The following is a 230,686-nucleotide window of genomic DNA, read 5'->3' as shown; positions in this document are numbered from 1 at the left end:
CCGGTGTTCTGGTAACGGCCGATGACCGCCGCTTTCACTGCCTGCTCCAGGTCAGCGTCGTTGAGCACGATGAACGGGTCAGAGCCGCCCAGCTCCAGCACGCTTTTCTTGAGCGCGGCACCGGCTTGCGCACCGATAGCCTGACCGGCCCGCACGCTGCCGGTCAGCGTAACGGCGGCAATTCGGGGGTCGGCGATGGCTTTGGAAACGCCCTCCTGGGTTGCATTGATCACTTCAAACACACCGTCAGGGAAACCGGCGCGCTTGAACGCTTCAAGCATCAGATAAGCGCAGCCCATGACATTCGGGGCATGCTTGAGCACATAGGTATTACCCGCCAGCAACGTCGGCACAGCGCCGCGCAGCACCTGCCAGATCGGGAAGTTCCACGGCATGACCGCAAGGATCGGGCCCAGCGGGCGGTATTCGATCCTGGCTTTGTCGTGTTCAACCTGAGTCGGCTCCGCCGCGAGCATGGAGGGTCCCTGTGCGGCGTACCAGTCACACAGCTGGGCGCATTTTTCGACTTCGCCTCGGGCCTGCTTGATGGGCTTGCCCATTTCCCGGCTGATCATGTGCGCAATCGTGTCAGCGTCATCGCGTAAGGCCTGACCCAATGCGACGATCAGCTGTGCGCGCTGATCGACGCTTTTGCGTTTCCAGGCAGAGAAGCTGGATACGGCGCGGTCAAGGGTATTATCCAGGTCGATGTCGGACTCAAACGCGTAATGGCCGATCTGCTCGCCGGTGGCGGGGTTGATCGAGATTGCATGGGTGTGGGTGGATACAGCAGTCATGGCGCCATCCTGTTCAGGTGGGGAATGAAACCAGAATAGGTCCGTGACATGCTTTGCGAAACTGAATAATACTGATCGTATCTTTCACATTTGGAGAATGATGTGGATCTGGTCCAGCTTGAAATGTTCAAGGCGGTTGCCGAGCACGGCAGCATCAGCGCGGCTGCGCAGCACATTCACAGGGTGCCCTCCAACCTGACCACACGCATCAAGCAGCTTGAGCAGGATCTGGGTGTCGAGCTGTTCATTCGGGAGAAGTTGCGGTTGAGGTTATCGCCTGCTGGCTGGAATTTTCTCGACTACACGCGACGCATTCTGGATCTGGTGCAGGAGGCGCGTCTGTCGGTGTCCGGCGAGGAGCCACAAGGCCCGTTTTCGCTGGGCTCGCTGGAAAGCACGGCGGCGGTGCGGATTCCGGCATTGTTGGCGGCCTACAACCAGAAATACGCCAAAGTTGAGCTGGACCTGTCCACCGGACCGTCCGGCACGATGATAGACGGTGTTCTGGCCGGGCGACTGGTGGCTGCTTTTGTTGACGGCCCGGTGCTGCATCCCTCGCTGGAGGGCGTGCCGGTGTTCGAAGAAGAAATGGTCGTCATCGCGCCGTTACAGCATGCGCCGGTGACGCGTGGGCGTGATGTCAGCGGGGAAAGCATCTACGCATTTCGTGCCAACTGTTCGTATCGGCACCACTTCGAGCGCTGGTTCACCGATGACGGTGCCGTGCCGGGCAAGATCCACGAGATGGAGTCCTACCACGGCATGCTGGCCTGCGTCAGCGCCGGTGCGGGTCTGGCGCTGATGCCGCGCAGCATGCTGGAAAGCATGCCCGGCTGCACCACCGTCAGTATCTGGCCGATGTCGGAAGCCTTTCGTTATCTGCAAACCTGGCTGATCTGGCGTCGCGGCACCGACTCACCCAGCCTGACGCGTTTCGTCGAGCTGGTTCAGGCACGAGGCGAGTCACCCAGGACCAATTGAGCGACTCGCGCGATCACAGGCGCGAAAGCGTCTCGGCGATGGCCAGACCGACCTCCTGCGTCGAACATTTGCCACCCAGGTCCGGTGTGATCTGTGCGCTGGCAATCACCTGCTCGATGGCGCTGACAATTTCGTCGTGCGCTGCGGTGAAACGTGCGTCGCCCTGACCCAGGAAGTCCAGCATCAGCGCGCCTGACCAGATCATCGCAATCGGGTTGGCGATGTTCTTGCCGAAAATGTCCGGTGCCGAACCGTGGACCGGCTCGAACAGTGACGGGAAGTTGCGCTCCGGGTTGAGATTGGCCGACGGTGCAATGCCAATGGTGCCTGCGCACGCCGGGCCCAGGTCGCTAAGGATGTCGCCGAACAGGTTGGACGCCACCACCACATCGAACCGCTCCGGTTGCAGCACGAAGCGCGCACAAAGAATGTCGATGTGCTGTCGATCCCAACTGATCGCCGGGTACTGGCTGGCCATCGCTTCGGTGCGCTTGTCCCAATAGGGCATGCTGATCGCCATGCCGTTGGATTTGGTCGCCGAAGTCACGTGCCTGCGTTCGCGCTTGCCGGCCAGCTCGAAGGCGTACTTGAGAATGCGGTCGACACCGCGGCGGGTGAATACCGATTCCTGCAGGACGAATTCGTTTTCAGTGTTCTCGAACATGATGCCGCCCAAGGACGAGTATTCGCCCTCGGTGTTCTCGCGCACCACGATAAAATCGATATCGCCAGGCTTGCGGTTGGCCAGCGGGCAGGGCACGCCGGGGAACAGCCGCACCGGGCGGATGTTGGCGTACTGATCAAACTCGCGGCGGAATTTGAGCAGCGAACCCCACAGTGAAATATGGTCTGGCACTTTGTCTGGCCAGCCCACTGCGCCGAAGAAAATCGAGTCGAAACCCTTGAGCTGTTCGAACCAGTCGTCCGGCATCATCTGGCCGTGTTCAAGGTAATAATCGCAGCTGGCCCACTCGAAGTATTCGAACTCCAGCTCGATGCCGTGGCGCGCGGCGGCGGCCTGGACGACGCGAACGCCCTCGGGCAGCACTTCCTGGCCGATACCGTCCCCGGCGATGGCAGCGATCCGCAGTTTCTTATTGTTCATGGTGTGGCTCTCTCGATGGATGAGTGGCTCTGGGTTCTTATGCTATAAGCCCACGAACCAAAGATAATCAGTCGATTAATGCATTCAAGGAACACGATTCGTGAACAATTACCCCAGTCTCGATGACCTGAATGTGTTCATCCATGTCGCGCGGCGCTCAAGCTTTGTGGGCGCTGCCAACGAGCTGAGCATGTCCGCAGCTTACGTCAGCAAGCGAATTCGCCTGCTGGAACAGAGCATGGGCGTGGTGTTACTGCACCGCTCGACGCGTCAGGTATCGATTACCGAGGACGGCGAGCGGGTCTATGAATGGGCCAAGGGCATTCTGGAGTCGGTACAGCAGATGGGCGATGAAGTCGCGGCCCTGCATGACGAACCCACTGGTTCGCTGCGCGTGGTCAGCAGTCAAGGGTTTGGCCGTCGCTTCGTGGCACCGGCGCTGTCGGAGCTGGCGGCCCGCTACCCGAAGCTGGATATCCGCCTGGACATTCAGGACCGGTTGATCGACCTGATCGAGGAGGGCGTCGATCTGGATATTCGCGTCGGGAATGAAATCGCCCCTCACCTGCGTGCCCGACATCTGGCCAGCAATTGGCGCGTGTTGTGTGCCAGCCCGGCTTACCTTGCGCAACGCGGTGCGCCTCTGAATCTTGCCGAGCTGGCCAACCACGATTGCCTGGTGATCAAGGAGCGCGACCGGCCGTTTGGCATCTGGCATTTGAACGGGCCGCAGGGAGCCGAGACCGTGAAAGTCACCGGCAGTTTGTCCACCAACCATGGCGAGATCGCCCGTCAATGGTGCCTGGACGGGCGAGGGGTGTTACTGCGTTCATTGTGGGATGTGCGCGCCGATCTGGCGCAAGGGCGGCTGATTCAGGTATTGGCGGAGTATCGTCAGGAGGCGGATATCTGGGCGGTTTACACCTCGCCGCTGATGCGTTCGGCCAAGGTGCGGGTCACGGTGGAGTTTTTGCGTGAGTTCTTTGCGCAGGGGCAGGTCGGGGTAGTTGGGCAGTAAGGTTGTCTGTGCTTCTAAACAGGACTGCGGGACGCCTGACCACGCGAGCCGCAGTGGGAGCGGACTTGACCGCGAAGGCAGTGTGTCAGGCGCGACCTCTCGACTGGCTGCACTGGCCTTTTCGTGGACAAGTCCACTCCCACACGAACAGTACGTTCTTCAACAGATAAAGCGTATCGAGCGACACAGCCTTGCCTGCAAACGGATCAATGCGCCCCGGCCGCCTTATTCAAGTCGCTGTCGGTCCATTCGGTGTAGATGCACGCATCCGCTGCTGCCCAGCGCACTTTTACGGCGTCGCCCGCCTGCATGGGCATGCCAGTGGCAGACAGCGCCTTGACCGTCATGGCCGTGCCGCCCGCTGTGACCACGGAACAGGTCTGGCTTTCACCCAGAAACAGCACCTCAGTGACAGTGGCGTTCACTTCGTTCCAGCCCGGCTCCAGCGCAGCGTTTGCTGCTTGCGCAAGGCTCAGTGCCTGGGCCTTTTCAGGGCGGATCATGGCCAGCACGTCCTGATCACTCTTCAGCCCGTTGGTGATGCGGATCGCCAGCGGATGGCCTTCGAAGGTCGCCACTGCATTACCCTGAGCCTTGAGCCTGAGGAAGTTGGAGTTGCCCAGGAACGAGGCGACAAATGCGTTGGGCGGGTTCTGATACAAGTCATAGCCGCTGCCCAGGCCGACAATCTTGCCATGACTGAAAATCGCGATGCGCTGCGACAGGCGCATGGCTTCTTCCTGATCGTGGGTCACGTAGACAATGGTGATGCCCAGACGGCGATGCAATTGACGCAATTCGTCCTGCAGGTCTTCGCGCAACTTCTTGTCCAGCGCGCCCAGCGGCTCGTCCATCAGCAGAATGCGTGGTTCGTAGACCAGCGCCCGCGCAATGGCCACGCGTTGTTGCTGACCACCTGACAGTTGGGACGGGCGGCGATGGGCAAAGGCTTCGAGCTGTACCAGCTTGAGCATGGCGTCCACGCGCTGCTCGCGTTCGGCCGCCGGCAGCTTGCGTATCGCCAGCGGGAAGGCAATGTTGTCGCGAACGCTCAGGTGCGGAAACAGCGAGTAGCGCTGGAATACCATGCCAATGTCACGCTTGTGCGGTGGCACGTTCACCAGCGATTTACCCTCAACCAGAATCTCGCCGGAGCTGGGCGTTTCGAAGCCCGCGAGCATCGACAGGGTGGTGCTCTTGCCCGATCCGCTGGAGCCCAGAAAAGTCAGGAACTCGCCGTTCTGGATGTCCAGAGAGATATCGTCGACGGCTGCGAAATCGCCGTAGTGCTTGTTGAGGTTGCACAGGCTCACCAGCGCTTTCTGATGCGGGTGTGCAAGGTCTTTGATCACGGCACTCATGAGGTACTCCTGGCTTCGTTGCGGCGACGCAGGGTCGCGGCGATGAACATGACCAACACCGACAGGGCAATCAGCAGTGTCGAGGCGACGGCGATGACCGGGGTCAGGTCCTGACGCAACGTGGTCCACATTTTTACGGGAAGGGTTTGCAGGGTCGGGCTGGCCATCATCACGCTCAGCACCACTTCGTCCCACGACACCAGAAACGCGAACAGGGCACCGGCGACCAGACCGGGACGAATGCCGGGGAACGTCACCTTGTAGATGGCCTGCAAGCGTGATGCGCCGCAGATCACGGCTGCATCCTCAATCGACTGATCGAACAGTTTCAGCGAGTTGATGATGGAAATGATGGTGAACGGCAGCGCGACAATCACGTGGCTGACCACGAACGAAAACAGCGTGCCGGTGTAGCCGAGTTTGAGGAACAGCGCGTAGACCGCCACTGCTATGATCACCAGCGGCACGATCATCGGCAGCGTGAAGATGCCGTACAGCATGTCGCGGCCGGGAAACTTGCCTCGCACCAGTGCAAACGCCGTGGGCAGGCCCAGCGCCACGGCACTGATAGTGGTGAGGATGGCGACCTTGAAGCTCGACATCGCCGCGTCCATCCACTCGGGGTTGGAGAAAAACTGCTGATACCACTTGAGCGTCCAGCCCGGTGGCGGAAACACCAGCCACTGGGATGAACCGAACGACAGCAGGACGATGAACAGGATCGGCAGCAACAGAAACAGCGCAATCAGCCCGGTCGTCAGGTACAGCCCTGACCTCAGGCGAAGGCTCATGGCATTGGGTGTCAGGAGCATGGCGGCTTACCTCCCGTTGCTGGCACCGACCGGCGATTCCGGCTGGAGCTTGAGATAGAAGAAGAACAGCACCAGAGTGATCACAATCAGCAATGCAGCAGCGGCACTGGCCAGTCCCCAGTTGAGGAATGACTGCACCTGCTGGACGATGAATTCAGGCAGCATCATGTTCTGCGCACCGCCCAGCAAAGCGGGGGTGACGTAGTAACCCAGCGACATCACGAACACCATCAGCCCGCCGGAAAACAGGCCCGGACGGCAGAGCGGTAAAAACACCCGGAAAAAGTTGGTCCAGGGGCTCGCGCCGCAGATGGAACCGGCCTGCAGCACCATCGGGTCAATGGCCTGCATGGTCGCTTGCAACGGAAGCACGATGAACGGAATCATGATGTAACTCATGCCGATCACCACACCGGTCAGGTTGTGCACCATTTCAAGCGGTTGATCGATGATGCCCATCGCCATCAACGCCTTGTTGATGACCCCTGATGCCTGCAGCAGCACCAGCCATGAATAGGTCCGTGCCAGCAGGCTGGTCCACATCGACAGCAGCACAATGTTGAGGATCCAGCGGCCCCAGCCGCGTGGTACCAGCGTGATCACCCAGGCCAGCGGGAAGCCCAGCAACAGACTGAACAGCGTGACCAGCCCTGCGACCGAAAAGGTGTTGAGCAGTACGCGCGAATACGCCGAGTTGGCGAACAATTGCTCGTAGTTGCCCAGCCCTGGAACGGGTTCAAGCAGGCCGCGTAACAGCAGACCGATCAATGGGGCGAAGAAAAACAGTCCCAGGAACAGCAGCGCAGGAATCAGGTTGCGACTGCCGCGCCAGCGTTGTGCCAGAGAAGGGGTTGGCTGCATGTTCGTCGCCTTGCCTGAAACCGCACCGGCGGTGCGCGAAGCACCCCCGGCCGGATGGGATTGACCGGACGCAACAGCCGTCATTTTTACTTGACCAGCCATTCGTTCCACCGTGTCGCAATGTCTGGACCGTTCTTGGCCCAGTAGGCGAAGTCGAGAGTCACTTGATCCTGAGCGTGAGCGGTAGGCAGGTTCGGTGCCAGCGTCGAGTCAAGACGCTCGATACTTTTCACGTTCACGGGGGCGTAGGCGCTGAGGCCGGAGAAGTCTGCCTGACCTTTGGCGCTGGTCGCGTTGGCAATGAACTTCATCGCAGCCTCTTTGTTCTTGGCACCTTTTGGCACCACCAGGAAATCGGCCATGACCAGGTTCTGCTTCCAGCTCACGCCCACAGGCGCGCCATCCTGTTGCAGGGCGTAGACGCGACCGTTCCACATCTGGCCCATCGACGCTTCACCGGACGCCAGCAATTGCTGGGATTGCGCGCCACCGCCCCACCAGACGATGTCTTTCTTGATGGTGTCGAGTTTTTTGAAGGCGCGGTCCAGGTCCAGCGGGTAAAGCTTGTCGGCGGCTACACCGTCAGCCAGCAGGGCGAGTTCGAGTACGCCGGGGCTTGGCCATTTGTACATCGCGCGTTTGCCGGGATAGGTCTTGGTGTCGAACATGGCCGTCCAGTCGACCGGCTTTTTGTTGCCCAATTTGCTTTCGTTATAGCCCAGGACGAATGAGAAGAAGAACGAACCGACGCCGTGCTCGGAAACGAAGCGGGGGTCAATTTCGTCACGCTTGATGGTGTTGAAGTCCAGAGGTTCGAGCAGGCCTTCGGCGGCGGCGCGCAACGCGAAGTCGGCTTCGACATCCACTACGTCCCACTGCACGTTACCGCTTTCGACCATGGCCTTGAGTTTGCCGTAGTCGGTCGGCCCGTCCTGTACGACGGTAATGCCGCTGGTCTTGGCGAATGGAGTCGCCCATGCCTGTTTCTGGGCATCCTGGGTCGAGCCCCCCCAACTCACGAAGTTGACGCTGTCGGCGGCCATGGCGGCGACACTCGAGAAAGCCAACACGCCAGCCGCCAGGACTGCCGTTGCACGTTTGTTCAACACCATTTTCACGCCCTCATTTGTTGTGTTTTGAGCGGGCATTTCTTGCCCGCGTATTCGGGAGCAGTAGGTCCAATGGGCCTTTGAAACCAGTCACCTGCCAGACGCTTTTTATTGATGCTGTCCCTGATCGGGGGCGTCTGACAAATCGTTGCGGCTGTGGAATGTCATATTATGGTATTCCAAACTTTGTGCAAGTATTTTGCCCTCATACGGCAACTGACGGGTCGGTTTTTCTGTTTCAAACGCCGTGTTTACGGGCGTTTTAAAGCAGTGCTGGCTGCAAGCCTTCTCAATGCCAGACGTCACGTTCAGCCGGGAAAGGGAATGCTTTCAGCCACCTCCAGATCGTAGCCGGTCAGGCCCGCGTACTTCAGCGGCGGTCCGAGGTGACGCAACTTGCCGACGCCAAGGTCCTGCAAAATTTGCGCTCCTGTGCCGACTTCCGAATAGATGCGTGACTGCGATCGGGTGTACTGGCGCGCGGGCTGGGTCAGATGCGGAATGCGTTCCAGCAACGCTTGTGAGGACTCATGATTGGCCAGCACCACGACGATGCCGCGACCTTCCTCGGCAACCCTCTGCAACGCTGCCCAAAGGGTCCAGTTGGCAGGCCCTGTGTACTCGGCACCGACCAGGTCGCGTAGCGGGTCGACTACATGCACACGCACCAGCGTGGGTTCGTCTCGGCGCACGTCGCCCATCACCATTGCCATGTGCACGCCGCCTTCAATACGGTCTTCATAGCTGAACAGCCGGAAAGTACCGTGCACTGTCGGCAGCTCGCGCTCGCCGATTCTGACGATGGTGTGTTCGGTGCTTAGCCGGTAATGAATCAGGTCGGCAATGGTGCCGATACGAATGCCATGTTTCTCGGCAAAACGCTCCAGATCCGGGCGACGAGCCATGGTGCCGTCGTCGTTCATGACTTCGACGATTACCGAGGCGGGTGCGAAGCCGGCCAGACGCGCCAGATCGCAACCGGCCTCGGTATGCCCGGCGCGTGTGAGCACGCCGCCCTCGCGTGCGCGCAGCGGAAAGATATGGCCGGGGTGGACCAGGTCTTCCGGCACCGCCTCAGGGTTGACCGCTGCCTGCACCGTACGCGCCCGGTCTGCTGCGCTGATACCGGTCGTGACGCCTGTGGCGGCTTCGATTGATACGGTGAACGCAGTAGCGAAAACGCTGCCGTTGCTGGGTACCATCTGTTCAAGGCCCAGGCGCTGGCAATGCTCGTCAGTCAGCGTCAGGCAAATCAACCCACGCGCTTCACGGGCCATGAAGCTGATGGCCTGTGGCGAACAGCAGTCTGCCGCCAGCAGCAGATCACCTTCATTTTCGCGGTCCTCGTCGTCTACCAGCAGGACCATCTTTCCTTGGCGATAGTCTTCAATGATGTCTTCGATGCGATCGAATGCCATGCTCGGATCCCGATGTTATGGTTGAGTTATTGTGGTATACCATAAGACAGAATATTTCACAGATTCCCTATCAATGAAACAGTGAGATCGCGATGAAAGCTTATTGGATTGCACACGTCGACGTGACCGACCCTCAGCAGTACAGCGAATATACTCAACGCGCGCCAGCCGCTTTCGCATTATTTGGTGGCAAATTCATGGCACGGGGCGGGCGCTCTGAGGCGCTGGAAGGACGAGCGACGCCGCAGCGCACAGTGGTGATCGAATTTGAGTCCTATGAACAGGCGATTGCCTGCTATCGGTCACCTGAGTATCAGGACGCCATGAGCCATCGTCAGGGCGCGTCCAGCGCAGAGATCGTGATTGTTGAAGGCATGGCTTAGCGGGCCGCTACGGAGGGCAGGACTGGTCACAGGCAGATCATGGCCTTTACACTGCGCTGCCACCTGTATTAACGGACTAAACACAGTGCATGCGCCCACTCCGAATATCCTCATCCAGTGTCTGGCTGAAACGCACCTCGAAAGCCTCGCTGCGCTTTACAACGATCCCGCCGTTTGCCGTCAGGTGTTGCAGATGCCGCATCAGTCGGTCGAGGTCTGGCGCAAACGCCTGTTTGCGAGCCATGAGCGCCAGCTCAAGCTGGTTGCGGTGCAGGGCAGCGAAGTGATCGGTCATATCGGCCTGGAGCAGTCCTCACGTATTCGCCAAACCCACGTTGGTAGCATCGGCATGGTGGTAACGCCTGCCTGGCACCGCAAGGGTGTAGGGTCGAAGATGCTGGCCGCTGTGCTCGATGTCGCCGACAACTGGATGAATCTGCGTCGAGTCGAGCTGACGGTTTATGCTGACAACGAGGCTGCCATTGGCCTGTATCAGAAGTTCGGTTTCGAAACTGAGGGTCGGCTGCGTCAATACGCGATACGTGACGGCATGATGGTCGATGCACTGACAATGTCGCGGTTGCGATGATGTACGCGAAGGTTAGTGATCGAATACATCCCGCGGGAGGCGGCTTGCCGGCGATTCGATCTTCCGGGCGACCTGTCAGCGACTGAACTGACGCCATCGCCGGCAAGCCGCCTCCCACAGTGAAGTGTTGGCAGGAAATCCTGCTCAGTCTACGTTCAGTTGACGGCTGATGTGTCTGACACAAACTGTTCGGGAAGGCTCACGTCCTGGACGTCATGCTCACCGAATGAAATGCACCTTACCGGTGTCGTCATTGCCGATGTAGATGCCATACACCCCCGCCTGACGCTCTTCGATGTAGCGCTCCAGGATCTGGCGGATGGCGGGGTAGTAGATGCTGTCCCACGGGATGTCTTCAGGGGCGAAGAATTTGTAGTCCAGGGTCTCCGGGCCGAACTGACCGGTAATCTCCAGCGCGATGGCGCGGAAGATGATGTAGACCTCGCTGATCTGCGGCACGCTGAAGATGGAGTAGGGCGAGACGATTTCGGCGCGCACGCCGCTTTCTTCCCACACTTCACGCAGCGCCGCCTGTTCGGTGGTCTCGCCGCTTTCCATGAAGCCTGCGGGCAAGGTCCAGGTGCCGGGACGTGGTGGGATGGCGCGCTGGCACAGCAGGTATTTGCCTTCCTGCTCGATGATGCAGCCGGCGATGATTTTCGGATTAACGTAGTGGATGTACGGGCAATGGCCGCACATCAGCCGCGCATGGGTGTCGCCCGAGGGGACGCGCTGATCGAGATCAGCGCTGCCGCATTGGGGACAGAAGCGCGGCAGGGCCATTTCATCGACCTATGCGGGGTTCTTTCAGGGCAACGGGCGCCACGATCTCGCGGACCCTGGCGTCGTCATCCTGTTTGGATTTGAGGTATTCAAGCGCCACGCGGGCGGCATTGCGTACGTGATCGACCGACGCCTGATGCGCAGCCAGCGGATCGCCGCTCTTGATGGCTTCGACGATCAGCTCCATTTCTTTGTTGCTGGCGCCGCGACGGTTTTCCTGCGAAACCGAGGTGGCACGCAGGTAGCTGATGCGTGCCTGCAACTGGCGAAGCTGAGTGGCGGCGACATGGTTGCCCGAGCCTTCCAGCAACACGTCGTAGAAACCCTGCACCGAGTCGATGACCTGTTGCAGTTCGCCTTCCTTGAGTGACTGACTGTTCACCTGCAGTGCTTTTTCCAGCGCTTTGATGTCTTTGGGTTTGGCGCGCAGGGTGAACAACTGCACGATCAGCCCTTCGAGTACGCAGCGCAGCTCATAGATGTCACAAGCATCTTCCAGCGTGATGATGGCAACTCGTGGACCCTTGGCGTCGGCGAACTCCACCAGGCCTTCGGATTCCAGGTGGCGCAGTGCTTCGCGCACCGACGTTCGGCTTACACCCAGGCGATCACACAGGTCCCGCTCGACCAGACGATCTCCCGGCAGCAGCTGGAAGTTCATGATCGCACTGCGCAGTTTGTCCAGCACGATCTCCCGCAGGGTAACGGGGTTGCGGTTGACCTTGAAGTTATCGTCGAGTGGCAGGCGTTTCATCGGGTGTGCTCAGAGTAAGGCTGTCAGATAAAAACACGACCTGTGCATCATGGCCGCGTTCATGTCGGCAGCCCGTGGTTCAGGCGGGCTGCTGCATGGTCCGAAGATGTAAACCGGATCGCGGCCGAGTTTATCACGCTGTTGCCTGCATCCACCAAAACCGGCCAGACAGCGTCAGACCAGTGCAGGCAAGGCGCCCATCTTGCCCCTGTGATACAGCATAGGCGTCACAGGGGTTGCCGGCAGGATCAGGTTTTTCACCGCGCCTACGATAATGGCGTGGTCGCCGCCGTCGTATTCACGCCACAGCTCGCATTCGATGATCGCTGTGGCGTTGTTGAGCAGCGGGTTGCCCAGCTCGCTCAGATGCCACTCGATGCCTTTGGTTTTTTCCTTGCCTTTGCTGGCGAACGCGTAGGCCTCGGCTTGCTGATCGGCCGAGAGCAGGTGGATGGCGAATTTCTTGCCGTCGCGCAGCACCGGATAGGTATCCGAGGCGTAGTTGGGGCAGAACAGCACCAGTGCCGGATCAATGGACAACGCGCTGAATGCGCTGGCGGTAATGCCCACCAGATTGCCCTCCGGGTCCAGCGCGGTGACGATGGTGACGCCTGAAGGGAACGACGCCATGACTTCTTTATAAATACCGGGTTCGATCATCGCAGCAGCCTCGTTAACGCATGACAAATGGATCAGGCATGGGGGCCTGCGAAAGGTTGATCCACACCGTTTTCAGTTCGGTGTAGGCCAGGACGGAGTCTATCCCGCTCTCGCGTCCATAGCCGCTGTTTTTGAAGCCGCCGATAGGCGCCATCGCCGAAACGGCTCGATACGTGTTGACCCAGATGATCCCCGAGCGGATATCCCGCGCCAGGCGATGGGCCCGGCCCAGGTCACGGGTCCAGATGCCGGCGGCCAGGCCAAACTGTGAATCGTTGGCAATCGCCAGCGCTTCGGCCTCGTCCTTGAAGCGAATCACTGATGCTACAGGGCCGAAGACTTCTTCCTGCATGATCTTCATCGAATTGTGGTCGCATTCGAACAGGGTCGGCTCGTAGAACCAGCCTTCGCCGGCCCGTTCCGGTCGCTTGCCACCCAGGCGCAAGCGAGCGCCTTCAGCCAGCGCGTCGGCGACCAATCCTTCGACCACCGCCAGCTGTTGAGCGGTGGCCATTGGGCCCATTTCAGTGGTTTCGTCCTGAGGATTACCGATGCGGATACGGCTGGCACGTTCGATCAGCCGCTCGACGAATTCGTCGTAGATCTCGTCCTGTACCAGCAGGCGTGAGCCGGACACGCAGCTTTGCCCCGACGCTGCATAGATGCCTGCGACGGCGCCACTGATCGCGCTGTCCAGGTCGGCATCGGCAAAGATGATGTTGGGCGACTTGCCGCCCAGCTCCAGCGAGAGTTTGGCGAAGTTCTCGGCGCTGCTGCGCACGACGTGGCGTGCAGTGGCAGCACCGCCGGTGAAGGCGATCTTGCGCACCAGCGGATGGCGGGTGAGCGCCGCACCCGTGGTGGGGCCGTAGCCGGTAATCACGTTGACCACGCCCGGTGGAATACCTGCTTCCAGTGCCAGACGTGCCAGCTCAAGCACCGTGGCCGAGGCATGTTCGGACGGCTTGAGTACGATGGTGTTGCCCGCCGCCAACGCCGGAGCCAGCTTGATGGCGGTCAGGTAGAGCGGACTGTTCCAGGGAATGATCCCCGCGACTACGCCCATCGGCTCGTGCACGGTGTAGGCGAACAGGTCTGGCTTGTCGAGGGGCAGGGTGCCGCCTTCGAGCTTGTCAGCCAGCCCTGCGGTGTAATGGAAGAACTCCGGCAGGTAGCTGACCTGACCGCGGGTTTCGCGAATCAGCTTGCCGTTGTCACGGCTTTCCAGCTGCGCCAGTTGCTCCTTGTTTTCGGCGATCAGATCGCCCAGCCTGCGCAGCAACTTCCCGCGCGCCGTGGCTGTCAATCCTCTCCAGGCCGGGCTTTCGAAGGCTTTTTGAGCGGCTTGCACGGCGCGCTCCACGTCCGCTTCGTCAGCGTCGGGCAGTTGCGCCCAGGGTTGGGCAAGCGCCGGGTTCAGACTGTCGAAGGTCTTGCCTGAAAGTGCATCAACCCAGAGGCCGTCGATGCACATCTGAAAACGGGTGAGGCTCATGCAACGATCCCCTTTATCGAATTGTGAACACGCGCCGACTTGTCGAGAAAGTCCAGCAGCACCTGATTGACCAGGCGCGGCGACTCCACCGGCATCATGTGGCGTTGGTCCGGCAGTATCGCGACTTCCGCGCCTTTGATACGCATCGCCAGTTCCCTGGCCATTTCAGGCGTTGAGCCTGGGTCCAGCTCGCCGGTTGCAACCAGTGTCGGTGCGCGAATATCGCCCAGATCGTCGGCGCGGTACATATCCTGTGTGGCAAAGAGCTTGTAAGTGGTCAGGTAGCCCTGCGGATCGTTGCTTGCCAGGTTCTGGCGAATGGCCGCGATCTGCGCCGGGTTGGCCGCCTGATACTCGCGACTGAACCAGCGTGATAGCGCTTCACCGGCATTGGCATCAGGGCCATGCTCGGCGGCCTGGCTGGTACGCGCGATGACGCCTGCACGCTGTTCCGGGCTGCGATTGAACACGCTGTTGAGGATGACCATGCCCGACAGGTGCTCTGGAAAATGCAATGCGAAGGCACGAGCCACCAGACCGCCCATCGAGAAGCCGATGATCGTGGCTTGCGGCAGGCCCAGGTGCTCCAGCAATTCGCGAAGTTGTTCGGCATAGCCAGGCAGGCCGGTATCCGGATCCGGGCGCGGACTGGCGCCATGCCCGAGCATGTCGTAAGCAATGACACGGTAATGCGGGGCCAGGCCGACAATCTGGCCGCCCCACATTTCCTTGTTCAGGCCCACCCCGTGAATCAACACCACGGGGTGGCCTTGGCCGGTGGCCAGATAACTGGTACCCGCCGGGGTGCATTCAGCGGTGAGCTGACTCATGGATCGCTCCTGCGCAGACATGGATGAAAGGGATTACTGCGCCTTTTCAGCGGCCAGTTCTTCCAGGTCGATGTAGCGATTGCCGATGCGCGGGTGCAGGCGTCCACCGTTGGCGGCACCCAGTACAACGACGATTTCGTCGGCACGTGGTGAGTCTTCGATGTGCATTTCAAGGGTGATGTAGTGCGAACGCAGGCCTTCGTCGTCCTTGTGCATCATCGGAATCTGAATCGAGGTGCCCGGTCCGCCGCGCTTGTTGGTGAAGCTCAGGTAGCTCTTGGCGTTGACCGCCTCACGGTAGTGATTGCCAAAGCGCAAGGTGTGAATCACTGCCGACGCATGCTCGATCTCGCCGTCTGCACCGACGACAGCAGCTTTGCCGTAAGCCTGGATCTTGTCGGCACCACCGATGGCATCGGTCAGACGTTTGACCATCAGCTCGCCCAGATCGGAGCAATTGGCGCGGATTTGCGGCTTCAGGTCTTCGACAAAACCATTGCCCAGCCAAGGGTTCTTGATCACGACCGCCAGCCCGACCATGGTCACCGGCGTGTCGGTGGCCTTGCCGCCTTCGATGAAGGTTTCTTCGGTGTAATTGACGATCTTGCGGATTTCAAAGCTCATGAAGGACTCCCGGAACGACCAAATTGTATTTCGTATGATGGTATACCATAAGATTGCCCGTGCAAGCGTTTTTCTTCAATGTGAAGGGGCGCGGTGGGGGCGGATGATGGGTAATTGCCACGTCTGACCACTCGTCAGGTGTAGGGACCATCGCTTTGAACACGTGCGTTCTGGATGTGACAGATATTCGGTGAGCCATGAAGCGCTCAACGTTTTTTCACTTCAGGAGAGCCAAGAATGAAAGCTATCGTCTACAACGGCCCGCGCGACGTCAGTGTCAAGAACGTACCGGACGCCAGGATCGAGAAGCCTACCGATGCTCTTGTCAGAGTGACGACTACCAACATCTGCGGTTCCGATCTGCACATGTACGAGGGCCGCACCTCGTTCGAAACCGGGCGCATCTTCGGCCATGAGAATATGGGCGAGGTCATTGCCGTCGGCGCGGGCGTCGACCGTATCAAGGTCGGCGACCGGGTCTGCCTGCCGTTCAACATCGGCTGCGGTTTTTGCGAGAACTGCGAGAAAGGCCTGACCGGCTATTGCCTGACGGTCAATCCGGGCAGCGCAGGGGGCGCCTACGGGTTTGCCGACATGGGCACTTACGAGGGCGGGCAGGCTGAACTGTTGCGTGTGCCGTATGCCGACTTCAACTGCCTGCTGCTGCCGGAAGATGCCGTCGAGAAAGAAGACGATTACGTCATGCTGTCCGACATTTTTCCCACTGGTTGGCACGCCACCGAGCTGGCAGGGCTGCTGCCCGGTGAAAGTGTTGCGATCTACGGTGCAGGCCCTGTGGGGTTGATGGCTGCCCACTCGGCCATGATCAAGGGCGCGTCGCAAGTATTCGTCGTCGACAGTCACCCGGATCGCCTGGCACTCGCCGCGAAGATGGGCGCTACGCCGATCAACTCGGCCGAGCAGGAGGCCGTTGAGCAGATTCTCAATCTGACGCATGGCAAAGGCACAGATCGCGGCTGCGAGTGTGTGGGCTATCAATGCTGCGATCGTCACGGCCACGAAGCCAATCATCTGACCATGAATAATCTGGTGGCTTCGACGAAGCCTACGGGTGGAATCGGTGTCGTCGGCGTATTCGTGCCGCAGGATCCAGGTGCGCATAACGAGCTGGCGAAGGAGGGCAAGATGGCCTTTGACTTCGGCTCCTTCTGGTTCAAGGGTCAGCAGATCCGCACCGGTCAGGCCAACGTCAAAGCGTACAACCGCCGCCTGGCCGAGCTGATCCACCACGGCCGGGCCAAGCCGTCGCAGATCATTTCCCATCGTCTGAAACTGAGCGAAGGACCAGACGCCTACAAGCATTTCGATGATCGCGATAACGGCTGGACCAAAGTCGTGCTCAAGCCCGCCGCCTGATCGTCGCGACCCTGCCATTCGCCTCACGTCGTTCGGCGTCGTGGGGCGTCATCTTCTTCCAGGAGATTCATACATGAAAGATTTCGAGAGCTACCCAAAGCCACCCTTTCCCAGGCAGCCTCAGGACGTACCTGGCCTACAGGGCAAGATGGACCCCTATCCGGATTGCGGCGAAAAAAGCTACACCGGATCCGGCCGCCTGAATGACAAGATCGCATTGATCACCGGGGGCGATAGCGGGATTGGCCGTGCCGTCGCCATCGCCTTCGCGCGGGAGGGTGCCCAGGTAGCGATTTCCTATCTGAACGAACACGAAGATGCCGAAGAAACCGCGCGCTGGGTAGAAGAGGCTGGCAGGAAATGTCTGCTGCTACCGGGTGATCTGGCGCAGAAGCAGCAATGCGAGGATATCGTGAGCAAGACGGTCGCAGAGTTCGGCCGAATCGATGTTTTGGTCAACAATGCAGCCTTCCAGATGAGTCATGAAACGCTGGAAGAAATCAGCGACGAAGAATGGCTGATGACCTTCGATGTCAACATCACAGCGATGTTTCGCATCTGCAAGGCAGCGGTGCCTCATATGGGGCGCGGTGCTTCGATCATCAACACCAGTTCGGTGAACTCGGACATGCCCAAGGCGACGCTGTTGCCTTACGCCACGACCAAAGGTGCGATTGCCAACTTCACTGCCGGTCTGGCGCAAATGCTGGGCGAGAAGGGCATCCGGGTGAACAGCGTAGCGCCGGGGCCAATCTGGACGCCGCTGATCGTCTCGACCATGCCGGAAGAAGAGGCTGCGAACTTCGGGAGCCAGACGCCCCTCGGCCGTCCCGGCCAGCCCGTGGAAGTCTCGCCGATCTATGTGCTGCTGGCGTCGGATGAAGCGAGCTATATCTCCGGGACACGCTATGGCGTGACGGGCGGCAAGCCGATTCTGTAACGTCCACACGACTGCCCGCGAGGGGGCGTGTCGGCACCGACGCCGCCTGAATCGCGGGCTTTTATCATGAAGGTTTTCAATTTTTCACACTTTATTGCCATCGGGTCGGGCAGGCTGGGAACGCGTGCAGATGTCGGTGGCTTCGCGAAGTCACTTGACCATTAGGGGTATACGCCCCTAAATTTGTTTCAGTTTTTCAGAGCGGGTGTCTCACGCTCCCGCGCAACGACCTATGGAGAGTTGCCATGTACCCTGATGTACAGCTTTATGTAGACGGCCAATGGCGCGCAAGCCGTGATGGCCGCACGATTCCGGTCATCAATCCGGCGACGGGTGATTCAATCGGCACGGTGGCTCACGCAGGCATCGCCGACCTGGATGAAGCGCTGGCTGCCGCCGAGAAGGGCTTCGCCACCTGGCGTACGACCTCGGCCTACGACCGTTACAAGATCATGCAGAAAGCGGCAAATCTGGTGCGCGAGCGTGCCGATGGCATTGCCCGCATCATGACCCAGGAGCAGGGTAAACCCTTGGCCGAAGCGCGCATGGAGGCCATTTCCGCGGCTGACATCATCGACTGGCTGGCCGAGGAAGGTCGTCGCAGCTACGGCCGCATCGTGCCGTCGCGTGGTGTGAACATCGAGCAGAAAGTGGTCAAGGAACCGGTCGGTCCGGTCGCCGCCTTCACACCGTGGAACTTCCCCATCAACCAGGTGGTGCGCAAGCTGTCGTCGGCGCTGGCTGCCGGTTGCTCGATCATCGTCAAGGCACCGGAAGAAACCCCGGGTTCGCCCGCTGAGCTGATCCGTGCCTTCGCTGACGCGGGTGTCCCGGCAGGTGTGATCGGTCTGGTGTACGGCGATCCTGCAGAAATCTCCGGCTACCTGATTCCCCACCCGGTGATTCGCAAAGTGACATTCACCGGCTCCACGCCGGTTGGCAAGCAGCTCGCGGCACTGGCGGGCCAACACATGAAACGCGCGACCATGGAGTTGGGTGGCCACGCGCCTGCGCTGGTGTTCGATGACGCTGATATCGACCTTGCCGCGCGGGTTCTGGCTACCGCCAAGTTCCGTAACGCCGGTCAGGTCTGTGTCTCGCCAACGCGCATTCTGGTGCAGCGCAAGGTACTGGAAGCGTTCACCGAGAAGTTTGTCGGCCTGACGCGTGAAATAAAGGTCGGTAACGGTCTGGAACCTGGCACGACCATGGGTCCGGTTGCCAACGATCGTCGCATCCCGGCGCTGATCGACCTGATCGACGATGCCGTGAAGTCGGGCGCAACCGTGTCGGCCGGTGGCAAGGCTGTCGAGGGCGCGGGTTACTTCTTTGAACCGACTGTGCTGAGTGGCTTGAAGCCCACCATGCGCATCATGAACGAAGAACCGTTCGGCCCGGTCGCGTTGCTGGTGCCGTTCGATACCGTGGAAGAGGCGATTGCCGAGTCCAATCGAGTGCCATTCGGCCTGGCGTCCTACGCGTTCACGACATCGATGAAGACCGCTCAGGCGCTCAGCACCTATATAGAAGCCGGGATGCTGTCGATCAACCACCAGGGCATCGGTCTGCCGGAAATTCCGTTCGGCGGGATCAAGGATTCCGGTTATGGCTCGGAAGGCGGCACCGAGGCCATCGAGGCGTACCTTAATACCAAGCTGGTCACTCAGTACAACTGAGCCTTTGTACAGAAATGAAAACGGCCGCGATGTCTGCACATTGCGGCCGTTTTTTATCGTGCGCTGATCAGTCCCGAGCCTGAATACCCGTCTGCTTCATGACCAGATTCTTCTCTTTCTTGTACTGCAACGCGACTTCTGGCGCCGGGCCACTCTGGCCGGTTTCCATCCACTTACGCAGGCGGCTGGCGTCGGCAAAATGCGTGTACTTGCCGAAGGCATCAAGGATCACGACCGAAACCGGGCGGTTGGCCATGGTGGTCAACAGCACCAGGCAGTGGCCCGCCTGATTGGTGAAGCCTGTCTTGGTCAGCTTGATGTCCCAGTTTTCCTTACGCACCAGATGGTCGGTGTTGTTGAACACCAGGCTGTAGGTCGGTTTGCGGAAGGTGACGGTCTTCGTTTCGGTGGTGCTCAACTCGCTCAGCATCGGGTACTTGCGCGCCGCCATGACCAGCTTGGTCAGGTCGCGGGCTGTCGAGACGTTGTAGACCGACAGTCCGGTCGGCTCAACATACGCCGTGTGTTTCATGCCCAGCGCCTTGGCCTTGGCGTTCATCGCCAGAATGAACGCCGGATAGCCGCCCGGATAACTGTGCGCAAGGCTCGCAGCCGCGCGGTTTTCGGACGACATCAGGGTGATCAGCAACATGTCCCGACGATTCATCTCGCTGCCCAGCTTCACGCGCGAGAACACGCCTTTCATTTCCGGCGTCTGGGAGATGTTGACGGGAATCACTTCATCCATTGACTGTTTGGCGTCCAGGACCACCATCGCTGTCATCAGTTTGGTGACCGAGGCAATCGGCACAATCACGTCCGGGTTGCTGGAATACAGGACTTTGTCGGTCTGCAGGTCTATGACCATGGCACTGCCGGAAGCCAGATGCAGGTTGGAAGGGTCGCGATTCAGCGCGGCGGTTTCGTTTGCCAGGGTGGAAGTGGAAAATGCCGAACCCGTAAGTACACATAATAGGCTCAGAACAGACAGACGAATTTTCAAGAGCAAGGCTCACTCGATAAAGGGGTGTTAACGAAAGGGATAAAGGAAACCCGGCATTTTATGAGCAGGCTTTGCAGTATGTCGATGGGCGTTGTAGGGCGTTTCGTCAATAAAAACGGAAAACTGCAGGTTGTTAAGTTGCTGTTAAGTAGGAAAACGGCATAAAACCGACTGCACCCTGAATAGTCGTGGTGTCCAACGCTCACACCGATTAGCATTCCCTGCCATAGAAAGGCATGGATTTCAGGAGTTACGCAATGCTCAAGGGGTTTATCGGCAAGGATTACGTTGTTCTGGTCATCGGGGCTTCACTGGTCGTCGTGTTGCTGGTGCTGGCCGGTTTTTTTACGCGGCCTTCGGATTGGGCAGGCTGGATGCAGGCCATCGCGCTGATCGTGGGCATGATGGTCGCCATCGCTGTGCCCGCCATCCAGCGCAGGCAGGAAGCGGTGCTGGCTCGCAAGCAACTGCGTGATCGCGAGACAGGTTATGCCCGCCGTATGCAGTACTTGTGCGGTGAACTGAGCGAATTGCACGGGCGCATCAACCTTAACCTTGCGCACCTGCGCGCCAGTGATCGTCACAGCCTGAAGTTCACCTTGCAGGATTACCTTCACCGCCTGTTCGAATCTCACAAGCAGGACCTGAACGACGACCGCGTGGTACTGGCCTACGAACTGCGTCAGGTGGCTAACGACCTGATCGATGAACTGGACAGCGGTCGCAATGATCGCGTGGTGTTCATGGCGCTGGAAAAGCGTCTGCAGAAGCTCACCCACCGTTGCCAGGTCAATGCGGCGATGGCCGAGCGGACGTGATCGGGTCTGCTCTGGAGGTTGGGCCCACAGCGCAATGCGTCAATCACAGCCCTCTGTTTGCTGGCCTGCCAAAATAAAAAAACCGCATCAAACGATGCGGTCAAGGGAGAGTGCGGAGCAACGCACGAAGTTCTTTCATCAGAGCGTCAGCTATTCAGGACGCGACTTTTCAGTTCCTCGGAAAAAGCCTGGGCCACGGGCAATGATGCGAAGGGGCCGCTGACCGGTTCACCGTCCTGAATCAGGTACCAGCACGCCAACAGGCCGCGCTCTCTGAGCGAAGCCGGGACTGCACTGCCTACCACCGACATGATTTGAACGTTGTTCATAGCGACCTCCTTCTTTGCATGGCGCTACTTTACGAGTTGAGCGCTGCGGGCAGAAATCGACGCTCTCAATAGTCGTCATTGACGGGAACGAGGGTCCGGCACGTTGCGGCAACGCACCCGAGTGTGAGCAAGAAATGAAAAACCCGCCGATAAAGGCGGGTTTTTGTGCTGTTACCAGCGACCATGCGGGCCATAGCCCTGATAGTAGCCTGGCGGCGGCCCGTCATAGCGACGGTAGTAACGCGGTGGCGGAGCCGGATAACGCTCTACGACCTCATACGCGGGCTGCTGATAATAAACCACGGGCGGCGGGGGCGGCGGCGCGTAGTAAACCTGCTGCACCGGTGGCTGATAGTAAACCGGCTGACGCTCGACATAGACCGTTCTGTCACGGCTGGACGATACCGCTGCTCCCACCACAGCCGCGCCTACCAAAGCACCTACCACGGCTGGGCCACCCCAGCCACGATGATCGGCGTTCGCCTGGCCTGCCAAGGCCAACGCACCTATAAACAAGGCAATCTTGGGGATTTGACGAATCATGAGTGTTCCTCGCTTTCAACCCGTTGTCGCGGGCCTGCATTACTCTCAAGCACTGCCACGGGATAACTCTAAGACATCGAATTTGTAAAAAACTGCGAAATCGTTGAGTAAATTTTATGTAAGGTGCTTTCGATCAAGAGTGCCAGGCAACTTTGTCGTCACCGGCGAGGCACAGTGTACGCCTGGCACACCGCTTTAATCCAATACCGTTCGGGAGAAAAACATGGCCATTACTGCCAACAGGGACACGTTACTGTGCATGTCCATGGCGGCACGCCCAGGAAACTTCGGCGTACGCTTCCATAACCATCTTTATGAACAGTTGGGCCTTAATTACTACTACAAGACCTTCGCCCCTAATGACCTGGCGGCTGCGGTGGCAGGAATCCGGGCGCTGGGCATTCGCGGCAGCGCGGTGTCGATGCCTTTCAAGGAAGACTGCATCGCACTGGTGGACGAACTGGATGCATCAGCGGCGGCCATTCAGTCGATCAATACCATCGTCAACACCGACGGGCATCTCAAGGCGTTCAATACCGATTACATCGCGGTCGCTCAGCTCATGAAGAGCCATGCCGTTCCCCACACCCCGTTTGCCTTGCGTGGCAGCGGTGGCATGGCCAAGGCTGTGGCCTTTGCGCTGCGCGATGCAGGGTTCACCGACGGCCTGATCGTGGCCCGTAATGAGCAGGCCGGAAAGCGTCTGGCTGAAGCCTGTGGTTTTCGCTGGCAAGCCGAGCTGGGCAATGAGCGTCCAGCGTTGCTGGTCAACGTCACGCCGTTGGGCATGATCGGGGCGCAGGCTGATGAGCTGGCGTTCGACGAGCAGGCCATCGAAGCGGCCCAAACGATTTTCGATGTGGTGGCAACGCCTGCACAAACACCACTGATCCAGGCCGCCCGCCGCCTGGGCAAAAAGGTCATCAGCGGCGATGAAGTCGCGGCCATTCAGGCGCTTGAGCAGTTCGTGCTGTACACCGGCGTTCGCCCGACCGATGAGCAATATCAGAAGGCGGCGGCCTTCGCCCGGGGCTGAGCCGCCTGCGCTGTCACTGCTGTTCGAGCTTTGCCAGCCGCTCTTCGAGCGCGGCGACACGTGCCTCAAGCTCGTCGATGCGCTCATTCGACGCTGTGTTGACTGCGCTGCGGTCAGGCGCAGCCTGGCGATGGGCGAGCAGCGCTTGCAGGTCGTCAGGGTCGCCCAGCGTGTGCATGTAGCGGTCCTCGCGCTGGCCTGCCTGACGCGGCACCAGCATGGCCAGGTTTCTGGCGATCAGTCGCTCCAGTTGGTGGACAACCTGCTCGGCATCTTCGAAGTCGTGCATCCGGTTGCTGCGCGTCATCAGCTCGTTCACCGTCTGCGGGCCGCGCAACAGCAGCAGACCGGTCAGGATGACCTGCGCGGGTACCAGCTCCAGCGCCTTGTCGACCTTGTGTTCCCAGCGGTCGGCGCGGCTGCCCATTACCAGTCGCGTCAACCCGCGGCCCTCCAGCGCTCGAAGGCTCTGGCCCACTTGACCCTGAGTCAGGTTCATGACCGGGTCACGGCTGGTTTTCTGGTTGCAGGCCAGCACCAGCGCGTTAAGGGTCAGCGGGTAAGTCTCGGGATTGGTCGCCTGCTTTTCGATCAGGCAGCCCAGGATGCGCACTTCGGTACTGGTGAGCTGCAACGTTTCTGCCGTGTCTGGCGCTTCGGTCGAGGAGGGTTCGGTGGACATGGACGCTTCCCTGAGTAATGGCGGTGGATCAGCCTATGAGGTGTTGCCGTTTTTTGCCAGCCCATACGCACGGTCTTTTAAAAGACGCGGGGTCTTTCATGTTTGGCAGGTCTATAATTGCGCCTTTCCCACTCAGGATATGTCATGTCTATCTCCCTGTACGCCGCTTCGATTCCTGTCTTCCAGCAAATGCTCAACGCACTGAGCGACGTTCTGACCAAGGCTGAAACCCACGCGACCGAGAAGAAGATCCAGCCTCCAGCTTTGCTGCAGGCGCGCCTGTTCCCGGACATGTTGCCATTCACCCGTCAGGTACAGATCGCTGTGGATTTCGCCAAGGGTGCTTCGGCGCGTCTGGCTGGTGTCGATATTCCGGTCTATGAAGACACGGAAACCAGCTTTGCCGAGCTGCAGGCGCTGTTGGCCAAGACGCTTGAATTCATCGGCAGCATCAAGCCTGAGCAGGTCGATGGCAACGAAGGCATCGAAATCGTGCTGCGCCCAGGCACCGAAAAAGAGCGTCGCTTGAACGGCCAGGCTTATCTGCTGAGCTACGCGTTGCCGCAGTTCTTCTTCCACGTCACCACGGCTTACGACCTGCTGCGCCATAATGGTGTCGAGATCGGCAAGCGCGACTTCATGGGCAAGTTCTAAGGTTGTTGTTTTAAGTCGGATACATCCTCTCGTCAGGTGTGGTTGCCAGCTTCGGCAACGACGCCTGATTCGCTTCGCATTCGATACTGATTTTTATATGTTCAGCGCAGGCACACCGCTCGGGTGAGCCTGTGTCGTTGTTCTGGAGTTTTGATGTTATTGCCCATTCTGCTGTTGTCAGCCGCCGGGTTTACCGTGCTGACCACAGAGTTCGTCATCGTCGGCCTTTTGCCTGCCATGGCTCGTGATCTGCAGGTCACCGTGCCTCAGGCGGGTCTGCTGGTGACCCTGTTCGCGTTCACCGTGGCTGCGTTTGGCCCATTCCTGACGGCGTATTGTTCGCGCTTCAATCGCAAGCGTTTGTTCGTTGGCATTCTGATTCTGTTCGGGCTCTCCAATGCGCTGGCAGCGCTGGCGCCAAACATCGCGGTGATGGGGCTTGCCCGGCTGATCCCGGCATTGGGGCTGCCGGTATTCTGGGCGTTGGCCAGCGAAACGGCGGTAGACATCGTCGGTCCGAAGTTCGCGGGGCGGGCGATTGCTCGAATCGGTTTCGGGATTGTCTGTGCCACGGTGTTCGGCATCCCGGTCGGTACGTTGATTTCCGACGCATTCGGCTGGCGGACGGCATTTGCAGCCCTGTCGGTGCTGGCTTTTGCCAAGGCGCTGCTGTTGACGGTGTACCTGCCCAAAACCATCCTCACCAAAGATCCGGTTTCCATGCTCAGTCAGTTCGGCATCCTGCGCAGCCCGTTGATGCAGGGCCACGTGCTGCTGTCGGTACTGGTGTTCAGTGGCATGTTCACGGCCTATACCTACCTGGCGGACATGCTGGAGCGTCTGGCCGGTTTCGACGGCACGCTGGTCGGCTGGTGCCTCATGGGCTTTGGTGCCGTCGGGCTGCTCGGTAACTCGCTCGGCGGGCGCATGGTGGACCGACATCCACTGATCGCCAGTCTGGTGTTCTGTGCATTCATGGTGGTGGGCATGGTAGCGGTGGTGCCGAGCATTCACTCCTATCTCGCCCTGGCACTCGCACTGGCGGTGTGGGGCGTGACCCAGGCTGCGTTGTTTCTGGTCAGCCATGTACGTCTGATCAAGGCTGCGCCTCAGGCACCGGCTTTCGCCGCGTCACTGAATATCGCCGGTGCGAATCTGGGGATCGGCATCGGCGCAGTCATTGGCGGGCGGGTGATCGATCATCTGGGGTTGGGCAAGCTTGGCTTTGCCGCAGCCGGCATCATTTTCCTGGCGATACTGCTGGCCGGGCTTTTGATGAAGAGCAGGCCCGCACCGATCACCGCCTAAACGCTGTCAGTGAACAACTGGTTACGTGCACCCTCGGCGATGGCGATCACGGCGGGGTGCCGGACCTTGCGCTCTACAGTGATTGCGTAGAACGACTCTGTCACCGCATCGGTCTGGCCGATGACGTCTACGCCATACTGACTCTGTACCTCGTCCGCGATCACGCTGGGTGCCACGAACACGCCGCTGCCTGATTTTCCGAAAGCCTTCATCAGCGCACTGTCATCGAATTCGCCGACGATGCGCGGCTGGATTTTCAGCTCGGCGAACCAACGCATCAGCCGGCCCCGCACGACCGTTTCCTGGCCGGGTATCAACAGCGGTGCGCCATGCATGCAGCGCGGGAAATCGTTTCCGATACGCTCAGCCACTTCCCGGGTCGCAAAAAAACTGACGCCGCATTCTCCCAGCTTCTGGCTATGTCCCTTGATATCCAGGTGAGGGGGCATCGGGCTGTCGGAAATCACCATGTCCAGACGTTGAATCGCCAGGTCGGCCAGCAGCCGCTCAAGCTTGTCCTCGCGGCAGGTGATGCGGATCGATCCATCCAGGTCCATCGTCGGCGCAATCAGGTGATAGACGATGGATTTGGGCACGACGTCTGCCACGCCAATCCGAAACAGCAGCTGTTGTTCGTCAGGGTGTGAACTCAACAGGGTCTCAAGTTCGTTGCCCAGTTGAAACATCTGCTCGGCGTACGGCAGCGCCATACGGCCGGCCTCAGTCATTTCCAGTTGGCGACCCACGCGCTGGAAAAGATCCACACCCAGTGCTGTTTCCAGCAGGCTGATCTGACCGCTGACGGTCTGTGGCGTGAGGTTCAATTGTTCGCATGCCCGCACGATGCTGCCGGTCTTGGCCACGATCCAGAAGTAGTGCAATTGACGGTAATTGAGCATATCGATTCCGGATTCGGTAAAACCGAAGTATATCGCGTATAAAATCGAATTTTCCTGATGTTTCCGTTTCCCTAGAATGCTGTTCCAACGCCGGACCGAAAGCACTGTCCGGCCTTGACTATCGAGGGACACATGAATAAATCATTTTACGCTGTACTATTGAGTGGCTCGCTGCTGGTAATGGCAGGGTGCGATCAGATCGAGTCTTCGTCAAAGCATGTGCTGGACAAGGCGGCGGATTCAGCCAAGCAGGCGATCGACGATACGCATCAGGCTGCAACCAAGGCGCTGGACGAGGCCAAGCGGGAACTTTCGGTGCAGGAACCGGCACCAAGCTCCGCTGAATCAGAAAGCAAATCCGGTAAAGAAATCTAACATTCGTTCAACTATTGGCTCAGGCAGGGCAGTGATCTATGGAATACCTATTGGAACTCGCGACCAGTCCAGCCGCCTGGATTGCACTGGCGACGCTGGTCGTGATGGAAGTCGTACTGGGTATCGATAACCTGATCTTCATCTCGATCATCACCAACAAACTGCCGGAACACCAGCGTGAGAAGGCAAGGAAACTGGGCATCGGCATGGCGTTGGTCATGCGCTTGGGCCTGCTCAGCACCGTGGCGTATATCGTCCAGTTGACCGAGCCGGTGTTTGAAATGTTTGGTCAGGCCTTCTCGTGGAAGGACATGATTCTGATCGCCGGTGGCTTGTTCCTGGTCTGGAAAGCGACAACGGAAATCCATCACAGCATGGACGTGAAGACTGAGGAAGAGAAAACCTTGAGCGCCACCGTTGCGTTGACCATGGGTAGCGCGATCGTTCAGATCCTGATGCTGGACCTGGTGTTCTCCATCGACAGCATCATCACTGCTGTTGGCATGACCGAGCACTTGCCGATCATGATCATCGCTGTCGTGAGTGCCGTAGTGGTGATGCTGGTTGCCGCCAACCCGCTGGCGAAGTTCATCAACGACAACCCGACAGTGGTCATGTTGGCGCTGGGCTTCCTGATCATGATCGGTATGACACTGATCGCCGAAGGCTTCGGTGCCCATGTTCCGAAGGGCTACATCTACGCCGCCATGACGTTCTCGGCAGCGATTGAAGGCCTGAACATGCTGGTCCGTAAGGCCAAGCGCAAGAAGGCTGCCCGTCAGGCTTCCACCGTCTGATAGCGCTGCAAAAAACAACGGCCGGCCCGAGCAATCGGGTCGGCCGTTTTACATTTCCAGGTTCAGCCTGCAGGCTGGATCAGGCTTGAGTTTTTCTCAATGAGCCGCAGCTGGGTGAACCTTGGCATGGCTGCTCATAGGCGCGCGAGTCACCGAAGTGGCTACGTCGCTGCGCGGGTGATGGCGGCGGGAAATACGCAGCACTCCCCACAGCATGGCGCACGCCACAGCAAGCCACGAAGCGATCAGCATCACGATTGTCATTTCCAGGCTCATAACTGCCTCCGTCATTCCTGCTTTGTGTTGCATTCTTGATAACTGACAGTCTAGTACTGGGCATGTTTCGATTAATTGACCAATGGCACGCTGGTATGACCGATTCGATCTATCGGCTTTGCCTGACTGTGCCCAAAGGCTATACCGGGCTCCCCGAGGGCTCTATGATCCGCATTCAGTTCGGGTGGTGATTGCTCGATGTCAGTTGAAGTGAGTGAACATGTTGCCGGTATCCAGTCTTGTAAACGCAGTTCGTTCAAAGGGTTTGTTAGTGCTCGCTGTGCTCGTCATGAGCCTGTCGGGATGCGCTTCGATGGTCACACCTCAGATAAAAAGCCTGCCGGATCGCGTCGAGCTCAACTCGGTGCCTTTCTTCCGGGGCAATATCTATCAGAGCGGTCCTGTGGCGCTGGCAACCATGCTGACCCATCAACAGGTGCAGACCACGCCGGGTTTGCTGGATAAACCGTTGCAGCTGCCTGGTGCTGAAGATCGTCTTGAACAGAACATGCCCAGAGTCGCTCGCGAGTACGGTTTTGTGGTGTACCCGCTGGACAGCACGCTGGAATCGCTGCTCACTCAGGTCTCGGCGGGCTATCCCGTGATGTTGCGTTTCTCCCAAGGCTCTGCCTTCTGGAAGGAGCCGCGTTATGGCGTGCTGGTCGGCTACAACCGGGTCAAGGAGACCGTATTGCTGCAGGCAGGCATGGACCGGCGTTACGTCATGAGCTTCAGCAGTTTTGTTGCTGCATGGAAGCATGCAGGAGGCTGGGCGGTGCTGATTCAGTCGCCTCGGCAGCTGCCTGCCCAGGTGGACTCGCAGCGCTGGCTGAAGGCGGCCGCCGATTTGTCTCAGGCCGGGCAGGAGCAGGCGGCAGGTGAGGCGACCCGAACACTGAGCCGCGGCGTTAAATGAAATAGACACTGATAACGAAAACGGCGCCCTGTAGGCGCCGTTTTCACGAAGGGGTCAAAAACCCAGCTTGTCTCGCAGGCTGTAATACCACGCGCCCAATGCCGTCATCGGCGTGCGCAACAGTTGTCCACCCGGGAAAGGGTAGTGCGGCAGGTCGGCGAAGGCGTCGAACCGCTCGGCCTGGCCCCTCAGCGCTTCGGCCAGCACTTTGCCCGCCAGGTGGGTATAGGTTACGCCGTGTCCGCTGCAGCCCTGTGAGTAGTAGATGTTGTCTCCCAGTCGTCCGACCTGAGGCAGACGAGACAGTGTGAGCAGGAAGTTGCCGGTCCATGCGTAATCGATCTTCACGTCCTTGAGCTGCGGGAATGCCTTGAGCATTTTCGGCCGAATGATGGCTTCGATGTTGGCCGGGTCACGCGCGCCATACACCACGCCGCCCCCGAAGATCAGCCGGTTGTCGGCGCTGAGGCGGTAGTAGTCCAGCAGGTAATTGCAGTCTTCGACGCAGTAATCCTGCGGCAGCAAGGTTCTGGCGAGCGTTTCACTCAACGGCTCGGTGGTAATCACCTGGGTGCCGCAAGGCATGGACTTGGCAGCCAGTTCCGGTACCAGATTGCCGAGGTAGGCATTGCCCGCCACGATAATGAATTTTGCGCGAACCTTGCCTTGAGCGGTATGCACCACCGGGCTTGCGCCTCGCTCGATGCGGATTGCAGCTGACTGCTCGTAAATAGTCCCGCCGAGCGTTTCGACGGCAGCCGCTTCACCGAGGGCCAGATTGAGCGGATGGATATGGCCGCCGCTCATGTCCAGCAAACCGCCGATATACTGGTCGCAGGCCACAACTTCATTGATGCGTCGCTGGTCCATCAGCTCCAGTTGAGTATGCCCATAGCGCTCCCACAAGCGTTTTTGCGCTTCAAGGTGAGCCATTTGCTTGCCAGTAAGTGCTGCAAACACGCCGCCGTCTTTCAAGTCGCACTGGATGCCGTAGCGCGAGACACGGTCGCGGATGATCGCTGCGCCTTCGAATGCCATGTGCCCCAACAACTGAGCCTGTTTCGGGCCGACCGTGCGCTCGATGACATCAATGTCGCGGCTGTAACTGTTGACGATCTGCCCGCCATTACGGCCGGAGGCGCCGAAGCCAACCTTCGCGGCTTCCAGAACGGTGACCTTGAAGCCATTCTCCAGCAGAAACAGAGCGCTCGACAGTCCGGTGTACCCGGCACCGATGATGCACACATCAGTCTCCACCTCACCTTGCAGCGCAGGACGTTCGGGCACTGAATTGGCTGACGCAGCGTAGTAGGACTGCGGATAGGGCGTGTTGGCCATCCTGAGACTCCGTTTAATATTCTTGACGATTGCGCCGATCCTACCCGAGATAATGATCCTCTGCTAGCGTCGGGGAAAAAGACTTGTCCCTCCTTGCCATACAAAAAACATGTTAATTCATAGGGTTAGCGATAAAAACAGATTGACATGAATGTCAAAGCCGGTAGGATGCACACCCACAGCAGGCACGTAGCTCAGTTGGTTAGAGCACCACCTTGACATGGTGGGGGTCGTTGGTTCGAGTCCAATCGCGCCTACCAGACAAAATCCGCTCTGCTGGGCGGTAGAAAAAAGGCGACCCGAAAGGGCCGCCTTTTTTCGTTTCAGGGATCGAATCCTGAGCAGTCAAATAATTCGCATATTCAGAGAGTTACTGTCAAAAAAGCGATTGACACGTATCTGAATATCCGTAAAATGCCGACCCACAGCAGGCACGTAGCTCAGTTGGTTAGAGCACCACCTTGACATGGTGGGGGTCGTTGGTTCGAGTCCAATCGCGCCTACCAAACAAAATCCGCTCTGCTGGGCGGTATGAAAAGGGTGATCCGAAAGGATCACCCTTTTTTCGTTTGCCGTTTAAAAAACTGTCAGTTTCGCAGGCGTACGCAAAACGCACGCTTGCAGTAAAGGGCGTTCAGCTTTTTCTGGCGAAGGACTTGACGATACTGCGGGTCGCAGTGCTGGTCTTGAGGTCTGTCACGTTTTTTGGCGCGAGCCATTTGCAGGCCGCTATTTCGTTTTGCGGCGAGGGTTCGCTGGCATCGGGCACCAGGGTCATGAACACATAGTGCGTCACGCGATCCTTTTCATATTCGGCAAGGTAGCGCAACTCCAGGTTCTTCAGACCTGTCTCTTCGCAAAGCTCACGAATCGCCGCCTGAAAGGGCGTTTCTCCGGCTTCGATCTTGCCGCCTGGCAGCGCCCATTTGGATTTCGGTTTGCGCACGTAGAGGATCTGGCCGTCTCGCTCGCAGATGATTGTGGCTCGTTGTTTCATATTCCGTTCACCTGTTAAGCGTCCTTCACCCTGAGTATCTGCAAGGACTTCGTGAACTTGAGACCGGTGTGTTGTGGTGAGTAGTCACCAAAATGTAATAAAAAGTTCATAAGTTCGCTAAAGCACATTCAGTGCCAGATAGAAAACATCGAACCTTGCTATCAAAGATGGAGGGGGATGCCCCGCACCGCCATACGCTCCAATGACTTCTGTTAGGTCCTTTCGTCGTTGCCAGCGAGCATTTTTCGGCCGTCCCTCGGGGTTGTGAGAAAGGTCATTGCTTTCTCTCTCCTGCGAGCATGACGCCTCCAGCGGCGCCGACGGGTTTAGCCCATTTGCTGTATTTCAACCGAACGACGATTTCGCGCCCCAAAAAAGTGCGTGTCAATGGCGTGGCGACGGCAAGGGACGCGCTATTTGACGAAAGGTTTTCGTACAGTCGCCTGCGCTTCTTTTATGAACATGCGGATTTCGGGCAGGCTTTATCCGAGCCTGCCCGATGGGGGAGGGCGACGGTCAGGCCGCAGAGCTTTCTTGCTTGAGGGTTGCCATGTCGATCACGAAACGGTACTTCACGTCACCTTTGAGCATGCGCTCGTAGGCTTCATTAATGTCTTGCATGGCGATCATTTCGATGTCCGACACGATCCCGTGTCTGGCACAGAAATCGAGCATTTCCTGAGTCTCGGCGATACCGCCGATCAAGGAGCCTGCCAGGCTGCGACGTTTGAAAATCAGGTTGAATACTGCAGGCGAAGGGTGGGGTTCGGCAGGGGCGCCCACCAGCGTCATGGTGCCATCGCGTTTCAGCAGCGCTAGAAACGCATCCAGGTCGTGAGGGGCGGCAACGGTATTGAGGATGAAATCGAGGCTGTTGGCGTGCGCGGCCATCTCATCAGGATCCTTGGACACCACGACTTCGTCGGCCCCCAGACGCAGACCGTCTTCGCGCTTGCTCGGCGATGTGGTGAACAGCACCACGTGAGCGCCCATCGCGTGAGCGATCTTCACACCCATGTGGCCCAGACCGCCCAGGCCCACAATGCCCACTTTCTTGCCGGGACCGACTTTCCAGTGATTCAGGGGGGAATAGGTGGTGATACCTGCACAAAGAAGCGGTGCAACGGCTGCCAGATTGTCACTGTGCGAAATGCGCAGCACGAATTTTTCTTTGACGACAATGGAGTCCGAGTAGCCTCCGAAGGTGTTTTCGCCGCCGAAAACCGGCCCGTTGTAGGTGCCCGTGAAACCTTGTTCGCAATATTGCTCTTCGCCTTCAGAGCATGATGCACACTGCTGGCAGCTGTCGACCATGCAGCCAACGCCCGCCAGGTCGCCCACCTTGAACTGCGTGACGCCCGAGCCGACGGCGGTCACCCGGCCAACGATCTCGTGCCCTGGAACTGACGGGTAAAGGGTGTTGTGCCACTCGTTGCGCGCGGTGTGCAGGTCGGAATGGCAGACCCCACAAAAAAGAATGTCGATCTGTACGTCCTCGGCACCGGGTGTGCGGCGCTCGAAGCTGTAGGGCTTGAGGGCGTCTTTGGACGTCTGCGCTGCGTAGCTGTAGGTCTTGGTCATTGCAATCACCTGTAGGTCGTCAGTGGCGAATGAAGTGCAGGCCAGCATAGACGTGAACCTGGAACGCTGCCTGCGTTGCGAATAGTGTCTGACAGGTTATCGCGCTGGTTAGTGCCTGAGCCATTCGTTATCGCCTCAATGCTACGTGGCGTAAGGAACACAGGTACAATCCTTGCATTGCAATCTGCACAGTGATGCCATGGCGCGCTTGCCTCCTGTGGTCAGCGGCGTCAACTTTATTCGCCATGTGTTTCCGGATTTCGTTTTCATGACAGTAGCCCCCTCGGTTTCCTGCTTGCGTCAGCCGATCAGCCTGGCCGAATCGGGCGACGTTTCGATCAACAGACTTGACCGGTTTTCCAATCATGCGGCCATTGAAGCGCTGCTGGGCGCGGCGTTTGCCCGAATGCCTCAGACGGCGTGGGCGGTGTACATCGTAGGCGAACAAAAGCATCTATTGGCGCAGGGCGCGGGTCAGTTCGATTGGCCTGACGCCATCGATCTCGACCTGTTCGAAGCGTTCTGCGCGGCTCGGCAGGTGTTTCGATGGGTAACGGGCAATGGCGAGGAGGTCCTGGGCTGGCTTTTGGCTCCCCTGAGCGAGACGAGCAACCCGCATCTTGCAGACCTGTCTGTCAGGCTCGGCCTGTTGTTGCAGGGCGCGGCCTTGATCAGGGCGCAGATCACCCAGCGCGCGCTGTACGAGATCAGTTTGCTGGCCAGCTCCACCCGTGACAGGGGCGCGTTCCTGGAAGGGACCCATCAACAACTCGCCACACTGATCGATGCCGAAAACTTCTATCTGGCGCTTTACGACAGCCAGAGCGGCAAGATCACCTACCCGTATTACATTGACCGGTTCGACGACGAGGCCATGCAGCCGGAGACCTTCGAGTACCTGGATCGGTCCGACATTTCCATGACCGGTCACGTATTGCTTCACGGACAACCGTTGTTTATCGACGCTGCCGGGATCGAGCAGGCGCATGCACAGGGACGTTTCACCTGTAAGGGACGTCGCCCGGAATTCTGGATGGGGGCGCCACTGAAGAATGCGTCTGACGAAGTGTTTGGCATGGTTGCCATGCAGGTCTACGACCTTTCCAGGGTTTACAGTACTCAGGACCGGGCATTGTTTTCAGCCGTTTCCGGGCATGTGGCAATGGCCATGGACAGGCTGCTGCATCGCGCCGACCTTGAACAGACCGTCTTGTTGCGCACTCAACAATTGTCGGCCGTCAACCATGCCTTGCGTCAGGAAGTGGCGGAACGCGAGCGCGGCGAGCATCTGCAGAGCGCGCTGTTTCAGATCGCCGAGCTGTCAAGTCGCCAGGGGGACATGAATGAGCTGTTCCAGAGCCTGCATACCATTGTTGGCGAACTGCTGGTAGCGCTCAATTTTTACATTGCGCTCTACGACGACTCCACTGGGGAAGTCACCTTTCCTTATTACGTGGATGAGCGCCTGACCAGACCGCCCGCCTCACGCCGTGGTCAGCGAGGGTTTACCGAGTATGTGATTCGACAGCGCCGCCCTTGCCTGATTGACGAGGAAGATGCCCGCAAGCTTGAGGTTGAACGGGAAATCGAGGTGCAGAACCGGTCCAATCGCTCGACGTCCTGGCTGGGAATACCGTTGTTCGAAGACGAAAAGGTCAGGGGGGTTCTGGCTGTACAGAGCTACTCGAAAAATGTCAGTTACACCTTGCGTGATCAGGAGTTGCTGACGTTCGTATCGCGCCATATCGACACTGCTCTGTCGCGTAGAAGCGCTGCGCAGGCCATCCATATGGCCAATGTGCAACTCGAGGCGCGGGTTCGTGATCGCACGCGAGAGCTGGATCTGGTCAATGCGCGGCTCCAGCATGAGAACGCCCATGACTCATTGACAGGGTTGCCCAATCGCAGCCACCTGCAGCGGCAACTGGATGCCTCGTGGCGGAGTTTTTGCGAGCGGGCACGGCCGCTGATCGTCATGTTCATCGACCTGGACCGGTTCAAGATTGTCAACGACAGCCTGGGGCATCACTGCGGGGATCTGTTGTTGATCCAGGCGGCGCGCCGGTTGCGCGGCTGTCTGCGCGATGGCGACCTGCTGGCTCGTCTGGGGGGAGACGAATTTGCGATACTGGCCATGGGCGCTTCGCTGGAAGTGGGGACGGGTATCGCGCAGCGCATCCTGACGGCCTTCGAATCGCCGTTTGTAGTGGATGACCAGACCGTCTTCACCTCGTGCAGCATTGGCATCGTGGGCGCCGATAGACGCTTTCACCAAGAGCCTGCCGACTTGTTGCGCGATGCCGACACTGCGATGTATCGGGCCAAAAACGGCGGGCGTGACAGCTTTGTCGTGTTCAACAAGGCGCTGCGTCGTGAAGTCTCCGATCAGATCGAGCAGGAAGTGGCGTTGCGCAAGGCGCTCAAGCGCAGCGACCAGTTGATCCCTTACTTCCAGCCCATCAAATGCCTGAATACAGGCCGGCTGCTCGCGCTGGAGGCGTTGATTCGCTGGAAGCTGCCCGACGGAAAGGTGGTTGTGCCCGCAAGCTTCCTGCCTGCGCTGGAGGGTTTGCGTCTGATCGGCCGTCTGGATCTGTATATGCTCAGGGCGGTCATCGCCGTTCTTGCCGACCCTGACAACGCCCGCTTGCCGCCGGTGCATGTGAATTGCTCCAGCTACAGCATCACCCGACCGACTTTCGCCTGCGAAGTGCTGGCGATGCTGGCCGAGCGCGATGTGTCGCCGACCAGACTGTGCCTGGAACTCACCGAAGGTGCGCTTGTGGCGGATCCCGACCAGGCGCGTCTGTCCATGAAGCAGTTGGCTGATCAGGGCATGACGGTGGTTCTGGATGATTTCGGCTCCGGGTTCTCTTCCCTCAGCTATGTGCATCAATACCACTTCAGCGGCCTGAAGATCGACAAGTCGTTCATCTTTGAGCTGACGACCAGCGCGCGCAGTCGCGCCATTGTCAGGGCCATCCTGCGCATGGCCGAGTCATTGGGCCTGAGTGTGGTGGCCGAAGGCGTTGAAGATCACGAAACCCTGCTGGCCCTGCGGGAAATGGGGGCCGGGCAGGCCCAAGGCTATTACTTCGCACAGGCCATGCCGCTGGAGGATTTGCGGATTGATGCGGCATGAATCTCTCAACCGTGCGGCAACCGCTTGCCGCGACGGGCAATTGACGGTGTGCTGCAATCAGGTTTGTAGTCTTTAAGTCGGATTTTATTTATAAAAATCAATGGCTTGTTAAGTTTATGTCTGACTGGCATCCGAATTGCTTTGTTCCTGCGGCATCATGTCATCGGGAGGTGAAAGATGATTATTGGCACAGGTGCGCTTGAACAGCTGGTTTCCCGTGCTGTCGGGCGCAAAAGCGTAGACGAGGTGTCGCAGGACACGTTCGGCGCGGTCAGTGCCGCCGGTCTTGTCAATGGGGCCTTGCCGGTCACATCACAGACCAGCGTCGCGGCTTCGAAAGACGATACACAGGGCAACAATGGCTACGACGAGTCGTTCGCACGAATGATGGTCAATCTCAAGAGTGCCGCTGATACGTCGCTTTCCGAGAAGACTGCCGACCGTGATAACGGGGTTACCGCTTCAGCGGCCAACGCTAGCGCATCGGATACATCGGTGGGTGGGTCGGTCCAGAAGTTTATGGACACGTTGAAGCAGACGGCTGAAGAAAAGGTGCGTGAAAAGCTCACCGGAATCGACCAGCAGCAATACACGGCCATGAGCCCTGAGGACCAACTGGCAATCGACCAGAAAGTCCAGGATGCGCTCAAGGACAAGCAGAACGATGTGGCGGATGACATCAATACGCGCATCCGGGGCATCAAGGCCGGTTTGCTGGCCTTATACCCTGAAAGTCTGCAGTGACGCGTTCGCCAGCAGGCTCGCTTCCACACGGTCCGTGGAAGCGAGCCTGCTGGCGATTTTTTTGCCTGCGAAAAGATGGCTCGGGTTCGAAGAGCAGGCCACAGGTGGTACGAAGCCGTTGCCGTCCAGTCAGGCCAGTTGATTGCGGTACGGCAGATCCGGTCCGACCCGCGTGCAGGTCAGCGCCGCGGCTGAGACGGCAAACGTCAGCATCTCGTTCAACTGTTCCCTGGAAAGGCCTGAGAGTGCTTGCGGCGTGTCCAGTTTGCGCTCGCTGAGAAACGTCAGCAGTGCGGCCTGAAACGTATCGCCAGCGCCGACGGTATCGGCGGTCACCACGCTTTTTGCAGGCACAGACCACGTCCCGTGTTCACGGGTAAAGATACTTGCGCCTTGCGTGCCGCGGGTGACGATCACCAAGTGCGTATGGTGGTTCAGCCAGCCCTCGGCAATCTGCTGCGGTTCGCGGTCGGGATACAGCAGGTGCAAGTCTTCATCACTGACCTTGATCAAGTGCGCGTGCTCGGCGAATGCCGCGATCTGCGTACGCCAGCGCTGGATGTCCGGCGCAGGATTGAGACGCACATTGGGGTCCAGCGAGATCAGGCGATTGCCACTCTCCCGCGTGACGAGGGCCAGCAGCGTATCGGCGATTGGCTGCACCACCAGCGAGAATGAGCCTACGTGAATGCCGCGAACCCTGTCATCCAGTGCTGGCAGGTGCTCCTGGCGTAATTGACGGTCCGCGCAGCCATCACCGCGAAAACTGTAGGTAGGGGAGCCGTCGGCTCCGACCGCGACCATGGCCAGCGTGGTCGGCGCGTCGAAATCGATCAGGTGTTCGGTGTCGACAGCTTCATGTTCCAGCACTGCCCGTAAACGACAGCCCAGGTAATCGGTGGAAATGCCCGCGAAAAACGAGGCGTCGGCACCCAGACGACGCAGGCCTATGGCGACGTTGAAGGGCGATCCGCCAGCGATGGCATCAAACCCCAACCTGTTGAGCGAGCCGCCCGTGTCAGCGCGGGTGAAAATATCGAACAATGCTTCGCCGCAAACCAGAAACATAATTGCTCCGTAAAAAGAGTCAGGGTCAAACTGCCTGCAGGTGGTCTTGATAGCGTTGATAGACCTGTTGGTAGGCGTCCACGTTCTGCGCGATCGGGCGTGTTTCGCTATCGGGGTCAAGACTCACACTGCGCTCGCACAGGTCCTGAAGGCTGTCGGGTAGACCGTTGCTTCTGGACCAGCACCAGGCGGCCTGAATCGCTGCGCCCAGCGCTGCGGCCTCGGCATGGCGGGTGCAGATGACGGGCGTGTTCATGATGTCGGCCACAATCTGTCGCCAGATGGCGCTTTTCGACCCTCCGCCGATCAGACGGATACGCTCGCTTTTGATGCCGCTGGCGCGCAGCAAATCCAGCCCGTAGCGCAGGCCGAACGTGGTCCCTTCGACGGCGGCACGACACAGGTTGGCCTGGGTCAGATTGGTACTGTCCAGGCCGAGAATGCTGCCGGTGGCGTCGGGCAGGGCAGGTACACGTTCGCCGTTCAGGAACGGCAGCATCAATACACCCTCGGCCCCGATCGGGGCGCTGGCGAGCGCATCGTTGAAGGTGGCGATGTCCAGCGCAAACAGCGCTCGGATGGCGGAGGTGACGTTGGTCAGGTTCATGGTGCAGATCAGCGGCAACCAGCCGCCGGACGACGAGCAAAATGCCGCCACGGAGCCATGCTCACTGACCGCTGGCTGATCGGAATAGGCATAGACAGTGCCGGATGAACCCAGGCTCATGGTGATCAGGCCTGGCTGGATGTTGCCCGTGCCGATAGCCCCCATCATGTTGTCGCCGCCACCGCTGGACACCAGCGCCTGCGGGTTGAGGCCCAGCAGGCGGGCAATTTCGGGGCGCAACGTGCCGACAGGTTGATCCGCTTCCAGCAATGGCGGCAGTGCTTTTTCAAGGCGGCCGCTGGGGTCAATGTGCGCCAGCACGGGCAGATCCCACGTGCGAGTGCGAATGTTGAAATAACCGGTGCCCGAGGCGTCGCCAAATTCGGTACAGCAACGCCCGGTCAGCCAGTAATTGAGGTAGTCATGGGGCAGCAGGACCTTGTCGATGCGCTCGAACAACTGTGGGTGCTGTTCCAGCGTCCACAGCAGTTTCGAGACGGTGTAGCCCGGAGCGATGACCAGACCAAGGCGCTCCAGCGAGCCTTGTTCGCCGCCCAGATACTCCAGCAGACGCTGGTTTTCGGGCGCGGTTTCGGTGTCGCACCACAGCTTGGCAGGACGCAGCACCTGGCCATGCTCATCGAGCAGTACCAGGCCGTGTTGCTGGCCGGAAATACCGATGCCCTGGACCTGTTGCCCCGAGACCCCGGCCTGCGCCAGTGCTTGCCCGACAGCCTGTTGCAGCGCGTCAAGCCATTGCTGGACGTCCTGTTCGCGACGGCCGTTGTGGTCGCTGATCAGGCTATGAGGAGCCGAGCCTTCGCCCAGCACCTGCCCGTTTTGCGCGTCGAGCACCAGTGCCTTGGTACCTTGTGTGCCGCAATCGATGCCAAGAAACATGACCGTCCCTCAGTGGCGTTGAGCCAAAAGTTTTTCCAGCGTTGCGCTGACGCCCCGTTCACGCAGGTCGGTCAGGTTCTGTTCGAACGCGGCAACGAATGCGGCTGACTGCGCAATGGACAGGCCGAATATCTCCTCGACGGCCAGCAGCCGCTGGGTGATCAGCGCGTCATCGGCGACCAGACTCTGACAGAACTCGGCGCGCGGGTCCGGGATGTCATAGCGCGTACCTTGCTCATCCACGCCCTTGAGGTAAAGCGCCCAGGCGGCAACCACCAGCGATGCGCGCTCAAGTTTGTCCTGATTTGCAATCAGCTGATTGATGGTCGGGATCGTGAATTTGGGAAACTTCGACGAGCCGTCCGAGCAGACACGCTCCAGTTGGTCGGCAATGGCCTGATTGGAAAAGCGCTCGATCAGCGTGTCCTTGTAGCTTTCCAGAACGATGCCTGGCACCGGCGCCAGTTGCGGTGTGACATCAAGGTCCATGTAGGCGCGGATGTAACGCACGAACAACGGATCGTTCATGGTCTCGTGCACGAAGCGATAGCCTTTGAGAAAGCCCAGGTACGTCAGGGCCAGGTGGCTGCCGTTGAGCAGCTTGATCTTCATCTCCTCATAGGGCGTCACGTCGTCGGTGAACTGCACGCCAACCTTTTCCCAGGCGGGCCTGCCGTTGACGAATTTGTCTTCCAGCACCCATTGCACGAAGGGTTCGCAGACCACCGGCCAGGCGTCGTCGATGTGTTTTTCGTCGGCCAGTTTCAAGCGGTGGGCAGAACTGGTCATCGGGGTGATGCGGTCGACCATGGCGTTGGGGAAACTCACATGTTCGGCGATCCAGTTGTGTAGATTGTCATGGCGCTGGACGGCAAAGGCCAATAGAGCCTTGCGGGTCACTGCGCCGTTGTGTGGCAGGTTATCGCAGGACATCAGTGTGAACGCAGGCGTCCCTTCGGCGCGGCGTCTGTCCAGCGCGGCACAGAGAAAACCGAAAACGGTTTTCGGGTTGTTCGGGTTCGCAAGGTCATGCTGGATCTGCGGCAGATGCGTCATGAACTGCCCGTTGCTGTCGTCGATGCAGTAGCCGCCTTCAGTGATGGTCAGAGACACGATACGAATGTCCGGGCTGGCCAGCTTGTCGATCAGTGCCTGTGGGTTGTCCTCGGCCAGCAACATGCCACTGATCGAAGCGATGATGCGGGTTTTGGTATCCGGCGTGTCGCCTAGCTCATAGAGCGTGTACAAATAGTCCTGCTGGGCGAGGGCGTCGTTTACGGCACGGTCTTCGGGGCGCAGCCCGACGCCGCAGATGCTCCAGTCCAGGCCTTCACCAGTGTTCATCAGTGCATCGGTGTAGAACGCCTGATGGGCGCGATGGAACCCACCGACGCCGATGTGAGCGATGCCCTGGCGGGTGTCTGCGGCAGCGTAAGCGGGCACATCGATATCGGTACCCAGGCGCGACAGGTTCTGCTTGTTCAATTTCATGACAACACTCTCCAGGTCTCAAGCGGCGGCTGTTTGCAAGGCTTTGGCGATGACCAGGCCGTCAGCGTCGAACAGGTGGCAGTGGGCACTGTCCAGGTGCAGGCTCAGTGTTTCCCCATACTGGCTGGCCAGATCGCCCCGGATACGCATGGTCAGCGCCTCACCCGAACGCGTGCGCACATGGCAAAAGGTGTCGCTGCCCAGGCGTTCACTGACATCGGCAATGACGTGCAACTGGCAGTCGCTGCTCTGAGCGATGTCCAGGTGTTCGGGGCGGATGCCCAGCGTGACCGGTGCACCGACCACAAGACCTGCACGACTGACCGGCAACGTGATCCGGGTGCCGGCGTCCAGTTCGACGTCGCAGCTGTGATTGTCGATGCGGCTGATCTTGCCTTTGAGAAAGCCCATCTTCGGCGTGCCGAGGAAGCCAGCCACGAACAGGTTGGCCGGATGGTGATACAGGTCCAGCGGCGAGCCGACCTGTTCAACCTTACCGCCGTTGAGCACCACCACCTTGTCCGCCAGGGTCATGGCTTCCACTTGGTCGTGGGTCACGTAAATCATGGTCGCCTGCAGCTCTTTGTGCAGCCGCGACAGCTCCAGACGGGTCTGCACGCGCAGCGCAGCGTCGAGGTTGGACAGCGGCTCGTCGAACAGGAAAATTTTCGGGTTGCGCACAATGGCGCGGCCAATGGCGACGCGCTGACGCTGACCGCCGGAAAGCTGCTTGGGCTTGCGCTCCAGCAGTGGGCCCAGCTCCAGAATGCGCGCCGCTTCATCCACTTTTTTCTTGATGTCGGCCTTGTTGCCGCCTGCCAGGTCCAGCGCGAACGAGAGGTTCTTGCCGACCGTCATGTGCGGGTACAGCGCGTAGGTCTGAAACACCATCGCCAGGTCGCGCTTGGCTGGCGTGACCTGGGTGATGTCGCGGCCATCGAGTTCGATGGTGCCGGACGTCACTTCTTCAAGCCCTGCGATCAGCCGCAGCAGGGTGGACTTGCCACAGCCCGAAGGGCCGACGAAAACCACGAATTCACGGTCTTTCACGTCAAGATCGATACCCTTGATGATCTGGTGACCGTCGAAGCCTTTTTGCAGATTTCTGATGCTGAGGTTAGCCATGAGGGGCTCCTTTTTATTCTGTGGGCCGGGGCTATTTGACGGCGCCGAACGAAAGACCGCGAACCAGCTGTTTCTGGCTGATCCACCCGAAAATCAGGATGGGGGCGCACGCAAGGGTCGAAACGGCTGACAGCTTGGCCCAGAACAAGCCTTCGGGGCTTGAGTAGGAGGCGATCAGCGCGGTGAGCGGCGCAGCAGTGGACGAGGTGAGGTTCAGGGACCAGAACGCTTCGTTCCAGCACAGGATCAGCGACAGCAGCGCGGTCGACGCCAGGCCGCCTTTGCAGATGGGCATCAGCACGCGGAAGATCTCCTGACGTGTGCTGGCGCCGTCGAGTCGCGAGGCTTCGAGGATTTCGCCGGGAATATCCTTGAAGTAGGTGTAAATCATCCAGACCACAATCGGCAGGTTGATCAGCGTATAGATGATGATCAGCGCCAGGCGCGAGTCCAGCAGGCCGAACGTCTTGGCCAGCAGGTAGATCGGCATCAGCACGCCCACGGGCGGCAGCATCTTGGTCGAAAGCATCCACAGCAGGGTGCCACGCGTGCGTTTGGTCTCGAAGAACGCCATCGAATAGGCCGCAGGAATGGCCACCAGCATGCTCAGTATCGTTGCGCTGAAGGAGATCAACACCGAGTTCCAGGCGAAATGGAAGTAGTCGCTGCGTTCCTGAATGTGCAGGTAGTTTTCCAGTGTCGGCGTGAAAAACAGCTGCGGCGGCGTGGCGAACGCGTCGATCTCGGTCTTGAAGCTGGTCAGCACCATCCAGAAGATCGGGAAAAAGATCAGCGCGGCAATGAGCCAGGACAAGGTCCCGAGCAGCAGGCTTTGCAGGCGGCGTGATTGTTTGAGCGTCATCATGGCAAGGTCCTCATGACTTGTCGGTGAGGTTTTTGCCGATCATCCGGATCAGGACGATCGCTGCGATGTTGGCGATGACCACGGCGATCAGCCCGCCCGCAGACGCCATGCCGACGTCGAACTGCAGCAGTGCCTGGATGTAGATCAGGTAGGCCAGGTTGGTCGAGGCAAAGCCCGGACCGCCATTGGTGGTGGTGAAGATTTCGGCGAACACCGACAGCAGGAAGATGGTTTCGATCATCACCACGACCGCAATCGGGCGTGCCAGGTGCGGCAGGGTCAGGTGCCAGAAGATCGCGATCGGGCCTGCGCCATCGAGGCGCGCCGCTTCCTTCTGCTCCTGGTCCAGTGACTGCATGGCGGTCATCAGAATCAGGATGGCGAACGGCAGCCACTGCCAGGACACGATGATAATGATCGACAGCATCGGGTAGTGCGCGAACCAGTCGATGGGCTCGGCCCCGAAGAATTTCCACACCGCCGCCAATACGCCGGACACCGGATGGAAAATCAGGTTCTTCCAGATCAGCGCACTGACCGTAGGCATGATGAAAAAGGGTGAGATCAACAGCACCCGCACAATGCCTCGGCCGAAGAACTCACTGGCTTCCAGCAGCGCCGAGATCAGTACGCCGAGAATCACGCTAATGGCCAGCACACTGCCCACCAGCAGCAGGGTGTTGCCTGCGCCGGGGAGAAAACCGCTGTCGGTGACGAAGTACTCGAAGTTCTCAAGGCCGACGAATTCGTTGTCGCCGGGTGACAGCAGGTTATAGCGGATCAGCGAGAAGTAAATGGTCATGCCCAGCGGCACGATCATCCAGACCAGCAGCAGGGCAACGGATGGGCTGACCAGAAACCAGCCCGGTTTGAAACGACGGCTTTTGATCGGGGGCAGTTCGCCGGACGAATCCGTACGATCAGAAATGGCTGAGGTTTTCATGGGGGCTCTCACCGGATATCACAGTGTCTGAGGGCAAGAGCGGGAAACACGCGTTTCCCGCTCCGCAGCACGCGGTTACTTCTTCGGGTAACCCGCGCGCTTCATGTCCCGCTCGGTGGCGGTCTGAGCGGTTTTCAATGCGTTGTCCACTGTGCTCTGGCCGATGAGAGCGGCCGAAAACTGCTGGCCCACGCTGGTGCCGATGGCCTGGAACTCAGGAATCGTGACCAACTGGATGCCCACATAAGGGACAGGTTTAAGGGTGGGCGACTTGGGCGTCACGGCCTTGAGTGACTCCAGAGTGATGTTGGCGAACGGCGCTGCCTTCTTGTATTCATCGCTGTACGTCGAGGCGCGGGTGCCTGGCGGCACGTTGGACACGCCATCCTTCTGCGCCACCAGCGCGGCATACTCTTTGGACGTGGCCCATTGTGTGAACTCGGCAGCGTCCTTGGCATTCTTGGCACTGTTCGGGATCGCCAAAGCCCAGGAGTAGAGCCAGGCCGAGCCTTTGTCGGTGACTTCATGCGGGGCATAGGTGAAGCCGACGTTATCTGCCACCTTGCTCTGAGTCTTGTCGGTCACGAAAGAACCGGCGACGCTGGCGTCCACCCAGATCGCGCACTTGCCGCTGTTGAACAGGGCGAGGTTCTCGTTGAAGCCATTGCTGGATGCGCCCGGCGGGCCGGACTGTTTCATGGTGTTGACGTAGAAGTTGAGTGCGTTCTTCCACTCAGGCTGGTCGAACTGCGGTTTCCATTGCTCATCGAACCAGCGTGCGCCGAACGAGTTGGCGACCGTGGTGATCAAAGCCATGTTCTCGCCCCAGCCCGCCTTGCCGCGCAGGCAGATGCCGTACTGTTCCTTGGACTTGTCAGTGAGCTTGCCGGCGAACTCGGCAATCTGTGTCCAGGTCGGGCGTTCTGGCATGGTCAGGCCTGCGTTCTTGAACAGGTCCTTGCGGTAGTAGGTGATCGAGCTCTCTGCGTAGAACGGCAGGGCGAACAGCTTACCCTCCACCGACAGGCCATCGCGCACCGAAGGGAATACGTCATCGAGTTCGTAGCTGGCGGGCAGGTCTTTCATTTCCTGCAACCAGCCCTTGGCGCCCCACAAAGAGGCTTCGTACATGCCGATGGTCAGCACGTCGAACTGACCGCCTTTGGTGGCAATGTCGGTAGTCAGGCGTTGGCGCAGGACGTTTTCTTCGAGCACCACCCAGTTGAGTTTGATATCAGGGTGTTTTTCTTCGAAGGTCTTGGAGAGGCGTTGCATGCGGATCATGTCGCTGTTGTTGACTGTGGCGATAGTCACAGTGCCGGCAGTTGCGGTGCCGCTGAACATGAAGCAGGTGCTGAGGACGGAACTTGCAAGCAGAGCTTTAGCGAAGGTCTTCATTGATCACTCCTCTTCCACGCCCGGAAGGCTGCAGAAGGACGGTTATTGTTTTTGTCTCTTCCGGAGGTAGGAAGATGTGGTCCGATTACACCGGCGTTCGACGCGAAAGACAAATCCTGCACCGCACTCCGACTGATACTTTTTTGCAGTGGGCTTGCAGACGTCGCTGTTACGCAAACGCCTTGTGACAGGCGTTGGCGAAATTTCAGCGTAGACGATGCGTGCGCAGGAGGGGTGAATCAGTACAGGTTTTGCTCGGTCAGGCGCTGGACGGCCAGACGACGGTAGTGCGAAGGGGTCATGCCTTTGAGCTGCTGAAAGCGTCGGTTGAAGTTGGAAATGTTATTGAAACCGGACTCGAAGCACACGTCGGTCACGGGCTTGTCGCCATCGGCCAGCAGTTCGCAGGATTTGCTGATGCGCAGGCGGTTGACGAACTCGACAAAGCAGCGACCGGTGGCCTGTTTGAATACTCTGGAGAAGTAAGTGGGCTTCATGCCCAGATAGTCGGCCACTTCTTCAAGTGGCAATTCACGGCTGTAGTTGGCGAAGATGTAATCCACCGCCCGGTTGGTTCGATCGACACTGTGCTCGTCAGCGGTGTGGGTGACGGCCGTGCCGGACAGCAATTGGTAGTCGTCGCTGGCGGCGAGTAATTCCAGAAGAATGAAAAAGTGGCCCAGCCGGGTGATGCCGCTGGAGTCGGCGATGCGCTGCATCAGCTTCATGGCCTGGCGAATCGTACGCTTACAGCGAAATTCGATGCCGTACTGTGCACGTTCCAGCAAGGGTGCCAGCGTTCGCAGTTCGGCGAACACCTGATTGCCGCTTTCGAGCAGTTCATCGGTGAAGTTCACCAGCATGTCGCGCTTGGGCACGACTTCGTTTTCATCGATCTGGCTGATCCAGTTGTGCGGCAGGTTGGGGCCGGTCAGAAAAAGGCTGGCCGGGTGGAAGTTACCGATGTAATCGCCCACAAAGACCTTGCCGGAGCTGGCAACGATCAGATGCAGTTCGTATTCCTTGTGAAAGTGCCAACGTACCAGCGGACAGGGGAAGCCGTGTTCGCGATAGATGATGGACAGGCCGTTGTGGTCGTCCATCAACTCGTAGGAAGGGTCCGCAATTCTTGTTGTTTTGCTCATGGCGTGGCCGTTTGCAGTGGTTGCCAGGGCGTTAATGTGCATCATTTTCCGAATCATTGCCCGACCGAAACCGAAAAAACCCTTAGGATCAGGTACTGATCATGGCGACAGCCGGGAGTGCGTTGACGATGAAACAGATTCTTCTCATCGGGATGGGTGCCGGTGATCCCGAGCAGATCACGATCCAGGCCATCAATGCGCTGAACCGGGCGAGCGTGGTGTTCATCCTCGACAAAGGCTACATCGATGATGACCTGCTGCAGCTTCGCAATGCGGTGTGTCGGCGCTACATCCAGCATGATGAGTATCGGCTGGTGCAAGTGCAGGATCCTCGGCGCGAGGATGATCCGGGCCTTTACGAACGCGGAGTCGAGCACTGGCATGAGCAGCGCGCGGTACTGTTTGAACGGTTGATGAGCGAGGAGCTGGGGGTGGACGAGGTCGGCGCATTCCTGGTTTGGGGTGATCCGGCACTGTACGACAGCACAATGCGTATTCTGGACCGGGTTTCGACGCGGGGCAGGGAAGTCTTCGACTATCAGGTGATTCCCGGCATCACCAGCGTGCAGGCACTGGTCGCCAGGCACCGCATACCGCTGAACCGGATCGGCGAGCCTGTGCTGATCACCACCGGACGCCGCTTGGCGGCAAGCCCGGACGCCGGCCCGGACAACGCGGTGGTGATGCTGGACGCCCACTGCACGTTCGAGCGCTTTGTCGGCAAGGGGCTGGACATCTACTGGGGGGCTTATCTGGGCACCCCGGACGAGATACTGGTGTCAGGCAGGCTCGATGACGTGTACGAACACATCAAGCAACTGCGCGCCGAAGCGCGTGAGCGCAAGGGCTGGGTGATGGACACCTATCTGTTGCGCAGACCGGTCTAGCACCGATCACACCGTGCGATTCTTCGCCTCGATCCACTGCGCCATGTATTTAGTGCTCTTGTGATGGTGGTGTCGAAGCATGGCGCCGGTGAAGTTGGCCAGCCGATGGCTGTTCAGATGCTGGCGTAACGTTTCGATGCGCTCCATCAGGCTGGCGCAGTGTTGCGGGTGCAGGTATCGGTCGTTCAAGAGCGCCCAGCCTGCCTTCTGCGCATCGGCCCACAGCGTCCGGTCGCGATAGAGACGAACTGCGGCCTCGGCGATCCCGGCGGTGTCACGGGCGATCAGGCCTGGCCACGGCAGTGCGCCGCTCATCGCTTCGGCGCCCACCGGCGTAGTGACCGAGGGCGTGCCGCACAGCATGGCGTCAATGAGCTTGCCTTTGATGCCCGCGCCAAACCGCAAGGGCGCAAGGCAGACTCGAGCCTGGGACATGACCTGCAAGGCGTCTTCGGCCCAGTTCATGACATGGAACCCTTGCGCCGCGTTGTGCAAGGCGGTGGCTTTGGGCGGCGTGTAGGCACCGTAGATATGCAACTGGGCGTCCGGCAGCTTTCGGCGAATCAGTGGCCAGAGCGTGGTCTTCATCCACAGCACCGCGTCCCAGTTGGGCGCGTGGCGAAAATTGCCGATGCTGAGGAAGTGCGCGCGTTCATCGAACGGCGGTGCCTGTTCGACGGGCGCGTCCATCATCAGGGGGCACCAATGCAGCAGCGATGAAGGCAGACCGAACACGCCGGTCAGCAACTCGATCTCCACGTCGGAGGTCATCAGGCTCAGGTCGCATCGGTACAGCGACGCAATCTCGCGCTGCGCAAGATCGTTGGCCGCCATGCGATTGAACAGCACTTCGGCTGAATGCTCAGGAATGCTGTGCGGATCGCCAGACTGGCCCTCATTCTCCAGCTGCTCCTTCAGCAGTTGGTGGCGCGCGTGGCGCAGGCTCTGCAAGTCCGAGGTTTCCAGGATGCGCAGGGCGTTGGGACAGTGCTGCTCGACACGCCAGCCGAACTGTTCCTCAATCATGAACTGATCGAACAGCACGACATCGGGCTGCAGCTCGCTCACGAAGGTGTCGAAGCTGCTGTTATTAAGCTCGATGCGGACTTCATCGATGCCCAGCCCGATCAGGTCGGCCCGGTGTTCGCCCTCGGTCGCAGGACTGGCGAACGTGATCTGCCAGCCATGCTCCAGAAAGCAACGGATCAGTTGCATCACATGCCCGCTGGCTGCCGAAGAGCGAGGCTCTGGCCAGACGTAGCCGATAATCAGCAGCCGGGTCATGTGTGGTGTGTGGTCAGTGCCGGTCGGGATATCAGTGCGGGTCAAGAATGCTCTTCACTTTGTCGCGCAGGTCATCGATGGAGAAGGGCTTGCCAATCGAATGCATGCCTTGAGGCACATCGATGTTTTCCGAATAACCGCTGGCGAACAGCACAGGGATTTGCGGGTAAAGTCCTCGCACAATTTTTGCCAGTTCGGAACCCTTCATGTCAGGCAGACCCTGATCCGTCATCAACAGGTTGACCTGGTGTTCGGCGTCGTACTCGGTTTTCAGAACGGCGAGTGCCTTCTCCGCGTCTTCGGCTTCGAGGACCTTGTATTCCAGCTCTTCGAGCACGTCGACGATCAGCATGCGCACGATGGCGTCATCCTCGACCACAAGAATGGTGCTGGTTGCGTCCGGCATGGTTGACTCCTTAAAGCCTGAAAATAATGTTGGTACAAACGGCGCAGATCCGTCGCGCCTGACCGGTCACCGCGAGGTTCGGGACGTCGTGATGACCGCTTTTGCTACAGTCCCTGTATCAGTAAATAAAATCCACTCGGAAGTTCAATCTATCGCCGTTCTTCGCCGATTAGCATAGCAAGCCTTGGGCGAAGGGCCATGCTGGCAGATATATCGGAGCTTATCGCCGATTTATGTGTGAAATTTCAATCCTATATGTGAGAAATGAGAGTCTTTTTTACCGCTTTACGGCAAACTCTACGGTTTTGATCCAATCGTCAGGGATTATTCATGAATCGGACGTCTGTCGTCGATGAACAGCGCTTTCGCAAACTGCTGGGGCGTAACGTCGGTCTGCCTCTGGGAGTCGGCGTATTAAGTGCGGTTTTCTTCATTCTGTTGATCAGCTATCTGTTGTCGGCCATTCAATGGGTTGAACACACCGATCGGGTCATCAACAACACCAATCGCTCTATGAAGCTTTCCATCGACATGGAAACCGGCATGCGTGGTTTTCTGTTGACCGGCGATCAGCATTTTCTTGACCCTTATGAAGTCGCCAAGCCTCTGCTTACGGCAGAGCTGCAAGGGCTCAAGGTGCTGGTGGATGACAATCCGACCCAACTGGATCGATTCAGACGGTTGCTGACCCTGCAGGAAGAGTGGAATACCTTTGCCCAGGAAATGATTACGCTGCGCCGAACGAATGGCGACTTTCAGACACCCGTGCTGGCCGGGCAAGGCAAGCGCATCACCGACCAGATTCGTACCGAATACGATCAGGCTGTCGAGATGGAACAGCAGTTGCGCCTGACGCGCAATGCCGAGGTCACGCGCAGCACCGTCCTGTCCGTCACCCTTTACCTGATTTTCGTGATTGTTGTGAGTGGCATTCTGGCCTGGATCGGTCGTCGCGATCTGATGGCGCTGTCTGACGCCTACAGCGAAAACCTCCGACAGCAGGAAATCAACGCCGAGCGCCTTCAGAAAGTCGCTTGGCTGCGCAACGGTCAGAGCGAATTGGCCGAGCAGGTTCTCGGGCAACTGACCCTGAACATGCTGGGGCGCAATATTCTGCAGTTCCTTGCCCGTTATCTGGGGGCGTCGGTGGCAGCGGTTTACGTGCGTCAGGAGCATGGCGGCCTGACCCGTGTGGCTTCCTACGGTTTTTCCCGCGAGCAGGAAGAGCGTGGGCAGACCATTCACAGCGACGAAGGCATTGTCGGGCAGGCTGCGCGACAGGACCGTGTGATCAGCCTGAACGATGTGCCTGTCGACTATTTCAAGGTCAGCTCAGGTCTTGGCGACGGTTCGCCACGCAGCGTGATCGTTGTGCCGACCAGCAACGACGATCAGGTCAACGGCGTGATCGAACTGGGTTTTCTGCACGCACTGACCGAGCAGGACGTTGAATTCCTCGAATTGATTTCCGACAACGTTGGCACCTCTATCGAGGCCGCGCGCTATCGTCAACGTCTGCAGGAAGTGCTGGCCGAAACCCAACAGCTCAATGAAGAGTTGCAGGTGCAGCAAGAAGAGCTGCGCACGGCCAACGAAGAGCTTGAAGAGCAGTCGCGGATTCTCAAGGAGTCCCAGGCGCACCTGGAAACTCAGCAGGCTGAACTGGAGCAGACCAACGAACAGTTGTCTGAGCAGAGTCAGGCGCTGGAAGACCAGCGTGACGCGCTGGATCGCAACAACGAAGAGCTGAATCGGGCGCAGGTCGAATTGCAGGCGCGGGCTGACGAACTGCAACGCTCCAGCAAGTACAAGTCAGAGTTTCTGGCCAATATGTCCCATGAGCTGCGTACGCCGCTCAACAGCTCGTTGATTCTGGCCAAACTGCTGGCCGAAAACCCGACCGAGAACCTGACCGCCGAACAGGTCAAGTTTGCCGAGTCGATCTACTCGGCCGGCAATGACCTGTTGAACCTGATCAACGACATTCTGGACATCTCCAAGGTTGAAGCCGGCAAGCTGGAAGTACGCCCGGAAAACAGCAGTGTGTCGCGCCTGGTGGATGGCTTGCGGAACATGTTCCAGCCGTTGGCCACCGAGAAGCGTCTTGAGTTCACGGTCGAAATGCAGGCCGGTGCGCCGACGATGCTGTTCACGGACCGCCAGCGACTGGAGCAGATTCTCAAGAACCTGCTGTCCAACGCCATCAAGTTCACCGAGGCAGGGGCGGTCAGCATGATCGTTTCGCGTCAGCCGGGCGCCGGGATTGCGTTTACGGTGCGTGATTCAGGCATCGGGATTGCCGAGGAACATCAACAGAGCATTTTCGAGGCGTTCCGTCAGGCCGACGGCACCACCAACCGCCGCTACGGCGGCACCGGGCTGGGCCTGTCGATTTCCCGTGACCTTGCCGCGCTGCTGGGTGGCTCGATCAGCGTCACCAGTGCGCCGGGGCAGGGCAGCATTTTTACTCTGGTATTGCCGGAGCAGTACATCGAGCAGGCAGTCGACTATCAGATTGCAAGCACTGCGCCGGTGGTATCGTCACCGGTGCCTGCGCTGCCGGTCATTGCCCGGCCTGTGATCGAGCCAACGGCCGAGCGCGATGAGACGATCCCGGTGTTCGACGATGATCGTGAAAAAGCGCCGTTCGACAAACGCTGCATTCTGGTCATTGAGGATGAGGTCCGTTTCGCGCAGATCCTGTTCGATCTGGCGCACGAGCTGGGCTATTACTGTCTGGTGGCCCACGCGGCCGACGATGGTTTCAATCTGGCTGCACGCTTTACCCCGGATGCGATCCTTCTGGACATGCGTCTGCCGGACCACTCGGGTCTGACGGTGCTGCAACGCCTCAAGGAACTGGCGCCCACCCGGCACATTCCCGTGCATGTGATTTCCGTCGAAGATCGTCAGGAAGCCGCGTTGCACATGGGCGCGATCGGCTATGCCGTCAAGCCCACGACACGTGAAGAACTCAAAGACGTGTTCGCCAAGCTGGAAGCCAAGCTGACCCAGAAGGTCAAGCGCATCCTGCTGGTGGAAGACGACGCCTTGCAGCGCGACAGCATTGCGCGCCTGATCGGTGATGATGACATCGAGATCACCGCAGTGGGCTTTGCGCAGGAGGCGCTGGATCTGCTGCGCGACACTATCTATGACTGCATGATCATCGACCTCAAGCTGCCGGATATGCTGGGTGGCGAACTGCTCAAGCGCATGGCCACCGAGGAAATCTGTTCGTTCCCGCCGGTCATTGTTTACACCGGTCGCAACATGACCCGCGATGAAGAAACCGAGCTGATGAAGTATTCACGCTCAATCATCATCAAGGGCGCGCGTTCGCCGGAGCGTCTGCTTGATGAAGTGACGCTGTTCCTGCACAAGGTCGAATCCCAGCTCTCCAATGAGCGCCAGAAGATGCTCAAGACCGCCCGTAGCCGCGACAAGGTGTTCGAGGCGCGCAAGATTCTGGTGGTCGATGACGATGTGCGTAATATCTTTGCCCTCACCAGTGCGCTGGAGCATAAAGGTGCTGTGGTCGAAATCGCGCGCAACGGTTTTGAGGCGATCGCGAAACTCAATGAAGTTGAAGACATTGACCTGGTGTTGATGGACGTGATGATGCCGGAGATGGATGGCTATGAAGCGACCATCGAGATCCGCAAGGACCCTCGCTGGCGCAAGCTGCCGATCATTGCTGTCACGGCCAAGGCCATGAAAGATGACCAGGAGCGTTGCCTGCAGGCAGGCTCCAACGACTACCTGGCCAAGCCTATCGATCTGGACCGCTTGTTCTCGTTGATTCGTGTGTGGCTACCTAAAATGGAACGTATCTGAATGAAGATGGCCAAACCCAGCGTCTTCGACAACCCATTCAGGTCCATCCATGCACCTTGATCGTAACGCCGAGATCGAGTTGAGGCTGCTTATCGAGGCTATCTACCTCAAGTACAGCTACGACTTTCGGGATTACTCCGGCGCTTCGGTCAAGCGCCGCGTGACCCATGCCCTGCGTCAGTTCGATTGCAGTACGATTTCTGCGCTTCAAGAGCGTGTGCTGCACGACCCGGCCGCTTTCATGCAGTTGCTGCAAATACTCACTATTCCGGTCAGCGAGATGTTTCGCGATCCGTCGCACTTCCTGGCGATTCGTCAGGAGGTGGTGCCGTTATTGCGCACCTATCCTTCCATCAAAGTATGGATTGCGGGATGCAGCACGGGCGAGGAGGTGTACTCCATGGCCATTTTGCTGCGTGAGGAGGGGTTGCTGGAGCGCACGATCATCTATGCCACGGACATCAACCCCAGCTCCCTGGAGAAAGCCAAGCAGGGCATCTTCTCGATGGAGAACCTGCGCGCTTACACCGAGAACTATCGCAAGTCCGGCGGGCTGCGTGATTTTACCGAGTACTACACCTCCGCCTACGATTACGCGATCTTCGACAAGACGCTGCGTGAAAACGTGACCTTTGCCGATCACAGTCTGGCCACGGATAGTGTATTCTCCGAAACTCAGTTGATTTCCTGTCGTAACGTATTGATTTACTTCAATAAAAAACTACAGGATCGCGCTTTCGGGTTGTTTCATGAATCGCTCTGTCATCGTGGATTTCTGGCGTTGGGCAGCAAGGAAACGCTGGATTTTTCTGCTTACAGAAGCGAATTCGAGACCCTCGTCAAGCCTGAGCGGATCTACCGTAAGTCATGATGACGACATTCGTTGGCACGACGACCCGAGATGTTTTGCCGGTCGTGGATGCGATTGTGGTCGGTGCGTCTGCTGGCGGGGTTGAAGCGTTGCTGAAGATTTTCGGTGGGTTGCGGCCTGGATTCTGTCTGCCGATTCTGGTGGTGCTGCATTTGCCAGATGATCGGAACAGTCAGCTGGCGCAGGTATTCCAGAGTCGCCTGGCGATTCCGGTCAAAGAGGCTGACGACAAGGAAAGCGTCAAACCCGGAACGCTGTATTTTGCGTCGTCGGGTTATCACCTGTCTGTCGAGACTGACCGCACGCTGTCGTTGAGCCAGGAAGACCGGGTGTTTTACTCAAGGCCCAGCATCGACATTTTGTTCGACTCGGCTTCTGACGCCTATGGTGAGCGCCTCGCGGGCGTACTCTTGACCGGTGCCAATAATGACGGGGCGCAAGGTTTGCTGCAGATCAAAAAGTATGGCGGTTTAACGGTAATTCAGGATCCGCAGCAGGCCCAGGCGCGTACCATGCCCGAGGCTGGCCTGGCGTTGCATTCGCCGGATTACCTTCTGTCTTTGAACGAAATTGGCCAATTGCTGGTGGAGCTGGAACGAATCGCATGCTAAATGAAATCCAGGCAAAACTGCTGATCGTCGACGATCTGCCGGAAAACCTGCTGGCTCTCGAGGCGCTGATCAAGCGCGAGGACCGCTCGGTGTTCAAGGCGCTTTCGGCTGACGAGGCGTTGTCGCTTTTGTTGCAGCATGAATTTGCGCTGGCCATTCTCGACGTGCAGATGCCCGGCATGAACGGCTTCGAGCTGGCAGAGCTGATGCGCAGCACCGAAAAGACCAAGAACATCCCCATCGTGTTTGTCAGCGCAGCAGGCCGCGAACTCAATTATGCGTTCAAGGGCTACGAAAGCGGTGCAGTGGACTTTCTGCACAAGCCGCTGGATATCCATGCGGTCAAGAGCAAGGTCAATGTGTTCGTTGATCTGTTCCGCCAGCGCAAGGCCATGAAGATGCAGGTTGAGGAGCTTGAGCGCAGTCGTCACGAGCAAGAGATGCTGCTCAAGCGCCTGCAGTCCACCCAAGGCGAGCTTGAGCACGCGATACGCATGCGTGACGACTTCATGTCGATCGTTTCTCATGAGGTGCGTACGCCGCTCAACGGCCTGATTCTGGAAACCCAGTTGCGTAGATTGCACCTGGCCAAAGGCAACACGGCAGCGTTCACACTCGACAAACTGCGCGCGATGGTCGACCGCGACGAGCGTCAGATTCAAAGCCTGATCCGGCTCATCGAAGATATGCTGGATGTGTCGCGTATCCGTACGGGCAAGCTGTCTATTCGCCCCAGTCCTTTTGACCTGTGCGAGTTGGTGACCCAGTTGCTGGAAAATTTCTCGGCCCAGATAGCCGCTGCCAACTCCAGCATCACATTGGTTGCCGACCAGCCTGTCATCGGAGTATGGGATGAATTCAGGATCGAACAGGTCGTGGCCAACCTGCTGACGAACGCACTGCGCTACGGTGCTCGCAAGCCCATCGAAGTGCGTGTGTACTGTGAAGGTGGCCAGGCGAACGTAGAGGTTCGGGATCAGGGTATCGGTATCACCGCCGAAAACCAGAAGCGCATCTTTCAGCAGTTCGAGCGCGTCTCGGCCAGCCATGCGGTTGCCGGACTTGGCCTGGGGTTGTTCATCTCCGAGCAGATCGTCATGGCTCATGGCGGCAGGATCGAAGTGGAAAGTGAAGAGGGCGTCGGGTCCGTCTTTCGAGTCTGTCTGCCACAGTGATCAGAGGCACGATGCAAAAGCTGATGGCATTACGGAATTATCGTATTTCTGTCGCAACCTCCGCTATGTGCTGTGGTCGTATTGGCAGCTATCTATAAGATCAAAGGCAGTTCAATGAGCGCTGACGCAGAAAACGTTGTACTTATCGTCGAAGACGAACCCCTGATTCTGATGCTGCTGGCCGATTATCTGTCGGGTGTGGGCTATCGCGTCCTGCAGGCAGAAAACGGTGAGCAGGCCTTCGAAATCCTTGCGACCAAGCCGCATCTTGATCTGATGATCACCGACTATCGCCTGCCTGGGGGGATTTCGGGTGTGCAGATTGCCGAGCCTGCAGTCATGCTGCGACCAGAGCTGAAAGTGATTTTTATCAGCGGTTATCCCGCAGAGATCATCGAATCGGGCAGCCCGATCGCTGCCAAAGCACCGATTCTGGCCAAGCCTTTCACCATGGAAACTCTGCAATCGCAGATCCAGGAATTGCTCGCCTGATCGCAGTACGGCAAGTGGCAGTGCGGCGCGCGATGTGCAGAATGCTGGCGGGACATACCGAGGCCTGAGCGTTATCTCAGGCCTCGATCATTTCGCGAACTTTTGAGGTCAGGTGATCAAACGCAAAGGGTTTGGTGATCATCTGCATCCCGGTATCCAGGAAGCCTGCACGCGCCGCAGCATGCTCGGCGTAGCCGGTGATGAACAACACTTTCAGGTCGGGGCGCAACTGCCTGGCAATCTCTGCCAACTGTCGTCCGTTCATGCCAGGAAGCCCGACATCGCTGATCAACAGATCGATGCGCTGGCCTGACTCCAGCACAGGCACCGCTGTCAGCGAGTCGGCTGCCTCAATGTACGTGTAACCCAGTTCGCTCAGCACCTCGCTGACCAACGCCCTCACCGCGGGATCATCTTCGACGATCAGCACCGTTTCGCCTGCGTTGGCGTAAACCGCGTTGCTCTGGAAAAGCTGCTCGTCTTCATCCTGATCGCCTTGAAAACGTGGCAGGAACAGTTGCACGGTGGTGCCTCGACCCACCTCGCTGTTGATCGCTACATGGCCATGTGACTGCTTGCTGAAACCGTAAATCATCGACAGCCCAAGTCCTGTGCCCTGGCCAATAGGCTTGGTGGTGAAGAACGGGTCGAAGGCGCGACTCATGACCGAGTCAGGCATGCCGCACCCGTTGTCGCTGATGCTCAGCACCACATAATCACCTGGCAAGAGGTTTTCATGGGCGTTGGTAAACGCTTTGTCGAGTTGCTGGTTATGGGTCTCGACGGTGAGCAGGCCACCGTCCGGCATGGCATCCCGTGCATTGAGCACCAGATTGAGCAAAGCGTTTTCCAGTTGATTGGGATCGGCTTCGGCGGTCCACAGGTCATCCGCCAGGCGCATGTCCAGCTGGATGCTCTCATTGACACTGCGCTGGATCAGTTCGCCCATGGCTGTGATCAGGTGGTTCATTTCTACCGGTTTGGAGTCCAGTGACTGACGCCGCGAAAACGCCAGCAAGCGGTGGGTGAGGGCGGCGGCGCGGTTGGCTGACGTCACGCCCAGATCAATCAGGTTATCCAGACCCTCGGTGCGTCCTCTGGCAAGTCGTCTTCTGATCAGCTCCAGGCTGCCGATGATGCCGGTCAGCATGTTGTTGAAGTCGTGGGCAATGCCACCGGTCAGTTGCCCCACCGCTTCCATTTTCTGGGACTGCCGCAGCACTTCCTCTTTGTGTTGTAGCTGCGAGGTGCGCTCTTCAACTTGCTGTTCGAGTGTCTCGTTCAGACGTCGCAGTTGGGATTCAGCCTGTTTGCGCTCGGTAATATCGGACGTTACCCCGACCAGAGAACTGACCTGGCCCTGAGTGTTGCGAATGGCGCGCGCACGCACGTCTACCCAATTGAGCGATCCGTCCGGCCAGACATTACGGTACTCGATGATGAAGTCCATGCCCGTGTCCAGGCTGCGCTGCAGGGCTGATTGCATCCGTGGGTGATCATCGGGGTATACCACTCCCAGCCAGTCGTCGTAGGAGAATGGCTCATGTTCTTCGCGACCATAATGACCTCGGGTGATCGACGAGCACGTGATCTGCAAGCGCTCCGCTTGCAGCTCCCATGAGCCAAGACGTCCGGCCTTGAGTGCATTCTGCAGGCGTTTTTCGCTTTCCAGCAGCTCTTCAAGGTGCAGCCGGGCTTCGTACTGTCGTCGTCGCCCGCGTACGGCGGTCGCCACCAGGCTGACCAGAGTGACGGGGTGGAAGGGTCTTTCCAGAAACGTGACATTTCCCAGCAGGCTGCCCAGGCGCGCCGATGGATTCTGTTCGGGGCCGCCGTGATGCGTCAGCAGTACGATGGGCAGGTCCGACCAGGCAGGCTGCTGGCCCAGCAAATTCAGCAGCGGGCTGATATCAACCGTGCGCAGTGCCTCATCGGCAATCACTGCAAGTCCGGCACCCGTCTGCAGTTCAAAAACCAATTCGTTCAGATCGCGTGCGACGACTGCCGGATAACCGGCTTCCTTGAGGATCATCAGGGCAATCTGGCTATCACGCCCTCGCGGAGCCAGGATGATCGCCCGTTCTGAAAATTGCCCAGGAGTGTTCACAATTCATCGTCCGTCAACAGCGGTTTGCTTTCGCCCAGATAGGTCGGCACCCCACGCAGAACGCCCTGGAAGGCTTCCAGCGGTGCGCCAATTTTCAAGCCTTTGCTGCCGATCCGGTACTCGCGAATCGTGGATTCGTGGGTGCCGGTTCGCTTCTTGATGATCGAAATGGCCCTGCGGACCTGGCCGAGCGCTTCGAAATAACGCAGCAGGATCACGCTGTCGGCCAGATAAGTAATGTCGACGGGGGAGCGCATGTCGCCGACCAGGCCATGCTGGGCGACGGTCATGAAGGTCGATGCGCCCTGGCGATTGAGGTAGAGCAGAAGCTCGTGCATGTGCAGCACGAGCGCCTTCTCTTCCGGCATCGATGCCTGATAGCCGTTAATGCTGTCAATGACCACGGTCTTGATCTGCTTTTTATCCACGGCGCGTCTGACACGATGAGAGAACTCGCCAGGGGACAATTCCGCCGCGTCGATCTGCTCGATTATCATGTTGCCGGTTTCCTGCAGTGCGCGCAGATCGATACCGATCTTGAGCATTCGCTCAAACAGCAGGCCCAATTCTTCATCGAAGATAAACAGCCCGACACGCTCGCCTCGCGCGACTGCCTGCGCGGCGAAAACCATTGAAATGAGCGATTTACCCGTACCCGCCGGACCGAGAATCAGCGTGCTGGATCCACCTTCGATGCCGCCGCCCAGCAGGTCGTCCAGCGCCTGAATGCCGCTGCTGAGTTGCTTGCGTGAGTAGTCTGACCGATGCTCTGCAGCTACCAGTCGCGGGAATACCTGAATACCGCCATCGGCAATGTTGAAGTCGTGAAAACCGCCCCGATACTTCTGGCCTCGATATTTGACGATCTTCAAGCGTCGGCGCTCGGCACCGTAGGACGGGGTCAGCGATTCGAGGCGGATCACGCCATGCGCAACACTGTGCACAGTCTTGTCCAGCGCCTCGGTGGTCAGATCGTCCAGCAGCACCACGGTGGCGTCGTAGCGTGCAAAGTAGTGTTTGATCGCCAGAATCTGCCGACGGTAACGCAACGAACTTTGCGCCAGCAGACGGATTTCCGAGAGGGAGTCGATGACCACCCGTGTTGGCTTGATGCGCTCGACCACTTCAAAAATCTGCCGCGTTGCCTCGCCCAGCTCCAGATCGGAGGAGTACAGCAGGCTCTGATGGTGATCGGCATTCAGCAGGTTTTCAGGCGGCGTCAGCTCGAAAATCTTGATGTTCTCATCCAGCTCCCAGCCATGAGAGCGAGCGCCATCGCGTAGCTCTCGTTCAGTCTCGGAGAGCGTGATATACAGGCACACTTCACCGACCTCTGCCCCGGCCAGCAAAAACTGTAGCGCTACCGTTGTCTTGCCGGTTCCGGGTTCTCCCTCGAGAAGGAAAACGTGACTGCGTGAAAGACCACCCGAAAGGATGTCGTCCAGACCTTCAATGCCGGTTGCCGCTTTTGACGTATTCAAGTATCGCCCTCTGATGACTGACGGAGCAGTAGTAGTGTCACCCAATACTGGACATCATGGCTTTGCAGCGGTTCACACTATTTGCTGGGCACGTGGCCCTGGAGACTTTGAAAAAGCATGGCTGAGGATCCGGCAAATGTCCTATCAGCCGCCTACGGCTGCCATGCCAGGCTTGTTATAGTCGAACGATTCAATAAAAGCCTCTCGAGGATCCCGCCATGCCTGATTACCAAACCTTGCTGGTCGAGCTGAACGATAATATTGCTCACGTGCAGATCAATCGCGCGGACAAGGTCAACGCGATGAACGAAGCGTTCTGGACCGAAATCATCGAGGTTTTCCAGTGGGTCGAGCGAGAAGATAAGGTGCGGGTCGTGGTGCTCAGCGGTGCCGGTAAGCATTTTTCGTCCGGCATCGACCTGAAAATGCTGGCATCGGTCGCCGCTCAGTTAGGCAAGGACGCAGGGCGTAATGCCAGGGTGCTCAGGCGCACAATTCTCGACATGCAGGCCTCGTTCACGGCCGTCGACAAGTGCCGAAAGCCGGTTCTGGCGGCCATTCAGGGTTATTGCCTGGGCGGCGCGATTGATCTGGTGTCGGCATGCGACATGCGTTATGCGGCCGCCGACGTGCAGTTCGCGATCCGTGAAATCGACATGGGCATGGCGGCCGACGTCGGGACCCTGCAACGCCTGCCGAAAATCATTCCCGACGGCATCATGCGTGAGCTGGCTTATACCGGCCGTACCGTCGGCGCCGAGGAGGCCTTGCGTATCGGGTTGGTCAACCAGACGTTCGAAGACACGCCTGCGTTGCTGGACGGTGTCATGGCGGTCGCTCGTCAAATCGCCGAAAAATCGCCCATCGCCATCGAGGGGACCAAGCAAATGATAGGTTATATGCGCGACCACAGCGTGGACGATGGCCTCGAGCACGTTGCTATCTGGAACGCTGCCATGTTGCAATCAGCGGACCTGAAGCTGGCAATGGTTGCGCAGATGAGCAAGCAGAAGCCGGTCTTCGACAATTGAAGCGGTAGTACGCTTGCGTTCGAACAGAGGAGTTTTTACATGACGCGCCCGGAGCGTTGGACGACCGCAGTACTGGACATCGAGGGCAGTGGCGGTTGGGCTGTGGTCCATGGCGACCAAGGGTTTCTGCTTGACGGCAACGGCGTCATGTTCCCCAGAGCCTGGCTTAAAGGGCTGGGTCTGCCGGTGCAGAGCGAGCACGGCATCGGTCACTTTGACGGCGAGGCGGTTTACCTGCTGGTGCTTGAGCGGTCGGTGGCGGTTGAGGGGTGTTCCTGGCAGGGCTTGCGGCAATTCATGCTGGAGGGCGACTTTGCAGTCTTTCAAAAGCTCGGTTACGCCGCACAGATCAGCACCTGGGCCAGAGAACACCGGTTTTGTGGGGCCTGTGGTCGTCCTACAGTGCAAGTGCCTGGCGAACGCGCCATGTACTGTGAACATGACAACCTGCGCTTCTACCCGCGCATCTCTCCGAGCATGATTGTCTTGATCACGCGAGGCGATGAAATCCTGCTGGCCCGGTCGCCGCGCTTCGTGACGGGCGTCTACAGCACGCTGGCCGGGTTTGCCGAGCCCGGCGAGTCGGCCGAGGATTGCGTGCGTCGCGAGGTGATGGAGGAAGTGCAGGTCCGCATCAAGAACCTCAAGTACATGGGCAGCCAGTGCTGGCCGTTTCCGCACTCGATGATGCTGGGCTTTCACGCCGAATACGAGAGCGGTGAAATCGTGCCGCAGGCCGATGAAATCGAGGATGCGCGCTGGTTCAGGATCGACGATCTGCCACCGTTGCCGGCCAACCGCTCTATTGCGCGCTTTCTGATCGAGGCGTATCTGGCCGAGCGATCAGGCTCCCCCGAACCAGTGCTGCCAGGCCAGACGTACGGTTAGGCCCAGCACCACGGTGATGAACACAGGGCGGATAAACTTCGCGCCGCCCTTGATCGCCGTGCCGGCACCGAAATAAGCGCCGAGCATGACGGCCAACCCCATGCACAGGCCGATCACGTAGTCCACCTGGCCCGAAAACATGAACACCGACAGCGCCACGGCGTTGCTGACGAAGTTCATGCTGCGCGCCACACCGCTGGCCTTCACCAGATCGACCGGGTAGATCAGCAGCGTGCTGACCGTCCAGAACGCCCCGGTGCCGGGGCCGGCGACACCGTCGTAAAACCCCAGACCCAAGCCTTGCGGAAGTTGCCATTTCTTCTTGATCGGCGCGTCGCTGTCAAGCGGTGCCTTGGGCGTGCCGCCAAACAGCAGATACAGGCCGCAGCCAAACACAATCACCGGCAGCATCTGGTTCAACCATTCGGCGGGCAGGTAATGGGCAATGATTGCGCCAATCGCCGCACCAACGGCTGTGCCGATAATGGCGTGAACCCACTGTTTTGGATCGAACAGCTTGCGCCGATAGAACGTAAAACTGGCCGTCGCTGAACCAAAGGTGGAACTGAGTTTGTTGGTGCCCAGCACCAGATGAGGTGGCAGGCCTGCCGTCATCAAGGCGGGTGTGGTGAGCAGTCCGCCGCCGCCAGCGATGGCGTCGATGAATCCGGCAATGAAGGCAACCACCGCCAGAATGGCCAGGGTGGTCAGGTCGACGCTGAGTTCGAAAGGCATGGAGGGCGGCTTATGGCAGAGGGGCAGAATGGCGGCGCATTCTAACCCTTTGCCGAATGTTGCAGGAAGCCTGTCAAATATCGGCGAGTGCTATCCAGCGTTGTTGCTCGGCGGCCAGGCGGATCGCGGCGGCCAGGCGTTCAATCTGCCAGGCCTCTTCGAAATCAGGGCCGCGACTGCCTTGGCCACACATCGCCATGATCAGCGCCTGAACCTCCAGTGCCTTGAGTTCGTTGTAGCCCAGTTGATGGCCGGGAGCCGGGCAAAATGCCGCGTAGCCAGGCAGTGATGGTCCGGCCAGCAGGTGCTGAAAGCCGTCTCGCCCAGGTTCGCCTGCGCGATAAAGGCGCAACTCGTTAAGACGCTCCTGATCAAAGGCCAGCGTGCCGCGAGTGCCGCTGATTTCGAAGCTCAGATGATTCTTGTAACCGTGCTTGAGCCAACTGCTGCTGAACGTGCCGCGTGCGCCGTTGGCAAAACGCAGCAGGGCATGGGTCTGGTCGTCGACGGCGATGTCACGCAGTTCGGTGCTGCCAACGCTGGCAGGGCGTCGGCGGTGCACCGTGTTGACATCGGCACACACCGCTTCCACGTCACCCAGCAGGTACCGCGCCATGGCCAGCAGGTGGCTGCCCAGATCGGCCAGGGCTCCGCCTGCGTGAGCGGCTTCGCAGCGCCACGACCAGGGCGACTGCGCATTGCCCATGAAGTCTTCGCTGAATTCACCCTGGAAGCTGACAATGTCGCCCAGTTCGCCAGCCTCGATCATTTCCCGGGCCAGGCCAATCATGGGGTTGTGCTGATAGTTGTAACCCACCTGCGTCACGACACCAGAAGCCCTGGCGCTGCGGCGCATCTGACCAGCCTGAGCCAGACTGACTGCCAGTGGTTTTTCACAATACACCGCCTTGCCAGCGGCAATCGCAGCCATGGCCATCGGGAAATGCAGATGATTGGGCGTGGTGATCGCGACGATCTGTACCTGAGGGTCGTCGATCAGTTGCTGCCAGTCGGCATGGCTGTGATCGAAACCCCAGGCCTGTGCGCAGTGCTCGGCACGTACGCTGTCGGCGTCGGCCAGCGCGGCGAGGCGAATACGTGCAGGAAGGTCGAGGGCCGCACTGGCATTGCCAAACGCCAGAGCATGCGCGCGGCCCATGAAACCGGTACCGATCAGGCCGATACCGAATTCGGGCAACGTGGAAGAGTGGGTTTCCCGCATGACAGTCTCCAGAAGGGATTGTTGTTATGCGGAAAATATATTCCAAATAAATGGTTTATGGAAAATAAAATTCATACGCCTGCGCCGTGCAGGCTCCTTCCTGACGGGGTCAGGACAAGAACCCACCGTCCACATTCAGTGCCACGCCTGTGGTGTAGCTGGAAGCCTCGCTCGCCAGATACAACACGGCCCCGGCCATTTCACTCGGTGCTGCCACGCGCTTGAGCGGGATCTGCGCGAGTGCCATGTTTAGAATCGCGTCGTTCTTGACCAGTGCCGAAGCGAATTTGGTGTCGGTCAGGCCCGGCAACAGAGCGTTGCAGCGAATGCCGAACGCGGCGCACTCCTTGGCGAATACTTTGGTCATGTTGATGACCGCCGCCTTGGTCATCGAATAGATGCCTTGAAACGCACCTGGCGAAACACCATTGATCGACGCAACGTTGATAATGCTGCCGCCGCCGTTGTCGCGCATCAACTTGCCGGCCTCCACCGACATGAAGAAGTAGCCACGAATGTTCACGTCCACGGTCTTCTGAAAGGCGCTCAGGTCGGTATCCAGAACGTTGCAGAACTGCGGGTTGGTCGCGGCGTTGTTCACCAGAATATCCAAGCGTCCGAACTGCTGCCGAATCTGTTCGAATGCGCTGCTGATCTGCTCCATCTCGCCGATGTGGCAAGCGATGGCCGTGGCCTTGCCACCCTCGGCCGTGATGGCGTCAGCCACCGCCTGACACCCGTCGATTCGGCGGCTGGACACGATCACATGGGCACCTTGCTGGGCAAGCAACCGGGCGATGGCTTCGCCAATGCCGCGGCTGGCGCCGGAGACGAAAGCAATCTTGCCGTCGAGGTCGAAAAGCTGGGTTCTGGACATGTCTTTTCCTTGTTCTGATGTCATCAAAGGCTGGATTTGGCGATTACATTCAGGCTCATTTGCTCCAGCAGCTTGTTCATGTGAATGAACTGCGCGAAGCGTTTGTCCTGGGTCTGGCCGTGGTAGAACCGGTAATAAATCTGCTGCACGATCCCCGCCAGACGAAACAGGCCGTAGGTGTAATAGAAGTCGAAGTTGTCGATCGGGATGCCCGCGCGCTCGGCGTAGTAGTCGACGAATTGCTGGCGGGTCAGCATGCCGGGTGCATGACTGGGCTGGCGACGCATCAATTGCACTGGCGCAGGGTCGTCGGCCTGAATCCAGTAGGCGAGGGTGTTGCCCAGATCCATCAGCGGATCGCCCAGGGTGGTCAGCTCCCAGTCCAGCACACCGATGATGCGCATCGGGTTATCAGGATCGAGGATGACGTTATCGAAGCGGTAATCGTTGTGTACGATGCTGGAAACCGGTGAGTCTGCAGGCATCTTGGCTAAAAGCCAGGCCTTGACCTGCGCCCAGGCAGGCGCGTCGGGGGTCATGGCTTTTTCGTAACGTTCAGTCCAGCCCAGAATCTGCCGCTGCACATAGCCCTGCGGCTTGCCCAGGTCGCCCAGCCCACACGCTTGGTAATCGACCCGATGCAGATCCACCAGCTTGTCGATGAAGCTCTTGCACAGCGCCTGAGTGTGCAGCGCATCAAGACCCAGCGCAGGCGGCAGGTCCGAGCGCAGGATGATGCCTTTGACGCGTTCCATGACGTAGAACTCGGACCCCATCACCGACTCGTCAGTGCAGTGCAGATATGCCTTGGGGCAGTAGGGAAATGCATCCTTGAGCTGATTGAGGATGCGGTACTCGCGGCCCATGTCATGGGCCGAACGCGCCTTGTGTCCAAAGGGTGGCCGACGCAGCACCAGCTCCTGACCCGGGTACTGGATCAGGTAGGTGAGGTTGGATGCGCCTCCCGGGAACTGGCTGATGACGGGCGCGCCGTGCAGGTCAGGAATGTGGGTCTTGAGGTACGGGTCGATCAGGGCGATGTCGAGTTCTTCGCCGCTACGAATGTCGGTGGACTGGTCAGTCAGCGCCATGCTTATCCCTTCTGCTTATTATGGTCAGTCCTAAACATTGACTAATCTAATGATCGAGTGACCCGCGAACAACCGTGAGTCAGCCTTATAGGCTAGCGTGTTGCTGGCCAATCAGCGGCTTTGATTACTGGCCGTCGATGAGCAGGCGAAAAAAAACCGAAGCCTGCAGGCTTCGGTTTCCTCATGGGTGTCACTCGCTGCCTGGTGCTTATACCGGGAACAGCTCGCTCAGTTTCATGGCCAGCATCATGTCACCTTCAGCGCGCAGTTTGCCGCCCATGAATGCCTGCATCCCATCGGTCTCGCCGCTGACGATGCCTTTGAGGGTCTCGCTGTCCATCACCAGGGTGACGTTGGCGTCAGGGTTCTCGCCTTCCTGCAGATCGCAGGTGCTGTCCTTGACGATCAGCGCGTAATGCTTGTCCTCGTCAGTGATATGGAAACCGAAGATCAGATCCAGGCCTGCAGCGGCGCTTGGGTTGAACTTGGCTTGCATGGTTTTGACGGCGTCGGCTGTTGAGGTCATGTCTTGATCCTTTTATGGGTTCTGATTTTGGTGAGTTCTGGCGCCCGACAAGGGCGCGATTGGCCGGGCTCAGCGGTAGGTGATGAGCTCCGGCGCCTTCAACAGTTGCAGATGAGTGTAACTGTTGAAGGAAGCCAGGGTGACTTCGCTGCCTCTGAATCCAAGCCTGTGCAGCGAAGTGTTGACGATGTGCCAACTGAGTTCGAACGCCTGCGGCGCAGGCATTCCTGTAATCAGATGCAGCAGCGCGGTGATCGTGCCGCCGGATGTAAATACGGCGATGCGCTCATCAGGCGCTGCGCTGGCGATGATTCTGTCCAGCCCGGCCTGCACACGGGCGACGAACCCCAGCCAGCTTTGCAGGCCGAGGGTATCGTGCTGACCGCTGATCCAGCGGCTGACGATCAATGAAAAAAGCCGCTGGAACTCGGCGCGTCTGTTGACCGCATCTCGCAGGATTTCCAGCGCTCCGGGCTCTTCTGTGAGCATCGCCGGGATCAAAGCACGAACGATGCCTTCAGCATCGAACTCATCGAATGCGCTGTCGATTTCCAGTTCGGGGACCGCCAGGCCGGCTTCGGCAAACTGCGCCAGCGCATTGCGTGCGGTGTCTTTCTGGCGACGCAGGTCGCCCGAGATACAACGATCAAAACCAATGCCCAGATCGGCAAGATGGGCACCCACAATCTGTGCCTGACGAACACCCACAGGTGACAGGACGTCGTAATCGTCTGCACCAAATGAGGCCTGGCCATGTCTTATCAGATAGATGCTGCCCACGTCCGTGTCGTCTCGGTACGTTGAAGGTCCGGCGAGGTTATGAGGGATGCCGGGGAGCTGTCAATGAAAAAACATACGCTCGTTTGAAATCACCGTTTTAACGGCTTGTAACCCATGCCGCTGGTGATCATCAGGGGGCCTCGGTATGCTGGCGACATCGCAGCCCTTGATTGGTAAGGGCGCAAGGCAAGTGAGGAATATCCGTGGAGTTCGTTGTCGATTACGCCAGCTTTCTGGCCAAGACAGTCACGCTGGTGGTGGCCATCGTCGTGGTGCTGATCGCCATTGCGTCCATGCGTGGCAAAGGACGTCGCAAGACCGCCGGCCAGCTGCAGGTTACCCGGCTCAACGACTTCTACAAAGGTCTGCGCGAGCGTCTGGAGCAGTCTTTGCTGGGCAAGGAGCGCCTCAAGGCACTGCGCAAGGAGCAGGCCAAAGTCCTGAAAAAAGAGAAAAAGGACAAACAACAGGCCGACGCGAAGGCCAGGGTTTATGTGCTGGATTTCGACGGTGACATCAAGGCGTCTGCCACCGAAAGCATGCGTCACGAAATCACGGCGCTGCTGACCCTGGCGACCGACAAGGATGAAGTGGTGCTGCGTCTGGAAAGCGGCGGCGGTATGGTTCACAGCTACGGCCTTGCATCTTCACAACTGGCCCGTATTCGTCAGGCGGGCATTCCGCTGACCATCTGCATCGACAAGGTGGCGGCCAGTGGCGGCTACATGATGGCGTGCATCGGCAACAAGATCATCAGCGCGCCGTTCGCCATTCTGGGTTCCATCGGGGTGGTGGCACAGTTGCCGAACGTCAATCGTCTGCTGAAGAAGCACGACATCGACTTTGAAGTGCTCACAGCAGGTGAGTACAAACGCACCCTGACCGTGTTTGGCGAAAATACAGAAAAGGGTCGCGAGAAGTTTCAGCAGGACCTGGACATCACTCACGACCTGTTCAAGAACTTCGTTGCCAGCTATCGCCCACAATTGTCCATTGATGAAGTTGCCACCGGTGAAGTCTGGCTGGGTATGGCCGCGCTGGATAAACAACTGGTCGATGAGCTCAAGACCAGCGACGAATACCTGGCTGAGCGTGCCAAGGACGCCGATGTGTTTCATCTGCACTATGCGCAGCGCAAGAGCCTGCAGGAACGCATGGGCATGGCGGCTGCGGCGTCTGCCGATGGTTTGCTGGCCAAATGGTGGGGGCGAGTCACGCAGCAGCGTTTCTGGTGAGCCACCGCCAGATGTGAAGCGTAGCGTCCTGTTCAGGACGGGACAGTACCCAACAAAAAGCCCGGACCTTCAATGAAGGTCCGGGCTTTTTGCTGTCACCGAATCAGTGCAATCAGCGGCGACGGAACAAGGGTAGAGGTTCGTCGGTAGCGGCCTGATAGGTCACCGAGAAATCCTTCAAACCTTCCAGCGCTTCGTACGGGTCCTTGTCGGCACGCACCGCAAACGCGTCGAAACCGCAGCGGCGCATGTAGAACAACTGGTCGCGCAGCACATCACCGATGGCGCGCAATTCGCCTTTGTAACCGTACCGATCACGCAGCAGACGCGCATTGGAGAAGTTGCGCCCGTCGGTGAAGGCCGGGAAGTTCAGGGCAATAACCTGGAACTGATCGACTGCATCACCGATTTCCTCAGCTTCCTCATCGCTGTCCAGCCACACACCCAGACCGCCGTCACGCGCCTTGAGTGCGTGACCATGTTCGCGCCACAGTGCAAGCGGCACGATCAGGTCGTCGCAGTTGGACAGGCTGTCGAAGGTCGTGTCCTTGGGCAGCAGGTGCCAGGTTTCGTCGATGACTTCGTTGTTCTTAATGATTCGCTGCATAGACGCGCTCCTTGAAAGGGTCAATGCCAATACGCTGATAAGTGTCGATGAAGCGCTCGTCTTCGTTGCGTTTCTCGATGTAGACGTCGATCAGCTTCTCGATCACATCCGGCATTGCGTCCTGAGCGAAGGACGGGCCAAGGATCTTGCCCAGACTCGCGTCGCGGCTGGCGCTGCCACCCAGCGAAACCTGATAGAACTCTTCGCCTTTCTTGTCCACGCCCAGAATGCCGATATGGCCGACGTGGTGGTGACCACAGGCGTTCATGCAGCCGGAAATGTTCAGGTCCAGCTCGCCGATATCGAACAGGTAATCCAGGTCGTCGAAACGACGCTGGATCGATTCTGCAATCGGGATGGACTTGGCGTTGGCCAGCGAGCAGAAGTCGCCGCCAGGGCAGCAGATGATGTCGGTCAGCAGGCCGATGTTTGGCGTGGCGAAGCCGTTTTCGCGCAGCTCGTTCCACAGCGTGAACAGCTCGCTCTGCTCCACGTCCGCCAGAATGATGTTCTGTTCGTGGGAGGTGCGCAGTTCGCCGAAGCTGTAGCGATCCGCCAGGTCGGCGACGGCGTCCAGCTGCTTGTCGGTCAAGTCACCCGGCGCAACGCCCGTCGGTTTGAGCGACAGGGTCACGGCCACATAGCCCGGCTTTTTGTGCGCGAACACGTTGCGTTGACGCCACCGGGCGAAGCCTGGGTGCTGAGCATCAAGCGCGGCGAGTTCGGCGTGCTGATCCGTCAAAGCCTTGTAGTCGGGGTCGACGAAGTGCCTGGAAACGCGTTCCACTTCAGCTTCGGTCAGGGTGGTCTTGCCGCCGCGCAAGTGAGCCATTTCTGCTTCGACTTTCTCGGCGAACACTTCAGGCGTCAGTGCCTTGACCAGAATCTTGATGCGCGCCTTGTACTTGTTGTCACGACGGCCATAGCGGTTGTAGACACGCAGGATGGCGTCGAGGTAGCTCAACAGGTCCTGCCACGGCAGGAACTCATTAATGAAGGCTCCGACGACCGGCGTACGGCCCAGGCCGCCGCCGACCAAGACACGGAAACCCAGCTCGCCGGCTGCGTTGTGCAGCGGCTCAAGGCCGATGTCGTGTACTTCAATGGCCGCACGGTCGCCGCTCGAGCCATTGATCGCAATCTTGAATTTACGCGGCAGGTAGGCGAACTCCGGGTGGAACGTGGTCCACTGACGGACGATCTCGCACCATGGACGCGGATCCACCAGCTCATCTGCGGCGACACCGGCAAACTGGTCGGTGGTCACGTTGCGCAGGCAGTTGCCGCTGGTCTGGATGGCATGCATCTGCACCGTGGCGAGTTCCGCCAGGATGTCTGGCACGTCTTCCAGTGCCGGCCAGTTGAACTGTACGTTCTGGCGGGTGCTGATGTGCGCGTAACCCTTGTCGAAGTCACGAGCAATTTTCGCCATCATGCGGGTCTGGCGCGACGTCAGTTGGCCGTAGGGCACGGCAACACGCAGCATCGGCGCGAAACGCTGAACATAGAGACCGTTTTGCAGGCGCAACGGTCGAAACTCTTCCTCGCTCAGTTCCCCGGCCAGGTAGCGTCGAGTCTGATCCCGGAACTGCTTGACGCGGTCCTCGATGATCCTCTGATCGTAATCGTCGTATACGTACATATAGGTCCTGTTCTCAGGCTTCGTAATGAAGCAGCGCCGCTGCAGGTCACGCGTATCGGGGCACTGCTTCATTCAATCAATTCTGCGCGCACGGTCGCGCACTCCTTGCGGAGCGGAGGCGAAGATAGCAGCTTGCAGATATCGATAAAAGTGATGTTTATATATATGCAAATCACTAAAAGCGATAAGCAACCCGGCGATTGAACAAGACCTTGCTTGCCGTGTGGGCAAGTCTCGACTTAACTGAGGTTTGATCACTGCCTGATGCGTGTTGCGTCAATCTTTTCATATGCAATCACCCACAAGACTTACAAGAGGCGATGCGATGAGCAAGCACCCTAAAACGACCAAGTCCAACAGTTCCGTGGATGCCTGGGCCATACTTTTCATCATCATCCTGGCCGTGGGCGCCGCCGTGTTCTGGGTTAGCGGACACTAGCGCACAGCAAAGAATTCGTTCTAGCGCTCCAGAACCCTGCGCGTGCAGCCGATAGATCAGCTATAGAGCGATCAACCCGCGGTTCAAGGTCTATATATGAAAGTGTTGGTGGTCCGTTGGCTGGTTCTGTTCAGCTGTCTGTGGACGGGTTCGGCATGGGCGGCGAGCGTGGTGTTCATCAGTCCCGCTGCTGAGAGTGAAGGGTATTGGCGCAGTTATGTGCGGGTGATGCAATCGGCGGCTCACACCACCGGCATGACATTGCAGGTTCTGTATTCTGACCGGGACACCCGAAAACTTCTGGCGATGGCGCGCGAAACGCTGCAAGGCAGTGTGCGCCCGGATTATTTGCTGTTTTCCAACGAGCTTAACGTCGCGCCGGAAATCCTGCGTCTGTCCCGAGGCAGTGGCGTGAAGTTGTTCGCCGTCAACAACACGCTGACGGCGGATCAGATCCGCATCCTCGGCGATCTTCCCACCCGCTATCCCGACTTCATCGGTAGTCTGACCGGCAATGACGAGGAGGGCGGTTATCTCACTGCCAAGCGGCTGATCAGCCTTTCACCACCTGCCGAAGAGGGTGGGGTGGTGGAGATGCTGGCTTTTTCGGGCACCAATACCACGCCTGTTTCACTGTATCGCGAGCAGGGCCTGCGTCGTGCACTTGCGGAGCATCCGGAAGTGCATTTGCGGCAGATCGTTTTGGGTGGCTGGCGCACGGATCGCGCGCTGGAGCAGGCGCGCGTGTTGCTCAATCGTTACCCGGGCATTCGCCTGATCTGGTCGGCCAACGAACAGATGGCGTTCGGCGCGATGGAGGCGCTGCGCGAGCGGGGTGGACGTCCGGGCAAGGACATTCTGTTCAGCGCCATCAATGGCACCTCGCTTTCGCTGCAAGCGCAACTGGACGGAAGCCTGAGCGTAGTTGCCACTGGTCACTTCACCCTTGGCGGTTGGGCGATCATTCTGCTGCATCGTTATGACACCGCTCAGCGACAAACACGCAAACAGGCAGGCGCCAGAACCATCGAAGTCTTGCACCTGGTCGAGCGCAAGGATGCGCAACGTTTTCTGGAGGCGACCTGGAACGAGCGTTATCGACTTGATGTTCACGCGTTCAACATCAGCGCCACGGGAGATGCCTCGCCGTTCGCCTTGAAGAGCATGCTGCCGCCGCCCGCTCACTCCGGCGCCAGATAAAGCAGTTGCACGATGCCGAGCAGAATCGCAACGGATACCACGGTGAGCCACAGGCCCGGCAACAAAAAGCGGGCAGGTTTGCTATGAGTAAAGTCATGCTCTCGACGCGGGCCAATCTGCACGCCGAGTGCCGCTGCCAGCACGCTGTGTGGTATCTGCCAAAAGGCGGTGGTCTTGTCTTGGGAAGGTGGGAATGAGTCTTCGCAGGGATTGCCCATAGCACTCGACTGAACACTACCTGTTCAGCGTAGCCAGACTGGTGTTGCGGGTAGGAGCATCTCGTCGCCGGATTGCCCGGCGACGATGTAAGGGGTGCCTGGGATTATTCGTCGTAGCCCAGGTTCGGCGCCAGCCAGCGCTCGGTCACGCTCAGGTCCTGACCTTTGCGGGCGGTGTAGCTCTCGATCTGGTCCTTGTCGATCTTGCCCACAGCGAAGTACTGCGCCTGAGGGTGGGCGAAGTACCAGCCACTGACGGCAGCTGCGGGGAACATTGCGTAGTGCTCGGTCAGGAACACGCCGCTGCGGCCGGGCGTATGCTCGGGCGTGCCTTCCGGCAGCGGGTCGAGCAGGGCAAACAAGGTGCCTTTTTCGGTGTGGTCAGGGCAGGCTGGATAGCCCGGAGCCGGACGAATGCCCAGGTATTGCTCCTTGATCAGCGCTTCGTTGTCCAGCGCCTCGTCCTTCGCGTAACCCCAATATTCCTTGCGCACCTGCTGGTGCAGCCATTCGGCGCAGGCCTCGGCCAAGCGGTCGGCGAGAGCCTTGACCATGATCGAGTTGTAATCGTCGCCCTTGTCCTGATAGGCCTTGGCCACTTCTTCGGCACCGATGCCTGCGGTGGTGATGAACCCACCGATGTAGTCGGTCAGGCCGCTGCTCTTGGGCGCAACGAAATCAGCGAGCGAGAAATTCGGTTTGCCGTCGGGTTTAATGGTCTGCTGGCGCAGGTGGTGGAGTTTCGCCAGCGGTTTGCCGTCGTCGCCATAGACTTCCAGATCATCGTGATCGACCTGATTGGCCGGCCAGAAGCCAAAGACGGCGCGAGCGCTGATCAGTTTTTCGTCGATCAGCTTGCGCAGCATCTGCTGTGCGTCGGCGAACAGCGCTGTGGCAGCCTCACCCACGACCTCGTCGGTCAGGATGCGTGGGTATTTGCCGGCCAGATCCCACGAAATGAAGAACGGCGTCCAGTCGATGTAATCGGCCAGTACGTTCAGGTCGATGTCATTGAGCACGCGAGTGCCGGTAAAGGTCGGCTGGGCGGGCGTGTAGTTTTCCCAGTCGAACTGCGGCTTCTTCGCCACCGCCGCGCCGTAGCTCAGGCGCTCGGTGCGCGAGCTGCGGGCCGAGGTGCGTTCGCGCACTTCGATGTATTCCAGACGGGTCTTCTCGATGAAGGCGGGCTTGAGTTCCTTTGACAACAATTGAGTTGCAACGCCGACGGCACGTGAAGCATCGGTCACGTAGATCACCGCATCGTTACTGTATTTGGGTTCGATCTTGACCGCCGTGTGCGCCTTGGAGGTCGTCGCGCCGCCGATCATCAGTGGCAGGTGGAAATCCTGCCGCTGCATTTCCCGCGCAACGTGGACCATCTCGTCCAGCGACGGGGTAATCAGGCCGGACAGTCCGATGATGTCGCACTTCTGTTCGCGCGCCACCTGCAGGATCTTCTCGGCAGGCACCATCACGCCCAGGTCAACGATGTCGTAGCCGTTACAGCCCAGCACCACGCCCACGATATTCTTGCCGATGTCGTGCACGTCGCCCTTGACCGTGGCCATCAGGATCTTGCCTTTGGCCTCCGGCTTGTCGCCTTTTTCCAGTTCGATGAACGGAATCAGGTGCGCGACCGCCTGCTTCATCACGCGGGCGGATTTGACCACCTGCGGCAAGAACATCTTGCCGGAGCCAAACAGGTCGCCGACCACGTTCATGCCGGACATCAGCGGGCCTTCGATCACTTCGATAGGACGATTGAACGACACACGTGATTCTTCAGTGTCTTCAACGATGTGCGTGGTGATGCCTTTGACCAGCGCGTGTTCCAGACGCTGATTGACCGGCCAGCTGCGCCACTCTTCGGTTTCGGCTTCCTTGACGCTGCCATCACCCTTGAACTTGTCGGCAATCGCCAGCAGCGCATCGGTGCCGTCAGGGTTGCGGTTGAGCACCACGTCTTCGACGCAGTCGCGCAGCTCGGCCGGGATCTGGTCGTAGATTTCCAGTTGCCCGGCGTTGACGATACCCATGCTCAGGCCGTTGCGGATCGCATGCAGCAGGAACACCGAGTGAATCGCCTCGCGCACCGGGTTGTTGCCCCGGAACGAGAACGACACGTTGGAGACGCCGCCAGAGGTCAGTGCGTACGGCAGTTCATCGCGGATATAGGCACAGGCGTTGATGAAGTCCACGGCATAGTTGTTGTGTTCTTCGATGCCGGTGGCGATGGCGAAGATGTTCGGGTCGAAAATGATGTCTTCCGGCGGAAAACCCACTTCATTGACCAGAATGTCATAGGAGCGCTTGCAGATTTCTTTCTTGCGCGCCTCGGTATCGGCCTGACCCTGTTCGTCGAAGGCCATGACCACCACGGCGGCGCCATAACGCTTGCACAACCTGGCGTGGTGAATGAACTGCTCGACGCCTTCCTTCATGCTGATCGAGTTGACGATGCCCTTGCCCTGAATGCATTTCAGGCCCGCTTCGATGACTTCCCACTTGGAGGAGTCGATCATGATCGGCACGCGAGAGATGTCCGGCTCGCCTGCGATCAGGTTGAGGAAGGTCACCATGGCCTTCTTCGAGTCCAGCATGCCTTCGTCCATGTTGATGTCGATCACCTGTGCACCGGCTTCGACCTGCTGCAGGGCGACTTCCAGCGCTTCGGTGTAGTTGTCTTCACGGATGAGGCGGGCAAAACGGGCAGAACCGGTGATGTTGGTGCGCTCGCCGACGTTGACGAACAGCGACTGACGATCGATGGTGAAGGGCTCCAGACCCGACAGGCGGCAGGCCTTGGGAATGTCCGGGATCTGGCGCGGCGCATAGCCCGAGACCGCCTGGGCGATGGCCTTAATGTGCGCGGGGGTCGTGCCGCAGCAGCCGCCGACGATATTCAGGAAGCCGCTCTGAGCGAATTCCTCAATGATCTTCGCGGTCTGGCTCGGCAGCTCGTCGTACTCACCAAACGCGTTAGGCAAGCCTGCGTTGGGGTGCGCGGATACGTGGGTATTGGCCTTGTTGGCCAGTTCCTGCAGGTACGGACGCAGCTCACTGGCGCCCAGCGCGCAGTTCAGGCCCACGGAAATGGGTCTGGCGTGACTGATAGAGTTCCAGAACGCCTCAGTGGTCTGGCCCGACAAGGTACGGCCAGACGCATCCGTGATGGTGCCGGAAATCATGATCGGCAGTTCGAAACCCAGTTCTTCGAACACACCTTGCACCGCGAAAATCGCGGCCTTGGCGTTGAGGGTGTCGAAAATGGTTTCGATCAGGATCAGGTCCGCGCCGCCTTCGATCAGGCCACGTGTGGCTTCGGTGTAGTTTTCCACCAGTTCGTCAAAGGTGACGTTGCGATAGCCTGGGTTGTTGACGTCTGGCGACAGCGAGCAGGTGCGACTCGTAGGCCCGAGCACACCTGCGACGAAGCGTGGCTTGTCCGGGGTTTCCAGGGTCTTGGCGTCCGCGACCTTGCGCGCCAGACGCGCGCCTTCGACGTTCAGTTCGTAGACAATCGATTCCATGCCGTAATCGGCCTGGGACACCTGAGTGGCGTTGAAGGTATTGGTTTCAAGGATGTCGGCGCCCGCATCCAGGTATTCCTTCTCGATGGCGCCAATCACGTCCGGGCGAGTCAGTATCAGCAGGTCGTTGTTACCCTTGACGTCGCTGGGCCAGTCGGCGAAACGCTTGCCGCGATAGTCCTGCTCCTCAAGCCTGTAGCTCTGGATCATGGTGCCCATGCCGCCATCGAGGATCAGGATCCTCTGTTTCAGAGCGTCGAGAAAGGCTTGATGGCGGGCGCTGCGGTCAGACATGAGGGCTACCTTGAGAAGGTCGATACTTAAAGAACGCGATAATAGCAAACCGGAACGGATTTAGTGTTGTCAGGGCTTTTGCATGAAAATCATTCATGTTGGGCGCGCGCAGGCCCTTGTAAACTTACTGCCTTTTTAATATCAGGGCTCAGGTTCGATGCCGTACCGCTTTCTGGCAGGCATCGTCCTGCTTTTTTCCTGCTGTGCGCTCCAGGCCCAGACATCCCCGCCGGCCTCGTCTCCCGCCATTTCCTATGTGCGTGATATTCAACCCATCCTCACCGAAAAGTGCGTGGCCTGCCATGCGTGTAACGATGCGCCTTGTCAGTTGAATCTGGGCAGTGGCGAAGGTGTAAGTCGCGGGGCCAACAAGATACCGGTCTATCAAGGGGATCGAACCCGGGCTGTTGACCCGACCCGCTTGTTTTACGACGCCCGCGACACGGACGCCTGGCGCGGCAAGGGTTTCTATTCGGTGCTTGATGCACAGGGCAGCCAGGCGGCGTTGATGACCCGCATGCTGGAACTGGGTCGCAGTGCGCCATTGCCTGCCAACAGCAAGATCCCTGACAGCATTGCACTGGGCATTAACCGGGAAAACATCTGCCCGTTGCCCGGTGAATTCAATGCCTACGCTGCGGCGCACGCCCAGCAAGGCATGCCGTTGGCGGTGGCCGGGCTGACCGACGCCGAGTACCAGACCCTGCAACGCTGGCTGGCGGCAGGCGCTCCGGTTGAGCCGCAGTCAATCACGCCGACGGTCACTGAGGCGAGCCAGATTCTTGCCTGGGAAAACCTGCTTAATCAGGCAGGTGCCAATCAGGCGCTGGTTGGCCGCTGGCTATTCGAGCACCTGTTTCTGGCCCATATCTACTTCGAAGACGGCGCAGCGGGGCATTTCTATCAGTGGGTACGTTCACGCACGCCGACCGGTAAACCGGTGGACCTGATCGCCACGCGGCGGCCCAACGATGACCCAGGCAGTGACTTCTATTACCGGCTTGTTCCCGTACAGGGTGTGATTGTTCACAAGACGCACATCACGTATGCGCTGAGCCCGCAGAAAATGGCGCGGGTCAGGCAGCTGTTCTATGGCAACGACTGGAAGGTCGCCGCATTGCCCGGCTATGGTCCTGGGCATCGGGCCAATCCGTTTCTGACCTTCGAGGCGATACCGGCTGCCGCGCGCTATCAGTTCATGCTCGATAACGCCGAGTACTTCGTGCGCACTTTCATTCGTGGTCCGGTGTGCCGTGGGCAGATTGCGACCGACGTGATCCGCGATCAGTTCTGGGTGATGTTCCAGGAGCCTGGCCATGATCGTTACGTGACCGATGCCGTGTATCGGGGGGAGGCCACGCCGCTGCTGGCCATGCCTGGGCAGAACGATGACGTGGGCAGCGTGCTGGGCCTGTGGCTGTCGTACCGCGACCGCCGCAACGCTTATGAAGACCTGCGCCGCGACACTTACGCGAAGAAACCGCCGCCGGGCTGGGATGATATTTGGGCGGGCGATGACAACGCGTTGTTGACTGTCTTCCGCCATTTCGACAGCGCATCGGTCAACAAAGGCTTGATCGGCGATGTACCGCACTCCATGTGGCTGTTCGATTATCCGTTGCTGGAGCGCACCTACTATCAGTTGGCGGTCAATTTCGACGTGTACGGCAACGTGTCCCATCAAGCCCAGACGCGCCTGTACTTCGATTTGATTCGCAACGGTGCGGAGATCAATTTCCTGCGTCTGATGCCTGCGGATGTGCGCGAGAACCTGCTCGGTGATCTCTATCAGGACAGTGGCAAGTTCAAGATGTGGCTGGACTATCAGGACATCGACGATGACACGCCAACGGGCATCAGGCTGGACAAGAAAAGCCCCGTGCGCGATTTCGCTACCCGACTGATCGAGCAGGCGGGGCCGCTCAATGCCTCGCCCGATCCGATCAATCGCTGCAACAGCGCCTACTGCTCGCGTCCCGGCCTGAGCGCCAGTCTTGCTCAGGCAGAGCAGGCGCTCAGCCGTTTGGCGTCGCGACCTGCTGCTGGCCTCAAGGTCATCGATCAACTGCCCGAAGCCACCATGCTGCGAATCGAGGACAGTGGGGGCAAGCGAGAGATGTACAGCATGCTGCGCAATCGTGCACACACCAATGTGGCATTCCTGCTCGGAGAGTCGTATCGCTACATTCCGGGGCTGGATACGCTGACCATCTACCCTGGCGTGCTCAGCAGCTACCCGAACTTCATGTTCAATATCCCGGCTGCCGAAGTGCCAACGTTCGTCGATGCCATGCAGCAGAGCAAGGATCAGGCGAGCTTTGAACAGATTGTTCAGCGCTGGGGCATCCGGCGCACGCATCCCTTGTTCTGGACGTATTTCCACGACCTGAATCGTTATCTTCAGGAAACCACTCCGCGCGAAGCTGCAGTGCTCGACATGAACCGCTACGAGAACCTCTAGGCCGGTCATTTCCGGCTGCAGGCCATGAGATACATGGCCTGCGGCCATCTCTAGAAACCTGAACGAATCACATTTTCTACGATCTTTTTTCCAAACAGGCGGTCCGAGAAGGGCGCGCCATGGAACAAGACGCAAGCGTCGAGCGCAGATCCGTGGTTGAGTTGAAAGTCAGGCAGTAGAGGTTTTTGGATGTTGATTTCGGTACAGGCCTTACGGGCATTCGCGGCGTGGGTCGTGGTGTGTCATCACTTCATGCAGATTTTTTACGACTTCAAGGCCAGTGGCCCTATCGGTGAATTCTTCGTTTCCAAAGGCGCGGTAGGCGTCGATATCTTTTTCGTCATAAGCGGGCTGGTGATTTTCCTGTCCACCCAGAAGAGCGATATGCCCGCCGGGCGTTTCATTCTCCATCGCCTGATTCGTATCGTCCCCGCGTACTGGCTGTACACCGCTGCCATGGGCTTGCTGTTGCTGGCGGCAGCGCCGATGTTGCCGCATCAGGTCATTGGCTGGCAGAACTTCCTGTTGTCACTGGTTTTCATTCCTTCGGAGAATCCGGGCGGCTATGGCCTTTACCCCACGCTGAATGTGGGCTGGACGCTCAACTACGAGATGTTCTTCTACCTGCTGTTCTCCATGGTGTTTCTGTTCAAGCAGCGTCACCGGCCGCTGATCATCGCGGCGGCGTTGTTCGGCGTCAGCGAAGTGCTGGCCAAGGCCGGGGTGATCAGCCGCTTCTACGGTAATGACATCATTTATGAGTTCTTGTTGGGTATCGGTATCGGCATTCTTTATCGCCGTGGCTGGATCAAGGAAGCGCTCTGGCTGCCGCTGGCGGGGATCGCTGTGGGGCTGTATGCGATCAATCATCTGACCAATGATCAGCGCCTGTTGAACTGGGGATTGCCCAGCGCGCTGATCGTGCTGTCCTGTATTTCACTGGAACCATATTTCCGGGGTAGCCGACTGCTCAAGGTGCTGGGTGATTGCTCGTATTCGGTGTACCTGTTGCATGTACTGGTGCTGTACGGCGGTTTGCTGATGGCACAGCGCTATGGGTTGAGCCCTTATCTGGTGTTCGCTTTCTGCGTGCCGGTGATCGCTATCGGTGCCTGGCTCAGTTACGAATGGATCGAGAAGGGGGTGTACCGTCGGCTTAAAGACTGGCTGGACGCCCGACGAGCCGTGCAGCCCGCAAGAGCAGTTTCGTAATGAGCGCTTTTCCGACAAAAATACTAGGACTTTGTGTGGCGACCTCGATTGGCGTAAACTGCCGGCACGTCTGCGAGGAATGTTCATGACCGCTATCACTATTACCGACGCCGCCCACGATTATCTGGCCGATCTGCTGGAAAAGCAGAACACTCCAGGCATCGGCATCCGCGTCTTTATTACCCAACCGGGCACTCAGTACGCCGAAACCTGTATCGCCTATTGCAAGCCGGGCGAAGAAAAGCCTGAAGACAAGGCCATTGGCCTGAAAAGCTTCACGGCCTGGATCGATGGTTTCAGCGAGGCCTTTCTGGACGACGCTGTCGTCGACTATGCCACCGACCGCATGGGCGGCCAGCTGACCATCAAGGCACCGAACGCCAAAGTGCCGATGGTCAATGCCGACAGCCCGATCAACGAGCGCATCAATTACTACCTGCAAACCGAAATCAACCCGGGGCTCGCCAGTCATGGCGGCCAGGTCACGTTGATCGACGTGGTCGAGGAAGACACGCAGAACATCGCTGTTCTGCAGTTCGGTGGTGGTTGCCAGGGCTGCGGTCAGGCGGATGTCACCTTGAAGGAAGGCATCGAGCGCACCTTGCTGGAGCGCATTCCCGAGTTGTCGGGTGTGCGTGATGTGACTGACCACACCCAGAAAGAAAACGCTTACTACTGAGTGGTTGGTCAATTCGAAAATGCCCCGACCTGATCGGGGCATTTTTGTATCCGCTGTCAGTCGGGCTCTACCGCAACCAGCACCGTACCCTCATTGACCATGTCGCCTTCCTGGCAGTGCAGGGCCGTCACTACGCCTGGGGCGGCGGCGCGGATGCTGTGCTCCATCTTCATGGCTTCCAGCACCACCAGCAGCGAACCTGCTTCGACCCGCTGACCTGACTCGACCAACACGCGCACGATACTGCCATTCATGGGCGCGACGAGCCCGCCGTGTTGTGCATGGTTCATGTCTGCCTGCGCGATCGGGTCTTGCCGGGTGACGGTGTACAGCTCGCCATGCCATTTCAGGTAAAGGCTGGCACCTCGTCGTATGGCCAGATGCGGATGCCGGACGCCATCGGTATCGACACGCAGTGTCTCTGCGTTCAGCCGATACCTCGAGGCACTGTCATTGCGCAGCCGGACCCGATTGTGCTCGGCATTACACTCCAGAGTGACATCGATTTCCGACGGCAGACCGGCGCGAAACCCTGACGCTGTGCTCCAGGGCGAAGCGTGATCGTCTTCGCGAATACGCTGGGGCTCGCTCTGCCAGAAGGCTTCGGCTGCCGCCTGCCAGAAGGCTTCCGGCAAGGGCTGCGGTTCGGGGAGTAATCGAGCCTGATGGCGCGGGATAAAACCAGTGTCCAGTTGCCCGTCGGCGAAGGCGGGGTGGGCGATGATTCTGCGCAGAAAGGCCAGGTTGGTTTTTACGCCACCGACGGCGAACTCGTCGAGCATGCTCAGCAGGCGCAAGCGCGCCTCCTCGCGGTTCTCGCCCCAGGCAATCAACTTGCCCAGCATCGGGTCGTAGAACGGCGAAATGAGGTCGCCTTCGGCCACGCCGCTGTCGACGCGTCGCCCGTAGCCCGGCTCTGGCTCGCGATAGAGATCAAGCGTGCCGGTTGCCGGCAGGAAATCATTGGCCGGGTCTTCGGCGTACAGCCGCACTTCGATGGCGTGGCCGATCAGCGGGACCTGCGCCTGCGTAAGGGGCAACGGTTCACCACGCGCTACGCGGATCTGCCATTCCACCAGATCGAGCCCTGTGATGTATTCGGTGACCGGGTGTTCGACCTGCAGGCGTGTGTTCATCTCCATGAAGAAGAACTCGCCGCGTGCGTCCAGCAGAAACTCCACCGTGCCTGCGCCCACATAACCAATGGCTTGCGCCGCCTTGACGGCGGCTTCGCCCATCGCCCGTCGGCGTTCTGGAGAGAGGCCGGGAGCCGGTGCTTCTTCGACGACTTTCTGGTGACGACGCTGAATCGAGCAATCACGCTCATTCAGGTACAGGCAATGGCCATGCTGATCGGCGAACACCTGTATCTCGACGTGGCGCGGCTGGAGTACATATTTTTCGACCAGCATGCGTGAGTCGCCAAACGAAGACAGCGCTTCACGCTGGGCTGAGGCCAACGCTTCTGCCAGCTCGCCAGGCTGCTCGACCACCTTCATGCCTTTACCGCCACCGCCGGCTGTGGCCTTGAGCAGCACCGGGTAGCCGATGCGCTGGGCTGCGGCGCTAAAGGTTTCGATGTCCTGCGCCGCGCCGTGATAACCCGGCACCAGTGGCACGCCTGCCTCTTCCATCAACGTTTTGGCCGCTGATTTGCTGCCCATGGCGTCGATGGCCGAGGCGGGTGGACCGAGAAAAATCAGGCCTGCGGTTTCAATAGCGCGGGCAAAGTCAGCGTTCTCCGAAAGAAAGCCGTAACCGGGATGAATCGCCTGCGCCCCACTGGCTTTGGCAGCGGCGATCAGTTTTTCGATCACAAGGTAGCTTTCCGATGCCTTGTTGCCGCCCAGATCGACGCAGAGGTCCGCCTCGCGACTGTGCCGTGCATCGCGGTCGGTTGCACTGTGCACGGCGACCGTGGTCAGTCCCATTTTCTTTGCCGTGCGCATGATACGGCAGGCGATTTCGCCACGGTTGGCGACCAGCAGCGTGTTCAGTTCAAGGTGGCTCATGAGTGCGAGTCCTTTTCGTGGGAAACGCCTTGTTCGGGCTGTGCCTGCCAGCCGGGCGAGCGTTTATTCAGGAACGCGCGCAGGCCTTCCTGACCTTCGGCGCTGGTACGAATGCGGGCGATGGCGCTCTCGCAGTAACGACGCAGGGCAGGGGTCAACACGCCGCTGCCGACTTCGCGCAGCAGGTCCTTGCTGGCGCGCATGGCTTGCGGGCTGTTCAGCAACAGATTGTCGACCCAGAGCGCTGTCTGGCTTTCCAGCTCTGCGACCGGGTAATGCTCGGCGACCAGACCGATTTGTTGCGCGCGCTGGGCGCTGAAGCGTTCTGCTGTCAGCGCGTAACGCCGTGCAGCGCGTTCGCCAATGGCCTGAACCACAAACGGGCTGATGACCGCGGGCGCAAGGCCAATGCGCACTTCGGACAGGCAGAACTGCGCATCCTCAGCAGCAATCGCCATGTCGCAGCAACTGATCAGGCCCAGTGCACCCCCGAAGGCTGCGCCCTGCACGACGGCCAGGGTCGGAATTTTCAGTTTGGCGAGGTTGTACATCAGCTCGGCCAGCTCCCGGGCGTCGTCCAGATTGGTGTTGTAGTCCAGTTCTGCGGCCTGTTGCATCCAGGCCAGGTCAGCCCCCGCGCTGAAATGCTTGCCGCGACCGCGCACCAGCAGGAAGCGCAACGCAGGATTACTCTGCACGGCGTCCAGCGCCAGGATCAGCTCACGGATCATTTGCGCGTTGAAGGCGTTGTTCTTGTCCGCACGGCTCATCCACAGCGTGGCGAAACCGCGTGGGTCGTCGATCAGTTCTATTGTCGCGAATGCAGTCATGGTCATTTCCCGGCTTACATTCGGAACAGGCCGAACGTGGTGGGTTCTATGGGCGCGTTGAGCGAAGCGCTGAGGGCCAATGCGAGGATGTCCCGGGTTTGCGCCGGGTCAATGACGCCGTCGTCCCACAGGCGGGCACTGGAATAATACGGATGGCCTTGGTGCTCATACTGATCGAGGATCGGCTGCTTCAACTCGGCCTGCTGTTGCGCGCTGAAAGCCTGACCGCTACGTTCAGCCTGTTCGCATTTGACTTGCACCAGCACGCCTGCGGCCTGCTCGCCGCCCATGACACCGATTCTGGCGTTGGGCCACATCCACAGAAAACGCGGGTCGTAGGCACGGCCACACATGCCGTAGTTGCCCGCACCGAAACTGCCGCCGATGATCACGGTGAATTTCGGCACACGAGCGCAGGCCACGGCGGTCACCAGCTTGGCACCGTGCTTGGCGATACCGCCGGCCTCGTATTTCTGACCGACCATGAAGCCCGTGATGTTCTGCAGGAAGAGCAGCGGGATGCCGCGCTGGCAGGCCAGTTCGATGAAGTGCGCGCCTTTCTGCGCTGCCTCGGCGAACAGAATGCCGTTGTTGGCCAGGATCGCGATCGGATAGCCTTTCAGATGAGCGAAGCCGCAGACCAGCGTGGTACCGAACAGCGCCTTGAACTCATCGAAGACCGAGCCGTCCACCAGGCGGGCGATGACTTCGCGTACGTCGAACGGCTGTTTGGTGTCGGCTGGAATGATGCCGTACAGCTCGTCGCTGGCGTACAGCGGATCGATCGGTGTTTTCACGTTCAACTGGCCTTGCTTGCGCCAGTTCAGGTTGGCGATGCAGCGTCGGGCCAGCGCCAGTGCATGCTCATCGCTCTCGGCATAATGGTCGGCCACGCCTGAGGTGCGGCAATGCACATCGGCACCCCCCAGGTCCTCGGCGCTGACAACTTCGCCGGTCGCCGCCTTCACCAGCGGCGGTCCGGCGAGAAAGATGGTCGCCTGCTCACGGACCATGATCGCTTCGTCGGCCATCGCGGGCACGTAGGCGCCGCCGGCAGTGCAGGACCCCATGACCACGGCGATCTGCGCAATACCCTGGGCACTCATGTTGGCCTGGTTGAAGAAGATCCGGCCAAAGTGCTCTCGATCCGGAAAAACCTCGTCCTGACGCGGGAGGTTGGCACCGCCGGAATCCACCAGATAGATGCACGGCAGGCGGTTCTGCTGGGCAATGGCCTGAGCGCGCAGGTGCTTTTTAACGGTCAGCGGGTAGTAGGAACCGCCTTTTACTGTGGCGTCGTTGGCGACGATCATGCACTCGACGCCTTCGACCCGACCGATTCCGGCAATCACACCCGCTGCCGGAACGTCTTCGCCGTACACCTCGTGTGCCGCCAGTTGGCCGATTTCCAGAAACGGCGAACCGATGTCCAGCAACTGATTGATGCGCTCGCGCGGCAGCAACTTGCCGCGTGAGGTATGCCGCTCCTGCGCCTTGGGGCCGCCGCCTTGCTGAACCTTGCCCAGCAGAGCGCGCAACTCATGGACCTGCTCCAGCAGTGCAGCGTGGTTAAGCGTGTACTGCGGGTCCCGAAGATTGATGCGAGTGTGCAGAATGGCCATGTGGACTCCAATATCAACGGGTTTCGTTGAACAGCTCGCGGCCGATCAGCATGCGGCGGATTTCGCTGGTGCCTGCGCCTATTTCATAGAGCTTGGCATCGCGTAACAATCGGCCTGCCGGGAATTCATTGATGTACCCGTTGCCGCCCAGAATCTGAATGGCGTCCAGCGCCATTTGCGTCGCGCGCTCTGCGCTGTAGAGGATCACGCCTGCCGCGTCCTTGCGGGTAGTTTCGCCGCGATCACAGGCCTGGGCCACGGCGTACAGATAGGCGCGACTGGCGTTGAGCTGGGTGTACATGTCTGCCACCTTGCCCTGGATCAACTGGAACTCGCCAATGCTCTGGCCGAATTGCTTGCGGTCGTGGATGTAAGGCACCACGACGTCCATGCAGGCCTGCATGATGCCGGTCGGGCCGCCAGACAGGACGACGCGCTCGTAATCCAGGCCGCTCATGAGCACCCTGACGCCGCCGTCGAGTTTGCCGAGCAGGTTCTCTTCAGGCACCTCGACGTCATCGAAGAACAGCTCGCAGGTGTTGGAGCCGCGCATGCCGAGCTTGTCGAATTTGTTACTGCGGGAAAAACCCTTCCAGTCGCGCTCGACGATGAACGCGCTGATGCCGTGTGCAGCCTTTTCCAGGTCAGTCTTGGCGTAGATCACGTAGGTGTTGGCGTCGGGGCCGTTGGTGATCCAGGTCTTGCTGCCATTGAGCACGTAACGATCGCCGCGCTTGTCGGCACGCAGCTTCATCGACACCACGTCCGAGCCAGCGTTGGGCTCACTCATGGCCAGGGCGCCGACGTGTTCGCCACTGATCAGCTTGGGCAGGTAGCGGGCTTTCTGCTCCGCATTACCGTTGCGATTGATCTGGTTCACGCACAGGTTGGAATGTGCGCCGTAAGACAAGGCTACCGAGGCTGAACCGCGACTGATTTCTTCCATCGCGACGACATGAGCCAGATAACCCAGGCCTGCGCCACCGTATTCTTCGCTGACTGTGATGCCCAATAGGCCCATGTCGCCGAACTTGCGCCACATATCGGCCGGGAACAGGTTGTCCTTGTCGATCTGCGCAGCACGAGGAGAGAGTTCTGCGCTAACGAAAGACCGTAACTGATCGCGCAGCATGTCGATGGTTTCGCCCAGGGCGAAGTTCAGGCTGGGGTAACTCATGGGTAGCGTCCTGTTTTATTCTTGGCGGATAGGCTATGACCTTTACGTTAACGTAAGCTTGCGGCGCGTGTCTGTCAACGCTGTGTGCAAAAGCGCTTGGGCATGCAGGCAGGGGGAGAGGGCGGATCAAATGCCGGAAAGCACGAAGGGGAGCCTGGGCTCCCCTTCAAGGTTTTACTCATATGCTCTTTTTTTGTTATCGGGGGGCCTGTTGTTGTTTTTGGCGACCTTGCCCTTCACATCTTTTTTGAGCGATCCCTATGCGGGACCAAGAGCAAACGTATTTTTTTGAGCGCTGATGACACTTCCATCGTATCGATCCAACCAGTCTGGTAGCCGCCTTGAGGCAGTTTTATTGTTCTCTGTCTGGCTGCGAACGGCTTGCGAACAAGCGGTTCTGAAAAGCTATCCACTCCAAAAAAATCTGTTAGCTACGCCTCTGTCCGTGTTGTTCTTGTTGTGTCAGAGCCGGTACGTGTTGTTTTTATTGGGATGCTGCGTGTTTTTTTATTCTTGTTGTACAAGAGATATAGCAGGACCCGTGCCAGTTTTTTAAAACCCTTTGAAACCGGGGGTTTGACCGACTCTCTGGACCACGGGGCCTTCAAATTTGCTGCCGATTGTTTCCGTGTTACCCGTTTGTCCCGGCAAGACGCGAAGCAGGGTAACACTCTGTGACAACGTGTCGCACGTGCTTGTCGACCGGCGACGGCCTCATGCAGACAAGCGCGCCTTCGCGACCCGAGACCCATTGCTGCGCTCGAGCACGTCGCAGATCCGCTGTCCGGCCTGAATCACCTGTTCAAGATCGACACCTGTTTCGATGCCCAGGCCTTCAAGCATATAGAGCACGTCTTCAGTGGCGACGTTGCCGCTGGCACCCTTGGCGTAAGGGCAGCCGCCGAGACCCGCCACAGAGCTGTCGAATACGTGAATGCCTTCCTCCAGGCTGGCGTAGATGTTCACCAGTGCTTGCCCGTAGGTGTCATGAAAGTGCCCGGCCAGCTTGCCGCGTGGGATTTGACCGGCCACGGTATTGAACAGCGCCCGGGTCGCCCCAGGTGTGCCGGTGCCGATGGTGTCTCCCAGTGAAATCTCGTAACAACCCATCGCGTGCAGCTCGTTGGCCACCGCTGCCACTTGCTCGGCAGAGACGCGACCTTCGTAAGGGCAGCCCAGCACGCAGGACACATAGCCCCTGACGCGCAATCCATGCAAGCGGGCGGCTTGCATGATCGGCGCGAAACGTTCCAGGCTCTCGTTGATCGAGCAGTTGAGGTTGCGCTGCGAGAATGCTTCTGACGCCGCTGCGAACACCGCGACCTCGCGAACGCCGGCCGCCAGTGCGTCTTCGAAGCCCCTGAGGTTGGGTGCCAGCGCAGAGTAGATGACGCCTTCACGGCGCTGGATCTGCTCGAAGACCTGCGCCGAGCCTGCCATTTGCGGCACCCATTTGGGCGACACGAAGCTGCCGACCTCGATGTGTCCCAGGCCTGCCGCTGTCAGGTCATCCACCAGACGAACCTTGTCCTCAATGCTGATCGGGCGCGATTCGTTTTGCAGGCCATCTCGTGGACCCACTTCAACGAGACTGACATGTTGTGGCAAGGACAGGGGTAAGGACATGTGATGGCTACCTGAAGTCATAGAGAAGGGGCCGCCGTTCGGTCCAGCGCCGCGCGACAACGTTCCTCGGCTGTGTCGAGCTCCAGCTGCATTTGCTGGATGTCCAGAAGCTGCTGCTCCAACTGATCACGACGCTCGGCAATCTTGCCCAGCATGGTGTGCAGCTGTTTCTGATTATCACCGCTCGGGTCGTAGAGCGAGATCAGCTCTTTGCATTCGGCCAGCGAGAAACCGATGCGTTTGCCGCGCAGAATCAGCTTGAGCGTGACCTTGTCCCGCGCCGAATAGATGCGTTCCATTCCGCGTCGTTCGGGGCAGAGCATGCCTTGTTCTTCGTAGAACCGAATGGCGCGTGTGGTGATATCCAGCTCGCGAGCGAGTTCTGAAATGCTGTAGGTCTGGCTGCTCATGACGTGACTCAAGGGAGAGTGTAGGGGGTAACCTACGGCCTGCTTGACGTTTACGTCAAGCGGGCATGCTTCGAAGTGGCGGAGTAAAAACGGCCGTTGATAAACTAGAAATAGCCTTAAGTTATAAGCAATATTTGTTAAATAACAAATAGTTAGCTAATCAAGCTGAAGCTTTTTCGAGGCTCTGTTCATGCGCCGTCACGCGTTGGCATAGCTCGATGATCTGCTCGCGCATCCAGCGATTGGCCGGATCCTGATCGGTGCTTTCGTGCCAGTAGAGGTGGGTTTCCACTGACGGCACGTCATTCACCGGCAGGTACACAAAGTGCAGATCATTACGGCGGGCGAAGCGCTCAGGCACGGTCATGACCATGTCTGTCTGTTGCAGAACCTGAGTGGCCATCAGGTAGTGCTGGGAGCGCAACGCGATCTTGCGCTGGATGCCCATCTTGCCCAGCGCCAGGTCCACGTGACCCAAACCGCTGCGGCGGCTGGAGATATGGATATGCGCCTGCGCCAGATAATCGTCCAGCCCGAATGCCGGCTTGCCGGCCATGGGATGGCCCTTGCGCATGGCACACACGTATCGATCTTCCATCAACTTGACGTGACGCACCTGCGGGTCGGTATTGAGCGGCGCGTCAACGGCGAAATCCAGACGTCCGGCGGCCAGTTCTTTGGTCGTCTCGCGACGCTTGGACAGGAAGCTTTCGATGGTGACCCCCGGCGCGAGGCGACGCAGACGCTGGAACAGCAGTGGCAGGATCACCGCCTCGGTGAGGTCCGTCATGCTGATGCGGTAGTTCTTGTTGGCCTGTTGCGGATTGAATATCCGGCTTTCCTGGACCGACACCCTCAGCAGCGACAGCGCATTGCGCACCGGACCGATGATGTTCTGCGCCATAGGCGTAGGGACCATGCCTTGGGCCGTGCGCACGAACAGCGCGTCGTTGAAGGTCTCGCGCAAACGCGCCAGTGCGTTCGACACCGCAGGCTGAGTGATGCCGACGATCTGCCCGGCTCGTGTCAGATTGGCTTCGGTGTAAATGGCGTCGAAGACAATGAAAAGATTGAGATCAACCTTGCTCAGGTTCATTGATGGGGCGCCTCGTCCTGTTTTTGTGGATCGTCGCTTGTGCCGCGACGTGGCTGGATCATATATCGGTTATGAATGTTTATACACGCTGAGAATAGATTAGATAAATACCGCGGCGTTCTCTAGCATCTCCTCATCACATCGACGCCCTGAACGAAAAGGTAGCTGCTCATGGATTTTGCGTATTCTTCGAAGGTGCAGGCATTGCGAGAGCGTGTGACCGCGTTCATGGATGCTTACGTATATCCCGCCGAGCCCGTTTTCGAGCAGCAGGTTGCAGAGGGCGACCGCTGGCAACCAACGGCAATCATGGAACAGCTCAAGGCGAAGGCGAAGGCCGAGGGATTGTGGAACCTGTTCCTGCCCGAGTCGGAACTGGGGGCCGGGCTGACCAATCTGGAGTACGCGCCGCTGGCGGAAATCATGGGCCGCTCACTGCTGGGGCCTGAGCCGTTCAACTGTTCGGCGCCGGATACCGGCAACATGGAAGTCCTGGTTCGCTACGCCACTGAAGAGCAGAAAACCCGCTGGCTGGAGCCGCTGTTACGCGGCGAGATTCGCTCGGCCTTTGCCATGACCGAGCCGGAGGTTGCTTCCTCCGATGCCACCAACATGGCGGCGCGTGCTGAACGCCAACGTGATGAATGGGTCATCAATGGCCGCAAGTGGTGGACCTCAGGTGCCTGCGATCCGCGCTGCAGGATTTTGATTTTCATGGGGCTGAGCAACCCCGACGGTCCGCGCCATCAGCAACACTCCATGATTCTGGTGCCCGTTGATACGCCGGGCGTGAAGATCGTTCGACCCTTGCCGGTGTTCGGCTATGACGATGCGCCACACGGGCATGCCGAGGTGCTGTTCGAAAACGTGCGGGTGCCTTATGAAAACGTCTTGCTGGGCGAAGGACGGGGTTTCGAGATCGCTCAGGGTCGCCTTGGGCCAGGGCGTATCCATCACTGCATGCGTTCGATTGGCATGGCAGAGCGGGCGCTGGAATTGATGTGCAAACGCTCCGTTGATCGCATCGCGTTCGGCAAGCCTTTGGCGAGATTGGGCGGCAATATCGACAAGATCGCTGATTCACGTATGGAAATTGACATGGCCCGCCTGCTGACGCTCAATGCGGCGTACATGATGGACACCGTGGGCAACAAAGTGGCGAAAAGCGAAATTGCGCAGATCAAGGTGGTTGCGCCAAACGTGGCGCTGAAGGTCATCGACAGGGCCATTCAAATGCATGGTGGGGCGGGCGTTTCCAACGACTTCCCGCTGGCGTACATGTATGCCATGCAGCGCACCCTACGCTTGGCCGACGGGCCGGACGAGGTGCATCGGGCCGCCATTGGCAAGTTTGAACTGGGCAAATATGTGCCTGCAGAGATGTTGCGCAGCCGCTCCTGAGTTTTCCGCTCGGCAAGTGGGTTGTGGGCGTTCCCGCCGCGTCTTCGACGCGGCATTCTCTGCGGGTCGAGGTGGCGCGCGTACAGCCTATTCCACCCACACCTCAACCCGGCGATTTTTGATCCGGCCGTCGTCCAGATCATTGGTCGCCACCGGCATTTCATCGCCAAGCCCCAGGATTTCCCGAAAAGTGACGCCGCTCTTCTGCAGTTCCCGGCGCACCGCCATGGCGCGCAGCCTTGATAGCAGAACGGCGCGCTCCGGGTCGCTCTTGGCGTCGCCGAAACCGACCAGGGTGACGTGCTGCTCAAGCTTGTCGTTAGCCTTCAAGTACTCCACCACGCGCTCAAGATCCAGCTGTGCCTTGTTGTCCAGCCGGGCACTGCCTTGGGCGAAGCGAAAATTGACCGACAGGCGCTCGGCCTTGCGTGTGAGTGCCTGATAGTCGAGCGGCATCTGGCTGGTCGTCGTCACCTTTACGGCCTGCACCGTCTGGGCGACGAAACCGTTCTGCGCCACAATCGCCTGACCTTCGGCGCTCTGTGCAAATTGCACCAAGGCCTGAGCCCACTGCTGCTGAGCCAGGGGCGGCACGTAGAGGAACAGGCGTCGTGACAAAGGGTAGTCTTCGGTGGCGATCAGGTTGACCGTCGGCAGCATGGGTTTTGAATCGCCGTCGGCTATCGCGATGGCTCTGGCGCGTCTTATATAAGGCAGGCCAATAAAACCGATGCCATTGCGGTCCTTGCTGACTTCATCGGAGAGCTGCTCGCTGGACTCGAATCGCTGTGCGCCTCTGGACAGGCTCCTGCCCTGTTTGACCAGCACCAGTTCCTTGAACGTTTCCCAGGTCCCTGACTTGTCGTCTCGTGCATATAAATGGATGGGGCCTGCCGTGCCACCCACTTCACTCCAGTCCTGGACCTCGCCCGAGAAAATCTGCGCCAGTTGCCGCGTATCCAGTTGGCGTAGAGGATTGCCCGGATGGAGAATCACCGCAACACCATCAATGGCAATGACCTGTTCACCTGCTGCACTTTTGAGATCGCCCAGCCGGGCAAGGTCCGTTGCTTCCTGGGCCTTGATTGGGCGCGAGGAAGAGGCCATGTCTGCCGCCCCAGCTTTCAACGCGTCAAAACCGGTGCCCGACCCATGGGCAGCGACCTCCACCCGGACAGACTTGGAGCGGTCAGGCAGCGTGCCAACCACTCGCTGTTCGTTAGGCGCGTCGCCGGGCAGGGTCTGTACCGCTTGCAAGCCTTGCTGATGCATCAGCCCTTCGACCAGGGCAGGCCCCAGTTGGGCATTGATCGTGTTGGAGCCCTGAATACGCAGCACCGGGGAGTTGTCGGTCGGCAAGGTCAGCGTGGAGGCTGCAATGCAGGGCAGGGTGGCACTCGACAGAATCAGCGCCGCAAGCAGAGCGCGCAACATCGGCGGCACCTTGAATGAACGGGAGTGCCGAGAGAATAAGACAGGGAAGTTACCGCAAGGTGACAGTTTTCATGGCGGATGACGCGTTACCTGCCCGCACTGGCGGGCAAGGAGGCGAGGCTCGCTGTCAGTGCAGTTCCAGCCAGATCGGCGCGTGGTCCGAAGGCTTTTCCATGCCGCGCAGATCGTAGTCCACGCCCGCCGCCTTGATGCGCGGCTGCAATCCGCTTGAGGTCATGATCAGGTCGATTCTCAAGCCACGCTTGGGTTCGTCTTCAAAGCCGCGACTGCGGTAGTCGAACCAGCTGAATCGATCGCTGACCTCCGGGTAGAGGTGTCGGAAGCTGTCCACCAGCCCCCAGTTCTTCAAGCGCTCCATCCACTCGCGCTCTTCGGGCAGAAAGCTGCATTTGCCGGTCTTGAGCCAGCGCTTGGCGTTATCGGGACCAATGCCAATGTCGCAGTCCTGCGGCGAGATGTTCACGTCGCCCATCACGATCAGCGACTGATCATTGCTGAAGCGGGTTTCCAGCAGCGTCTGCAGATCGTTGTAGAAGCGCTGCTTGGCCGGAAACTTGGTCGGATGGTCGCGGCTTTCACCCTGCGGGAAATAGCCATTCATGATGGTGACGGGCTGGCCGTCGGCATCGGCGTACGTGCCCCAGATGAAGCGTTTCTGGGATTCGTCATCGTCGCTTTCGAAGCCCTTGTGCAAGTCCAGTGGCGCGTTGCGCGACAGCAGCGCTACGCCGTAATGACCCTTCTGGCCATGAAAATGGACGTGATAACCCAAGGCCTCTATCTCAGCCTGAGGGAATTGCTCATCCGACACTTTGGTTTCCTGGAGGCCGATCACGTCAGGCTGGTGTTTCTCGATCAGCGCTGCCAACTGATGAGGTCGGGCGCGCAGCCCATTGATGTTGAACGAGACGATTTTCATAAAGCGGCAGTCCTGAGGAAAAACAAACCACGATGCTAGCTGACCTGTCAGCTCAGGGCCAGCATGCCGTCCTAAGCAAACTATCGGGCCTGTCGGACAATTTGTTTGAACTGTCACATGGTGCCATCACTCGAAACGATGCTTGCCAAAAGTGCTGCGCCAAAGCAGTCCCGTTAATGTGAGGTCCCTTTATGTCCCAACCTGCTGCCATCCGGGGCGAAGTTCGCCAGCTCGACAGTGGTTATGCCCGTGAAACCCGTGCCTTGCTGTTCCGGGCCTATCGCAACGATCCTACGTTCGCCTATGTGTTCAATGCGCAACGCGCGGGCTTCGAGAATCGTATCCGCGAGACCATGCGCCAACTGGTCAAGCAGCATTTCTTGCAGAATCAGCCGGGCTTGGGCCTGTTCATGGAGGACCGGCTGGTGGGCGTTGCCCTGATCGCGCCGCCGCAGCGCCGTCTGGGCATTACCGAAAGCTGGGCGTGGCGTCTACGTATGGTGGTGGGCACGGGCCTGAGCTGTACGCAGCGTTATCTGGCGTATTACAACGCCGTACTGGCGTGCCTGCCTTCCGAGACGGTTCATGTACTGCCGCTGATCGGACTGGACCCCGAATTTCAAGGGCAGAAGGTCGGACAGGAACTCAGTGAGCAGCTGTTGCAGGCGCTACACGATTGGTGCGCCGAGGACGAAAACTCTCAGGGCATCGTGCTCGATACTGGAAATCCCCGCTACCTTGAGTTCTACAGGCGACAGGGTTATGAGGAAATTGGCGAAATTGCGGTAGGACCTGTCCGGGAACACGTGTTCTTCCATCCCAGCCCTCGGGTTTCACTGTCGCTCCACGACGTAACGGTTTGATAGCCAGCTGTTTTCGTGTTTTCAGCGAGGCCTGCGGCTCGTGTTAGCATTCACCCCCATGAAGCTTTTCAGAATACTCAGCGGCAGCGCGCTTCTGATGTCCCTGAGTGCCGCGGCGCTTGCCGAGGCACGCCTTGACGTCCGGATTACGCCCGCAAACGCGGACCTCAAGGCCAATATCGAAGGGTATATCGGCGAACTGGGTGACCGCGATGCTCAGGCATTGCGCAATTTCAGCCTGGGTGCCGAGCAGCAGGCCGAAAAGGCCGCTCAGGCGCTCGGCTACTATCAGGCGCAGATAGACAGCGAAATACAGGACGGCGAAACCCCGCGTTTGATCATGAAGATTCAACCGGGGGAGCCGATTCGCCTGCGCAACGTCGTGGTGCGGATCGACGGCCCGGCCGCGTCGCTCAAGGCCTTCAAGGTGCCCAAAAGTGATGCGCTGAAGGCTGGTGCAGTTCTCAATCACGGCAAATACGAGGACGCCAAGCGCCTGATTCAGAATCAGGCATCGCGTTATGGCTTCTTTAGCGGGCATTTCACCCAGCAGCGTCTTGCCATTGACCCGCGTGCGGGTGTCGCAGACATCGAGTTGGTGTTCGACAGCGGCCCGCGTTACTCACTGGGCAAGGTGGCGTTCAGTGGTGACGCTCCTTTCGATGAAGATCTGCTCAAACGCATGGTGCCTTTCAAGGAAGACACGCCCTACGACTCGCAATTGATCGCCGAGCTCAATCAGGCCATGCAGTCCAGCGGCTATTTCGAAGGTGTTCGGGTGGATGCAGCACCGACCGCTGCCGTGGGGCAGGTCATTCCGGTCACCGTACAGCTCGAAACCCGCAAGCCGCGCACCATGGGGCTGGGCCTGGGGTATTCGACCGATGTAGGGCCGCGTGGCAAAGCCAACTGGACGCGACACTGGGCCAACCCTCAGGGCCACAGTTACGGATTCGAATCGGAAATTTCCGCGCCTAGGCAAAACATAGGTCTGTGGTACGACGTGCCACTGGATCCGCCGTTAACCGACAAGTTGCGGTTTGCTGGCGGCTATCAATATGAAGAAATCGCAGGCACCGACAGTCTCAGCAAACTGCTGACCCTGGGGCCTGAATGGCACAGCAAATTGCCGAGCGGCTGGGAGCGCGTCATCTCGCTGAAATGGCAGCGTGAAGAGTATCGACTCGGAGACGACTCCGGTTTGAGTACCCTGTTAATGCCAGGCATCAGCTACTCGTACCTGCGCAGTGACGACCGTATTGATCCGCACAATGGCTATCGCTTGCAGTTCGACGCGCAAGCGGCCAAGGAAGGGCTGATGTCCGATGCCAACCTGATTCGTGGCAACGTGCTGCTCAAAGGTCTGACTACCGTGGCGCAAAACCACCGCTTTCTCGGTCGAGTCCAGTTTGGCGGCAACTTCACCGATGGTTACACCTCGATACCGCCTTCGCTGCGCTTCTTCGCGGGCGGTGATCAGAGCGTACGCGGTTACGATTATCAGACGCTGTCACCCACCAACTCCGATGGCGACCGCGTCGGCGGGCGTTACATGGTGGCCGGCAGCGTCGAGTATCAGTACTCCATCGCTGAAAAATGGCGGCTGGCGACCTTTGTCGACCAAGGTAACTCGTTCAACAGTCTGGACATGCCCAGCCTGAAGACCGGTGTCGGTTTTGGCGTGCGCTGGGTGTCGCCGGTAGGGCCGTTGCGTCTGGACCTTGCGCATCCTCTGGATGATGACGGCGGTATCCGCCTGCACTTTTCCATGGGGCCTGAGCTTTGAAGAGCATGATCATCAAGCGCGGCGCGAAGATCGCCGGACTGAGCCTGTTTGCGGTGTTGTTGCTGCTGATGACGGTCGTGTGGCTGATACTCGGCACTCAGGGCGGCAGTCAGTGGGCACTGGCCCGTGTTCCCGGGTTGCAGCTGGAAAATTTTCAGGGGCGACTTGGCGGTCAGTTCAGTGCCGATCGGCTGGTGTGGCAGCAAGCGCAGGACCGTGTCGAGGTCCAGTCGCTGGCATTTGACTGGGCTCCTGCCTGCCTGTTGAAGATGACCTTGTGTGTTGATCGGTTGAGTGCTGAAAACGTGATGATGCATTTTGCGCCTGGCGCTGAGCCCGGCCCCGAGGGCCCGATCACGCTGCCCACGCTCAAGCTGCCGCTGGCGATTCAGTTGAAGCAAGTCCAGCTCGGCAGCCTGCAGCTTGACGGGGTCGAGCAATTGCGCGACCTCAGGCTTGCCGCGCACTGGACGGCTCAAGGCCTGCAAATCGACAGTGCTCATGTGCAGCGTGACGAGCTGGTGCTGGACCTCAGCGGCCTGCTCAGCCCTGAAGGTGACTGGCCTCTGAATGTTGAGGGACAGCTGCAGTTGCCGCCGCAGGACGGCAAACCCTGGTCACTGGCCTTGGACATTAAGGGTGAGTTGCTCAAGACGCTGCAACTGAACGCGAACAGCACCGGCTACCTGACAGGTGTTCTGAGTGGCGAGTTGCAAGCACTTGATGAACATCTGCCAGCACGCTTGAAGCTGGTCTCGGATAGCTTCAAACCCAGTGCCGGACTGCCCGAGACGTTACAGCTCGATCAATTGGTGTTGACGGCGGAAGGCAATCTGGATAGCGGTTATCTGATTGACGGGAAGGCCAGTCTGCCAGCTGAAAAAGGCCCCATGACCCTGGCCTTGCAGGGCCGTGCAGACGCCAAAGGCGCAACGATCGCTGCGCTGAACCTGGCGGCCAGCGAGCAGCAGCGGCTGGTTGTCAATGGCACGCTGAATTGGGAATCCGGCTTCAGCGCCGACGCGACGGTCGACTGGCTGGACTTCCCTTGGCAGCGGCTATATCCCCTGGACGCCGAGCCTCAGGTCGCGCTCCATGCGTTCAAGGGCGAAGTGTCCTACACCGACGGCAAGTATCTGGGTCATTTCAATGCCAGCATGGATGGGCCTGCCGGAGCGTTTACCCTGGGCAGCCCGTTCAGTGGCGATCTGCAGCAAATCTATCTGCCGCAACTGGAGCTGGTTGCAGGGCAGGGCAAGGCCAGTGGTCACCTGAACCTGCAATTTGCCGATGGTATCGGTTGGGATACGGCGTTGGACTTGAGTTCGCTTGACCCTTCATTCTGGGTCGCTGCGCTGCCGGGCACACTGGGCGGTCCGCTGCGCAGCAAGGGGCAGTTCAAGAATGAGCAACTGGAGCTGACGGCTGATCTGGATCTGAAAGGTCGCTTGCGCGGCCAGCCTGCGCTGGTGCAGGCCAAGGCCGACGGTCGGGCGCAACAGTGGAACCTGGCCAGTTTGAACATTCGTCTCGGTGATAACCGCATTCAAGGCAGCGGCAGCCTCAACCAGCGCTTGCAGGGGCAACTGGATTTGAACCTGCCTCGACTTGGTCAACTCTGGCCACGGCTGCAAGGACAGGCCAAGGGTCGCCTGGATCTGGCTGGTACGCTGCAGGCACCGCAAGGTCAGTTTGCGCTGCAAGGCAGCCAACTGGCGTTTCAGGACAACCGGCTGCAAAGCCTGACAGCCAATGCGAAGCTGGACCCTGCCCAGCGCGCGACTGTGAGCCTGAAGGGCTCTGGCATTCAGGCAGGCGACACGGCGCTCGGCGCGTTGACTGTGGATGGTCAGGGTACGCTGAAGGCGCAGCAACTGAAGCTGGATCTGCAAGGGCCATTGCTCAAGCTGGCGTTGGCACTGGATGGCACGCTGGATAACGGCAACTGGCGTGGCCGTCTTGCCAGTGGCAACGTGAAGAGCGGCGGGCAGGACTGGCGTCTGCAACAACCGGCGAAGCTCGAGCGACTGGCCGACGGCAAAATCAATTTTGGTGCGCACTGCTGGTTGTCGGGGAGCGCCAGCCTGTGCGGCGAGGACCAGCGCTTGATGCCCGACCCGCGGATTCGTTATCGCCTTCGCAACTTCCCGCTCGACAGTCTCGCGCAATGGATGCCCAGGGACTTTGCGTGGAAAGGCTCGCTCAATGCCGATGTCCAGCTCGACGTGCCTGCTGCTGGCCCCAATGGCCAGATCAGCGTCGATGCCGGCGGCGGAACGCTACGCGTCCGGGACAAGGAACAATGGCTGGACTTCCCGTACCAGACGCTCAAATTGACCAGCACCCTGACACCCCGAAAGATCGATTCCCGACTGGATTTCGATGGCGCGAAGCTCGGCCGTTTGTTGCTCACCGCCCAGATTGATCCGCTGTCCAGTAACAAGGCACTGTCTGGCGAATTCAGTCTTTCAGGGCTGGACCTCTCGGTGGCTCGCCCGTTTGCGCCGATGGTCGACAAGATCAGTGGCCGTCTCAACGGCAGCGGCCGTCTGTCAGGGGGGCTGCTCGCGCCGCTGGTCAATGGCAGCGTTACCCTTCAGGGCGGCGAGGTATCAGGCACAGAACTGCCGATGGAACTGCGCGACCTGAACGTTCAGGCGCTGATCGCCGGGGAAAACGTGCAGGTGAACGGTGGCTGGAAAAGTGGCACCGCCGGTCAGGGCGCGCTGTCCGGGCAAGTGGCCTGGGGGCAGGCTCTGGTGGTTGATTTGAGCCTGAAAGGTTCTCGGCTGCCGATCCATGTGGAACCCTATGCGCAGGTCGAGGCAGCACCGGACCTGAAGATTTCGATGAAGAATGAACGGCTGGCGGTCTCCGGCAAGGTACTGATCCCCAAAGGTACCATCACCATCCGTGAGCTGCCGCCTTCGACCGTCAAACTCTCGGGCGACACGGTGATCGTTGGTCAGCAGACCGAGGAGGGTGCCCCACCGCTTGCCATTGCCATGGACGTCGATGTCGAGGTGGGGCAGGACAAGCTCAGTTTCAGCGGTTTTGGGTTGACCGCCGATCTGGTCGGGCGCGTTCATATTGGCGACAATCTGGACACCCGAGGTGAGCTGAATCTCAACAATGGTCGTTATCGCGCCTACGGGCAGCGCCTGACCATCCGCAAGGCCAGGCTACTGTTCGCAGGACCCGTCGATCAACCCTACCTCGACATCGAAGCCATCCGCCAGACCGATGATGTGATCGCCGGTATCCGTCTGACCGGCAGTGCCGAGCAGCCAACCACCGAGGTTTTCTCCGAGCCTGCCATGAGTCAGGAGCAGGCGCTGTCCTACCTGGTGATGGGCCGTCCGCTGGGCAACTCGGGCGAGGATAACAACATGGTTGCCCAGGCTGCCCTGGCACTTGGCGTCGCAGGCAGTGCGTCGACGACAGGCAAGCTGGCCGATAATCTGGGCATCAGGGATTTCGAACTGGACACGTCCGGGACTGGCGACAAAACCAATGTGGTCGCCAGCGGCAAGATCACTGACAAACTCAGTCTGCGCTATGGGGTGGGGGTGTTCGAGCCCGCCAACACCATTGCGTTGCGCTACCTTCTCAGCAAGCGGGTTTACCTGGAAGCGGCCAGCGGCATCGCCAGTTCGCTGGATATTTTCTACAAGCGCGACTTTTGACCTGAAGGGAATGAAGGCACATAGACACATGTTGTGCTCGACAGGGCATGCAAGAACCCGCTAAAACAGTCGCCTTGATTGGCACATACTGAAAACGGATTCCTGTACATCATGGATCGATTCAACGCCATGCGCGTCTTCACCCGCATTGTCGAGCTGGGCGGCTTTGCCAGGGCCGCCGAGAGCCTGCAAATGCCTCGTGCGTCGGTCACCATTCTGATCAAGCAACTGGAGGCCCATCTGGGCGTCCAGTTGTTGCAGCGCACCACCCGCCAGGTCAGCACTACGCCCGATGGCACGGCGTACTACCAACGATGCCTGAGTCTGCTGGCTGATCTGGAAGATGCGGAGTCGGCATTTTCGTCACTCGGTACCGGTCCAAAGGGGCTGTTACGGATCGACCTTCCCATGAGTCTTGGGTGCATGATTGTCATGCCGGCGCTTCCTGATTTCGCCCGGCGTTATCCTCAGATCGAGCTGGAGGTCGGCATGAGTGACCGGCAGGTCGACCTGATACGCGAAGGTGTGGATTGCGTGCTGCGTGCTGGAAATTCCCATGATGAAGCGCTGGTGGCCAGACCGCTGGAGCAGCTCACGCAGATAACCTGCGCCAGCAGAGCGTACCTGGATGAGCATGGCTCGCCTCTTGATCTCGACCAGTTGGCGCAGCATCGAGTGATCGAGTATTTCTCTGCCGGAACTCAAAAGCGCTACGGGCTGGAGTTCATGGTGCGCGGGCAGTTGCAGGCGCCGCGCCTGCCCCGGTCCATCGCAGTCAATAATGCCGAAGGGTATGTCGCGGCATGCGAAGCAGGATTCGGCCTGATACAGGCCCCGCGTTATCACGTCGCCGCGCAGCTGCGCAGCGGCACGCTGGTTGAGGTGTTGCGCGAGTATCGTCCCCCTGCGTTGCCATTGATGGCGCTGTACCCGCCGCATCGACAGCTTTCCCGTCGGGTGAGAGTATTCGTCGACTGGCTGGTCGAGTTATGCGCGCGTCCGGAAGTCAGGGACAGGCTGGTTTCCTGAGTGAATTCGGAATCATCCGATATAGGTCGTGATGCACTTTCGTGTTTAACTTCTTGTTCTTATGCAAATCCACTGAAAAAAGGACCTCGCTTCATGGCTCAAGTGACTCTCAAAGGCGGCCCCGTTCAAGTCAACGGCGAACTGCCAAAAAGCGGCAGCGCTGCACCTGCTTTCACGCTGGTCGGTGCCGGTCTGGCTGAAGTGACTCTGAAAGAGTTCGCCGGCAAGCGCAAAGTGCTGAACATCTTCCCAAGCGTCGACACGCCGACTTGCGCCACTTCGGTGCGCAAGTTCAACGCCCAGGCCAATGACCTGAGCAACACGGTCGTACTGTGCATCTCCGCCGACCTGCCATTCGCACAGGCCCGTTTCTGTGGTTCCGAAGGTCTGGAAAACGTCAAGAACCTGTCTTCTTTCCGCAGTGCGGATTTCAGCGAGCACTACGGCGTTGCCATCGCCGACGGTCCGCTCAAAGGCCTGACTGCCCGCGCAGTCGTGGTGCTGGATGAAAATGACAATGTGCTGCACAGCGAACTGGTCTCCGAAATCGCTGAAGAACCGAACTACGAAGCCGCATTGGCTGTATTGAAGTAACGTTCTGCAACACATCGACGGCCTGAATCCGTTCAGGCCGTTTTTTTATTTGTGCTTCAACCGTTTAACGAAAGTAAGCGCTTGGTAAAGGCGCTTTGCTTGCAGCTCATCTGTGCTTATTGTTCAGCCTTCCAAAGTAGCTCCCACCTGTAATGGTTGATTTATTCATGCAATCGTCTGGTCCTCGTAAATCCCGTCGCTGGTTGATCAGCTTGCTGGTCCTGTTGGTCATTGTCGGCCTGTGCTGGTGGTTCTGGCCCGGCTCGACCTCGACGTCAGGTACTGACGCCGCCGGCAAAGGCGCGCACACCAGTAAATCGAGCGGTGTGGTCAGGCCTGGCTTCGGCGGCTCGGCTGCAGCTGTTCCAGTGCGCGTTGCGCCGGTCACTCAGGGCGAGTTCCCGATTTATTACAAGGCGCTGGGCACTGTCACTGCCATGAACACCATTAATGTGCGCAGTCGCGTGGCGGGAGAGCTGGTCAAGCTGAATTTCCAGGAAGGCCAGATGGTCAAGGCCGGTGATCTGCTGGCGGAAATCGACCCGCGCAGCTACCAGGTTGCGCTGCTGCAGGCCGAGGGCACGTTGGCCACCAATCAGGCCCTGCTCAAGAACGCACAGCTTGACGTTCAGCGCTATCGCGGCCTGTACGCCGAAGACAGCATCGCCAAACAGACACTGGACACCGCCGAGTCGCTGGTCAATCAGTATCAGGGCACCATCAAGACCAATCAGGCTGCGGTGGCCGAGGCGAAGCTGAACCTGGATTTCACGCGCATTCGCGCGCCGATTGCTGGCCGCGTGGGCCTCAAGCAGCTGGATGTCGGCAACCTGGTGGCGGCCAACGACACCACCGCGCTGGCGGTCATTACCCAGACCCAGCCGACTTCTGTCAATTTCACCCTGCCTGAAAAAGACCTTTCCAACGTAATCGCGCGCTATCGTACCGGCGACAAGCTGCCCGTCGAGGCCTGGGATCGCGGTGATGTGAAGATGCAGGCGACTGGCGTGCTCGCCAGCCTGGACAACCAGATCGACGTCGCCACGGGCACCTTGAAATTCAAGGCGCGTTTCGATAACCGTGACGAGGTACTGTTCCCCAACCAGTTCGTCAATGTCCGTCTGCGCGCAGACACCCTGACACAGGCCATTCTTGTGCCAACGGCTGCCGTCCAGTTCGGCACCAACGGTACGTTCGTTTACGTGCTGGACGGTGAAAAGAAGGTCAAGATCAGCCTGCTCAAGACCGGCCCCAGCAACGAAACTTACACCGTCATCACCGAAGGCCTGGCCGCCGGAGAGCGCGTCGTGCTTGAAGGCACTGATCGCCTGCGCGATGGTGCAGAAGTGGAAGTGGTCAACGACAGCAAGGATGTTCCTGCAGGTCCTGCGCAAAAGCTGCAGGGCAAGCCGGACCCGAAGACGGACAAATCGGCGTCGGTTCTGAAGGCGGATAAACCAAGCGTATGAACATGTCTCGCCTGTTCATCCTGCGCCCGGTCGCCACCACGCTGAGCATGCTGGCGATCGTGCTGGCTGGCCTGATCGCCTACGGCCTGTTGCCTGTCTCGGCGCTGCCGCAGGTGGATTACCCGACCATTCGCGTCATGACGCTGTACCCCGGTGCCAGCCCGCAAGTGATGACCAGTGCCGTGACCGCACCTCTCGAGCGTCAATTCGGGCAGATGCCTGGGCTGACCCAGATGGCGTCGACCAGCTCGGGCGGTGCTTCGGTGATCACTCTGCGGTTTAGCCTTGAAATCAATATGGACGTGGCCGAGCAGGAAGTGCAGGCGGCGATCAATGGTGCCACCAACCTGTTGCCTAACGACTTGCCCGCACCGCCGGTCTACAACAAGGTCAACCCGGCCGACACCCCGGTGCTGACCCTGGCGATCACCTCGAAAACGATGCTGTTGCCCAAACTCAATGATCTGGTCGACACACGCATGGCGCAGAAGATCTCGCAGATCAGTGGCGTCGGGCTGGTCAGCATTGCCGGTGGTCAGCGTCAGGCGGTGCGGATCAAGGTCAATCCCGAGGCGCTGGCTGCCAATAGCCTTAATCTTGCCGATGTGCGTACGCTGATCAGCGCCTCCAACGTCAATCAGCCCAAAGGCAACTTCGACGGTCCGACGCGGGTGTCGATGCTGGATGCGAACGACCAGCTCAAGTCGCCAGAGGAATACGCCAACCTCATTCTGGCCTACAAGGACGGCGCGCCACTGCGTCTGAAGGATGTGGCAACCATCGTGGATGGCGCGGAAAACGAGCGCCTGGCCGCCTGGGCCAATCGCAGCCAGGCAGTGCTGCTCAATATTCAGCGCCAGCCGGGCGCCAACGTCATCGACGTGGTTGACCGGATCAAGGCCATGCTGCCGGCGATCACCGACAACCTGCCCGCCGGTCTGGATGTGACGGTGCTGACCGACCGTACCCAGACTATCCGTGCCTCCGTCACCGACGTTCAGCACGAATTGCTGATTGCGATCGTGCTGGTGGTGCTGGTCACGTTCCTGTTCCTGCGTCGTTTGAGCGCCACCATCATCCCGTCGATTGCCGTGCCGTTGTCGCTGGTCGGCACCTTCGGCGTCATGTACCTTGCCGGGTTTTCGATCAATAACCTGACCCTGATGGCGCTGACCATCGCGACCGGCTTTGTGGTGGACGATGCCATCGTGATGCTGGAGAACATCTCCCGTCACATCGAGGAAGGCGAGACGCCGATGCAGGCCGCCTTGAAAGGGGCGAAGCAGATTGGCTTTACCCTGATTTCCCTGACCCTTTCGCTGATCGCCGTACTGATTCCGCTGCTGTTCATGGCCGATGTCGTCGGACGCCTGTTTCGCGAATTCGCGATTACGCTTGCCGTCGCGATCCTGATCTCCCTGGTGGTATCGCTGACCCTGACGCCGATGATGTGCGCACGTCTGCTCAAGCGCGAACCCAAAGAAGAAGAACAGGGCCGTTTCTACCGCGCCAGCGGTGCCTGGATCGACTGGCTTATCGAGGTCTACAGCCGGGGCCTGCGCTGGGTGCTCAAGCATCAGCCGCTGACGCTGCTGGTCGCCATCGCCACACTGGGCCTCACCGTTGTGTTGTATATCGCGGTGCCAAAAGGGTTCTTTCCGGTGCAGGACACCGGTGTTATTCAGGGTATTTCCGAAGCGCCCCAGTCGGTCTCGTTCAAGGCCATGAGTGAGCGTCAGCAGGCGCTGGCAGACATCATCCTCAGAGACCCTGATGTCGCGAGCCTGTCTTCGTACATCGGCGTAGATGGCGATAACGCCACGCTCAATAGCGGACGACTGCTGATCAACCTCAAACCTCACAGCGAGCGAGACCTGACGGCGGCGCAGATCATTCAGCGGATCCAGCCGGAAGTCGACAAGCGCTCGGATATTCGTCTGTTCATGCAGCCGGTGCAGGACCTCACCATCGAGGACAGGGTGAGTCGCACTCAATACCAGTTCAGCATGTCGTCACCTGATGCCGAGCTGCTCAGCGACTGGAGCGCGAAGCTGGTGGACGCACTGGCCAAACGGCCTGAGCTCACCGACGTTGCCAGCGATCTGCAGGACAAGGGTCTGCAGGTGTACCTGCTGATCGACCGCGATGCGGCCAGCCGGGTCGGCGTCACTGTGGCGAACATCACTGATGCGTTGTACGACGCATTCGGTCAACGGCAGATATCCACCATCTATACCCAGGCCAGCCAGTACCGCGTGGTCCTGCAGGCGGCGTCCAGCAGTGAGTTGGGGCCTCAGGCACTGGAACAGATTCACGTGAAAACCACTGACGGCGCTCAGGTCAAACTGTCGAGCCTGGCACGTGTCGAGCAGCGTCAGGCGCAATTGGCGATTGCCCATATCGGTCAGTTTCCTGCGGTGATGATGTCTTTCAACCTCGCGCCGAACGTTGCCTTGGGCGAGGCAGTCGAGGTTATCGAGCAGGTGCAGAAAGACATCGGCATGCCGATTGGCGTGCAGACCCAGTTCCAGGGTGCCGCAGAGGCATTCCAGGCCTCGCTGTCCAGCACGCTGCTGCTGGTTCTGGCGGCAGTGGTGACCATGTACATCGTGCTGGGTGTGCTGTACGAGAGCTACATTCACCCGATCACCATTCTGTCGACCTTGCCTTCGGCGGCGGTCGGGGCCTTGCTGGCGCTGCTGATCAGCGGCAACGATCTGGGCATGATCGCCATCATTGGCATCATTCTGCTGATCGGTATCGTCAAGAAGAACGCCATCATGATGATCGACTTCGCCCTGGACGCCGAGCGCAATCGAGGCGTCGATCCAGAGACGGCCATCTATGAAGCCGCGTTGTTACGCTTCCGTCCGATTCTCATGACGACGCTTGCCGCCTTGTTCGGCGCCATCCCGTTGATGCTCGCCACCGGCTCTGGCGCTGAGCTGCGTCAGCCTCTGGGTCTGGTGATGGTCGGCGGACTGTTGCTGAGTCAGGTGCTGACCCTGTTCACCACACCGGTGATCTATCTGTATTTCGACCGGCTGGGGCGTCGCTGGCGTCGTAAACCCGCCGCGCCAACCCGACTGGAACAGGCTGACGCATGAACCTTTCAGCGCCGTTCATCCGTCGACCGGTCGCCACCGTCCTGCTGAGCCTGGCAATCATGCTGCTGGGCGCGGTCAGTTTTCGGTTGTTGCCCGTTGCGCCGCTGCCCAACATGGATTTCCCGGTCATTGTGGTCTCTGCCAGCCTGCCAGGCGCCAGCCCGGAAATCATGGCGTCGAGCGTTGCCACGCCTCTGGAACGTTCGCTGGGGACGATTGCCGGCGTCAACACCATGACCAGCAACTCGAGCCAGGGCTCGACGCGGGTGATTCTGCAGTTCGATCTGGATCGCGATATCAACGGCGCTGCCCGCGAGGTTCAGGCGGCCATCAACGCATCGCGCAACCTGCTGCCCAGCGGCATGCGCAGCATGCCGACTTACAAGAAGGTCAACCCTTCACAGGCACCGATCATGGTGCTGTCCCTGACGTCGACCGTACTGGAAAAAGGCCAGATGTACGACCTGGCCTCGACCATCCTGTCGCAGAGCCTGTCGCAGGTGACCGGGGTAGGCGAGGTGCAGATCGGCGGCAGTTCGCTGCCTGCTGTGCGCATCGAGCTGGAGCCACAGATGCTCTCGCAATACGGGGTATCCCTGGACGATGTGCGTAACGCGATCACCGGCAGCAACGTGCGACGCCCGAAAGGCTCGGTCGAAGACGGTCAGAACAATTGGCAGGTGCAGGCCAACGACCAGTTGGAGAAAGCCAAGGACTATGCGCCGCTGATCATTCGTTACCAGGATGGTGCAACGCTGCGCCTCAAGGATGTAGCCAAGGTCAGCGATGCAGTCGAGAACCGCTACAACAGCGGATTCTTCAACGATGATCAGGCGGTGCTGTTGGTGATCAACCGTCAGGCCGGTGCCAACATCATTGAAACGGTTGCTCAGATAAAGGCCCAGTTGCCGGCCTTGCAGGCCGTGCTGCCGGCCAGCGTGAAACTTGACATCGCCATGGACCGTTCTCCGGTTATCACCGCAACGCTGCATGAAGCGGAAATGACGCTGTTGATCGCTGTGGTGCTGGTGGTGCTGGTGGTGTTCCTGTTTCTGGGCAGTTTCCGGGCGTCGCTGATCCCGACGCTTGCGGTACCGGTTTCGCTGGTGGGCACCTTCGCGATCATGTACCTGTGCGGGTTTTCCCTGAACAACCTGTCGCTGATGGCCCTGATCCTCGCCACGGGCCTGGTGGTGGACGACGCCATTGTGGTGCTTGAGAACATCTCCAGGCACATCCACAACGGCCTGGATCCCATGAAGGCAGCTTTTCTGGGAGCCAAGGAAGTCGGCTTCACGCTGCTGTCGATGAACGTCTCGCTGGTGGCAGTGTTCGTTTCGATTCTGTTCATGGGCGGACTGGTGGAAAGTCTGTTCCGGGAGTTTTCGATCACCCTGTCGGTGGCCATCGTCGTTTCGCTGATCGTGTCCCTGACCCTGACGCCTATGCTCTGCGCGCGTTGGCTGAAACCTCGCGAAGTGGAGCAGGAGAACGCTTTTCAGCGCTGGAGTGAGCGGGTCAACGACCGTATGGTTGCAGCTTACGACCGCTCTCTGGGTTGGGTGCTTCGGCATCCCCGCCTGACCCTGTTGAGTCTGTTGATCACCATCGTGGTCAACGTCGCGCTGTACGTCGTGGTGCCCAAGACTTTTCTGCCACAGCAGGACACCGGTCAGTTGATGGGCTTCGTGCGCGGTGACGATGGCCTGTCGTTCAAGGTGATGCAGCCCAAGATGGAGATTTTCCGCCGGGCAGTGTTGGCGGACCCGGCGGTACAGAGTGTCGCCGGTTTCATCGGCGGCAGCGGCGGCACCAACAACGCGTTCATGATCGTGCGCCTCAAGCCCATTGCCGAGCGCAAGCTGTCGGCGGAAAAGGTGGTCGAACGGCTGCGCAAGAACCTGCCGCACGTGCCGGGCGGGCGTCTGTTCCTTGCACCGGACCAGGACCTGCAACTAGGGGGCGGCCGCGAGCAGACCAGCTCGCAGTATCAATATGTCGTGCAGAGCGCCGACCTGAACAGCCTGCGCGAGTGGTATCCGAAAATCGTCGCCGCGCTCAAGTCGTTGCCGCAGCTGACGGCCATCGACGCACGAGAAGGACGCGGTGCGCAACAGGTCACGCTGATCGTCAATCGCGACACTGCCAAACGATTGGGTATCGACATGAACATGGTCACGGCCGTGCTCAACAATGCCTACAGCCAGCGTCAGGTCTCCACTATTTATGACAGCCTGAACCAGTATCAGGTGGTGATGGAGGTTAATCCCAAGTACGCCCAGGATCCCGTCACGCTCGAGCAGGTTCAGGTGATCACCGCCGATGGACAGCGGGTTCCATTATCAAGCATCGCGCATTACGAGCGCAGCCTGGAGAACGACCGGGTTTCACACGATGGCCAGTTTGCGTCTGAAAACATTTCATTTGACCTCGCTGAAGGTGTGAGCCTGGATCAGGCCACCGTGGCCATCGAGCGCGCCATTGCAGGCATTGGCCTGCCTGCCGACATCATTTCCAAGATGGCGGGTACCGCCGATGCGTTTGCCGCCACTCAGAAAAGCCAGCCCTGGATGATTCTCGGCGCGTTGCTGGCGGTGTACCTGGTGCTGGGTATTCTCTATGAAAGTTACATCCATCCGCTGACGATCCTGTCGACTCTCCCATCTGCAGGCGTAGGCGCCTTGTTGACCATTTATGTGTTGCGCAGCGAGTTCAGCCTGATCTCGCTGCTGGGGCTCTTCCTGTTGATCGGCGTGGTGAAAAAGAACGCAATCATGATGATCGACCTTGCCTTGCATCTGGAACGTGAGCAGGGCATGAGCCCCCAGGAGTCCATCCGCAGTGCCTGTCTGCAGCGCTTACGGCCGATTCTGATGACGACCATGGCGGCCATTCTGGGGGCTTTGCCCCTGTTGCTGAGCACTGCCGAGGGGGCTGAAATGCGCAAGCCGCTGGGCCTTACCATCATCGGCGGCCTGATTTTCAGTCAGGTGCTGACGCTTTACACCACCCCTGTGGTTTACCTTTATCTCGACCGTTTGCGTCACCGTTTCAGCCGGTGGCGGGGCGTTCGTACCGATGCTGCTCTGGAAACTCCGTTATGACCGATAGTCTGGCCTGCAAACTCAATCACAGATGGCTGCTTCGCCCGCTTGGCATGGGGCTATGTGCGTTGGTGCTGAGCGCCTGCGCGGTCGGCCCGGATTACCAGCGACCGGAAATGGCGGCCCCTGCGCAGTTCAAGGCTGTGCAGGGCTGGCGCCAGGCGACGCCCAGGGACGATGCTCACGCCAGGGGTGCATGGTGGGAAGTGTATGGCGACACCACGCTCAACGCGCTGGTGGAGCGCCTCAACAGCTCCAACCAGACCGTGGCCCAGTACGAGGCTCAGTACCGACAGGCGCAGGCGCTGGTGCGCAGTTCGCGTGCCGCATTTTTCCCGACGCTCGACCTGACGACAGGGAAAACCCGTTCCAGCCAGGGAACCGGCAGCAGCACGTCGGGCAGCAGCAACCTCAATTCAGGTATCCGCGAGACGTACAACGCCCAGTTGGGTGTCAGTTGGGAGGCCGATGTCTGGGGCAAGCTACGACGTGGTCTTGAGGCTGACAGCGCCAGCGCCCAGGCCAGTCTGGCCGATCTGGCCGCCATGCAGTTGAGCCTGCAATCGGAGCTGGTGCAGAACTACCTCCAGCTGCGGGTGATCGACGAGCAGAAGCGCTTGCTGGAAGCCACGGTTGACGCCTATCAGCGCTCGCTGACCCTGACCCAGAACCAGTATCGCGCCGGTATTTCCGGGCGTGATGCCGTGGCTCAGGCGCAGACCCAGCTCAAAGGCACCCAGGCTGACCTGATCGATCTGGTCTGGCAGCGTGCGCAATTCGAGAACGCCATCGCCGTGCTGATGGGCATGGCGCCGGCCGATTTCAATCTGCAGGCCACGACCTCCATACCGGGTCTGCCTGCCATTCCGCCGGGCCTGCCATCGCAACTGCTTGAGCGACGCCCGGACATTGCCGCTGCCGAGCGCTCGGTCATGGCTGCAAACGCCAATATCGGGATTGCCAAGGCGGCTTATTACCCTGACCTGACCCTCAGCCTCAGCGGTGGCTATAGCAGCAGTACGTTCTCCAACTGGATCAGCCTGCCGAATCGATTCTGGTCGGTAGGGCCGCAACTTGCGTTGACCCTGTTCGACGGTGGCCGACGTTCGGCGGAGGTGGAGCGTACCGAGGCGGTCTACGACCAGACGGTCGCACAATACCGCCAGACCGTGCTCGACGGTTTTCGTGAGGTGGAGAATTACCTGATTCAGCTCAAGGTGTACGAAGAGGAGGCTTCGGTGCGTCAGGAAGCGCTCGCTTCGGCGCGTGAGTCGCTGCGTCTGACCAGTAATCAGTACAAGGCCGGTCTTATCGGTTATCTGGATGTGGTCAACGTGCAGACGACTGCGCTGAGCAATGAACGCAGCGTTTTGAACGTGCTGCAAAGTCGTCTTGTGGCCAGCGTTCAACTGATTGCTGCATTGGGCGGCGGCTGGGACGCGGAGCTTGATCTGACGCGCCGCGATTGAGCCTCAGGCCGGAGCGGGATGCAAGGCGCACCTTCAACTGACCCCACACCTAATAAAATAATGGCTCAGTGCCATATTTGCGACCAGTTACCGCGACATTTCGCAGCAACTGGGTACAATTAGCCCCATCATATCGGCATGGACGCGTTCATTGGGTTTCGCGGGTGCGTCCATGTTGGTTGGCAGTTACATCCCTTCGCTTGTCGTGATCTCCGTCCTGGTGGCGGTGCTGGCCTCCTATACCGCACTTGACCTGGCTGGCCGCATTGCATCGGCGAAGGGGCGCGCTGTGTATTTGTGGATAGGCGGCGGTGCTGTGGCGATGGGTATCGGCATATGGTCGATGCATTTCATTGGCATGCTGGCGTTCGAGCTGCCGTTGGGCCTTGGCTACGACATCCCGCTGACCCTCTGCTCATTGCTGATTGCCGTGATGTCATCCGGTTTTGCCTTGTGGCTCGTCAATCAGCCGCAATTGCCGGTACTGCAATTGGGCCTGGGCGCGCTGTTCATGGGGCTTGGCATCACCGCCATGCATTACACCGGCATGGCCGCCATGCGGATGCAGCCGGGCATTGATTACGACCCGGCCCTGTTCAGTCTCTCTCTGGTCATCGCGATTTCAGCGTCGGGCTTGGCGCTCTGGATCGCTTTCCGGTTACGTGGGAGCGTACCGAAAATAGAGTTGGTGCGCGCCGCAGCAGCGGTCGTCATGGGCTGTGCCATTGTCGGCATGCACTACACCGCAATGGCGGCTGCCAGTTTTCCCGAAGGCAGTTATTGCGGTGCGCTGGCCAGTGGCTTCGGCCCTGATGGGCTGGACAAGCTGGTGCTGGTCACCAGCCTTGCGGTGCTCAGCATTGCGCTGTCGGCCTGTATTCTCGACGCCCGGCTTGAAGCGCGCACCACGGTTCTTGCCCAGTCGCTGATCAAGGCCAATCAGGAGCTGACTCACCTGGCCCTGCATGACAACCTGACGGGGTTGCCGAACAGAGCCCTGTTGACGGACCGCATCGAACGGGCCATGAAAAAGATCAACGAGCAGGGCGGCTGCTTTGCGTTGATGTTCATGGATCTGGACGGCTTCAAGCCGGTTAACGACGCCTTTGGGCATCATATCGGCGATCTGTTGTTGAGCGAGGTCGCCACGCGATTGCGTGAAAACCTGGACCATTACGACACGCTCGCCAGGATCGGAGGCGATGAATTCGTACTGCTGATGGAGCTGGACGATGCCCAGGATGCGGCGGGAGTTGCTGCGCGGCAGGTGAGCGTGATCGCTCAACCGTTCGATATCGGTGAGCATCCGGTGCAGATATCCCTGAGTATCGGCATTTGCATGTACCCCGGCAACGGCGACACGCAGCACCAGTTGTTGGTCAATGCAGATGCTGCGATGTACCACACCAAGGCGGCCGGCAAGAACGGTTACAGCTTCTTTGAAGCTTCCATGAACAGCAACGCCCGCAACCAGCTACAGCTTTTACAGGATCTGCGCACGGCGGTCAGGCACAGGCATTTCTGCCTGCATTACCAGCCAAAATTCGATGCGTTGACCGGCCGGCCCACAGGGGCTGAGGCCCTGCTGCGTTGGAATCATCCCGAACAAGGGCTTCTGAGCCCGGCTACGTTTATCGAGTTGGCCGAGAAGACGGGACTGATCATTCAGATCGGTGAATGGGTGCTCGACGAAGCCTGCCGGCAGATGCGCGAATGGTTCAACGAGGGCTATGTCCACTGGCGTATCGCGGTCAACCTGTCGGCGTTGCAGTTCTGTCATGCAGGGCTGGTCAATACAGTGGCCGATACGCTGGCCCGTCATGCGTTGCCCGCCAACTGCCTGACGCTGGAAATCACCGAAACGACAGCCATGAGTGATGCCGACGCCAGCATGGCGGTGCTCAGGCAACTGTCCGAAATGGGCGTCGATCTTTCCATTGATGATTTCGGAACCGGTTACTCCAGTCTCATGTACCTCAAGCGCCTGCCCGCCAATGAAATCAAGATTGATCGCGGGTTTGTCCGCGACCTGGAGCACGACAGCGACGACGCCGCCATCGTGTCCGCAATCATTGCGGTGGGTCAGGCACTGAATCTGCGTATCGTTGCCGAGGGCGTCGAAACGGTGGTTCAGCAGGATTTCCTGACCAGTCTGGGCTGTAATGCCCTGCAGGGGTTTCTGCTCGGGCATCCGCTGCCCGCCCAGCGCTTTCTGGACGATATCCGTATTGTGGAGGCGCGGCTGGAAGCGCAGGCAGTTGCGCGGCCAGCTGCCGCGAGCTGAAGCATGACGATGGCGTCTGCTTTGAAACACTGGCAGGATCGTTACCAAGGGCAGGCAATCGCACTCATCCATTGCCTATCCGTCGTACACAGTCGGTTTTCGAAGAAGGGCAAGAGACACATTCATGGAAAAGGTCCTCATCATTACAGGCGGCTCTCGCGGGATAGGTGCCGCCACGGCAGTGCTTGCCGCGTCACAAGGCTATCGAATCTGCATCAATTACCTGTCGGATCATGCAGCCGCCGAAAAGACCTGCGCCCAGGTCAGGGCGCTGGGCGCACAAGCGATTACTGTGCAGGCTGATGTCAGTAACGAGGACGAGATCATTCGCCTTTATGCGCGTGTCGACGCAGAGTTGGGACGTGTCACGCATCTGGTGAACAATGCAGGCACGCTGGCACAGGCGTCGCGTGTCGAAGAGATGTCCGAGTTTCGTTTGCTCAAGATGATGATGAGTAATGTGGTGGGTCCGATGCTGTGCAGCAAGCATGCGTTGCTGCGCATGTCACCACGTCATGGCGGAGCGGGGGGCAGCATCGTCAATGTGTCTTCGGCCGCAGCCAGATTGGGGTCTGCGGGCGAGTACGTGGATTACGCAGCTTCCAAGGGCGCGCTGGATAGCTTTACCCTCGGGCTGTCGAAAGAGGTGGCTGCAGAGAACATCAGGGTCAACGCGGTCAGACCTGGCTTTATCTTTACCGACTTTCACGCCATGAGCGGCGATCCGTTTCGGGTCAGCAAGCTGGAAGGCTCATTGCCAATGGGTCGAGGTGGCCGTGCAGAAGAGGTGGCCGAAGGCATCCTGTGGTTGCTATCGGACAAGGCGTCTTACGCGACTGGCACATTCCTTGACCTGGCGGGTGGTCGCTGACAGGCACTCTGCGACAAAGCGGAAGCGAGTATCGCCTGTCCATTCCTGAATGCACCCCGCGGCACGCAGGAGGGTGACTCAACCCGTCATGACGGTCACCGTGAAAACTGACCCGTCCAGAAAAGTCTCGTAGCCCCGAAAATTCCCTGGAGAGCGACGGGTCAGAAGATCCATAGCGTGCCAGACATCGGTCAGACGATGACGGGCGGCTGCGTAGCCGGTGGATCACCCACGGGCGGATCGATCACCGGCGGCACCGTCGAAGGCGGCTCCTCGTTCGGTGGTGGTACGGGAACGGGAGGGTCATCAATGTTCGGGTCTGTCGGTTCTGGCGGAATCGGGATGTTCATGGCTTCAGCCTCCTTGTTGGCCTGTTGGCTTTGTTTCGACTGTCGTCCTTTCCTGATGATTCAATCCGATCGCTGCTGCGCCGTGGCCTGCAAGCGACTCGCCGCACGGCAGCCGGATTGTGAACGCTGCGCTATGCTCTGAAACGCTTTTGTCCCATTCTCAAAACCTTTGAACTTTAGTTACGCAGACCGCTCGGAAACTAGGCAGCCGAATCAGGCGAGTTGTCAGCGCGTGGGGGATTTGTGCTGCCGTATCGTTTATTTTTTTCAATTGCACGGATTGCACAGGAGCGTCCCTGGGGCGTGAAGGAGTGATGCTCGATGAATGAACAGCCATACGGCCCGGATTCCCTGGCCTCGGAAATTGTGCACCCAAGTCGTCCCTTGTCGTTGACCCAAGCCCTGCAGTTGCCGCGCATCGTGATCGAAGACACGTTGCCGGTGATCGATGGCGGGCAGTTTGCAGCCAAAGGGATCATTGGCCAGCCAGTGACTGTCACCAGCAAGGTGTACGCGGACGGCCACGACAAGATGGCGGTCAGTATTCGCTGGCGTGCTGTGAATGAAGAAACCTGGCACACCGCTGCAATGAGCGAATTGGGTAATGACAGCTGGATCGGTGAGTTCACCCCGACCTCTGTCGAGCGCTATGTATTCCGCCTCGAAGCCTGGATCGACCAGTTCGGCAGCTATCGCTATGAACTGGAGAAAAAGTTCGGCGCTGGCGTCTCACTCGAGCTGGAGCTGGAAGAAGGCCGCATTCACCTGGCGCATGCTGTAGAGCGCAGTCAGGGCGAGCAGCGTCAAGCGCTGGAAAGTGTATTGGCGCGTCTCGGGCAGTCCGACAACGACGACAAGGTCGCCTTGCTGCTGCACAGTGAAACTGCCGCGCTGATGAAGCAGGCCGATAACCACGCGTTTTTGAGCCGAAGCGCGGAATTTCCGCTCGACATAGAACGCGAGCTCGCTCAGTTCGCCAGCTGGTATGAGCTGTTCCCGCGCTCGATCACTGACGACCCGGCACGTCACGGTACCTTCAATGACGTGCATGCCCGCCTGCCGATGATTCGCGACATGGGCTTCGATGTGCTTTATTTTCCGCCCATCCACCCGATTGGTCGCGCACACCGCAAAGGTCCGAACAACTCCCTGACAGCAGGGCCGGATGATCCGGGTAGCCCGTACGCCATTGGCAGCGAAGACGGCGGTCATGAAGCCATCCACCCGCAACTGGGCAGTCGTGAAGACTTCCGCAGGCTGGTCGCAGCCGCGGCGGATCATGGCCTGGAAATCGCCCTGGATTTCGCCATTCAGTGTTCTCAGGATCACCCGTGGCTCAAGCAACACCCGGGCTGGTTCTCGTGGCGTCCGGACGGGACCATCCGTTATGCGGAAAACCCGCCGAAGAAATATCAGGACATCGTCAACGTCGACTTTTACGCGCCGGACGCGATTCCGGGCTTGTGGCTGGAACTGCGCGACATCGTGCTGGGCTGGGTTGAGGAGGGCGTGAAGATCTTTCGTGTCGACAACCCGCACACCAAGCCGTTGCCGTTTTGGCAGTGGATGATTGGTGAGGTGCGCGGCCAGCACCCTGACGTGATGTTTCTCGCCGAGGCCTTTACCAAACCCGCCATGATGGCGCGACTGGGCAAGGTCGGTTATTCGCAGAGCTACACCTACTTCACGTGGCGCAATACCAAGGCCGAGCTGTCCGAGTATTTTGCTCAGTTGAATGATGTTCCTTGGCGCGATTGCTACCGTCCTAACTTCTTCGTCAATACACCGGACATCAACCCGCACTTCCTGCATGACTCAGGGCGTCCTGGCTTCCTGATCCGCGCAGCGCTGGCAACCATGGGCTCTGGCTTGTGGGGCATGTATTCAGGGTTCGAGCTGTGCGAGTCGGCACCGATTCCCGGCAAAGAAGAATACCTGGATTCCGAGAAGTACGAGATTCGCGTCCGGGACTTCACGGCACCCGGCAATATCATTGCCGAGATCGCCCAACTGAACCGTATCCGTCGTCAAAACCCGGCGTTGCAGACGCATTTGGGCTTGAAGTTGTTGACCGTCTGGAACGACAACATTCTTTACTTCTGCAAGCGCTCGCCGGACGGCAGCAACTTCATTCTGATTGCGGTCAACCTGGACCCGAATAACGTTCAGGAAGCGCACTTCGAATTGCCGCTTTGGGAGATGGGCTTGCCTGACGATGCAGTGACGTCCGGCGAGGATTTGATGACCGGGCATCGCTGGAACTGGTACGGCAAGGTGCAATGGATGCGCATTGACCCGTCGTATCAACCCTTTGGTATCTGGCGTATCCAGGTCGCGCAGTAAAACCGGAAGGAGTCAGTCATGGCGAAGAAGCCCGATGACGCGGCATTCATCAAAGATCCGCTCTGGTACAAGGACGCGGTGATTTATCAAGTGCATGTGAAATCGTTTTACGACTCCAATAACGACGGAATCGGCGATTTTGCAGGCCTGATCGACAAGCTCGACTATATTGCCGAGCTGGGTGTGAACACGATCTGGCTGCTGCCTTTTTACCCATCGCCGCGTCGGGACGATGGCTATGACATTTCCGAATATCGGGACGTGCACAGCGATTACGGCACCATGGCCGACGCCAAGCGGTTCATCGCGCAGGCGCACAAGCGCGGTTTGCGGGTGATCACCGAGCTGGTCATCAACCACACCTCGGATCAGCACCCATGGTTCCAGAAGGCCCGGCACGCCAAACGGGGCTCAAAGGCCCGTGATTTCTATGTATGGTCGGACACCGATCAGAAGTATGAAGGCACGCGGATCATCTTTCTGGACACTGAAAGCTCCAACTGGACCTGGGATCCGGTCGCGTGCCAGTACTTCTGGCACCGTTTCTATTCACACCAGCCGGATTTGAATTTCGATAACCCGGCGGTGATGGATGCGGTGCTGGACGTCATGCGCTTCTGGCTGGACATGGGCATCGATGGACTGCGCCTGGACGCGATTCCTTACCTGATCGAGCGCGATGGCACCAATAACGAGAACCTGCCGGAAACCCATCAGGTGCTCAAGCGTATTCGTGCCGAGATCGACGCGCATTACCCGGACCGCATGCTGCTGGCAGAGGCCAATCAATGGCCTGAAGACACGCAGCTGTACTTCGGTGACAGTAAGGGGCCTGATGGCGATGAATGCCACATGGCATTCCACTTTCCTTTGATGCCGCGCATGTACATGGCGCTGGCACAGGAGGATCGCTTTCCGATCACTGACATTCTGCGTCAGACCCCGGAAATTCCAGCCAATTGCCAATGGGCGATCTTCCTGTGCAACCATGATGAGTTGACGCTGGAAATGGTCACGGATCGTGAGCGTGACTACCTCTGGAATTACTACGCCGCTGACCGCCGCGCGCGAATAAATCTGGGTATTCGTCGCCGTCTTGCGCCGTTGGTGGAACGTGATCGTCGTCGGGTCGAGCTGCTTAACAGCCTGTTGCTGTCCATGCCTGGCACACCCACGCTCTACTACGGTGACGAGATAGGCATGGGCGACAACATTTATCTGGGCGACCGTGACGGCGTGCGTACACCGATGCAGTGGTCGATTGACCGCAACGGTGGCTTCTCGCGCGCCGATCCGGCGAGCCTGGTGCTGCCGCCGATCATGGACCCGATGTACGGTTACCAGTCAGTGAACGTGGAGAGTCAGGAGCGCGATCCGCATTCGCTGTTGAACTGGAATCGTCGCATGTTGAGCGTGCGCAAGCAGCAGAAAGCGTTTGGCCGCGGTACGCTCAAGATGCTTTCGCCGTCCAATCGGCGAATCCTCGCGTACCTCCGTGAATACACCGCACCCGATGGCCACAGTGAAATCGTGTTGTGCGTGGCTAACGTTTCAAGCGCAGCCCAGGCCGCCGAGCTGGAACTGTCGGCTTACGCCGGCACCGTACCGGTCGAGATGCTGGGGGGCAGCGCGTTTCCGCCGATTGGCCACCTGAGTTACCTGCTCACACTGCCGCCCTATGGTTTTTATTGGTTTTTACTGGCTTCGGAGAATCAAATGCCCAGTTGGCACGTCGAACCGGCGCAAAGCATGCCGGACTTCCCGACCCTGGTGCTCAAGACGCGTCTCGAGGAGCTGCTGGATGAGCCCTTGCGCGGCACCATGGAAAAAACCTCGCTGCCTGTTTATCTGCCCAAGCGCCGTTGGTTCGCGGGTAAGGACAAGCCCATCGAGCGAGTCAACATTGCCTATGCCGTTCGCTTTGGCGACCCGGCACACCCCGTGCTGCTCAACGAAGTCGAGGTGACGGCAGGTGAGCAGACTGAGCGCTATCAATTGCCTTTCGGTTTGCTCGGGGAAGAAGAGATCAGCAGTGCGCTGCCTCAACAACTGGCATTGGCCCGTGTTCGTCGCGGCCGCCAGGTGGGTCTGATTACGGATGCGTTCACCCTGGAAACTTTCATTCGCTCGGTCATTGACGGGATGCAGTCCGAAACCGTCATCCCGTGCGAAGACGGCGAGCTGCGCTTTGAACAGACCGCTCAACTTGCGCCGCTGGGGCTGCACAGCGAGTCCGAGGTCCGCTACCTGTCCGCCGAACAGTCCAACAGTTCGGTGGTGGTAGGCACGGCTCTGGTTCTCAAGATGATCCGTAAAGTCAGCGCCGGTACTCACCCGGAGCTGGAAATGGGGGCTTATCTCACCAATGCCGGTTATCGCAACATTTCGCCCTTGCTGGGTTCGGTGGTGCGAGTGGGCCATGACGGTCAGCCGCATCTGCTGATGATTGCCCAAGGTTATCTGAGCAATCAGGGCGATGCGTGGGAGTGGACCCAGAACAATCTGGAGCGTGCTGTGCGTGATGAACTGGCGCATGGTATTTCTGGCCAGGAACAGCATTACAACGCGCTGCTTGAGCTTGCAGACTTTTCCCGAAGCCTGGGGCAGCGTCTGGGTGAGATGCACCAGATGCTGGCCGCGCCGACTGACAATGCGGACTTCGCTGTTGAAGTGACGAGCCACGAAGATAGCGAGGCGGCGGCGAAAAGCGTTTTTGCTCAATTGGAACGTGCCCTGCAACTGCTTGAGCAGCGCAAGGCCGACCTCGACGCGGACGATCAACAACTGGTGGATGACCTTATCAGTCAGCGCCAGCGCATCCAGCAGCATGTGGCAAGTCTTGCCAGCCGCGCGGTAGGCGGCTTGCGTATACGTGTACATGGCGACTTGCATTTGGGTCAGGTGCTTGTCGTAAAAGGCGATGCCTACCTGATTGATTTCGAGGGCGAACCTGCGCGTGCGCTGAGCGAGCGACGGGCCAAACACAGCCCGTTCAAGGATGTAAGCGGCGTTTTGCGGTCTTTCGACTACGCTGCGGCCATGGCCGTGCGCAGCGCGCAAAGCGTGGATACGTCCGAGGAGGCCGCTGGCGCCCGTAAACGGGTGGCCAGTACCTATTTGTCCCAGGCCCGTGAGGCTTTCATCGAGGGGTATCGCGCTGCGACCACCGATATGGCCCACACCTGGAAAGATTCGAACGGGGAGGACGCCGCACTGGAATTGTTCACCCTGGAAAAAGCCGCTTATGAAGTAATCTACGAAGCCGAGAATCGCCCGAGCTGGCTGGCTGTGCCGTTGCAAGGCTTGCGTGGATTGCTGCACCTGTCTGATGGAGAGCCAATATGAATGCACCTGACAAAACCGTTATGCGTCGTCAGGCGATGCCCGCCGCCGTGGACATGGATGCGTTGATCCGTGCTGAACATCGCGACCCGTTTTCTATTCTCGGCCCTCATGGTGATGGTGGCAGTGGACAGTTCGTCCGTGCCTACCTGCCGGGTGCCTTGAGTGTGCGCTTGCTCTCGCCGGAAGATGGCCGGGAACTGGGTGAGCTTGAAATGAGCGACGTCCCTGGTTTCTTTATCGGTCATCTTGATCACCCGCAGCCTTACCAGTTGAAGATCAACTGGGCGGGCGGCGAACAGATCACTGAAGACCCTTACAGCTATGGCCCGCTTCTGGGCGAGATGGACCTGTACCTGTTCGCCGAGGGTAATCACCGCGACTTGAGCAGCTGCATGGGCGCGCAAGTGACCAATGTGAGTGGCGTAGACGGCGTACGGTTTGCCGTCTGGGCACCGAATGCCCGACGGGTTTCCGTGGTCGGCAGCTTCAACAACTGGGACGGGCGTCGCCATCCGATGCGTTTGCGTCATCCGACGGGCGTCTGGGAAATCTTCGTTCCGCGCCTGCAACCGGGCGAGGTCTACAAATACGAAATCCTGGGTGCTCACGGTATTCTTCCGCTCAAATGCGACCCGATGGCACTGGCGACTACACTGCCACCCGACACCGCGTCCAAGGTCTCGGCACCGTTGCATTTCGACTGGAATGACCACGACTGGCTGGAATCGCGTGCCAAGCGTCATGACGTAGCTGCGCCCTTGTCGATCTATGAGCTCCACGCGGGCTCATGGCAGATGGAGCAGAACGAGGAGGGTGACACGTGGCGTCAGTACAATTGGCGCGAGCTGGCGGATCGTCTGATTCCGTACATCAAGGAGCTGGGTTTCACTCACATCGAGTTGATGCCAATCATGGAACACCCGTTTGGTGGTTCGTGGGGTTACCAACTGCTCGCCCAGTTCGCCCCGACCGCCCGCTATGGGTCGCCTGAAGATTTTGCGGCCTTTGTGGACGCCTGCCATCAGGCGGAAATCGGCGTGATTCTGGACTGGGTGCCTGCGCACTTTCCGACCGATACCCACGGCCTGGCACAGTTCGACGGCACCGCACTTTATGAGTATGCCGACCCTAAAGAGGGCTTCCACCAGGACTGGGACACGCTGATCTATAACCTGGGTCGCACTGAAGTTCATGGCTTCATGCTCGCGTCTGCGCTGCATTGGCTCAAGCATTACCACATCGACGGCCTGCGTGTGGATGCGGTGGCTTCGATGCTCTATCGCGATTATTCCCGCAAGGCGGGCGAGTGGGTGCCTAACCGTTTCGGCGGCCGTGAAAACCTGGAAGCCATCGACTTCCTGCGCCATTTGAACGATGTCGTTGCTATCGAAGCGCCGGGCACCATGGTCATTGCCGAAGAGTCTACGGCGTGGCCGGGTGTGAGTCAGTCTACCCAACAGGGTGGTCTGGGCTTCAACTACAAGTGGAACATGGGCTGGATGCATGATTCGCTGCACTATATGGAACAGGACCCGGTTCACCGTGGCCATCATCACGGCGAGCTGAGTTTTGGTCTCATGTACGCTTGGTCCGAGCGCTTCATTCTGCCGATCTCCCACGATGAGGTGGTGCACGGCAAGCATTCGCTGATCGACAAGATGCCAGGTGACCGCTGGCAGAAGTTCGCCAATCTGCGTGCTTACCTGACGTTCATGTGGACGCATCCAGGCAAGAAACTGTTGTTCATGGGCTGCGAATTTGGCCAATGGCGCGAGTGGAACCATGACCAGCAACTGGACTGGTACCTGCTCCAGTACGCCGATCACATTGGCGTGAAGCAATTGGTCAGCGACCTGAACCGCATCTATCGCGAGGAAAAAGCCCTGCATGAGCGCGATGCCGAGCCGATGGGGTTCCAGTGGTTGATCGGTGACGACAAGACCAACAGCGTGTATGCATACCTGCGCTGGAGCACGGCGGGTGAGCCGCTGCTGGTGGTTGCCAACATGACGCCGGTTCCACGTCTGGGTTATCGCATCGGCGTGCCATTCGATGGCAAGTGGGTCGAGCTGCTCAACAGCGATGCCGAGATGTACGCGGGATCGAATCTGGGTAACGGCGGTGGTGTGATCGCTGAAGACCTGCAGGCGCACGGGCAGCCCGTGTCGCTGAGCCTGGATCTGCCGCCTTTGGCGGTGTTGATTCTCAAGCCGGTCGGGCATCAAGACTGAGGGTAATCTTTGGTCGTTAGCCGGGTGTACCTCGCCGGGCTTTCGGCCTTGATCGGTCTTGCCGCAGTTACATCAGTGTGGGAGGCGGCCGCTTTCCACGCGGGTGTTCCGTTGCGCGATGCGGTTTTCTGCTGGCAAGAGGCTTTCTCGCCGAACTGCTGACGGCAAGTCAGTTACCAACTCAACCTGAGCCCCAAGCTGACTCCCGTTTGCTGCATAGCGTGATCATCCAGATCACGTGTGTGATCCACGCTCAGGTAAACGCCCAGGTCATTCGTAGGGCGCAAGACCAATCCAGCCCCTACACTCGCAGTTTTCGCATCGTGCTCTGTTCTGATCCGATCTACCCCTTCATAAACAACGGTGTCGTGCCCGCTCGCCGTGCGCCATACATCAGCCGTCAGGTAGGGCTCGATGGGCACGCCCGTCGTTTCATAGTGACCCTCGAAGCGGACGCCCAAACGTCCTGTGTTGCGAGGCTGGTTATCGAATTCAAGAGATGAAATTCCGTCGTGCTGATCGTCAAGGTCGACGCGCTGGTGGATCACTTGAACCTGCGGCTCTGCTACCCAGTTGCCGTTCAAGGGAATGCGATAACCTGCTTCGACGGACAGGCTCAGTAAATGCCCGTCGATATCACTATGCACGCCACGCTCAGAGCGGCTGGAACCGTCTAGACGTGTGCCCATTATCACTGCATCGACGTAACCGTCTTGAGTTCCGACCCAAGTCCAGTACGCGCCGATGCTGTGTCCCAGAAGGGTCAGTCGTCCCGTGCGACTGTCTTCAAATCCGCCCGCAAAACCGCCGATGCGTCCTTTCAATCGATTGTGTGCCACAAAGATGCCGACGCGCTGGTTTGTGCCAGCGCCGGGTTGCCAGGCAAACAGGTCGTGCCCGATCTGATAGCCCTCAAGAGACGCGTTCACGCTCGCGCTTGCAGCGCCTGACCAGTGTTGCTTGAGGTCACTGCCGAAAACACGCGCCCAACCTGCGGGCACCGCGCCCTGTTGTGTCAACAGACGTTGATCGCCCTGACGCTCGTGAAAGGTGCCCAGCGAAGACTGTGCAAGGACGGCAGCGGCAGGCGCGACTACGGAATAGTTGGGTACTTCCTGTCGGTAGAGCGCAATAGGTGCTGCACCGCGTACGGGCTCTGGAAGATTTGGAGTGCCGATGGCCGGAACGGGCAGGGTGGCAGCTGGTTCGGGTGAGAGGGACGGGGCAGGTGGCTCAGGCGTCGGTGCAGGTGGTGAGGGCGGTGTAAGGGGCGCTGGTGGCGGGACTGAAGGGGGAACGGGAGAAGGTTCGGGTTCTGGCGCAGGTGTAGGTGTAGGTGCAGGTGCAGGTGCAGGTGCAGGTTCGCTGGGCGGGCTGGCAATCGCAGGCGGGGGTGAAAGAACAGATGAACGCAGGAACCAGCTGTTCTCGCTGCCTGCCGTCGCTCCGCCCTTGAACAGGTAATACTGGTACGCACCGACCGACAACGAATTCTGTAGCGAGAATGCGCCACTGTCGCTGGTCGCGCCTTGCGCCGCCTGTACCACTTCGATGCCGTTGCCTTGGGTCAGCGCACCCACGCCACCTGCGTTGAGGACACTCATGCGGGTGGTGCCGCCGATGCGACCTTGCCTGACCACCAGTTTGTCACTGGCAGAGGTATCGTCGCCCAATACCGACTGCAAGAGCAGTTGTCCATCAAGGCCCGTGTAGTTGCCGTGAACGGTCAACGTGTCTTGAGCGCCGCCCTTGCTCAGGTCAACAGCGCCTGCGTTATTCAGGGTCACTGGCGCTGCACCGTTGAACGCTGTGATCGTGCCTGATGCCGATGAAATCCGGCTGCTGGCATCAACGTTCATGATTCCCGTGCCGCTTGTGCTGTCACCCAGCGTGAAGGTGCCTGCCAGATCCAGTTGTGAGCCGTTGCTCACATTAACCGTTTCCCACTGCAGGTAGCGGGCAGGTACAGACGAGCGTGTGTTATCAAATGTCAGGGTATCGTTGCCCAAACCGCCTTCAAGCGTGCTGTTGTTGCTCAGGTAATACTCGTTCAGGTTGTACAGGCTCGCGACGTCGTTCCCGTCGGCCATAAGCACACTGCCGTTCACGGTTCCGGCGTCACGCCAGGTGAATAGGTCGTTGCCAAAGCTGGCCCTGATGCCGCCGAGTATTTCGCCGCCACTGAGCGTCAGTCGGTCGTCACCGCCACTGACACTGACCGCGCCACCGATTCTGCCTCCCGACACGATAATCGTGTCTCGGCCAAAGCCTGCCACCAGGTTACCAATGATGGTGCCGCCTGACAGCTCGAACAGATTATTGTCCAGCTTCATGTCCACCCGGCCGATGCTGCCCCCCGTCATGGTCGCCCGATCACCATCTTCGAACGCCCGGATGATGGTCCCGCCCGTCATCAGGAACGTGTCGAGCCCGTCTCCCTGAGCCAGTGAGCCGATGCTGCCCCCGCTCATGACGAAATCATCCTGTTCCGGCCCCTGGCTGACATCGCCGTTGACGATTCCTGCTGAGATGGTGAACCGGTCCGAGCCCCCGCCTTGATTGACGTTGCCGGTGATACGCCCCGAGTTCATCTCCACACTGTCCTGGCCCGGACCGAACGTGAGACTGCCGTTAACCGTGCCGCTGCCCTGCGGCGCAAACGTCAGTGTTTGGTTTGCGCTGAGCCAGGTCACCGAACCGCTGCTGCCACTGTTGCAGACCTGCGTGTCGCTGGCGGTGCCAGGCACCAGATCACAACTGCCATCGGCATGCGGAGAAACCATCGCCAGCAGTGCAACGGACAAGAGCTTGCTGCTGCAGCACAAGGTTAAACACTTGAAGGTCATGACTGCGCTCCCTGTGAGGTGGTCAGGGAGGCAATTAAAGTTGCGTGATACGTGCCTGACTGCCACAGCAGAAACGTCGCGTTGACAGTCGCGACGACTGTTAAGCCAGCCTGATAGAAGGCCCGCAGCATCAAGTCAAGAGTGGATCCAACGGTGCGTCAAGAAGTTGACCGACCGGCGGTGCAAGTAACGTCTGAACAGACAAACCTCGGAACAAGCAGGGAAAAGCTTAGACCGGAATGAGTGGGTTCAGGTCTGTAAGCGGGCCCGGCGAGCCAGCCAAAGTGTCAGGAACAATGCACTGACCGAAAGCAGCGAGGCATAGAAAAATATCCAGTCATAGCCTTGGCCAAGTGCAATGGCCCCCATTACTGGACCTGCAATCGCCAGCGCCAGGTCGAAGAACACCGCGTATGCGCTCAGTCCTGCGCCTCGGCTGGGTGTTGGTACGCTTTTGATCGCTTCGACGCCCAGCGCCGGGTAGACCAGCGACAGGCCGAGCCCCGTCAATCCGGCGCCAGCCAGCGCAAAGGCGCTGTTCGGCGAGAGCCAGAGCAATACCAGTCCGCAGGTTTCCACCGCCATGCACAGGATGGCGGCGTTGAACCCGCCCAGACGATTGATGGCCCCGATGAACAGCAGACGGGCAAGGATGAAGCACACCCCGAACATAGTCAGGCAGTAAGCCGCGCCTTCCCAGCCGCGGCTCAGGTAGAAGAGGGTAATGAAGGTGGTGAGGGTGCCATAGCCGATCGACGACAATGTCAGCCCCAGGCCGTAGGGCGCGACGCGCCCGAACACTGACCAGTACGGCAGGCGCTTGCCGGGAATGACAGGTACTGACGGCTTGTTGCGAATCAGCCAGAGCGCCAGGCCCGCCATTGCCATCAGCGCCACGCCCAGGCTGTTGAAGCCGATGGCATCAATGACCACTACGCCCAGTGGCGCGCCGATGGCAATGGCGCCGTAGGAGGCGATACCGTTCCATGAAATCGAACGCGCCGTGTGCTCCGGCCCCACTTTGCCTATGCACCAACTGATGGTGCCAACACCAATCAGTCCTTGGGACACACCGAGAAACAGACGAGCCAGAATCAGGATCGACAGGCTCACCGTCGCAAAATCCTGAAGCAGGGTGGCCAACAAGGTCATCGCGCCACTGATGCCGATGCCCCACAGCCCGAAGACAATCGAACGCTTGCTGCCCAGCGTATCGGTGGCCCGGCCGGCAAATGGACGGCTGAGCAGGGTGGCGAGGTATTGCGATGCAATGGCCAAACCTGCAATGAGCGGGCTGAAGCCCAACTGATCATGCACATAGCCAGGCAGCACGGCGATAGGCAAGCCGATGCACAGGAAGGCCACGAAAGTGTAGAAAACGATGGAGACGATTTGCAGCGTGATCGTTGTCGAACCGGGTTGAGCGACAGGTTGTTCAGGTGTGACGGCAGACATTGGGCTCGTTCGCTGGCAGGCGGTGGGAGTGACCTCATCATGGCGTGCACCGGGAACAAATGAAAGCACGCTATCGTTTTATAGAGCGCTTTGAAGGGATGGTTGCTGATGCGTCGGTATGGTCATAGGATGACTGATCACAACACAATAACAAGAAGGCTTCACATGAAGAAAATCCTCCTGATGGCCGCTGCTGTCGGCTGCTCAATCGGTCTGCCTGTTCAGGCATCGACGTTCGCTTACATCTCAAGTCCAGGAGACGGCCTGATCTCGCAGTATCAGTTGAATGACGCCAGTGGCGCACTCAGCCTCGTCGAGCAGACCAAGGCGGGTGATCAGGTCAACCCGATGGCGATTTCACCAGACGGCAAGGCTTTGTTTGCGGCCTTGCGCGTCAAGCCCTATCAGGTCGTCAGCTACAGCATCGAACCCGGTACAGGCCACTTGAAACCACTGGCTCAGGCACCGTTGGCCGAAAGCCTGGCCTATCTGTCCACCGATCGCAGCGGCCGCTTTCTGCTGGGCGCCTCCTATGGTGCCGATCTGCTCAGCGTCCAGCCCATCGACGCCCAGCATCGCCCCAGCGACAGCATTCAGACCTACAAGACCGGCATGCATGCACACTCGGTACGCACCGACCCGAGCAACCGCTTCGTGTACGCAGGCAACCTGGGCGTTGACCGCGTTCTGCAATTCAGGCTGCAACCCAAGGACGGCACGCTGTTGCCCATTGATGAGGGATTCGTCACGCTTCCCGAGAACACCGGGCCGCGCCATCTGGCGTTCTCGCCGAACGGCACGTTTTTGTACGTTGTGGGTGAGATGAGCGGCACGGTGACTGCTTTTTCGATCAACGAAAAGACCGGCGGCTTAACACTGGTCAATCACGCAAACGGCATTCCTGAGCGTTTGAAGCTGGCATCGGGTCAGGTGCGTGACGCTCGCAACAATGACCTCAAGGACGATCCGACACCACGCATCTGGGCGGCCGATGTACGGATCTCGCCGAACGGCAAGTGGTTGTTTACCAGCGAGCGCACCACCAGCAGCGTGTCGGTGTTCAAGGTCGAGCCGGCCAGTGGCAAGGTTACCTTCGTCGAGAACTATCCGGTTCAAGAGAAGCAGCCGCGCAACATTGCGGTGTCACCGAATGGGCGCTGGTTACTGGTGACGGGAGAGAAGAGTAAGACGGTTGGCAGCTACAGCATCGCGGCCGATGGCGCGTTGAAGCGTGTCGGTGAGGCGCCATCAGGCAAGGGCGCGCTGTGGATCGAAATGCTCAGTCAGCCGACGCAGTAATCCGGGTTTCATAACGTAAAAACCCTGCCGCAAGGGCAGGGTTTTCAAATACCGCGCGAGTGTGACGCTAAGCGTGCTGCTTAGAACGTCACGCCCTGACTGCGCAGGTAGTCATCGTACGTGCCGCTGAAGTCGATCACGCCGCTTGGGCTCAGCTCGATAATACGTGTGGCCAACGAGGACACGAATTCGCGGTCATGGCTGACGAATACCAGCGTGCCTGGATAGTTTTCCAGTGCGAGGTTGAGTGCCTCGATGGATTCCATGTCCAGGTGGTTGGTAGGTTCGTCCATCACCAGTACGTTCGGCTTTTGCAGGATCAGTTTGCCGAACAGCATACGACCCTGTTCACCGCCGGAAATCACCTTGACCGACTTGAGGATTTCGTCGTTGGAGAACAGCATGCGGCCCAGTGTGCCGCGAACCAGCTGCTCGCCACCTTGAGTCCACTGACCCATCCAGTCGAAGAGGGTGCTGTCGTCTTCGAAATCGTGCGCGTGGTCCTGAGCGTAGTAACCGATCTCCGCCGATTCAGTCCATTTGACCGAACCTGCATCCGGCTGCAGCTCGTTGACCAGTGTGCGCAGCAGCGTGGTCTTGCCGATGCCGTTTGGCCCGATGATCGCTACGCGCTCACCGGCTTCAACGGTGAAGCTGAAGTCCTTGAACAACGGCACGCCTTCAAAGCCCTTGGCCATACGCTCGACCACGACCGCCTGGCGATGCAGCTTTTTGGTCTGTTCAAAGCGGATGAACGGGCTGACGCGGCTGGATGGCTTGACCTCGGCCAGCTGGATCTTGTCGATCTGCTTGGCGCGCGAGGTCGCCTGCTTGGCTTTCGAGGCGTTGGCGGAGAAGCGGCTGACGAAAGACTGCAGCTCGGAGATTTGCGCTTTCTTCTTGGCGTTGTCGGACAGCAGTTGCTCGCGGGACTGGGTCGCCACGGTCATGTATTCGTCGTAGTTGCCCGGGAACAGACGCAGCTCGCCGTAATCCAGGTCAGCCATGTGGGTGCACACGCTGTTCAGGAAGTGACGGTCGTGGGAGATGATGATCATCAGGCTGTTACGCTGGGTCAGGATGTTTTCCAGCCAGCGAATGGTATTGATGTCCAGGTGGTTGGTCGGTTCGTCGAGCAACAGTACTTCCGGATCGGAGAACAGCGCCTGAGCCAGCAGCACGCGCAGCTTCCAGCCGGGCGACACTTCGCTCATCGGGCCGTTGTGCTGCTCGATGCCGATACCCAGACCCAGCAGCAGTTCACCGGCGCGGGACTCGGCGGTGTAGCCGTCCATTTCCGCAAACTCGGTTTCCAGCTCGGCCACGGCCATGCCGTCGTCTTCGCTCATTTCCGGCAGCGAATAGATGCGGTCGCGCTCGGCCTTGACCTTCCACAGCTCTTCATGGCCCATGATCACGGTGTCGAGCACGGTGAATTCTTCATAGGCGAACTGATCCTGGCGCAGCTTACCCAGACGCACGTTCGGTTCCAGCATCACCTGACCACCCGAAGGCTCGAGATCGCCGCCCAGGATTTTCATGAACGTGGATTTACCGCAGCCGTTCGCACCGATCAGGCCGTAACGGTTACCGGCACCAAACTTGACCGAGACGTTCTCGAACAGAGGCTTGGGACCGAACTGCATCGTAATGTTAGCTGTGGAGATCAATTACTTTACCTATCAATAGCTTGGGGGACGCATTTTTTGGCTGGGACCAATTTGGGACCAAGACCGGGCCAATCTGGATGTATTTCCAGTTCGCTCCGATCCGGGTTCGAGCTGATCCTACGGGCATAGGCCGACGGCAACGTCAGCCTGTCATGGCTGCGTTGCCGGGATATGAATGTGGGAATTCATGCCAGACATTGGCGCGCATTGTCGCATAGCTGAGGCGTCAGGGACATGGCGAACCGTCAAGGATTATTGAAGAATGCGGCGTGGATCGGGCCAGGCCGGTTCATCCAGACCGGTTAATCACGGGTGAAAACAGGAAAGCCCCATTTTTAGCCGAACCTCGTCCAGGGTGATTTTGGGGAGGATGTCGTCAGGGACTCTGGAGGTCGCCGACAGGTTATAGACCTCAAAGTCGTCGTGTATCACGGATGTCGACATCAGCTTCAAGGAGGGCAGGATTCTCGACTCATAATGCTGATCCAGGCCGCAGGGCGAGCACGTGGATGTTTGCGTTTCATAAAACCGTCCTGCCGCCTGACTTAGATCGAACCCCACCAGAAAGACCTTGTTGAATCCCACGTGGTATGCGATCTGCAAGGCCACGTACATCACGGTGCGTGCATCAAAGAAACCCAGCGTCATGTCTTTGCTGAAGCCAATATCCCTGCTTCTTTTACTGAGTACCGAGCGCTTTCTGATCAAGTCCGGATGACGGTTAAACAAGATCGCGGCGCTTGAGCGATGTGCTTTTTTCAATTCATGTAACTGGCCCTTCGTTTTGCTCTTGAGCCCATCTAGCTGATCACCCCATAGAGCGATATGTTCACTGCTCCTCAACGCCGCTGCAAACAGGTCAGGCTGCTGCCTGGAAAAGTCCCGATCCGAGCAGACGTAAAAAAACGGTTTAACCGGCGTATGCATGAACATCGAAATGGCACCGTTCATGGTGATCATTGGGATGCAGGAAAATTCGCGAAAAGGAAAGCTTCTGGCCGACATGCCCGAGCCTACGAGAAAAACCGGACCCTTGGCGATGCCTTTGCATTCCCCGAAGTCATCGTGACAGGCATCAATAGGGCGAGTATCACGGGCTTCAGTTACAGCGGATCTTGAGTAAGTCGATGTTTTTAACTGAGTTATGATCATATTGATGGCTTCATGATAGCGTTGATGTGTTCATTCATTGCGGCTAGATCATCGGCGCATCTTAACACTCTGTATGTAGGAGTATTCCTTAGAGGAAGTGGTTTAATTCTTTGATGTTCAAATGGCCACTATTTATCGTCCAGTAAGAAAAGCGAAACATCGTCGTTACATGATGAAAAAGTTGCTTGGTTTAGCATCCTGCGACGTTGAAGAAATTTCAGTTTTCATCGAATCCGGCGCTGAAGTTGCGCTTTACTTCTCAACGCCTAGTCTGTCTGACTGACCGCCTGACGCATCGTCGGGCCTGACAGTGAGGAAGTATCACATGTCGACAATACCACCCCTTTTTAACGATGAAGTATTGGCCTGGGATCGTTATGCAGCGGCTGCGCTCAGCACGACGATCACCTGCACCGAGACCGCAGAGGAGGCTGTGGTGGCTGCTGCCGACCTTGCAGACAGACTCGTCAAAGAGCGTGAAAAACGCATTAAGGCCGCAAAGGAGCATCTGTTTCAGCATTGATCGATCCTGCGGGCCCGCTTGAATGTCGAGCCCGCTTCTTTCTGAGCCTCTACGCGTATCAAAGAGGGGCGTGGAACCAATGCTTGATATTTAATACCACCCCACGGCGTGCGGAGCGTGTTGCCCGCCACCTTCGCTGTCCGAATGGCCTGTCAGGCACACGCCTGACGTCCCTTGGACGTTACGCGGGTGCTCTGTAATAAGGATGCTAAATGCTGCGCATATTGGGTAAGAACACTTCGATCAATGTACGAAAGGTGCTGTGGACTTGCGAAGAACTGGCAATACCGTTTCGTCTGGAGGCGTGGGGTAGCGGCTTCGAACCGACGGACAGCCCTGCGTTTGTTGCCCTGAACCCAAATGCCATGGTGCCCGTTATCGTTGACGATGATTTTGTGCTCTGGGAGTCCAACAGCATCATCCGGTATCTGGCCGGGCGTCATAACGGTACTCATCTCTATCCCGTCGAGCCAAGAGCGCGAGCCCGCGTCGATCAATGGATCGACTGGCAGGCTGCCGATCTCAATAGATCCTGGGTCTATGCGTTCATGTCCCTGACCCGTCGCTCGCCCGACTTTCAGGATGTGGGTGCATCGGCTGAGTCCTGCCTGAACTGGACCAGGCATATGCGCGTACTGAATCAGCAGCTCGAAACAACGGGTGCCTACGTGAGCGGTGATCGTTTTACGCTCGCCGACATTCCCATCGGGCTTTCAGTCAACCGCTGGTTCGAGACACCTCTGAATCATCCCGACCTGCCAGCAGTCAATGCGTACTACGAGCGCTTGAGCAATCGCCCCGGTTATCTGCTGTACGGGAGAAACGGCACCCCGTGACGTCTGAAGCCTTCTACGCCTATGCTGCTCACCCGTTTACAGTCTTTGTCCCTTGAGGAGACGCTGCAGTGACCCTGATCAAAATGACCGCTGGTGGATACGACTTCCTGGCTGAAACCAACCCGGACGCGCCTAAAACGGTGGCTGCCTTCCTGAAGCTGTTGCCTTACCGGCAGAAATTCATTCACGTGCGCTGGAGCGGCGAGGGGTGTTGGGTGCCGCTTGACGATTACGAGTTGAAGTTCGAGGACGCACTTGTTGGGTTCGAAAACGCCACCAGCCATCCTTCTGTGGGCGACATCCTGTTCTATCCCGGCGGCTACAGCGAGACGGAAATCCTCCTTGCTTACGGCTCGTGCTGCTTTGCCAGCAAGATGGGGCAATTGGCGGGCAATCATTTCCTGACCATCACGCAGGGCAAAGAGAACCTGCGCAAGCTGGGCGTAAAGACGCTGTGGGAAGGCGCGCAGGACGTGGTATTCGAACTGGCGTAGCACTTCGTCTGAGCCATGTACTACTTCGCCAGTATTTTTTGGAACCGCTGATCTTCGCCAAGGGTCTAGTCAACAATGCTTTCGCCACCCGGAAGCCGAACTGGAGATCAGTCCTTGAATATTTTCGAAGCGCTACGCGAAAGTCATGACCGTCAACGCGGGTATGCCGATGCTCTGATTAAGACCAGTGGTGATTCAGAAGCGCGTGCACAGGCCTACAAGCAGCTCAAGGAAGAGCTTCAAGCGCACGAAACCGCTGAGGAGCGATTCTTCTACATTCCTTTGATGGAGCACGACAAAGGCATCGATCTGAGCCGCCATGCCATTTCCGAGCATCACGAAATGGATGAAATGATGGAAGAACTGGACGAAACCGAGATGTCGAGCCCGGCCTGGCTGGCAACTGCGAAAAAGCTTGCGGAAAAAGTGCATCACCATTTGAAAGAAGAAGAACAGAAATTTTTCCAGATGGCCGGCAAGCTGCTGGATGAGAAACAGAAGCAGGCCCTGGCTGGCGACTACGTGAAAGAGTACGAAGAGCAACTGGCCGAAGGATGACCGACGCCCGCGGTGCTAGAATCGGCTTTTTCTGAATGAAGGCATGACATGAAGTTTCCGGTTTTGGTAATAGCGGCGGCCGTGTTGGTCGGGTGTGCGGCGCCTTCAAACTCAGCGCGCTCAGGTGGCCCGGCCAAGGTCTTGTCCAGCAACAAGCAGGCGGCGGCCGTTGCTCAGTGCATTCAGGTGACCTGGCAGAACGAAGCCATGTTCGGCTCGTCGTCGGATGTGTTCCTGCACACGCTGTCTGAAGGCGGCTTCACTGTGTTCACGACTGAAACCCGCTATTTCGCCGATGTCCGACCTCAGGGCGCGGCCACATCAGTGGAGTTCTATGCGGCTCAAGGGGAGACACAGGCGAATCTGCGATCGGCCGCAATCGCAACATGCCTCTAAGCCTTTATCGAAGCTTCAAGGTCTGACTGCCGGACCGGTCTCTCAGGGCGCCAATGCGCCGTGAATCGCGGCAGAGGCCAGCAGATCTTGAAGGACCTGCTGGCCGGCCTCCTGAAAATCCTTGATCTGAACGTCATCCCTGGCTGTTCTTGAACCCAGCACAGTTCCTTTTTCGTCCAGCACTTGAGCCGTCACGTCATAGATGAAATGAGTACTCAGGTACGTGTCGGTTTTCCATTCGTTCACCTTGAGCACCAACACGCGCTGGCCTGGGCCGGCTGACTTGAGCGGCGGGTCGAATGGCTTGGCGCTGGCGACGATGGCGGAATCGGCCAGAGCACTGAGCACAGAGCGCTGCAGGTCAACCGCCAGCGGGTTGCCACTGGCAGTGCTCATGTCGAACGGATTGTAATACGTGCCGCGCGAGACCCCCACGAACGTACTTTTCTTCTCCCCCGACAGTACATACGAGCGCACGTCATAGACGGCCACCGCCACCGATTTGCCGGTAGCAATCGCCAAATCCGGGCCGATGGTGGCGTAATCGACTTTTCGTCCGAGCGCACAGCCTGTCAGCGTCAGGATGAGCGTGGCCAGTACCAGGGTTTTGATCTTGAGCATCGAGCCTTCCTTGAATGCCAGGCAGTGTAGTCGCAGCAGCGAGCAATGCAGACCTATCGGCTTCGTTCCTGAAAACTGAAATGTTGCCGTGCGCCCGATTATGGCGCGCTCGCGCAACAGTGGGGCCTGGCTACACAGCGCATGCTGCACGTAACGCTGTGGTTGACCGAACCTCATCGGCGCAGGCCTCTCGTCCCTTTCTCAGATGATTGATTTATCTGGACTTTTCAAAGCGGTGTCGTTGCCTGCCTTCGTGTGGCACACTTTCTGCTGTCTATTCCGCTGTTACATACCTGTATCCGCTATAGCGGAATTATGACAACCTCGGTGGAGTTCATGTGATGCGATACGGACCTTCTTTTCTAAAAGCCTGTGTATTTGCTTTTGCAGCCGCAGCCACGCTGGTCAATCCGGCCATGGCGGCAGATGGCAGCAAACTGGATGCAGTATTGAAACGTGGCAATCTGGTGGTCGGCACAGGCAGCACCAATGCGCCTTGGCACTTCCAGGGGGCAGACGGCAAGTTGCAGGGGTTCGATATCGACATCGGCAGGATCATCGCCAAGGGCCTGTTCAACGATCCGAGCAAGGTCGAATTCGTTGTTCAGTCTTCTGACGCACGTATTCCCAATCTGCTGACGGACAAGGTCGACATCAGTTGCCAGTTCATTACCGTCACCGCCAGCCGCGCCCAGCAGGTTGCATTTACGTTGCCGTACTACCGCGAAGGTGTCGCCTTACTGCTGCCTGCCAACAGCAAATACAAGGAAATCGATGACCTGAAAGCCGCAGGCGACGGCGTAACGGTCGCGGTGCTTCAGAACGTGTACGCCGAAGAACTGGTACATCAGGCACTGCCCAAGGCCAAGGTTGACCAGTACGACAGCGTTGACCTGATGTATCAGGCCATCAACTCGGGCCGCGCCGACACCGCAGCGACCGACCAGTCCTCGGTCAAATACCTGATGGTGCAGAACCCTGGCCGCTATCGCTCGCCAGCCTTTGCCTGGAGCCCGCAAACCTATGCCTGCGCCGTCAAGCGTGGCGATCAGGACTGGCTGAACTTCGTCAACACCGCGCTGCATGAAGCCATGACTGGTGTCGAATTCCCGACCTATGCCGCCTCGTTCAAGCAGTGGTTCGGCGTGGACCTGCCAGTGCCTGCGATTGGTTTCCCCATGGAATACAAATAAGCCGGATCAGACCTCTTGAAGGGCAGGGCGAACTTCGTGGTCTCCCTGCCAGGTACAGGCAACCATGAACTATCAGTTGAACTTTGATGCCGTCTGGCGCGATTTTCCCAGTCTATTGGCCGGTCTGGGGCTTGGGCTGGAACTGGCCCTGATCTCGATTGCCATCGGCTGCGTGATCGGTCTGATGAACGCCTTTGCGCTGTTGTCGCGTTATAAGGCGTTGCGTATCGTGGCGTCGATCTACGTCACGGTAGTGCGCAATACGCCGATTCTGGTGTTGATTCTATTGATCTACTTCGCGCTGCCCAGCCTGGGCATCCGCCTGGACAAGCTGCCATCGTTTGTCATCACGCTGTCGCTCTACGCGGGCGCTTATCTGACTGAAGTGTTTCGTGCCGGTTTGCTGAGCATTCATAAGGGGCAACGCGAAGCGGGCCTGGCCATTGGTCTGGGTGAGTGGCAGGTGAGGGCGTACATCGTCGTGCCGGTGATGCTGCGCAATGTGCTGCCCGCGCTGTCCAATAACTTCATTTCGCTATTCAAGGATACGTCGCTGGCCGCTGCCATTGCGGTGCCGGAGCTGACCTATCACGCGCGCAAGATCAACGTCGAAAGCTACCGGGTGATCGAAACCTGGCTCGTGACCACGGCGCTCTACGTCGTGGCCTGCTATGCGATTGCCCTGTTGCTGCGCATTCTCGAACAACGTCTGGCGATTCGCCGCTAGGAGGCTGTCATGTATCAACCCCCTGGCTGGCTGCAGGAAGTGTGGAATGCCCGTGAGGTGCTGTGGTCGGGTTTTCTGACCAGCCTTCAGTGCTCGGCGCTGGCCATTGTGCTTGGGACCTTGATCGGCATGCTGGCTGGTCTTGTGCTGACCTATGGCGGATTCTTTGCTCGCCTGCCGATTCGCCTGTATGTGGATTTGATTCGTGGTACGCCCGTATTTGTACTGGTGCTCGCGGTGTTCTATATGGTGCCGGCGCTGGGTTGGCAGATCACTGCCTTTCAGGCCGGTGCGCTAGGGCTGACGCTTTTTTGCGGCTCGCACGTGTCGGAAATCGTACGCGGCGCCCTGCAGGCGATTCCGCGTGGGCAGATGGAGGCGGGCAAGGCGATCGGTCTGCGGTTCGGCCAGTCGCTGCGGTACGTACTGTTGCCGCAAGCCATGCGTCAGATCCTGCCGACCTGGGTCAATGCCTCGACCGAAATCGTCAAGGCCTCGACCTTGCTGTCAGTGATCGGTGTCGCCGAATTGCTGCTCAGCACCCAGCAGGTGATCGCCCGTACCTTCATGACCCTGGAGTTCTACCTGTTCGCTGGCTTTCTGTTCTTTATCATCAACTACGCCATTGAGTTGCTTGGGCGATACATCGAAAAACGGGTGGCCTTGCCATGACACAGACTCAATCCAAAGCCCTTGCGCCTGCGTTGCTCAGCATTGAGGGTCTGCACAAGTCCTACGGCACTGTCGAAGTGCTCAAGGGCGTCGATCTGCGCATGCAGAAAGGTAACGTCGTGACCCTGATCGGCTCCAGCGGCTCGGGCAAAACCACGCTGCTGCGCTGCGTCAACCTGCTGGAAGAATTTCAAGGCGGGCATATCCGTCTGGAAGGTCAGGATATTGGGTACAGCGACATCAACGGCAAGCGCACTCGCCATCCGGAACGACTCATCGCCCAGCACAGGGCGATGACCGGCATGGCCTTCCAGCAATTCAACCTGTTTCCGCATTTGAGTGCCTTGCAGAATGTCACGTTGGGGCTGCTCAAGGTCAAGAAGATGCCCAAGGATCAGGCGGTGGCACTGGCCGAGAAGTGGCTGGATCGGGTCGGTCTGTTGTCCAGGCGCGATCATTTTCCAGGCCAGTTGTCGGGTGGGCAGCAACAGCGGGTGGCGATTGCCCGCGCCATCGCCATGAACCCGAGCCTGATGCTGTTCGATGAGGTGACGTCGGCGCTCGACCCTGAGTTGGTCGGTGAAGTACTGAATGTCATCAAGGACCTGGCGGAAGAAGGCATGACCATGTTGCTGGTGACGCATGAAATGCGTTTCGCTTATGAAGTGTCTGATCAGATCGTGTTCATGAATCAGGGCCGTATCGAAGAGCAGGGCCCGCCCAAGACAGTGTTCGAGCAACCCAAATCGACACGTCTGAGCGAATTTCTCAAAAACATCCGGTTTTAATACGTTTCAAGAAGGAGAACCCCCATGAGCATTACCCGTTATGGTGCTGGCAGCACTGCTGGAGGCGGTCAGCCCCGTCCATTCGCCCGTGCGGTCGAAGCCGATGGCTGGCTACACGTGTCCGGGCAGGTCCCGGCGGTGGATGGCGAGATCATCGTCGGTGGCATCGTCGAGCAGACGCACCAGACCCTGCGCAACCTGATCGCGATCCTTGATGAAGCCGGCTATGAGCTCAAGGACGTCATTCGGGTGGGCGTGTGGCTGGAGGATCCACGAGACTTCTGGAGCTTCAACAAGGTCTTCGGCGAATACTTCACCCCCGAACACGCTCCGGCGCGTGCTTGTGTGCAGGCCAACATGATGGTGGACTGCAAAGTCGAGATCGACTGCATCGCCTATCGGCAGAAGTAGCGGCTCAGGTTTGCCGTCGACTTGCGCTGGCGGCTCAACACTATGGATAGCAGCAAATGACCGATGTGACTCAAGCGAGTGAAGACACCATCAAGCGCCGCGCCCGTGGGCTGGATCGGGCGTTCGACATCCTCGATTTTCTCAAGGAAAAAGCCACGCCCATGCGGCCCAACGAGATTGCCAGCGGTATCGGCAGTCCGAAGTCGACGGTATACGAACTGGTGGCCTCGCTGCTGGAGCGGCGGATTCTGGAACCGGTTGGCAGGGACGGGCACGTCTACCTCGGTCGTCAGTTGTATTTTCTGGGCCAGGCGCACTTGCGCCATTTTGACTTCACTCGCGAGGCCGAGCTCTGCCTGGGCGATATCGTCAGCCAGACCCGCGAAACTGCGCAAATGTGTCTGCTCAACGGGCGTAAATACACGGTGGCACTGATGAAAGAGGGCGAGCGGCATTTCCGGATTTCCTCCGACATCGGTGAAAACGCGCCGATTCCCTGGACGGCTTCCGGTCGTTTGTTGCTCAGTCATCTCAGTGATCAGGAGATCGTCGATTTGATCGACCCGGAAGACTTCATTTTGCCGGGTGGCGAGCGTCTGCCGCTGGACACCTTCCTGAGCGAAATCCGCAAAGCGGGTGAGGAAGGCTTCTTTTCTTTCGACAGCGTGGCCGACACCTTCACCCATTGTTTTGCCGCGCCCGTCAAGAACGAGCAGGGTCAATGTATTGCGACCCTGTGCATCGTTGCGCCACGCGCCGACGCCAGGACCCATTACAGCGACTATCGCCGGGTACTGATCGACAGTGCCAACGGTCTGGCGCGTCGAATCAACGAGTAACTTGGATTCAGCAGGAGATTACTGATGAGCATTGCCGTCATCGATAAGGGTTTCGCCCAGCCGGGAGACAATCTGGTCAGCGATGTAAGCCTGCCCGCACTGGTCATCCACCAGTCGGCGCTGGATCACAACATTCGCTGGATGCAGACCTTCGTGACCAACAGTGGCGCGCAACTGGCACCCCACGGCAAGACCAGCATGGTGCCTGCACTGTTTCGGCGGCAGATCGAAGAGGGCGCTTGGGGCATGACGCTGGCGACTGCCGTGCAGACCCAGGCCGCGTATGCCCATGGCGTAAGGCGCATCCTGATGGCTAACCAACTGGTCGGCCAGCCCAACATGGCACTGATTGCCGGGTTGCTGGCGGATTCGACTTTCGAGTTCCACTGCATGGTCGATCACCCGGACAACGTCGCCGCATTGGGCAGCTTTTTCGCCGAGCGCGGACTGCGTTTGAACGTAATGATCGAATACGGCGTGCCGGGCGGGCGCTGTGGCTGTCGCACCGAGGCCGAAGTCCTGGCGCTGGCAGATGCCGTTCTGGCGCAACCGGGACTGGCGCTGACGGGTATCGAGGGTTACGAAGGCGTGATTCATGGTGATCACGCGATCAGCGGCATCAAGGCGTTCGCCGCTTCGATGGTGCGTCTGGCGGTCGAATTGCAGGACAAGGGCGCATTCGCGCTGGACCGGCCGATTGTCACCGCCTCGGGTTCAGCCTGGTATGACCTGATTGCCGAAGCGTTCGACGCGCAGGCTGTGCGTGAGCGTTTTCTCAGCGTTCTGCGCCCCGGCAGTTATGTGGTGCACGACCATGGTATCTACAAGGATGCGCAATGCTGCGTGCTGGATCGGCGTGCCGAGCTGAGTGAAGCACTGCGTCCGGCGCTGGAAGTCTGGGCCCACGTGCAGTCCATGCCGGAGCCGGGCTTTGCCGTCATCGCCATGGGTAAGCGCGACGTGGCTTACGATGCGGGATTGCCGACACCTTTGCGCTGTTACAAGGCAGGTGTATTGCCCGCCAGCGGCGATGATGTCAGCGCCTGCAGGGTGACGGCTGTCATGGATCAGCACGCGTTCATGACCGTGGCACCCGGTTGCGAGCTGAAGATCGGCGACATCATCGCGTTTGGCGCGTCGCATCCATGTCTCACCTTCGACAAGTGGCGTTCAGGTTGTCTGGTGGATGATGACCTGCGGGTAATCGAGCCCTTCAGCACGTATTTCTGAGTCACGCGTTCAGAGGAGTGACCGCCACATGAGCCTTCCACGTGTCGCCTTGATCGGCGAATGCATGATCGAACTGCAGCAGCATGCCGACGGCAGCCTGCGTCAGAGCTTCGGCGGAGACACCTTGAACACAGCAGTCTATCTGGCGCGTTTGCTGGGCAGCGGGCAGGTGGATTACGTGACGGCTCTGGGTGACGACAGCTTCAGCGATGCCATGTGCAAGGTCTGGTCGCAAGAGGGCATCGGTCTGGGCAAGGTGCAACGCTTGCCAGGACGTCTGCCGGGGCTTTACTGCATTCAGACCGATGCCAGTGGCGAGCGGCGGTTTCTGTACTGGCGCAACGAAGCTGCCGTACGCGATTGCTTCATGACACCTGCCGCTGAACCTATTCTTGCGGCGTTGACCAGCTACGACGTGCTGTACTTCAGCGGCATCACCCTGGCGGTGCTGGGTGCCGTAGGTCGCTCGCGCCTGCTGACGATGCTTGCCAAGGCCCGCTCGCGGGGCGCCAAGGTTGCGTTCGACAATAACTATCGACCCAGGTTGTGGTCCAGCGTGGAGCAGGCGCGCGAAGCGTATCTGGCGTGTCTGCCGCATGTGGACCTGGCGTTGCTGACCGAAGACGATGAGCAGGCGCTCTATGGGTACACCAGCACCGACGAGTTGCTTGCGGCCTACCGAGGGCGTGGTATCGATGAAATCGTCATCAAGCGCGGTGCCCAAAGCTGCCTGGTCGAAACCGGTGGCAAGCGTTTCGAGATCCCGACGCAAAAAGTCGAGCGCGTGGTGGACACCACCGCCGCCGGTGATTCTTTCAGCGCCGCTTATCTGGCGGCCCGGCTCAAGGGCGAACACCCGCAACAGGCGGCCGAAGCAGGACATCGACTGGCCAGTATCGTCATTCAGCATCCGGGCGCACTGGTGCCAAAGGCCGTGATGCCGCAGTAATAGCATTTACGGCATTACATGCAGTTGATCGGCTAACGCACTGACCACAAAGCATTTCGCTGGAACCCGACCGCAAATCCGGCCACCATAGGCGTCCCTTATGCTCATGAGCCTACCACTGGAGTCTGCGTGCCCGACGACCTGCCTTCTGCGCTTCCCCCTGACCTGGATGTCGACCTCACTCCACCTCAGCAACTGCCGTTCTTCAGGCGCCTGTTGTCGCGGCTGATTGGCCGCAGCCTGACCGGGCTAGGTTCGCAACACACACCGTCGTGGTTTCAGGGGCATGCCGATGGCTATCTGAACGGGCACATCGAGGGTGTCAGGGAAGGTTATGCCGACGGCTATCTGGATGGTCAGGAACAAGGCCGTCAGGTGCTGGTGATCAGCGACACGCGTCCTGCCAGGCATCGTGGGCCAAAAGTGGACGACCATTTGTTCGATGACTGGCGTTTGGCCCTGACGCCCGAGCTGAAAAAACGCATCAAGAGTGACGTAGCCGAAAAGCTTCCCGTGCATGCCCAGCCGAGTGCGGCGCAGTGGAAAATGATCTTCAGCGACACGCCATCCACTTATGTGATCGCGGGTGCAGGCGCGGGCAAGTCCACCTCGTTGGTGCTGCGCATTCTGTTGCTGCATCATTATCTGGGGTATGAACTGGACGCGATGACGGTCGTGACCTTCACGCGCGAGTCACGCAAGGACTTCATCAACAAGCTGATCGACCTCATGGCGCTGTGGGGGCATGCCTTGAGCCAGAAGCAGGCGCGGGAAGTGGTACGCACGTTCCACTCACGTATTCTGCCGCTGGTGCGCAGCTTGCCAGGGTTCGAACAGTTACGGGCCTTCGAGACGCTGGACAGTCAGGCGCCTGTGCAAGAGGACGCCGACAGCAACCCGTTCGATCTGCGTATCAATGACGCTCAGCGCCATCAGATGAACCTCTGCTATCGCGATCTCTACGCCAGCAATGAGCGCTTCCGAGAGGTCATGGCACCGCTGTATCGCCATGCCTTGCAACTCAAGGAGCTGGATCGTGATCATCCTGACGTTCAGAAACGCGCTGCGGTGACCGAACTGTCTTCGAAACGGGATGAAGAATGGTGCGATACGGTCGAGGACCTGTGGATACGTGCGAAAGCCTGGCCTATAAACGGCATTGAGCCTATGCGCCAAGTCATTGAAATAAATGGCTTTCCCTTTCATTTTCACGGCTACATTGCAGAGCTGGATGCCTGGGTCGTGCTGGGGCTCGACGCCCGTGAGGATCAGCAACTCAAGCGCCCCGGTGCCAAGTTGCCAGTCTGGGCAGAGGGCGTCATAAAGCGCACCCTGTTTCAAGCTTTCTGCAGTAAGCCATTGATATGGATGGATAACTACGAATCGGCGAGCAAGGTGATGCAGTCACTGGCCGGGTCTGCCGTCGCCGGACCGGGTTTCGACTATCGGGTCAAGGGCGAGCTGGGCGCCGCACCGCTGCTGGATTGTTTCGTGACGGCAGCAAGCTTTATCGAGAACCTGGGGCTGGACGTGCCAGGCGCGGTGGCCGAGATGAGTTTTGCCAGCGATGATCCCGATCGATTCTTCTTCGAGGCGCTCAGCCTGTTCTGGAAAGCCTTCGAGCAGCACCTGCTGGCACAGTCGCCGCCGGTCATGACGTACAACCGGATGTTCGCGTTGTTTGGCGAAACCTCGCCGGAAAACCTCAGGCACGTCAGTGACCCCGTACTGCGTCCCTTGTCTCACCTGATGATCGATGAATTTCAGGACGTCTCGCCACAGATCGTCTCCTGGATCCGCACGTGTCTGCGCGAGATTCGTCGGCGTGGTCCGGCCATGCACGTCGGACGTATCGCTCAGCGCTCCTCGTTGCTGTGTGTGGGGGATGACTGGCAATCCATTTATGGCTGGCGCGGCAGTTCGCCAAAGTACTTCATGGAGTTCGCCAAGGAGTTCTCGTCGCCTGCGACCACCAAAGTCATGCTCAGTGAAAACTATCGCAGTCATCAGCACATCATTGATGCTGCCGAGCATATCGTCCGTGCGGCCCCCGCGATTCCTGGCAAAAAGGCGCGAGCCAGCGGTGCGCCTCAAGAGTTGTTACCCGTAAAGGTACTCAGTCGCGACGAGGATGAATTGGCCGAACGTATTGCCGAACACCACGATGATGGCGACTCAATCCTGCTGCTGTATCGAAAAAGCAGCGAAAAAACCCGCTTTTCTCCACGCTTGCAAGCGTTGATCGATGCGGATTCGATGCAGGGTGCTCAGGGGCGTCGCATCAAAACACTGACGTACCACAGCTCCAAGGGTTTGCAGGCTGATGCCGTGTTTCTGCTGGGGGATTGCCAGCACCTGACTGTGTCGCCTTATAAGAATCAGGTTTACCGCCTGGCAGCGTTGGGTGAGGCCAATGATCTGCAGCCTTACGATACCGCGCAGAAGGATGAGGTGTTGCGTCTGGCGTATGTCGCCATCACGCGTGCTGCGCGCCACTGTTACTGGTATCTCGACGAGAGCGCGAGTGGCGCAGACAACCCGCAAATGCCCAAAGCCTCGGATCGAGTGCCGGCTGACAAACCCTTCTTCGAGGACCTGCGCAAGCCGTCACAGGCAGAATGAGTGCGGGCGCTTCAAGAAAAACTCGCTATCGGAACATGCGCGCCGAACAGCTCCAGTTCGGCTTCAATGGCTTCGATGATCCGCTCGACGTCCGCCGCATTCATCACCGTAGCGCAGGGTAGTCCGGCGATGGCCAGAACAGTCTCGCCACTGGCGCGATCAAACAGTCGGGCAATCATGCTGCTGGGCGCATCCATGCTGGCTTCAAAACCAACTGGATGAAAATGCCAGCGCATCAATTGGCAAGCGTTGGGAAACGTGACTTTGTTCATAGCGATGGCCCACCTGTTTCAATCGAGCACTTCCTTCGCTCCAAAGGGTAGGAAGACCGACCGAGATGCAACCTGCAAAGGCCCAGTTGACAGGCGGGTCACGGATGCAAATCCTCGCCTGATCACTCTGCTTTCCTACGGTATTATCCGAACGGTCTGACAAGGACTAAAAGTAGCACCGGACAACGCATTGCTGGAAAAATTTTTTATGACGTGGCAAGAATTTTTCAATTGTTTGATCTGCGTCAAAATAGGGTAGTGCTTGGGTGCTTTCCTGCAGGCCTTGTAGCCCTGTCATGGACTGAGGCAAGCTGTCGATATTGACCTGAGGAAATAACAATGCGTAAAACTTCTCTTGCCGCACTGATGTTGCTGGCGTCCACCAGCCATGCAGCGGAAACGGTCAATATCTACAACTGGACCGATTACATTGCGCCGGACACCTTGAAAAATTTCGAGACGGCGTCGGGCTACAAGACCCGGTATGAGACCTTCGAAACCAACGAGCTGCTCAACGCGAAGCTCACAGCGGGTCACTCCGGCTACGACGTTGTGTTTCCCTCGGTTCACTTTATGGGGCGGCAGATCGAGAAAGGTCTGCTCAAGACCCTCGACAAGCGCCAGCTTCCTAATTGGAAAAACCTCAATCCGGTATTGCTCAAGGCCCTGGATGCCAGCGATCCGGGCAATCAACATGGCTTTCCCTATCTGTGGGGCAGCACCGGGATCGGCTATAACGCGGCTATGGTCAAGGCCGCGCTGGGTAAAGACGCTCCGCTCAATTCCTGGGACCTGATCCTTAAGCCTGAAAACATCAAAAAGCTTGCCCAGTGCGGTGTTGCGATTCTCGACAGCGCCCCGGCCATGCTGCCGATCACCCTGAATTACCTGGGCCTTGATCCTCACAGTGAAAAGCCTGAAGACTATGTCCGGGCGCAGGCCGTACTGAGCGATGTGCGTCCCTATGTTCGTGACTTCAGCTCGTCGCAGTACATCGACGACCTGGCAACAGGCAAGATTTGCGTGGCGGTGGGGTATTCCGGTGATATTTCACAGGCTCAGGAACAGGCAGCGCAGCCTGGCACTGCGATTGCGATCAATTATGTCGTGCCTAAAGAAGGCGCGCCGATGTGGTTCGACATGGTCGCCATTCCCGAAGATGCGCCGAACCCGAAGGCCGCGTATGCGTTCCTGAATTATCTGCTGCGTCCGGAAGTCATCGCCAGCATTACCAATGTCGTGCATTACGCCAATGGCAACGAGAAGGCTGATGCCCTGATCAAGCCCGGTCTGTGGAGCGACACCGACGTCTATCCTGACGCCGACATGCTCGACCGCCTGTTTGCCATGGCCCCTATCTCGGCCAGGATGGATCAGTTGCGCGAAGGCATCTGGGAGTCAATCAAGGCCGGCAAATAATACAGACCGCTGAATGTTTAAATCAGATGCGCCTGCTGCAATTCAGTCAGCGCTTGGGCCTTTAGACGGGCCAGCAGCGGGTTGCGGCGGTCTCGGGGTGCGGGTAAATCGACCGAAAGTTCATGAACGATTCGGCCGGGACGAGTGCCCATGACCAGTACTCGGTCACTCAGGTAAAGCGCCTCATCGACATCATGGGTGACCAGCAACAGCGTGATGGCGTGGTGTCGAGCCAGTTGCAGCAGCAGGTCCTGCAGCTTCATGCGTGTGAACGCGTCCACCGCGCTGAACGGCTCATCCAGCAGCAGCACACTGGGATGCGAATACAAACCGCGAGCAATCGCCACGCGTTGCGCCATGCCGCCTGACAGCGCCTTGGGTAATGCGTCGGCAAAGCCGGACAGGCCCACTTCTTCAATCAATTGCCCGACCCAGTGCCGATCAAAGTGCTGGTCGTCGCTCAAGCCGATGTTGTGCGCAACGCTCAGCCACGGCATTAGGCGTGGCTCTTGAAACACAAACGCCACCTCGCCATGCGGCCTGCTGACCTCGCCCTTGAAGTCATGCTCAAGGCCTGCCGCAATCCTGAGCAACGTACTTTTGCCGCAACCGCTCGGGCCGAGCAGGCTGACAATTTCTCCAGGTCGCAATGACAGGTCGATGCCCTGCAAGACCGTACTCTCGGCAAACGCCTTGTGTGCAACGCGAATATCCATCAATGACGCTGTCATCAATCAACCCTCCCGGCTCTGGCCATTGAATGCATCGCGCCAGCTCAGAAAACGTTTTTCCAGCCCGGCCAACAGGCCATCGCTCAACTTGCCAAGGGTCGCCAGTACGACAATGGCCGCCAGAACGATGTCCGGGCGCGAGGTTTCACGTCCATCACTCAACAGGTAGCCCAGACCTTTTGTGGCAGCGATCAGCTCGGCAGCCACCAGAAACATCCAGGCCAGGCTCATTCCACTGCGCAATCCGGTGAACAGGCCGGGCAGGGCGGCAGGCAGCAGAATCCGGCGTGTCAGACGATAGCGGCTGAACCCGTACATCTGACCGACTTCCACCAGCTTGCGATCGATACCGCGAATCGCCGCCACACCATTGAGGTAGACCGGGAAGAAGGCACCGATGGCAATCAGCACGATCTTGGAGGTTTCGCCGATGCCCAGCCACAGCAACAAAAGCGGTACCCAGGCCAGGCTCGGAATCGAGCGCAGCCCGGCGAAGGTCGGCTCCAGATAAGCCTCGGCCTCACGGCTGAGCCCCACCCAGGCGGCGAACACCAGCGCCAGGCTCGCACCGATGGCAAAGCCACTGAGCACGCGCAGCAGGCTGGCGCTGATGTGTTTCCACAACGCGCCATCGGCCAGGTCGCAGAGGGTCAGTACGATCTCGCTGGGCGCCGGCATTTGATAGGACGGCAGCCAGCCGATGCGCACAACGAACTCGAGCAACACCACGATCAGTGCGGGTAATACCAACCCTTTAGTTGAAGTCTTATAACGATCCCACACACCGCGTTTCAACGTAGTCGACAGGGCAGGCTGCGCACGGTTGAGCGTCTTGCGTGCGCTATTCATGGCCGGGCGATCACAGAGGCCGAGAAGTCAGGGGTAATCAACTGATCGACGACCTGCTCGACGTTCACGCCTTTGCGTACCAGTTCCTCTGAGACCAGGATCGGCGCAGCTGCCTTGGAGGACTCGACATCCCTGGTGCTCAGTTGCGGGTTGCTCAGGTCTGTGCGCGACAGTTGCAGCCTGGCCACTTCCAGGGGCAGGCCGGACTCCTTGGCCAGCAGGCTGGCGAGTTCTTCAGGATTCTTCACGGCCCAGTCGCGCGCTTTTTCGTAAGCCGTCAGTACGGTTTTTATCGCGTTCGGATGCTCCTTGGCATACGACTCGGTGACGCTGAGCACGCCGTAACTGTTGAAATCCTTATTGCGATAGAGCAGGCGCGAACCTGCCTGAATCTGGCTGGCAGCCATGTGCGGATCCAGTCCAGCCCACGCGTCTACATCACCTTTTTCCAGCGCTATGCGACCGTCCGGGTGCTGCAGATGAAGCAGTTCAACGTCATCTTTTTTCAGGCCGGCCTGTTGCAGGGCGCGCAAGGTAAACAGGTAAGGGTCAGTGCCTTTGGTTGCTGCGATCTTCTTGCCTTTCAGGTCTGCAACCGACTGGAGCGACGAATCCTTGCGCACCACAAAGGCTGTCCATTCTGCCCGGCTGTAGACGTATACCGATTTGATCGGGCTACCGTTGGCCCGCGCCAATACCGCCGACAGACTGGCCGAGGAGGCAAAGTCGACACTACCGCTGTTGAGGTATTCCAGAGAGCGGTTGCTGCCTTGACTCAATACCCAGGTCACTTTCGATTGGGGAAGCGCCTGCTCCAGCCAGCCGAAATGCTTTAGCGCAAGGCTCACAGGCGAGTAATAGGCGTAATCGAGGCGTACTTCGGCGGGCAAGGCTTCAGCGGCCTGAGCGCCGGTCTGCAGCGTGAAGGCCAGTGTGAAGCTGGTCAGCAACCATTTTGCAAGCACGCGGGATGTCTGCAAGCGGAGCGCAAAGCGAGGTAGTGGCATGGGTAGATGATCCGGATCAGAGTGAGGTAGCAACCGCTGCGGTTTTTATTTCCAATTCAGCGGTTGAGTGGGCAGTAAGCGCATAAAAGGGAATATGCAGGCTCTGTGCCAGATGCCCCGGAGAGGCTGTTGAGCGCGGTTTGGCGTGATTTGAAGTCGCAGGCACTGCTTTCAGGAGTACAGTGCTGTCGAGAAGCTGTTGCAGAATCAACAGTGTGAGCTGGGACAAAAGCATCCATTGGCGGACCGCTTTACTGAGAAACATTCAGGTTTTTTGCGGCCTTCATGCAACACAAACGCTTTTTGGGACTCCTATCGTCCGTATTCTTCATTCCGAAACATTACCGAACTAATCTTTATCCGTGATCAAGGGGCACGCATTCGACTGATCCGCAGGGACAAAAAAGGGTAGCGAACCCGCTAAGGCAAGCGCATTCGCAGCAGCGACACGCTGACTTCTCCCTTAACCGCGTAAACCGCGTACCGGACTCAGAAAATAATGAATATTCCCAACCTGTCTACGAGCAGCCGACTTAAGCGGCGCATCGCATGGATTTCTCTTCCTACGATTTTGATGGCGTCAGCCGTTCTGCTGTTTTCCATGGGCAAAGGCGTGTACGCCGACCCGAAAAACGGCACCCAGACGCTGGTGTTTCTGCGTCATGCGGAAAAGCCTTCAATGGGGCTCGGCCAGTTGAACTGTCAGGGGCTCAACCGCGCCATCGAATTGTCCGAACTGCTGCCCAAGGAATTTGGCAAGGCTGACTTCATCTTCGCCGCCAATCCGAGCCGACATGTGGAAGAGGGTGATGGTGATCTTTCTTACAGCTACGTTAGGCCTTTGATGACGGTTGGCCCGAGTGCAATCAAGCTGGGTCTACCGATTAACATCGACTTCGGTGCCAATGACACCAGTGACCTTGCCGACGAGTTGATGCACGACAAGTACCATAACTCGATTATCTATACCGCCTGGTCCCATGGTTATCTGCCTGAGCTGATCAACAAGGTGGCCAAGGAAGCGTCCGGTAAGGATGTGAAACTGGTCAATGACTGGGAGGGCGATGATTTTGATTCGGTGGTGGTCGTGACCTTGAAGTGGGTCGATGGCAAGGCCACGCTGGAATACCAGAATCACAAGCAGGGTCTCAACAACGGGACCGAAGCGTGTCCGCAATCGACCTGAGGCAAAGGCGGCTACCTGCTGAATACATTAAATTCAATGCGTTTTTCTTCAGCAGGTTTGTAGACGTCTGATCAGGGCGATCGCACCCATCCAGTCAACCGTTAAGAAACTTCATCGACGCCGCCCCGTAACGCTCACCGGCCACAGCACCTTCGGCGGGAAAGATCGCATCGAGCTGCGCCAGCTCATCCTTGCTCAGGGTGACGGAAGCCGCCGCCACGTTGCTTTCCAGGTACTTTCGCTGTTTGGTGCCAGGAATCGGGATGATTTCGTCGCCTTGCGCCAGGACCCAGGCCAGTGCCAGCTGTGAAGCGCTGATGCCTTTAGTTGCCGCCAGCGCTTTGACCTTTTCCACCAGCGTCAGATTGCGATTGAAGTTCTCACCCTGAAAGCGTGGGCTGAAACGGCGGTAGTCGTCTGCCGCAAAGTCGTCCGGGGTGCGCAGTTCACCTGTCAGAAACCCTCGTCCCAACGGGCTGTAGGCCACGAACGCAATGCCCAGACGGCGACAGGTAGCGAGTACATCGTCGTGCTCCGGGTCGCGCGACCACAGCGAATATTCGCTCTGTACAGCCGCCAATGGATGCACCTTGTGGGCGCGCTCGATGGTTGCGGCACTCGCCTCGCAAATGCCGATATGACGCACCTTGCCGGCCTTGACCAGCTCAGCCATGGCGCCGATGGTCTCCTCGATTGGCACGTTCGGGTCTATGCGGTGCTGGTAGTAGAGGTCCAGATAGTCGGTGTTCAGACGCTTGAGACTGCCGTCGATGGACTGGCGAATGTATTCGGGGCGTCCGTCGACACCACGCGCGTGGGGATCGGCGCTGCGCAGGATGCCGAACTTGCTGGCCAGATAAATGCCCTCACGCTTGCCCTCCAATGCTCTGCCGAGAAGCGATTCGTTGGTGTGCGGGCCGTACATGTCGGCGGTGTCGAAAAAGGTGACGCCCAGTTCCAGTGCCCGATGCAGGGTGGCTATGGACTCCTGCTCATCGATCCCGGTGGTGTAGAAATCTGACATCCCCATGCAGCCCAGACCTATGGCGGACACCTCGGGACCTTGTTTGCCGAGTTGACGTGTGATCACGGTGATTGCTCCTTGAGATAAAAGACCGGATCAGTTTCTGCTCTTTATCTTGGGCAATAAACCGGGTGTTTTTGATTTAACTGTTCGGATTTTCTAAACAGTCGCTGGCGTGGCGCCTAGGCACCTGACGACGATCCGGGGTTGAGACTTCTGATCCGACAAAACGCACTAGCCAGCAAAAACGCAAAAGAGTACAAATGTACTCCATGAGCAGATTAACTCCCCGCCGTAGCGCCATCCTGACCTTCATCCGCGATCGCATCGCGCAGCAAGGGCAATCGCCGAGCCTGGCAGAAATCTCCGAGGCTTTCGGTTTTGCCTCGCGCAGCGTGGCGCGCAAACACATTGTGGCCCTGACCGAGGCCGGGCTGATCGAAGTGGTGCCCCACCAGGCACGCGGTATTCGTCTTTTGCAGAACGGCTCGCGCCCAGAGCTGCTGGAAATCCCCGTACTGGGTCGCGTCGCTGCCGGTGCGCCCATCGGGCCGGACCTTGATGTACACGCCACCCTGCATCTGGATCGTGGCACCTTCACCCGCGTGCCGGATTACCTGCTGAGGGTGCAGGGTGATTCCATGATTGAGGACGGCATTCTCGATGGCGATCTGGTCGGCGTGCATCGCAACCCGCTGGCCAGCGACGGTCAGATCGTCGTCGCCCGTCTGGATGGTGAAGTCACCATCAAGCGGCTGCGCCACAGCGCCGACGGGCTGCAGTTGTTGCCACGCAACCCGGCTTACCAGCCTATTCTCGTCACACCCGATCAGGACTTCGCCATTGAAGGCGTGTTCTGCGGCCTGGTCCGGCGCGAATGATGGGCGCCGTCGTCAGCCTGGACAGCCTGCTGGATGAGCGCAGGGTCTGGAAAGGGCGTCAGCAGTCAGCGCCGCAGGCCAGCCCGCAGCCCAGCGGCCATGCGTTGCTCGACAGCGTCCTGCCCACTGGCGGGTGGCCGCCTGCCGCACTGACTGAAATCCTGATCCCCGCCAATGGCAGTGGTGAGTTGCGCCTGCTATGGCCCAGCCTGGCGCGGCTGTCCGGCATCGGTGAGCGCATCGTACTGGTCGCGCCGCCGTATCTGCCGTACCCGCAGGCCTGGCTGGCTGCCGGGGTCGATCTGCGACAAATGACCTTGATCAATGCCGGCGGCAAGGACGCCTTGTGGGCCGCCGAGCAATGCCTGCGCTCCGGCAGTTGTGGCGCTGTGGTGTGCTGGCCCGGCATGGTCGATGACCGTGCGTTGCGTCGCCTGCAGGTGGCTGCCGAAACCGGACAGACCCTGGCCTTCGCCTGTCGGCCTCAGCAGGCCGCTGCCAATCCGTCGCCCGCTGCACTGCGCATTGCTGTCGATACCCGTCCCGCACAATTGCGGGTGCTCAAATGCCGTGGCGGGCCTGCTCCTGCCTTGCCGATTCCATTCCCGACCGACGCTTGAGGTTCTTATGCTGTGGGCCTGTGTCTTGCTGCCGCAACTGGCACTCGACGGCGTCATGCGCCGCCATACCGATCCGGATGAGCCGCTGGCCTTGATCAGTGGCAGCGCACAACGTCGGGTGCTGCAGGCCGTGAATCCGGCCGCGCGAACCCTTGGGCTGCGACCCGGGCAGTCGCTCAGTGCGGCGCAGGCCTTGGCTTCAGGTTTTACGATGGTCGCCCATGATCCGTCCGAAACCGAACGCTTGCAGCAATTGCTGGCAGCCTGGGCCTATGGCTTCAGCTCCAACGTCAGCCTCAAATACCCACGCGTTCTGCTGATGGAAATCGAGTCCAGCCTGAAACTGTTCGGACCATGGCCGGTGTTCGAGAAGAGGTTGCGCGAAGAACTGACCGGGCTTGGCTTTCGTCATCGCATCGTTGTGGCGCCCAACCCGGTGGCTGCGCGCATGCTGGCCAACATGCACGATGGCCTGAGCATCGATTGCCCGCACGCTCTGCGCCGCACCCTTGAGCAGATGCCTGTAGACCGTATCGGCCTTGGGCGTGAAGTGGCAACGGCGTTTACCCGCATGGGCCTGCGCAATGTCCGCCAGGTGCTGGCCTTGCCGCGCGATACGCTGGCGCGGCGTTTTCCGGTCAGTGTTCTGCAGCATCTCGACACATTGCTGGGCGAGCGGCCGGTGGCCCTGGAATGCTATCTGCCGCCGGATTTTTTCGACCTGCGCATCGAACTGAATTTCGACGTCGAATCACATCAGGCCTTGCTGTTCCCGCTCAAGCGCCTGATCGCCGATCTGGCGATGTTCCTGACGGGGCGCGACAGTGGCGTGCAGCGGTTCGCCCTGCATCTGGAGCATGTCGACGGACCGGATACCGTCGTTCAGGTAGGCCTGCTCAGTGCCGAACGTGACGCTGCGATGCTGTTCGAACTGGCACGTGGCAGGCTGGAACAGGTGCTGGTGGCTTCTCCGGTCCGGGCGGTTCGCTTGCTGGCTCGGGACTTGCCGGACTTTGTTCCCACGCACCGGACATTGTTCGATGAACGAGAGCAACAGACCTTGCCATGGGAGCAACTGCGCGAACGCCTGCGGGCGCGACTGGGTGACGAGTCGGTCAACGGTCTGCGAGCACTTGCCGACCATCGCCCCGAATGTGCCTGGCAACCCGCGACTGAAAGCAAGACCCTGCCAACCGTAAGCGATCATGCCCGTCCGGGCTGGCTGTTGAATCAGCCGCAGACTTTGCCCGCACAGGCTGTCCGAATCCTGGCCGGTCCTGAGCGTATCGAGTCGGGCTGGTGGGACGGCGGTGATGTGCGCCGTGATTACTATCGGGTGGAAACCCTGAGCGGCCAGCGCGCATGGGCCTATCGCACTGTGGGCGAGAATGGCGAGCTGCTGCTGCACGGCTGGTTCGCGTGAACACCGATTACGCAGAACTGCATTGCCTGTCGAACTTCAGCTTCCAGCGTGGCGCGTCCAGCGCTCAGGAGCTGTTTCAGCGGGCCGAACGGCATGGTTACGCAGCGCTGGCGATCACCGATGAATGCACGTTGGCCGGCATCGTACGGGCGTGGCAGGCCTCGAAGGACAGCGGTTTGCCTCTGATCGTCGGCAGCGAAATGCAGATTGAGAAGGGGCCCAAGGTCGTGCTGCTGGTGGAAGACCTGATCGGTTACCAGGCGCTTTGCCGAATCATCACCGTGGCTCGGCGTCGCGCCAAAAAGGGCGAATACCGGCTGCTGCGCGATGACATCGAGGTATCGTCCAGCGGCTTGCTGGCCATCTGGCTGCCAGACATCGATGGCGACGCTCAAGCCTGTCTGGAGCAAGGACGCTGGCTGTGTGGCCGCTTCGCCGAGCGCCTCTGGCTAGGCGTCGAACTGCATCGTGGGCCGGATGACGAGCAGCGCCTTGCTGATCTGCTGGCGCTGGCGAAGTCCTTGAGCATTCCGGTCGCGGCCTGCGGCGACGTGCACATGCATGCCCGTGGACGACGCGCCTTGCAGGACACCATGACTGCGATCCGCCATCACACCACCGTCGCCGAGGCCGGACATCGATTGTTTGCCAACGGTGAGCGTCACTTGCGCACCAAAGACGCGCTTGCCGAGCTGTACCCTGACTGGCTGCTGGCAGAGTCGGTACGTATTGCCCAGCGCTGTTCGTTCGACCTGAAAGATTTGAAGTACGAATATCCCCAGGAACTGGTCCCCAAAGACCAGGCCCCGTCGTCCTGGCTGCGCGAGCTGACCGAGCGTGGCGTACGCAAGCGCTGGCCTGACGGCCTGCGCGCTTCTACCCGTGAGCAGGTCGAGAAGGAGCTGGCGCTGATCGCGGAAATGAAGTTCGACAGCTACTTCCTGACGGTTCACGACATCGTCGACTTTGCCCGCCGCCAGCATATTCTCTGCCAGGGGCGAGGATCTGCGGCCAATTCGGTGGTGTGTTATGCGTTGGGGATCACCGAACTGAACCCGGAAACGAGTAACCTGCTGTTCGAACGGTTCATCTCCAAAGAGCGCAACGAACCGCCCGACATCGACGTGGATTTCGAGCATGACCGCCGCGAGGAAGTCATTCAGTACGTGTTCCGGCGTTATGGCCGGGGCAGGGCAGCGCTCACCGCCGTGGCCAGCACTTATCACGGTTCAGGCGCGATGCGCGACGTGGCTAGGGTGCTGGGCCTGCCGCCCGATCAAATCAATGCACTGGCCGATGCCTTCAGTCGCTGGAGCGATACGCTGCCTTCTCCTGAGCGCCTGCGCGAATACGGCCTCGACCCCGAAGCGCCGATGCTCAAACGAGTGCTGGCCCTGACGGACGAATTGATCGGCTTTCCTCGGCACCTCTCGCAGCATCCAGGCGGTTTCGTGATTTCCGAGCATCCCCTGGACACATTGGTACCTGTCGAGAACGCGGCCATGGCCGACCGCACCATTATTCAATGGGACAAGGACGACCTTGATCTGGTCGGCCTGTTGAAGGTCGATATCCTGGCCCTGGGCATGCTCAGCGCGCTGCGCAGGACCTTCGATCTGGTGCACTTGCATCGCGGCAAGCAGTGGACGTTGGCGAACATAAAGGCCGATGATCGCCCGACCTACGACATGATCAGTCGCGCCGACACCATCGGCGTGTTCCAGATCGAGTCGCGGGCACAGATGGCCATGCTGCCGCGCCTCAGGCCCGAGAAGTTTTACGATCTGGTGATCGAGGTGGCCATCGTCCGGCCGGGGCCGATTCAGGGCGATATGGTTCACCCGTATTTGCGCAGGCGTAACAAGGAAGAGGCGATTACCTATCCGCCAGCGCTTGAAAAAGTGTTCAAACGCACCCTCGGCGTACCGTTGTTTCAGGAACAGGTTATGGAAGTGGCGATCATCGCTGCCGACTACACGCCCGGCGAGGCCGATCAGTTGCGTCGTTCCATGGCGGCCTGGAAACGCCACGGCGGGCTTGAGCCGCATCGCGAGCGCCTGACCAAAGGCATGTTGAAGAACGGTTACGAGCAGGCCTTCGCTGATCGCATTTTCGAGCAGATCAAGGGCTTCGGCAGTTACGGCTTCCCCGAATCCCACGCCGCCAGCTTTGCCTTGCTGACCTACGCCAGCTGCTGGCTGAAGTGCCATGAGCCGGCGGCCTTCACCTGCGCCTTGATCAACAGTTGGCCCATGGGTTTTTACAGCCCGGATCAACTGTTGCAGGACGCACGCCGCCATCACATTGAAATCCGCCCGGTGGATGTGCGTTACAGCGACTGGGATTGCTCACTGGAACCCATCGAACATCCCGACTACAGGCGCAATCTGGCGATTCGTCTGGGGATGCGCATGGTGCGCGGCTTTCGGGAAGACGATGCGCTGCGTATCGAAAGCGCCAGAGCGACTCGTGCGTTCGTCGATGCCACTGACCTGACGGTTCGCGCCGGGCTGGACCACCGTGCTGCTGAGTCTCTGGCCGATTCCGGTGCATTGCGTGGCCTGATCGGCCATCGGCATCGGGCACGCTGGGAAGTCGCCGGTGTAGAAGCCCAGCGGCCCTTGTTTGATGATCTGCCCAGTGAAGAACATCAGGTCACGCTGCCGCTGCCCACCGTGGCCGAGGATCTGGTCGCCGACTACGCCACGTTGGGCACCACGTTGGGGCCGCACCCGCTGGCCTTGCTGCGTCGCCAACTGGCCGCCAAGCGCTTTCGCAGTTCGCAGGATCTGCTCACCCTGGAGAATGACCGAACCCTCAGCGTGGCAGGACTGGTCATCGGCCGGCAGCGCCCCGGCACCGCCAGCGGCGTGACCTTCGTGACCCTGGAAGACGAATTCGGGATGGTCAATGTCGTTGTCTGGCGCGACCTGGCCGAGCGTCAGCGTAAAGTGCTGGTCGGTTCACAGCTGCTGCAAGTGTTCGGGCGTCTGGAGTCCAAGAGTGGAGTCAGGCATCTGATCGCCCAGCGGTTGTATGACCTGACGCCGTTGCTGACCGGGCTGGATGTGCGCAGCCGGGATTTCCAGTAACCGCAGGGGCGCGAAACAGGCTCGCAATTTGCAGCATTGAACGCATTCCCATTCTGCCCACGAGAGGCCTTGCATGTACAAAGACTATCCAGCCGCTTATCAGGTGAGCAAAGGTGCCGCACTGCAGGTTGATACGGCCTTTTACGAGCGTATCCGCGCCAATGCCCAGCAGCGCACCCTGGTCGAGCAGTTCGAAGTGCCGATCCGCACCGGTCGCGCCTGGAAGGTCAAGGCCGGGCAAGTGTTTCGCGTCACCACACCGGTCGGCCCGCAGGTGGGTGATTTCAACGTCTGGAACGCCAATGATCCCCGCGAGCGACTGTGGGCGGCCAGAACCCGTCAGTTGCAGGGCGCTCATGTCAGCACTCACGACCGGCTCTGGTCGAACCTGCCATTCCTGCGACCCATGGTGACCATCACCGACGACAGTCTGGCCAGTTACGGCATCGACGAGCACGGTGGGCGACTGCATGACCTGCTGGGGACGCGCTGCGACCCCTACGTCAATAAGATGCTGACCGGCGAGGACTTCCATCATCATTGCCATTCGAACCTGACACGCGCGGTGCTGCCCTACGGTCTGACCGAATTCGATGTGCACGACGTATTGAACATTTTCCAGTGCACGGGGCTTAACCATGACGACATGTACTTCATGAAGGCTTGCCCGGCGCAGAAGGGGGATTATCTTGAGTTCTTCGCCGAAATCGATCTGCTGTGCGCCTTGTCTACCTGTCCGGGCGGCGACCTGTCGCTGCCGATGTGGGGGCCGGATGCTCAGGATCCGTTAAGTGTATGCAGGCCGTTGGGTGTCGAAATTTATGACCTGCAAGCGTCCCTGCTGGAAGGCTGGCAGCCTCCACAGCGCGCAGCGTACAAAGGGCTGCACGGTCTGCAGATCGCCAAGGCTGAGTGGGAGATCTAGATTTCTGGCGTCCTGAGCGGCGGCTTATCAGATCACATGTCCATTGATGATTAATCGAGATATTGTGGGAGGCGGCTTGCCGGCGATGCGATCTATCAAACGATCTGCTGGCAACGGGCATGACGCTTTCGCCGACCTCTCATCACGCCGAGCGCGCCATCCTGCGCAATCCCCAGATCATCGCAGCGCCCATACCCAGCATGGCGACAAGCAATGCGGGATAGCTGACCCACCACTGCAGCGGGGCGGTCATCATGCTGAATTCCGACATGCCGCCGATCCCGGCGATGAGATTCAGCGGCAGGAAGACCACATTAATCAGGGTCAGCTTGCGCAGCAGGGTGTTGGTGCTGTTGTTGACCAGATTGCCCCGTGCATCCATCAGCCCGGCAAAGACCGTCGAGTAGATTTCAGCCTGTTTGTAGCACTGGTCGTTCTCGATGATCATGTCGTCGATCAGCGCCAGGACCGCGCTGCCATACTGCTTGCCCTGCGCATGATTGCGCAGGCGGGTCAGGACCGTACCGTTGCTGTGGATCGCGTTGATGTAATACACCAGGCTTTCGCTGAGGTTGAACATCTGCAGCAAATGGCGGTTTTCCAGTGAGGAATTGAATTTCTGCTGCAGTTCGCGCGCCACCATCTTGATCACCTTCAAGTGGCCCAGATAGTGATGGATGTTGTTGAACAGCATTTCCAGCAGGATATCCAGCGGCTGATCCAGAGGGCGTTGCGTTACCAGTGACGTCAGTGGCTGGTCGTCGTCGCAGATCAACAGCAACTGATCCTGCTTGAGCAAGACGCCGAATGACGAGACATCAAACGAGAAACTGTCCTGGCCCGAATAGTTCTCGGGCCGCTTCCAGATCAGAAACAATGCATCGGGGTGAAACTCGATGCGGGATATTTCATCCGGGTCCAATGCGGATGCCACCGCATGCTCATCCAGATGAAAACGCTCCGCTAGCAGCGTGCGCTCGCTGGCGTCCGGTTTGCTGAACCACAGCACCTGAGCGGTGTGTGGATCACAGGCTTGCAGGCGGTTTGCATCGAGTTTCAGGCCTTTGATCATCGGACGTCACCAGGCCTGACCGAGGCGTTTGAGTTCGAGGCGGCGGATAAACTCCTCCAGCACCAGGCTGTACAGATCGTCCTGCAGGTAAGCGTCTTCGATACCGGCGTCCAGGTTGGGGTTGTCGTTGACTTCGATGACGACCACCTTGTCGCCTGCCTGCTTCAGGTCAACGCCGTAAAGGCCGTCACCGATCAGGTTAGCGGTCTTGAGCGCCAGTTCGACCACGGCTCGTGGCGCTTCGTGAACCGCCAGAGTGCGGCATTCGCCATTGATTTCGGCACCGACGGCCTTGTGGTTGTAGATCTGCCAATGCCCCTTGGACATGAAGTATTGGCAGGCAAAGATCGGCTTGCGGTTGAGGATGCCGATGCGCCAGTCGTACTCGGTGTAGAAAAACTCCTGTGCCAGCAGCAACACCGAATGCTCGAATAACTGAGCCGTCGCTGCCTGCATTTCTTCGGGCGTACTGACCTTGATGACACCGCGCGAGAAACAGCCGTCGGGAATTTTCAGCACCAGTGGAAAACCGAGACGTTCAGCAACACTTTCCAGTTCTTCGGGCCTGTCCTTGTAGAGGATTTCTGTACGCGGCATTCCCAGATCGTGGCTCTTGAGCAGGTCGGTGAGGTACACCTTGTTGGTGCAGCGCAGAATGGACGTGGAGTCATCCATGACCACCAACCCCTCGCTTTCCGCTTTCTTGGCAAAGCGGTAGGTATGGTTATCGACACTGGTGGTTTCGCGGATCAACAGCGCGTCGTATTCGGCCAGTCGCGCATAGTCCTTCTTCTCGATCAGCTCGACATCGATACCCAGCCGCTGGCCGACGCGAATGAAACTGGCCAGCGCCTCGGCATTGGAGGGCGGCAATTGCTCTTGCGGATCATGCAGGATCGCCAGGTCGTAGCGGGCCAGACGGCGCGACTTCGGCTGTCGCCAGATCTTGCGACTGAAGCCATCCAGCGCAAGGGCGAACTCGTCTTGCTGATCATCACGCAAGCGGGGCAGTGCGCCGGCCTTGATACCTGAAATGTGCCAGTTGTCCCGCTTGCGGAATTCAACCAGCAGAATCGGACAGGGAAACGCTTCGAACAACTGGCGCGCCAGATCGTTGAGCGGGGCCAGGGTCGTCTGACCAAAGTAAAGGGTCAGTGTAAAACTGTCGGTGTCGTCATAAGGGTGATCCTGAAGTGCAGTTTCCAGCAACTTGTCCAGGTCATCCAGTGCCAATCCGTACAGTGACTTGCGTGTCAGTTCGCTGACCGTGCGTACAGACGGAATTACATGATGCTGGCGCGCCTCCGCCAACAGCGAACAGTAGTAGCCGTGACCCAGATACTTGTAACTCCGGCACAGGTTGATGACCTGTACACGCTTGCCTGCTGTGGCTTTCAGCGGTTTTTCAAGATAATCCTGCGCGGTCATCAGGTCTTCGCTGGGGAAGTAGGACGCCCAGTCTTCCAGTCGCTCGACAATAATGACAACTTGGCTCTGTGCTGCAAAAGGAACGGCGGGATAAGCCCGTTTCGTTGTTGCTGAAACTTCACGTTGAGCCGATACTTCGTTCATCTTCACCTGCGCCGCTGACATGGGTAATCGATCCGATGGGAAACAGTCCTTTCTATTAAGCATGTGCTTATTGAAATGTCCCGTTTCGTTACACAACTTTTACGGCGGTGCAGATGGACTTTATATTTCGCGGTGCAGTGGAATCCGATGTCGAAGGTTTGTTGTTTCTGGAGAACCAGTGCTTTGAAGGGGACCGGCTGACGGCCCGCAGTTTCAACTGGATGATTCGTCGGGCCAATGCTTGTCTGATCGTGGCCGAGCGTGCCGGACAGCTGACCGGTTATGCGCTGGTGCTGTTTCACCGTGGCACATCGCTGGGGCGTCTGTATTCGCTGGCGATTGCCGACACCGCACGGGGTCAGGGGCTTGGCAAGCACCTGTTGCAGCGTGCAGAGCAGCAGGCGGTCGAGCGCGACTGCGCCTATCTGCGTCTGGAGGTGCGCCCCGATAACCTCGCCGCCATTGGCCTGTATGAGCGCAGCGGCTATCGGCGCTTCGCGCAGGTCGATGATTACTATCAGGACCATGCGCCTGCGCTGCGTTATGAAAAACGTATTGTCGAGCACGCCCGGCATAACGGCCGTTCGGTGCCTTACTATCAGCAAACACTGGATTTCACCTGCGGCCCGGCCTGCCTGTTGATGGCGATGAAAGCCTTGCAACCCGAGCGCTCGATGGTGCGTGCCGAGGAGTTGCAGATCTGGCGGGAGGCGACCACCGTATTCATGACCTCGGGCCATGGCGGATGCAGTCCGCAGGGACTGGCTCTGGCAGCCTGGCGGCGCGGCTTTGGCGTGAAACTGTTGGTGTCGGTGTCCGGGCCTTTGTTTCTGAACGGTGTGCGCAGTGATACCAAGAAGCAGGTGGTACGTCTGGTACACGAGCAGTTTTGTCGTGAACTGGACGATTCAGGCGTCCAGATGCTGGCCGATCATGCCCTGAACCTGCCGCGTGTGCTGGCGGAGGGCGGCAAGCCGCTGGTGCTGATCAGCAGCTATCGCCTCACCCGCTCCAAGGCGCCGCATTGGGTGATGGTCACGGATTGCGACAACGATTTCGTCTACCTGCATGACCCGGATATCGACCACAGCCTGCACCGTCAGGCTATCGACTGCCAGCATCTGCCCGTGAGCCATGCCGACTTCAATCGAATGAGCTGTTTTGGGACTGACAAGCTGCGTGCCGCCGTGGTTGTTTACCCGGCAACACTTTCTGACCGTGATCGTGCGCAAGCTTCATGAGCGGCTATGGCTTTAATAACGGGGCAGGGCTAGTGTGTGCACCGCAGATGAAGATGCACTGGATGGGCCGGGCAGGGAAGAATGGCAGAACGCCCGTTATGGGCACGTGTATTGACTGGTCATTTGGAACACCCGGTTATGAAACCCTCCTTCACGGCATTGTGCGCACTGGCGGTTGCCTTGAGCCTGTCTGCCTGCATCAGCGCGCCGGTCCCGCTGACGCCCCAGACCGCCGAGCGGCTGCGTCAGCAGCCACCGGTTCGCTTCCTGCTGTCGTTCGACGACGGTCCGAGCGCATCACGCTTTCACAACCCGACCGCCGAAGTGCTCGACAGCCTGGCCGACAATCCGCTTGAACCGAACATCAAGGCCGTATTTTTCGTGCAGACCGGCGCCACCGGTGCGGGCAACAGTGACGAGGGGCGGGCGCTCATGTACCGCGAGCACCAGGAAGGTCATCTACTGGGCTTTCACACTGCAACGCCACATCACACCAACCATCGCTCGTTGTCGCCAGACGAACTGGATCATTCGCTGACTCAAGGTCGCGCGATCATCGAGTCGATCACCGGCAGGCCGACCGTTTTACTGCGCCCGCCTTTCTGGAATTACGACAAACGTACGTTCAGCGCTTACCAGCGACATGGGCTGCATGTGCTGCTGACCGATCTGAGCGCCAATGATGGAAAAATCTGGGGCTACAACTTCAGCCTCAGGCGGCGCTCCAATATGGTCAGTCAGTTGTCACAAGTACGCGAACGCATCGCCGCCGGCGAGTTACCGGCGGTCGATGGGGTGATTCCGGTGGTGGTGACCTTCCATGACCTGAACCGCTATACCGCGAGACATGCGCGAGAGTACCTGCAGATTCTGGTCGACAGCGCCAACCAGACCGGCGTGCGGCTGTCTTCCAGGCCTTTCTACGATGACAGCGCGCAATTGCAGCGCGCAGCCATGGCTCGTACAGTCAAGGATGATGCGGAACCCGTGAAGCTCCCAGGCCTGTGGAACTGGATCTGGGACCATAACGCTGATTGAGTCAGCAACCCTTCGATTGAATATACCGGCCCCTTCGCGGACAAGTCCGCTCCCACTGGCTGAAACCGGTTTTCAGCGCGTAGGAGTGGACCGGGCGGCGTTGCGTTTGTCCACGAAGACTGCCTTTCGGGCGCAACACTTCGGCTGAATACACCGGCCCCGGAGCCAGGATCGCCAGTCAGCTCAGCGTGTTCTTGCGCACGTGACCACCCTGAACAATCATCGCCAGTCGCTCGCCTTGACCCACCAGGCAGTGGATGTCAGTCAGCGGATCGCCATCCACTACCAGTACGTCGGCCATTGCGCCCTTGGCGATGCAACCCAGCTCACCCTCGCGTTGCAAAATCTGCGCCGCCACGCTGGTCGCGCTGCGCAGTGCCGCCAGATTGCCCAGCACCTCGGCGCGAATCTTCAGTTCATGAGTCTGATACTCATGCATCTCGCCCAACAGATCGGATCCATAGCCCATCGGCACTCCGGCTTCAGCGAACAGCAGCAGCGCATTACGTCCGGCCTGACGAACGTCCTCGATCTTGGCCACCGAGTCGGCAGGCAGGCCGAAACGCTCGCCGTATTCAGCGAGCATTTCGTAGGTGACTTGGGTCGGCACCGCAAACGCGCCTTTTTCGGCCATCAAACGGGCTGTATCGGCGTCCACCAGATTGCCGTGCTCGATGGTGCGCACGCCGCACTCAATGGCCCGGCGAATGGCGCGTGCGGTGTAGGCGTGTGCCATGACGTAGGTATTGGCCGCGGCAGCCTCATCGACAATCGCGCGGATTTCAGCCTCGCTGTACTGCGTGTTGGCAATCGGGTCAGTGGGTGAAGACACCCCGCCCGACGCCATGATCTTGATCTGGTTGGCGCCTTGTTGCAGCTCTTCGCGCACCGCCAGACGAACGTTGTCGACGCCGTCCACCACCCGCGCAATCGCACCGGCCCGGAAGCAGCAGGAGCAGGGTTCGTTGAGCAGCAGTTCACCGCGAGCGCGCATGTCGCCATGGCCGCCGGTCTGGGACAGCGCCTTGCCCGAGGCAAAGATCCTCGGCCCCGGAATCAGCCCCAGCTGAATGGAACGCGCCAGCGCCCAGTCAGCGCCGCCTGCATCACGCACGGTGGTAAAACCGCGATCCAGCATGGCGGACAGAATCGGCAAGGCGCGGTACATGATGATTGCATTGGGTTGCAGCGCATTCATGCCCAGGTTGGCGTTGGACGCCAACACGTGCACATGGCAGTCGATCAGGCCTGGCATCACGGTCTTGCCGCCCAGATCGATCACCTGATCGTCTGGTCCGGCAGGCTCGCCTTCAGGGCGAACATCCACGATGCGTTCGCCCTGGATCACGACTTCCTGACCCGAGATCAGTTGTCCCTGTTCCAGGTCTAGCAAGCGACCGTTGCGCAGGATCAGGCGTGGGGGTTGAGCAGTACTCATTGATAGGCTCCAGTCAGAGGACGGTTCACTGCAGTTGAGCGGTCGCGATAGAGCGTCGCGCCAATACCGCTGACAATTGCGGCGAACATGATGTAAAAGGCCGGTGCCAGGTTGCTGCCGGTCGAGGCAATCAGCCAGGTGATAGTGAACGTGGCGAAGCCGCCGAAAATGGTCACGGCAAAGTTGTAGGCCACCGACAGACCGGTCGACAGCACATGGGTCGGCAGCAGCTCACCGAATGCGGCGAGGATCGAGCCGATGTAGCCGGAAATCAGCAGGCCGAGCACCAGTTCGAAAATCAGCAGCGAGAACAGTCCCGGCATCTGGTTGATGAACAAAAACATCGGATACGCGCTGAAGAAGATGGCGATGGCTGATCCCAGCAGCCAGCTGCGGTTGCCGGTACGGTCTGCCATGGCGCCCACCAGCGGCGTGGCGACGATCAACACGGCGCCGCCCATCATGCCGGCGCTGAAACCCATCCATGATGGCAAGCCGAGCACGCGCTGTGCGTAGGACGGGATGTAGAACAGGATCGCGTAGGTGCAGACGGTCCAGAGCACCACCAGCGAAAAGCTGATCAGGGTCTGGCGCGGGTAGGTCTTGATGACCTCGCGCAATGGCGAGTCGACCGGTTTGCTCGCCGTGTAGGCGGGCGTCTCGTCAACGCGGCTACGGATGTAGAAGCCCACCGGGCCGATCAGGGTGCCGATCAGAAACGGCACGCGCCAGCCCCAGCTTTCCAGTTGTGCCTGCGTCAGGTAGCTGGACAGGATCGCGCCCAGCGCCGAACCGAGCAGCACGGCCACGCCGATGCTGGCCTGGATCCAGCTGGAGTAGAACGCTTTTTTGCCGGCGGGCGCGTGTTCGGTCAGAAACGCCGTGGCGCTGCCCATCTCGCCGCCTGCGGAAAAGCCTTGCAGCAGGCGCGCCAGCACGATCAGCACCGGGGCCATGTAGCCGATCTGCGCAAAGCTTGGCGTCAGGGCGATGATCAAGGTGCCCAGCGCCATGAGCAGAATGGTCAGCGACAGGGCTGCCTTGCGCCCGCGCTTGTCCCCGTAGATACCCAGCACGATGCCGCCCACCGGGCGCATGAAGAAACCTACGCCAAAGGTGGCCAGTGCCAGCAGGTAAGAGGTCAGTTCGCTGCCGGTCGGGAAGAATACTTTGGCGATGATCACCGAGAAGAAGCTGTAGACCGTGAAGTCGAACCACTCCAGGCCATTGCCGATGACCGTGGCAGTGACGGCGCGACGCGCCTGCCTGTTGTGAGTGTGCGTGAGGGATTGTTGTGGTGTGCTCACTTTTTAGCTCCTGCATGCAATACACGCAGGGAACGACCCTGCATTGATAAAGGGGGCAGAGTCGGAAGGTGAAACAGAATCAGGTCTAGCGCCCGTTAGGGTTGAGAGTAGGCGCAGTCCAGCTTTTGAGAAAACGCTCTTTACGCAGGTTTGCATGCGTGCTGCGCATGCAAACTATCATCCTTGTACGGCGATTTCCTGGGTCAGCCATTTCTCGAACGCCCTTGCGGCGCGGCGCGGCATCTTGCCGCCAGGCGTCAGCAGGTAATAGCCGCCGACTGCGCCGACGCTTGTGCTGCACGCAGGCACCAGCGCACCAGACCGCACGTGACGATCGATCATCGGCTGCCAGCCCAATACGATGCCGTGCCCCGCCATGGCAAGGTCCACCAGCACGGGGTACAGGTTGACGGTCATGCGCTTGCGGATCAGCGACGCATCAACGCCCTGGCGGCCGAACCAGTCATTCCAGGACAACCACTGGCGCTGGCCGTCTTCCAGCATCAGCAGGCAATGGTCGAGCAGTTGCACAGGTTCCAGCAGTTGGCCGTTCAGATAATCCGGCGAGCAGTAAGCGTTCACCGATTCGGCAAACAGCAAACGGCTGTCCATTCCCGCAGGCGAGGTCTCACGCAGGAAGTACAAGGCCAGGTCGAATTCGGCGCGAATCAGTGAATCCAGGCCGTCAACGACGCGCAGGCGGATATCCACGCCAGGAAACTCGTCGCGATAGCGACCCAGCAAAGGGCCCAGCCACAGGGCTGCGACGCCGCTGGAACACGCCAGTGTCAGTTGCTGCTCGCCACTGTGGGTGATGACCTGCGCCGTCGCCTCTGCACACAGCGTCAGCACGCGCTGGATCTGTTCGGCATAGATCTGCCCGGCGACGGTCAGGTGAATGCGTTTGTGCTCGCGGCGAAACAGGGCCCGCCCCAAAAACTCTTCCAGTTGCGCAACCTGTCGACTGATCGCACTTTGCGTCAGGTTCAGTTCGGTGGCCGCACGGGTAAAGCTGCCGTGGCGGACAGTGGCCTCGAAAGCGATCAGGTTTTGCAGCGGCGGCAACGGCTCTATGCGCATGAAAGCTCCGGATCAGAGGCTATCGGGAAACGGAATGGACAGCAGCCAGTCCCTGAACACGCACAACGATGGCAGGTTCTGAAAGCGTGTGGCGTAGGCCAGATAGTAATTGCGGCCACTGTCCAGCGGCTCGAACAAGGTCACCAGTTCACCACTGCCGAGTTCATCCTGCACCAGAATGCGTGGCACCAGCGCGATGCCGATGCCTGCAGCCACGGCCTGGATGAGGTGCGAGGTCAGCTCAAAGCTCGGGCCGGGGCGCATTACGTGATGATCCAGCCGGTTACGCTCGAACCAGTCCGACCAGGCATTGGGACGCGACACCACACTGAGTAGCGAGTGCTGCGCCACTTGCGCGGGCGTCATCGACGCATAGCCTTCAAGCGCGCCGGGACTGGCAATGAGCACCAGCTTCTCGCTGACCAACGGGTGGGCGATGTAGCCAGGCCAGTTGCCTGTGCCGGCGCAAATGATCGCGTTCATTTCGCTGGCCGCCGGCGTCAGGTCGGCGTGGACGATGCGCGAGTGAACATGCACCACATTGCCTGGATGACGGGCATAGAAGTCATTCATGCGCGGCAGCAGCCACTTTGAGCCGAAGGTGGGCAAGACCGCCAGATGCAGGGTGCCGCCTTCGGCCTTGTGCGCGATGGTCTGCAGGGTTGCGCTGCGGATACGACCGAGGGCTGCGGCCAGTTCGTGCTGATACAGCGCGCCTGCGGTGGTCAGCTCGATGCGCCGGCCATCGCGCTTGAACAATTCAACCTCGAGCTGGGCTTCCAGCGCCTGAACCTGACGGCTCACTGCACTCTGCGTCAGCGTCAGCTCATCGGCGGCCTTGGTAAAGCTGCCATGCCGGGCGGCCGCCTCGAAAGCGATGAGCAGCGACATCGACGGCGTCAGTCTTCTGGGGTTCATTCATAAAGCTCATGGAAAAACGGCAGGTTTTACGTTTGCACTGAGGCGTCGCAGGCCGGAGAATCATGTTAACCGTTGATATTGCCGTGCTTGCGAGTCATTCGAAGCATACGTGCTTTGCATATAAAAAGCCTAACCAGTCAGGAAAACCACCATGATTGCGCTGTTGAAACCGATGCCCGAACAGGTTCTTCACTATGAGCGTTTCCTCAACGCCCTGAGCGAGGGTGGTTTTCGCGGGGAGATCGCACGGGACATCGGGTCGCGCACCGTGCTGGCCACTGACAACTCCATCTATCAGCGCCTGCCGCAGGCGGCGGTGTTCCCGATGGACAGCCATGATGTGGCCATCGTTGCCCGGCTCGCCGCTCGTCCCGAATACAAACAGGTGGTCCTGACGCCACGTGGCGGCGGCACCGGGACCAACGGCCAGTCGCTCACCGATGGCGTGGTGGTTGATCTGTCCCGGCACATGAACAACATCCTGGAAATCAACGTCGAGGAGCGCTGGGTGCGGGTTCAGACCGGCGTGGTCAAGGATCAGCTCAATGCCGCGCTCAAGCCCCACGGGCTGTTTTTTGCTCCCGAGCTGTCGACGTCGAACCGCGCCACCGTGGGCGGCATGATCAACACCGACGCCAGCGGGCAGGGCAGTTGCACGTACGGCAAGACCCGTGACCACGTGCTGGAACTGTCCACCGTGTTGCTGGGCGGCTCGTATGTGAACACCAAAGCTCTGGATGACGGAGAACTGGCTGGCGAACAGGCGCGAGTTGATCGTGCGGGCGATGTCTATCGCTGCGCGCAGCAGATTGCCGATACTCAGGCGCAACTGATCAAGGATATCTTCCCGCCGCTCAATCGCTGCCTGACCGGCTATGACCTGGCGCACCTGCGTGAAGAGGACGGGCGTTTCAACCTCAACAGTGTGCTCTGTGGCTCCGAAGGCTCGCTGGGCTTTATCGTCGAAGCCAGACTCAACGTGCTGCCCATCCCGAAACACTCGATTCTGGTCAATGTGCGTTACGCAGGCTTCATGGATGCACTGCGCGACGCCAAGGCGTTGATGGCACACAAGCCACTGTCCATCGAAACCGTGGACTCCAAGGTCCTGATGCTGGCGATGCAGGACATCGTCTGGCATGGCGTTGCCGAGTACTTTCCTCAAGACCCGGCCACGCCGACGCTGGGCATCAACCTGATCGAATTCAGCGGTGATGAGCTGAACGAAGTCGAACAGCGTGTGCATGCGTTTGTCGCGCACCTGCAGACCGACACGTCTGTGGTACGCCTTGGGCATACGCTGGCAACCGGCAGCGCGGCGGTCAATCGCGTCTACGCCATGCGTAAACGGTCTGTAGGGTTGCTGGGCAACGTCAAGGGCGAGGCGCGCCCGCAGCCGTTTGTCGAGGATACGGCTGTGCCGCCGGAAAACCTGGCCGATTACATTCAGGAATTCCGTGCGCTGCTGGACAGCTACGGACTGCAATACGGCATGTTCGGCCATGTGGACGCAGGCGTGCTGCACGTGCGGCCGATTCTGGACATGAAAGACCCGGCGCAGGCCGCACTGATTCGCCCGATTTCCGATGCTGTTGCCGCGCTGACCAAGCGTTACGGTGGCCTGCTCTGGGGTGAACACGGTAAGGGACTGCGCTCGCAGTATGTGCCTGAGTACTTCGGCGAGCTGTACCCGGCCCTGCAGGCGCTCAAGGCGGCCTGTGACCCGTTCAACCAGCTCAACCCCGGTAAGATCGCCACGCCTGCTTCCGTGCCTGAGGCGCGTCTGACGCAGGTGGACGAAGTGAAGCTGCGCGGTGATCTGGACCGCACCATCGACGAGCGTGTCTGGCAGAGCTACGACACCGCGCTGCATTGCAACGGTAACGGCGCTTGTTACAACTATGACCCGGACGATGCGATGTGCCCGTCCTGGAAAGCCACTCGCGATCGTGTTCACTCGCCCAAAGGTCGGGCGTCGCTGGTCCGGGAGTGGCTGCGCCTGCAAGGCGAGCAGGACGTCAACGTGCTGACCGTCAGCGCCAGGGCCCGCACAGCCAATGTGGTGAAGAGCCTGGCGGAACGCACAGTGAACAGCGTGGCCCGCGTAGCCGGGCAGAAGGATTTCTCCCATGAGGTGTACAACGCCATGTCAGGCTGCCTGGCGTGCAAGTCCTGCGCAGGTCAGTGCCCGGTCAAAGTCAACGTTCCCGAGTTTCGCTCGCGCTTCCTGGAGCTGTACCACAGCCGTTACCTGCGTCCGCTCAAGGATTATCTGATCGGTTCGCTGGAGTTCAGTATCCCGTATCTGGCGCGTTTTCCTGCGCTGTACAACGGCGTGATGGGCGCCAGGCCTGTGCGCTACGTGCTTGAACATGTGGCGGGCATGGTCGACAGCCCTTTGTTGAGCCGGATGGACTTTCGCGCAGCGTGCGCACGCTGGAACGTGGGTATTGCGACGCCTGCGCGTCTGGCGGCACTGACCGAGCAAGAGCGTCAGCGTACGGTGGTGCTGGTGCAGGATGCGTTCACCCGCTACTTCGAAACCCCGCTGGCGGCTGATTGGCTGGAGCTGATCTCGCGTATGGGGTACCAGGTTTATCTCGCGCCATTTGCCCCCAACGGCAAGCCATTACAGGTCCAGGGCTTCCTGGCGGCGTTCGAAAAGGCGGCGAGTTTCAACAGCCAGTCACTGCGCAAGCTGCAGGAATCCGGCATTCCGCTGATCGGGCTCGACCCTGCCATGACGCTGGTCTATCGCCAGGAATACAGCAAGACCCTGGGCAGCGACAATGTACCGACCGTTCTGTTGCCGCAGGAATGGCTGGCCTCGGCGCAGGTCGAACAAGGCTCTGAAGCAGAAGGCGAGACGTATTACTTCCTGCCGCATTGCACCGAAAAGACCAACGAACCGGCCAGCGTCGCCTTGTGGCAGAAGGCATTCGCACGTAAGGGTTTGACGCTGCAGGTATTGCCGAGCGGCTGCTGCGGCATGTCCGGTACCTACGGCCACGAAACCCGCAACGTGAAGACCAGCGAGATCATCTACAGCCAGTCGTGGCAGCCATTGGTGGCGCGTCATGGCGGTGATGACCGGCTGCTGGCTGATGGTTACTCGTGCAGGAGTCAGGTCAAGCGGCAGGATGGCAAGGTGATCAGGCATCCGTTGCAGGTGCTGCTGGAGCGGCTGCGGGCTGGGTGATAATCACGCTGATGTGCACCGCTCGCACTGGATAGCTGCAACCATGTGGGAGCGAGCTTGCTCGCGAATAGGCCGGTACATTCAGCCGAGGTGGTGCGCCTGAAAGCCAGTCTTCGTGGACAAACGGAACGCCGCCCGGTCCACTCCTACGAACTGAAAACCGGTTTCAGCCCGTGGGAGCGGACTTGTCCGCGAAGAGGCCATAATGAGGAGCCTGAACCGAGACCTTCGTGAGCAAGCTCCCACAGGTTTATGGGTTGAATAACACTCAAACCAGGTACTTTCTGAACCACCCCAGCGTCCGGTCCCACGCCAGCTTTGCTGCGGCTTCGTCATAGCGAGGGGTCGAGTCGTTGTGGAAACCGTGGTTGGCACCCGGATAAATGTAGGTTTCGTAGGTCGTGCCAGCGGCTTTCAGGGCCTGTTCGTAAGCGGGCCAGCCTTCGTTGATGCGAGTGTCCAGTTCGCCGTAATGAATCATGATCGGCGCCTTGATCTTTGCCACATCCTCGGATTTCGGCTGACGCCCGTAGAACGACACGGCAGCGCCCAGCTCCGGGTAGGCCACGGCTGCCGCGTTGGTCACGCCACCGCCATAGCAGAAACCGGTAATACCGACCTTGCCGGTGGTAGCGTCGTGCTTCATCAGCCACTCGATGGCGGCGAAGAAGTCGTTCATGAGTTTTTCAGGATCAACCTTCTGCTGCAGCTCACGGCCCTTGTCGTCGTTGCCGGGATAACCGCCCACCGATGACAGCCCGTCCGGCGCCAGGGCAATGAACCCGGCCTTGGCCACGCGGCGGGCGACGTCTTCTATGTAAGGGTTCAAACCCCGGTTTTCATGCGCCACGACGATAGCCGCGACCTTTCCTGTGGCCTTGGCAGGGCGCACCAGATAGCCCCGCACCTGGCCATGACCCCTGGGCGAGGGGTAGGACACGTATTCGGCGATGATATCCGGGTCGGTGAATTCCACCTGCTCGGCCAGCGCGTAATTGGGGCTCAGCGAAGCAAGCAGTGCGCTTGCAGTGAGGCCTCCCAATGTGAACACTGCCGCGCGGTCGAGGAATTCGCGCCGGTTGATCTTGCCGTGCGCGTAATAGTCATAAAGTTCTAGCAGTTCAGGGGCAAAGTCTTTCGCTGTGAGACGTTCCATCCGTACCCATCCTTCTGGATTGTTAGAGGTTATAGGCGCCACGACGAGTCAGGCTCCATTAAAGCAGTGTTTGGCTCCATGGAGTGATTTCACCTGCGCCACCGGCGAGCCTGACGCGTGACTTGAATTGTTCAAAAGCCCGTGCGGCACTTTCCTGGCCTTATGCCTTCAAACAAGTCCTGCTCACGCCAAAGGCGACAATATAATTATTGTGCCGTACATCAAGCACGGTTGTATTTTGCCGACAATACGTATGAATTGTGCCTTGTGCACCCATGAGCGCATTCGACCTGCACCTTCGAGATAACGCGATGATTCTTTCCTCCGATGACCGTTCCCAGTTGTTCAAGGAAACTGCTGTGCAGTTCTGGAAACACATCGTCCCGATTGTGTATTTCGCGCTGCTCATTCACTTCGTGTTGTTTTTTGTGTTCTTTTTGCTGGATGTGACCATCCTCTGGGGTGCCAATTTTCTGAGCACGCTGATTTACCTCAACTGCCTGTACCTGATTAGCGGTAAGCGTTACAGGCAGGCCGGTCAACTGATGAGTCTCGAAATCATTGCGCACGCGGTCCTTGCCACCTGGGTGCTGGGCTGGGAGAGCAACTTCAGTTTTTACCTGTTCTGTGTCGTGCCCATCATCGCGTTTACGTTCCAGTTGGCAACGTTCAGACGCGTGCTCTTCAGCCTGGCGATCCTGCTGGCGGTCGTGGGTTGCTTCACGTTTCGTCGATACATGGGGCTGTCGTCCGGATTGAGCAGGGAGGTGCTCGAGTTGTTCGGTATCGGCAACGTACTGATCGCGACCTCTCTGTCCATTTATGCGACTGCGCTGTCGGTGCGGTTTACCTCGTCCATCCAGTTGAGCCTGTTTCACATTGCCAATCGCGACAGTTTGACCAATCTCTATACCCGTCGTCGCATTCTGTATCGGGTTCGTCAGCTGGAGTCTCAGCGCGAAGGGCTCTCGGCTTGCCTGATATTGCTTGATATCGATCACTTCAAGCAGATCAACGATGTTCATGGCCACGAATCAGGCGACTTGATCCTTCAGCGGGTCGCGGCAGTGATCAGTTCGAGCGTGCGGGGCAGTGATATGGCTGCGCGTTGGGGCGGCGAGGAATTTCTGGTGCTGATGCCCAACACGCTCGAGACCGATGCGCGGCGCGTGGCCGAGCGGATCTGGATGCGTATCGGCGAAGAGGCAGGGCGCATCGATACGCGCAAACTGGAAGTCACCGCGACATTGTCGATTGCCACTGTCCATCCGGGCGAAGCCTTTCAGGCTGCACTCAATCGCGCAGACGCCTTGCTTTATCAGGGCAAGGAACAAGGACGCAATCGTGTCATGGCGGCCACGCAGGTGATCGTGGACGTGCCGCTTTCAGAAATATAAGCCGCAGGTAGTCGCCGATGGTGTGCGTGCTGCGGTAGGCCTGTGCGCGTTCTATCGGTCTCGCAGGCCGCGCTCAACAGCGCTGATTTGCATACCGCGTCTTGAATCGCGGGTTCGCGCAGTGAGGATTTGCGCCACCATCCGTCTCGATCAAGGGTGTTTATGGATTTGCGTCAGCTTGAAGCCTTTGCGGCAGTGATGTCGGCAGGCAGCGTCACGGCCGCTGACAAAATGCTGGGTCGCTCGCAACCTTCGGTCACCCGGGTGATCCAGGAGCTTGAGCAGGAACTGGGTTTCGCGTTGTTTGAGCGCAGCGGCCCGAAAGTCACGCCCACGCACAAAGCCTTCATGATGTATGGCGAGGTAGAGAGTGCGCTGCTGGGCATTCGCAACATTCGCCAGCGTGCGCAAGCCTTTGCAAGCCTTCAACGCCATCATGTACGCACCGGGCGGCTTGTCGCGCGCTGAGCGGGAGCTGGCCAGCACCGTGGTGTCGCGCATCAACCGCTGCGTGTACTGCGCGTCGGTGCATGCGCAACGCTTCGAGCAACTGACCAATCGCTTGATGCTTAACCTGGGAGAGCCGGTTTATCCTGAGGCGGGCGCGCAGGACTGATAGCCTGGCGGGCGTCATCATGATCAAGGAGGTGAAGGGTGCTGATTGCGCAAATTTCCGATGCTCACGTGAGGCCCCGCGGCCAGCTGTATCAAGGCGTAGTCGATTCCAATGCGATGCTCGCAGCGGCGGTCGATCAGTTGAACAGGCTGGACCCTGCGCCTGACCTGATACTGTTCAGCGGTGATCTGGTGGACGAGGGCCACCCTGATGAATACGCAATGGCGCGGGAGCTGCTCAAGCCGCTCAAAGCCAGGCTGATGCTGATTCCTGGCAACCACGATCATCGCGAGAATCTGCGTCGTGCGTTTCCCGAGCATACCTATTTCGATGATGATCAAAGCTGCCACTTTGTTTATTCAGGGCCTGAGCCGGTGCGTATCATCGGCCTGGATATCAGCGTGCCTGAGCAGCATCACGGCGACATGAGCGATGCCGCGACCCAGTGGCTGGAGCGCACGCTCGCGCTGGAGCCCGACAAGCCGACCCTGATCATGATGCACCAGCCGCCGTTTTCCAGCGGCATTCCTTATATCGATGACTATCGGTGCGAGAGGGGCGAGCGCCTGGCCGAAGTGGTGTCCAGATACCCGGCCGTGGAGCGCATCGTCTGCGGGCATATTCATCGGTTCATGCAACTGCGCTTTGGCGGAACGCTGCTGTGCACGGCACCCAGCACGACCACTGCCATTGCCTTGCAGCTTCGCGCAGACGCCAAAGAGGCGTCCTACCTGGAACCGCCTGCATTGCTGCTGCATCACTGGACGCCTGAAAACGGCCTCATCACTCACTGGGTTCCGGTCGGAACCTTTGAAGGGCCGTTCGCGTTTGCATGACAGCGGTGCTGCCTGTCTCAGCCATGTGTAAAGCCTGATCAGGTTTCAGCGTCAGACCAGCCTGGGCTGCACCGAATCCGCCAGTCGGGTCAGTATCAGGCAGCACGATACCGCGCCGGCGTCCAGTACACCGATCGAGCGTTCGCCCAAGCGGCTGGCACGACCGATTTTTGCCATCAGATCCCTGGTCGAGTCACGCCCTTGAGAGGCAGCGCGTTTCATGGCGTCCAGCGCGTCGTTGAACGAAGCGCCTGAGGCATGGGCCTGTTCGAAGGCCTCAACCGCCGGAATCAAGGTATCCATCAGGCACTTGTCGCCCACACCGGCTTCGGTAATGTCCTGCAATGACGTCAGGCCACCGCGCAGCAAGTGGGCGAAGGCGCTTGCGTCGATCTGTTCACTGCCGCGCACTTCGTCGGCCATGCCGATGAACAGGCTGCCATACAGTGGCCCCATGGAACCGCCGATGCCTTCCATCAGGCTGAGTGTCAGCTCATCGAGCGCCTCGGCGAGGGTCAGTTGGCGGCCTTCGATGCTGCGCCCGCAGTGGGCGAACCCCTTGGCCATGTTGATGCCGTGGTCGCCGTCGCCGATGGCACCATCGACTTCACTGAGGTACTCGCGGTTGGCCACGATCACGGTGACCAGGTCGGTGACGATGGCGCTGCCATCACGAGAGGAAAAATGCTGGCTCATGGTTCACTCCGCCTGGGTCATGCCGATGGAGCGGCAAGGGTGGTCGATCAGGGTTTTCAGCTCGGCGTCCAGACCCAGCAGGGTCAGGGTCACGCCCATCATTTCCAGTGACGTGAAGTAGTTGCCGACGTAGCAGCGATGAATATTCAAGCCAAGGGCGCCGAGCTGGCGCTCCACTTCGGCGTAAAAGATGTACAGCTCCATGACGGGGGTTGCGCCGAGGCCCGAAACCAGCACCACGACGCTATCGTCACGGCCGAAATCCCGGTCAGCGAGTATTGGTGCCAGCATGCGTTCAGCCATCGCTGCCGCGGATTCGATGGGAATGACTTCAATGCCCGGCTCGCCGTGGTGGCCGATACCCAACTCCATCTGGCCGTCCGGGATCTGGAAGTTGGGCTTGCCGACGGCTGCGATGGTGCAAGGCGTCAGGCCGATGCCGATGGAGCGGCACTGGTCGACGGCTTTTTGCGCAACGCGGATCACGCCGTCCAGGTCGTAGCCCAGCGCCGCAGCCGCGCCGCCGGTTTTCCACATGAATATTTCCCCGGCCACCCCGCGACGTTTGGCAATGTCGGCTTTCGGGGCCGAGGCCACGTCGTCGTTGGCGACAACGGTGCGAATCTGCAAATCCTTGCTGGCGGCCATTTTCATCGCCAGCTTCACGTTCATGTTGTCGCCTGCGTAGTTGCCATACAGGCAGGCCACGCCCGCACCGTGATCGGCTGCGCGGAAGGCGTCGAAAAAGCTTTTGGCGGTCGGTGAAGAGAAGATTTCGCCCACCGCGACCGCATCCACCAGGCCTGGGCCGACATAGCCCAGAAAGGCGGGCTCGTGACCTGAACCACCGCCCGTTACGATCCCCACCTGGCCTTGTGGTGAGGGCCTGGTTTTACGGATGACCCTGGGGTTAGTGTCGCTTTGCGACAGCTCGGGGTGCGCAACCAGAATGCCGCGCAGCATGTCTTCGACCACTTGGTCCGGATCGTTGATGACTCGATTCATAACGCGGTGTCCTGTGTTCTTTTTATAAGGAGAGTGCGTATCAGGGTTCCAGTACGACTTTCAGCGACTTGTCGCCGCGTTCCATCACGGCAAAGGCTTCCTTGAAGTCGGCGAGGGCGAACTTGTGAGTCACCACGTCGCGCATGTCGATCTTGCGGTTGCCAATGAAATCAATGGCGCGTGGGTACATGTATGGCCCCAGATGTGAGCCCAGCACGTCCAGTTCCTTGCGGTCACCGATGATCGACCAATCTACCGTGGCTTCGTCGTTGAACACACTGAATTCAACGAAACGCCCCAGCTTGCGCAGCATCGCCAGGCCCTGATTGACCGCCTTGTGGTGTCCGGTGGCTTCTATATAGATGTCACAGCCGTAGCCTTCGGTGATGTCCCGAATCTTGGTCAGCACATCCACTTCGGCCGGGTTCCAGACTTCGTCGGCACCCATGCGCAGGGCGAGGGCGGCACGCTCGGGTTTCATGTCCAGCACGATCAGCTTTTTCGGGTTGCGCATGCGAACTGCGCCAATGATGCCCAGGCCCAGCGTACCCGCCCCGGCCACCACCACTACATCATCAAAATCGACATTGGCGCGTTCTGCCGCGTGCAGCGAGCACGCCAGCGGCTCGATCAGAATCGCTTCATCCGGCGCAATGGAATCGGGCACTTTATGAATGATGCCTTCCTTGGTGAAGATCATGTACTGGGCCATGGCACCCTGAACGTTATTCTGGAAACCGTACAGGTCGTGCTTCTGGCACATCCAGTACTGACCGTGGTTGCAGAAACGGCAGCCCCAGCACGGCACGATCTGTTCAGAAATCACCCGGTCGCCGACCTTCACGCCGCGTTTTTCTGCGCCAGGACCCAAGGCAACCACACGGCAGACGAACTCGTGGCCGGGGATCATCGGTGGTTTGACGTAGCGGGGCTGCTCGGCATCGCCCCAGAACGAGGGCGCGCCGCGGTAGGTCTTGATGTCGCCCATGCAGATCCCGCACAGCTCGACCTTGGTCAGAATCTCGTCCGGACCGGGCGTCGGGACGTCCACGGTTTCAAGGCGATAATCTTCCGGGCCATAACAGACCACGGCCTGCATGGTGGCGGGGATCACAGGTGAGAGTTGCTCGGCAGTGCGTTCGGTAACGGTGGACATGACGAAAACCTCGCGACAGAAAGTGAGTTACTGAATGCTGTAGCCGCCATCGATCACCACGTTTTCTCCGGTGATCATGCTGGCGACATCGCTGAGCAGGTACAGCGCCAGCGCAGCGATTTCCTCCGGCTGGGCGAAGCGGCCCGCCGGAATCTGCAATTTGGCCTTTTCACCCAGCTCGCCGGCCCAGGCTTTTTTGCCCAGTGCGGTCTCGACGATGGTGGGGGAGATGGCATTGACGGTAATGTGTGGCGCCCATTCCATGGCCAGCACCTTGGTCATGCCGACCACTGCAGCCTTGCTGGCGCAATAGGCGACGTGGCGATCCAGGCCAATGACCGCGGCCTGCGACGCCAGGTTGACGATGCGCCCGCTGCCTTGAGCGAGCATGTGTCGGGCGCAAGCCTGTGCCACGAAAAAGCTGGCCTTCAGGTTGATGTCCAGCGTGGTGTCCCATGCGTCTTCTGTGACGTCGGCAGCCTTGTCCAGCAACGCAACGCCTGCGCTGTTGATCAGGTAGTCCAGCCGCTTGAAGTGCTCAAATACACTGTCGATGCTGCGCTGCACCTGATCGAGCTGGCGCAGGTCCACGGCGAGACCGATGTGCCCGTCGCCAAGGCTCGCAGCGACATCGACCACCGCAGGGTCTCGGTCAAGCAGCGCAACCCGCGCGCCGCGCTCGACCAGCAGGCTGGCACAGGCCAGACCGATCCCGGCGGCTCCGCCAGTGATCACCGCGCACTTGCCGGTAAGGTCGAAGGCCTGATTCCAGAATCCAGACATGAACATGACTCCTGTGTTTTGGGGGGGTATCTGCCTATGCTCGTTGTCACACCGACTACTCATGGCTAGACACACATCTTGTCGCAGCCAACGGACTGTGGGAGGCGGCTTGCCGGCGATGCGTTTTTTGATGCTGCACATCAGAGACTGAGCTGACGCCATCGCCGGCAAGCCGCCTCCCACAGGTTTTGCATCCAGTCAGGCTCTCAGGTTTTGGCTGCCATCAGGGAAGCTACTTCCCGCCACTCACCTGCTGGTAAAGCGCATCGGCGTTGGCGTCCGTCACCGGCACCCACGGCAGGATGTAGTTCTTGTCTGTCCCGTCACCCCATTTCACGTCTTTGGCGTAGCGCGCCCAAATGACGGATTGTGGCTTGTAGTCCTTGCCTGCGAGGGCGCGCAGGGCAACGTCCAGTGCACCTTGGGATTGGGCCTGAGCGTCCTGAAGGAAGGTCGTTACTTCGTTTTTCTTGGCTGCCTGAATCGCATCCGGCATGCCGTCGATAGAGGTGACAGGGACTTCGGCAGGCGTCAGGCCACGGGATTTGACCGCTTGCAGCGCGCCGAGGGCCATGTCGTCGTTTTGCGCGATGATGCCGGAGATGCCGCCATTAGGGTGCGCGTTGAGCCAGTCTTCCGTCAGGGCCAGGGCTTCGGCGCGTGACCAGTTGGCGGTCTTCATCTCGATGATCTTGATGTCAGGGTGTTTCTTCAGGACTTCCATCTCGCCCTTTTCACGATCAATCTGGGCGGACTGGCCAATCGGCCCCTGAATGATCACGACATTGCCTTTGCCTTTGAGCTTGTCGACCATGGCCTGGGCCTGCAGTCGCCCACCCTCGACGTCGTCGTTGCCGACATAGGGCACCGTGGCGCTGGCCACGCGAGTATTGGAGGCAATGACCGGGATATCTTCGGCCATGGCGCGGGCCACGGTGCCGATCCCTGCCTTGGTGTCGATGGGCACGAAGATAATCGCGTCATAGCGCTGGGTGATCATGGTTTCGATCTGGTTGTTCTGGGTCAGCGCGTCATAGTTACCGTCGAACACGGTGATCTGCACGGTGCCGTTCTTGACTGCCGGGTGCTGCTTGAGCTCACGCACCCAGTTCTGCATGAACTGGCCCTTGAGTCCGTAGACGGCAGCGCCGATCTTGTAGGTCTTGCCATCTGCCGCCAGGGTGATGCTGCTGGCCAGCAGGGTGAGCGCCGCGACAGCGGCCAGGGAAGTGCCGAATTTCATGATGAGAACTCCGTTATTGTTGTAGTCAGTCGTTCATTCAGAGGAAAAGCGATTAGCGTTTTTTCTTGCGCCACACGTCGATCAGTACTGCGAACACGATGATCAGGCCCTTGGCGACCTGCTGGTAATAGGAAGAGACGCCGAGCAGGTTCAGGCCGTTGTTGATTACCCCGATCAGCAACGCACCGAACAGCGTGCCGACAATGCTGCCGGTGCCGCCTGACAGGCTTGTGCCTCCGATGACCACCGCGGCGATGGCGTCCAGCTCGTAGGACATACCAGCCTGGGGCAGGGCGGAGGTGGTTCGGGCGGACAGCACCACCCCGGCAAGGCCTGCGAGCAACCCGGACACCACGTACACCGAAAACACCACTTTGCGTACGCCGATGCCTGAGGTGCGGGCACTTTTCTCGTTGCCGCCAACGGCGTACACATAGCGGCCGTACGTGGTGTAGCGCAGCACCATCCAGAAGATCAGTGCAACCACCGCGAAGATGATGATGGGCACGCCAATCGGGCCAAGCTTGCCGATGCCCAGCGCCAGATAGGCTTCGGGCAGGTCGGTGACCGGGCTGCCGTCGTTGAGAATGAAGGTCATGCCGCGCGCAATGCTGAGCATGCCCAGCGTGGCGACAAAAGGCGGTATAGAGAGGTTGGCGACCATGAAGCCGTTGACCACACCCAGCATCGCCCCGGCGAACATCCCGGCACTGACGGCCGCCATCAAGCCGTAACCCTGGGTGGCAACCAGCGCGCTGCACAGCCCGGCGAACGCCAGAATCGAGCCGACCGACAGGTCGATGCCCTTGGTCAGGATCACGTAGGTCATGCCCACCGCAAGAATGCCGTTGATGGAGGTCTGGCGCAGGATGTCCATCCAGTTGCGCCAGGTCATGAAGTATTCGCTGGAAAAGGCCATCACGATACACAGCACAATGAACACCAGTGGCAGGCCAAAGCGGTCCAGCGAAAGACGCAGGCGGCTGCGAGGGGCGGCAGAAACGGGGGCGGTTATGGTTTTGGCATTCATGAGGCAAGACTCAACAGGGCTTCCTGGGAAAGGTCGGTGTCGCTGCTGATGGTCACCAGCTGCCCGGCCTTGAACACGGCGATCCGGTCGCTCAGGCGTAGCAATTCGGGCGCTTCGGACGACACCACGATGGCCGCGCCACCGGCTCGCACGAACTGGTCCAGCAGGTGGTAGATTTCCTGCTTGGCCCCTTCGTCGATGCCCCGGGTCGGTTCGTCGCAGAGCAGGCAGATCGGCGCGGTCGACAGGCATTTGGCGAGCACCACCTTTTGCTGGTTGCCGCCGCTCATGGATTCCACGGGGAGGTCAAGTGAAGTGGTCTTGATCTGCAGGCGCTTGACCATGTCTTCGGCCAGTCGGGTTTCCTTGCGGGCATTGATCAGCGACCAACTCGACAGCTGCTTGTAAGCCGACAGGGCGATGTTGGAGAGGATGCTGCTGCTGAGCACCAGGCCACTGTCCTTGCGGTCCTCGGTCACCAGCGACATCCCGGCGCGTATCGTGGCCTTGGGCAGACCGACCGGCATGGGCTTGCCTTGCAGGGTCACTGTGCCTGCGTCCGGCGTGGTGAGCCCGTAAATGCAATTGAGAAATTCGCTGCGCCCCGAGCCCATCAGGCCATAGATACCGAGGATTTCGCCCTGACGCAGTTGCAGGCTGATGTCGTGGAACTCGCCGTTGCGACTCAGGCCGTCCACGCTCAGGCAGCATTCGGCCGCGCATGCGCGGCCCACTTTATGGTCGATGCGCGTCAGTTCCTGACCCACGATGCCGCGGACCAGATGCGCCCGATCAATATCGGCCATGCGCCCGGTTTCGACGAACGCTCCGTCACGGAAGATGGTGTAGTCATCGGCAATCTGAGCCAGCTCGCTTAGGCGATGGGAGACATAGACGATGCCAGCGCCTCGGGCGGTCAGGCGGCGAATCGCCTTGAACAGCGTCTGCGCCTCGCGCTCGCCAATGGCCGAAGTGGGCTCATCCATGATCATGACTTCGCAGTCATGGCTGAACGCCTTGGCGATTTCCACCAGTTGAATCTGCGCCACGCTCAAGCGATGCATGGGGCTGGTGGCCTCGACATCGAACTCCAGGCTTTCGAGCAGTTCACGCGTGCGCCGGTTCAGCTCGCGGGTGTCGACAATACAGCCCGCCCGACGTGGCTCGCGGCCCAGCCAGATGTTCTCGGCCACGGTCATGTGCGGGATGGGTTCCAGCTCCTGAGTGATCATTGCGATCCCGGCCTCCAGCGCGTCACCCGGCCGATTGAACTGCACCGCATGGCCGTTGAGCAGGATGGTGCCGGCGTCACGCGGGGTGATGCCCATCAGAATGCTGAGGAAGGTCGATTTGCCTGCGCCGTTACCGCCGCACAGTGCATGAACACTGCCTGCGCGCAGTGAGAGACGGCCGTCGCGCAGGGCAGGGATGCCAGCATAGGCCTTGGCGACGTGTTCAGCCTGGAGCAGTAATGGCATGGCCATTGGCGTGTCCTCGTGCTGTGAATTCTTATTAGGTGCACTGGTGCAGCTCAGTGAGCATATGTGTATCAAATGAAATTCTGTGCAGTCAATCTCTTTCCTCGAAAATTTCAGAGCGGGCGATATGGCCGGCGTTAGACCGCTTGCTGGGCGCATGTTTGAGTCTTCACATAAAACTTGCTTGACAGAAGGGAGCGAATGTCTGAGAAATAAGTGATCGGAATTTCAAAGATTGAACATTTGGTCAGTCATAAGTGACCCCGGCAGTGGAGCCAAACGCCATGAACACATTTTTCCCGGTGGCCGTCGGATGCGATGAAGCGGGTTATGAGCTCAAAGAGTTGTTGAAGCGTCACATCGAGACACTGGGCTACCCGGTGACCGACTTCGGCACCCATTCCACCGCGCCGGTGCTGTACCCGGACATTGCGTTGGCCGTGGCAACGGCCATCAACGCCGGGCAGCAGCGGCTGGGCATACTGGTCTGTGGTACGGGAATCGGCATGGCGATTTCAGCCAACAAGGTGCTGGGCATTCGCGCCGCCCAGGCGCACGACACCTACTCGGCAGAGCGGGCGCGCAAGAGCAACGATGCGCAGATTCTGTCCATCGGCGCGCGGGTGATCGGCGCTGAACTGGCGAAAAGTATCGTCAAGTCCTTCCTGGAGTCGGAATTCGAAGCGGCGCGCTCCGGTGCCAAGGTCGATCGCATCAGCGCCATCGAGCGTGACGGCCATCAATAGTGGACGCAGGGGGTCGGGAGTAGGGAGAATGCGCCTTTGACGTCGAAACGGAAGCCCGTCCACATGAGTGACAGTAACCAGCGTATGGTCAGTGACATCGATCTGATGACCGAAGTCGCGATGCTTTATTACCTTGAGAACGTCACTCAGGAAGCCATCGCCAAACGTTTCGACCTGTCCCGCGCAAAAGTCAGCCGACTGCTCAAACGCGCACGTGACGAAGGCATTGTCGAGGTGCGTGTGCTGCAGCATCCGGCCATGAACAATGAGCTGGAACAGGCATTGGTCGAGCGCTTTCAACTGGATCGCGCGCTGATTGCAGTCGATCACAGCGACCCCGACACCCAGCGCTCGGCCGTTGCCAGTCTGGTTGCCAACTACCTGAACAAAACACTGAGCGACGGCATGATTGTCGCCGTCGGCATGGGGCGCAACGTCGGAGCGGTGGCGGATAACGTGTTCCTGCCGGTGACGCGCAACTGCACCTTTGTCTGCGCCATCGGTGGTTCGCTCAAGGCGGGCGAGTACATGAACCCCGACCACATCTGTCGGCGTCTGGCGCTGCGCTTTGGGGGTGAAAGCGAAAGCCTTTATGCCCCGGCGCTGGTCGCCAACCCGGAATTGCGTGGCGTCCTGATCAACAACGACACCGTACGTTCGACCCTGGACCGCGCTCGCCGCGCCGACATTGCGCTGATCGGCATTGGCGACATGAGCGAGAACAGCAACATGGTGCGCATGGGCTGGTTCTCGCCACAGGAAATTGCTCAGGCCCGGTTATCTGGCACCGTGGGCGACATGATGGGCTATGACTTCATCGACATCCATGGCCAGCCTGCGGTCAACGCCATTCAGGGCCGGGTGATTGGACTCACCGTTCAGGAGCTGTTTCGCATCCCTGATGTGGTCGCCATTGCCAGTGAAAACACCAAGGCGGCGGCAACGCTGGGTGCGCTGCGTTCCGGTGTGATCAATACGTTGGCAACCACAGTGACCAATGCGCATACGATCCTGGCGCTGGACGACGCAACGCGCAAGCGGTGAGCTTCGGGCTTTATCCGATTGATCGCCAGACAGAGCAGCAAGCGCTTGCCTTAGGGTCCAGCCATCCACTTGGCCAGGCTGTGCCGACCGCTGACGCCCAGTTTTGCGGTGGCGCGCTTGAGGTAAGTTTCCACCGAGCTGTTCTTGACGTTCAGCCGCCGTGCCATCTCCGCAACCGAGCCTCCCGTCAGCAAGCCTATGCAGACTTCCTGTTCGCGGGCTGACAGCGTGATTGCGTCCTGCGCCAGGCGTCCGCTGAACGCTTCATCGATCGATCCGGGCTCGACGTCGATTTTTTCCGCGGTTGATTGCGCCAGCCACTGTGAATGGTGCTCGACCAGCGGCAGCAGCATGTCGGAAAGGCTCTTGAGTAACGACAATTCGCTCAACGAAAACGCTTTTGTTCCCGTCAGGCGATAAAGGCAGATGACCCGCCGCAGATCGCCACTGCTGGAGACCAGGCTGCAGATATGCACGTCGCGGCGTGCGCATTTCTGTCCTACGGACGCTTTTGTCTGGATCAGTAACGAGTCGTCCATCTGCACAATGCTCGGCAGCAGTGACTGACGCAGCATGTCCGATGCGTAAAGATCATGCTGCAAGCCTGCACCACCCAGGCAGGTAATGCGCTCGATCTGTGACTGAGTTGTATCGAGCGTCCATTCACTCAGGTCAATGCCCTGGACAGAGACCAGAGAGTCGACGAGTTGCAGCATTTGTCCGGTGAATGACGAGCCGCCAGTGCTCGAAACCAACTGACCCAGTTCCAGATAGAAGCGCGGGTCATAGCGAGTGTTCGGCGAGCGTGTCGTTTTCATCTATCTATCCTCCCTGATTCTGATCGTGCATTGGAGCTGCCCTGTTGTGAGCTCGTCGCGGGGTAATGACGGATGCACTGGATGATTTGGCGTATTCAACCGAAGGATCTATCCGACGTCTGTAGCAGAAAACAGGGACAGACATACCGCCCGATTCATTACACAGGGCAAGTAGAACTCGTCAGCACTGGATCAGCATCATCCTACGCAAGCGCCGAGGCGTCTATCTGAGGATGCTGAGTGATGGCTATACGCCAGCGTCCGGGTTTAGCGGGACAGACACTGATAATGACCAATGGTTCAATTCGTGACTTATTTGCCAAGAAGGACCTTGAGCCATGTCGGCCGTCGACCTGTTCCCCCTGACCGCGCCCCAACGTGATATCTGGCTTGACCAGATCAGCCGCGGCGACTCGCCTCTCTATAACATCGGCGGCTACTTGAAGCTGGTTGGCCGCGTGAATCCCGTGATGCTGCAGCGCGCGCTTGAGCAACTGCTGGCCGCGCATGACTGCTTTCGTACAGTGCTGGTGCCGGGCGCAGGGGCTGATGGTCTGCCGATGCAGACCTACGCCGAGTTCATGCCGGTCTCTCTGCCGTTGCACGATTTACGTGATCATCCCGAGCGGGTCGAGGCGGCGCAGACGTTGATACGCGAGCAAATGCAGCGTCCCTATGCGCTGGACGGCAGCCCGTTGTTTCGTTCATGTCTGGTGCGCTTATGTGAAGACCAGCATTGGCTGGTCATTCAGGCTCACCACCTTATCCTTGACGGCTGGGGCTTCGGGCAGATGCTCAAGTTTATTGGTGAGCATTACACCGCGCTCTGTGAAGGCAGCAGTCTCGACAGCCAGGGATTGTCCTACAGCGAGTTCATCAGCGATGACGCGCGCTACCATGACTCGCCCCGTCATGCGCGGGACAAGGCGTATTGGCTGGACAAGTACCGGGAACTGCCCGAGCCGCTGCTGGTGTCCCGTTATCACAACCGCAGATCGACCGACCCGGCGCCATCCCATACCTGGGTCCAGGCGTTTCCCGCCGCGCTGCATGCGCGCATGCACCAGTTTGCCAAACCCCTTGGTGCCTCGGCGTTTCACGTTCTGCTGGCCGCGCTGCATATCTACTTCACCCGCACTGCACAGCGCGACGACTGGGTGGTCGGCTTGCCATTGCTCAATCGCACCGGCGCGCGTTTCAGGGCTACGTTGGGGCATTTCGCGCAAGTCAGTGCGGTGCGTATGGACTTTGCGCAGGGACTTGATTTCGCTGCCTTGGTCACCGCAGTGCGTGACACCCTCAAGCAGGACTTCCGCCATCAGCGTTTTGCGCTCAGCGAGCTCAATCGCACTCTGGGTATTTCCCGCGAGGAGCGGGCGCAGTTGTTCGAGGTCTCTGTGTCCTACGAGCAGGATGACCATGACTACCGTTATGGCGATACTCAAGCACAGGCCGTGAAAGTCTCCAACGGCTACGAAACCACGCCTCTGGCGTTGCACATGCGCACCAACAGGTTCAGTGATCAGGCGTGGTTGCATGTGGTTCATCACCGCGCCTGGTTCAATGATGCCGAAGCCCACGCGATTGGTGAGCGCCTGTTACAGGTGATCGAGCAGGGGCTGGAGAATCCCTCGCTGTGCGCCGAAGCGTTCGATGTGCTGACGCCCGCCGAACGTCAGCAGATCAGCCAGTGGAACGCCACCGAAACGGTTGTTACAGACCAGCAGTTGATCCATCGACGTATCGAGCAGCATGCCCATGAGCGTCCGCAGGCAGTGGCGGCCGTCTTTGACGGGCAACGCCTGACCTATCGACAGCTCAACCGCAGCGCCAACAGCCTGGCGCTACGGCTTATCGAATCAGGCATCGTGGCTGACGACCGCGTTGCCGTTGTATCGCGACGCGGGCTGGACACACTGGTGAGTCTGCTGGCCGTTCTCAAGGCCGGTGCTGCTTATGTGCCGATCGATCCCGCGCATCCGCGCGAGCGACTGGCCTATCTACTGGGTGACAGCGCGCCGTCGGTGGTGCTGACGCGTGCGAATCTGCGTGAGCGCCTGCCACTGCTGACTCAACCGGTGATCGAACTGGACGACTGCAATGAGGAGAGCGGCCCCGACCTCAACCCAGACGTCACGTCCCTTTGCAGTCAGCACCTGGCGTACGTGATTTACACCTCCGGGTCCACTGGGCAGCCCAAAGGCGTCATGGTGGAACACCGAATGCTTGCCAATCTGGTGGACTGGCACTGTGATGCGTTCAAGCTGAAGGCGGGCGGGCATGCTTCCTGTCTGGCCGGGTTTGGTTTCGATGCGATGGCCTGGGAGGTATGGCCGACCCTGTGCGCGGGCGCTACCCTGCATCTGGCACCGGTTCAGGAGAGCGGCGAAGACATCGACGCGCTGCTGCGCTGGTGGCTGACCCAGCCCCTGGATGTCAGCTTCCTGCCAACGCCGGTGGCTGAGTACGCGTTCAGCCTGGACGAAGATCATCCGACGTTGCGCACCCTGCTAATTGGCGGTGACCGCCTTCGCCAGTTTGCCGAGAACCGACGTTATGACGTCGTCAACAACTATGGCCCCACCGAAACCACGGTGGTTGCCACCTCCGGGCGCGTGCGCGCGGGTGCATCACTGCACATCGGCGGTCCGATTGCCAACACGCGGGTCTACGTGCTGGATGAACGACTGCAGCCAATGCCCATCGGCGTGACAGGCGAGCTGTACATCGGCGGCTCAGGTGTCGCCCGAGGCTATCTCAACCGGTCGCAGATGACGCAAGAGCGCTTCCTCGCCGATCCGTTCAGCCAGGATCCACAGGGACGCATGTACCGCAGCGGCGATCTGGTGCGCTGGAATGCTGACGGTACGCTGGATTATCAGGGCCGCAACGATGATCAGATCAAGATTCGCGGCATGCGCATCGAACCAGGCGAAATCGAGGCAGCGATTACCAGCCAGACAGGCGTCAAGGAAGCTGTGGTGCTGGTGCGTGACGAGCAACTGTTGGCCTGGTTCACTGAAACCTCGGCAGTTGACCCTGACCACTTGCGCCAGACCCTGCGGGCCAGTCTGCCTGCCTATATGGTGCCGCGTGCGTTCACCCGGCTGGACGTTCTGCCGCTGACCGCCAACGGCAAACTTGACCGCCGCGCCTTGCCGGATCCGGACCCGGCCTACTTGCTGGGGCACGCGTACGAGGCACCGACAGGCGAGACTGAAATCGCGATGGCAGCTGTCTGGGCGCAGGTGTTGGGCGTCGAGCAAGTAGGGCGTCATGACAACTTCTTCGAGCTGGGAGGCCATTCTTTACTGGCGATCACGCTGGTAGAGCGTTTGCGCACGGCCGGGCTCAATGCCGATGTGCATGTACTGCTGTCACAACCGACGGTCGCTGCACTGGCGGCAAGCAAGGACAATGCCCGCGCGTTCAGCGTACCGGCCAATGCCGTGCCGCCTGCCTGTGAGCGCATCACCCCACAGATGCTGAGCCTGACGCGTCTTGATCAGGCTGCGATCGACCGCATCGTCGCCAGCGTGCCGGGCGGCGCGGCCAATGTGCAGGAAATCTACCCGCTGGCGCCGTTGCAGGAAGGCATCCTCTATCATCATTTGTCTGCCACCCAAGGCGATCCGTACCTGCTGCAATGGCGCCTGGCGTTCGACAGCGTGGAGCGTTTGCACGCATGGACCGATGCGCTGCAGCAGGTCATCAACCGCCACGATATCCTGCGGACCGCCGTGGTCTGGGAAGGGCTTGAAAGTGCGCAGCAGGTGGTCTGGCGCCAGGCCGATCTGCTGGTGCAGCCGATCAGTCTCGACCCCGATTACGTGGCTGGCGAGAACGCCGCCATCAGTGTCATGGATCGTCTGCATCAGCGATTCGACGCCCGCCATCATCGTCTGGACATTTCCCAGGCACCCTTGATGCGACTGGTCCATACCCATGATCCGGCCAACGGCGAAGTGGCTGCCGTGCTGTTGTTCCACCACCTGGTGCTCGACAACGCCGCGATGGAGGTTGTCACCCGGGAAATGGAAGCGTTGTTGCTTGACCGACAGGCGAATCTGGCCGCGCCGGTGCCTTACCGCAACTACGTGGCGCAGGTGCGCCTGCACAGCGACGACGCCCGGCACGAGGCGTTCTTCAGTGACATGCTGAGCGATGTGGACGAAGCCACGTTGCCCTTCGGCGTGCAGGACGTGCACGCCGACGGCAGTGATATCGAGCAGGCCCGACGCGTGCTCGACAGCGACCTGGCGCTGCGCGTGCGCGAGCAGTCCCGACAATTGGGTGTGAGTGCGGCGAGCCTGATGCACGCTGCATGGGCGCGTGTCCTGAGTGTGATCGCCAACCGCCAGGACGTGGTGTTCGGCACGGTACTGCTGGGACGCATGCAGGGTGGCGAGGGCGCGGATCGGGCGCTGGGCGTGTTCATCAACACCTTGCCGCTGCGTATCGATACTGCCAGCAGCACTCGCCAGGCCGTGAAAACCGTGCATTCACGGCTGTCAGCCTTGATCGCTCATGAACAGGCCTCACTGGTGCTGGCACAGCGTTGCAGCGGCGTGGCGTCCGGCTCACCACTGTTCAGCGCGTTGCTCAATTATCGCCACAGTGCTGCCGTCCGGCCGCGCGATGGCGAAGGCGTGTGGCAGGGCGTACGCGTGCTGGGTGGCGAGGTGCGCAGCAATTACCCGCTGACCCTGAGTGTCGACGATCTGGGCGAAGGCTTCGACCTGCACGTGCTGTCCCGACAAGGCATGGGTGCCGAGCGCATTGCAGGCTGGATGCATAACGCTGTGGCGAATCTGGTGCAGGCACTGGAGCAGGGCGTGCCGGAACCGCTGCAAAGCCTGTCGATTCTGGACGCTGCCGAGCGTGAGCGGTTGCTAAGCGCTTTCAATGTCAGCGCACACCGTTTTGCCGAAGGTCTGACGGTGCATGCGCAGGTGGAGTCCAGCGTTGCACGCAATCCGCAGGCTCTGGCCGTTGTTCAGGGCGATGAGACAATGACGTACGCCGAACTCAATCAGCGTGCCAACCGCCTTGCGCATCACTTGATCGGTCTGGGCGTGAAGCCGGATGAGCGTATTGCGTTGTGCCTGCGTCGTGGCTCGGGCCGTATGGTCGGCATGCTGGCGATCCTCAAAGCTGGAGCCGCCTACGTTCCAATAGACCCGGCTTACCCTGCAGAGCGCATTGCCTATCTGCTGGAAGACAGCGCACCCCGTGCAGTCGTGACCGAAAATTCGACCGCAAACCTGGTCGGCCAGGTGTTTCAAGTCAATCTGCAACACAGCGACTGGCATGACGCACCTGACAGTAATCCACAGGTGGCAGGCCTCAACGACCATCATCTGGCTTACGTCATTTATACCTCAGGCTCCACTGGCCAACCGAAGGGCGTGATGGTGGAGCATCACACCCTGAGCAATCTGGTGCACTGGCATTGTCAGGCGTTCGACCTGCACGCCGGCAGCCACACCAGCAGTGTGGCCGGTTTCGGTTTCGACGCCATGGCGTGGGAGGTCTGGCCAGCGCTCTGCGCCGGTGCCGTATTGCATGTGCCACCTGCCGAGGTGGCCAACGAGCAGGTCGATGCATTACTCGACTGGTGGCTGGAGCAACCGCTTCAGGTCAGCTTTTTGCCGACGCCAGTGGCTGAACAGGCGTTTGGTCGCGCCCGTCAGCATCCCACGCTGAGCACGCTGTTGATCGGCGGAGACCGCCTGCGCCAGTTCGATAAAGACCCAGGGTTTGCGGTCATCAACAATTATGGCCCGACGGAAACCACCGTGGTCGCTACCTCAGGACAGGTGACACCAGGCGCGTCGCTGCACATTGGCGGACCGGTGGCCAACACACGTCTTTACGTGCTGGATGAGCAGCGGCAACCCGTGCCGGTCGGCGTGATCGGCGAGCTTTACATCGGGGGTGCAGGTGTTGCACGTGGCTACCTGAACCGCCCGGATCTGACCGAAGAGCGATTCATTGCCGATCCATTCTGCACGAAGGCGCAGGCAAGCATGTACCGCAGTGGCGATCTGGTGCGCTGGAATGCCGAGGGCACGCTGGATTACGTGGGACGTAACGACGATCAGGTCAAGATTCGCGGGATGCGTATCGAACTGGGTGAGATCGAGACGGCCCTTGCCGCTCAACCCGGCATCAAGGATGCCGTGGTGCTGGTGCGCAACGAGCGCCTGCTGGCCTGGTTCACCGAGACGGTTACCGTGGACCCGGAGGCGTTGCGTCAGGCGCTGTTCGACCGATTGCCGGGGCACATGGTGCCACTGGCGTGCATGCGCCTGACGGCCTTGCCGCTGACCAGCCACGGCAAACTGGACCGCCGGGCCTTGCCGGACCCTGAGCTTGCCGACCTGACGGCCAACCGCTATGAGGCCCCGCAAGGCGAAACCGAGATGGTCATTGCCGGCCTGTGGGAGCAGGTGCTGGGCCTGGAGCGAGTCGGGCGGCATGACAACTTTTTCGAGCTGGGCGGGCATTCGCTGCTGGCCGTGAGTCTGGTCGAGCGGATGCGCAACGCCGGGCTGAGTGCCGACGTGCGCGTATTGCTTGGCCAGCCGAGCGTGGCGGCACTGGCAGCTTCGGTCGGCAATGGCCGTGAGGTCGCGGTGCCGGACAATAATGTGCCCGAAGGCTGCACACGTATCACGCCGGACATGCTGAGCCTGACGCATCTTGATCAAACGGCCATCGACCGCATCGTAGCAACCGTGCCTGGCGGCGCTGCCAATGTGCAGGAAATCTATCCGCTGGCGCCGCTTCAGGAAGGCATTCTTTATCACAACCTGACGGCGCAGCAGGATGATCCGTACCTGCTGCAATTACGTCTGAATTTCGACAGCATGGCGCGTCTGCAGCATATTGCCGAGGCGCTGCGCAAGGTTATCGCGCGTCACGACAGCCTGCGTACCGCGGTGATCTGGGAAGGCCTGCAAGCGCCGCAGCAAGTGGTCTGGCGGCACGCCGAGCTGCGTGTCGAGGAAGTGGCCGATCAGACCAGACCGGCACCCATGCGTCTGGATCGTGCGCCATTGATGCGACTTGACTACAGCCAGGATCCGTCAAGCGAAAGCGTATCTGCGACCTTACTGTTCCACCACATCGTGGTCGATGCGACGGCACTGGAAGTGATGCGCGAGGAAATTCTCGCCCATCTGTGCGGTGCCCCCGAACCCACTCAGGTTGCCGTGCCCTATCGCAATTACGTGGCTCAGGCGCGTCTGGGTGTCAGCGAGGCTGAGCACGAAGCCTATTTCCGCGAACAACTGGGTGATATCGACGAACCAACGCTGCCGTTCGGACTGCGGGATGTGCAAGGTGATGGCCGCAGCATTGAAGAAAGCCAGCAGACGCTGCCAGACGAGCTGGTACGACGCCTGCGCAGTCAGGCACGGCAACTGGGCGTCAGCGTTGCCAGCCTGTTTCACCTCGCGTGGGGTCGGGTACTGGCGGCAGCCACCGGCAACGACCGCGTGGTGTTCGGTACGGTGTTGCTGGGAAGGTTGCAAGGCGGTGCCGGGGCGGATCGCGGTATGGGCATGTTCATTAATACCCTGCCTGTGCGCGTCGATCTGGTGGATGTCAGCGTGCGTGATGGCGCACGCACCACACACGCCCGGCTCGCGACGTTGCTGGGACATGAACACGCGTCCCTGGCTCAGGCGCAGCGTTTCAGCGGTGTGGCGGCATCCTCGCCGCTGTTCAGCGCCATCCTTAACTATCGCCACAGTGCAGGGCAGGCACGCCAGGACGCACAGCGCGACACCTGGCGCGGTCTGGAGATTCTGGCCAGTGAAAAACACACCAATTATCCGCTGAGCCTGAATGTCGACGACCTGGGCGAGTCCTTGCGCCTGTCGGTCACCGTTGCGCCGAAAGTGGGGGCTGAACGCATCTGTGGCTACATGCAGCAGGCGCTGACCGGGCTGGTGGACGCGCTGGACACCGAGCCCGATCTGCCTGTGCTGCATCTGCCAGTGCTTGAGCCCCGCGAGCGTCAGCAATTGCTCGACGGCTTCAACGCAACGGCGGTCGCCCATGACCCGCAACAGACGCTTGTGGATCTGTTCGAGGCTCAGGTCGCCCTTACGCCACAGGCCATTGCCGTGCTGGGCGAGGATGCGCAGTTGAGTTGGCAGCAGCTCAACGAGCAGGCCAACGCTCTGGCTCACCATTTGATCGACCAAGGCGTACAGCCTGACGACCGGGTCGCTATCTGTGTCGAACGAGGCACATTGATGGTGGTCGGCCTGCTGGCCATCCTCAAGGCGGGCGGTGCCTACGTGCCGCTCGACCCGGGTTATCCCCGCGAACGCCTGCATTACATGCTTGAAGACAGCGCGCCGAAAGCGCTGCTCGTACAGGCATCGACCCGCAATCTGCTGGAAAACGAGCACACATTACGGATTGATCTGGACGCCGCGAACTGGAATCCCCAGCGCACCGCCAACCCTGCCGTCGCAGGTCTGACGGCCCGTCATCTGGCGTACGTGATCTACACCTCGGGCTCCACCGGGACGCCGAAGGGGGTGATGGTCGAGCACCGCAACCTGGCGAATCTGGTGCGTTGGGGCTCATTGCTGTGCCCGGCGACTCAGCACGGCGCGCTGTTGCACAAGACGCCCATCAGTTTCGATGCCTCGGTCTGGGAGATTTTCTGGCCGCTGTGCAGTGGCCTGCCGCTGGTCCTGGCCCGGCCTGACGGGCAGCGTGATCCAGTCTATCTGGCGCGGCTGATCCGGGATCAGAAGGTCAGCGTGGTGCAATTCGTTCCGGTACTGCTCCAGCAGTTTCTTGACCTGCCGGACAGCAGCCAGTGTTACAGCCTCACCGACATCGTCTGTGGTGGCGGCGAGTTGACTGCCGCACTGGCCGAACAAGTGCGTTCGCGTCTGCCGTGGGTACGCCTGCATAACGTTTATGGACCGACCGAAACCACCGTCGATTGCAGCGTCTGGACGCTGGACCCAAACATGCCGCTGCCGGAGGCCACGCTGCCCATTGGTCGACCGATCAGCAACACGCGTCTTTACGTGCTGGATCGACATGACCAGCCGGTGCCGCAGGGCGTGATCGGTCACCTGCACATCGGCGGCGCCGGTGTCACCCGTGGTTACCTGAATCTGCCCGAGCAGCAGGCCGAGCGTTTCATTGACAGCCCATTCGTCGAAGGCGATCGCCTGTACCGCAGTGGCGATCTGGTTCGCCAGCAGGCGGATGGCAATCTGGAGTTTCTGGGTCGCAATGACGATCAGGTGAAAATCAACGGGCTGCGTATCGAGCCGGGTGATATTCAGGCCTGCCTGATTCGGCACCCCGGTATCGAACAGGCCGTTGTGATGGTGCGCGACGAGCCGCCAGGCGGTCAGCGACTGGTGGCCTATTACACCGGCGCTGCGCAGTCGGTTGAAGTATTGCGCGACTCCGTGGGCAAACACCTGCCGAACTACATGGTTCCGGCTCTTTACGTGCACCTCGACGCCTTGCCGCTGAGCCCGAACGGCAAACTGGACCGCCAGGCGCTGCCTATACCGGGCGCCGAAGCATTGTTGTCCAGACCTTATGAAGCACCTGAAGGCGAGATGGAAACCCTGCTGGCCGACCTCTGGCGCGAACTGCTCGGCGTCGAGCACGTCGGTCGTCACGACAATTTCTTCGAGCTGGGCGGCCACTCGCTGCTGGCGGTCAGCCTGACCGCGCGCCTGCGTCAGGAAGGCCTTGAAGCCGACGTCCGCGCACTGTTCGAGCACCCTACGCTGGCGGGCTACGCAGCCATCACAGAGAACATGGAGATTATCCTGTGAGCATCAACGAACTCTTGGCAACACTGAAAGCCAACGACATCCACCTGACGGTCAAGGATGGTCAACTGGTGGTGCAGGGCAATCGCCGCGCATTGACCGACAAAGGTCTGCTGGACAGCCTGCGTGAACACAAGCCAGCGCTGATCGAACGCCTTGAGCAAGGCGACTCGCTGACCAACCGACGCGGCGTGCAGGACTTCCCGGAAAACGCGATTCCGAACGGCTGCGCCCACATCACCCCCGACATGCTGACGCTGGTGGTGCTCGACCAGCCCGCCATCGATCAACTGGTCCAGGCCATACCGGGCGGTGCCGCCAATGTGCAGGACCTGTACCCGCTGGCACCCTTGCAGCAGGGCATTCTGTATCACCACGTCACCGCAACCCATGGCGACCCGTATGTGATGCAGGTGGAATTCGCCTTTGCCGACCGCGAACGTCTCGACGCGTTTGCCCTGGCGCTGCAAACCGTGATTGCGCGCCACGACATCCTGCGCACCTCGGTGCACTGGGAGGGGCTGGATACGCCGGTTCAGGTGGTCTGGCGCCACGCAGAACTGGTAGTCGATACCTTGCCGAGTGCGCAGGGCATCACGCTGGATCTGGGCCAGGCACCGTTGATCCGTCTGATCTGCCATCAGGACGCTGACGACGGCGTCAAGGCGACGCTGGTGTTCCACCACATCGCTATGGACCACAGCGCGCTTGAAGTGGTACGCCACGAAATACAGGCGTGTCTGTCGGGGCAGGCCGAGGCGTTGGGCACGCCGGTGCCGTTCCGCAAGTACGTGGCGCAGGCGCTGCTCGGTGTCAGCGAAGCCGAGCATGAAGCGTTTTTCCGCGACATGCTCGGCGATCTGGACGAGCCGACACTGGCGTACGACCTGCAAGACCTCAGTGGAGAAGGCGGCGACATCGGCGAATACACGCAGGCGCTGGAACCGTTGCTGTGCCAGCGCCTGCGCAGTCACGCGCGCACGCTGGGTGTCAGCGTTGCCAGTCTGTTTCACCTGGGCTGGGCGCGTGTGCTGGCGGGCCTTACCGGTCGCCAGCGCGTGGTCTTTGGCACGGTGTTGATGGGCCGTCTTTTGGGGGCCGAGGCCACCGAGCGGGCACTGGGCATTTTCATCAACACCTTGCCGCTGCGCCTGGATCTGGGCGATCAGGACCTGCGTACGTCGATTCGCGCCACGCATCAGCGCCTGACCACGCTGATGCGCCACGAACACGCGCCATTGGCGTTGGCCCAGCGGTGCAGCGGCGTCGCAGCACCGACGCCGTTGTTCAACGCCTTGCTCAACTATCGTCACAGCGCTGCGGCGCAGGCGTCCGGCGAGACCTGGCAGGGCATTCAGGTGCTGCATGCACAGGAACGCAGCAACTACCCGCTGGTGGTGAGCGTCGATGACCTGGGCGAAGCGTTCAGTCTCACCGCTCAAACGTCGCCGCAAATCGATCCACAGCGCATCTGCGCTTATCTGCAACGCGCCATGGAGCATCTGCTGGAGGCGCTGGAGCACTCGCCGCAGACCAAGGCCGAACAACTCGACATGTTGCCGCTTGCAGAGCGCACGCATGTGCTGCAGCAGCTCAATCCGCAGCCAACTGACTACGAGCGTGGTCTGACACTGCACCAGCGTATCGAGCAACATACGCCTGAATCCATTGCCGCACAGGTCGGCGAGCGTCGCCTGACTTACGGCGAACTGAACCAGCGCGCCAACGCACTGGCCCATCACCTGATCAGCCTTGGCGTGCGCGCCGACGACCGCGTGGCGGTGATGGCCCGTCGCGGGCTGGACACGCTGGTAGCCATGCTCGCGGTGCTCAAGTCAGGCGCTGGCTACGTGCCGGTGGATCCGTCACACCCAGACGAACGCATTGCCTACCTGCTGACCGACAGCGCCCCGAAAGTGCTGCTGACCCAGCAGGCATTGCTCAGTCGTGTGCCGGAACTGGCTGCGTCGGTCATTGCCTTCGATCAGCCGAGCTGGCCGGAACTTCTGGAACATCCTCAGGTGGCAGGGCTGACTTCCGCGCACCTGGCCTATGTCATCTATACCTCCGGCTCGACCGGCCAGCCCAAAGGCGTAATGGTCGAGCACCGCACGCTGAACAACCTGATCGACTGGCATTGCCAAACCTTCGACCTGCAGGCGGGCAGCCACACCGCCAGCGTCGCCGGTTTTGGTTTTGATGCCATGGCGTGGGAAATCTGGCCGGCGCTGTGTGCCGGGGCGACCTTGCACCTGCCGCCTGCCGACGTTGGCAATGAACAGCTTGATGCGCTGCTCGACTGGTGGATCGCCCAGCCGTTGCAAGTTGCGTTTCTGCCTACACCGGTCGCGGAATACGCCTTCAGCCGTGACCTGCGTCATCCGACGTTGCGTACGCTGCTGATCGGAGGTGACCGTCTGCGTCAATTCCATCGTGATCCGGGCTTTGCCGTGATCAACAACTACGGCCCGACCGAGGCCACGGTGGTCGCCACCTCGGGTCGTTTGTGGCCAGACGGTAGCCTGGACATTGGCAAACCGATTGCCAACACCCGTGTGTACCTGCTCGACGAACGCCAGCAACTGGTGCCGCTGGGCGTGGCGGGCGAGCTGTACGTGGCGGGCGACAGCGTGGCGCGTGGCTACCTGAATCGACCCGAAATGACCGCCGAACGGTTCCTGCGTGACCCGTTCCACCCAGACGCCACGGCTCGCATGTACCGCACCGGCGACCTGGCGCGCTGGAACGCCGACGGTACGCTGGAATACCTGGGGCGTAATGACGACCAAGTGAAAATCCGTGGCGTGCGCATCGAACTTGGTGAGATCGAAGCGCAGTTCAGCCAGTTGCCGGGCATCGAAGAGGCGCTGGTAGTGGCCCGGGAAGACGAGCCGGGTCAGCCAAGGCTGGTGGGTTACTTTATCGAACAAGCCGATGTTACTGGCTCGACTGTGGGTGATCTGCGCGCCGCCTTGCTGGCGGTGCTGCCGGGTTACATGGTGCCCAGCGCCTTCGTGCGTCTTGACGCCTGGCCGCTGACCGCCAACGGCAAGGTTGACCGTCGCGCCTTGCCGCTGCCGGATCGTGAGGCGCTGCAAACGTCTGATTACGAGGCGCCGCAAGGCGAGCTGGAAATAGCCCTTGCGGCGATCTGGAGCCAATTGTTGCAGGTCGAACGGGTAGGGCGTCAGGACCGCTTTTTCGAGCTGGGCGGTCATTCGTTGCTGGCCATGCGCATGGTGTCTCAGGTGCGCCAGCGGCTTTCGCTGGAGCTTGCGCTGGGCGACCTGTTTGCCGACAGCGCACTGGCCGCCGTCGCGCGCTGTCTGGGTAATGCCGGACACCATGAGCTGCCTGCCATCCAGGTTTCGAGGCATGACGGACCGGTTCTATTGTCCTTTGCCCAGCAAAGGCTGTGGTTCCTGGCGCAAATGGAGGATGCCAACAGCGCTTACAACATTCCGCTGGGCCTGCAACTGACCGGGCATCTGGACACCCGGGCACTCAAGCGCGCCCTTGAGCGTATTGTCGTGCGCCATGACAGCCTGCGCAGCCGCTTCATTCAACACGAAGGCGAGGCCCGTGTGCAGGCTGCACCGGCCTCGGTCGTTCCCGAACTGCTCTGGCAAGACCTGCGCGGTGAGGACGAGCACGCACTGCAGCGCATTGTTCGCGAAGAAGCCGCGCAGCCGTTCGATCTGCTGGACGACCTGCCGATTCGCGGGCGTCTGCTGTGCCTGGCCGAAGACCGGCACGTGCTGTTGCTGACCCTGCACCACATCGTCGCCGATGGTTGGTCGCTTGGCGTTTTCACCCGGGAACTCACCGCGTTGTATCGGGCATTCAGCGAAGGGCTGGAGGATCCGCTTGCGCCATTGTCCTTGCAGTACGCGGACTACGCACTGTGGCAACGCAACTGGCTGGACGGCGAGCGCATGAGCCGCCAGAGCGACTTCTGGCATCAGGCGCTGACCGGCGCACCGGCCTTATTGACCTTACCAACTGACCGTCCACGCCCGGCGCGTCAGGACTACTCAGGTGCCAGCGTTGCGGTACGTCTCGACCCGCGCCTGTGCGATGACCTGAAAACCTGCTGCCAGCGCCATGGCGTGACGCCGTTCATGCTGTTCATGGGAGCGTGGGCTGTGCTGCTGGCCCGGCTGTCGGGGCAGTCCGAGGTGGTAATCGGTATGCCGGTGGCCAACCGTCGGCACAGCGAAGTCGAGGGGCTGATCGGTCTGTTCGTCAACACCCTCGCGGTGCGCATTGACACGTCGGCCGAGCCGGATGTCAGTACGCTGCTGGCGCGGATCAAATCTCAGGTGATTCAGGCCCAGGAACATCAGGATCTGCCGTTCGAACAAGTGGTGGAGCGTCTGAAGCCGCCGCGCAGCCTGGCCCACAGCCCGTTGTTCCAGGCGTCGCTGGCCTGGGATGGCAGTCAGGGGCTGGAATTGCAATTGGGCGATCTGCACCTGCAGCCGCTGTCCGAGCAGCCGACGTTCGCCAAGTTCGACCTGACCCTGAGCATGGGTGAGACCGCCGAAGGCTTCGGCGGTGTGGTCGATTACGCCACGGCGTTGTTCGACGAAGCGACCGTGGTGCGTCATGTGGGTTACCTGGAGCAGTTGCTGTGGACGATGGTCGGCAACGCCCATGCGGTGCCGGCAAGGGCTGGCATGCTGGGGCATGAGGAACGACGCCGTCTGCTGGTGGATTTCAACGCCAGCGAGCAGGATTTCCAACTGGATTGCCCCATACAGGCACTGTTTGAGGCCCAGGTTGCCCGAACCCCGGATGCCATTGCGCTGGAGTCGGCAGGCGTTCGCCTGACTTATCGCCAGCTCAACGAGGCGTCCAATCGACTGGCGAATCATCTGATCGAGCAGGGCGTGCAGCCGCAAAGCCGGGTCGCGGTCTGCCTGCAACGGGGCCCACACCTGCTGGTCGGTCTGCTGGCCGTGCTCAAGGCAGGCGGTGCCTATGTGCCGCTGGACCCTGGCTACCCGATGGATCGTCTGGCCTACATGCTCAGTGACAGCCAGGCCGTGACGCTGCTGGTTGACGCCAGCACGCGCGAGCGTTTTGCCGACCGTCAACTGCCGCAACTCGACCTGGACAGCGGCACCTGGAACGCGCAATCGGCTGAAAATCCGGTTATTCCGGGGTTGGGGTCAGGTCATCTGGCCTACGTGATCTACACCTCGGGCTCCACTGGCACCCCCAAGGGCGTGATGGTCGAGCATCGCGGCCTGTGCAATCTGGTGCAATGGAGTTCGCAGCTGTGTCCGCCAGCCCCTGATCGCGCGTTGCTGCTTAAAACACCGGTCAGTTTCGACGCCTCGGTCTGGGAGCTTTTCTGGCCGCTGTGCGCGGGCATGCGTCTGGTGCTGGCGCGCCCTGACGGGCAGCGCGACCCGGCGTATCTGGCTCAGGAGATTCAGGACCGTGAGGTCAGCGTGGTGCAGTTCGTGCCTGCGCTGTTGCAACAGTTCTTCGAACTCGACGAAAGCGCCCGCTGCACCAGCCTGACCGATATCGTCTGCGGTGGTGGTGAACTGACTGCCGCCATGGCCGCGCAGGTACGCATGCGTTTGCCGCACGTGCGTTTGCACAACGTGTATGGTCCGACCGAAGCCACGGTGGACTGCAGTGTGTGGACCCTGGAACCTGACCAGCCGGTGCCGGAGTCGACGTTGCCAATCGGCCGCGCCATCAGCAATACGCGCCTGTACGTGCTCGATGACCATGACCAGCCCGTGCCGCAAGGCGTGGTCGGGCAGTTGCACATCGGCGGTGCGGGTGTCGCGCGTGGCTACCTGAACCTGCCCGACATGCAGGCTGAACGGTTCATCGACAGCCCGTTCGTGCCCGGTGATCGCCTGTACCGCAGCGGCGATCTGGTTCGCCTGCGTGCAGATGGTCAACTGGAGTTTCTCGGCCGCAACGACTTCCAGGTCAAGCTGCATGGCCTGCGCATCGAACTGGGCGAAATCGAAGCACGCCTGAGTGCCCATCCGGCGTTGCGTGAAGTCGCGGTCCTGTTGCATGGAGACCGATTGGTCGCCTGGTTCAGTTGCCGGGAAGGCCATTCTGCGCCCGGCATCGAGACATTACGCGCCCATGTGCTGGCGCAACTGCCGGACTATATGGTGCCGACGGCCTACGTCGCGCTGTCAGCCTTGCCGCTAAGCCTCAATGGCAAGCTCGACCGTGCAGCGCTGCCTGAGCCGGACGCGAATGCTGTGCTGAGCCGTCACTACGAGGCGCCGCTGTGCGAAACCGAAGCTCGTCTGGCAGAGCTGTGGGCCGAACTGCTGAATGTCGCCCGAGTCGGGCGTCAGGATCATTTCTTCGAACTGGGCGGGCATTCACTGCTCGCCGTCACCCTGATCGCACGCATGCGCAAATTGGGCATGCGTGCCGACATTCGCGTGCTGTTCGCCCAGCCGACCCTCGCGGCACTGGCCAGTGCGGTCGGCAATGACAATGAGCTGCAGATACCGGCGAACCGGATCGACGCAGAGTGCCGCTACATCACTCCAGACCTGTTGCCACTGGTGTCGCTGGATCAGGACGGCATCGAGCGTATCGTCGCCCATGTGCCTGGCGGTGCGGCCAACGTGCAGGACATTTACCCGCTCGGACCGTTGCAGGCTGGCATTCTTTATCATCATCTGGCCGCTGGCGACAGCGATCCGTATTTGCTGCAACCCCGATTCTCCTTCGCGGATCGAGCGCGTCTTGACGCATTCTGCAGCGCGTTGCAGCAGGTGATCGAGCGGCACGACATCCTGCGCACGGCACTGTTTTGGGAAGGTCTGTCAGCGCCGGTTCAGGTGGTGTGGCGCAAGGGGGCTCTGCGTATCGACGAGATCGCGCTGCACGATCTGGACAACGCCCCGCGCATGGACCTCACTCAGGCACCGCTGCTGCACCTGGTGCATGCCCGTGATCCGGGCACCGGCCTGATCGCTGCGACGTTGCGTTTCCATCACGTGGTCATGGACCATGTCGCGCTCGACGTGCTGGGTCAGGAATTGCAAAGCATCCTGCTTGGCGAAGAAGCGCAACTCGCCGCGCCTGTTCCCTATCGCAATTACATCGCTCACGTGCTGCACGGGCCGGACGATGCCGCCCACGAGGCGTTCTTCCGCGAACAATTGGGCGACATCGATGAGCCTACGCTGCCTTACGGTCTGGCGTTTGCCTCGCAGGACGATGTTCCCCTCGAAGCCCGTCTGGTGCTCGACGATGCCCTGTGCCACAAGGTGCGCGATCAATCCCGCCTGCTCGGTGTGAGTGCTGCAAGCCTGATGCACCTGGCCTGGGCGCAGGTGCTCGGGCACTTGTCAGGACGTGAAAGCGTGGTATTCGGCACCGTGCTGCTGGGTCGCCTGCAGGGCTCTGAAGGCGTCGAACGGGCATTGGGTGTGTTCATCAATACCTTGCCGCTGCGCATCGAACTGGGCAGCCAGTCCGTGCGCGACGCCGTACAGGATACGCATCGCAGGCTGACCGGTCTGCTCGTCCACGAGCATGCGCAGCTGGCGCTGGCCCAGCGATGCAGCGCGTTGCCTGCGGGCGCTCCGTTGTTCAACAGCTTGCTCAACTACCGTCACAGCGCGGTTCACGAAGCCGCCGATGAGGCTACGACCCTGGCGTGGCAAGGGATTGAAGTGCTGAATGCGCAGGAGCGCAGCAACTATCCGTTGACCCTGAGCGTCGATGACCTGGGCCAGGGCTTCAGCTTCACAGCACAGGCCACGCCGGGCATTGAGCCGCAGCGGGTCTGCGATTACCTGCATGAAGCACTGACGCACCTGATTCTGGCGCTGGAGCAGCAACCCGATACCGCCATGACGCAACTGGGCATTCTGCCTGCGTCTGAGCGTCAGCAATTGCTGCATGAGTTCAACGACACGCGTCGCGACTACCCGCGCGAGCAACCCGTGCATTGCCTGTTCGAACAGCGTGCCGCTCGCCATCCTGAGCGCGTGGCCGTCGTGCATGGCCAGCGTTCGATGACGTATGGCGAACTGAATGAGCAAGCCAACCGCCTCGCTCATCACCTGATTGAACAAGGGATTGCGCCGAGCGACCATGTGGCAATCGTGTTGCCGCGTTCTGTAGCGCTGCTGATCGCCCAGTTGGCCGTGAGCAAATGCGCCGCAACCTTCGTCCCGCTGGATATCAATGCGCCTGCGGAGCGCCAGAGCTACATGCTGGATGACTGCCAGGCGGTCTGCGTGCTGACCCGCAGCACGACCGCCATCAACGCGGCTACCCGCCGTATCGATCTGGACAGTCTTGAACTGAGCGACCAGCCCGCCCATGACCCTCAACGCGCGCAGGGCCTGGACACTGCGGCTTACGTCATGTACACCTCCGGCTCCACCGGCGCACCGAAAGGCGTGCGGGTGCCACATCGGGGCATCGCCCGTCTGGTGCTGAACAACGGCTATGCCGATTTCAATGATCAGGACCGCATCGCCTTCGCCTCCAATCCGGCATTCGATGCCAGCACCCTGGAAGTGTGGGGTGCGTTGCTCAATGGCGGACAGGTGTGTGTGGTGGACCATGAAGTACTGGTCGATCCGAGCCGTTTCAGTGCGTTGCTGAGCGATGCCGGGATCACCGTATTGTTCATTACCACGGCGCTGTTCAACCAATACGTGCAGCAGATTCCAGCGGCGCTGCAAGGACTGCGCGTGCTGTTTTCCGGCGGTGAGCGCGCAGACCCGGTCAGTTTCCGCACGCTGCTGACTCAGGCCCGGGGGATGCGTCTGTTCAATGCCTACGGACCGACCGAGACCACCACCTTTGCCACCGTCTACGAAGTTCGGGGTGTATCCGAGGGCGAAGAAAGCCTGCCGATTGGTCGTCCCATCGGCAACACCCGCGTCTATGTGCTGGACGCTCATCAGCGTCTGGTGCCCAAAGGCGTGACCGGCGAGCTGTACATTGGCGGTGATGGTGTGGCACTGGGATACCTGAACCGCCCGGAACTGACTGCCGAAAAATTCATGGCCGACCCGTTCAGCGATGAACCCGACGCCATGATGTACCGCACCGGCGACCTGGGGCGGTGGCTGGACGACGGGCAACTGGAGTGCCTGGGACGCGACGACGATCAGGTGAAGATCCGTGGCTTCCGCATCGAACTGGGTGAAATCGTCAGTTGCCTGCACCAGTTGCCGGGTATTGGCGAAACCGTGGTCCTGGCTCGCGAAGACGAGCCAGGCAATGTGCGGCTTGTGGCGTACTACACCAGCCATGACGAGGGCGCATTGCTCGTTCCCGAGCAGATGCGTGCACACCTGCAGGCCAGCTTGCCTGACTACATGGTGCCGACCGCTTTCATCGAGCTGACGACACTGCCGCTGACGGCCAATGGCAAGCTGGACCGTCGGGCGCTGCCCAAACCCGAGCGTTCGGCGCTGTTCGGCCTGAGCTACGAAGCGCCACAAGGCGAGTTCGAAGTGGCGCTGGCCGAGATCTGGGCCGAGGTATTGCAGGTCGAGCGAGTCGGTCGTCACGATCACTTTTTCGAGCTGGGCGGGCATTCCTTGCTGGCCATGCGCATGGTGTCTCAGGTTCGCCAGCAACTGGGCGTGGAGTTGCCGTTGGGTGAGCTGTTTGCCCTTGGCGAACTGGCGGCCGTGGCCGCCGCGCTGTGTGACGTGGCGCGCAGTGAGCTGCCGTCAATCCTGCCGGTGACGCGTGACCAGCCGATGCCACTGTCTTTCGCCCAGCAAAGGCTGTGGTTCCTGGCGCAGATGGACGGCGGCAACGAGGCCTATAACATCCCCATGGCGTTGAGCCTTGAGGGAACCCTCGACGTGACAGCCCTGACGCGTGCCCTGGCGCGTATCGTCGAACGCCACGAAACCTTGCGCAGCCGGTTCGTGGCGGGTGAAGACAGCGCACACGTGCTGTTCGTGCCGACACCCGCCGATGCCCGGCTGCCTGTCGAGGACATGCGCCACATTCCGCAGGCATTCGCCGAGCGCATCCGCGCCGAAGCGGTCGCGCCGTTCGATCTGGCTAACGGGCCGCTGATGCGTGCGCGTCTGCTACAGGTGGCCGATGAGCGTCACGTGCTGCTGCTGACCGTGCATCATATCGTCGCCGATGGCTGGTCGATGGGCGTACTGACTCAGGAACTGCTGGCGCTGTACCCGGCGTTCTGCCGAGGGCAGCATGACCCGCTGCCACCCTTGGCGATCCAGTACGCCGATTATGCCGTATGGCAACGCCGCTGGCTGACCGGCGAGCGCCTGCAACACCAGGCGGCTTACTGGCGTCAGGTACTGGAAGGCGCGCCGACACTGCTCACTCTGCCGACCGACCGGCCACGTCCGGCGCAGCAGGACTTTGCAGGTGCCAGTCTTGGATTGCAGTTGAACGCGCGGTTGACGGCGGATCTGCGCACACTGGCGCAACGTCAGGGCGTGACGCTGTACATGGCATTGATGGCGGCCTGGGCTGCGACCCTCACGCGTCTGTCCGGTCAGGCCGAAGTGGTGATCGGCAGCCCGGTGGCAGGTCGAGGCCGTGCCGAGCTGGAAGAGCTGGTCGGCCTGTTCGTCAACACGCTGGCCGTGCGCATCGACACCTCGGGCAGTCCGAGCGGCGAAGCGCTGTTGGCGCGGGTCAAGGCTCGGGTGCTGGAGGCGCAGGACCATCAGGACCTGCCATTCGAACAGGTCGTGGAAGTGGTTCGTCCTGCCCGCAATCTGGCCCATCCACCGTTGTTCCAGACCACCCTGAACTGGATGCCCGGTGCGCACGCAGCCATGCTGCTCGACGGTCTGGTTGTCGCACCGGTCGAGCAGGTCAGCCAGGTCTCCAAATTCGACCTGTCGCTGAACCTGAGCGAGCAGGGCGAGAGGTTGATCGGCACGCTGGACTACGCGACGGCGCTGTTCGACGAAGCGACCGTGCAGCGCTATCTCGGCTATTTCGTGCAGATTCTCGAAACGCTGGCGACCCATGAGCAGGCGCAGCCTGACCGGATCGCGCTGGTAAGCCATCAGGAGCGGCATTACCTGCTGGACACGCTGAATGCGACTGCTCTGGACGTTTCCTTCGAGCAAACCGTGCATGCCCTTATCGAAGCCCGTGCGGCCAGCGCGCCGGTGAGCGTGGCGGCACAGGTGGGCGAGCGTTGCCTGAGCTACGGCGAGCTGAATCATCGCGCCAATGCCTTGGCCCATCACCTGATCAGCCTTGGCGTGCGCGTTGATGATCGTGTGGCGGTCATGGCCCGTCGCGGGCTTGACACGCTGGTGGCCTTGCTGGCCGTGCTCAAGGCCGGGGCTGGTTACGTGCCGGTCGATCCTTCGCACCCGGACGAGCGCATCGCCTACCTGCTGAGCGACAGCGCCCCCAAAGTGCTGCTGACCCAGCAGGCATTATTGAGCCGCGTCCCGGTACTGAACGCGCCGGTCATTGCCTTTGACCGCCCGGACTGGCCGGAGCGTCTGGACAACCCGCAGGTGGCGGGGCTAACGGCTGCGCATCTTGCGTACGTGATTTATACCTCCGGCTCCACCGGACAGCCCAAGGGCGTCATGGTCGAGCACCGCACCCTGAACAATCTTCTGGCGTGGCACTGCCAGACGTTCGAGCTGCACGCCGGCAGCCACACCGCCAGCGTCGCCGGTTTTGGCTTCGATGCCATGGCCTGGGAAATCTGGCCGGCGCTGTGTGCCGGGGCAACGTTGCACCTGCCGCCAGAGACCATCAGCAACGAACAGCTGGATGCGCTGCTCGACTGGTGGATCGCCCAGCCGCTGCAAGTCGCGTTTCTGCCTACACCGGTCGCGGAATACGCCTTCAGCCGTGACCTGCGTCATCCGACGTTGCGCACGCTGTTGATCGGCGGCGATCGTCTGCGTCAATTCCATCGTGATCCGGGCTTTGCCGTGATCAACAACTACGGCCCGACCGAGGCCACGGTGGTCGCCACCTCGGGCCGTTTGTGGCCAGACGGCAGCCTGGACATTGGCAAACCGATTGCCAACACCCGCGTGTACCTGCTCGACGAACGTCAGCAACTGGTGCCGCTGGGCGTGGCGGGCGAGCTGTATGTGGCAGGCGACAGCGTGGCGCGAGGCTACCTGAATCGCCCTGAAATGACCGCCGAACGGTTCCTGCGTGACCCGTTCCACCCAGACGCCACGGCTCGCATGTACCGCACCGGCGACCTGGCGCGCTGGAACGCCGACGGTACGCTGGAATACCTGGGGCGTAATGACGACCAGGTGAAAATCCGTGGTGTGCGCATCGAACTTGGTGAGATCGAAGCGCAGTTCAGCCAGTTGCCGGGCATTGAAGAGGCGCTGGTCGTGGCCCGTGAAGACGAGCCGGGTCAGCCAAGGCTGGTGGGTTACTTCATCGAACAAGCTGGTATCACCAGCTCGACTGTGGGTGATCTGCGTGCCGCCTTGCTGGCGGTACTGCCGGGTTACATGGTACCCAGCGCCTTTGTGCGTCTTGACGCCTGGCCGCTGACCGCCAACGGCAAGGTTGACCGTCGTGCCTTGCCGGTGCCGGATCGCGAGGCGCTGCCAGGTCGGGACTACGAGGCCCCTCAGGGCGCGGTAGAAACGGCGCTGGCCGAGATATGGGCCGAGCTGCTGCATGTCGAGCGCGTGGGACGCCATGATCACTTCTTTGAACTGGGCGGGCACTCGCTGCTGGCTGTGACCCTGATCGCGCAGATGCGCCGCCAGGGCATCGAGGCGGACATTCGCACCCTGTTTGCACAACCGACGCTGTCCGCACTGGCCGGCGCAATCGGCAGCAGTCAGCAGACGCCGATACCGGCCAACCTGATTCAAGTGGATTGCACGCACATCACGCCAGACCTGTTGCCACTGGTAACGCTGGAGCAGGCCGACATCGACCTCATCGTCGCCCAAGTTCCGGGCGGCGTGGCGAATGTGCAGGACATTTATCCGCTGGGGCCGCTGCAGGCCGGGATCTTCTATCACCATTTGTCCGCAGGCGGCGACGATCCTTATCAGTTACAGGCCCGTTTTGCCTTTGCCGACCGTGCGCGTCTGAACGCGTTTTGCGCAGCCTTGCAGCGGGTGATTGCCCGCAACGATGTGCTGCGCACTTCATTGTGCTGGGAAGGGTTGCAGACACCGGTTCAAGTGGTCTGGCGACAGGCAGTATTGCCGGTGATCGAAGTGGCGCTGGACGCTCTCGCAGAGGCCGAACCTTTGGGTCTCGAAAAGGCCCCGTTGTTGCGTCTGGTCCATGCTGATGATCCGGCCAACGGACGGATTGTCGCAGTATTGCTGTTCCATCACCTGATCATGGATCACATGGCGCTGGAACTGTTGAGCCACGAACTGCAAGCCGTGCTGCTCGATCAGGAAGCAGACCTGCCTTCGCCAGTGCCCTACCGTAATTACATTGCCCATACGTTGCAGGATGAGGGCGATCAGAGCCATGAACTGTTCTTCCGTGAGCAATTGGGCGACCTCAGCGAGCCGACCCTGCCTTATGGCCAGAACGGGTTGCCGGGCGCTCAGGTGCCGGGGGAAGCCAGGCATTGTCTGGACGCTGACCTGAGCCGCAAGGTGCGCGATCAGGCGCGTGTGATGGGTGTCAGCGCCGCGAGTCTGATGCACCTGGCCTGGGCGCAGGTGCTTGGACAATTGTCGGGGCGTGACACGGTGGTATTCGGCACGGTTCTACTCGGGCGGCTGCAGGGAGGTGAAGGCGTAGAACGCACGCTGGGTGTGTTCATCAACACCTTGCCGCTGCGCATCGATCTGGCTGGCCAGTCGGCGCAGGATGCGGTGCTTCAGACTCATCGGCGTCTCAGCGGGTTGCTGGGGCACGAACACGCGCCGCTGGCCCTGGCGCAACGCTGCAGTGCGCTGCCAGCCGGTGCACCCTTGTTCAGCGCTTTGCTCAACTACCGTCACAGCGCGGCCCCTCAAGCCGCTGACGTTTCTGCGAGCACGGCCTGGCAAGGCATCGAGCTGCTCGCTGCGCAAGAACGCAGCAACTACGCGTTGACCCTGAGCGTGGATGACCTGGGCGAGGGTTTCGACCTGACAGCACTCACCGCGACCGGTATCGACGCACGACGGGTTTGTGCCTATATGGTTTGCGCGGTGGAGAATCTCATTCACGCCTTGGCACATTCACCGCTGACGGGGCTGGAAACGCTGGATCTGCTGCCTGTTGCCGAGCGTACCGAGTTGCTGGAAGGCTTCAATGCCCAGCGCAGCGAGCCTGACAGCGCGCTCACCATTCATCAGCGCATCGAGCGGCAGGCGGTTGTCACCCCGGATGCCATAGCCGCGCAGGTGGGTGATCAGCGGTTGAGCTACGAGCAGTTGAATCGTCGCGCCAACGCCCTCGCGCATCATTTGATCAGACTGGGTGTGCGTCCTGATGATCGCGTTGCGGTCATGGCACGTCGCGGACTGGACACGCTGGTGGGGCTGCTGGCCGTGCTCAAGGCCGGTGCCGGATATGTACCGGTCGATCCGGCGCACCCGGACGAGCGCATCAATTATCTGCTGGCAGACAGCGCGCCGGTCGCGGTGCTGACCCAGGCCGATCTGCTGCAGCGGCTGCCGGGCCTGACGGTGCCGGTGGTTGCGATGGACCAGGCAGACTGGCCGACGCGTGAGGTTAATCCGCAGGTGACGCAACTGACCACCGCGCATCTGGCCTACGTGATCTACACCTCGGGCTCCACCGGCTTGCCCAAGGGGGTGATGGTTGAGCACCGGGCGCTCAACAAACTGGTGGACTGGCATTGCGAGGCCTTCGACCTGCACGCCGGCAGTCACACTGCCAGTGTCGCTGGCTTCGGGTTCGATGCCATGGCTTGGGAAGTCTGGCCTGCGTTATGTGCCGGGGCGACCCTGCACGTGCCGCCTGCTGACATCGGCAATGAACAACTGGATGCATTGCTCGACTGGTGGCTGGCTCAACCGCTGCAGGTTGCCTTTCTGCCGACGCCGGTCGCCGAGTACGCTTTCAGCCGCGAGATGCGTCATCCGACGTTGCGCACGCTGTTGATCGGCGGTGACCGTCTACGTCACTTCCAGCGCGACCCGGGCTTTGCGGTGATCAATAACTACGGTCCGACCGAAACCACAGTGGTGGCCAGTTCGGGCGAAATGTTTGCTGGCGGTGTGCTGCACATCGGTAAACCGGTGTGCCATGCACGGATTTACGTGCTGGATGCCCATTGCCGGCCGGTGCCGCTGGGTGTTCCGGGCGAGTTGTACATCGGCGGCGACGCGGTTGCGCGGGGGTATCTGAACCGTCCGGACCTGACTGCCGAACGCTTTCTGGATGACCCGTTCAGCGACCAGCCGGACGCACGGATGTATCGCTCGGGCGATCTGGTTCGCTGGTTGGCCGATGGCACGCTGGAGTATCTGGGCCGCAACGACGACCAGGTGAAGATTCGCGGCGTACGCATTGAACTGGGCGAGATCGAGCAACATCTGGCACTGTGTCCGGGTGTCGCCGAAGCCGTGGTCGTCGCTCAGCGCCTGGAAGAGGGCGGATTGCGGCTGGTGGCGTATTTCACCCGTCATGATGCGTTGCTCGACGCGACTGCGTTGCGTGCGCACCTGGCAGAGCGTCTGCCGGAGTACATGGTGCCTGCCGCTTATGTGGTGCTGGATGCGCTGCCACTGACCCGCAATGGCAAGGTGGATCGCAAGGCGTTGCCGGTGCCAAGCGCAGACTCGCTGGCGATAGCCACTTACCAAGCCCCCGAAACACCGCTCGAAGAACGTCTGGCCGAACGCTGGGCCGAAGTGCTGGAAGTCGAGCGGGTTGGCCGCCATGACAGCTTCTTCGAACTGGGCGGTCATTCGCTGCTGGCGATTCGTCTGGTCAGTCTGATCCAGAAATCCGGCCTGTCGCTGAGTCTTGCCGAGCTGTTTCAGCATCCAAGCGTCGCCGCACTGGCCCGCTTGCTTGAACGCCGTTCTGGCGAAACCGCTGAAATGCCTGAGGTCATCACGGTGCGGGAGGGCAGCAGCGCAACGCCGCTGTTCCTGATCCATGACTTCACCGGGCTGGACGCCTACTTCCCGGTACTGGGCCAGCATCTGGACGGCGATTTTGCGATCTACGGTCTGCCGGGCATTGGCCTGGGACAAGCGCAACTCGACACGCTGGAAGGTCTGGCAGCACGGCTGATCGAGCGAATTCAAAGCGTACAACCTCACGGGCCTTACCGAGTGGCGGGCTGGTCATTCGGCGGTGTGCTGGCCTATGAAGTGGCTACGCAACTCGTGGGCATGGACGAGTCAGTGGCCTTTGTCGGTCTGCTGGACAGCTACGTGCCGCGTCTGACCGATCAGGGCAAGGCGCGCTGGGAAGGGTCGCAGTTGCTTGAACGTGAGCTGCTGGCGCATTGCTCGACATATTGGCGAGCGCAAGGCCAGGCAGGCGTTGCACCGCTGATGCAACTGCAAGCCTTGCAGGCACAGCCGCAGAGGCCGGTATTTGAATCATTGTTGCAGCTGTGTCGGGATGAACAGCTGCTGTATCCAGAGCTGGCGCAGGCGAGTGATCTGCAACTGCGCCACTATCTGGAGCGCGAACTGGCTCATGGCCATGCGCTGGCTCATTACCGGTTGCAGCCCATTAACCTGCCGGTCTATCTGTTTCGCGCCGAGCAACGGGAGCATGCACCGAGCGATACGAACAGCGGCCATGACTCAAACCGTGATTCCAGCCATGGCTGGGCCGAGGTTGTGCCCGCCGCGCAGTTGCATTGCGTCAGCGTGCCGGGCGATCACATGAGCATGATGCAAGCACCGCATGTTCAGGTGTTGGGCCAGGCATTGAGCCGTGTACTGAGCGATCAGACACCGGCCATGCCACCCGTCTATAAAGCGTTGCTGGCGATTCAGAGCGGACAGCGTGGGAGGGCACCCCTGTTCTGCGTACCGGGCGCTGGCGACAGTGTCACCAGCCTGATCGGTCTGGCGGAAGCATTTGGGCCGGACTGGCCGATCTACGGGTTGCAGGCGCGTGGTCTTGAAGGTCGCTATGTGCCTCACAGCCGTGTCGAGGCGGCCGCCAGAAGCTACGTTCAGGAAATTGAAAACCTGTATCCGCAGGGGCCTCTGCATCTGGTGGGGCATTCGTTCGGCGGCTGGGTAGCCCACGCCATGGCGAGCAGGCTCCAGGCACAGGGTCGAGAAGTGCTGTCGCTGACCCTGATCGACAGTGAAGCACCCGGCAATACAACTACGTGCAGCAAGCCTTATACCGCTACGGCGGCGCTGCAGCGGCTGATCAATGCACTGCAATTGTCCAGCGGCAAGGACCTGGGGCTTGATTCGCCCGCTTTCGTCGATGCTGAGGACGACGTCCAGCTACACCAGCTTCGTGAGGCCATGGTTCGCGTCGGTTTGCTGTCGTCGCGGGTGACGCCACAGGCGTTGAGCGGGATTGTGCGCACGTTTTCCAGTGCCTTGCGCACCCTGTACCGGCCAGAGCAGAGCTACGTCGGCCCCGCCAGTCTGGTGCTGTTGACCGACCCCGGCCTGGACGCGGCTGCCAATCAGGTTGAGCACACGGATATGACCCAGGGCTGGCAACAGCTGTTGCCACAACTGACGCTGTGGAACGGTCCAGGCGACCATTTCAGCATCCTCAAGACGCCGGACGTCTACAGCCTGGCGGCCTGGTGGTACGACAGACAGGCCGTCAGCGTCAGGGAACCGCTGGCATGAAACCGTGAAAAACCCCTGCGGCAGGCTTTCGAGCTGCCGCAGGGGCACGTGTACGCAAAACGGACAATCAGTCGCGGCCTCAAACAGTAGGCGCGATCTTCAAGGATCAGCAGGCCTTTATGAACAAGTCGAAACTACGCAAGACGGGATTGATCACCGCGTTGGTGCTGGTGGCAGGTGCCGTGCTGTACGCCGTCGAGGCTCCGGCCAAACCTCCCGTGTACATCACCGCCAGGGCTGAACGTAATGACATCGAAAATGCTGTGCTCGCCACGGGTGTGCTGGAGGGCATCAAGCAGGTGGATGTCGGTGCACAGGTGTCGGGGCAGCTGAAATCGCTCAAGGTCAAACTGGGTGACAAGGTCAAAAAGGGGCAGTGGCTGGCTGAAATCGACCCACTGGTGCTGCGCAATACGTTGCGCCAGGCGCAAGTGGACGAAGAGAAACTCAAGGCCCAGCGGGCGTCTGCGCAGGCGAAGATGAAACAGGCCAAGCGTCTGTATGACCGCTACAAAGAATTACAGACCGATCAGTCGGTATCTCGTCAGGATTTCGAAAGTGCCGAGTCCGATTACGACATGCAACAGGCCAATGTGCGCGCACTGGACGCCGAGATCAAAAGCGCTCAGGTGCAGATCGACACCGCCAAGGTCAATCTGGGCTATACGCGGATCATCGCGCCCATCGACGGCGACGTGGTCGGTGTCGTGACTCAGGAAGGCCAGACCGTCATCGCCCAGCAACTGGCACCGGTGCTGTTGAAGCTGGCCGATCTGGACACCATGACCATCAAGGCTCAGGTGTCGGAAGCGGACGTCATCCATATCACGCCGGGGCAGGAGGTTTATTTTACGATCCTGGGTGAGGACAAGCGCTACTACGCCAAACTGCGCGGCACCGAGCCTGCGCCGCAGGATTATCTGGAAACCGAAAGCGGCAGTTCGGCGTCCCGGCAAAACTCAGCGGTGTTCTACAACGCCCTGTTCGAGGTGCCCAATGAGGATCAGCGCCTGCGTATTGCCATGACCGCCCAAGTACGCATTGTCCTGGGCACGGCGCGCAACGCGCTTACGGTGCCCGTGGCCGCGCTGGGTTCACATACCCGCGAAGGTTCATCGTTCGTGCGCGTGCTGGACGCCAAGGGCTTTGCCCAGGAGCGTAAGGTCGAGGTCGGCATCAACAACAACGTCCAGGTCGAGATCAAGGACGGCCTGATCGAGGGGGATCAGGTGGTCATCGGCGATCCCGCGTCGGTCGTGGCAGGGGCCTGACATGAACCAGAAAGTAGACGTCGCCGACCTGCACGAAACCTCGATTGCAACAGACGGGCCGTTGCTGCAACTGGAAAACGTGAGCCGCAGTTTCATGGCTGGCGACCGTGAAGTCATGGTCCTCAAGCAGGTCAATCTGACGATCCACGCCGGTGAACTGGTGGCGATCATTGGTGCATCAGGCTCGGGCAAGTCCACGCTGATGAACATTCTCGGCTGCCTGGATAACGCCAGCAGCGGCATCTACAGGGTTGCGGGTCAGCCAACCCGAGATCTGGATGACGACGCGCTGGCCGCATTGCGACGTGATCACTTTGGCTTCATCTTCCAGCGTTACCACTTGCTGCCGCATCTGGACGCCGTGCGCAATACCGAGATTCCCGCAGTGTATGCAGGCACCTCGCAGGCCGGCCGCCAACAGCGCGCCCGGGAACTGCTCACGCGCCTGGGGCTGGGCGGGCATCTGGAGCACCGACCCAGTCAGATGTCAGGCGGACAGCAGCAGCGCGTCAGTATCACCAGGGCATTGATGAATGGTGGCGAGGTAATCCTTGCCGACGAACCGACCGGTGCGCTGGACACCACCAGTGGCAAGGAAGTCATGCGTACGCTGCTGGAACTGCATGCGATGGGGCATACGGTCATTCTGGTGACTCACGACCCCAAGGTCGCGGCCAATGCCGAGCGGGTCATCGAAGTCAGCGACGGCGAGATCATCAGCGATCAGCGTACCGCGCCACGCGTGCAGCCAGCGACCCAAACCGCATCCGCCGCGCAGCCACCGGCGACAGCCCGAAGACGGCTGCTCGCCAGCTTCGGCCTGTTCCGCGAAGCGTTCAACATGGCCTGGATCGCGCTGATTTCACACCGTATGCGAACCTTGCTGACCATGCTCGGCATCATTATCGGCATCACCTCAGTGGTGTCGATCTCGGCCATCGGCGAGGGCGCCAAGCGTTACGTGCTCAAGGACATCCAGTCGATCGGCAGCAACACCATCGACATCTATGCAGGCAGCAACTTCGGCGACAGTCGGGCCAAATCTATCGAAACGCTCTTGCCCTCGGACGTTACGGCGCTCAACCGGCTGTATTACATCGACAGCGCCACCCCTGTGGTCGGACGCAGCATGCTGATTCGTTACCGAAACATCGACGTCGATGCGCAGCTCAACGGGGTCAGCAGCCTTTATTTCAAGGTTCGCAATATTCAGTTGGCAGCCGGTATCACCTTCAACGATCAGGACGCCCGACGTCAGGCGCAGGTCGTGGTGCTGGATCACAATACCGCCCAGCGCCTGTTCGGTCCGGGCGTCGATCCCCTCGGAAAAGTGATCCTGATCGGCAAGCTGCCGTGCACCGTGATCGGCGTTACCAGCGATCACAAGAACATGTTCATCGCCGGCAACACGCTCAATATCTGGATGCCATATGAAACGGCTGCCGGCCGTGTGCTCGGCCAGCGTCATCTGGACAGCATCAGCGTGCGGGTCAAGGACGGCATGCCCAGCAAGGCGGTTGAAGAGGAAATCAAGCGCCTGATGTTGCAGCGTCACGGCACCAAGGACTTTTTCACCAACAATCTGGACAGCGTCATGCAGACGGTGCAGAAAACCAGCCGTTCGCTGACCCTACTGTTGTCGTTGATCGCGGTGATTTCTCTGGTCGTTGGCGGTATCGGCGTGATGAACATCATGCTGGTATCGGTCACTGAGCGAACGCGGGAAATCGGCATTCGCATGGCGGTGGGCGCCCGCCAATCGGATATCCGCCAGCAGTTTCTGGTGGAAGCCGTCATGGTCTGCCTGATCGGTGGTGTGATCGGCATCGGCCTGTCCTACGGCATCGGCTATCTGTTCACACTGTTCGTCAAACAGTGGGAAATGGTCTTTTCGATGGCGTCGGTGATCACCGCGTTTGCCTGTTCAACGCTGATCGGCGTTCTGTTTGGCTTCGTACCGGCACGCAACGCGGCAAGGCTTGACCCTATCGAAGCGCTTGCGCGGGATTGAGGCGCGGTGTGGTGGCTTCGGAGGAGGCGTACATCCAGCGCATCAGTGCGTTGCGTCCGCTGATCCCAAGCTTGACGGCGGCGCGGCGCTGATAACTGCTGATCGTACTGACCTTGAGCGCCAGGCGCTTTGCCTGTGCCACAGCAGTCTGGCCGGTCAGCAGTCCCACGCAGACCTGCACTTCGCGTTCGGAAAGCACCAGCCCGGTTTCACGCAGTCGCTCATGAAAACGATCTTCGACGCCTTCGGGCTTCTTCGATTCGGCTTCAAGCGTTGCCAGTTGCAAGGCATCGACGTGTTTTTCGAGAATCGAAAAAAGCAGCGGCGAAATGTCCTCAAGACGACGTCGTTCGGCCATCGAGAAATCACTGGAGGGACGACCCCGGAACGCGGTGATCTTGCAGCAATAACTGGGCGACTCCTGCGCGGGATTCAGCTGGATGGAATCGGTAAAACGCGACGCCGCCCTGGGAGAGGTGACGGTTTCATTGAACACCGTAGAGACCGGCGCTTTCGCTGATTGCCAGGGGCGGGGCAGCAAGTAGAGGTGGGTGGCATCCACCGTGAGCTGAGAGTTGATCAGCGCGTGAAACATGCTTGAAAAATGGCCGCTGCCAATGCTGGCGATGGCTTTACCGATCTGTGGAAGTAGGGTTGGAATCATCTTTCTCATCCATGATTTAGAACTACTGACGTCACTAAGACGCTAGTACCGATTTCCAGTCACATAAACTAATTTTTTTGACTAGTTGAACTAAGCTGCCTGCGAAAGATGACGATTTAGAGCGGGGAAAAATTATTTTGCGCGAAGCGAGAAGGGGGATGCCGCGGTTATTGAGGCGATCTGGCCAGGTAACCCAATCGGTGCAGCGGCGTGCCGCCGGGAAAAAAGGCCATGGACTCGGGATGTCGCACTAATTAGAATGAGTCTCATTTGATGCATTCATAGCGCAAGGCCTCGATACATGACCGACGCAGCGACGTCAGCGCAGCGCACCCTGCATGCCCTGTACCGCGACCACCACAGCTGGCTCGAAAGCTGGTTACGTCGGCGCATGGGCAATGCCTGGGATGCCGCGGACCTGAGTCACGATACGTTTGTGCGCGTGCTGGCCAGTTCACAGCAGGTCGCTGATCTGCATGAGCCTCGTGCGTACCTGCTGACGGTGGGCAGACGCCTGTTGAGCAACTTCTACACGCGTCGCAGTCTGGAGCAGGCCTATCTTGACGCGTTGGCGCAGTTGCCTGAAGAAAGCGTTCCATCTCCCGAGCAACGCTGGCTGCTGTTGGAAACCCTGCACGCACTGGATGAACTGCTCGACGGTCTTAGCGCTGCGGTGCGCCGGGCGTTTCTGCTGAGTCAACTGGAAGGGCTGGGGTATCGGGAAATCGCCGAGCGTCTGCATGTCTCTGAACGCACAATCAAACGCTACATGGCTCAGGCCTACGAACATTGCCTGCTGGTGGACTGGTGATTCGCCAGGCACCCTCCAGCGAGGCGCGTGAAGTCGCTCGCAGCGCCGCCAAATGGCTTGCCCTGCTGGAGTCCGGCGGCGCCAACGACGACGATCATGTCCGGCTTCAGCACTGGCGCGACAGTTGTTCAAGCCATGAGCGTGCCTGGCAGAAGGCCCAACAACTGCGTCAGCGTTTTTCCGGCCTGCCGACCCCGTTGGCAATGGCCACTCTGGATCGCCCCGACAAGGCACGGCGTGCCTTGCTCAAGAAAGCCCTCGGCGTCGCGACGCTGGTACCTGCCGTCTGGCTGCTGGGTCGCCAATTGCCTCTGGACGTCTGGCGCGCCGATCTGCACACGGCCATTGGCGAGCACACGCGTTTGTCGCTCGCTGATGGCAGCACCCTGCAACTGAACACCGACAGCGCTGTGAACCTTGACCTCGCCGCACGCCGAGTGACACTGGTGCGTGGCGAAATTGCGCTCAAGGTGCCGGGCAGCACGCCACTGACTATTGAAGCGCCATACGGGCGCGTCATCATCAGCCGAGGAGAGGTCTGTGTACGTATCGGCGAGAATGACTGCCAGGTATCGGTGGTCAGCGGGACGGTTCAGGTGCAGCCGCTGCAAGGTCCGACGCTGGACCTGCAGGCGCAACAGCAGGTCAGTCTGCTGCGTAGCGGGGCAGGGCAGATCAGTGCATTCGATGCGATGCTGCCGGGCTGGCGCGACGGTGTGCTGACCGCGCAGAACCAGCCGCTGGGCCATTTCCTGCATGAGCTGGGCCGCTACAGGCCTGGTCTGTTGCGCTGGGAGCCGGCGCTTGAATCGTTGCGCGTCACCGGCAGCTTCCGGCTCGACAACACAGACCGGATTCTTTCGTTGCTGGCGGCCAGTCTGCCGGTGGACGTGCAGATGCGCACCCGCTATTGGGTCACTCTGGTACCGCGACAAAAACGCGCTGCAAAAAATACAGCATGAGCGCTGTCCCTTTTTTTCGTCTCACGGGTCATTTCGGGTAAGTGAATAAAATGACGAGAGCTTTCCGACATGTCCGCAGTGCCTCCTTATCGTTTACGTCCGTTGTTGCACTTCAGTCTTTTACTGACGCTCAGTTCCAGTGCGCTGTTCATCCCGAACAGTTGGGCCGAGACGTCGGGCCGTCGCGCCTATGAAGTACCTGCTGGCAGCCTGAGTGCCGCGTTGACCCGTTTCGCCGGGCTCGCGGGCGTCAATCTGTCGGTTGATCCCGCGCTGGTAAACGGACGCAACAGCGCAGGCCTCTATGGAGACTTTGCTGTTGAGGAGGGCTTTGCGCGTCTGTTGCAGGGGTCCGGTCTGCAACTGACGCCTGTAGGGGAGCAGGCGTACACCCTGGTTCCAGCACCCGCTAGCGGCAGCCTTGAACTGGCCCCGACCTCGATTCTCGGTGCCAACGGTGCGTCCACGCAGGGTCAGGCCTACGCCGGAGGCCAGGTTGCGCGTCGAGGTTCACAAGGTCTGCTCGGTTCGCGGGACTTTATGGACACACCGTTCAGCATGACCACCTACACCCAGGAAGCTGTCAAAAACCAGCAAGCGCGCACGCTCGGCGACCTGATTGCCAGCGACCCCTCGGTGCGCGCGACCAATCCGGCAGGCGGGCGCTACGAGCAGTTCACCATTCGTGGCTTGAGCCTGTTCAACAGTGATGTTTCCTACAACGGTCTGTACGGCATTCTGCCGACTTACACCATCGACATGGAAATGGCCGAGCGGGTGGACATCCTCAAAGGTCCGAGCCAACTGGTCAACGGCATCTCGCCGCGTGGCAGCGTCGGCGGCGGCATCAACGTGGTCCCCAAGCGCGCGGCTGACAAGCCGATCACGGAATTCACCGGCAGTTATGCCTCCGACAGCCAGGTCGGTGGTGCGGTGGACATCGGTCGACGGTTTGGCGAGGAAGATAAATTCGGTATTCGCTTCAATGGCGTCAAGCAGTCAGGCGACACCACGTGGGATCACCAGAGCGTGGATCGGGAAATGGCCGTGCTGGGCCTGGATTTCCGCGGCGAGCGTCTGCGCCTTTCGACTGACATCGGTCACACCGAACGCAACACCGATGCGCCCCAGGAGCGCGTGCAAATTGGTGCCAACGCCAAGGTACCCAACGCTAACGATGTACGCGACAACTACGCGCAGTCCTGGAGCAAGGCGCGCACCCGGGACACCTTTGGCACCGTCAATGCCGAGTACGACGTCAACGATTCGGTGATGCTGTACGGCGCGGTGGGGGCACGCAAAAGCAATCATGATTTCCTGCGTCACGCTGTTTCAGTCACCAACGATGCAGGCGATTTCAGTGTTCAGCCACGCGACTTCACCCGCGATGAAAACGTACGCACCGCCACGGCGGGCGTACGCAACTGGTTCCAGACCGGCCCGGTCAGCCACGAGGTGAATCTGGCAGCCAGCTATTTCTACATGGACTTCGAAAACGGTGGCGGCCGCTATGCTGCGGCGCCCAGCAACCTGTTCGATCCAGTCGATACCCCGAAACCGGGCAACCCGACGCGGCTCGATTCCAAGGTGTACACCGAAAACCGCTTCAGCGGTCTGGCGCTGTCCGACACGCTGGGGTTCTTCGATGATCGCCTGTTACTCACGCTGGGCGCGCGCTGGCAGCGGGTCAAGGTCGATGACTGGAGTGACAATGTCAAAGGCGACACGGCCTACGACGAGGAAAAGGTCTCGCCGTCCGGCGGCATTCTGTACAAGGTGACCGACGAGCTGTCGGTTTACGCGAACTACATGGAAGGGCTGAGTCAAGGCAAGATCGCACCTTCAACCTCGATCAACGAGGACGAGATTTTTCCGCCATTCGTCAGCCGTCAGGTCGAAGTGGGTGCCAAATATGATCTGGGCGCGTTCGCTTTCACCGGCAGCGTGTTTCGCATCAAGCAACCCGCCTACGAGACCAATGCCGCGTCCCGCATCTTCGGCCCCAACGGCAAACGCGAGAACACTGGCGTGGAGCTGACCCTGTTCGGCGAACCGCTCAAAGGTTTCCGCCTGTTGGGCGGCGTTATGGTCATTGATAGCGAACTGACTAACACCACCAACGGCACTTTCGATGGAAACAGTGCACCGGCAACACCCAAATACAACGTCAATCTCGGGGCTGAGTGGGATGTGCCCACGGTTCAAGGCCTCACCCTGACCGGGCGGGGCATCTACACCAGTTCGCAGTACCTGGACCAGGCCAACAGCAAGGAGATCGATTCGTCCGAGCGTTTCGACGTGGGCGCGCGGTATGCGTTCAAGGTCGATCAAAAGGTCATAACCCTGCGGGCCAACGTCGAGAACGTAATGGACAAACGTTACTGGAGCTCTGCTGGCGCTTCGGATGACAGTGAGCCTGGCTTGACACTTGCCACACCAAGAACCTATCTGCTATCGGCAACTATCGGTTTCTGATCGCAGGCGTCGACGCCAGTTTGCTCAGGTGACGGGAAAACCGTCGAATGGATCGATCTGACAACCCGCGATGCACCCTGTCCGGGCTGCATCGCGCGTTATTCACACAATGTGGTTGTGGCGCAGAGACGCTCAGGTCGGGTCATCCATTGAAACCTTGGCAAGACCTCCGGCACCCAGGCTGTCCATGATGCCGTTGACCAGGTGGGTGATCGTCCAGGGCTTGGCGATGAACAACACGTCGTCCTTCAACTGGTCGCTGCCCGGTGTACCGTGGCCTGACATCACCACGACAGGGATATGCGACCACTGCGCGCCCACGATGTTGGCCAGTGCAATGCCGTCCATGCTGCCAGGCATGCGCACGTCAGTCAGCAGCAACGCAACCCTGTCGGTGTGTTGCTGGAGGTATTTCATCGCCTCGTCGGCGTTTTCCACTGCCTTCGTGCGCAGCCCGACATCAGTTTCAAGGATCTCGCAGACGAAGTCGCGGATTGTCTGTTCGTCTTCAACGACCAGCACCAGGCCTTCACCTTGCGCAGATTCCCCATACTGCTCTGATTGAGCCATTTCTCGTTCCCTCAGCCTTGCCGTTTTGCGTTCAAAAACACTGCAACGTTGGATTGAATCGTTGCTCATGCTGATATGAGCAAAACGGGGGGCGAAAAATTCATATTTTTCTGAAAATCGCACCGTTAGAGCCGGACTAGCGGCCTGATTAGCCACTGCTGACTGATTGGAGACGATACCGACCTTGAGGGACAATCGCTGCAATGTGTTCTGCCCCCAGTGGGGCGGGCAGACCCGCCCGACCCGCTCGGGTTTCTAGTTCCCGCCCTTCATACGACGCGCCATCAGGTAAACACCCAACCCCGCCAGTGCACAAACTGCTCCGATGTAGCCGGTGCTCGTCCAGCCGAGGCCTGCGCTGATCGCCATACCACCAAACCATGGGCCCAGCGCATTGGCCAGGTTGAAGGCGGCATGGTTGGACGCCGCCGCCAGGCTCGGTGCTTCGTGGGCGATGTCCATCAGACGAATCTGCAGTGGCGCAGCCAGTGCGACCATCGTGCCGACCAGAGCGATGCCCAGCAACACGCCCCACAGAGAGCCTGCAGCGAACGGGAAGAACAACAGGACGGCCATTGACCAGATCAACAAGACGCCAACGGCCTTGAACTGCATGCGGTCGAACAGTTTGCCGCCTGCAATGTTGCCGATGATGCCGCCCACGCCGAATGCCGCCAGTCCAAAGGGAATCCATTGGGGTGACACGCGGGTCACTTCGAGCATGGTGGGGGCCAGATAACTGAACACGCAGAACATCCCGGCAAAGCCGACGGCACCGATGGCAAGCGCCATCCAGACCTGTGGTTTGGTGAACGCACCCAGTTCCTTGCGTGGATCACTGCGCGGCTCGTCGTGGCGATCAGGTACGAAGTGCCATACCAGTGCAATGGTGCAGAGGGCAATCAAGCCCACCAACGCGAAGGCCGAGCGCCAGCCGAAAAACTGACCAAGAAAGGTCGCTATCGGGTTACCCAGCAACATTGCCAGGGTCAGGCCCATCATGACGCGCGCTACGGCTCCGGCGCGTTGATTGTCAGGCACCATGCTCGACGCCACGACTGCGGCAATACCGAAGTAAGCGCCATGGGGCAGGCCACTGATGAAACGAAAGGCCACCAGGCTGCCGAAAGTCGGGGTAAAGGCCGTGGCCACGTTACCCAACGCATACAGCGCCATCAGCAGCAACAGCATGTGCTTGCGCAACAGCTTTGCGCCCAGGATAGTCAGCAGCGGGGCACCTACCATTACGCCAAGCGCGTAGGCGCTGATCGCATGCCCCACCTGCGGCTCGCTCAGGTGCAGGTTTTTGGCGATGTCAGGCATCAACCCCATGATTGCAAATTCGCCCGTACCGATGGCGAAGCTGCCAACGGCCATGGCCGCTTCCATCTTGCCAGCGGCGCGCGCGGGCAAGACGTGCCCAGGTTGTTGCTGTATCGACATGCGTCGCTCCAATCTAAAAAGGCTACCCAACGAAAAACGGCCGATGCCAACTGCGCATCGGCGAAGGGTTTCTAGAACCATGTTTGCCGGGAGAGTTCCGGAAAAATCAGGATTGATCCGGGACAACAGCCTATGGCCCGGTCAAGGTCCGGTCTGCGACTTACTGTCATGGATCGCCTTTCAGGACTGACAGCTCAGCGGTAACGAATGATGTAATTGAGGTAGAGATTGACGGGGCGTGTTTCCGAAGAGGTGCGTGGTTTGCCGTCGGAGTCTTCCTGATCCATATCGGTAGTAGGCGTCGGCTCGGTGTTGGGCACATAGACGGGAACACCCTCTCCGGGTTGGGCGATGAGCTCACCGGGAATCATCGCTGTGTAATTGTGCTCATGCCCCTGGAACGCATCCGTTTGCAAGGAACCCACCTTGTTGCCGGTATTCCCGGTCTTGCCGTCTGGCGCCGTCGCAGCGCGTTTTGCCTGCTCCGGGTCGTGGCCGCTGCCGCCATCCACGCCGCGAATGAACCGGCCACGCAGGTCCGGGAGGTAGAACGCCGTCTGATCCGGGTAACCATAGGCGGTGCCGATAACACCGAAAAGCTCCCGGAACGCGTCGCGAGGCATGGCGCTGCCGTCGCAGAACAGCCAGCCTGCCTGAGCGAGGTTGGCGCGGATCTGATCGAGATTGATACCATCGGCGGTATCGGTATTGGCCAGAGGCCCTGCGTAGGCGATCACTGATCCCACGGGTAAGAGGTCATAGGGTTTCATCCATTTATCCTTGTAGACCGGCTTGTGGGATGGCCAACAGGTACAGTCCTGTCAGTCTTTCAGACGGTTCATCATCAGAGCATCATGGCGCATTAGCATCAATCGTCAAACAGGATTTCTTGCTTCAGATTCAGCCAGTGCGAGCGCGCAGGCCGCCTCGCGATCCATGCGTGCGCCTTCAGACATCAGACGCCTGAGCATCGAAGCGTCGAGTCGCTGCGCGATCATCCGACTGCTTCGCGAGCGCACCTGTGCGACGCTAAGGCACTGCGCGTGTGCCGGGTCGCAAACAGCGTTTGCAAACCCCAACAGACGCGCAGCGTCGACGGCACGATCTTCACTGGCGGCCAGCAAGGCCAGCAGGTCAGCGTAGAGACCGAACCCTGTCCAGTCCTGCCGCATGGCGTTGGCGATGAAGTCGCTCAGCGCAATGCGCGCTTCGTCTGTGCGTCCCAGAAACATCTGGGCGGTGGCGATGATTGCCAGGTCCTGCAGGCAGGCATCGTGCTCAGCCCCTCCCGGACGGCCGATCAGGGCCTGGCCGGCGTGCAATGCGGCTTCGTGATCCCCCAATACCAGATTGCGTTCTGCCAGCCCCCTGATGGCTGTCAATACGAGGCTGTCGAGTTCTGCGGAGGTGGCGAGCCAGTGAAGCGATTCGAGAGGGAATCGGACGTCGGCCCATTGGTGACTTTGTCGATAGAACCCGGCCTCAGCCAGCAATCGCTGTGCGCGAATTCTCGCTGACCACTGCGGTTGCACCCGTTCGGTAATTTCATCCTGGACCTGACGCGCATGAGCGGCGGGCAATGCCTGACTGTGTGCGGCACAGCACAGCGCCAGGAAGACCCCCTGAGGATCATCGGCAGCCCGGTAATGAACCTCAGCGGTCAAGGCATACTGGCTCATCCAGAAAGGCGATACGCCAATCTGTAACCACGCCCTGGCCAGCCAGTACCTGGCCAACAGGATCTCCAGCTCCATGGAGTCGGAGTGAAGCGCAGCCTCTATCAAGCTCAAAGCAGTGGGTTCGATAGACTGGCAGCGAGTCCTGCCTTCAGCCGCCAGGTCCAGCAGCATGAACAGTGGGCTCACGGCACCCATCAGCCTCACGGCGAGGTCGGGGCGATGCAGCAGACTCCAGTCCAGCGCGGCACGCATGTTGTCTATTTCCGCTCTCCATAGCTGAAGCCAGGGTTGATCGGCTTCCTGCCAGTAAGCAGCATACGCACGGTCCATCAACTCTGCACACGCTTGCGCATGGCGGTTGTGCACCGAGACGATTTCTCCTGCTGCTTCAAGCATCACTCTGCCGTACTCGTACGCGTATTCCGACAAACGAAAACGATGCGCGTCGCCTTCCGCCACAACGATCAGTGATCGATCAACCAGACTCTCAAGGGCGTTGATCACGTCCCACTTTTCAACCGTGGACGGGTCACAAACGGCGCAGGCCAACTCCAGTGTGAAGCCGCCGACGAACACTGAGCAGCGGCGAAACAGCGATTGCTCGGCGGGTGACAGCAGGCTATGGCTCCAGCTAAGGGACGCCACAAGGGTTGCGTTTCTTGAGTCAGCGCCATATTCGCTGCCACGACTGCCGCCGCTGAGCAGCTTGAGACGCTCGCCCAACTGTGACTCGACGCCGTCCAGACCCAGCAGCGGCAACCGTGCGGCCGCCAGTTTGATTGCCAGGGCAATGCCATCCAGACGCCGACACACAGAGATCACCGTCGCAACGTTCTGTTCTGTGACGCTGAAGGTTCGGTCGCTCGCTTGCGCCTGATCGACAAACAGCATGACCGAGCCGAGTCGCCTGGCTTGCTCGACGCTGGCTCCCACCTCGGGAACCGATAAACCGGTGAGGCGCATCACGCGTTCGCCGTCCATCTTCAACGCGACCTGGCTGGTGACAAGCAGCTTCACGCCTTGCGCCTTGACGCTGATCAGCCTGGCAAACCGGGCGACCGCTTCAAGCAGATGCTCAGCGCCGTCCAGTACCAGCAGCATCTGCCTGAACTGCAATGCATCAATCAGCGCGGCAAAGGGATCGTCGTCAGCGATAGAAACGCCGATCCTGTCAGCCAGTGTGACGGGTAGCTGCGAAGGATCACTGACGCTGGATAAATCCAGCCATACGTCTGCGTTCGAGCACCCACGCGACGGAGCGTGCAACGCCGCAAGCGCCAGCAGCGTCTTGCCGACGCCAGCAGCGCCCACGATGGAGACAAGAGAGTAATCACGCAACTGCGCAAGCAGATCGTCGAGTTCCTCGTCGCGGCCCAGTAAACGGCGCGGTGGCGGCAGGATGCTCTTCACGCTGTGCTTTGCGGGCAGCGGCGGGGCGATATGCCGAGTGTGTTCATCAAGCGCCATTGCAAAGCGATAACCCTGACCGGCAACGGTAGCCAGTACCTGAGGCCCCAGCAGTTTGCGCAAGCTCGATACCTGCACCTGCAGGTTGTTCTCCTCGACAAACAGGTTGGGCCACACCAGGTCCAGCAGCTCGCTTTTGGTGACCAACCGATCACGACGCTCGATCAGCGTCACCAACACGTCAAAGGCACGGGCGCCCAACGCGGTCAGTTGCCCATCGATGTACAGCGAGCGCTCTGCAGGCCGGACCTCAAATCGTCCAAAGCGGTAATTCACTTCAATGGTCTCCCCAAAAACGTGGCTGCGGACAGGGTTCAGATTATTTAAGGAGTGACGCCTGCAGATTTCAGGCCGTTTAAGGACGCAAGTGCTGCCGAAAGCTGAAAGTTGCTCTGCCTTCAGGTCAACACTCCAGCGACTCATTCCAGGATGGAGACCTTTATGGATACACCTCGAAATACTGACCCAGCAGTTCTCAGTCTTGTATTGGAAGCTGGTAACGAGTAACGACCATAAACCAGTCGGTTTGTGGCTAACCCTGTCTCCAAGGAGTTTTCATGAGTCTTGTATTGCGTAACACCACCAGCTACGACGCCCAGTATGTCATCAAGAAAGGCGCTCAAGTCATTGCCCGTCTGCCGGCCATTACCCCAGGCGCAAGCATGACCGTGCCAACCAACGACGTTTATGAAGTCGTTGCGACCACGCTGATTGACGGCAACACCTACACCTCGGCGCCTATTTCGGTCAATGGCAGCATGGGGTTCCTGGCGCAAGTGCTTCAGGTGCCGGCGCAAGGCACTTACGAGTTCGATGTGCAGGAGTTCCCAAGTTCTGTGGCCGACCAACTGGCCTTTCAGAAAACCTGCATCAACCCGGTGACCTTCACGATCCGCAAGGACGGCAAGCCTCTGCAAAGCGTCGTGGTCGACAGCAGCACTGAAAACCAGACGCTGGACATCAGCAACACTTTCTTCATTTATGCGGTGATCGAAGGCGTAACCACCTCGACTCTGGTAACCAGCAACCCGAATGCGACCGTTACCGCAACCGTCAATGGCTCGGTACTGGAAGGCGGTTACTTCTCGTTGAGCGCTGCCTGATCCGATTGGCGCTGCCGGGCTGGCAATACGTCAGCCCGGCGGCTTCATCCTGCCAGGACCCTTTCTATGACTCCACACGCTCAGTCGACTGCACTTGAGGTACTCAACAGAAGTGGCTGCCCGGTGCAATTGCGGTTTTATCGCGGGGCACATTTGATCTGGGACGTCTGGCTGGCATCGGGTTCCGAGCTCTCGGTACCCGATCCAGTCCACGCAGAAATAGACATCTGTGTTGTGTTTATCGATCCAGTCAGTCGCGTGACCTATCGGATTCGCACCCGAATCTGCTCAAAGGCCAAGCGGCTGGTGACGCGCATGCTGGCTGACGAGGGGAGCGTGCGCTTCGACCTTGATATCGAGCCTGGCGATACGATCAGTGACATCGACGTGCACAACCTGTGTTCAGGCAAGGTGCTGATCGAAGCCAGGTACCTGCACAGCCCGTTTGTGCTGACGTCGGCACTCGACACGTCGGGCAGCAGCACGCTGAACTTCAGAGGTGTCGAGGTGGCGGCGATCATGAACGGGATAACCACGGCGCGGATTGCAATCAAGGACTGGTCCAGTGACCTGCTGATCGACAGCTCATCCCAGGGCTACGACGGTGTTGCGATAGTAAGCCTGGTGCCGCACAGCAAGGACGGGAAGGGCAGCTCAGCGCACGACAACCAAAGGATAAAGGCATGACAAACTTAACGCTCGTCAACAATGTCTCGGATGCGGACGCCATCGTCACCTGCAAGATTACCGACGGTGCCGGTACCACCAACAAACTCACAGTACCCGGAGGCGGCGGGTCTGTTAGCCATCCCACCGATTCTGAAACCAGCCCCTGGAGTGTGCTGGCGATTACCGCTACCGGGGCGCAGCTCACCAGCGCGCAGGACCAGACGGCCATTCTGATCGTGACCGACCCTAACGCGATCATTCATTTTGCGGTGGATCCGGTGTTTGGCGTACTGGCGACCACCCAATCGGCACCGCCGCCGCAGAACAATCCAGTGACACCCATTACCCCGGCAGCCCCCGATGATGGGCTGGGGGGCGATGCGGGTGTCTCCGGTCAAAGTGCAGCGTCTGCGCTGGACAATCAGCAGAACTGGGACGCCCCGGCTCCAGTAAATGCAGCGGTTGCACAGACATCGCTGACCCTGCCGTTTGCGATGCAACCACAGCAACAAACCAACTGGTGCTGGGCGGCGGTTTCGGTCAGTACCGCTCTTTTTTACGACCTGGGCAACCCTGCGACTCAATGTGCTCTGGCCAATCAGGCCTTCGGGGATAGTAATAACTGCTGCGTGAATGGCAGCTCAGGGGCGTGTAATCAGCCCTACTTCCTGAACCTGGCACTCAGCTGGGTCGGGCACTTGAACAATTGGTACGAACAGGCGTTCACATTGGCCCAGATCATGGGTGAGATTGATGCCAGACATCCACTGGGCGCGCGGATTGGATGGAACGGTGGCGGCGGCCACTTTGTAGCGATTTATGGCTACAACACCAACGTACCCGCTGCAGCCCCCGCGTTGTCAGCGCCGGTCGCACCTGCATCTACACCTGCATCTGCACCAACGCCTGCTCCAGCCGCGCCGCCTGCAACCCTCTCGATAGCAGACCCCTGGTTTGGTGTATCAGTCATCGCCATGACTGACTTCGCCGCACATTACCAGGGCGGCGGCACCTGGACCCACAGCTACACCACCCACTAAGGACCGCAGCCATGTCGAAGATCAAGTTCATCAAAGGGCCGCTGGATGGCGAGAAGGTTGTCCGGGCCGCGCTGGAACACATGCATCACCACAAACACGCACCGCATGCGCTGCAAGCTGCCGATCTCACGCAGCTTCGGGTGGGTGTTCATCACCAGATCTATGACCTGAGCCCGGCCGACATTCAGGCCGGTAAAGGGCTTGAAGCCGCCGTACTCAGCGGTTCGCGCTATCTGGTGGCAGAAGGGACAAAGAGCGTGGCCGCAGCCGAGGTCAGAACGGATGCGACAGGCAAAAACACAGCCTTTCACCTCGTCAACGAAGGTCCCTTCGTCAGCGGGTTTGAAAAAGCCGTGCGGTTTGCCGAAGCACTTCCCCACAAAGGCGAGTACGCGTGCCACCTCCTGCGCATTGCGCCGCTTTACATCATTGCGCTGTGGCTCAAGCCCACGAACGGCACCAAGGACATCGTCATTCCGCTGGAGCCAGCCCCTGGCTACCTGCAAACCCGAGAGTACACACCGGCTCAGTTCCTTAAGGCCGTGCAGCCTCATGCTCATCCAGTCGATATGCCTGCCTGATCCCAGGCGTTGAGGGTGGATACATCAACGGGGCTTAAGCCTTGCACGTCGGTGCCTGGCTTGAGCCCTGTGCTATTTGATATCGGTTATGAGCGGGAGTGCATCATGAGCGCCACGCAAGTCATGGGCGTGCAACGCGGCTACAAAGGTCACTGGACGATCACCGCACGCAATGGTGTACGCCTGGAAATACGCTGGACGGTGTCTGAGGACGGCAAGTCCGTCGAGGGCGAAATGCACGACGCCGGCACTCAGGAACACCATCCGTTCAAGCTTGGCCTTGTATACCCCATGGTCCTTGAGATAACCCAGCAACTGGGCTCGATTGAGGTGACGTTGACGCTGACCCCGGACAGTCGTCATCTGTCTCTGGTGTGCAATGTGCCGCTGTCGATCAACAAGTTTTTCAACGCCCCGATCGGCGAATGGTCGCTCACACCCAAGCCAGCCGATGAGCCTGGCGATAACACGGTGCCGTCGATCGATGAGCCCCATGAGGCCATGGACCTTGCGCCCTTTATCTGGCTGCACCCGTTAACGCCACGGGAGACACTGGATACCCGCCTGCGCTTCGTGCGCCTGGATAACCCGCAGAGCCTGCCGCTTTACGTAACGCTCAGTCAGTGCAGCGGTGCAGATGCCGCCGCGGCCAAACAGGCTGCCGCCAAAACATTTACTGGATTTGTCAGCGATATCACGACACTGCCCGCGCCAATCTGTGATTTCCCGGTGCTGCGCACTCAGTTCCTCACGACCTTGCCAGGTCCGCAAACGCTGACTGCGATTACACTACAGGCCCAAACCTTGCTGGGCGAATCCGTGGACTCGTTGCTGGGCAGTACCGAGTGGGTCACCAGCCAGGCAGCGGTGTGGCAAAGTCTCTTTGTCCTGGCCCTGACCGGCACGCCTGACCGGTCTGCGCTGGCCACGCAACTGGTCGATATTCTGAGGGTCGGGCATTTTCTCGGGCTGCTGCAACAAAACCTGCCAGCCCTGGAGGCACCGCAGGCGCGCCGCATCGCGCTGTGTGCCAACCCTGCGCTACCTGATGCCGTTACCACCAGCACTTTGAATGCGCCGGCCGACCCTGCGCCCGCCAATCCGGCGCCTGCCAGCGCTGCTGACAATGCAACAGCTGCGGCTACGCCCGTTACGCCTGCCGCTGATACATGGCAGATTCTGGGGCCGGGCACGCTCAAACGTGCCCGTCAGCACCTTGTCGGCTATCAACCGGGTGAGCTGGCTGAAGTGGTCAACGTTATGCCTCACGAGCGACAGGAACGTCAGGAACACCTGCAGACCCGTCGTGAAGACTATGACAGTGAAGACAATGAGCACCGCGGCGAAACCGATGATCTGCGCCAGACCTCTGCCAGCAGCGAGCTTACGGATGCGCTTCAGGAAGTCATGGCGGCCGATGGTTTGGTGCGCAATCTGAACAACGTCAAACCGACCTATGAAAATCTCAATGAGATAATGTCGGGCGCTTGGGCGGGTAGCGGCGGCGGGGCGTCCTGGTCCGGTGACGATACCTCGCGGCAGGTGCAGCAACTGACTGAAAAGGCTGCTCGGCACATGGGCGACCGCATCACGCGCCAGCGCGGCAGGGTCTGGCAGGAATTGTGCGAACGCCGGCAAAGCAACCTGATCGACAATGCTGGCGACAGCCGATTGGTCGGCATTTATCACTGGGTCGACAAACTGATGAAGGTCCACCTGGCCGATGCCGGACGGCGTCTGGTGCTGGGGTTCGTGATCAACCAGCCTGCAAAACCCTGGGTTCAGAGCATCACGGCACAGGACGACATTCCACTGAATAAGCCGTATGCCATTCCGGCTTTTTCCGAACCCCACGGTCTGGGCTATTACCGGATCAAGCCGGAAAACTATCAGGCCCTCTGCGCGATATATGGCATCAACGACCCTGAAACTCCGCCGCTGGAAACGCTGCGAGTCGTGGCAACGGTCAGTGGTGTGGTGCTCGGCGATGTCTCGATGCTGCGCATTCCCGATGGCTACGTCGCAGCCTCTGGGCTGGTCACCATGGCGCTGGCAGACACTCAGTACAACCTGGTGTGCTCAGTCGCAGGCGAGGACGTTAAACCTGGCGTGCCGCCCGCCCCGACAGCGCCCGTAGCCATGACCGTGGTGGTGCCCGATGCCAGTGCTGCGACGACAGTCGGCAACGTCACGATCACGCCTCCCGCACGTACGACAGCTCTGGTCAGCACTGTGCCCCTGGCAAACATCGCGGGTAAGACCGGCCCCATTCCGCTGACCGTGATGTCATCGGCGCCGCTGATGAGCGTGACGGTCGATATCACCTGTAATCGGCCAGCGCTAACGGGCAAGGACAAAGACCCGATGATGACGGCCTGGCAAATACGTACCTTCTACCGGTTGCTCGCAGCCTGGCAAGCAGCCATGCAGCGCTATCAGGACGAATTCGACAAGCGCAGGAAACTCGCCAGCGCAGAACGTACTGCCGAGATCCAGCGCGATGTCCTGGCTCAAGCGTGTCTGAATCTGATGGCAACACCCGCAAACAGCGCTCAGGCGCTTGAGTCGCAGTTCAGTTGGGCTGACATGAGTTGGTACTACGACACACAGCCTTTCGTGAAAACTACGACACAGCCCCAAAAGATGGCCGCAGCGTCGACCGCTCCGGTGACGGAGCGGCTGTTTCTGCGCTTTTTGAAAGCGTCGTGCGCCCACGTGCTGCTGCCCGTGAACCGAGGCTGTGAGACCGGATTGCTGTTCGAATGGCAGTTCCCGGCGCGCTGGATCGGCGATCCGTCAAGCACCCCGGTAACGGAAAGCACCCTGACCTTGCTGGAAGAAGTGCTCGGCGCTGACTCGCTGCCGCCCGAGCAACAGCCCAAGCCACGGCATTGGACGGTACGCCTGCCGACCTCAATGCTCTACCTGCAGCAGGGCACAGAGCTTGCGGGGCTTGTCATGCCGAATTGAGCCCGACACTGCCGGGAAAGAGCGGCAGGAAAACAGGCACGGCATTGCGTTAAACAAATACCCGCCCCATGGCGGACGCTATCAGTTAAGGGTTCGGAGTCAATCATGCCAATCATCACAGCAGCCGAAGCGGGCGGTCAAAACGTGCTCGCATTTCTCGACATGCTTGCCTTCGCGGAAGGGACATCGACGAGCCCTTACACGTTCGACGATGGGTATGACGTCGTCGTAGGAGGCTTTGATAGTCCTAACACCTTTAACGACTACTCGGAACATCCTGAGCATCCTGATGTGTTGGTAACCGTCAACAGCCATGGCCTCAAATCCACGGCCGCAGGGCGCTATCAGTTGCTTTACCGTT

The 230,686-nt window shown here is 59.6% G+C and carries 171 protein-coding genes, 2 tRNA genes and 3 pseudogenes (2 of these 176 cut by a window edge); 92 read left to right on the top strand and 84 right to left on the bottom strand.

The features are described from left to right. Window positions 1-797, bottom strand: the 5' portion of a protein-coding gene (locus H8S56_RS02640; protein WP_187517786.1) for an aldehyde dehydrogenase family protein. The gene continues 595 nt to the left of window position 1, outside the view; the window shows 797 of its 1,392 coding nt (coding positions 1-797); its start codon is at window positions 795-797; its stop codon lies beyond the left edge, outside the window. Window positions 798-899: 102 nt separating this feature from the next. On the opposite strand from H8S56_RS02640, the gene ptrR reads away from it, so the two are divergent. Beyond that, window positions 900-1,778 (top strand): putrescine utilization regulator PtrR, encoded by an 879-nt coding sequence (gene ptrR / locus H8S56_RS02635; protein WP_187517785.1) that lies wholly within the window; start codon window positions 900-902, stop codon window positions 1,776-1,778. A 13-nt stretch (window positions 1,779-1,791) separates the two neighbouring features. Here the strand turns inward: ptrR and H8S56_RS02630 are convergent, their stop codons facing one another. Further along, a complete protein-coding gene (locus H8S56_RS02630; protein ID WP_187517784.1) occupies window positions 1,792-2,883 on the bottom strand; it encodes a tartrate dehydrogenase in 1,092 nt (363 codons plus the stop codon). A 100-nt stretch (window positions 2,884-2,983) separates the two neighbouring features. Between H8S56_RS02630 and H8S56_RS02625 the strand changes: the two genes are divergently transcribed. After that, window positions 2,984-3,901 carry a LysR substrate-binding domain-containing protein gene (locus H8S56_RS02625; RefSeq protein WP_187517783.1) on the top strand — a complete coding sequence of 306 codons (918 nt, stop codon included), beginning with the start codon at window positions 2,984-2,986 and terminating at the stop codon, window positions 3,899-3,901. 206 nt (window positions 3,902-4,107) lie between these two features. Here H8S56_RS02625 and H8S56_RS02620 read toward each other — a convergent pair whose 3' ends face one another. The 5 genes from H8S56_RS02620 to ribBA all read right to left on the bottom strand — a co-directional run bounded on the left by H8S56_RS02620 (window position 4,108) and on the right by ribBA (window position 9,462). Then, complete coding sequence (locus H8S56_RS02620; RefSeq protein WP_187517782.1) at window positions 4,108-5,262, bottom strand: ABC transporter ATP-binding protein; 1,155 nt, start codon at window positions 5,260-5,262, stop codon at window positions 4,108-4,110. Continuing rightward, window positions 5,259-6,074, bottom strand: coding sequence for an ABC transporter permease (locus H8S56_RS02615; RefSeq protein WP_024687307.1), 816 nt, complete (start codon window positions 6,072-6,074; stop codon window positions 5,259-5,261). Before H8S56_RS02615 ends, H8S56_RS02620 begins: the two co-directional genes overlap by 4 nt. A 6-nt stretch (window positions 6,075-6,080) precedes the next feature. Next, complete coding sequence (locus tag H8S56_RS02610) at window positions 6,081-7,037, bottom strand: ABC transporter permease (RefSeq protein ID WP_024687308.1); 957 nt, start codon at window positions 7,035-7,037, stop codon at window positions 6,081-6,083. After that, window positions 7,022-8,047, bottom strand: a complete 1,026-nt coding sequence (locus H8S56_RS02605) for an ABC transporter substrate-binding protein (RefSeq protein WP_024694939.1) — start codon at window positions 8,045-8,047, stop codon at window positions 7,022-7,024. The genes H8S56_RS02610 and H8S56_RS02605 overlap by 16 nt, the downstream gene beginning before the upstream one ends. Before the next feature lie 305 nt (window positions 8,048-8,352). Next, window positions 8,353-9,462, bottom strand: a complete 1,110-nt coding sequence (gene ribBA, locus H8S56_RS02600) for a bifunctional 3,4-dihydroxy-2-butanone-4-phosphate synthase/GTP cyclohydrolase II (RefSeq protein WP_187517781.1) — start codon at window positions 9,460-9,462, stop codon at window positions 8,353-8,355. A 92-nt stretch (window positions 9,463-9,554) separates the two neighbouring features. Here ribBA and H8S56_RS02595 point away from each other — a divergent pair, with 92 nt between their 5' ends. Together H8S56_RS02595 and H8S56_RS02590 are read left to right on the top strand one after the other, a co-directional pair. Beyond that, complete coding sequence (locus tag H8S56_RS02595) at window positions 9,555-9,845, top strand: DUF1330 domain-containing protein (RefSeq protein ID WP_024687311.1); 291 nt, start codon at window positions 9,555-9,557, stop codon at window positions 9,843-9,845. Window positions 9,846-9,930: 85 nt separating this feature from the next. Beyond that, window positions 9,931-10,434 (top strand): GNAT family N-acetyltransferase, encoded by a 504-nt coding sequence (locus H8S56_RS02590; RefSeq protein WP_187517780.1) that lies wholly within the window; start codon window positions 9,931-9,933, stop codon window positions 10,432-10,434. 219 nt (window positions 10,435-10,653) lie between these two features. Here H8S56_RS02590 and H8S56_RS02585 read toward each other — a convergent pair whose 3' ends face one another. The 6 genes from H8S56_RS02585 to H8S56_RS02560 form a co-directional block, all read right to left on the bottom strand. After that, complete coding sequence (locus H8S56_RS02585) at window positions 10,654-11,217, bottom strand: NUDIX hydrolase (RefSeq protein ID WP_187517779.1); 564 nt, start codon at window positions 11,215-11,217, stop codon at window positions 10,654-10,656. A 1-nt stretch (window position 11,218) separates the two neighbouring features. Next, on the bottom strand, window positions 11,219-11,971 hold the full coding sequence (locus tag H8S56_RS02580; RefSeq protein WP_024689371.1) for a GntR family transcriptional regulator: 753 nt from the start codon (window positions 11,969-11,971) through the stop codon (window positions 11,219-11,221). Window positions 11,972-12,145: 174 nt separating this feature from the next. Further along, window positions 12,146-12,631, bottom strand: a complete 486-nt coding sequence (locus H8S56_RS02575) for a flavin reductase family protein (protein WP_024689370.1) — start codon at window positions 12,629-12,631, stop codon at window positions 12,146-12,148. A 13-nt stretch (window positions 12,632-12,644) separates the two neighbouring features. Continuing rightward, window positions 12,645-14,126: an aldehyde dehydrogenase gene (locus tag H8S56_RS02570; RefSeq protein ID WP_187517778.1), complete on the bottom strand. Its 1,482-nt coding sequence runs from the start codon at window positions 14,124-14,126 to the stop codon at window positions 12,645-12,647. Continuing rightward, window positions 14,123-14,956 carry an alpha/beta fold hydrolase gene (locus H8S56_RS02565; protein WP_187517777.1) on the bottom strand — a complete coding sequence of 278 codons (834 nt, stop codon included), beginning with the start codon at window positions 14,954-14,956 and terminating at the stop codon, window positions 14,123-14,125. The genes H8S56_RS02570 and H8S56_RS02565 overlap by 4 nt, the downstream gene beginning before the upstream one ends. Before the next feature lie 33 nt (window positions 14,957-14,989). Continuing rightward, window positions 14,990-15,580, bottom strand: coding sequence for an amino acid synthesis family protein (locus H8S56_RS02560; protein WP_024689367.1), 591 nt, complete (start codon window positions 15,578-15,580; stop codon window positions 14,990-14,992). Window positions 15,581-15,817: 237 nt separating this feature from the next. Here H8S56_RS02560 and H8S56_RS02555 point away from each other — a divergent pair, with 237 nt between their 5' ends. The 3 genes from H8S56_RS02555 (at window position 15,818) to H8S56_RS02545 (ending at window position 19,573) form a co-directional block, all read left to right on the top strand. Then, the gene (locus tag H8S56_RS02555) at window positions 15,818-16,957 is read left to right on the top strand and encodes a glutathione-independent formaldehyde dehydrogenase (protein WP_187517776.1); all 1,140 of its coding nucleotides are present in this window, start codon (window positions 15,818-15,820) and stop codon (window positions 16,955-16,957) included. A 73-nt stretch (window positions 16,958-17,030) separates the two neighbouring features. Then, complete coding sequence (locus H8S56_RS02550; RefSeq protein WP_187517775.1) at window positions 17,031-17,897, top strand: SDR family oxidoreductase; 867 nt, start codon at window positions 17,031-17,033, stop codon at window positions 17,895-17,897. Between the two features lie 245 nt (window positions 17,898-18,142). After that, the gene (locus tag H8S56_RS02545) at window positions 18,143-19,573 is read left to right on the top strand and encodes an NAD-dependent succinate-semialdehyde dehydrogenase (protein WP_187517774.1); all 1,431 of its coding nucleotides are present in this window, start codon (window positions 18,143-18,145) and stop codon (window positions 19,571-19,573) included. Window positions 19,574-19,640: 67 nt separating this feature from the next. On the opposite strand, the gene pbpG is transcribed toward H8S56_RS02545, so the two are convergent. Continuing rightward, the gene (gene pbpG, locus H8S56_RS02540; RefSeq protein WP_024689363.1) at window positions 19,641-20,582 is read right to left on the bottom strand and encodes a D-alanyl-D-alanine endopeptidase; all 942 of its coding nucleotides are present in this window, start codon (window positions 20,580-20,582) and stop codon (window positions 19,641-19,643) included. 251 nt (window positions 20,583-20,833) lie between these two features. On the opposite strand from pbpG, the gene H8S56_RS02535 reads away from it, so the two are divergent. Then, on the top strand, window positions 20,834-21,394 hold the full coding sequence (locus H8S56_RS02535; protein WP_187517773.1) for a hypothetical protein: 561 nt from the start codon (window positions 20,834-20,836) through the stop codon (window positions 21,392-21,394). Window positions 21,395-21,540: 146 nt separating this feature from the next. Here the strand turns inward: H8S56_RS02535 and H8S56_RS02530 are convergent, their stop codons facing one another. Together H8S56_RS02530 and H8S56_RS02525 are read right to left on the bottom strand one after the other, a co-directional pair. Continuing rightward, entirely contained in the window at window positions 21,541-21,723 is a 183-nt protein-coding gene (locus H8S56_RS02530; protein WP_024689361.1) for a hypothetical protein, read from the bottom strand. A gap of 171 nt (window positions 21,724-21,894) precedes the next feature. Further along, the gene (locus H8S56_RS02525; protein ID WP_024689360.1) at window positions 21,895-22,266 is read right to left on the bottom strand and encodes a hypothetical protein; all 372 of its coding nucleotides are present in this window, start codon (window positions 22,264-22,266) and stop codon (window positions 21,895-21,897) included. Between the two features lie 223 nt (window positions 22,267-22,489). On the opposite strand from H8S56_RS02525, the gene H8S56_RS02520 reads away from it, so the two are divergent. Beyond that, window positions 22,490-23,302: a shikimate 5-dehydrogenase gene (locus H8S56_RS02520; RefSeq protein WP_187517772.1), complete on the top strand. Its 813-nt coding sequence runs from the start codon at window positions 22,490-22,492 to the stop codon at window positions 23,300-23,302. 13 nt (window positions 23,303-23,315) lie between these two features. Here the strand turns inward: H8S56_RS02520 and H8S56_RS02515 are convergent, their stop codons facing one another. After that, a complete protein-coding gene (locus H8S56_RS02515) occupies window positions 23,316-23,984 on the bottom strand; it encodes a YceH family protein (RefSeq protein ID WP_187517771.1) in 669 nt (222 codons plus the stop codon). Window positions 23,985-24,128: 144 nt separating this feature from the next. On the opposite strand from H8S56_RS02515, the gene H8S56_RS02510 reads away from it, so the two are divergent. Next, a complete protein-coding gene (locus tag H8S56_RS02510; RefSeq protein WP_024689357.1) occupies window positions 24,129-24,638 on the top strand; it encodes a DUF1993 domain-containing protein in 510 nt (169 codons plus the stop codon). Window positions 24,639-24,791: 153 nt separating this feature from the next. Continuing rightward, window positions 24,792-25,946: an MFS transporter gene (locus H8S56_RS02505; protein ID WP_024689356.1), complete on the top strand. Its 1,155-nt coding sequence runs from the start codon at window positions 24,792-24,794 to the stop codon at window positions 25,944-25,946. Here H8S56_RS02505 and nhaR read toward each other — a convergent pair. After that, window positions 25,943-26,845 carry a transcriptional activator NhaR gene (gene nhaR, locus H8S56_RS02500; protein WP_024689355.1) on the bottom strand — a complete coding sequence of 301 codons (903 nt, stop codon included), beginning with the start codon at window positions 26,843-26,845 and terminating at the stop codon, window positions 25,943-25,945. The two genes, H8S56_RS02505 and nhaR, sit on opposite strands and share 4 nt — an antisense overlap. Window positions 26,846-26,977: 132 nt before the next feature. On the opposite strand from nhaR, the gene H8S56_RS02495 reads away from it, so the two are divergent. Further along, window positions 26,978-27,220: a hypothetical protein gene (locus H8S56_RS02495; protein WP_187517770.1), complete on the top strand. Its 243-nt coding sequence runs from the start codon at window positions 26,978-26,980 to the stop codon at window positions 27,218-27,220. A gap of 38 nt (window positions 27,221-27,258) precedes the next feature. Next, entirely contained in the window at window positions 27,259-28,017 is a 759-nt protein-coding gene (locus H8S56_RS02490) for a TerC family protein (protein ID WP_024694657.1), read from the top strand. Window positions 28,018-28,113: 96 nt separating this feature from the next. On the opposite strand, the gene H8S56_RS02485 is transcribed toward H8S56_RS02490, so the two are convergent. Continuing rightward, window positions 28,114-28,293 carry a hypothetical protein gene (locus tag H8S56_RS02485; protein WP_024694658.1) on the bottom strand — a complete coding sequence of 60 codons (180 nt, stop codon included), beginning with the start codon at window positions 28,291-28,293 and terminating at the stop codon, window positions 28,114-28,116. A 289-nt stretch (window positions 28,294-28,582) separates the two neighbouring features. On the opposite strand from H8S56_RS02485, the gene H8S56_RS02480 reads away from it, so the two are divergent. Further along, on the top strand, window positions 28,583-29,209 hold the full coding sequence (locus H8S56_RS02480) for a peptidase C39 family protein (protein ID WP_235986729.1): 627 nt from the start codon (window positions 28,583-28,585) through the stop codon (window positions 29,207-29,209). A 54-nt stretch (window positions 29,210-29,263) separates the two neighbouring features. On the opposite strand, the gene H8S56_RS02475 is transcribed toward H8S56_RS02480, so the two are convergent. Next, a complete protein-coding gene (locus H8S56_RS02475) occupies window positions 29,264-30,547 on the bottom strand; it encodes an NAD(P)/FAD-dependent oxidoreductase (RefSeq protein WP_024689350.1) in 1,284 nt (427 codons plus the stop codon). 183 nt (window positions 30,548-30,730) lie between these two features. Here H8S56_RS02475 and H8S56_RS02470 point away from each other — a divergent pair. Both H8S56_RS02470 and H8S56_RS02465 read left to right on the top strand, forming a co-directional pair. Continuing rightward, window positions 30,731-30,807, top strand: a tRNA-Val gene (locus H8S56_RS02470). A gap of 169 nt (window positions 30,808-30,976) precedes the next feature. Next, window positions 30,977-31,053: transfer RNA gene (locus H8S56_RS02465), tRNA-Val, on the top strand. Between the two features lie 128 nt (window positions 31,054-31,181). Here H8S56_RS02465 and H8S56_RS02460 read toward each other — a convergent pair. Beyond that, window positions 31,182-31,544, bottom strand: coding sequence for an NUDIX hydrolase (locus H8S56_RS02460; RefSeq protein WP_024694661.1), 363 nt, complete (start codon window positions 31,542-31,544; stop codon window positions 31,182-31,184). Window positions 31,545-32,060: 516 nt separating this feature from the next. Beyond that, window positions 32,061-33,125, bottom strand: a complete 1,065-nt coding sequence (locus tag H8S56_RS02455) for an NAD(P)-dependent alcohol dehydrogenase (RefSeq protein ID WP_187517768.1) — start codon at window positions 33,123-33,125, stop codon at window positions 32,061-32,063. Window positions 33,126-33,393: 268 nt separating this feature from the next. On the opposite strand from H8S56_RS02455, the gene H8S56_RS02450 reads away from it, so the two are divergent. Together H8S56_RS02450 and H8S56_RS02445 are read left to right on the top strand one after the other, a co-directional pair. Next, a complete protein-coding gene (locus H8S56_RS02450) occupies window positions 33,394-36,267 on the top strand; it encodes a sensor domain-containing phosphodiesterase (RefSeq protein ID WP_187517767.1) in 2,874 nt (957 codons plus the stop codon). Window positions 36,268-36,444: 177 nt separating this feature from the next. Beyond that, window positions 36,445-37,011: a hypothetical protein gene (locus H8S56_RS02445; RefSeq protein WP_187517766.1), complete on the top strand. Its 567-nt coding sequence runs from the start codon at window positions 36,445-36,447 to the stop codon at window positions 37,009-37,011. Window positions 37,012-37,140: 129 nt separating this feature from the next. On the opposite strand, the gene H8S56_RS02440 is transcribed toward H8S56_RS02445, so the two are convergent. From H8S56_RS02440 to H8S56_RS02405, 8 genes are all read right to left on the bottom strand, one after another. Then, window positions 37,141-38,079, bottom strand: a complete 939-nt coding sequence (locus H8S56_RS02440) for a carbohydrate kinase family protein (protein ID WP_187517765.1) — start codon at window positions 38,077-38,079, stop codon at window positions 37,141-37,143. A gap of 25 nt (window positions 38,080-38,104) precedes the next feature. Further along, entirely contained in the window at window positions 38,105-39,586 is a 1,482-nt protein-coding gene (gene xylB / locus H8S56_RS02435) for a xylulokinase (RefSeq protein ID WP_187517764.1), read from the bottom strand. Between the two features lie 9 nt (window positions 39,587-39,595). Next, window positions 39,596-41,077, bottom strand: coding sequence for a mannitol dehydrogenase family protein (locus H8S56_RS02430; protein ID WP_187517763.1), 1,482 nt, complete (start codon window positions 41,075-41,077; stop codon window positions 39,596-39,598). A gap of 18 nt (window positions 41,078-41,095) precedes the next feature. Beyond that, window positions 41,096-42,202 carry an ABC transporter ATP-binding protein gene (locus H8S56_RS02425; protein WP_187517762.1) on the bottom strand — a complete coding sequence of 369 codons (1,107 nt, stop codon included), beginning with the start codon at window positions 42,200-42,202 and terminating at the stop codon, window positions 41,096-41,098. Window positions 42,203-42,233: 31 nt separating this feature from the next. Further along, window positions 42,234-43,067, bottom strand: coding sequence for a carbohydrate ABC transporter permease (locus H8S56_RS02420; protein ID WP_024684819.1), 834 nt, complete (start codon window positions 43,065-43,067; stop codon window positions 42,234-42,236). A 10-nt stretch (window positions 43,068-43,077) separates the two neighbouring features. Then, entirely contained in the window at window positions 43,078-44,010 is a 933-nt protein-coding gene (locus H8S56_RS02415; protein ID WP_024684820.1) for a carbohydrate ABC transporter permease, read from the bottom strand. Window positions 44,011-44,085: 75 nt separating this feature from the next. After that, the gene (locus tag H8S56_RS02410) at window positions 44,086-45,408 is read right to left on the bottom strand and encodes an ABC transporter substrate-binding protein (protein ID WP_024694665.1); all 1,323 of its coding nucleotides are present in this window, start codon (window positions 45,406-45,408) and stop codon (window positions 44,086-44,088) included. A gap of 239 nt (window positions 45,409-45,647) precedes the next feature. After that, on the bottom strand, window positions 45,648-46,553 hold the full coding sequence (locus H8S56_RS02405) for an AraC family transcriptional regulator (RefSeq protein ID WP_024684822.1): 906 nt from the start codon (window positions 46,551-46,553) through the stop codon (window positions 45,648-45,650). A 128-nt stretch (window positions 46,554-46,681) separates the two neighbouring features. On the opposite strand from H8S56_RS02405, the gene cobF reads away from it, so the two are divergent. After that, a complete protein-coding gene (gene cobF / locus H8S56_RS02400; RefSeq protein WP_024684823.1) occupies window positions 46,682-47,440 on the top strand; it encodes a precorrin-6A synthase (deacetylating) in 759 nt (252 codons plus the stop codon). 6 nt (window positions 47,441-47,446) lie between these two features. On the opposite strand, the gene H8S56_RS02395 is transcribed toward cobF, so the two are convergent. Together H8S56_RS02395 and H8S56_RS02390 are read right to left on the bottom strand one after the other, a co-directional pair. Next, a complete protein-coding gene (locus H8S56_RS02395; RefSeq protein ID WP_187518000.1) occupies window positions 47,447-48,724 on the bottom strand; it encodes a glycosyltransferase in 1,278 nt (425 codons plus the stop codon). A gap of 31 nt (window positions 48,725-48,755) precedes the next feature. After that, window positions 48,756-49,130 carry a response regulator gene (locus H8S56_RS02390; RefSeq protein WP_024684825.1) on the bottom strand — a complete coding sequence of 125 codons (375 nt, stop codon included), beginning with the start codon at window positions 49,128-49,130 and terminating at the stop codon, window positions 48,756-48,758. Window positions 49,131-49,460: 330 nt separating this feature from the next. On the opposite strand from H8S56_RS02390, the gene H8S56_RS02385 reads away from it, so the two are divergent. From H8S56_RS02385 to H8S56_RS02365, 5 genes are all read left to right on the top strand, one after another. Beyond that, window positions 49,461-52,967, top strand: coding sequence for a response regulator (locus H8S56_RS02385; RefSeq protein WP_187517761.1), 3,507 nt, complete (start codon window positions 49,461-49,463; stop codon window positions 52,965-52,967). Between the two features lie 49 nt (window positions 52,968-53,016). Next, complete coding sequence (locus tag H8S56_RS02380; RefSeq protein ID WP_024684827.1) at window positions 53,017-53,838, top strand: CheR family methyltransferase; 822 nt, start codon at window positions 53,017-53,019, stop codon at window positions 53,836-53,838. Next, window positions 53,835-54,449: a chemotaxis protein CheB gene (locus H8S56_RS02375; protein WP_187517760.1), complete on the top strand. Its 615-nt coding sequence runs from the start codon at window positions 53,835-53,837 to the stop codon at window positions 54,447-54,449. The genes H8S56_RS02380 and H8S56_RS02375 overlap by 4 nt, the downstream gene beginning before the upstream one ends. Beyond that, on the top strand, window positions 54,443-55,624 hold the full coding sequence (locus H8S56_RS02370) for a hybrid sensor histidine kinase/response regulator (protein WP_187517759.1): 1,182 nt from the start codon (window positions 54,443-54,445) through the stop codon (window positions 55,622-55,624). The genes H8S56_RS02375 and H8S56_RS02370 overlap by 7 nt, the downstream gene beginning before the upstream one ends. Before the next feature lie 114 nt (window positions 55,625-55,738). Continuing rightward, entirely contained in the window at window positions 55,739-56,116 is a 378-nt protein-coding gene (locus H8S56_RS02365) for a response regulator (RefSeq protein WP_187517758.1), read from the top strand. 76 nt (window positions 56,117-56,192) lie between these two features. On the opposite strand, the gene H8S56_RS02360 is transcribed toward H8S56_RS02365, so the two are convergent. Both H8S56_RS02360 and H8S56_RS02355 read right to left on the bottom strand, forming a co-directional pair. Next, complete coding sequence (locus H8S56_RS02360) at window positions 56,193-58,223, bottom strand: response regulator (RefSeq protein WP_187517757.1); 2,031 nt, start codon at window positions 58,221-58,223, stop codon at window positions 56,193-56,195. Further along, the gene (locus H8S56_RS02355; RefSeq protein ID WP_187517756.1) at window positions 58,220-59,704 is read right to left on the bottom strand and encodes an ATPase domain-containing protein; all 1,485 of its coding nucleotides are present in this window, start codon (window positions 59,702-59,704) and stop codon (window positions 58,220-58,222) included. The genes H8S56_RS02360 and H8S56_RS02355 overlap by 4 nt, the downstream gene beginning before the upstream one ends. Before the next feature lie 218 nt (window positions 59,705-59,922). On the opposite strand from H8S56_RS02355, the gene H8S56_RS02350 reads away from it, so the two are divergent. Both H8S56_RS02350 and nudC read left to right on the top strand, forming a co-directional pair. After that, complete coding sequence (locus H8S56_RS02350; protein ID WP_187517755.1) at window positions 59,923-60,735, top strand: crotonase/enoyl-CoA hydratase family protein; 813 nt, start codon at window positions 59,923-59,925, stop codon at window positions 60,733-60,735. A 39-nt stretch (window positions 60,736-60,774) separates the two neighbouring features. After that, a complete protein-coding gene (gene nudC, locus H8S56_RS02345; RefSeq protein WP_187517754.1) occupies window positions 60,775-61,623 on the top strand; it encodes an NAD(+) diphosphatase in 849 nt (282 codons plus the stop codon). Here the strand turns inward: nudC and H8S56_RS02340 are convergent. The 6 genes from H8S56_RS02340 to H8S56_RS02315 form a co-directional block, all read right to left on the bottom strand. Beyond that, window positions 61,579-62,358 carry a TSUP family transporter gene (locus H8S56_RS02340; RefSeq protein WP_024684835.1) on the bottom strand — a complete coding sequence of 260 codons (780 nt, stop codon included), beginning with the start codon at window positions 62,356-62,358 and terminating at the stop codon, window positions 61,579-61,581. The genes nudC and H8S56_RS02340 overlap by 45 nt on opposite strands. 73 nt (window positions 62,359-62,431) lie before the next feature. After that, the gene (locus tag H8S56_RS02335; protein ID WP_187517753.1) at window positions 62,432-63,580 is read right to left on the bottom strand and encodes a Gfo/Idh/MocA family protein; all 1,149 of its coding nucleotides are present in this window, start codon (window positions 63,578-63,580) and stop codon (window positions 62,432-62,434) included. A 109-nt stretch (window positions 63,581-63,689) separates the two neighbouring features. Continuing rightward, window positions 63,690-64,457 (bottom strand): SDR family oxidoreductase, encoded by a 768-nt coding sequence (locus H8S56_RS02330; RefSeq protein WP_024684837.1) that lies wholly within the window; start codon window positions 64,455-64,457, stop codon window positions 63,690-63,692. Window positions 64,458-64,480: 23 nt separating this feature from the next. Further along, entirely contained in the window at window positions 64,481-65,548 is a 1,068-nt protein-coding gene (locus H8S56_RS02325; RefSeq protein ID WP_024684838.1) for a phosphotransferase family protein, read from the bottom strand. Window positions 65,549-65,756: 208 nt separating this feature from the next. Next, window positions 65,757-66,074 (bottom strand): SCP2 sterol-binding domain-containing protein, encoded by a 318-nt coding sequence (locus H8S56_RS02320; protein WP_024684839.1) that lies wholly within the window; start codon window positions 66,072-66,074, stop codon window positions 65,757-65,759. A gap of 69 nt (window positions 66,075-66,143) precedes the next feature. Beyond that, window positions 66,144-66,854, bottom strand: coding sequence for a histidine phosphatase family protein (locus H8S56_RS02315; protein WP_187517752.1), 711 nt, complete (start codon window positions 66,852-66,854; stop codon window positions 66,144-66,146). A 203-nt stretch (window positions 66,855-67,057) separates the two neighbouring features. Here H8S56_RS02315 and sohB point away from each other — a divergent pair, with 203 nt between their 5' ends. Continuing rightward, on the top strand, window positions 67,058-68,089 hold the full coding sequence (gene sohB / locus H8S56_RS02310) for a protease SohB (protein WP_187517751.1): 1,032 nt from the start codon (window positions 67,058-67,060) through the stop codon (window positions 68,087-68,089). 112 nt (window positions 68,090-68,201) lie between these two features. On the opposite strand, the gene H8S56_RS02305 is transcribed toward sohB, so the two are convergent. Both H8S56_RS02305 and H8S56_RS02300 read right to left on the bottom strand, forming a co-directional pair. Continuing rightward, window positions 68,202-68,696: a DUF934 domain-containing protein gene (locus tag H8S56_RS02305; RefSeq protein ID WP_024684842.1), complete on the bottom strand. Its 495-nt coding sequence runs from the start codon at window positions 68,694-68,696 to the stop codon at window positions 68,202-68,204. Then, entirely contained in the window at window positions 68,680-70,338 is a 1,659-nt protein-coding gene (locus H8S56_RS02300; RefSeq protein WP_024684843.1) for a nitrite/sulfite reductase, read from the bottom strand. Before H8S56_RS02300 ends, H8S56_RS02305 begins: the two co-directional genes overlap by 17 nt. Before the next feature lie 535 nt (window positions 70,339-70,873). Between H8S56_RS02300 and H8S56_RS02295 the strand changes: the two genes are divergently transcribed. Continuing rightward, complete coding sequence (locus tag H8S56_RS02295; RefSeq protein ID WP_187517750.1) at window positions 70,874-71,977, top strand: ABC transporter substrate-binding protein; 1,104 nt, start codon at window positions 70,874-70,876, stop codon at window positions 71,975-71,977. Here H8S56_RS02295 and H8S56_RS02290 read toward each other — a convergent pair. Beyond that, on the bottom strand, window positions 71,959-72,195 hold the full coding sequence (locus tag H8S56_RS02290) for a DUF2970 domain-containing protein (protein ID WP_187517749.1): 237 nt from the start codon (window positions 72,193-72,195) through the stop codon (window positions 71,959-71,961). The genes H8S56_RS02295 and H8S56_RS02290 overlap by 19 nt on opposite strands. 104 nt (window positions 72,196-72,299) lie before the next feature. After that, complete coding sequence (gene metH / locus H8S56_RS02285) at window positions 72,300-76,019, bottom strand: methionine synthase (protein WP_187517748.1); 3,720 nt, start codon at window positions 76,017-76,019, stop codon at window positions 72,300-72,302. A 328-nt stretch (window positions 76,020-76,347) separates the two neighbouring features. On the opposite strand from metH, the gene H8S56_RS02280 reads away from it, so the two are divergent. The 3 genes from H8S56_RS02280 to nfuA all read left to right on the top strand — a co-directional run bounded on the left by H8S56_RS02280 (window position 76,348) and on the right by nfuA (window position 80,371). Beyond that, on the top strand, window positions 76,348-78,480 hold the full coding sequence (locus H8S56_RS02280; protein ID WP_187517999.1) for a fatty acid cis/trans isomerase: 2,133 nt from the start codon (window positions 76,348-76,350) through the stop codon (window positions 78,478-78,480). Window positions 78,481-78,669: 189 nt separating this feature from the next. Next, on the top strand, window positions 78,670-79,692 hold the full coding sequence (locus H8S56_RS02275; protein ID WP_187517747.1) for an acyltransferase family protein: 1,023 nt from the start codon (window positions 78,670-78,672) through the stop codon (window positions 79,690-79,692). A gap of 85 nt (window positions 79,693-79,777) precedes the next feature. Further along, window positions 79,778-80,371, top strand: coding sequence for a Fe-S biogenesis protein NfuA (gene nfuA, locus H8S56_RS02270; RefSeq protein WP_004884435.1), 594 nt, complete (start codon window positions 79,778-79,780; stop codon window positions 80,369-80,371). A gap of 56 nt (window positions 80,372-80,427) precedes the next feature. Here nfuA and H8S56_RS02265 read toward each other — a convergent pair whose 3' ends face one another. Genes H8S56_RS02265 through H8S56_RS02250 form a run of 4 tightly spaced genes read right to left on the bottom strand, consistent with a single transcriptional unit; the run spans window position 80,428 to window position 86,012 of the window. Beyond that, a complete protein-coding gene (locus H8S56_RS02265; RefSeq protein ID WP_187517746.1) occupies window positions 80,428-82,383 on the bottom strand; it encodes an acetyl/propionyl/methylcrotonyl-CoA carboxylase subunit alpha in 1,956 nt (651 codons plus the stop codon). Beyond that, entirely contained in the window at window positions 82,380-83,219 is an 840-nt protein-coding gene (locus tag H8S56_RS02260; RefSeq protein ID WP_187517745.1) for a gamma-carboxygeranoyl-CoA hydratase, read from the bottom strand. The genes H8S56_RS02265 and H8S56_RS02260 overlap by 4 nt, the downstream gene beginning before the upstream one ends. 8 nt (window positions 83,220-83,227) lie before the next feature. Then, complete coding sequence (locus tag H8S56_RS02255) at window positions 83,228-84,835, bottom strand: carboxyl transferase domain-containing protein (protein WP_187517744.1); 1,608 nt, start codon at window positions 84,833-84,835, stop codon at window positions 83,228-83,230. Between the two features lie 13 nt (window positions 84,836-84,848). Beyond that, window positions 84,849-86,012, bottom strand: a complete 1,164-nt coding sequence (locus H8S56_RS02250) for an isovaleryl-CoA dehydrogenase (protein ID WP_024694687.1) — start codon at window positions 86,010-86,012, stop codon at window positions 84,849-84,851. Between the two features lie 180 nt (window positions 86,013-86,192). Here H8S56_RS02250 and H8S56_RS24670 point away from each other — a divergent pair. Then, window positions 86,193-86,443 (top strand): annotated as a pseudogene (locus tag H8S56_RS24670) (hypothetical protein). Window positions 86,444-86,726: 283 nt separating this feature from the next. Here H8S56_RS24670 and H8S56_RS02245 read toward each other — a convergent pair. The 3 genes from H8S56_RS02245 to H8S56_RS02235 all read right to left on the bottom strand — a co-directional run bounded on the left by H8S56_RS02245 (window position 86,727) and on the right by H8S56_RS02235 (window position 89,144). Continuing rightward, a complete protein-coding gene (locus tag H8S56_RS02245; protein WP_187517743.1) occupies window positions 86,727-87,638 on the bottom strand; it encodes a hydroxymethylglutaryl-CoA lyase in 912 nt (303 codons plus the stop codon). Between the two features lie 17 nt (window positions 87,639-87,655). Continuing rightward, window positions 87,656-88,048: a MerR family transcriptional regulator gene (locus H8S56_RS02240; RefSeq protein ID WP_024684854.1), complete on the bottom strand. Its 393-nt coding sequence runs from the start codon at window positions 88,046-88,048 to the stop codon at window positions 87,656-87,658. A gap of 160 nt (window positions 88,049-88,208) precedes the next feature. Then, the gene (locus H8S56_RS02235) at window positions 88,209-89,144 is read right to left on the bottom strand and encodes a LysR family transcriptional regulator (protein ID WP_024694689.1); all 936 of its coding nucleotides are present in this window, start codon (window positions 89,142-89,144) and stop codon (window positions 88,209-88,211) included. A 171-nt stretch (window positions 89,145-89,315) separates the two neighbouring features. On the opposite strand from H8S56_RS02235, the gene H8S56_RS02230 reads away from it, so the two are divergent. Then, window positions 89,316-90,545 carry an acyl-CoA dehydrogenase gene (locus tag H8S56_RS02230; protein ID WP_187517742.1) on the top strand — a complete coding sequence of 410 codons (1,230 nt, stop codon included), beginning with the start codon at window positions 89,316-89,318 and terminating at the stop codon, window positions 90,543-90,545. Window positions 90,546-90,632: 87 nt separating this feature from the next. On the opposite strand, the gene H8S56_RS02225 is transcribed toward H8S56_RS02230, so the two are convergent. Together H8S56_RS02225 and xthA are read right to left on the bottom strand one after the other, a co-directional pair. Beyond that, a complete protein-coding gene (locus tag H8S56_RS02225) occupies window positions 90,633-91,979 on the bottom strand; it encodes a substrate-binding domain-containing protein (RefSeq protein WP_187517741.1) in 1,347 nt (448 codons plus the stop codon). 127 nt (window positions 91,980-92,106) lie between these two features. After that, the gene (xthA, locus tag H8S56_RS02220; RefSeq protein WP_024694692.1) at window positions 92,107-92,919 is read right to left on the bottom strand and encodes an exodeoxyribonuclease III; all 813 of its coding nucleotides are present in this window, start codon (window positions 92,917-92,919) and stop codon (window positions 92,107-92,109) included. A 191-nt stretch (window positions 92,920-93,110) separates the two neighbouring features. Here xthA and H8S56_RS02215 point away from each other — a divergent pair, with 191 nt between their 5' ends. The 11 genes from H8S56_RS02215 (at window position 93,111) to H8S56_RS02165 (ending at window position 113,181) form a co-directional block, all read left to right on the top strand. Beyond that, window positions 93,111-93,782 (top strand): GNAT family N-acetyltransferase, encoded by a 672-nt coding sequence (locus tag H8S56_RS02215; RefSeq protein ID WP_187517740.1) that lies wholly within the window; start codon window positions 93,111-93,113, stop codon window positions 93,780-93,782. A gap of 58 nt (window positions 93,783-93,840) precedes the next feature. Beyond that, on the top strand, window positions 93,841-95,568 hold the full coding sequence (locus tag H8S56_RS02210) for an autotransporter assembly complex protein TamA (RefSeq protein ID WP_187517739.1): 1,728 nt from the start codon (window positions 93,841-93,843) through the stop codon (window positions 95,566-95,568). Between the two features lie 5 nt (window positions 95,569-95,573). After that, on the top strand, window positions 95,574-99,254 hold the full coding sequence (locus H8S56_RS02205; RefSeq protein ID WP_187517738.1) for a translocation/assembly module TamB domain-containing protein: 3,681 nt from the start codon (window positions 95,574-95,576) through the stop codon (window positions 99,252-99,254). A gap of 111 nt (window positions 99,255-99,365) precedes the next feature. After that, entirely contained in the window at window positions 99,366-100,283 is a 918-nt protein-coding gene (locus H8S56_RS02200) for a LysR family transcriptional regulator (RefSeq protein WP_187517737.1), read from the top strand. 93 nt (window positions 100,284-100,376) lie between these two features. After that, complete coding sequence (gene tpx / locus H8S56_RS02195; protein WP_024684863.1) at window positions 100,377-100,877, top strand: thiol peroxidase; 501 nt, start codon at window positions 100,377-100,379, stop codon at window positions 100,875-100,877. 152 nt (window positions 100,878-101,029) lie between these two features. Then, complete coding sequence (locus H8S56_RS02190) at window positions 101,030-102,346, top strand: MdtA/MuxA family multidrug efflux RND transporter periplasmic adaptor subunit (protein WP_187517736.1); 1,317 nt, start codon at window positions 101,030-101,032, stop codon at window positions 102,344-102,346. Beyond that, on the top strand, window positions 102,343-105,453 hold the full coding sequence (locus tag H8S56_RS02185; protein WP_024684865.1) for an MdtB/MuxB family multidrug efflux RND transporter permease subunit: 3,111 nt from the start codon (window positions 102,343-102,345) through the stop codon (window positions 105,451-105,453). Before H8S56_RS02190 ends, H8S56_RS02185 begins: the two co-directional genes overlap by 4 nt. After that, entirely contained in the window at window positions 105,450-108,557 is a 3,108-nt protein-coding gene (locus tag H8S56_RS02180) for a multidrug efflux RND transporter permease subunit (protein ID WP_024684866.1), read from the top strand. The genes H8S56_RS02185 and H8S56_RS02180 overlap by 4 nt, the downstream gene beginning before the upstream one ends. Beyond that, on the top strand, window positions 108,554-110,026 hold the full coding sequence (locus H8S56_RS02175; protein ID WP_187517735.1) for an efflux transporter outer membrane subunit: 1,473 nt from the start codon (window positions 108,554-108,556) through the stop codon (window positions 110,024-110,026). The genes H8S56_RS02180 and H8S56_RS02175 overlap by 4 nt, the downstream gene beginning before the upstream one ends. A gap of 172 nt (window positions 110,027-110,198) precedes the next feature. Continuing rightward, window positions 110,199-112,310: a putative bifunctional diguanylate cyclase/phosphodiesterase gene (locus H8S56_RS02170; RefSeq protein ID WP_187517734.1), complete on the top strand. Its 2,112-nt coding sequence runs from the start codon at window positions 110,199-110,201 to the stop codon at window positions 112,308-112,310. Window positions 112,311-112,434: 124 nt separating this feature from the next. Further along, window positions 112,435-113,181 carry an SDR family oxidoreductase gene (locus H8S56_RS02165; protein WP_187517733.1) on the top strand — a complete coding sequence of 249 codons (747 nt, stop codon included), beginning with the start codon at window positions 112,435-112,437 and terminating at the stop codon, window positions 113,179-113,181. 191 nt (window positions 113,182-113,372) lie between these two features. On the opposite strand, the gene H8S56_RS02160 is transcribed toward H8S56_RS02165, so the two are convergent. Then, the gene (locus H8S56_RS02160; protein WP_187517732.1) at window positions 113,373-113,531 is read right to left on the bottom strand and encodes a hypothetical protein; all 159 of its coding nucleotides are present in this window, start codon (window positions 113,529-113,531) and stop codon (window positions 113,373-113,375) included. 321 nt (window positions 113,532-113,852) lie between these two features. Between H8S56_RS02160 and H8S56_RS02155 the strand changes: the two genes are divergently transcribed. Genes H8S56_RS02155 through glgB form a run of 3 tightly spaced genes read left to right on the top strand, consistent with a single transcriptional unit; the run spans window position 113,853 to window position 121,450 of the window. Then, window positions 113,853-115,874, top strand: coding sequence for an alpha-1,4-glucan--maltose-1-phosphate maltosyltransferase (locus H8S56_RS02155; RefSeq protein WP_187517731.1), 2,022 nt, complete (start codon window positions 113,853-113,855; stop codon window positions 115,872-115,874). Window positions 115,875-115,892: 18 nt separating this feature from the next. Beyond that, window positions 115,893-119,219, top strand: coding sequence for a maltose alpha-D-glucosyltransferase (treS, locus tag H8S56_RS02150; protein WP_187517730.1), 3,327 nt, complete (start codon window positions 115,893-115,895; stop codon window positions 119,217-119,219). Next, window positions 119,216-121,450 (top strand): 1,4-alpha-glucan branching protein GlgB, encoded by a 2,235-nt coding sequence (gene glgB / locus H8S56_RS02145; RefSeq protein WP_187517729.1) that lies wholly within the window; start codon window positions 119,216-119,218, stop codon window positions 121,448-121,450. The genes treS and glgB overlap by 4 nt, the downstream gene beginning before the upstream one ends. A 173-nt stretch (window positions 121,451-121,623) precedes the next feature. Here glgB and H8S56_RS02140 read toward each other — a convergent pair whose 3' ends face one another. Together H8S56_RS02140 and H8S56_RS02135 are read right to left on the bottom strand one after the other, a co-directional pair. Further along, complete coding sequence (locus tag H8S56_RS02140; RefSeq protein WP_187517728.1) at window positions 121,624-124,296, bottom strand: autotransporter family protein; 2,673 nt, start codon at window positions 124,294-124,296, stop codon at window positions 121,624-121,626. 249 nt (window positions 124,297-124,545) lie between these two features. Next, window positions 124,546-125,751: an MFS transporter gene (locus tag H8S56_RS02135; RefSeq protein ID WP_024684874.1), complete on the bottom strand. Its 1,206-nt coding sequence runs from the start codon at window positions 125,749-125,751 to the stop codon at window positions 124,546-124,548. 165 nt (window positions 125,752-125,916) lie between these two features. Between H8S56_RS02135 and H8S56_RS02130 the strand changes: the two genes are divergently transcribed. Next, window positions 125,917-127,050 carry a lactonase family protein gene (locus H8S56_RS02130; protein ID WP_187517727.1) on the top strand — a complete coding sequence of 378 codons (1,134 nt, stop codon included), beginning with the start codon at window positions 125,917-125,919 and terminating at the stop codon, window positions 127,048-127,050. Between the two features lie 80 nt (window positions 127,051-127,130). On the opposite strand, the gene H8S56_RS02125 is transcribed toward H8S56_RS02130, so the two are convergent. Then, complete coding sequence (locus H8S56_RS02125; protein ID WP_024694704.1) at window positions 127,131-128,720, bottom strand: ABC-F family ATPase; 1,590 nt, start codon at window positions 128,718-128,720, stop codon at window positions 127,131-127,133. Window positions 128,721-129,026: 306 nt separating this feature from the next. Next, a complete protein-coding gene (locus H8S56_RS02120; protein ID WP_235986728.1) occupies window positions 129,027-129,872 on the bottom strand; it encodes a lipopolysaccharide biosynthesis protein in 846 nt (281 codons plus the stop codon). Window positions 129,873-129,993: 121 nt separating this feature from the next. On the opposite strand from H8S56_RS02120, the gene H8S56_RS02115 reads away from it, so the two are divergent. The 6 genes from H8S56_RS02115 to H8S56_RS02090 all read left to right on the top strand — a co-directional run bounded on the left by H8S56_RS02115 (window position 129,994) and on the right by H8S56_RS02090 (window position 132,679). Further along, window positions 129,994-130,155, top strand: a complete 162-nt coding sequence (locus H8S56_RS02115) for a hypothetical protein (protein WP_187517726.1) — start codon at window positions 129,994-129,996, stop codon at window positions 130,153-130,155. Window positions 130,156-130,233: 78 nt separating this feature from the next. Next, window positions 130,234-130,395, top strand: a complete 162-nt coding sequence (locus H8S56_RS02110) for a hypothetical protein (RefSeq protein WP_160170524.1) — start codon at window positions 130,234-130,236, stop codon at window positions 130,393-130,395. A gap of 212 nt (window positions 130,396-130,607) precedes the next feature. Next, window positions 130,608-131,231, top strand: coding sequence for a glutathione S-transferase family protein (locus H8S56_RS02105; RefSeq protein ID WP_187517725.1), 624 nt, complete (start codon window positions 130,608-130,610; stop codon window positions 131,229-131,231). 68 nt (window positions 131,232-131,299) lie between these two features. Then, entirely contained in the window at window positions 131,300-131,725 is a 426-nt protein-coding gene (locus tag H8S56_RS02100; RefSeq protein WP_024688506.1) for a DUF3830 family protein, read from the top strand. Window positions 131,726-131,839: 114 nt separating this feature from the next. After that, the gene (locus tag H8S56_RS02095) at window positions 131,840-132,283 is read left to right on the top strand and encodes a hemerythrin domain-containing protein (RefSeq protein WP_024688505.1); all 444 of its coding nucleotides are present in this window, start codon (window positions 131,840-131,842) and stop codon (window positions 132,281-132,283) included. Between the two features lie 48 nt (window positions 132,284-132,331). Further along, the gene (locus tag H8S56_RS02090) at window positions 132,332-132,679 is read left to right on the top strand and encodes a hypothetical protein (RefSeq protein WP_024688504.1); all 348 of its coding nucleotides are present in this window, start codon (window positions 132,332-132,334) and stop codon (window positions 132,677-132,679) included. Window positions 132,680-132,721: 42 nt separating this feature from the next. Here the strand turns inward: H8S56_RS02090 and H8S56_RS02085 are convergent, their stop codons facing one another. Beyond that, entirely contained in the window at window positions 132,722-133,300 is a 579-nt protein-coding gene (locus H8S56_RS02085) for a hypothetical protein (protein ID WP_024688503.1), read from the bottom strand. 341 nt (window positions 133,301-133,641) lie between these two features. On the opposite strand from H8S56_RS02085, the gene H8S56_RS02080 reads away from it, so the two are divergent. From H8S56_RS02080 to H8S56_RS02040, 9 genes are all read left to right on the top strand, one after another. Then, window positions 133,642-134,493: a transporter substrate-binding domain-containing protein gene (locus H8S56_RS02080; RefSeq protein WP_024688502.1), complete on the top strand. Its 852-nt coding sequence runs from the start codon at window positions 133,642-133,644 to the stop codon at window positions 134,491-134,493. A gap of 64 nt (window positions 134,494-134,557) precedes the next feature. After that, the gene (locus tag H8S56_RS02075) at window positions 134,558-135,220 is read left to right on the top strand and encodes an amino acid ABC transporter permease (RefSeq protein WP_024694765.1); all 663 of its coding nucleotides are present in this window, start codon (window positions 134,558-134,560) and stop codon (window positions 135,218-135,220) included. Between the two features lie 9 nt (window positions 135,221-135,229). Beyond that, window positions 135,230-135,892, top strand: a complete 663-nt coding sequence (locus H8S56_RS02070; protein WP_024688500.1) for an amino acid ABC transporter permease — start codon at window positions 135,230-135,232, stop codon at window positions 135,890-135,892. Further along, on the top strand, window positions 135,889-136,680 hold the full coding sequence (locus H8S56_RS02065) for an amino acid ABC transporter ATP-binding protein (protein ID WP_187517724.1): 792 nt from the start codon (window positions 135,889-135,891) through the stop codon (window positions 136,678-136,680). Before H8S56_RS02070 ends, H8S56_RS02065 begins: the two co-directional genes overlap by 4 nt. A gap of 24 nt (window positions 136,681-136,704) precedes the next feature. Continuing rightward, window positions 136,705-137,091 carry a RidA family protein gene (locus H8S56_RS02060; protein ID WP_024688498.1) on the top strand — a complete coding sequence of 129 codons (387 nt, stop codon included), beginning with the start codon at window positions 136,705-136,707 and terminating at the stop codon, window positions 137,089-137,091. 56 nt (window positions 137,092-137,147) lie between these two features. Continuing rightward, window positions 137,148-137,930, top strand: a complete 783-nt coding sequence (locus tag H8S56_RS02055) for an IclR family transcriptional regulator (protein ID WP_024688497.1) — start codon at window positions 137,148-137,150, stop codon at window positions 137,928-137,930. Between the two features lie 24 nt (window positions 137,931-137,954). Next, window positions 137,955-139,160 (top strand): amino acid deaminase, encoded by a 1,206-nt coding sequence (locus tag H8S56_RS02050; RefSeq protein ID WP_187517723.1) that lies wholly within the window; start codon window positions 137,955-137,957, stop codon window positions 139,158-139,160. A gap of 28 nt (window positions 139,161-139,188) precedes the next feature. Continuing rightward, window positions 139,189-140,109: a 2-dehydro-3-deoxygluconokinase gene (gene kdgK, locus H8S56_RS02045; protein ID WP_187517722.1), complete on the top strand. Its 921-nt coding sequence runs from the start codon at window positions 139,189-139,191 to the stop codon at window positions 140,107-140,109. 129 nt (window positions 140,110-140,238) lie between these two features. Beyond that, window positions 140,239-142,731 (top strand): UvrD-helicase domain-containing protein, encoded by a 2,493-nt coding sequence (locus tag H8S56_RS02040; RefSeq protein WP_187517721.1) that lies wholly within the window; start codon window positions 140,239-140,241, stop codon window positions 142,729-142,731. An 11-nt stretch (window positions 142,732-142,742) separates the two neighbouring features. Here the strand turns inward: H8S56_RS02040 and H8S56_RS02035 are convergent, their stop codons facing one another. Further along, window positions 142,743-143,003: a DUF1652 domain-containing protein gene (locus tag H8S56_RS02035; protein ID WP_187517720.1), complete on the bottom strand. Its 261-nt coding sequence runs from the start codon at window positions 143,001-143,003 to the stop codon at window positions 142,743-142,745. Window positions 143,004-143,342: 339 nt separating this feature from the next. Between H8S56_RS02035 and H8S56_RS02030 the strand changes: the two genes are divergently transcribed. Then, window positions 143,343-144,422 (top strand): polyamine ABC transporter substrate-binding protein, encoded by a 1,080-nt coding sequence (locus tag H8S56_RS02030; RefSeq protein ID WP_187517719.1) that lies wholly within the window; start codon window positions 143,343-143,345, stop codon window positions 144,420-144,422. Between the two features lie 17 nt (window positions 144,423-144,439). Here H8S56_RS02030 and H8S56_RS02025 read toward each other — a convergent pair whose 3' ends face one another. Genes H8S56_RS02025 through H8S56_RS02015 form a run of 3 tightly spaced genes read right to left on the bottom strand, consistent with a single transcriptional unit; the run spans window position 144,440 to window position 147,009 of the window. Further along, the gene (locus H8S56_RS02025; protein WP_187517718.1) at window positions 144,440-145,153 is read right to left on the bottom strand and encodes an ABC transporter ATP-binding protein; all 714 of its coding nucleotides are present in this window, start codon (window positions 145,151-145,153) and stop codon (window positions 144,440-144,442) included. A 3-nt stretch (window positions 145,154-145,156) separates the two neighbouring features. Next, window positions 145,157-146,002, bottom strand: coding sequence for an ABC transporter permease (locus tag H8S56_RS02020; RefSeq protein WP_187517717.1), 846 nt, complete (start codon window positions 146,000-146,002; stop codon window positions 145,157-145,159). After that, complete coding sequence (locus H8S56_RS02015; RefSeq protein WP_187517716.1) at window positions 145,999-147,009, bottom strand: aliphatic sulfonate ABC transporter substrate-binding protein; 1,011 nt, start codon at window positions 147,007-147,009, stop codon at window positions 145,999-146,001. The genes H8S56_RS02020 and H8S56_RS02015 overlap by 4 nt, the downstream gene beginning before the upstream one ends. Before the next feature lie 499 nt (window positions 147,010-147,508). Between H8S56_RS02015 and H8S56_RS02010 the strand changes: the two genes are divergently transcribed. Further along, complete coding sequence (locus tag H8S56_RS02010) at window positions 147,509-148,195, top strand: hypothetical protein (RefSeq protein ID WP_187517715.1); 687 nt, start codon at window positions 147,509-147,511, stop codon at window positions 148,193-148,195. Between the two features lie 94 nt (window positions 148,196-148,289). Here H8S56_RS02010 and H8S56_RS02005 read toward each other — a convergent pair whose 3' ends face one another. Further along, on the bottom strand, window positions 148,290-149,285 hold the full coding sequence (locus H8S56_RS02005) for an aldo/keto reductase (RefSeq protein ID WP_187517714.1): 996 nt from the start codon (window positions 149,283-149,285) through the stop codon (window positions 148,290-148,292). 197 nt (window positions 149,286-149,482) lie between these two features. Between H8S56_RS02005 and lexA the strand changes: the two genes are divergently transcribed. From lexA to H8S56_RS01980, 5 genes are all read left to right on the top strand, one after another. Then, complete coding sequence (gene lexA, locus H8S56_RS02000) at window positions 149,483-150,100, top strand: transcriptional repressor LexA (RefSeq protein ID WP_187517713.1); 618 nt, start codon at window positions 149,483-149,485, stop codon at window positions 150,098-150,100. Beyond that, entirely contained in the window at window positions 150,100-150,720 is a 621-nt protein-coding gene (gene imuA / locus H8S56_RS01995; RefSeq protein WP_187517997.1) for a translesion DNA synthesis-associated protein ImuA, read from the top strand. The genes lexA and imuA overlap by 1 nt, the downstream gene beginning before the upstream one ends. Window positions 150,721-150,727: 7 nt before the next feature. Beyond that, on the top strand, window positions 150,728-152,143 hold the full coding sequence (locus H8S56_RS01990) for a Y-family DNA polymerase (RefSeq protein ID WP_024694769.1): 1,416 nt from the start codon (window positions 150,728-150,730) through the stop codon (window positions 152,141-152,143). Then, complete coding sequence (locus H8S56_RS01985) at window positions 152,083-155,235, top strand: error-prone DNA polymerase (protein ID WP_214653907.1); 3,153 nt, start codon at window positions 152,083-152,085, stop codon at window positions 155,233-155,235. The genes H8S56_RS01990 and H8S56_RS01985 overlap by 61 nt, the downstream gene beginning before the upstream one ends. A 73-nt stretch (window positions 155,236-155,308) precedes the next feature. Next, window positions 155,309-156,160, top strand: coding sequence for an urea carboxylase-associated family protein (locus tag H8S56_RS01980; RefSeq protein WP_024688482.1), 852 nt, complete (start codon window positions 155,309-155,311; stop codon window positions 156,158-156,160). 142 nt (window positions 156,161-156,302) lie between these two features. Here the strand turns inward: H8S56_RS01980 and H8S56_RS01975 are convergent, their stop codons facing one another. Then, the gene (locus H8S56_RS01975; protein ID WP_024686353.1) at window positions 156,303-157,232 is read right to left on the bottom strand and encodes a magnesium transporter CorA family protein; all 930 of its coding nucleotides are present in this window, start codon (window positions 157,230-157,232) and stop codon (window positions 156,303-156,305) included. Window positions 157,233-157,238: 6 nt separating this feature from the next. Then, window positions 157,239-158,825, bottom strand: a complete 1,587-nt coding sequence (locus tag H8S56_RS01970; RefSeq protein WP_024686352.1) for a RimK family protein — start codon at window positions 158,823-158,825, stop codon at window positions 157,239-157,241. Window positions 158,826-158,917: 92 nt separating this feature from the next. On the opposite strand from H8S56_RS01970, the gene H8S56_RS01965 reads away from it, so the two are divergent. Both H8S56_RS01965 and H8S56_RS01960 read left to right on the top strand, forming a co-directional pair. Further along, on the top strand, window positions 158,918-160,045 hold the full coding sequence (locus H8S56_RS01965; RefSeq protein WP_187517711.1) for a GNAT family N-acetyltransferase/peptidase C39 family protein: 1,128 nt from the start codon (window positions 158,918-158,920) through the stop codon (window positions 160,043-160,045). Between the two features lie 138 nt (window positions 160,046-160,183). Then, a complete protein-coding gene (locus H8S56_RS01960; RefSeq protein ID WP_024686350.1) occupies window positions 160,184-161,083 on the top strand; it encodes a polysaccharide deacetylase family protein in 900 nt (299 codons plus the stop codon). A 178-nt stretch (window positions 161,084-161,261) separates the two neighbouring features. On the opposite strand, the gene H8S56_RS01955 is transcribed toward H8S56_RS01960, so the two are convergent. The 4 genes from H8S56_RS01955 to H8S56_RS01940 all read right to left on the bottom strand — a co-directional run bounded on the left by H8S56_RS01955 (window position 161,262) and on the right by H8S56_RS01940 (window position 165,826). Then, the gene (locus tag H8S56_RS01955) at window positions 161,262-162,521 is read right to left on the bottom strand and encodes a metal-dependent hydrolase family protein (RefSeq protein WP_024685844.1); all 1,260 of its coding nucleotides are present in this window, start codon (window positions 162,519-162,521) and stop codon (window positions 161,262-161,264) included. Further along, window positions 162,518-163,828, bottom strand: coding sequence for an MFS transporter (locus tag H8S56_RS01950; protein WP_024685843.1), 1,311 nt, complete (start codon window positions 163,826-163,828; stop codon window positions 162,518-162,520). The genes H8S56_RS01955 and H8S56_RS01950 overlap by 4 nt, the downstream gene beginning before the upstream one ends. A gap of 177 nt (window positions 163,829-164,005) precedes the next feature. Continuing rightward, on the bottom strand, window positions 164,006-164,908 hold the full coding sequence (locus H8S56_RS01945; RefSeq protein WP_187517710.1) for a LysR substrate-binding domain-containing protein: 903 nt from the start codon (window positions 164,906-164,908) through the stop codon (window positions 164,006-164,008). 12 nt (window positions 164,909-164,920) lie between these two features. Beyond that, the gene (locus tag H8S56_RS01940; RefSeq protein WP_024685841.1) at window positions 164,921-165,826 is read right to left on the bottom strand and encodes a LysR substrate-binding domain-containing protein; all 906 of its coding nucleotides are present in this window, start codon (window positions 165,824-165,826) and stop codon (window positions 164,921-164,923) included. Window positions 165,827-165,980: 154 nt separating this feature from the next. Between H8S56_RS01940 and ydiJ the strand changes: the two genes are divergently transcribed. Beyond that, entirely contained in the window at window positions 165,981-169,028 is a 3,048-nt protein-coding gene (ydiJ, locus tag H8S56_RS01935; protein ID WP_187517709.1) for a D-2-hydroxyglutarate dehydrogenase YdiJ, read from the top strand. A gap of 268 nt (window positions 169,029-169,296) precedes the next feature. On the opposite strand, the gene yghX is transcribed toward ydiJ, so the two are convergent. Next, the gene (yghX, locus tag H8S56_RS01930) at window positions 169,297-170,184 is read right to left on the bottom strand and encodes a YghX family hydrolase (RefSeq protein WP_187517708.1); all 888 of its coding nucleotides are present in this window, start codon (window positions 170,182-170,184) and stop codon (window positions 169,297-169,299) included. A 311-nt stretch (window positions 170,185-170,495) separates the two neighbouring features. On the opposite strand from yghX, the gene H8S56_RS01925 reads away from it, so the two are divergent. The 4 genes and pseudogenes from H8S56_RS01925 (at window position 170,496) to H8S56_RS01910 (ending at window position 173,033) form a co-directional block, all read left to right on the top strand. Then, on the top strand, window positions 170,496-171,581 hold the full coding sequence (locus H8S56_RS01925; protein WP_408003768.1) for a GGDEF domain-containing protein: 1,086 nt from the start codon (window positions 170,496-170,498) through the stop codon (window positions 171,579-171,581). Between the two features lie 162 nt (window positions 171,582-171,743). Further along, window positions 171,744-172,025 (top strand): annotated as a pseudogene (locus H8S56_RS01920) (LysR family transcriptional regulator); the annotation flags it as partial. Then, window positions 171,985-172,143 (top strand): annotated as a pseudogene (locus H8S56_RS24665) (carboxymuconolactone decarboxylase family protein); the annotation flags it as partial. The pseudogenes H8S56_RS01920 and H8S56_RS24665, both read left to right, overlap by 41 nt. 92 nt (window positions 172,144-172,235) lie before the next feature. Continuing rightward, window positions 172,236-173,033, top strand: coding sequence for a phosphodiesterase (locus H8S56_RS01910; RefSeq protein ID WP_187517706.1), 798 nt, complete (start codon window positions 172,236-172,238; stop codon window positions 173,031-173,033). 51 nt (window positions 173,034-173,084) lie between these two features. On the opposite strand, the gene dhaL is transcribed toward H8S56_RS01910, so the two are convergent. The 7 genes from dhaL to H8S56_RS01875 all read right to left on the bottom strand — a co-directional run bounded on the left by dhaL (window position 173,085) and on the right by H8S56_RS01875 (window position 180,430). Beyond that, complete coding sequence (gene dhaL, locus H8S56_RS01905) at window positions 173,085-173,729, bottom strand: dihydroxyacetone kinase subunit DhaL (protein ID WP_187517705.1); 645 nt, start codon at window positions 173,727-173,729, stop codon at window positions 173,085-173,087. A 3-nt stretch (window positions 173,730-173,732) separates the two neighbouring features. Next, on the bottom strand, window positions 173,733-174,734 hold the full coding sequence (locus H8S56_RS01900; RefSeq protein WP_187517704.1) for a dihydroxyacetone kinase subunit DhaK: 1,002 nt from the start codon (window positions 174,732-174,734) through the stop codon (window positions 173,733-173,735). A gap of 40 nt (window positions 174,735-174,774) precedes the next feature. Then, window positions 174,775-175,890, bottom strand: a complete 1,116-nt coding sequence (locus H8S56_RS01895) for an MDR/zinc-dependent alcohol dehydrogenase-like family protein (RefSeq protein WP_024686372.1) — start codon at window positions 175,888-175,890, stop codon at window positions 174,775-174,777. 27 nt (window positions 175,891-175,917) lie between these two features. Further along, a complete protein-coding gene (locus tag H8S56_RS01890; protein WP_024694782.1) occupies window positions 175,918-176,673 on the bottom strand; it encodes an SDR family oxidoreductase in 756 nt (251 codons plus the stop codon). A 232-nt stretch (window positions 176,674-176,905) separates the two neighbouring features. Continuing rightward, window positions 176,906-177,916 carry a substrate-binding domain-containing protein gene (locus H8S56_RS01885; RefSeq protein WP_024696352.1) on the bottom strand — a complete coding sequence of 337 codons (1,011 nt, stop codon included), beginning with the start codon at window positions 177,914-177,916 and terminating at the stop codon, window positions 176,906-176,908. Window positions 177,917-177,968: 52 nt separating this feature from the next. Beyond that, complete coding sequence (locus H8S56_RS01880) at window positions 177,969-178,946, bottom strand: ABC transporter permease (RefSeq protein WP_187517703.1); 978 nt, start codon at window positions 178,944-178,946, stop codon at window positions 177,969-177,971. Beyond that, a complete protein-coding gene (locus H8S56_RS01875; protein ID WP_187517702.1) occupies window positions 178,943-180,430 on the bottom strand; it encodes a sugar ABC transporter ATP-binding protein in 1,488 nt (495 codons plus the stop codon). Before H8S56_RS01875 ends, H8S56_RS01880 begins: the two co-directional genes overlap by 4 nt. 278 nt (window positions 180,431-180,708) lie before the next feature. Here H8S56_RS01875 and rpiB point away from each other — a divergent pair, with 278 nt between their 5' ends. Together rpiB and H8S56_RS01865 are read left to right on the top strand one after the other, a co-directional pair. After that, window positions 180,709-181,170, top strand: a complete 462-nt coding sequence (gene rpiB, locus H8S56_RS01870) for a ribose 5-phosphate isomerase B (protein ID WP_024689467.1) — start codon at window positions 180,709-180,711, stop codon at window positions 181,168-181,170. A 63-nt stretch (window positions 181,171-181,233) separates the two neighbouring features. Beyond that, window positions 181,234-182,214: a sugar-binding transcriptional regulator gene (locus H8S56_RS01865; RefSeq protein ID WP_187517701.1), complete on the top strand. Its 981-nt coding sequence runs from the start codon at window positions 181,234-181,236 to the stop codon at window positions 182,212-182,214. 50 nt (window positions 182,215-182,264) lie between these two features. Here the strand turns inward: H8S56_RS01865 and H8S56_RS01860 are convergent, their stop codons facing one another. Beyond that, window positions 182,265-183,032, bottom strand: coding sequence for a helix-turn-helix transcriptional regulator (locus tag H8S56_RS01860; RefSeq protein WP_187517700.1), 768 nt, complete (start codon window positions 183,030-183,032; stop codon window positions 182,265-182,267). A 338-nt stretch (window positions 183,033-183,370) separates the two neighbouring features. Between H8S56_RS01860 and H8S56_RS01855 the strand changes: the two genes are divergently transcribed. From H8S56_RS01855 to H8S56_RS01840, 4 genes are all read left to right on the top strand, one after another. Beyond that, window positions 183,371-192,865: a non-ribosomal peptide synthetase gene (locus H8S56_RS01855; protein ID WP_187517699.1), complete on the top strand. Its 9,495-nt coding sequence runs from the start codon at window positions 183,371-183,373 to the stop codon at window positions 192,863-192,865. Next, complete coding sequence (locus tag H8S56_RS01850; protein ID WP_187517698.1) at window positions 192,862-210,609, top strand: non-ribosomal peptide synthetase; 17,748 nt, start codon at window positions 192,862-192,864, stop codon at window positions 210,607-210,609. Before H8S56_RS01855 ends, H8S56_RS01850 begins: the two co-directional genes overlap by 4 nt. 119 nt (window positions 210,610-210,728) lie before the next feature. After that, on the top strand, window positions 210,729-211,880 hold the full coding sequence (gene macA, locus H8S56_RS01845; RefSeq protein WP_187517697.1) for a macrolide transporter subunit MacA: 1,152 nt from the start codon (window positions 210,729-210,731) through the stop codon (window positions 211,878-211,880). Between the two features lies 1 nt (window position 211,881). After that, the gene (locus H8S56_RS01840) at window positions 211,882-213,891 is read left to right on the top strand and encodes a MacB family efflux pump subunit (protein ID WP_187517696.1); all 2,010 of its coding nucleotides are present in this window, start codon (window positions 211,882-211,884) and stop codon (window positions 213,889-213,891) included. On the opposite strand, the gene H8S56_RS01835 is transcribed toward H8S56_RS01840, so the two are convergent. Then, on the bottom strand, window positions 213,866-214,555 hold the full coding sequence (locus H8S56_RS01835) for a helix-turn-helix transcriptional regulator (protein ID WP_187517695.1): 690 nt from the start codon (window positions 214,553-214,555) through the stop codon (window positions 213,866-213,868). The genes H8S56_RS01840 and H8S56_RS01835 overlap by 26 nt on opposite strands. Before the next feature lie 301 nt (window positions 214,556-214,856). Between H8S56_RS01835 and H8S56_RS01830 the strand changes: the two genes are divergently transcribed. The 3 genes from H8S56_RS01830 to H8S56_RS01820 all read left to right on the top strand — a co-directional run bounded on the left by H8S56_RS01830 (window position 214,857) and on the right by H8S56_RS01820 (window position 218,803). Further along, the gene (locus tag H8S56_RS01830; protein ID WP_187517694.1) at window positions 214,857-215,366 is read left to right on the top strand and encodes a sigma-70 family RNA polymerase sigma factor; all 510 of its coding nucleotides are present in this window, start codon (window positions 214,857-214,859) and stop codon (window positions 215,364-215,366) included. Further along, a complete protein-coding gene (locus H8S56_RS01825; protein WP_187517996.1) occupies window positions 215,363-216,328 on the top strand; it encodes a FecR domain-containing protein in 966 nt (321 codons plus the stop codon). The genes H8S56_RS01830 and H8S56_RS01825 overlap by 4 nt, the downstream gene beginning before the upstream one ends. A gap of 69 nt (window positions 216,329-216,397) precedes the next feature. Then, window positions 216,398-218,803, top strand: a complete 2,406-nt coding sequence (locus tag H8S56_RS01820; RefSeq protein WP_187517693.1) for a TonB-dependent receptor — start codon at window positions 216,398-216,400, stop codon at window positions 218,801-218,803. 132 nt (window positions 218,804-218,935) lie between these two features. Here the strand turns inward: H8S56_RS01820 and H8S56_RS01815 are convergent, their stop codons facing one another. From H8S56_RS01815 to H8S56_RS01800, 4 genes are all read right to left on the bottom strand, one after another. Then, the gene (locus H8S56_RS01815) at window positions 218,936-219,373 is read right to left on the bottom strand and encodes a response regulator (RefSeq protein WP_187517692.1); all 438 of its coding nucleotides are present in this window, start codon (window positions 219,371-219,373) and stop codon (window positions 218,936-218,938) included. Between the two features lie 255 nt (window positions 219,374-219,628). Further along, window positions 219,629-220,816, bottom strand: a complete 1,188-nt coding sequence (locus H8S56_RS01810; protein ID WP_187517691.1) for an MFS transporter — start codon at window positions 220,814-220,816, stop codon at window positions 219,629-219,631. 194 nt (window positions 220,817-221,010) lie between these two features. Beyond that, window positions 221,011-221,586: a phage tail protein gene (locus H8S56_RS01805; RefSeq protein ID WP_024687011.1), complete on the bottom strand. Its 576-nt coding sequence runs from the start codon at window positions 221,584-221,586 to the stop codon at window positions 221,011-221,013. A 105-nt stretch (window positions 221,587-221,691) separates the two neighbouring features. Next, window positions 221,692-224,238, bottom strand: a complete 2,547-nt coding sequence (locus H8S56_RS01800; protein WP_187517690.1) for an ATP-binding protein — start codon at window positions 224,236-224,238, stop codon at window positions 221,692-221,694. Between the two features lie 281 nt (window positions 224,239-224,519). Between H8S56_RS01800 and H8S56_RS01795 the strand changes: the two genes are divergently transcribed. The 6 genes from H8S56_RS01795 to H8S56_RS01770 all read left to right on the top strand — a co-directional run. Beyond that, the gene (locus H8S56_RS01795; protein WP_024687009.1) at window positions 224,520-225,065 is read left to right on the top strand and encodes a hypothetical protein; all 546 of its coding nucleotides are present in this window, start codon (window positions 224,520-224,522) and stop codon (window positions 225,063-225,065) included. A 66-nt stretch (window positions 225,066-225,131) separates the two neighbouring features. Beyond that, window positions 225,132-225,752, top strand: a complete 621-nt coding sequence (locus H8S56_RS01790; RefSeq protein WP_187517689.1) for a hypothetical protein — start codon at window positions 225,132-225,134, stop codon at window positions 225,750-225,752. After that, window positions 225,749-226,774 carry a papain-like cysteine protease family protein gene (locus H8S56_RS01785; RefSeq protein ID WP_187517688.1) on the top strand — a complete coding sequence of 342 codons (1,026 nt, stop codon included), beginning with the start codon at window positions 225,749-225,751 and terminating at the stop codon, window positions 226,772-226,774. The genes H8S56_RS01790 and H8S56_RS01785 overlap by 4 nt, the downstream gene beginning before the upstream one ends. Window positions 226,775-226,785: 11 nt before the next feature. Continuing rightward, window positions 226,786-227,355 carry a hypothetical protein gene (locus H8S56_RS01780; RefSeq protein WP_024687006.1) on the top strand — a complete coding sequence of 190 codons (570 nt, stop codon included), beginning with the start codon at window positions 226,786-226,788 and terminating at the stop codon, window positions 227,353-227,355. A gap of 105 nt (window positions 227,356-227,460) precedes the next feature. Further along, window positions 227,461-230,325, top strand: coding sequence for a hypothetical protein (locus H8S56_RS01775; protein ID WP_187517687.1), 2,865 nt, complete (start codon window positions 227,461-227,463; stop codon window positions 230,323-230,325). 105 nt (window positions 230,326-230,430) lie between these two features. Continuing rightward, on the top strand, window positions 230,431-230,686 hold the 5' portion of the coding sequence (locus H8S56_RS01770; protein ID WP_187517686.1) for a glycoside hydrolase family 24 protein. Its footprint extends 248 nt past the window's final position; 256 of the gene's 504 nt are visible here — the first part of the coding sequence; the start codon lies at window positions 230,431-230,433; its stop codon lies beyond the right edge, outside the window.

The sequence above is a fragment of the Pseudomonas triticifolii genome, from assembly GCF_014358015.1.
In the GTDB taxonomy this organism is placed as follows: Bacteria; Pseudomonadota; Gammaproteobacteria; order Pseudomonadales; family Pseudomonadaceae; genus Aquipseudomonas; species Aquipseudomonas triticifolii.
This window is presented reverse-complemented; position numbering and strand designations above follow the sequence as displayed.

What these genes read in the sequence shown, in the direction of transcription:
- H8S56_RS01965 (WP_187517711.1), top strand. Translation starts at nt 158,918, where the DNA reads ATGGACTTTATATTTCGCGGTGCAGTGGAATCCGATGTCGAAGGTTTG.
- H8S56_RS01790 (WP_187517689.1), top strand. Translation starts at nt 225,132, where the DNA reads ATGACTCCACACGCTCAGTCGACTGCACTTGAGGTACTCAACAGAAGT.
- H8S56_RS02445 (WP_187517766.1), top strand. Translation starts at nt 36,445, where the DNA reads ATGATTATTGGCACAGGTGCGCTTGAACAGCTGGTTTCCCGTGCTGTC.
- H8S56_RS02090 (WP_024688504.1), top strand. Translation starts at nt 132,332, where the DNA reads ATGAAGTTTCCGGTTTTGGTAATAGCGGCGGCCGTGTTGGTCGGGTGT.
- H8S56_RS02035 (WP_187517720.1), bottom strand. Translation starts at nt 143,003, where the DNA reads ATGAACAAAGTCACGTTTCCCAACGCTTGCCAATTGATGCGCTGGCAT.
- H8S56_RS02560 (WP_024689367.1), bottom strand. Translation starts at nt 15,580, where the DNA reads ATGAGCTTTGAAATCCGCAAGATCGTCAATTACACCGAAGAAACCTTC.
- treS (WP_187517730.1), top strand. Translation starts at nt 115,893, where the DNA reads ATGGCGAAGAAGCCCGATGACGCGGCATTCATCAAAGATCCGCTCTGG.
- H8S56_RS02420 (WP_024684819.1), bottom strand. Translation starts at nt 43,067, where the DNA reads ATGATGACGCTCAAACAATCACGCCGCCTGCAAAGCCTGCTGCTCGGG.
- H8S56_RS02015 (WP_187517716.1), bottom strand. Translation starts at nt 147,009, where the DNA reads ATGCCACTACCTCGCTTTGCGCTCCGCTTGCAGACATCCCGCGTGCTT.
- ydiJ (WP_187517709.1), top strand. Translation starts at nt 165,981, where the DNA reads ATGATTGCGCTGTTGAAACCGATGCCCGAACAGGTTCTTCACTATGAG.
- H8S56_RS02165 (WP_187517733.1), top strand. Translation starts at nt 112,435, where the DNA reads ATGGAAAAGGTCCTCATCATTACAGGCGGCTCTCGCGGGATAGGTGCC.
- H8S56_RS01955 (WP_024685844.1), bottom strand. Translation starts at nt 162,521, where the DNA reads ATGAGTACTGCTCAACCCCCACGCCTGATCCTGCGCAACGGTCGCTTG.
- H8S56_RS02170 (WP_187517734.1), top strand. Translation starts at nt 110,199, where the DNA reads ATGTTGGTTGGCAGTTACATCCCTTCGCTTGTCGTGATCTCCGTCCTG.
- H8S56_RS02105 (WP_187517725.1), top strand. Translation starts at nt 130,608, where the DNA reads ATGCTGCGCATATTGGGTAAGAACACTTCGATCAATGTACGAAAGGTG.
- nudC (WP_187517754.1), top strand. Translation starts at nt 60,775, where the DNA reads ATGACGCGCCCGGAGCGTTGGACGACCGCAGTACTGGACATCGAGGGC.
- H8S56_RS02350 (WP_187517755.1), top strand. Translation starts at nt 59,923, where the DNA reads ATGCCTGATTACCAAACCTTGCTGGTCGAGCTGAACGATAATATTGCT.
- H8S56_RS02300 (WP_024684843.1), bottom strand. Translation starts at nt 70,338, where the DNA reads ATGTACGTATACGACGATTACGATCAGAGGATCATCGAGGACCGCGTC.
- H8S56_RS01805 (WP_024687011.1), bottom strand. Translation starts at nt 221,586, where the DNA reads ATGAAACCCTATGACCTCTTACCCGTGGGATCAGTGATCGCCTACGCA.
- H8S56_RS02450 (WP_187517767.1), top strand. Translation starts at nt 33,394, where the DNA reads ATGACAGTAGCCCCCTCGGTTTCCTGCTTGCGTCAGCCGATCAGCCTG.
- H8S56_RS02515 (WP_187517771.1), bottom strand. Translation starts at nt 23,984, where the DNA reads ATGTCCACCGAACCCTCCTCGACCGAAGCGCCAGACACGGCAGAAACG.
- H8S56_RS01795 (WP_024687009.1), top strand. Translation starts at nt 224,520, where the DNA reads ATGAGTCTTGTATTGCGTAACACCACCAGCTACGACGCCCAGTATGTC.
- H8S56_RS02495 (WP_187517770.1), top strand. Translation starts at nt 26,978, where the DNA reads ATGAATAAATCATTTTACGCTGTACTATTGAGTGGCTCGCTGCTGGTA.
- H8S56_RS01865 (WP_187517701.1), top strand. Translation starts at nt 181,234, where the DNA reads ATGAGTGACAGTAACCAGCGTATGGTCAGTGACATCGATCTGATGACC.
- H8S56_RS01855 (WP_187517699.1), top strand. Translation starts at nt 183,371, where the DNA reads ATGTCGGCCGTCGACCTGTTCCCCCTGACCGCGCCCCAACGTGATATC.
- H8S56_RS02385 (WP_187517761.1), top strand. Translation starts at nt 49,461, where the DNA reads ATGAATCGGACGTCTGTCGTCGATGAACAGCGCTTTCGCAAACTGCTG.
- H8S56_RS02140 (WP_187517728.1), bottom strand. Translation starts at nt 124,296, where the DNA reads ATGACCTTCAAGTGTTTAACCTTGTGCTGCAGCAGCAAGCTCTTGTCC.
- H8S56_RS02520 (WP_187517772.1), top strand. Translation starts at nt 22,490, where the DNA reads ATGGCCATTACTGCCAACAGGGACACGTTACTGTGCATGTCCATGGCG.
- H8S56_RS02335 (WP_187517753.1), bottom strand. Translation starts at nt 63,580, where the DNA reads ATGCGGGAAACCCACTCTTCCACGTTGCCCGAATTCGGTATCGGCCTG.
- H8S56_RS02250 (WP_024694687.1), bottom strand. Translation starts at nt 86,012, where the DNA reads ATGAGTTACCCCAGCCTGAACTTCGCCCTGGGCGAAACCATCGACATG.
- xthA (WP_024694692.1), bottom strand. Translation starts at nt 92,919, where the DNA reads ATGAAAATCGTCTCGTTCAACATCAATGGGCTGCGCGCCCGACCTCAT.
- H8S56_RS01875 (WP_187517702.1), bottom strand. Translation starts at nt 180,430, where the DNA reads ATGGCCATGCCATTACTGCTCCAGGCTGAACACGTCGCCAAGGCCTAT.
- H8S56_RS01815 (WP_187517692.1), bottom strand. Translation starts at nt 219,373, where the DNA reads ATGGCTCAATCAGAGCAGTATGGGGAATCTGCGCAAGGTGAAGGCCTG.
- H8S56_RS02545 (WP_187517774.1), top strand. Translation starts at nt 18,143, where the DNA reads ATGTACCCTGATGTACAGCTTTATGTAGACGGCCAATGGCGCGCAAGC.
- H8S56_RS02390 (WP_024684825.1), bottom strand. Translation starts at nt 49,130, where the DNA reads ATGCCGGACGCAACCAGCACCATTCTTGTGGTCGAGGATGACGCCATC.
- cobF (WP_024684823.1), top strand. Translation starts at nt 46,682, where the DNA reads ATGAAACAGATTCTTCTCATCGGGATGGGTGCCGGTGATCCCGAGCAG.
- H8S56_RS02130 (WP_187517727.1), top strand. Translation starts at nt 125,917, where the DNA reads ATGAAGAAAATCCTCCTGATGGCCGCTGCTGTCGGCTGCTCAATCGGT.
- H8S56_RS02410 (WP_024694665.1), bottom strand. Translation starts at nt 45,408, where the DNA reads ATGAAGACCTTCGCTAAAGCTCTGCTTGCAAGTTCCGTCCTCAGCACC.
- dhaL (WP_187517705.1), bottom strand. Translation starts at nt 173,729, where the DNA reads ATGAGCCAGCATTTTTCCTCTCGTGATGGCAGCGCCATCGTCACCGAC.
- H8S56_RS02185 (WP_024684865.1), top strand. Translation starts at nt 102,343, where the DNA reads ATGAACATGTCTCGCCTGTTCATCCTGCGCCCGGTCGCCACCACGCTG.
- xylB (WP_187517764.1), bottom strand. Translation starts at nt 39,586, where the DNA reads ATGTTTCTTGGCATCGATTGCGGCACACAAGGTACCAAGGCACTGGTG.
- H8S56_RS01780 (WP_024687006.1), top strand. Translation starts at nt 226,786, where the DNA reads ATGTCGAAGATCAAGTTCATCAAAGGGCCGCTGGATGGCGAGAAGGTT.
- H8S56_RS02120 (WP_235986728.1), bottom strand. Translation starts at nt 129,872, where the DNA reads ATGATCATAACTCAGTTAAAAACATCGACTTACTCAAGATCCGCTGTA.
- metH (WP_187517748.1), bottom strand. Translation starts at nt 76,019, where the DNA reads ATGTCTGACCGCAGCGCCCGCCATCAAGCCTTTCTCGACGCTCTGAAA.
- H8S56_RS02550 (WP_187517775.1), top strand. Translation starts at nt 17,031, where the DNA reads ATGAAAGATTTCGAGAGCTACCCAAAGCCACCCTTTCCCAGGCAGCCT.
- macA (WP_187517697.1), top strand. Translation starts at nt 210,729, where the DNA reads ATGAACAAGTCGAAACTACGCAAGACGGGATTGATCACCGCGTTGGTG.
- H8S56_RS01985 (WP_214653907.1), top strand. Translation starts at nt 152,083, where the DNA reads ATGGGCCTATCGCACTGTGGGCGAGAATGGCGAGCTGCTGCTGCACGG.
- tpx (WP_024684863.1), top strand. Translation starts at nt 100,377, where the DNA reads ATGGCTCAAGTGACTCTCAAAGGCGGCCCCGTTCAAGTCAACGGCGAA.
- H8S56_RS02030 (WP_187517719.1), top strand. Translation starts at nt 143,343, where the DNA reads ATGCGTAAAACTTCTCTTGCCGCACTGATGTTGCTGGCGTCCACCAGC.
- H8S56_RS02380 (WP_024684827.1), top strand. Translation starts at nt 53,017, where the DNA reads ATGCACCTTGATCGTAACGCCGAGATCGAGTTGAGGCTGCTTATCGAG.
- H8S56_RS01900 (WP_187517704.1), bottom strand. Translation starts at nt 174,734, where the DNA reads ATGAATCGAGTCATCAACGATCCGGACCAAGTGGTCGAAGACATGCTG.
- H8S56_RS02230 (WP_187517742.1), top strand. Translation starts at nt 89,316, where the DNA reads ATGGATTTTGCGTATTCTTCGAAGGTGCAGGCATTGCGAGAGCGTGTG.
- imuA (WP_187517997.1), top strand. Translation starts at nt 150,100, where the DNA reads ATGGGCGCCGTCGTCAGCCTGGACAGCCTGCTGGATGAGCGCAGGGTC.
- H8S56_RS02585 (WP_187517779.1), bottom strand. Translation starts at nt 11,217, where the DNA reads ATGGCCCTGCCGCGCTTCTGTCCCCAATGCGGCAGCGCTGATCTCGAT.
- H8S56_RS02595 (WP_024687311.1), top strand. Translation starts at nt 9,555, where the DNA reads ATGAAAGCTTATTGGATTGCACACGTCGACGTGACCGACCCTCAGCAG.
- H8S56_RS02305 (WP_024684842.1), bottom strand. Translation starts at nt 68,696, where the DNA reads ATGCAGCGAATCATTAAGAACAACGAAGTCATCGACGAAACCTGGCAC.
- H8S56_RS01940 (WP_024685841.1), bottom strand. Translation starts at nt 165,826, where the DNA reads ATGAACCCCAGAAGACTGACGCCGTCGATGTCGCTGCTCATCGCTTTC.
- H8S56_RS02430 (WP_187517763.1), bottom strand. Translation starts at nt 41,077, where the DNA reads ATGAAATTGAACAAGCAGAACCTGTCGCGCCTGGGTACCGATATCGAT.
- H8S56_RS02050 (WP_187517723.1), top strand. Translation starts at nt 137,955, where the DNA reads ATGAGCATTGCCGTCATCGATAAGGGTTTCGCCCAGCCGGGAGACAAT.
- H8S56_RS02065 (WP_187517724.1), top strand. Translation starts at nt 135,889, where the DNA reads ATGACACAGACTCAATCCAAAGCCCTTGCGCCTGCGTTGCTCAGCATT.
- H8S56_RS02455 (WP_187517768.1), bottom strand. Translation starts at nt 33,125, where the DNA reads ATGACCAAGACCTACAGCTACGCAGCGCAGACGTCCAAAGACGCCCTC.
- H8S56_RS02175 (WP_187517735.1), top strand. Translation starts at nt 108,554, where the DNA reads ATGACCGATAGTCTGGCCTGCAAACTCAATCACAGATGGCTGCTTCGC.
- H8S56_RS02245 (WP_187517743.1), bottom strand. Translation starts at nt 87,638, where the DNA reads ATGTCCTTACCCCTGTCCTTGCCACAACATGTCAGTCTCGTTGAAGTG.
- H8S56_RS02460 (WP_024694661.1), bottom strand. Translation starts at nt 31,544, where the DNA reads ATGAAACAACGAGCCACAATCATCTGCGAGCGAGACGGCCAGATCCTC.
- H8S56_RS02525 (WP_024689360.1), bottom strand. Translation starts at nt 22,266, where the DNA reads ATGATTCGTCAAATCCCCAAGATTGCCTTGTTTATAGGTGCGTTGGCC.
- H8S56_RS02475 (WP_024689350.1), bottom strand. Translation starts at nt 30,547, where the DNA reads ATGGCCAACACGCCCTATCCGCAGTCCTACTACGCTGCGTCAGCCAAT.
- H8S56_RS01975 (WP_024686353.1), bottom strand. Translation starts at nt 157,232, where the DNA reads ATGATCAAAGGCCTGAAACTCGATGCAAACCGCCTGCAAGCCTGTGAT.
- kdgK (WP_187517722.1), top strand. Translation starts at nt 139,189, where the DNA reads ATGAGCCTTCCACGTGTCGCCTTGATCGGCGAATGCATGATCGAACTG.
- H8S56_RS02180 (WP_024684866.1), top strand. Translation starts at nt 105,450, where the DNA reads ATGAACCTTTCAGCGCCGTTCATCCGTCGACCGGTCGCCACCGTCCTG.
- H8S56_RS02255 (WP_187517744.1), bottom strand. Translation starts at nt 84,835, where the DNA reads ATGGCCATTCTGCACACTCGCATCAATCTTCGGGACCCGCAGTACACG.
- H8S56_RS02190 (WP_187517736.1), top strand. Translation starts at nt 101,030, where the DNA reads ATGGTTGATTTATTCATGCAATCGTCTGGTCCTCGTAAATCCCGTCGC.
- H8S56_RS02490 (WP_024694657.1), top strand. Translation starts at nt 27,259, where the DNA reads ATGGAATACCTATTGGAACTCGCGACCAGTCCAGCCGCCTGGATTGCA.
- H8S56_RS02235 (WP_024694689.1), bottom strand. Translation starts at nt 89,144, where the DNA reads ATGAACCTGAGCAAGGTTGATCTCAATCTTTTCATTGTCTTCGACGCC.
- H8S56_RS01895 (WP_024686372.1), bottom strand. Translation starts at nt 175,890, where the DNA reads ATGTCCACCGTTACCGAACGCACTGCCGAGCAACTCTCACCTGTGATC.
- H8S56_RS02290 (WP_187517749.1), bottom strand. Translation starts at nt 72,195, where the DNA reads ATGGGCAATCCCTGCGAAGACTCATTCCCACCTTCCCAAGACAAGACC.
- H8S56_RS02070 (WP_024688500.1), top strand. Translation starts at nt 135,230, where the DNA reads ATGTATCAACCCCCTGGCTGGCTGCAGGAAGTGTGGAATGCCCGTGAG.
- H8S56_RS02530 (WP_024689361.1), bottom strand. Translation starts at nt 21,723, where the DNA reads ATGAACAACGTTCAAATCATGTCGGTGGTAGGCAGTGCAGTCCCGGCT.
- H8S56_RS02320 (WP_024684839.1), bottom strand. Translation starts at nt 66,074, where the DNA reads ATGACCTCAACAGCCGACGCCGTCAAAACCATGCAAGCCAAGTTCAAC.
- H8S56_RS01860 (WP_187517700.1), bottom strand. Translation starts at nt 183,032, where the DNA reads ATGAAAACGACACGCTCGCCGAACACTCGCTATGACCCGCGCTTCTAT.
- H8S56_RS02365 (WP_187517758.1), top strand. Translation starts at nt 55,739, where the DNA reads ATGAGCGCTGACGCAGAAAACGTTGTACTTATCGTCGAAGACGAACCC.
- H8S56_RS02605 (WP_024694939.1), bottom strand. Translation starts at nt 8,047, where the DNA reads ATGGTGTTGAACAAACGTGCAACGGCAGTCCTGGCGGCTGGCGTGTTG.
- ribBA (WP_187517781.1), bottom strand. Translation starts at nt 9,462, where the DNA reads ATGGCATTCGATCGCATCGAAGACATCATTGAAGACTATCGCCAAGGA.
- H8S56_RS02340 (WP_024684835.1), bottom strand. Translation starts at nt 62,358, where the DNA reads ATGCCTTTCGAACTCAGCGTCGACCTGACCACCCTGGCCATTCTGGCG.
- H8S56_RS02570 (WP_187517778.1), bottom strand. Translation starts at nt 14,126, where the DNA reads ATGAGCCTCACCCGTTTTCAGATGTGCATCGACGGCCTCTGGGTTGAT.
- H8S56_RS02060 (WP_024688498.1), top strand. Translation starts at nt 136,705, where the DNA reads ATGAGCATTACCCGTTATGGTGCTGGCAGCACTGCTGGAGGCGGTCAG.
- H8S56_RS02425 (WP_187517762.1), bottom strand. Translation starts at nt 42,202, where the DNA reads ATGGCTAACCTCAGCATCAGAAATCTGCAAAAAGGCTTCGACGGTCAC.
- H8S56_RS02075 (WP_024694765.1), top strand. Translation starts at nt 134,558, where the DNA reads ATGAACTATCAGTTGAACTTTGATGCCGTCTGGCGCGATTTTCCCAGT.
- H8S56_RS02205 (WP_187517738.1), top strand. Translation starts at nt 95,574, where the DNA reads ATGATCATCAAGCGCGGCGCGAAGATCGCCGGACTGAGCCTGTTTGCG.
- H8S56_RS02480 (WP_235986729.1), top strand. Translation starts at nt 28,583, where the DNA reads ATGAGCCTGTCGGGATGCGCTTCGATGGTCACACCTCAGATAAAAAGC.
- H8S56_RS02440 (WP_187517765.1), bottom strand. Translation starts at nt 38,079, where the DNA reads ATGTTTCTGGTTTGCGGCGAAGCATTGTTCGATATTTTCACCCGCGCT.
- H8S56_RS02620 (WP_187517782.1), bottom strand. Translation starts at nt 5,262, where the DNA reads ATGAGTGCCGTGATCAAAGACCTTGCACACCCGCATCAGAAAGCGCTG.
- H8S56_RS02375 (WP_187517760.1), top strand. Translation starts at nt 53,835, where the DNA reads ATGATGACGACATTCGTTGGCACGACGACCCGAGATGTTTTGCCGGTC.
- H8S56_RS01880 (WP_187517703.1), bottom strand. Translation starts at nt 178,946, where the DNA reads ATGAATGCCAAAACCATAACCGCCCCCGTTTCTGCCGCCCCTCGCAGC.
- H8S56_RS02610 (WP_024687308.1), bottom strand. Translation starts at nt 7,037, where the DNA reads ATGGCTGGTCAAGTAAAAATGACGGCTGTTGCGTCCGGTCAATCCCAT.
- H8S56_RS02275 (WP_187517747.1), top strand. Translation starts at nt 78,670, where the DNA reads ATGTTGATTTCGGTACAGGCCTTACGGGCATTCGCGGCGTGGGTCGTG.
- H8S56_RS01810 (WP_187517691.1), bottom strand. Translation starts at nt 220,816, where the DNA reads ATGTCGATACAGCAACAACCTGGGCACGTCTTGCCCGCGCGCGCCGCT.
- H8S56_RS02485 (WP_024694658.1), bottom strand. Translation starts at nt 28,293, where the DNA reads ATGAGCCTGGAAATGACAATCGTGATGCTGATCGCTTCGTGGCTTGCT.
- H8S56_RS01890 (WP_024694782.1), bottom strand. Translation starts at nt 176,673, where the DNA reads ATGTCTGGATTCTGGAATCAGGCCTTCGACCTTACCGGCAAGTGCGCG.
- H8S56_RS02615 (WP_024687307.1), bottom strand. Translation starts at nt 6,074, where the DNA reads ATGCTCCTGACACCCAATGCCATGAGCCTTCGCCTGAGGTCAGGGCTG.
- H8S56_RS02405 (WP_024684822.1), bottom strand. Translation starts at nt 46,553, where the DNA reads ATGAGCAAAACAACAAGAATTGCGGACCCTTCCTACGAGTTGATGGAC.
- H8S56_RS02580 (WP_024689371.1), bottom strand. Translation starts at nt 11,971, where the DNA reads ATGAAACGCCTGCCACTCGACGATAACTTCAAGGTCAACCGCAACCCC.
- H8S56_RS02505 (WP_024689356.1), top strand. Translation starts at nt 24,792, where the DNA reads ATGTTATTGCCCATTCTGCTGTTGTCAGCCGCCGGGTTTACCGTGCTG.
- H8S56_RS02535 (WP_187517773.1), top strand. Translation starts at nt 20,834, where the DNA reads ATGCTCAAGGGGTTTATCGGCAAGGATTACGTTGTTCTGGTCATCGGG.
- H8S56_RS01980 (WP_024688482.1), top strand. Translation starts at nt 155,309, where the DNA reads ATGTACAAAGACTATCCAGCCGCTTATCAGGTGAGCAAAGGTGCCGCA.
- H8S56_RS02415 (WP_024684820.1), bottom strand. Translation starts at nt 44,010, where the DNA reads ATGAAAACCTCAGCCATTTCTGATCGTACGGATTCGTCCGGCGAACTG.
- H8S56_RS02330 (WP_024684837.1), bottom strand. Translation starts at nt 64,457, where the DNA reads ATGTCCAGAACCCAGCTTTTCGACCTCGACGGCAAGATTGCTTTCGTC.
- H8S56_RS01820 (WP_187517693.1), top strand. Translation starts at nt 216,398, where the DNA reads ATGTCCGCAGTGCCTCCTTATCGTTTACGTCCGTTGTTGCACTTCAGT.
- rpiB (WP_024689467.1), top strand. Translation starts at nt 180,709, where the DNA reads ATGAACACATTTTTCCCGGTGGCCGTCGGATGCGATGAAGCGGGTTAT.
- H8S56_RS02135 (WP_024684874.1), bottom strand. Translation starts at nt 125,751, where the DNA reads ATGTCTGCCGTCACACCTGAACAACCTGTCGCTCAACCCGGTTCGACA.
- lexA (WP_187517713.1), top strand. Translation starts at nt 149,483, where the DNA reads ATGTACTCCATGAGCAGATTAACTCCCCGCCGTAGCGCCATCCTGACC.
- H8S56_RS02395 (WP_187518000.1), bottom strand. Translation starts at nt 48,724, where the DNA reads ATGACCCGGCTGCTGATTATCGGCTACGTCTGGCCAGAGCCTCGCTCT.
- H8S56_RS02210 (WP_187517739.1), top strand. Translation starts at nt 93,841, where the DNA reads ATGAAGCTTTTCAGAATACTCAGCGGCAGCGCGCTTCTGATGTCCCTG.
- H8S56_RS01775 (WP_187517687.1), top strand. Translation starts at nt 227,461, where the DNA reads ATGAGCGCCACGCAAGTCATGGGCGTGCAACGCGGCTACAAAGGTCAC.
- H8S56_RS02260 (WP_187517745.1), bottom strand. Translation starts at nt 83,219, where the DNA reads ATGACCATGACTGCATTCGCGACAATAGAACTGATCGACGACCCACGC.
- H8S56_RS02160 (WP_187517732.1), bottom strand. Translation starts at nt 113,531, where the DNA reads ATGAACATCCCGATTCCGCCAGAACCGACAGACCCGAACATTGATGAC.
- glgB (WP_187517729.1), top strand. Translation starts at nt 119,216, where the DNA reads ATGAATGCACCTGACAAAACCGTTATGCGTCGTCAGGCGATGCCCGCC.
- H8S56_RS01970 (WP_024686352.1), bottom strand. Translation starts at nt 158,825, where the DNA reads ATGTCAGCGGCGCAGGTGAAGATGAACGAAGTATCGGCTCAACGTGAA.
- H8S56_RS02325 (WP_024684838.1), bottom strand. Translation starts at nt 65,548, where the DNA reads ATGGCGCTGACTGACCAGTCCACCGACATTCGTAGCGGCGAAGAACTC.
- H8S56_RS01925 (WP_408003768.1), top strand. Translation starts at nt 170,496, where the DNA reads ATGATTCTTTCCTCCGATGACCGTTCCCAGTTGTTCAAGGAAACTGCT.
- H8S56_RS02080 (WP_024688502.1), top strand. Translation starts at nt 133,642, where the DNA reads ATGCGATACGGACCTTCTTTTCTAAAAGCCTGTGTATTTGCTTTTGCA.
- H8S56_RS02565 (WP_187517777.1), bottom strand. Translation starts at nt 14,956, where the DNA reads ATGAGTCAGCTCACCGCTGAATGCACCCCGGCGGGTACCAGTTATCTG.
- H8S56_RS01840 (WP_187517696.1), top strand. Translation starts at nt 211,882, where the DNA reads ATGAACCAGAAAGTAGACGTCGCCGACCTGCACGAAACCTCGATTGCA.
- H8S56_RS01945 (WP_187517710.1), bottom strand. Translation starts at nt 164,908, where the DNA reads ATGCGCATAGAGCCGTTGCCGCCGCTGCAAAACCTGATCGCTTTCGAG.
- H8S56_RS02575 (WP_024689370.1), bottom strand. Translation starts at nt 12,631, where the DNA reads ATGATCGAACCCGGTATTTATAAAGAAGTCATGGCGTCGTTCCCTTCA.
- H8S56_RS02555 (WP_187517776.1), top strand. Translation starts at nt 15,818, where the DNA reads ATGAAAGCTATCGTCTACAACGGCCCGCGCGACGTCAGTGTCAAGAAC.
- H8S56_RS02265 (WP_187517746.1), bottom strand. Translation starts at nt 82,383, where the DNA reads ATGAGCCACCTTGAACTGAACACGCTGCTGGTCGCCAACCGTGGCGAA.
- H8S56_RS02630 (WP_187517784.1), bottom strand. Translation starts at nt 2,883, where the DNA reads ATGAACAATAAGAAACTGCGGATCGCTGCCATCGCCGGGGACGGTATC.
- H8S56_RS02295 (WP_187517750.1), top strand. Translation starts at nt 70,874, where the DNA reads ATGAAAGTGTTGGTGGTCCGTTGGCTGGTTCTGTTCAGCTGTCTGTGG.
- nhaR (WP_024689355.1), bottom strand. Translation starts at nt 26,845, where the DNA reads ATGCTCAATTACCGTCAATTGCACTACTTCTGGATCGTGGCCAAGACC.
- H8S56_RS01830 (WP_187517694.1), top strand. Translation starts at nt 214,857, where the DNA reads ATGACCGACGCAGCGACGTCAGCGCAGCGCACCCTGCATGCCCTGTAC.
- H8S56_RS02055 (WP_024688497.1), top strand. Translation starts at nt 137,148, where the DNA reads ATGACCGATGTGACTCAAGCGAGTGAAGACACCATCAAGCGCCGCGCC.
- H8S56_RS01885 (WP_024696352.1), bottom strand. Translation starts at nt 177,916, where the DNA reads ATGAAATTCGGCACTTCCCTGGCCGCTGTCGCGGCGCTCACCCTGCTG.
- H8S56_RS02200 (WP_187517737.1), top strand. Translation starts at nt 99,366, where the DNA reads ATGGATCGATTCAACGCCATGCGCGTCTTCACCCGCATTGTCGAGCTG.
- yghX (WP_187517708.1), bottom strand. Translation starts at nt 170,184, where the DNA reads ATGGAACGTCTCACAGCGAAAGACTTTGCCCCTGAACTGCTAGAACTT.
- H8S56_RS01785 (WP_187517688.1), top strand. Translation starts at nt 225,749, where the DNA reads ATGACAAACTTAACGCTCGTCAACAATGTCTCGGATGCGGACGCCATC.
- H8S56_RS02010 (WP_187517715.1), top strand. Translation starts at nt 147,509, where the DNA reads ATGAATATTCCCAACCTGTCTACGAGCAGCCGACTTAAGCGGCGCATC.
- H8S56_RS01835 (WP_187517695.1), bottom strand. Translation starts at nt 214,555, where the DNA reads ATGATTCCAACCCTACTTCCACAGATCGGTAAAGCCATCGCCAGCATT.
- H8S56_RS02225 (WP_187517741.1), bottom strand. Translation starts at nt 91,979, where the DNA reads ATGTTGCGCGCTCTGCTTGCGGCGCTGATTCTGTCGAGTGCCACCCTG.
- H8S56_RS02240 (WP_024684854.1), bottom strand. Translation starts at nt 88,048, where the DNA reads ATGAGCAGCCAGACCTACAGCATTTCAGAACTCGCTCGCGAGCTGGAT.
- H8S56_RS01960 (WP_024686350.1), top strand. Translation starts at nt 160,184, where the DNA reads ATGAAACCCTCCTTCACGGCATTGTGCGCACTGGCGGTTGCCTTGAGC.
- H8S56_RS02085 (WP_024688503.1), bottom strand. Translation starts at nt 133,300, where the DNA reads ATGCTCAAGATCAAAACCCTGGTACTGGCCACGCTCATCCTGACGCTG.
- H8S56_RS02115 (WP_187517726.1), top strand. Translation starts at nt 129,994, where the DNA reads ATGGCCACTATTTATCGTCCAGTAAGAAAAGCGAAACATCGTCGTTAC.
- nfuA (WP_004884435.1), top strand. Translation starts at nt 79,778, where the DNA reads ATGACCGCTATCACTATTACCGACGCCGCCCACGATTATCTGGCCGAT.
- H8S56_RS01990 (WP_024694769.1), top strand. Translation starts at nt 150,728, where the DNA reads ATGCTGTGGGCCTGTGTCTTGCTGCCGCAACTGGCACTCGACGGCGTC.
- H8S56_RS02025 (WP_187517718.1), bottom strand. Translation starts at nt 145,153, where the DNA reads ATGACAGCGTCATTGATGGATATTCGCGTTGCACACAAGGCGTTTGCC.
- H8S56_RS02155 (WP_187517731.1), top strand. Translation starts at nt 113,853, where the DNA reads ATGAATGAACAGCCATACGGCCCGGATTCCCTGGCCTCGGAAATTGTG.
- H8S56_RS02215 (WP_187517740.1), top strand. Translation starts at nt 93,111, where the DNA reads ATGTCCCAACCTGCTGCCATCCGGGGCGAAGTTCGCCAGCTCGACAGT.
- H8S56_RS02370 (WP_187517759.1), top strand. Translation starts at nt 54,443, where the DNA reads ATGCTAAATGAAATCCAGGCAAAACTGCTGATCGTCGACGATCTGCCG.
- H8S56_RS02020 (WP_187517717.1), bottom strand. Translation starts at nt 146,002, where the DNA reads ATGAATAGCGCACGCAAGACGCTCAACCGTGCGCAGCCTGCCCTGTCG.
- H8S56_RS02510 (WP_024689357.1), top strand. Translation starts at nt 24,129, where the DNA reads ATGTCTATCTCCCTGTACGCCGCTTCGATTCCTGTCTTCCAGCAAATG.